Here is a 179712-nt window from a genome sequence, read left to right on the forward strand (position 1 = left end):
TTGCCAGAAGATAAATTAGAATTAGCAGCATTTGAATTGAAAAGTAAAAAACAACAAGATGTACTCTATTATTTTGTGGAAAATTATAAAAGTGTGCCGTTGAAAGTGATAACAGAAGAGTTGCAAATAACAGATGCTCCAATTAAAGCACTTGTTAAAAAAGGGCTCATCTCAGAAAAGTATGTGGAAGTATATCGGAATCCGTATGACGATGATGATTTTGAACAAACGAAACCATTCCCGCTTACGGAGGAACAAAAGCAAGTTATTACACCGATTTTATCATCAATTACAAATGAAACTTACAATCCATTTTTACTATATGGTGTTACGGGAAGCGGAAAAACAGAAGTATATTTACAATCTATAGCAGCGGTGCTCGCGAAAGGGAAAGAAGCTATTGTGCTTGTTCCTGAAATTGCACTAACGCCTCAAATGGTAGATCGTTTTAAAGGTAGATTTGGCTCGCAAGTTGCGGTTCTTCATAGTGCGCTGTCTGTTGGAGAAAAATATGATGAATGGCGTAAGATTTTAAGAAAAGAAGTGAAAGTTGTAGTTGGTGCGCGTTCAGCTATTTTTGCTCCATTTGAAAATTTAGGAATCATTATTATTGATGAAGAGCATGAATCGAGCTATAAGCAAGAAGATAATCCGAGGTATCATGCAAGGGATGTAGCTGTGTGGAGGGGACAATATCATAAATGTCCTATCGTTCTTGGTAGTGCAACACCGACACTTGAATCGTTTGCGAGAGCGAAAAAAGGTGTGTATGAATTACTAACGATGGAAAAACGTATGAACGAACAAGCTTTACCAACAGTAGAGATTGTTGATATGCGTGAGGAACTTCGTGACGGGAATCGTTCCATGTTTTCGAAGGCATTGCATGAAAAAATAGCAAATCGATTAGAAAAGAAAGAACAGATGGTGCTCTTTTTAAATAGAAGAGGTCATTCTACATTTGTTATGTGTCGTGATTGCGGGTATGTTGTACAATGTCCGCATTGTGATATCTCGCTGACATATCATAAAATGAACCATCGTTTAAAATGTCATTATTGCAGTCACGAAGAGAATATGCCGACTGAGTGCCCTGCTTGTCAAAGTACATATATTCGTTTCTTTGGTACAGGTACACAAAAGGTAGAAGAAGAAATTACAAAACTATTTCCAGAGGCACGAGTCATTCGAATGGATGTAGATACGACAAGTCGCAAAGGAATGCATGAAAAATTATTAAAGGCGTTCGGGGAAGAAAAAGCAGATATACTACTTGGAACACAAATGATTGCGAAAGGATTAGATTTTCCTAAAGTAACGCTTGTTGGGGTTTTAACTGCAGATACGATGCTTCACTTACCTGATTTTCGAGCGAGTGAAAAGACGTATCAGTTATTGACGCAAGTAAGTGGGCGAGCAGGCAGACATGAATTGCCAGGGGAAGTTATAATTCAAACGTATACGCCAGAACATTACAGTATAGAGTTAGCAAAGAACCAACATTATGATGTGTTTTTTGATCAAGAAATGCAAATGAGACGAACAAGACAATATCCACCTTATTACTATGTTGTACTTGTAACAGTATCTCATCCAGAATTATTAAAGGCAGTGCAAGTGACGGAAAAAATTGTCGGTCATTTACGGGCGCACTGCACGCAGCAAACGATGGTGTTAGGACCGGTTGCCTCAGCAATTCCAAGGATAAAAGATAGATATCGTTATCAATGCATGATAAAATACAAACGGGAACCAAACTTAAAGAACGTGCTCAAAATGGTAAATGAACATTATCAAGCAGAAATGCAAAAAGAGCTACAAATCTCAATTGATTTTAATCCAACAATGTTAATGTAGCGGAGGGAAATATGGCAGTTTTAGAAATAGTAAAGCATCCAAATGAAGTGTTAGAAACACCATGTGAAAGAGTAATTAACTTTGATAAAAAGTTAGTGAAATTGTTGAAAGATATGCATGAAACAATGTTAATTGCGGACGGAGTCGGTTTAGCTGCGCCTCAAGTAGGTGTAAGCTTGCAAGTAGCGGTAGTTGATATCGATGATGATACGGGGAAAATCGAGTTAATCAATCCATCGATACTAGAAAAACGTGGTGAACAAGTAGGACCCGAAGGCTGCCTAAGCTTCCCGGGACTTTATGGTGAAGTAGAACGTGCGGAGTATATTAAAGTACGTGCGCAAAATCGCCGAGGTAAAGTATTTTTACTAGAAGCAGAAGGATTTTTAGCACGTGCCATTCAACATGAAATCGATCATTTACACGGTGTGTTATTTACATCGAAAGTGACAAGATATTATGAGGAAAACGAATTAGAATAGGTATTAAAAGGAGCGGTTTTTTAATGATAAAAGTAGTATTTATGGGAACACCGGACTTTTCAGTGCCGGTGCTTCGTCGTCTTATCGAAGATGGCTATGATGTAATAGGTGTGGTGACGCAGCCCGATCGTCCGGTAGGTAGAAAAAAAGTATTAACACCTACACCTGTTAAAGTTGAAGCAGAAAAACATGGTATTCCGGTGTTACAACCGTTAAGAATTCGTGAAAAAGACGAATATGAACAAGTCTTGGCATTAGAGCCAGATTTAATTGTAACAGCTGCTTTCGGTCAGATTGTACCAAATGAAATTTTAGAAGCACCGAAGTATGGATGTATTAACGTCCACGCTTCTTTACTACCTGAACTTCGTGGTGGTGCACCAATCCATTATGCAATTATGGAAGGTAAAGAAAAAACAGGTATTACAATTATGTATATGGTAGAGAAATTGGATGCTGGTGATATCTTAACGCAAGTAGAAGTGGAGATTGAAGAGCGTGAAACGACAGGCTCTTTATTCGATAAGTTAAGTGAAGCAGGGGCACACCTTCTATCTAAAACAGTACCTTTATTAATCCAAGGTAAGTTAGAGCCAATTAAACAAAACGAAGAAGAAGTAACGTTTGCATATAATATAAAACGTGAGCAAGAGAAAATTGATTGGACAAAAACAGGTGAAGAAGTATACAATCACATTCGCGGATTGAATCCATGGCCAGTTGCTTATACGACTTTGGCAGGACAAGTTATTAAAGTATGGTGGGGAGAGAAGGTCTCTATTACAGAGAAAGCTGAACCAGGTACAATAGTAGCTCTTGAAGAAGATGGATTTGTTGTTGCAACAAGTAATGAGACAGGTGTTAAAATCACTGAATTGCAACCTTCTGGTAAAAAACGTATGAGTTGTTCGCAATTTTTACGCGGCACAAAACCTGAAATTGGAACGAAGTTAGGAGAAAATGCATGAGACAAAATGTTCGTGAGTTAGCTCTTGATGGCTTAATTCAAGTAGAAAAAAGTGGTGCATACAGTAACTTACTTTTAAATAATCTAATTGAAAAAAATGCAATTGATAGAAAAGATATTGGTTTGTTAACTGAAATTGTATATGGAACGATTCAACGTCGTGACACATTAGATTATTATTTACAGCCTTTTTTAAAAAAGAAGGTTGAGGCGTGGGTAAGAGTATTACTTCGCTTATCTTTATATCAAATGATTTATTTAGACCGAGTGCCCGAAAGAGCGGCTATTCATGAAGCAGTTGAGATTGCAAAGCGTCGCGGGCATAAAGGGATTGCTGGTATGGTAAACGGGGTATTACGTTCGATTCAGAGAGAAGGGGTACCTTCTTTAGATGAAATCAAGGATCCAGTAGAACGTTTGGCAATTGCAACAAGTCATCCAATGTGGCTTGTTCAAGACTGGGCTTCTGAATATGGTTTAGAGACAGCTGAGAAAATGTGTGAAGTGAATATGTTACCCCCAGTACCAACAGCGCGTGTAAATGTTGATAAAATAACAGTAGAAGAAGCAATTGAGTTGTTGGCTAGTGAAGGTATTGAAGCGAAGCGCGGCGATTTATCAGAGGATGCAATTCAAATTGAAAGAGGGAATGTAGCGCATACAGATGCGTTCAAAAAAGGTTTTCTTTCTATTCAAGATGAAAGTTCTATGCTTGTAGCGCGCGCTTTAGAACCGAATGAGGGAGATGTAGTTCTTGATAGTTGTGCTGCTCCAGGCGGAAAAACAACGCACATTGCAGAGCGATTAAAAGGAACAGGTCAAGTTATGTCTCTTGATTTACATGCACACAAAGTACGTTTAATTAAACAACAAGCAGAGCGACTTGGTCTAGAAAATGTTGAAACAAAAGCACTAGATGCTAGAAAAGTGCAAGAACACTTTGCAAATGAAACATTTGATAAAATATTAGTAGATGCACCATGTTCTGGATTTGGTGTGATTAGACGTAAACCTGATATAAAGTTGGGTAAAGATAAAGGCGATAGTGAAAGATTATCGACGATTCAACTTGCAATACTAGAAAAAATAGCACCATTGTTAAAACAAGGTGGTCGCCTTGTTTATAGTACGTGCACAATAGAAAAAATAGAAAATGAACAAGTAATTAAGCAATTTTTACAAGAGCATCCTGAATTTGAATGGGATACTACGATAAAAGATCGCATGCCAGAAAAGTTAAATCCGTATATTGATGAAGGTCAAGTACGAATTTTACCGCATTATTTTGCAACAGATGGCTTTTATATTGCTTGTTTAAGGAAGAAGGTGTAGCATCATGGAAACGACTGTGAGAAAACAAAAGAAAAATCTAGAAACGAAGAAACCATCAATTTATTCTTTACAACTTCATGAAATGCAAGATTGGTTAAAGGAACAAGGAGAACCAAAGTTCCGTGCAGGACAAATCTTTGATTGGCTATATAAAAAACGTGTAAAAAATTATGACGACATGTCGAATCTTTCTAAAGGATTACGCGATAAATTGTCGAATTCCTTTGATATTACTACTTTAAATACATTGGTAAAACAAACGTCTTCTGATGGAACAATTAAATTCTTATTCCAATTATACGATGGTTATTCTATTGAAACAGTGTTAATGCGCCATGAATATGGAAATTCTATTTGTGTAACAACACAGGTCGGATGCCGTATTGGTTGTACGTTCTGTGCATCTACACTTGGTGGGTTAAAACGAAACTTAGAGGCTGGAGAGATTGTAGCGCAAGTAGTAGAAGTGCAACGTGCACTTGATGAAACAGAAGAACGTGTAAGTTCGCTTGTTGTTATGGGAATTGGAGAGCCATTTGATAATTACGACAACTTAATGTCATTCTTACGCATTATAAACCATGAAAAAGGAATTCATATTGGCGCAAGACATATGACAGTTTCAACAAGTGGAATTGTTCCAAAAATTTATAAGTTCGCTGAAGAAGATATGCAAATTAATTTTGCGATTTCATTGCATTCTGCCAATACAGAGTTACGTTCAAAATTAATGCCGATTAACCGTGCTTATAAGCTACCAGACTTAATGGAAGCTGTTAAATACTATGTAAATAAAACAGGGCGTCGTATTACGTTTGAATATGGCTTATTTGGAGGAGAAAATGACCAAGTTGAGCAAGCTGAAGAACTTGCTGCGCTTTTAAAAGGTGTAAAATGTCATGTAAACTTAATTCCGGTAAACTACGTACCTGAACGTGATTATGTACGTACGCCACGTGAACAAATTTTCTTATTTGAAAAAACGTTAAAAGATCGTGGAGTGAATGTAACAATTCGCCGTGAACAAGGTCATGATATTGATGCAGCCTGCGGTCAGTTACGTGCGAAGGAGCGTAAAGAAGAGACGAGGTGACGAGATGAAAGCCGTGTTTCTATCGGATAAAGGAAAAGTTCGTCAACATAATGAAGATAGTGCAGGAGTTTTTCACAATTTAGATGGAAATATTTTAGCGGTAGTAGCAGATGGAATGGGAGGTCATCGAGCTGGTGATGTAGCTAGCTCGATGGCCATTCAATTATTCCATGATTATTGGAAGCAAACGCATAATATGAATGAACCAAAAAAAGTAGAAGAGTGGTTACATACGAGTGTTGGGATTATTAATGAGCGTATATATGAGTACGCTAAGCAACATGTAGAATGTAATGGTATGGGAACAACACTTATAATAGCGATTTGTACGCCAAACTTTGTGACAATAGGTCATATAGGAGATAGTCGTTGTTATATGGTATCAGAGGGGGAAATCTCGCTTGTAACGGAAGATCACTCCCTTGTAAATGAACTTGTGAGACATGGTGAAATTTCAAAAGAAGACGCAGAATATCACCCGAAAAAGAATGTTTTGTTAAGGGCATTAGGAACAGAAGAAAAAGTCGGATTAGATGTGAAAACATTGGTGCTTGAGGAAGATGATCAGTTACTTCTTTGCTCTGATGGATTATCTAACAAAGTTTCTATTGCTGATATGCAACAAATTTTACAGTTAAATGAACAGCTTGAAACTAAGGGACAACGTCTCATTCAATTGGCGAATGATCGTGGCGGGGAAGATAATATCACCCTTGTTCTTATTGATTATGCGGGTTCGACAAACGAAAGTAGGTGAAGTGCAACGTGCTGATTGGAAAACGCTTAAATGACCGTTATAAGCTACTGAAAATGATTGGTGGCGGTGGAATGGCCAATGTGTATTTAGCTCATGATGATATACTTGGCCGAGATGTAGCGGTAAAAATATTAAGACTCGACTATTCAAATAACGAAGAGTTTATTAAACGTTTCCATCGAGAAGCGCAGTCTGTTACAACGTTGTCGCATCCAAATATTGTGAATATGTATGATGTCGGAGAAGAAGATGGTATATATTATCTTGTAATGGAGTATGTACCAGGACAAACATTGAAGCAATACATAATTGAGCAAGGGATGTTACCTATAGGAGAAGCTCTTGATATTATGGAGCAGTTAACATCCGCCATGGCACACGCCCATCATTTTGAAATTGTGCACCGTGATATTAAACCGCACAATATTTTAATTCGAGCTGATGGAGTAATAAAAGTAACAGATTTTGGAATTGCGACAGCTACAAGTGCAACAACAATTACACATACAAATTCGGTACTCGGTTCAGTGCATTACTTATCACCAGAACAAGCACGCGGCGGGATAGCGAATAAACAATCAGATATTTATTCCCTAGGAATCGTTATGTTTGAGTTGTTAACAGGAAGACAACCGTTTTCTGGCGAATCTGCTGTTGCTATAGCTTTAAAACATTTACAAAGTGAAATTCCGTCTCCTAAAAGATGGAATGAAAATATTCCGCAAAGTGTCGAAAATATTATATTAAAGGCAACTGCGAAAGATCCGTTTCATCGATATCAATCTGCCAATGCGATGAAACGAGATATTGAAACTGCGTTATATCCAGAGAGGATAAATGAGCAGCCATTTTACATACCGGAAGATATGGAAGCGACAAAAGCGATTCCCATTATTCAACAAGAGCAATTATTCGGAAATGTAACTGATGAAACAATTGTTTTAAAAGGAAGTAAAGTGGATGAACAGACAAGAAAAGAAGAAACGGAATTAAATAAGAAGAAAAAACGAAGTAATAAATGGCTTAAAGTTTTAATTACGACATTTTTACTTTTAGCGATTGGAATAACGTTAGCGCTTACTGTTATTCCAGGGTTTTTTATTCCAAAAGATGTAAAAGTCCCTGATGTGGCTGGTATGAAATATACGACAGCAGTAAATACATTAGTTGAAAAGGGTTTTGAGGTTACGGAACCTAATATTGTATATACAGATGATGTTGAAACCGGTGATGTGATAAAAACAGATCCAGTGGCAGGAAGAGTCGTGAAGGAAAACTCTAAAATTACTATCTATCAATCAGGTGGAAAAAAGAAAAGTAAGATGAGTGATCTTACAGGAAAAGATTTTGAGAGTATAAGGGCTGAATTAGAAGAAAAATATAAACAAGTTACAATAAATTATATTGAAAATGATAGGCCAAAAGGTGAAATCGTAGAGCAAATTCCTACGCCGGATCAAATGGTAGTAGAGGCGGAACAAGAACTGAAAGTTTGGGTAAGTAAAGGTCCGTATCAAATTAGACCAGGTGATTTTTCAGGATGGACTGAAAATAGCGTAAATGGTTATTTGAATGAGAGAAAACTAACTCCAGATATAAAACGAGAGTATTCCGATACTGTTGATAAAGGACTTGTAATTTCGCAATCTCCAAAACCAGGAACGCCGTTAAAAGAAGGAGATAAAGTGACGATTGTTATCTCAGAGGGTCCTAAGCCGAAAGTAACGAAAACAGTGAAAGTGGATAATATTTCTATTCCGTATGAGCCTTCTATAATAGGTGAGAAAAAACCGCAAACAATTGAAATTTATAAAGAAGACATGCAACAAAAAATGGATAGACCAATTGAAACTAGAACAATTTCAGAGTCGGCAACTATTTCTTTAGAATTTGTAATTCAAGAAGGTACAAAAGGACACTATAAAATTGTACGAGATGGTGTAACCATTATCGACAAAGAAGTACCATACCCAACTCAATAATAATGACTTCTATTTTCTTTCTAGAGGGGATGGAATGTATTACTCTTGCCTGTTATGCTGTCTACATATAGTGGACTGTATAACAGGCAAAAATATATGATTCAAAAAGCTATAAAGTGATACTGTGATAAATAATATATTAAATTTGATGGTAGATTAAATATATTAACTTGTATATATGACGGGTTTTGAAATAAGTATGTAAAGAATTTTAAATCATTCAATATTAATTACAGTTTCACTTTATACAAAATAAAGGAGAATTATATGCCAGAAGGTAAAATTGTAAAAGCTCTAAGTGGGTTTTATTATGTGCAGCATGAAGAAGGGATTACACAATGCCGCGGGCGTGGTGTGTTCAGAAAAAATAAAATTACACCACTAGTAGGAGACCAAGTTGTTTTTCAAGCAGATAATCCAAGTGAAGGATACGTGCTTGAAATATTTGATCGGAAAAATGAACTTGTTAGGCCTCCTATTGCTAATGTGGATCAAGCAATTCTCGTTTTCTCTGCAGTAGAACCAGATTTTAATCCGGGACTGTTAGATCGATTTTTAGTGCTGATTGAATATCATAACATTAAGCCGATTATTTGCATTAGTAAGATGGATTTAGTGGATGAAAAAATGAGAGAGACTGTTGAATCTTATGCGAATGACTATCGTGAGATGGGATATGATGTATTATTTACTTCTATAAACACATCGGAAAGTATTGATATTTTAAAACCATTCTTAGAAGGTTGTGTTTCTGTTGTTGCAGGGCAATCTGGTGTTGGGAAATCTTCTATGCTTAACGTTTTACGCCCGGATTTAGAACTGAAAACGAATGATATTTCCTCGCATTTAGGACGCGGGAAACATACGACAAGACACGTGGAATTAATTGCGGTTGGAAGCGGACTAGTTGCAGATACACCTGGTTTTAGTTCACTTGATTTCATAGATATAGAGGTAGAAGATCTTACATATTGTTTTCCAGAGTTGAAAGAAGCGAGCCAATACTGTAAATTTAGAGGGTGTACACATCTTTCTGAACCGAAATGTGCCGTGAAGACTGCGGTTGAAGAAGGAAAAATTACAGAATATCGTTATAAGAATTACAAACAATTCGTAGAAGAAATTAGAGAGAGAAAGCCGAGGTATTAGTTATGATTAAAATTGCACCATCGATCTTATCAGCAGATTTTTCAAAATTAGGGGAAGAGATTAAAGATGTAGAAAAAGGCGGAGCGGATTACATTCACGTCGATGTAATGGATGGACATTTCGTACCAAATATTACGATTGGACCATTAATTGTAGAAGCTATCCGTCCGATCACATCGTTACCATTAGATGTACATTTAATGATTGAAAATCCTGATAACTATATCCCGACTTTCGCAAAAGCGGGAGCGGATATCATTACTGTTCATGTAGAGACGTGCCCTCATCTGCATCGTACAATTCAGTTAATTAAATCTCATGGCATTAAAGCGGGAGTTGTATTAAATCCGCATACGCCCGTTTCAACGATTGAGCATGTATTAGAAGATATAGATATGGTATTACTTATGACAGTAAACCCAGGATTTGGTGGGCAGAAATTTATCCATTCTGTATTACCGAAAATTAAACAAGTTGCAGAGATGGTTAAAGAGCGTAATCTAGAAGTAGAAATTGAAGTTGATGGTGGTGTGAACGCTGAAACAGCAAGGCTTTGTGTTGAAGCAGGAGCAAATGTACTTGTAGCTGGATCAGCAGTATACAATCAAAAAGACCGCGGTGAAGCAATTCGTGTCATTCGTGGATAATGAATGAACGAGTCTTTATCCTAGTGAAACTTCTAGTGTGGTAAGTTTTCACTAGGATAAAGGGTAGAGAAAAAATATGTAAAAAGGCAATCTACCGAATGGCAGATTGCCTTTTTACAATAGAAGGGGAAGGAAACATGATTATTCATATTTTAGCGGGCGGACCTGCGGAATATTGTGCAGATTTTTCTCGATATGAAAATGAGAAAGTAGTGTGGGCGGCAGTTGATAGAGGTGTATATCGTTTATTAAAAGGAGGAATTACTCCAGCTGTTGCGTTTGGAGATTACGATTCAGTTACTGAAGAGGAATTAGTATGGATGGGTCAGCAAACAAATGACTTACATATTGTGCCTCGTGAAAAAGACCAAACAGATTTAGAAATTGCGATTAACTGGGCGTTAGAACAAAATCCGACATTGATTCGTATTTTTGGTGCTACTGGTGGAAGGCTGGATCACGGTTTAGCAAATATACAGATGCTTTTAAGAGGGCTAGAAGTAGGGATAGAAATGTGTATTGTAGACAATAAAAATGAAATAAGCGTGAAAAAAGTGGGTACACATATAATTGAAGACAATAAAAATTTCCCTTATGTATCTTTTGTGCCAGTTACTGAAATAGTGGAAGGGATTACATTACTTGGTTTTAAGTATCCTCTAACTAATAAAACAATAGAGTGGGGATCAACACTTTGTATTAGTAATGAACTCGTTGAGGAAAAAGGTACTTTTTCATTTACTTCTGGCATATTAATGGTGATAAGAAGCACTGATTAAAGAAACAATTTTGCTCCTTACATCATATAGTGAACAAGTGGAGTAATGGGGATTAGGAGGGAAACCATGAGATTTTATACAATTAAGTTACCTAAATTTCTTGGTGGAATTGTTCGTGCCATGTTAAATACCTTCAAAAAAGATTAAAAAAAGCACCTATTACCGGTGCTTTTTCTATTGTCATAGTAAAAAAAGAGCCTAGCGGCTCTTTTTTTTATTATTAAACACGTTCGATTTTGCCAGATTTTAATGCTCTAGCAGAAACGTAAACACGTTGAACTTTTCCGTCGATGCGTACGCGAACTTTTTGAAGGTTAGCGCCCCATTTACGTTTTGTAGCGTTCATTGCGTGAGAACGAGAGTTACCAGAACGAGCTTTTCTTCCAGTGATAGCACAAACACGAGCCATTTATATTTCCCTCCCTTGATACCTTACCATACGTAATTTTTCAATGTTAGTCTTTTTTGCGATGCTAAAAACACTACTATAATTTAACACAACTAAAAAGAGAATGCAACACCGTAGAAAAAAGAAATCAAGAAAAATTACTTGACACCATATGTCGATGATGAAAAGTTGAAATCAAGAAAAATTACTTGACATATTATAGTGGTACATGTTGTATAATAACAATGGACTATTTTGCTCATCATAAAAAATGTGATTTGAAACATAAAATATGAGAGTGAAAAGAAAGAACGATGGAATTTTCTTTAAAAAGATTATATGATAGTAACTAAAGTAGTCTAGCTCACTTTCACCATTTATGAAGGGGGAAAACGAGATGTCAATTGAAATTAAAACGAAGTATGGTCAAATTGATATTAGTACAGATGTAATTGCAACAATTGCTGGAGGTGCCGCAGTAGATTGCTACGGTATCGTAGGTATGGCATCAAAAAATCAGTTAAAAGATGGTTTAACAGATATTTTACGAAAAGAAAACTTCACTAGAGGTGTTATTGTTCGTAAAGATGAAGATGAAGTACATATTGATATGTATATTATTGTGAGCTATGGTACGAAAATTTCAGAAGTAGCACATAACGTGCAGACGAAAGTGAAATATACATTAGATCAAACTGTAGGACTAGCAGTAGATTCTGTAAACATCTACGTACAAGGAGTTAAAGTAATAAACTTGTAATGTGCATTAAGGAGGAAAATCTGTGTCAATTCAAAAAATTGATGGGAAACGTTTATCACAAATGATCATGCAAGGAGCGAATAATTTAACAAATAATGTTCAGCTTGTTGATGCATTAAACGTATTTCCGGTTCCAGATGGCGATACCGGTACAAACATGAACTTATCAATGACTTCAGGCGCACGTGAAGTGAAAGCAAATCCTTCACAGCACGCTGGTAAAGTCGGTGTAAGTTTAGCCAAAGGATTATTAATGGGAGCTCGTGGTAACTCTGGTGTTATTTTATCTCAGTTGTTCCGTGGTTTCTCTAAATCCATTGAACAAAAAGAAGAATTAACAACAGTTGATTTTGCTGCAGCTTTAGATGCTGGGGTAGAAGCGGCTTACAAAGCGGTTATGAAACCGATTGAAGGAACGATTTTAACGGTTGCAAGAGAAACGGGTAAATATGCAGTGACAGTTGCGAAAAAACAGCGCGACTTTGTTTTGTTTATGGAAGACGTTGTGAAAGAAGCGAATGCATCGTTAAATCGTACGCCAGATTTATTGCCTGTATTAAAACAAGTTGGCGTTGTAGATAGCGGTGGTAAAGGTCTTGTTGTTGTATATGAAGGATTTTTAGCTGACTTAAAAGGAGAAACGATTTCTTCTAATGTGCCTGCCCAACCATCTATGAATGACATGGTACGCGCAGAACATCACCGTAGTGTACAAAGCCAATTGAGTACAGAAGATATAAAGTATGGATATTGTACGGAATTCATGGTGAAATTAGAGCCTGAAAAAATGAAAGAACATAATTTCTCTGAACAAAAATTCCGTGAAGATATTAGTGTATACGGAGATTCACTACTTGTTGTATCAGACGATGAGGTTGTTAAGGTTCATATTCATGCGGAACACCCTGGAGATCCTATGAATTATGGACAACGCTATGGTAGTTTAATTAAGATTAAAGTAGAAAATATGCGTGAACAGCATACTGCTTTATTAGATGAGCCTACTATGATGCCTGAGCCGGCTACCCAGTCTAAAGAGAAACAACCGTACGGTATCGTAACTGTAGCTATGGGATCTGGTATCAAAACTTTATTTGAGAGCATTGGCGCGACGAAAGTGATCGAAGGTGGCCAAACGATGAATCCAAGTACGGAGGATATTGTGAAGGCGATTGAAGAAGCGAACGCTGAAAAAATCATTATTTTACCGAACAACGGAAATATCGTGATGGCAGCAGAACAAGCAGCGTCAGTTGTTGATCAAGAAGTGATTGTAGTTCGTTCAAAAACAGTTCCTCAAGGTATGGCTGCAATGTTAGCATTTAATCCAGTTGGAACGTTAGAAGAGAATGAAGAAAACATGAAAGAAGCTTTATCTCATGTGAAAACCGGTCAAATTACGTATGCTGTACGTGATACGGAAATTGATGGTGTAGCAATTCAAAAAGATGATTTCATGTGTATTGCAGATGGAAAAATCGTATCAACAAATGCTGCAAAAGTAGGAGCTGCGAAGCAATTACTAGAAGCACTTATTGATGAAGATTCTGAAATTGTAACGATTCTACAAGGTGAAGATGCAACAGACGAAGAAGTAGCTGAGTTAGTTGAATTTGTAGAAGAGAATTTTGAAGATGCAGAAGTAGAAGTACATGCTGGAAACCAACCGGTGTATTCGTTCATCTTCTCTGTAGAATAAGAAAAAATTCGTTTTGAAAATAAATGGATTACTTACTTGCTAATGGATAAGAAGTAGTAATATGAAGTTCATTACTAGTTTTTATTCAAAAGGCTAGCATATTGAAGATAAAAAAGAGCCTTGCTGCTAATAGTGAGGCTCTTTTCTTTCGTGTTGCTTACGAGGGATTTGAGTAGTTTCTCTTAGAATGCCTATGATAGAATATATAGGGTGAAAGAGAGCGATTACAGATGTCAATAGTATGAATGAATCAAAGAAAATAATGTGACGGAGCGTGAGAATCTTGAATGAAGTTGTACAAGTTCCTGTTACGGATGTAAAGGGAATCGGAGGAGAAACATCTGAATTACTACACGAGATGGGAATTTATACAGTTTCTCATCTATTAGAACATTTTCCGTACCGTTATGAAGATTATGCGATGAAAGATCTTGCTGAAGTAAAGCATGATGAACGGGTAACAGTTGAGGGGAAAGTTCATAGTGCTCCTTTACTGCAATATTATGGGAAAAAGAAGTCGCGTCTTACGGTTCGTGTCCTCGTCGGTCGTTATTTAATTACAGCTGTATGTTTTAATAGGCCGTACTATAAGCAAAAGTTAAATTTAGATGAAACGGTAACGATTACTGGTAAATGGGATCAGCATCGTCAAACGATTGCGGTATCAGAGCTTCATTTTGGACCGGTTGTACGTCAACAAGAAGTAGAGCCTGTATACTCAGTGAAAGGGAAACTTACAGTAAAACAGATGCGTCGTTTTATTGCCCAAGCGTTAAAGGAGTATGGAGACTCTATAGTTGAAGTGTTGCCTGATGGATTGCTAAGTCGATATAAATTATTGCCGCGTTATGAAGCGCTTCGGGCGTTGCATTTTCCAGTAGGGCAGGAAGATTTAAAACAAGCACGTCGCCGTTTTGTATATGAGGAGTTTTTCTTATTTCAGCTGAAAATGCAAACATTACGGAAAATGGAGAGGGAAAATTCGAAAGGGACAAAAAAAGAAATTCCTTCAGCAGAATTGCAAGAGTTTATCGATGCGCTTCCGTTTCCCTTAACTGGTGCACAGCGCCGGGTTGTAGATGAAATTATGAAAGATATGACATCTCCTTATCGGATGAATCGTCTGTTGCAAGGTGATGTAGGTTCTGGGAAAACAGTTGTTGCAGCAATTGGCCTTTATGCAGCGAAATTAGCACATTATCAAGGTGCTTTAATGGTTCCTACAGAAATTTTAGCAGAGCAACATTATCAATCGCTCGCAGAGACATTCTCGCACTTTGGTATGAAGGTTGAATTGTTAACAAGTTCTGTTAAAGGTGTAAGGCGTCGAGAGATTTTGGCGAAATTAGAACAAGGAGAAATAGATATCCTTGTTGGAACACATGCTTTAATTCAAGATGAAGTTATTTTTCATAGGTTAGGTCTCGTTATTACTGATGAACAACATCGATTTGGTGTAGCGCAGCGACGAGTTTTAAGGGAGAAAGGTGAAAGTCCAGATGTTTTATTTATGACGGCGACACCAATACCGCGTACGTTAGCAATTACTGCATTTGGAGAGATGGATGTTTCTATAATCGATGAGATGCCAGCTGGTAGAAAGGTAATTGAAACATACTGGGCAAAACATGATATGTTAGATCGAGTTCTCGGTTTTGTGGAGAAGGAGATAAAAAAAGGAAGACAAGCATATGTTATTTGTCCCCTTATTGAAGAATCTGAGAAACTTGATGTACAAAATGCGATCGACTTACATAGTATGCTGACTCATCATTATCAAGGGAAATGCCAAGTCGGATTAATGCATGGAAGACTATCATCTCAAGAAAAAGAAGAGATAATGGGGCAATTTAGTGAAAATAAAGTACAAATTCTCGTGTCAACAACAGTTGTTGAAGTAGGTGTAAACGTACCGAATGCGACTGTAATGGTTATTTATGATGCAGAGCGTTTCGGTTTATCGCAGCTCCATCAGCTCAGGGGGCGTGTTGGGCGTGGTAGTGAACAATCATATTGTTTATTAATCGCGGATCCAAAATCGGAAACGGGAAAAGAGCGTATGCGTATTATGACCGAAACGAATGATGGATTTGTATTGTCAGAAAAAGATTTAGAGTTAAGAGGTCCTGGAGATTTCTTTGGAAGTAAGCAAAGTGGTTTGCCAGAATTCAAGGTTGCTGATATGGTACATGATTATCGAGCGTTAGAAACAGCTAGACAAGATGCGGCGTTACTAGTAGATTCAGAAGCGTTTTGGCATAATGATCAGTATGCTTCGCTGCGTACTTATCTTGACGGGACAGGTGTGTTCCAAGGAGAGAAGCTCGATTAAAGGGAGGCAACGAAAGTTTTTGTTGCATTCTACTTTTAATGATTATATACTACTGTTAGTACCTAGTCATAAAAATGGATGGTGCGGTATGAAAAAAAGAAGAAGTAAAAAAGAAAGACAAGAATTATTACAACAAACAATAGAAACGAATCCTTTTATTACGGATGAAGATTTAGCAGAAAAATTTCAAGTGAGTATACAAACTGTACGTCTTGATCGTATGGAATTATCTATTCCTGAATTAAGAGAAAGAATTAAACATGTAGCTACAAAGCAACATGAAGAAGATGTGAAATCTTTACCGTTAGAAGAGGTTGTCGGAGAAATTATCGATATAGAATTAGATAGACATGCGATTTCTATCTTTGAAGTGAAGGTAGAACACGTATTTAAAAGAAATCAGATTGCCCGTGGGCATCATTTGTTTGCACAAGCAAACTCACTAGCTGTTGCGGTTATTGATGAAGAATTAGCTTTAACTGCAAAGTCTACCATTCGATACATTCGTCCTGTAAAATTAGGAGAGCGTGTTGTTGCAAAAGCGCGCGTTGAAGATGTAGAGAATGATAAAGGACGGACCGTTGTCAAAGTGCGTAGCTTTGTTGGAGAAGAACTTGTTTTTACAGGCACTTTTGAAATGTATCGATCTAGTAATTATAGTGAGGAAGGTAACAACTTATGAAAATCGCAATAGATGCAATGGGCGGCGATCATGCCCCAAAGTCTGTCGTATTAGGAGCAATGAAAGCTATTAAGGAATATTCTGATTTACATATTACGTTAGTAGGTAAAGAAGAGGAAATTCGTCAATACTTAACGAGTGAAGAACGAATTACTATACTTCATACAGATGAAAAAATCGAATCGACAGATGAACCAGTAAGAGCGGTTCGTCGAAAAAAACAAGCTTCAATGGTACTAGCAGCGCAGCAAGTGAAAGACGGCGTAGCCGATGCTTGTATATCAGCTGGTAGTACAGGAGCTTTAATGGCGGCTGGATTGTTTGTTGTAGGTCGTATGGAAGGGATTGAACGACCAGCATTATCCCCTACAATGCCAACTGTTGATGGAGAAGGTTTTGTTATGTTAGATGTTGGAGCGAACGTTGATGCAAAACCAATTCATTTATATCAATATGCAGTAATGGGATCTGTATACGCTGAGAAAGTAAGAGGAATTAAAAATCCTCGCGTTGGCCTTTTAAACGTTGGAACAGAGGATGGCAAAGGGAACGAGCTTTCAAAACAAGTCTTTGCAATGCTTAAGGATGCCCCAATTAATTTCGTTGGGAATGTTGAATCAAGAGATTTATTGCAAGGTGTAGCAGATGTTGTTGTATGTGATGGTTTTACAGGGAATGTAGCACTGAAATCATTAGAAGGAACAGCACTTGCATTATTCTCTATGTTAAAAGAGCAATTGATGAGTTCGTTTACGAGCAAATTAGCAGCAGCGGTATTAAAGCCAAAACTTATGGTATTAAAAGATAAAATGGATTATTCGGAGTATGGAGGAGCGGCATTATTTGGATTGAAAGCTCCTGTCATTAAGGCTCACGGTTCTTCCAATGACCAATCAATATTTAGTGCGATTCGTCAAACGAGAGAAATGGTAGCGAAAGAAGTTATTCCTACTATTTCAAGCGTAATGGAGAAAGAGCCACTCCAATAAGAGGAGGATTTGAAATGGGAAAACTAGCATTTCTTTTTCCGGGCCAAGGTTCACAGGCAGTTGGAATGGGTAAACAGTTAGCGGAGAATAATAAAGAGGTTGCAAATGTGTTTGCAAAAGCAGATGAGGTGTTGCAAGATTCACTTTCAGAAGTGATTTTTGAAGGGCCGCAGGAAAAGCTGACGTTAACGACAAATGCGCAGCCTGCCTTATTAACAACGAGTTTTGCTATTTTGACAGCTTTGAAAGAGTATGATGTTACACCAGACTTTGTTGCAGGACATAGTTTAGGTGAATATAGTGCTCTTGTAGCAGCGGGTGCAATAACTTTTGAAGACGCTGTATATGCTGTAAGGAAACGTGGGGAATACATGGAAGAAGCTGTTCCTGGCGGAGAAGGTGCAATGGCGGCTATTTTAGGTGCTGATCCACATATGCTGAAACAAGTTACAGAAGAAGTAACAAGTGAAGGATATGCAGTACAAATCGCTAATATGAATAGTACGAAGCAAATTGTGATTTCTGGAACAAAGCAAGGAGTCGAGATTGCTTCTCAAAGAGCGAAAGAAAATGGTGCAAAGAGAGCAATTCCGCTTAAGGTAAGTGGACCGTTCCACTCTTCGCTTATGAAGCCAGCAGCGGAGAAGTTCCAAAGTGTCTTAAATGAAATTATAATTCAAGATACAAATATTCCTGTAATCGCGAATGTAACAGCAGACGTTATTACAAGTGGTGCACATATTCAAGAAAAGCTAATTGAACAGCTCTATTCGCCTGTCTTATGGTACCCATCCATTGAAAACATGGTGAATCAAGGGGTAGATACATTTATTGAGATTGGACCTGGGAAAGTACTTGCTGGACTTATGAAGTCAATTGATTCATCAGTAAAAGCATATGCGATATACGATGAAGAGACATTAAAAGATACCATTTCGAATTTGAGAGGAGAAAACTGATGTTAAAAGGGAAAGTAGCATTAGTAACTGGCGCTTCGCGTGGAATTGGTCGTGCGATTGCGATTGATTTAGCGAAACAAGGGGCAAATGTTGTAGTAAATTATGCTGGTAATGAGCAAAAGGCAAATGAAGTAGTTGATGAAATAAAGAAATTAGGTTCGGATGCAATTGCAGTAAGAGCAGATGTTGCAAATGCTGAAGATGTGACAAATATGGTGAAACAAACTGTAGATACATTTGGACAAGTTGATATTCTTGTAAATAATGCGGGTGTAACAAAAGATAATTTATTAATGCGTATGAAAGAAGAAGAATGGGATACAGTTATTAATACAAACCTAAAAGGTGTATTTTTATGTACGAAGGCAGTATCTCGATATATGATGCGTCAACGTCATGGACGTATTATTAATATCGCTTCTGTTGTTGGAGTAACAGGTAATCCAGGACAAGCAAACTATGTAGCTGCTAAAGCGGGTGTAATTGGATTAACAAAAACATCAGCAAAAGAGTTAGCGAGCCGTAATATTACTGTAAATGCAATTGCTCCTGGGTTTATTGCGACAGATATGACAGATGTATTAGATGAAAATATAAAAGCTGAAATGTTAAAATTAATTCCTGTAGCTCAGTTTGGTGAAGCGGAGGATATCGCAAATGCTGTAACGTTTTTTGCTTCTGATCAAAGCAAATATGTTACAGGTCAAACGTTAAATGTTGATGGCGGTATGGTAATGTAATAAAAGAATTGATTTCGGCTAGTTTTTTTGGTCAATATTTAATATAATATTTGAGGGGAGGTGAATGGAATGGCAGATGTTTTAGAGCGTGTAACAAAAATCATCGTTGATCGTTTAGGTGTAGAAGAAACTGAAGTAGTACCAGCTGCGAGCTTTAAAGAAGATTTAGGCGCAGACTCCCTAGATGTAGTAGAACTTGTAATGCAATTGGAAGATGAATTCGAAATGGAAATTTCTGATGAAGATGCTGAAAAGATTGCTACTGTTGGCGATGCTGTGACTTACATAGAGAGTCATCTATAATGCTTAAGTGAAGTCCCGTTTTTTAGCGGGGCTTCTCGGCTTATATCTGGAGGGACTTATGCCGTACCGAAAACATAGAGAAAAAAAATACGAAACAAAATATCGTGAAGCGTTTAAAGTATTTCAAGAAGAGATAGGTATTACGTTTTCAGATGAAAAATTATTGATTCAAGCATTTACGCATTCATCGTATGTGAATGAGCATCGAAAAAAACCGCATGAGGACAATGAGCGTCTTGAATTTCTTGGTGATGCTGTATTGGAACTCACTGTATCACAGTATCTGTTTCAAAAATATCCGACAATGAGCGAAGGAGAGTTAACAAAACTACGTGCAGCTATTGTATGTGAACCATCTCTTGTTCGTTTTGCAAACGAATTGTCATTTGGTAGCCTTGTTTTATTAGGGAAAGGTGAGGAAATGACGGGTGGACGTGAACGACCAGCTTTATTAGCGGATGTCTTTGAAGCGTTTATTGGTGCCCTTTATCTTGATCAAGGGCTTGAAACAGTTTGGGGATTCTTAAAAGAAGTTGTATATCCGAAAATTAATGAAGGTGCTTTTTCTCATGTGATGGATTATAAGAGTCAATTACAAGAGTTGATTCAGCGTGATGGTAGTGGCAATATTGAGTATCAAATTTTGCAAGAAAAAGGACCGGCTCATAACCGAGAATTTGTGTCACGTGTAACTTTAAATAATGAGGCATTAGGTCTTGGAAGTGGCAAGTCGAAAAAAGAAGCAGAGCAACAAGCTGCTGCAGAAGCATTGAAAAAATTAAAAGAACAACTATAAGGAATCCCCCTTTGAATGAGGGGGATTCCTTATGCATAGAATGAAACTTTCTTTTTATTTGTGAATAAAAGGAAGGGAAATCCGTATAATAGCTTGTTTTTGTATAGACAACAGTTATAACAACGGAGAATAGGAGGAAGGCCTTTCGTGTTTTTAAAAAGATTAGAAATAGCAGGGTTTAAGTCTTTTGCTGAGCGTGTATCTGTTGATTTTGTCCCAGGTGTAACTTCTGTAGTAGGACCTAACGGAAGTGGGAAAAGTAATATTACTGATGCGATTCGCTGGGTACTTGGTGAACAATCTGCAAAATCATTACGTGGTGCAAAGATGGAGGATATTATTTTTGCAGGCAGTGATACGAGAAGAGCAGTTAATGTTGCTGAAGTAACATTAACTTTAAATAATGAAGATCAACGTTTACCGATTGAATATAATGAGGTGTGTGTAACGCGTCGTGTATCTCGTTCTGGTGATAGTGATTTTTATATTAATAAACAATCATGTAGATTGAAAGATATTATCGATTTATTTATGGACTCTGGTATGGGAAGAGAAGCTTTTTCGATTATTAGCCAGGGGAAAGTCGAAGAGATTTTAAGTAGTAAATCAGAAGAACGTCGTGGTGTATTTGAAGAAGCGGCGGGAGTGCTGAAATACAAACTTCGTAAAAAGAAAGCTGAAGTGAAATTAGCAGAAACACAAGAAAACTTAAATCGTGTACAAGATATCATTCACGAATTAAGTAGTCAAGTAGAACCTTTAGAAAGACAAGCTTCTATTGCGAAAGATTATCTCGAGAAAAAAGAAGAATTAGAGAAAGTAGAAGCGGCGCTTATTGTACATGAAATTGAAGAATTACATGAGAAATGGGAAGCGCTTCGAAATCAGTTTGGGCATAATAAAAACGAAGAAGCTAAAATGTCAACGCATTTACAAAAAGGTGAAGAAGAGCTTGAGGAATTACGAGGGCAATTACAAGCAGTAGATGAGTCTGTAGATTCCTTACAAGAAGTACTTCTTCTTTCTAGTAAAGAGCTAGAAAAGTTAGAAGGACAGCGTGAGTTATTAAAAGAGAGAAAACAAAATGCAACGACGCATTGTGCACAACTCGAACAGTTAATTGTTGAATTAACAGAGAAAGCTACAAGTTATGATGAGGAAATTGAATCCAGTACAGAAGTGTTGATGCAATTTGTAAATCAAGTAAAAGAGTTGGAGACGAAATTGCATGATAATGAGCTACTGTTTGCAAATTTTGCTGACAATTTAGAAGAACAAATTGAGAATTTAAAAGGTGACTATATTGAACTTTTAAATCAACAAGCTAGTCATCGTAATGAGTTATCTATGATTGAAGAACAATCTAAACAACAAAACTCAAAAAATGAACGCCTCGATGAAGAAAATGCGAAATATGTAGAAATACGTATGGAAATTACAGCGAAAAAGACGAAACTTGTGGAAAGTTATGAGCAAGTGAAAGAAAAAGTAGTTGGAATCCTTTCTAATATACAAAAAACAGAAACGGCACTTGGGAAATGCAAGACCCAGTATAGTGAAAACGAAACAAAACTGTATCAAGCGTATCAATTTGTACAACAGGCACGTTCTCGAAAAGAAATGCTAGAAGAGATGCAAGAAGATTACTCTGGTTTCTATCAAGGGGTACGTGAAGTATTAAAAGCTAGAGAAGATAGGTTGCAAGGTATCGAGGGTGCTGTTGCAGAACTGTTAACGGTACCGAAAGAATATGAAATTGCAATGGAGATTGCTCTAGGTGCAGCAATGCAGCATATTGTCGTACAAAAAGAAGAACATGCTCGTAATGCAATTACGTTTTTAAAACAAAATAAACATGGACGAGCAACGTTTTTACCGCAAGCTGTTATTAAAAGTAGATCGTTATCATTTGAACAATTACGTATTGTAAACCAACACCCATCGTTTGTAGGTGTGGCGGCAGAGCTTGTGCAATATAACAATAAATATGAAAATGTAGTTTCAAATTTATTAGGTACTGTTATTGTTGCGAAAGATTTACGTGGGGCGAATGAGTTGGCGAAACAACTGCAATACCGATATCGCATTGTAACAATCGAAGGTGATGTAGTGAACCCTGGCGGTTCTATGACTGGTGGAGCGGTAAAGCAGGCGAAATCTTCTTTATTAGGACGTCAACGTGAACTAGAAGAGTGGACGAGCAAGTTAACTGATATGGAAGAAAAAACAACGAAGTTAGAAAACTTTGTTAAAGCAGTAAAGCAAGAGATTCAAGAAAAAGAAGTGCAAATACGCGAACTAAGGCAAAGTGTAGAAGCAGAGCGTGTAGATGAACAGAAATTAAGAGAAGAAATTAGTCGCTTAGAATTAGAAGAACATCGTATTAATGATCGTTTATCTATTTACGATTTAGAGATTGAAGGATTTTTACAAGATCAAGTGAAAATACAAGGGCGCAAAGAAGAGCTAGAAAAGATTTTAGCAACGCTTCAAGCGGAGATTACGGAATTAGATAGCAAAATTGTCGCTTTAACAAAACAAAAAAGTGAGCAGCATTCTTCGAAAGAAAAAGTACAAAAAGAAATGACTGAGTTAAAAGTGTTAGCGGCTGAAAAGCAACAACGCCTATCTAATCAAAAAGAAAAAGTTGAACGATTGACGAAGGAAAAAGAAGAAACGGATGCAACTCTTGTCAAAACAAAAGAGGATTTAGCATTCTTAAAACAAGAAATGACATCTAATTCAAGTGGTGAAGAACAGATTACGAATATGATTGAGAAGAAAGCGTATGATCGTAATCAAACGTCAGAGTTAATTCGCTCTCGTCGTGAACAACGCGTATCGTTACAAGAGAGAGTAGAACATTTAGAGCGTAATCTGAAAGAAACAACAGGTAAACATAAATACATTCTTGAGATGCTGAAAGATCAAGAAGTAAAAATAAACCGACTTGATGTAGAGTTAGAAAATAGATTACAACATTTACGTGAAACATATACGATTTCATTTGAAGCAGCAAAACTGAAGTATACAATGATGATGCCTGCCGAAGATGCACGTAAAAAGGTGAAACTAATTAAACTGTCCATCGAAGAGCTAGGCGCAGTAAACTTAGGGGCAATTGAAGAGTATGAGCGTGTAGCGGAGCGTCATACATTCTTATTAGAGCAAAAAGATGACCTAGAAGAAGCGAAAACGACATTGCACCAACTTATTACTGAAATGGATGAAGAAATGAAAAAACGCTTCTCTACTACGTTTGAAGGAATTCGAATGGAGTTTCAATCGGTATTCTCTGAATTATTTGGAGGCGGTAGAGCGGATTTAGTCATGACGAATCCAGAGGACTTATTAAATACGGGTATTGATATTGTAGCGCAGCCGCCAGGGAAGAAACTGCAAAACTTAGGCTTACTTTCTGGTGGAGAGCGTGCTTTAACAGCAATTGCGCTTTTATTTGGTATTTTAAAAGTGCGCCCAGTCCCATTCTGCGTACTAGATGAGGTAGAGGCGGCTCTTGATGAGGCGAATGTTGCCCGTTTTGCGCAGTATTTAAAGAGATTTAGTGATGAGACACAGTTTATTGTCATTACACATAGAAAAGGTACAATGGAAGAGTCTGACGTATTGTACGGTGTAACAATGCAAGAGTCAGGGGTATCTAAACTTGTTTCGGTTCGTTTAGATGATGGAGAAGAACTAGTTGCAAGTAATTAGGAAGGATGAGACAGTATGAGCTTCTTTAAAAAATTAAAAGAAAAAATTTCAAAACAAACAGATACAGTAACAGAGAAATTTAAAAATGGATTAGAAAAAACGAGAAATTCGTTTGCAGATAAAGTAAATGATTTAGTTTATCGTTATCGTAAAGTAGATGAAGATTTCTTTGAGGAATTAGAAGAAATTTTAATTGGTGCAGATGTCGGAGTTTCGACGGTAATGGAATTAATTGATCAATTGAAAGAAGAAGTGCAACGTCGTAACATCCAAGACCCAAAAGAAGTACAAGCTGTTATTTCAGAAAAGTTAGTAGGGATTTACAAAGGCGATAGTGAGTTTAGTAACGAAATTAATGTGCAAGAGGATCAATTGACAGTTGTTTTATTTGTCGGTGTTAACGGCGTAGGGAAAACGACGACGATTGGTAAACTAGCACATAAATTCAAATCAGAAGGTAAGTCTGTCCTATTGGCGGCAGGAGATACATTCCGTGCGGGAGCGATTGAACAATTAGAAGTATGGGGCGATCGCGTTGGTGTAGAAGTGATTAAACAAGGATCAGGATCTGATCCAGCGGCGGTTATGTATGACGCTGTACAAGCCGCGAAAGCACGTAAAGTAGACGTATTACTATGTGACACAGCAGGACGCTTACAAAACAAAGTAAACTTAATGAAAGAGTTAGAGAAAGTGAAGCGTGTAATCGAGCGTGAAGTACCAGGGGCTCCTCACGAAGTGTTACTTGTTATTGATGCAACAACAGGACAAAACGGTTTAAGTCAAGCGAAAACATTCCGTGAAGCAACGAATGTTACTGGTATTGTTTTAACGAAGTTAGATGGAACTGCTAAAGGTGGTATTGTATTAGCAATTCGTAACGAAATGGATGTACCGGTGAAATTCGTTGGATTAGGAGAGCAAATGGATGACTTACAGCAGTTTGATCCAGAACAATATGTGTATGGTTTATTTGCGAACTTAGTAGAAACAGAAGAAGTATAAGTGAAAGAAGCGGTATTTTCCGCTTCTTTTTCTATAAAAATATGTGATGTTAAGAAAAAAACTTGACACTCTTTTGTACTCCATGTAAACTAATTCATGTAAAGGGAAATCACTTAACAAAGGATGATCCAACATGCTCGAGAAAACAACGAGAATGAACTATTTATTTGATTTTTATCAATCGTTGTTAACGCAAAAACAAAGAAGTTATATGTCGCTTTATTATCTAGATGATTTATCTCTTGGTGAAATTGCGGAAGAATTTGATGTAAGTCGCCAAGCCGTGTATGATAACATTAAACGGACTGAAGCGATGCTTGAAGAATATGAAGATAAATTAGTATTACTTCAAAAGTTTCAAGAGCGACAGCGACTTGTTGCAAAGCTAAAACAGCTAATCAGCGAAGAAGAGCATGTGAATGAAGAAATGAAACAAGTTGTTGAAGCTATCGAAAAATTAGATTAGGAGGGCGGCAATATGGCATTTGAAGGATTAGCCGACCGACTTCAACAGACAATGCAAAAAATCCGCGGCAAAGGAAAAGTTTCTGAAGCCGATGTGAAAGAAATGATGAGAGAAGTTCGTCTAGCTCTTTTAGAAGCGGACGTTAACTTTAAAGTAGTAAAAGATTTTGTAAAGCGTGTGTCTGAACGTGCTGTCGGACAAGATGTAATGACAAGTTTGACACCTGGACAACAAGTAATTAAAGTCGTACAGGAAGAACTTACAGAACTTATGGGCGGAGAGCAAAGCAAAATTGCTGTTGCTAATAGGCCACCGACTGTTATAATGATGGTTGGTCTGCAAGGTGCGGGTAAAACAACGACGACAGGTAAGCTTGCGAATTTGCTTCGTAAAAAGCATAATCGTAAACCGATGCTTGTTGCAGCGGATATTTACCGTCCAGCAGCGATTAAACAGCTTGAAACATTAGGGAAGCAATTGGACATGCCTGTATTCTCTTTAGGAGATCAAGTAAGTCCTGTTGAAATTGCGAAACAAGCGATTGCAAAAGCAAAAGAAGATCATCACGATTATGTTTTAATCGATACAGCAGGTCGCCTGCATATTGATGAAGAACTAATGGATGAATTAGCGAAAGTGAAAGAAGTTGCGAAACCGGATGAAATTTTCCTTGTTGTCGATGCGATGACGGGTCAAGACGCGGTAAATGTTGCACAAAGTTTCCATGAACAGTTAGGTTTAACAGGTGTTGTATTAACGAAATTAGATGGTGATACGCGCGGTGGTGCGGCATTATCTATTAAAGCTGTAACAAATACACCGATTAAATTTGCTGGTATGGGTGAAAAACTAGATGCGATTGAAGCGTTCCATCCAGAGCGTATGGCATCCCGTATTTTAGGGATGGGAGACGTCTTAACATTAATTGAAAAAGCGCAAGCTACAGTTGATGAAGAGAAAGCAAAAGAACTTGAGCAAAAAATGCGTACGCTTTCGTTTACGCTTGACGATTTCCTAGAACAACTTGGACAAGTGCGTCAACTTGGACCGCTTGATGAATTGTTAGGAATGCTTCCTGGTGCAAATAAAATTAAAGGGCTGAAAAATGCGCAAGTTGATGAAAAACAAATTGGGCATATTGAGGCAATTATTCGTTCTATGACTAAATTAGAGCGAGAACAACCGGAAATAATCAATGCTAGTCGCAAAAAGCGCATTGCCAAAGGTAGCGGTACAACGGTACAAGAGATCAATCGTTTAATCAAGCAATTTGATGATATGAAAAAGATGATGAAAACGATGACTGGAATGCAAAAAGGTAAGAAAAAAGGACTAGGTGGATTGAAGTTTCCATTCATGTAAGGAAAAAAGATGGCTCTGTTAAGAAAAAATACTTTACAAAGCAATAGTCTTTTTGCTAATATAATTATCTGTGTGAAATAAATTCGGAGGTGCTTTATAAATGGCAGTTAAAATTCGTTTAAAACGTATGGGAGCTAAAAAAACTCCTTTCTATCGTGTAGTTGTTGCAGATTCTCGTTCTCCTCGTGACGGACGTTTCATTGAGGAAATCGGTACTTACAATCCGGTTGCTCAACCAGCTGAAGTTAAGATCAACGAAGAAGCAGCATTAAAATGGTTAGGAAATGGTGCTAAACCATCTGATACAGTTCGTAACTTATTCTCTAACCAAGGTATCATGGAGAAATTCCACTTATCTAAACAAGGTAAGTAATTGAGGCAATGACTATGAAGAAGTTAGTCGAGACGATTGTCAAGCCTCTTGTCGATCATCCTGAAGATGTAAAAGTTACACAGGAACTTTACAACGGAGAGATAAAGTATCGATTAACTGTACATCCTGAGGATGTTGGAAAAGTCATTGGAAAGCAAGGGAGAGTTGCGAAAGCAATTCGAATGCTCTTGTATTCAGTGGGACATCATAATGATGAAAAAGTAACACTGGAAATTCAATAAACGTAAAAAGGGCGAGGAGTTATTTCCTCTCCCTTTTTTAACATTTAAAGAGAAGTTGCATGTTCCATATATGAAATGGAAATGCTTAATTTATATAGAAACCAGGGGTGACATACTATTTATGACAAAGTGGTTTAACGTAGGGAAAATTGTAAATACTCATGGCGTAAGAGGAGAAATTCGTGTTATTTCTCGTACTGATTTTCCAGAAGAGCGATATAAAGTAGGAAACACATTATACATAAGTAACGAGAAAAGTACAGACTACCTTCCGGTGAAAGTAACTTCTCATCGTCAACATAAGACATTTGATCTATTAACATTTGAAGGATACAACAATGTAGATGAAGCAGAGAAGTTTAAAGGTTCTTTAATAAAAGTACCAGAAGAGCAGCTAGGTGAACTAGCTGAAGGCGAATACTACTACCATGAAATTATTGGTTGCAGTGTTGTAACGGAAGAAGGAGAAGCGTTAGGAACAATAAAAGAAATTTTATCTCCTGGTGCAAATGATGTTTGGGTAATTAAACGTCCAAAAGGTCAAGATCTATTAATTCCTTATATTGATGATGTTGTACTTCAAGTTAACATTGAGAATAAATTAGTAACCATTCATGTAATGGAAGGATTGCTATAATGAAAATTGACATCTTAACATTGTTTCCAGATATGTTTACGGGTGTGTTTGGATCTTCAATTTTAAAGAAAGCACAAGAAAAAGAAGCGGTAGAGCTTCGTGTTGTCAATTTCCGCGATTATACAACGAGTAAGCATAATAGCGTAGATGATTATCCGTATGGTGGTGGAGCTGGGATGGTATTAACCCCTCAGCCTATCTTTGATGCAGTGGAAGAGTTAACGAAGGAAACAGACCGTAAACCGAGAGTTGTTTTAATGTGTCCACAAGGAGAGCGTTTTACGCAGAAGAAGGCAGAAGAGCTTGCTGAAGAAGAGCATGTTATTTTTGTGTGTGGTCATTATGAAGGGTACGATGAACGAATTCGTGAGCATCTCGTAACAGATGAGATTTCTATCGGAGACTACGTATTAACCGGTGGAGAGTTAGCCTCTATGGTTATTACTGATAGTGTCGTGCGTCTCCTGCCGGGAGTGCTAGGAAATCATGCTTCGCAAGTCGAGGATTCGTTTAGTACAGGTTTATTAGAGCATCCTCATTATACACGTCCAGCTGATTTTCGTGGTATGAAGGTACCGGATGTATTAATGTCAGGAAATCATAAAAATATTGATGAATGGCGACACAAAGAATCACTACGTCGTACGTACACGCGTAGACCGGATTTACTGGAAGAACGAGAATTATCTAAGCAAGAAGCGAAATGGCTAGAACAGATTAAAGAAGACAAGTAAGGGCTTGATATATTTCCTATTGCAACAGTCCTAGCAATATGCTATTATAACACTTGTGCTACTGAAATCAGTGGCCGTATTAACGATGTTCCGCTGTAATTTATTAAGACTTTATAAGAGCATCTGTTTAAAGGAGAGAATTTAATATGCAACAATTAATCGCAGAAATTACTCAAGGCCAATTAAAAACTGACCTTCCTTCATTCCGTCCTGGAGACACTTTACGTGTACACGTAAAAGTAGTTGAGGGAACTCGTGAAAGAATTCAGCTTTTTGAAGGTGTTGTAATTAAACGTCGTGGTGGCGGAATCAGTGAAACATTCACAGTTCGTAAGATTTCTTACGGTGTAGGTGTTGAGCGTACATTCCCAGTGCACACGCCAAGAATCGCGAAACTTGAAGTACTTCGCCGTGGTAAAGTACGTCGTGCTAAGTTATACTACTTACGTAACCTTCGCGGTAAAAAAGCACGTATTAAAGAAATTCGATAAGACATGTATGGGAGCTTGTAAATACACAAGCTCCCTTTTTCCAATCTATATAAAATTTTGATATAATACGAGCAGCTTACATAATCGTGGAGGGGAAATGCATGAAGAAAGAAAAGAGTTCACTTTGGGAATGGATCAAGGCAATTTTGATTGCTGTTGTATTAGCGGGTGTTATTAGACAGTTTTTCTTTGCACCAATTCTCGTAGATGGAGTGTCGATGGCGTCTACTTTACATGATCGCGATCGAATGATTGTCAATAAAATTGGTTATCACATAGGAGATCCGAAACGATTTGATATTATCGTATTCCGAGCAACGGAAGATAAGGATTATATTAAGCGCATTATCGGCCTACCAGGCGATGAAATAGAGTATCGTAATGATAAACTATATGTTAACGGAAAGGCTTATGAGGAGCCGTATTTAGACAAGCAGAAAAAACAAATTGCTGACGGACCGCTTACATATGATTTTACTCTTGAAGAAATGACAGGGAAGAAAACTGTTCCAGAAGGTCAATTATTTGTTTTAGGCGATAATCGTCGTTTTAGTAAAGATAGTCGCTCAATTGGTACAATTTCAATGGACCAAGTGATTGGAAAAGCAAATATACTATATTGGCCGTTAAAAGATGCTCGTATTGTGAAATAAAAGAAAAAGAAGGTGGCAACATGGTAATTCAATGGTTCCCGGGACATATGGCAAAGGCTAGACGCCAAGTAACAGAAAAATTAAAGTTAATTGATGTTGTAATTGAGCTTGTAGATGCTCGATTACCTTTATCTTCTCGAAATCCAATGATCGATGAGATCATTACACATAAACCGAGGCTTGTTGTTTTAAATAAAGCGGATATGGCAGATGATCGTTTAACAAAGCAATGGATCGCATATTTTAAAGAAAAAGACCAAATGGCAATTTCAATTAACGCACAAGCTGGACAAGGTATGAAGGAAATTGCAGCAGCTTGTAAAGTGTTGGTGAAAGAAAAATTTGATAAAATGGCTGCAAAAGGTATTAGACCGAGAGCGATTCGTGCATTAATTGTAGGTATACCGAATGTTGGTAAATCTACGTTAATTAATAAGTTAGCGAAGAAAAATATTGCTAAAACAGGAGATCGCCCTGGTGTGACAACAGCTCAACAATGGATTAAAGTTGGGAAGGAAATGGAACTGTTAGATACACCTGGTATTTTATGGCCTAAATTTGAAGATCAACTAGTGGGTCTTCGTTTAGCGACAACAGGCGCAATTAAAGATTCAATTTTAAATTTACAAGATGTTGCTGTTTATGCACTACGTTTTATGGAGAAACATTATCCAGAACGTCTGAAAGAACGATATAATTTAAATGAAATTCCAGAAGATATTGTAGAGTTATTCGATGCAATTGGAAAAAATAGAGGCTGTTTAATGGGCGGCGGAATGATTGATTATGATAAAACATCTGAGCTTGTACTTCGTGAGCTTCGCGGTGGAAAACTTGGAAAAATGACGTTTGAAACACCGGAAGAGTTTGCAGAGCAGACAGAAGATGTAGAAAAAATAGAAGAAGTATAAGACGTGCGTTAGTGCGTCTTTTCTTTTTTGTATATAAAGGGAGTGGCATGAATGCAAAAAGTGACTATTCAAGAAGCGGAACGTTTACTGCATGAAATAATGAGTGAAGAAGATGATCGCTTTCAACTATTAATGAAAGACGAGCGGAAAGGGATACAAAAGCTCATTTTGAAGTGGCATAAACAAAAAGAGCTAGCGCAGAAAGAAAAAGAAAAGTTTTTCGAAATGTCTAGGTACGAGATTGCATTACGTGAAAAAGGGCTCACACTTATCGCGGGTATAGATGAAGTAGGGCGTGGGCCACTAGCTGGGCCTGTCGTGACGGCAGCTGTTGTCCTTCCGGAAGATTTTTATATTCCAGGGTTAAATGACTCGAAAAAGCTGAGTGAGGCGAAGCGAGAGCGTTTTTATGATGAAATCAAAGCACAAGCAATTGCAATTGGAGTTGGAATTGTATCACCACAAATTATTGATGAGATAAATATTTATCAAGCGACGAAACAAGCGATGTTAGATGCTGTTGCGAATTTATCTTGTGCACCAGAATATTTATTAATTGATGCGATGAAACTTCCTACACCAATTCCGCAAACATCCATTATTAAAGGTGATGCGAAAAGTATTTCTATTTCAGCTGCATCCATTATTGCGAAGGTAACGAGAGATCGTATGATGAAAGAACTTGGAGAAAAGTATCCTGCATATGGATTTGAACAACATATGGGATATGGTACAAAACAACATTTAGAAGCGATTGAAGCGCATGGAGTATTAGAAGAACATCGGAAATCGTTTGCGCCAATTAAAGATATGATTCAAAAATAAGCTGCGAATATGCAGCTTATTTTTTTATTTTGGTATATGAACATTACTATTTTCAAAAAAGAATAAAGCGATTTCAGTTTTCTGACACTTTATTGTAGACAGCGTGCCAATCATCTTATACAATGGCAATGTAATGTTTTTTAAACATTAAAAAACTTTTCGAGTAAAACAGGAAAACAGGGGAGGATGGGACCATGAATATCCATGAGTACCAAGGTAAGGCAGTCCTTAGAAGCTATGGGGTTAGCGTTCCGAACGGGAAGGTTGCATTTACAGTAGAAGAAGCTGTAGAAGCAGCGAAAGAATTAGGAACGGATGTATGTGTAGTAAAAGCACAAATTCACGCTGGTGGACGCGGCAAAGCTGGCGGAGTAAAAGTTGCAAAAAATTTAGATGAAGTTCGTACATATGCAGAGAGCATTTTAGGAACTACACTTGTGACACATCAAACAGGTCCTGAAGGTAAGGAAGTGAAGCGCTTACTTATCGAAGAAGGTTGCGATATTAAAAAAGAATATTATGTTGGTCTAGTTTTAGATCGTGCAACTTCTCAGGTTGTTTTAATGGCATCTGAAGAAGGTGGAACAGAAATTGAAGAAGTAGCAGAACAAACACCTGAAAAAATCTTTAAAGAATATATTGATCCAGCAGTAGGCTTACAAGGCTTCCAAGCGCGCCGAATCGCATTTAACATCAATATTCCAAAAGAGCTTGTAGGACAAGCTGTGAAGTTTATGATGGGCTTATACCGTGCGTTTATCGAAAAAGATTGCTCTATCGCGGAGATTAATCCACTTGTTACAACAGGTGACGGTAAAGTTATGGCATTAGATGCGAAATTAAACTTTGATTCTAATGCTTTATATCGCAATAAAGACATTTTAGAACTTCGTGATCTTGATGAAGAAGATTCAAAAGAAATTGAAGCTTCTAAATATGACTTAAACTACATTCCTTTAGATGGAAATATCGGTTGCATGGTTAATGGTGCAGGTTTAGCGATGGCTACAATGGATATCATTAAACATTACCATGGCGATCCAGCTAACTTCTTAGATGTTGGTGGCGGTGCAACAGCTGAAAAAGTTACAGAAGCATTCAAAATTATCCTTTCTGACAAAAATGTAAAAGGTATCTTCGTTAACATTTTTGGTGGCATTATGAAGTGTGATGTTATCGCAGAAGGTGTTATTGAAGCGACGAAACAAGTAGGTCTTGAATTGCCTTTAGTTGTACGTCTTGAAGGTACAAACGTAGAGTTAGGTAAGAAGATTTTAAATGAGTCTGGCTTAAATATTGTTGCAGCAGAATCTATGGCAGACGGTGCACAAAAAATTGTTTCACTAGTGGGCTAATAGAAAGCGGGGGAGAAAAATGAGCGTATTAGTTAATAAAGATACAAAAGTTATTGTTCAAGGTATTACAGGTTCTCAAGGATTATTCCACACAAAACAAATGATTGAATACGGTACGAAAATTGTCGGTGGTGTAACGCCAGGTAAAGGTGGCACTGATATTGAAGGTGTACCAGTATTTGATACTGTAGAAGATGCAGTGAAAGCAACAGGCGCAAATGCTTCAGTTGTATACGTTCCACCCGCTTTTGCGGCTGATGCAATTATGGAAGCAGTTGATGCAGAAATCGATTTAGTAGTATGTATTACTGAAGGAATTCCTGTATTAGATATGGTAAACGTAAAGAGATATATGGCAGGTAAACATACACGTTTACTTGGACCAAACTGTCCTGGTGTTATTACGCCTGATGAATGCAAAATTGGTATTATGCCAGGTTACATTCATAAAAAAGGCCATGTAGGTATCGTATCTCGCTCTGGTACATTAACGTATGAGGCTGTACATCAGTTAACACAAGAAGGTATTGGCCAATCTACTGCTGTAGGTATCGGTGGGGACCCAGTTAACGGTACGGACTTTATTGATGCGTTAAAAGCATTTAATGAAGATGAAGAAACGCATGCTGTAATTATGATTGGTGAAATCGGTGGTACAGCGGAAGAAGAGGCAGCTGAATGGGTGAAAGCTAATATGACAAAACCTGTTGTAGGCTTCATTGGTGGCCAAACAGCGCCTGCAGGCAAACGTATGGGCCATGCTGGTGCAATCATTTCTGGTGGTAAAGGAACTGCTGCTGAAAAGATTAAAACGATGGAAGCTTGTGGTATTAAAGTAGCGGAAACTCCAGCGGTTATGGGCGAAACGCTAATCTCTGTCTTAAAAGAAAAAGGTCTATTTGAGACTTGTAAAAACTACTAATCTGTTGAAAGACACCTTCTTGCTTGAAGGTGTCTTTTTACGTAATTCTTGTTTACATAATAAAAATTATGGGTAAGGAGAATTAAGATGAAAAGAGAACGATTATTACATCTTCATTATTTTTTAGCAGATCATTGGAAGGCGATGGAAAGACTACTATATGTCGATCCTGAATTGAAGGGAATATACACTTTTAATGCAATACAAGTGGAATACTACACTGGAATATCCTCGAAAAAATCTTCAGAATTAGTACGTTTTCTTCAAAGTTCAAATCTCTCGCAATATATATCTTATTTAGAGAAAAATCGAATCTTTTATATGACTATCTGTGATGAAGATTATCCACAATTATTACGTGAAATACAAGATCCGCCCTTTGTGTTATATGGAAAAGGTGAGAAGGATTTTCTCAATAAGGCGAATAAATTAGCGGTTATTGGAACGAGAGAACCGACTTTATATGGGCATGAGAGTTTACAATTTATTTTACACCCATTATTAGAAAGAGAATGGCTTATTGTCAGTGGGTTTGCAAGAGGGATAGATACAATGGCTCATGAAATTACAGTAAGACGGCATTGTCCGACTATTGCAATACTAGGACATGGATTATCGTATATGTATCCAAAAGAGAATAGACATTTATATGAAACATGGAATGAATATATATTGTTATTAACAGAGTATCCGCCGCACTATGCACCGAAAAAATGGTATTTTCCAAAAAGGAACCGAATCATTAGCGGTATAAGTAAGGGTGTTTTAGTTGTAGAAGCGAAATCAAGAAGTGGAACACTTATTACTGCGGACCTTGCTTTAGAGCAAAATAGAGAGGTATTTGCACTTCCTGGACCTATATTTATAGATAGTGCATCAGGAACGAATCATCTAATTCAACAAGGAGCAAAACTAGTAAGAAATGCAGAAGATATCTTGGAAGAGATTTTAAATTAACCTTATATTTTCATGTTTTTATTAAACAATTATTGACAAATGGTAGAAAGGCACTGTATGGTATATTCATTCTTGATTGACAAAAACAAGAGAAATCAATAAGATTGATGAAGACTTGAATCCACCTCTTAAGGAGGCACTAGCATGTCAGATTACCTCGTAATCGTGGAGTCGCCTTCTAAGGCGAAGACCATTGAGAAATATTTAGGGAAAAAATACAAAGTTGTCGCGTCTATGGGACACGTTCGCGATTTACCTAAAAGCCAAATGGGGATAGAAGTAAAGAACAACTTCACCCCGAAGTATATTACCATTCGTGGTAAAGGTCCCGTCTTAAAAGATTTAAAATCAGCGGCAAAAAAAGCAAAGAAAGTCTATCTCGCGGCCGATCCAGACCGCGAAGGGGAAGCAATTGCTTGGCATTTAGCCAATACGTTAAATGTGGACGTTGAATCAGATTGCCGAGTTGTGTTTAATGAGATTACAAAAGATGCAATAAAAGAATCATTTAAACATCCTCGTGCGATTAATATGGATTTAGTAGATGCACAACAAGCAAGACGTATACTAGATCGTCTTGTGGGTTACAATATTAGTCCTTTATTATGGAAGAAAGTAAAAAAAGGATTAAGTGCAGGACGCGTACAATCTGTAGCAGTTCGTTTAATTATCGAACGTGAAAAAGAAATTCAAATCTTTGAGCCTGAAGAATTCTGGACAATCAAGACAGAATTTGTGAAGGGGAAAGACACATTTGAAGCAAGTTTTTACGGTGTAGATGGTGAAAAAGTTCAATTAACGAATGAAACGCAAGTGAATGAAATAATTGAACAAATGAAAGATAATGCGTTTTCAGTTGAAAATGTAACGCGAAAAGAGCGAAAACGTAATCCTGCATTACCGTTTACAACATCTTCCTTGCAACAAGAGGCAGCTCGTAAGTTAAACATGCGAGCAAAGAAAACAATGATGCTCGCGCAGCAATTGTATGAAGGGATAGATCTTGGCAAGCAAGGAACTGTAGGTCTTATTACGTATATGAGAACTGACTCAACACGTATCTCAGAAACAGCTCAAACAGAGGCGCGTACTTACATTACTGAGGCGTTTGGTGCGGAATACATAGGAACAGAAAAGAAGAAAGAAACGAAAAAGTCGAACGCACAAGATGCGCATGAGGCAATTCGTCCTACTTCGGTAATGAGAAGGCCAGAGGAACTAAAGAGTTTCTTAAGTCGTGATCAACTTCGGTTGTATAAACTGATTTGGGAGCGATTTGTTGCAAGTCAAATGGCGTCTGCTATAATGGATACTGTGACAGCTAGACTCATTAATAACAATGTTCAGTTCCGTGCAAGTGGATCGGTTGTAAAGTTTCCAGGATTTATGAAAGTGTATGTAGAGTCGAAAGATGACGGGGCTGAAGAAAAGGATAAAATGTTGCCACCTTTAGAAGTAGGGGAAACGGTATTTTCGAAGGATTTAGAACCGAAGCAACACTTTACACAACCTCCGCCGCGCTATACAGAGGCTCGTCTAGTAAGAACACTTGAAGAGCTTGGAATTGGAAGACCGTCGACTTACGTACCGACACTTGAAACGATTCAAAAACGTGGATACGTAGGTTTGGATAATAAACGCTTTGTTCCAACTGAACTTGGTGAAATAGTAATTGAACTTATTTTAGAGTTTTTCCCAGAAATTATTAACATTGAATTTACTGCTAACATGGAGCAAAGTCTTGATGAAGTAGAAGAAGGAAATGCGAATTGGGTAAAAATTGTTGATGATTTCTACGTAGGCTTTGAACCGCGTTTAGAAAAAGCGGAAAAAGAAATGCGTGAAGTGGAAATTAAAGATGAACCAGCTGGGGAAGACTGTGAATTGTGTAATCACCCAATGGTCTTTAAAATGGGTAAATACGGGAAATTTATGGCTTGTTCGAATTTCCCAGATTGTCGTAATACAAAACCGATTGTGAAAGAAATCGGTGTTACTTGTCCGAAGTGTGATAAAGGTCAAATTATTGAACGCCGTAGTAATAAAAAGAAACGTCTTTTCTATGGATGTGGTACGTATCCAGAGTGTGACTTTGTATCTTGGGATAAACCAATTGGTCGTAAATGTCCGAAGTGCGAAGGTATGCTTGTAGAGAAGAAGTTGAAAAAAGGCGTGCAAGTACAATGTATTTCGTGTGATTATGAAGAAGAACAACAAATGTGAGCGTAACTGCTCACATTTTTTTCGGGAAGAAAAGGAAAGGTGATAAATATGACAACACAAGTAGTAAACGTCATTGGCGCAGGTCTTGCAGGAAGTGAAGCAGCTTACCAAATTGCAAAACGTGGTGTCCAAGTAAAATTATATGAAATGAGACCAGTAAGGCAAACGCCAGCTCATCATACAGATAAATTTGCAGAGTTAGTATGTAGTAATTCGCTTCGTGCAAACACATTAACAAACGCTGTTGGTGTTATTAAAGAAGAAATGCGTCTAATGGACTCTGTTATTATTCGTGCAGCTGATGAGTGCTCTGTACCAGCAGGAGGGGCTTTAGCTGTAGATCGTCATGAATTTGCAGCAAAGGTAACGGAGTATGTGAAAAACCATCCGAACGTAACTGTGATGAATGAAGAAATTACTGAAATTCCAGAAGGGCCTACTGTTATCGCGACAGGTCCACTTACGTCTCCTGATCTTGCAGCACAATTAAAAGAATTAACAGGTGAAGATTATTTTTATTTCTATGATGCTGCAGCACCAATTGTTGAGAAAGACAGCATTGATATGAATAAAGTATATTTAAAGTCTCGTTACGATAAAGGTGAAGCTGCATATTTAAACTGCCCAATGACGGAAGAGGAATTTGACCGTTTTTACGAGGCTTTAATTGCTGCTGAAACAGTACCTTTAAAAGAATTTGAAAAAGAAATTTTCTTTGAAGGTTGTATGCCAGTAGAAGTTATGGCAAGTAGAGGAAGACAGACGCTAGTATTTGGACCGATGAAACCTGTTGGATTAGAAGATCCGAAAACAGGGAAAACGCCATATGCTGTTGTTCAGTTACGTCAAGATGATGCAGCGGGAACGTTATACAATATCGTAGGTTTCCAAACGCATTTAAAGTGGGGGCCACAAAAAGAAGTGTTACAGTTGATTCCGGGACTGGAAAACGCAGAGATTGTACGTTATGGTGTAATGCATCGTAATACGTTTATTAATTCGCCTAACTTGCTTCGTCCAACATATCAATATAAACAACGTGATGATTTATTCTTCGCTGGCCAAATGACTGGAGTAGAGGGATATGTTGAATCGGCGGCATCAGGATTACTGGCGGGTATTAACGCTGCTCGACTTGTGAAAGGTGAAGAGCCGGTTGTATTACCGCCTGTAACTGCAATGGGAAGTATGGCGAATTATATTACTGCGACAAACGCGAAAAACTTCCAGCCAATGAATGCAAACTTCGGTTTGTTTGCACCGTTAGAGAAGAAAATTAAGAGAAAAGCAGAACGAAATGAAGCATATGCAACACGCGCTTTAGAGACAATTCAAAATTTTGTAAATATTTAGTTAAATTTCTTGCAAAGGCTACTAAGTTGTGATACGATTTAGTAGCCTTTATTGAGGTGAATTGTGTGAATGTGAAGAAATTGTTACAATTATTCGTTGGATATTTACAAATTGAAAGAAATTATTCAAAATATACAATTGCAAGTTATCAAAATGATTTAGAACATTTTGTGCAATTTATGGAGCGAGAAGGCATATCCTCTTTTTTAGATGTTACATACGCGGATGTTCGTTTGTACTTAACGACGTTGCACGATGAAAAGTTAGCCCGTAAATCTGTCGCAAGAAAAGTATCAAGCTTACGAAGTTTATATCGTTTTTTGATGCGTGAAGGTTATCGGAAAGATAATCCGTTTGCACTTGCGTCACTCCCCAAAAAAGAATTGTCAATCCCAAAGTTTTTATATGCTGAAGAATTAGAGGAATTGTTTGAAGTTGCTGATACGGAAACGCCGCTAGGTCAAAGGAATCAAGCTTTATTAGAGTTGATGTATGCGACTGGAATCCGTGTGAGTGAATGTGTCAATTTACAACTTACCGATATTGACTTCGCGGTGGGAACAATTTTAGTAATGGGAAAAGGAAAAAAACAAAGGTATATTCCGTTCGGAAGCTATGCGCAAGATGCTTTAATTACTTATATAGAGAACGGGAGAAAACAGTTAGCTCACAAAACTGAAGAACACTCTCATATGGTATTTTTAAATGCGAAAGGCACGCCGCTAACAAGTCGAGGGGTACGCTATGTATTAAACGAACTCATTAAGAAAGCTTCACTGACAATGCGGATCAGTCCCCATATGTTAAGGCATACATTTGCTACACATATGTTAGATGAAGGGGCAGATTTACGTACTGTACAGGAGCTACTCGGTCATGAGAATTTGTCGACGACACAAATTTATACGCATGTCTCTAAAGAAAGATTGCGTTCGGTCTACATGAAGCATCACCCACGGGCATAAATTGCTTTTAAAGCTATAAAAACATATAAAGGAGTTTTTTCTATGGGAAATTTCCACGCTACAACGATATTTGCAGTTCATCATAATGGAGAATGTGCAATGGCTGGAGATGGCCAGGTGACGATGGGAAATGCAGTTGTAATGAAACATACAGCTCGTAAAGTCCGTAAACTTTTCCAAGGGAAAGTTTTAGCTGGCTTTGCAGGTTCCGTTGCTGACGCATTTACTCTTTTTGAAATGTTTGAAGGGAAATTAGAAGAGTACAATGGGAACTTGCAGCGTGCTGCAGTTGAGATGGCAAAACAATGGCGTGGCGACAAAATGTTACGTCAACTAGAAGCGATGCTCATTGTCATGGATAAAACAACTATGCTTCTTGTTTCAGGTACAGGAGAAGTAATTGAACCGGATGATGGTATTTTAGCGATTGGATCTGGTGGGAATTATGCGCTTTCTGCAGGTCGTGCTTTAAAACAATATGCAAGTGAACATTTAACAGCGAAGCAAATTGCGAAAGCGAGTTTAGACATTGCTGGCGATATTTGTGTTTATACAAACCACAATATAATTGTGGAAGAATTGTAGAATCGTAAGGGAGGCATTTTATATGCATTTACATTTTACTCCGCGTCAAATTGTGGAAAAATTAGATCAATACATTATCGGTCAAAAAGATGCGAAGAAAGCGGTTGCTGTAGCTTTAAGAAATCGATATCGTCGAAGTAAATTAGCTGAAAATCTACGTGATGAAATTGCGCCTAAAAATATTTTAATGATTGGACCAACAGGTGTTGGTAAAACAGAGGTAGCACGACGAATGGCGAAACTCGTTGGAGCACCTTTTATTAAGGTTGAAGCTACGAAATTTACAGAAGTTGGATATGTAGGTAGAGATGTAGAATCGATGGTACGTGACCTTGTGGAAACATCAGTTCGTATCGTAAAAGAAGAAATGGTAGTTAAAGTACAAGATAAAGCAGAAGAACAAGCGAACCAACGTCTTGTAGAAATCTTAGTGCCGAGTCCAGAGAAACAATCTGGATTTAAAAACCCATTAGAAATGCTATTTGGTGGTGCTCAAAATTCGAATCAAACATCTGATGCACAGGAAGATGTTGAAATCGAAAAGAAACGTCAAGATGTGGAAAGAAAGCTTGCTGCAGGACTTCTTGAAGATGAAATTGTATCGATTGAAGTGACTGAACAACAGTCTTCCATGTTCGATATGTTACAAGGAACTGGCATGGAACAAATGGGAATGAATTTCCAAGATGCATTAGGAAGTTTTATGCCGAAAAAAACAAAAAAACGTAAACTTTCTGTAAAAGAAGCAAGAAAACTCTTGACAAATGAGGAAGCACAGCGCTTAATTGATATGGATGAAGTTACACAAGAGGCTGTTTATCGTGCTGAACAGCTCGGGATTATTTTTATCGATGAAATTGACAAAATTGCTGGTAAGCAGTCGAATAGCGTAGATGTATCACGTGAAGGTGTGCAACGTGACATTCTGCCGATTGTAGAAGGATCGAATGTTGCGACAAAATACGGATCAGTAAAAACGGATTATATTTTATTCGTTGCAGCTGGAGCGTTTCATATGTCTAAACCGTCGGATTTAATTCCGGAACTGCAAGGGAGATTTCCGATTCGAGTAGAATTAACAAAATTATCGACAGATGATTTTGTTAAAATATTAATCGAGCCTGACAATGCGTTAATTAAACAATATATGGCTTTATTAGCGACTGAAGGTATAGAAATTGAATTTTCAGACGAAGCTATTCGTAAGATTGCTGAGATTGCTTATCAAGTTAATCAGGATACAGATAATATTGGAGCAAGAAGACTTCATACGATTATGGAGAAGCTCCTTGAAGATTTATCGTTTGAAGCATCTGAAATTACGTTAGAGAAAATAACGATAACGCCTCAGTACGTTGAGGAGAAATTAGCAACGATTGCTAAAAATAAAGATGTGAGCCAGTTTATTTTGTAATTGTGTCATCAGGTGACTCGCCCTAGTTTCCAAGTGATGAAAAAATATGTGAGTAACATGTAGGAGGAACTTTTGAAATGGAATTATTAGCAAAAACAAGAAAATTAAATGCGTTATTACAGAGCGCAGCAGGAAAGCCTGTAAACTTTAGAGAAATGTCTGACACAATGTGTGAAGTAATCGAAGCGAACGTATTCGTAGTAAGTCGTCGTGGTAAATTACTAGGTTATGCAATTCACCAACAAATTGAGAATGAGCGTATGAAACAAATGCTTGCAGAGCGTCAATTCCCGGAAGAATACACACAAAGCTTATTCAACATTACAGAAACATCTTCTAACTTAGATGTAAACAGTGCTTACACAGCATTCCCAGTAGAAAATAGAGAATTATTCGGTCAAGGTTTAACTACAATCGTACCAATCGTTGGTGGCGGTGAGCGTCTAGGTACATTAGTATTAGCTCGTCTTGGCCAAGAGTTCTTAGACGATGATTTAATCCTTGCTGAATACAGTTCAACTGTAGTAGGTATGGAAATCTTACGTGAAAAAGCGGAAGAAATCGAAGAGGAAGCACGTAGTAAAGCTGTTGTTCAAATGGCGATTAGCTCATTATCTTACAGTGAGTTAGAAGCAATTGAGCATATCTTCGAAGAGTTAAATGGAACAGAAGGTTTACTAGTTGCAAGTAAAATTGCTGATCGCGTAGGAATTACTCGTTCTGTAATCGTAAATGCACTTCGTAAATTAGAGAGTGCTGGTGTTATTGAGTCTCGCTCTTTAGGTATGAAAGGAACATACATTAAAGTGCTAAACGACAAGTTTCTACAGGAACTTGCTAAATTAAAAACAAACTAATTTATAAAACTCTCCTCATTTTTTGAGGAGAGTTTTTTGTGTATAAAAGATTGCTGTTGTTTGTAAATAGCGTCATAATCGCGTTTTTAGGAAAAGCTATGAATTGAATTTTATTTTTTTGCTTAAAAGAAATACAGGTTGGTAATACTAGAATTCGAGTGTGAACAAAGAAAGTTTTACATTGTTCGCATTTTCGACTTGATTGTAATATTTCAGTATGATATAGTAAGCAGTGGTGTCAGTACAAAGTACACACGTTTACTGATTTAAGTGTTGGTGCTACGTTTGTAGTTTCGCTTAGAGATGAAGTAAACGGAGGATATCAAAAACCATTTAGGAGGAACTATATTATGTCAGTAATTTCTATGAAGCAATTGCTTGAAGCTGGTGTTCATTTCGGACATCAAACTCGTCGTTGGAACCCAAAAATGAAGCGTTACATTTTCACAGAGCGTAACGGTATCTACATCATCGACTTACAAAAAACTGTGAAAAAAGTTGAGGAAGCTTACAGAACGATGCGTGACATCGCTGCTGAAGGCGGAGACATCTTATTCGTAGGTACTAAAAAACAAGCACAAGAAGCTATTAAAGAAGAAGCAACTCGTGCTGGTATGTACTTCGTTAACCAACGTTGGTTAGGTGGAACTTTAACAAACTTCCAAACAATCCAAAAGCGTATCAAGCGTCTTAAAGACATCGAAAAAATGCAAGAAGATGGTACTTTCGAAGTACTTCCTAAGAAAGAAGTTGTTCAACTTAAAAAAGAGTTAGAGCGTCTTGAGAAATTCTTAGGCGGTATTAAAGATATGAAAGGTCTTCCAAGTGCATTATTCGTAGTAGACCCTCGTAAAGAGCGTATTGCAGTTGCTGAAGCACGCAAATTACACATTCCAATCATCGGTATCGTTGATACAAACTGTGATCCAGACGAAATCGATCACGTTATCCCAGCAAACGATGATGCAATTCGTGCTGTAAAACTTCTTACATCTAAAATGGCAGACGCGATCCTTGAAGCAAAACAAGGTGAAGAAACTGTTACTGCGTAACAAAGTTGGAAAGGTGATAAGGGGTTCGGCCTTTTATCACCTTTTTTAAGGTATAAACACCTTTATAAAAAGTATAAATACATATTTTAGGAGGATGAAAAGTATGGCAATCACTGCACAAATGGTAAAAGAATTACGTGAAAAAACTGGCGCAGGTATGATGGACTGCAAAAAAGCTTTAACAGAAACTAATGGCGACATGGAGAAGGCAATTGACTTCTTACGTGAAAAAGGTATTGCGAAAGCTGCTAAAAAAGCAGACCGCATCGCTGCTGAAGGTTTAACTTTCATCGAAACAAACGGTAACGAAGGTTTAATCTTAGAATTAAACTCTGAAACTGATTTCGTTGCGAAAAACGAAGGTTTCCAAGCATTAATTAAAGAATTAGCTGCACACTTATTAGCTAACAAACCAGCTAACATTGAAGAAGCTATGGCTCAAACAATCGAAGGCGGCAAAACAGTAGAAGAGCACATCAACGAAGCAATCGCTAAAATTGGTGAAAAACTTACACTTCGTCGTTTCGAAATCGTATCAAAAACTGATGCTGATGCATTCGGCGCTTACCTACACATGGGTGGACGTATTGGTGTACTAACAGTTCTTGAAGGTTCTACTGACGAAGCTGCTGCTAAAGATGTAGCAATGCACATCGCAGCAGTTAACCCTAAATACATCGACCGCGATGCTGTAACAGCTGAAGAAGTTGAGCATGAGCGTCAAGTATTAACACAACAAGCTTTAAACGAAGGCAAGCCTGAAAAAATCGTTGCAAAAATGGTTGAAGGCCGTCTAGGCAAATTCTTCGAAGATATTTGCTTACTTGACCAAGCATTCGTTAAAAACCCTGATATGAAAGTTCGTCAGTTCGTTGAGTCTAAAGGCGGAACATTAAAAGGATTCGTTCGCTACGCTGTTGGTGAAGGTATCGAAAAACGCGAAGACAACTTTGCTGAAGAAGTAATGAACCAAGTAAAAGGTAGCAACTAATAAAGATTAGGGAACACATTGTGTTCCCTTTTTTAAAATAAAGATGTAAGCAATTGGAGGTTCATTATGAGTAAACCGAAATATAATCGTGTCGTATTAAAGCTAAGCGGAGAAGCATTAGCTGGCGAACAAGGATTTGGAATTAACCCATCTGTTATTAAATCAGTTGCGGAACAAGTGAAAGAAATTGCAGAACTTGATGTAGAAGTTGCTGTTGTTGTTGGTGGCGGAAACATTTGGCGTGGCAAAATCGGAAGTGAAATGGGAATGGATCGTGCTGGAGCAGATTACATGGGTATGTTAGCAACAGTTATGAACTCATTAGCTCTTCAAGATAGCCTAGAGAACATTGGAATTCAAACTCGTGTTCAAACTTCAATCGAAATGCGTCAAGTAGCAGAGCCTTACATTCGTCGTAAAGCAGTTCGTCATCTAGAGAAAAAACGTGTTGTAATCTTTGCAGCAGGTACAGGTAACCCATATTTCTCTACAGATACAACAGCAGCACTACGTGCAGCGGAAATCGAAGCAGACGTTATCTTAATGGCGAAAAACAATGTAGATGGCGTATATAATGCAGATCCATCTCTTGACCCAACAGCTACGAAATACGAAACACTTACTTACTTAGATGTATTAAAAGAAGGTTTAGGTGTAATGGATTCAACAGCTTCTTCTTTATGTATGGACAATGATATTCCATTAATTGTATTCTCGGTTATGGAAAAAGGTAACATTAAACGTGCCGTTTTAGGCGAAAATATCGGAACAGTTGTAAGGGGGAAATAAATATGGGACAACAAGTATTGAAGTCTTCAAATGAAAAAATGGAAAAAGCAGTTGCTGCTTACTCTCGTGAACTGGCAACAGTTCGCGCAGGTCGTGCAAGCTCGTCTGTATTAGATAAGGTACAAGTTGATTACTATGGTGCACCAACACCTGTTGTGCAATTAGCGAACATTACAGTTCCAGAAGCACGTTTACTTGTAATTCAACCTTATGATAAAACTTCTATCGGTGATATTGAAAAAGCAATCTTAAAAGCAGATTTAGGCTTAAACCCTTCTAATGATGGAACTGTAATTCGTATTGCATTCCCTGCATTAACAGAAGAGCGTCGTCGTGATCTTGTAAAAGTTGTGAAAAAATATGCTGAAGAAGCAAAAGTTGCTGTTCGTAACGTACGTCGTGACAGTAACGATGATCTTAAGAAGCTTGAAAAAGCTGGCGATATTACAGAAGATGATTTAAGAGGATATACTGAAGATATCCAAAAAGAAACAGATAAATATATTGCAAAAGTTGACGAAATCGCAAAAAACAAAGAAAAAGAAATCATGGAAGTGTAATAGCGATACCTTCGCAAATATGACCCTCTTCTTAAGGGGGTCTTTTTACACTTTTAGGCATACGTCTGCTTGCTGGAGGGTATGAATGATGTTTAAAAACTTTCCTTTTTTTAAAAGTAAAAAGGTCGCATCGTTTGATCATCTCGTTGAAAAAGTGAAAAAAGGATACATCCCAGAACATATTGCCATCATTATGGATGGTAATGGAAGATGGGCAAAGAGGAGAGCGATGCCTCGTATTGCGGGACATCATGAAGGCATGCAAGTTGTAAAGAAGATCACAAAATTTGCAAGCAAACTTAATGTAAAAGTATTAACTCTTTATGCTTTTTCAACTGAGAACTGGAAAAGACCGAAAAAGGAAGTTGACTATTTAATGAGGCTTCCAGAAGAATTTCTAGGTACATTTTTACCAGAATTGATTGAAGAGAACGTACAAGTCCGAGTAATAGGACAACAAGATCGTCTTCCTACGCATACACGCAGAGCGATGGAAAAGGCCATGGAAGATACGAAAGAGAATACGGGATTAATTCTTAATTTCGCGTTAAACTATGGAAGTCGAGATGAAATCGTTTCTGCTGTGCAACATATGGTGAAAGATAGTGAGGAAGGAAAAATTCGTGTTGAAGATGTAAGTGAAGAAATGCTTTCTTCCTATTTAATGACGAGTTCTTTACCTGACCCAGAGTTGTTAATCCGTACGAGCGGAGAGCTACGTATTAGTAATTTCATGTTATGGCAAATTGCATATTCGGAATTTTGGTTTACAGATGTGTATTGGCCAGATTTTACCGAGGAACATTTGCTAAATGCGATTACAGACTTTCAGCATAGAGGGCGCAGATTCGGAGGCGTGTAGAAAGAGAGGGTTTGGTAGTGAAACAGAGAATTATTACTGGAGTGGTTGCTGCCGCGCTATTCATTCCCATCGTAATTTACGGTGGCGTGCCTTTTACGGTTTTAGTGTATGCACTTGCTTCTATAGGTTTATATGAATTAATTCGTATGAATAAGCTTACGCTTATTTCAGTACCAACAGTTTTAGCTGCAGTATTATTATGGATTATTTTAATTCCAAGTAGTGCATCAGAACTGTTTACGCAGATTGGATTAGGTAAATTAGAAATCACATTTGTGATTGTTTTATTACTTTTATCATATACAGTCCTTTCTAAGAATACATTTACTTTTGACAATGCTTCATTTTTACTAATGGCAACAACATATGTTGGAATGGGGTTCCTATATTTAAATGAAACGAGAATATTAGGAATTAAATATGTGTTTTGTGCATTATTTGTTATATGGGCTACTGATTCAGGCGCATATTTCGTAGGAAAGGCATTAGGAAAGAGGAAATTGTGGCCAGAAATTAGTCCAAATAAAACGATTGAAGGTTCATTAGGCGGCATCGTTTGTGGAGTTGTTGTGGCACTTGTTTACAATATGTTCTTCCCAGTTGAGGCTAATGTAGGGATTTTAATTGTGTTGACAATTATCATTTCTATTTTTGGACAAATTGGTGATTTAGTACAATCTGCATTTAAACGTCATTATGGCGTAAAGGATTCAGGTACAATTTTACCTGGACATGGTGGTATATTAGATCGAACAGATAGTTGGTTATTTGTTTTACCAATTCTCTACTTCTTATTACAATATAATTAATAAATGAACGAGGGGTTGGAGTCATGAAAAACATTAGTTTATTAGGTGCAAGCGGATCAATTGGTACACAAACTTTAGATGTATTACGCTCGCACCCAGACCAATTCCGTCTCGTTGCTTTTTCTGTAGGGAAAAATATTGACTACGCAGTAAAGGTAATTCAAGAATTTTCTCCGCAAATCGTCTCTGTGCAAAGAGAGGAAGATGTTTTAAAATTACAAGCTGTCTCTGGTAATACAAAAGTTGTATATGGTAGTGAAGGGCTTTTAGAAGTAGCATTACATCCAGATGCGGAGATTGTAGTAAATGCTGTTGTAGGTAGCGTAGGGTTGTTACCAACACTTCGTGCAATTGAGGCGAAAAAAACAATTGGAATTGCAAATAAAGAAACGTTAGTAACTGCAGGGCATCTTGTAATGGAAGCGGCACGAAAACATAATGTTTCGTTACTTCCAGTAGATAGTGAACATTCAGCTATTTTTCAATGTTTGAATGGTGAAAATGAAAAAAGAATTTCTCGACTCATTATAACGGCTTCCGGTGGAAGTTTTCGTGATAAAACGAGAGATGAATTGCATCATGTGACCGTAGAAGATGCGCTTCGACATCCAAACTGGTCAATGGGTTCGAAAATTACAATTGATTCTGCTACAATGATGAATAAGGGGCTAGAAGTAATTGAAGCACATTGGCTTTTTGGTATTCCTTATGAGCAAATCGATGTTGTTTTACATAAAGAAAGTATTATCCACTCTATGGTTGAATTTGAAGATCGTAGTGTAATGGCACAGCTTGGCTCGCCTGATATGCGAGTACCAATTCAATACGCACTTACATATCCTGATCGATTGCCTCTTTCAGACACAAAACAGTTAAATTTATGGGAAATAGGGACGTTGCATTTTGAGAAAATGAACCAAGAACGATTCCGTTGCCTACGTTTTGCGTATGAAGCTGGAAAAGCAGGTGGAAGTATGCCAGCTGTAATGAATGCAGCGAATGAAGTAGCTGTTGAAGCTTTTTTACAAAAGAGAATTGGTTTCTTAACAGTGGAAGACCTCATTGAAAAAGCAATGAACCATCACAATGTCATTGCACGTCCGAGCTTAGAGGAAATTTTGGAAATTGATGCAACCACAAGACGGTTTGTGATGGAACAAATTTAGCAAAGGTGGTTATGGAATTGAATACAGCGATTGCCTTTATACTAATTTTCGGTGCACTCGTATTTTTCCATGAGCTAGGGCATCTATATTTCGCAAAAAGAGCAGGTATTTTATGCCGTGAGTTTGCGATTGGTTTTGGTCCGAAAATATTCTCATTTGAAAAGAATGAAACGGTGTATACGATTCGATTACTGCCCCTTGGTGGCTATGTAAGAATGGCTGGCGAGGATGCAGACACAGTTGAGTTAAAGCCTGGGAAAAAGGTTGGCCTTGTATTAAATGAAAAAGACGAAGTTGCGAAATTAGTTTTTGATGGATATGAAAAGTATCCAAATGTTCGTGTCATTGAAGTCGAACAAGCTGATTTAGAGCATAATTTAACAATTTCGGGCTATGAAGAGTACGAGGAAGAGCTTCAAACATTCCGAGTGAATGAAAAGGCTCGTATCATTACTGCTGGTGAAGAAATTCAAATTGCTCCGTATAATAGGCAGTTTGGCTCCAAGAAATTGGGTCAACGTGCTTTAACAATCTTTGCGGGTCCTGCGATGAACTTCATTTTAGCATTTGTTATTTTTGTGATTCTAGGATTTGTACAAGGTGTTCCTGTTGACAAGCCAATGGTCGGAAAAGTGATGGATAATAGTGCAGCACAGCAAGCTGGATTAAAAGAAAATGATACAATTCAAGCAATCGATGGGAAAAACACAAGTACATGGAAAGATGTTGTTTCTATTGTACGTGAAAACCCAAATAAAGAAATTACGTTACAAGTAAAGCGTGATAGTGAACAGTTTAATGTGAAAGTAACGCCAACGCTCGATAAAGAAGGTAAAGAAGAAGTTGGTAGAATTGGTGTTTACTCTCCAGTAGAGAAAACAGTAATGGGTTCTATTAAATCAGGTTTTGAACAAACATACCAATGGACGAAACTAATTTTTGAGTCTCTTGTGAAATTAGTAACTGGTCAATTCTCTATTAATGAGTTGTCAGGTCCAGTGGGAATTTATAATCTAACAGATCAAGTTGTAGATTATGGATTTACACGTGTATTAAGTTTAGCAGCAGTTTTAAGCATTAACCTTGGTTTATTTAATTTACTACCAGTCCCTGCTTTAGATGGTGGACGTTTGTTCTTCTTCTTAATTGAGGCGTTACGAGGGAAACCAATTGACCGCCAAAAAGAAGGAATGGTTCACTTTATTGGTTTTGCATTACTAATGTTACTAATGTTAGTTGTAACTTGGAATGACATTCGTAAGTTTTTCTTGTAAAATAAAGTGAAACTTATAATGAAATAGAGATCGTAGAATAAAATCCCTCACCTAACTCGAGGTGAGGGGTTTTACTGCGTAAAAGAGTAAAATGAAGAGGTGCGAATAAATGAAACAAAGTATGGTATTCAGTCCTACATTACGTGAAGTTCCAGCTGATGCGGAGATTAAGAGTCATCAGTTATTACTTCGTGCAGGTTTTATGCGTCAAAATGCTTCAGGTATTTATAGTTTTCTACCATTTGGTTTAAAAGTACTACACAAAGTAGAACGAATCGTTCGAGAAGAAATGGAGCGCGCAGGTGCTGTAGAATTATTAATGCCAGCGATGCAAGCTGCAGAATTATGGCAAGAGTCAGGCCGTTGGTATTCTTACGGATCTGAATTAATGCGTATGAAAGATCGTAACGCTCGTGAATTCGCATTAGGAGCGACACATGAAGAAGTAATTACGGATCTTGTACGTGATGAAGTGAAGTCATATAAAAAATTACCGTTAACATTATACCAAATTCAAACAAAATTCCGTGATGAACAAAGACCTCGTTTCGGTTTATTACGTGGAAGAGAGTTTCTAATGAAAGATGCATACTCTTTCCATGCTACACAAGAGAGCTTAGATGAAGTGTATGATCGTTTATACAAAGCATACTCTAACATTTTTGCTCGTTGTGGCTTGAATTTCCGTGCGGTTATTGCTGACTCTGGAGCAATGGGCGGAAAAGATACACATGAATTTATGGTATTATCTGATGTTGGTGAAGATACAATTGCATACTCTGATACATCTAATTATGCAGCGAACATCGAAATGGCTCCTGTGGTAGCTACGTATACGAAGAGTGATGAAGCAGAAAAGTCACTTGAAAAAGTAGCAACACCAGATCAAAAAGCAATTGAAGAAGTATCTGCATTCTTAAACATTGAAGCTGACAAGTGCATTAAGTCTATGGTATTTAAAGTAGATGAGAAATTAGTAGTTGTACTTGTTCGTGGTGATCATGAAGTAAACGATGTAAAAGTGAAAAATGTATACGGCGCTTCAGTTGTTGAGCTTGCTTCTCATGAAGAAGTGAGAGAATTATTAAACTGTGAAGTTGGTTCTTTAGGACCGATTGGTGTAACAGGTGATATCGAAATTATCGCTGACCATGCTGTAGCATCAATTGTTAATGGATGTTCAGGAGCGAACGAAGAAGGATTCCATTATGTAAATGTAAATCCAGAACGCGACTTTAAAGTAAGTCAATATATAGATTTACGCTTCATTCAAGAAGGAGACCAATCTCCAGACGGAAACGGAACAATTCTTTTCGCACGCGGAATTGAAGTTGGTCATGTATTCAAATTAGGAACACGTTATAGTGAAGCGATGAACGCAACATTCCTAGATGAAAACGGAAAAACACAACCACTTATTATGGGTTGTTACGGTATCGGTGTATCTCGTACAGTGGCAGCAATCGCAGAGCAGTTTAATGATGAGAACGGTTTAGTTTGGCCAAAAGCTGTAGCACCATTCCATGTGCATGTAATTCCAGTAAATATGAAATCTGATGCGCAACGTGAAATGGGTGAAAACATCTACAACTCATTACAAGAACAAGGGTACGAAGTATTACTAGATGATCGTGCAGAACGTGCAGGTGTTAAATTTGCAGATGCAGATTTATTCGGCCTTCCAGTTCGTGTGACAGTTGGTAAAAAAGCAGACGAAGGTATTGTAGAAGTGAAAGTACGTGCTACAGGCGAGTCTGAAGAAGTGAAAGTAGAAGAACTTCAAACATATATTGCAAATATTTTAAAATAAGAAGAGGTACCTCGTAATGAGGTACCTTCTCTTTCTTTGTAAACGTATTTTGTAAAAGAAGAAGGGAGAAATCTTTCTTTGTAGTACGTTTCAATTTATAATAGCAAATGGAAGGAGAGTGCTTATGTCTTTAACAAACGAACAACAAGAGCGATTTCAAATTTTGCTCCAGCAGTTGCAAATACCAGACGACCTTATAAATCAATATTTACAAGGTGGTGGTATTGAAAGGCTCGTTATTGATAAAGTGAATAAAAGTTGGCATTTTGATTTACAAGTGCCACGTATTTTGCCTACAGAATTATATGAATTGCTAGAAACAAAGCTTAAGCAATCATTTTCTCATATTGCAAGAACAACATTTGCATTAGAAACAGAGAATAAACAATTTACAGAAGAAGAAGTGAGGGCGTATTGGCCACTTTGTACGGAACGAATTACATTTTCACCTATGTTTGCTTACTTAAAGAAGCAGCTTCCGCAGGTGAATGGAGTGAAGTTGCTAATAAATGTGAATAATGAGCTGGAATCTACCGCTTTAAAGAAAAACGTAGCGAAACCAGTAGGGGATCAATACGAAACTTTTGGATTCCCGCGTTTTCAGTTAGACACACATATACAGCAAAATACAGAAGAAATGCAAAAGTTTCGTGAGCAAACGCAGCAAGAAGATCGTGAACGTGTTATACAAGCTATGGAAGAAATGGCGAAGAAGCAAGCTGAAGAAAGTAGCGTTGTGCATGAAGGACCGGTCACACTCGGGTATCTTATTAAGCCAGACGAAGAGATTACACCGATGCGAGAAATTCAAGATGAAGAAAGAAGAAAAACAGTTCAAGGGTATGTCTTCCATGTAGAAACGAAAGAACTTCGTAGTGGTCGTACGTTATTAACTTTAAAAATAACAGATTATACGGATTCTATTATGATCAAAATGTTCTCACGTGACAAAGAAGATATTCCAATGTTGCAGTCCTTGAAAAAAGGAATGTGGGTGAAAGCGCGTGGTTCTGTTCAAAATGATACATTCGTTCGAGATTTAGTAATGATTGCAAATGATATAAATGAAATAACAGGACCGTCTCGTAAAGATAAAGCGCCAGAAGGTGAAAAACGTGTAGAGCTGCATCTTCACACACCGATGAGCCAAATGGACGCTGTTACTCCTGTTTCTAGACTTGTTGCCCAAGCAGGGAAATGGGGACATGAGGCAATCGCTGTTACAGACCATGCTGTTGCGCAGTCTTTCCCAGAGGCATATTCTGCGGGTAAAAAGGCTGGGGTTAAAGTTATATATGGTGTAGAAGCGAATTTAGTTAATGATGGTGTACCGATTGCATATAACGAAGCGCATCGTTTACTTGCAGAGGAAACGTATGTTGTTTTCGACGTTGAGACGACAGGTTTATCAGCTGTATATGATACTGTTATCGAGTTAGCGGCTGTAAAAGTAAAAGGCGGCGAAATTATTGACCGCTTTGAATCTTTCGCAAATCCACATCAACCATTATCTGCGACGATTATTGAATTAACAGGTATTACAGATGATATGTTAACGGATGCACCAGAAGTGGACGAAGTGTTTAAAAAGTTTGAAAAATGGATGGGCGACCATACACTTGTTGCTCATAACGCAAGTTTTGATATGGGTTTTATTAACGTAGGTTTTAAAAAGGCTGGATTAGAAAAAACAAATAATCCTGTTATTGATACGTTAGAACTTGCAAGATTCTTATTCCCGGAAATGAAAAACCATCGATTAAACACAATGTGTAAAAAGCTTGATATTGAATTAACGCAACATCACCGTGCGATTTATGATACAGAAGCAACGGGATACTTACTTGTGAAAATGTTAAAAGATGTGATTGAAAAGGGATTTGAATATCACGATCAATTAAATGATAGCATGGGGCAAGGGGATGCGTATAAGCGTGGACGTCCAAGTCATATGACATTACTTGCCACATCGGATGTAGGATTGAAAAATTTATATAAACTTGTTTCCTATTCTCACCTAAATTACTTTTACCGTGTACCACGAGTACCAAGGTCACTATTAAAAAAATATCGTGAAGGAATTTTAGTAGGAACAGCTTGTGATAAAGGTGAAGTGTTTGAGGCAATGATGCAAAAAGCTCCTGAAGAGGTAGAAGAAATTGCACAGTTCTATGATTACATTGAAGTAATGCCTCCAGAGGTGTTACGTCATTTAGTAGAGCGTGAACTTGTTCGAGATGAGGGGCAATTAAAAACAATTATTTCTAACTTAGTAAAACTAGGTGAGACGTTAGATAAACTAGTTGTTGCTACAGGAAACGTGCATTATATAGATCCAGAGGATGCAATGTATCGCAAAATTTTAGTCAGTTCGCAGGGCGGAGCTAATCCGTTAAACCGACATTCATTACCACCTGTACATTTCCGTACAACGGATGAAATGTTAGAGTGTTTTTCATTCTTAGGTGAAGACGTAGCGAAAGAAATTGTTGTAACGAATACACAAAAGGTTGCATCATTAATTGGTGATGTTCATCCAGTGAAAGATGATCTATATACACCGAAAATTGAAGGTGCAGATGATGAGACGCGTGACATGAGTTATAAAATGGCGCGTAGCATTTATGGTGAAGAGTTACCTGAAATTGTAGAAGCGCGTTTAGAAAAAGAATTAAAAAGTATTATTGGACATGGATTCGCCGTAATATATTTAATTTCACATAAGCTCGTAAAAAAATCATTAGTAGACGGATATCTAGTAGGTTCGCGTGGATCGGTAGGTTCATCATTTGTTGCAACGATGATGGAAATTACAGAAGTAAACCCATTACCACCACACTATGTATGTCCGAAGTGTAAGCAATCAGAATTCTTTAATGATGGCTCTGTAGGTTCTGGTTTTGACTTGCCTGATAAAGAATGTCCTGCATGTAATGTTCCATACGTGAAAGATGGACATGATATTCCGTTCGAAACGTTCCTTGGATTTAAAGGAGATAAGGTACCCGATATCGATCTGAACTTCTCCGGGGAATACCAACCACGTGCCCATAACTATACGAAAGTATTGTTCGGTGAAGATTATGTATACCGTGCGGGTACAATAGGTACAGTTGCGGAAAAAACGGCTTATGGATATGTAAAAGGTTATGCAAATGATCATAATTTAACGATTCGAAATGCAGAGATTGACCGCTTAGTAGCAGGATGTACGGGCGTAAAACGTACAACCGGACAGCATCCAGGTGGTATTATCGTTGTGCCAGATTACATGGATATTTTTGATTTTTCACCAATTCAGTTCCCGGCAGATTCAATAGGTGCTGAGTGGAGAACGACACACTTTGATTTCCACTCGATTCATGATAACTTATTGAAACTTGATATACTAGGACACGATGATCCAACTGTTATTCGTATGTTACAAGATTTAAGTGGTATTGATCCGAAAACAATCCCAACAGACGATCCGGAAGTAATGAAAATTTTCTCAGGACCTGAATCATTAGGTGTAACGGAAGAACAAATTAACTGTAAAACAGGTACACTTGGTATACCAGAGTTTGGTACGAAATTCGTAAGGCAGATGTTAGAAGAGACGAAGCCTACGACATTCTCTGAGTTAGTCCAAATTTCAGGACTATCGCATGGTACGGATGTATGGCTTGGTAATGCAAACGAGTTAATTTATAACGGTACATGTACGCTGAGTGAAGTTATTGGGTGTCGTGATGACATCATGGTATATTTAATCTATCAAGGTCTAGACCCATCATTAGCCTTCAAAATCATGGAGTCGGTTCGTAAAGGTAAAGGTGTACCGGAAGAATGGGAAGAGGACATGAAAAGTAATAATGTACCGGGTTGGTATATTGATTCATGTAAAAAGATTAAGTATATGTTCCCTAAAGCCCATGCGGCTGCTTACGTACTTATGGCTGTACGTATTGCATATTTTAAAGTGCATTTCGCGCTTTTATTCTATGCGGCATACTTTACAGTTCGTGCAGATGACTTTGACGTAGAAGCGATGGCGAAAGGCTCAGCATCTATACGTGTAAAAATTGATGAAATTGCACAAAAAGGTTTGGATGCAGCGCCGAAAGAGAAAAGCTTATTAACAGTACTAGAAATGACACTTGAAATGTGTGAGCGTGGATACTCATTCCAAAAGGTTGATTTATACCGTTCGCATGCAACAGAATTTATTATTGATGGGGATACTTTAATTCCTCCATTTAATGCAGTGCCTGGACTTGGTACAAACGCAGCTTTAAGTATTGTAGAAGCACGCAAAAATGGAGATTTCTTATCAAAAGAAGATTTACAGCAGCGCAGTAAGGTTTCGAAAACAATTATTGAGTATTTAGATAGTCAAGGTTGCTTAGGCGATCTACCTGATCAAAACCAGTTATCACTGTTCTAATAGGTAGGAAAAGTCTTTGCAAATCAACATTTGCTATGGTATACTATTAACCGAGATAACCATGTCATGTATATTGTGTAAAAAAAAGAGTGGGGAAACCCACTCTTTCGTGTTACTATCTACGTTTTATTGATGTGGAGAGGTAAGAAATTTCTGTCGTATATACATATTTTGTTACAAGTTTTACTTCTTAAATTTGGTAATACTAAGACAGATATTCCCTGCTAAATGGCAGGGGCTTTTGTTAGCTAACGAGAAAGAATAAGATGGACCGTTTTTATGAACGGAGGTCTTTTCTTGTAAATGGTACATGGCGGCAGGAAGGAGGCTGTTTATGGATAAGAAAGTCACAGAAGTTGTAGAAGCATTTGCGCAGCCAATTGTTGAAGAGTTAAATCTTGAACTTGTAGATGTAGAGTATGTGCAAGAAGGACAAGACTGGTTCTTACGCGTATTCATCGATTCTGAAAAGGGAGTCGACATTGAAGAATGCGGTGCGGTAAGTGAACGTTTAAGCGAAGCTTTAGATAAAGAGGATCCAATTCCTCATCTTTACTTTTTGGATGTATCATCTCCTGGAGCGGAACGCCCATTAAAGAAAGAGAAAGACTTCCAGCAAGCGGTAGGAAAACAAGTGGCAATTAAAACATATGAGCCGATTGATGGTGAAAAAATGTTTGAAGGAAAGCTACTTTCCTACGATGGTACTACAATTACACTATTATTAACAATTAAAACACGTAAAAAAGAAATCCAAATTCCAATGGATAAAGTTGCAAATGCGCGACTTGCTGTTACGTTTTAGTTAGAAGGGGGATCTTCATGAGCACTGAGTTGTTAGATGCCTTGCTCGTATTAGAGTCAGAAAAAGGAATTAGCAAAGATATTATTATTGATGCGATTGAAGCAGCGTTAATCTCTGCTTATAAACGCAATTTTAACCAAGCACAAAACGTTCGTGTGAGCTTTAACCCAGAAGTGGGAACAATTCAAGTTTTAGCACGTAAAGACGTTGTTGATAATGTGTTTGATCCACGTCTTGAAATTTCTGTTGAAGAAGCAAGACAAATTAATCCAAACTATCAAGATGGTGACGTACTAGAAATTGAAGTAACACCAAAAGATTTCGGTCGTATTGCAGCACAAACTGCAAAACAGGTTGTAACACAACGAGTGCGCGAAGCAGAGCGTGGTGTTATTTACTCTGAGTTTAGTGACCGTGAAGAAGATATTATGGTGGGTATCGTACAACGTCAAGATGCTCGTTTCATCTATGTAAGCTTAGGGAAAGTAGAAGCTTTATTACCTGTAAGTGAGCAAATGCCAAACGAACAGTACAAACCACATGATCGTATTCGCGTATTCATTACGAAAGTAGAAAAAACAACGAAAGGACCACAAATTTACGTATCACGTACACATCCTGGTCTTTTAAAACGTTTATTCGAAATGGAAGTTCCTGAAATTTATGATGGAACTGTTGAAATTCGTTCTGTAGCACGTGAAGCAGGCGATCGCTCTAAAATTTCTGTACATGCAGAGAACATTGATGTTGATCCAGTAGGTTCTTGTGTAGGACCAAAAGGACAACGTGTACAACGCATTGTAGACGAACTAAAAGGTGAAAAGATTGACATCGTTCGCTGGTCAAATGATCCAGTAGAATATGTTGCAAATGCTTTAAGCCCATCACAAGTTGTTAAAGTGCTTGTAGATGAAGAAGAAAAAGCAACAACTGTTGTTGTTCCAGACCACCAACTGTCATTAGCTATTGGTAAACGTGGACAAAATGCACGTCTTGCAGCTAAATTAACAGGTTGGAAAATTGATATTAAGAGTGAGTCTGATGCGAAACAACTTGGTATTGTAACAGAAGAAGATAGCGTAATCGCATTCGGATTCGATTCAGTTGAAGACGAAATCGAATAGAGGTGATGAGTATGAGCAATCGAAAAGTTCCGTTACGAAAATGTGTTGCAACGCAAGAAATGAAATCAAAACGAGAGCTCGTTCGCATTGTTCGTTCCAAAGAGGGAGAAGTGTCCATTGATTTAACTGGAAAGAAATCAGGACGAGGTGCTTATTTATCAAAAGATAAAGAAAGTATTCTTCAAGCCCAAAAGAAAAATGTTTTGGAACATCATCTAAAAGCGAAAATCGACGGTTCTCTATACGAAGAGCTTCTTGAGCTTGTTGAGAAGGAGTCGAAATAAGTGTCCGATTGGAAATCGTTTTTAGGACTAGCAAATCGCGCTCGAAAACTCATTTCGGGTGAAGAACTCGTTTTAAAAGAAGTACGAAGTGGTAAAGCGAAGCTCGTATTGCTTTCTGAAGATGCGTCAGCGAACACTACAAAACGTATCACTGATAAAACGACGTACTACAACGTACCAATGAAAAAAGTCGAAAATCGACAACAATTAGGGCATGCGATTGGGAGAGACGAGCGAGTCGTTGTAGCTGTGTTAGATGAAGGCTTTGCGAAAAAGCTACGTAGCATGCTCGATACAAATTACCGGGGGTGAAGGTATGAGTAAAATTCGAGTACATGAATATGCAAAAAAAAATAATATCTCAAGTAAAGATCTTATGACAAAACTAAAAGAGATGAATATCGAGGTTTCGAATCATATGACAATGTTAGAAGATGAAGTAGTAAACAAATTAGATAATGCGTATCAAACTGAAAAACCTTCTGTTGCAGATGAGTTTGAAGTAGAAGAAAAAGTTGTTCGTAGTAAAAAGAACAGCAATAAGAAAAAGAAAAAAGGCAAAGGGAATGAAGACAAACGTCAAGATAACTTTGCTGGAAGACAACAAACACAAACTGTAGAAACACCAGATAAAGTTACTTTCTCTGGAAGTCTTACAGTAGGTGAGCTTGCTAAAAAATTAAGCAAAGAGCCGTCTGAAATTATTAAGAAACTCTTTATGCTTGGAATTATGGCAACAATTAATCAAGACTTAGATAAAGATACAATTGAGTTAATTGCTACTGATTATGGTATTGAAGTAGAAGAAGAAGTAGTTGTAAGTGAAACTGAATTTGAAACATTCATCGATGAGCAAGATGATGAAGAGAACTTAAAAGAGCGTCCAGCTGTAGTTACAATTATGGGGCACGTTGACCATGGTAAAACAACTTTACTTGACTCTATCCGTAATTCAAAAGTAACTGCAGGCGAAGCTGGTGGAATTACTCAGCATATCGGTGCATACCAAGTTGATGTAAATGATAAGAAAATTACGTTCTTAGATACACCAGGTCACGCGGCATTTACAACAATGCGTGCTCGTGGTGCGCAAGTAACGGATATTACAATCCTTGTTGTTGCAGCTGATGACGGTGTTATGCCACAAACAGTTGAAGCAATTAGCCATGCGAAAGCAGCTGGAGTACCAATTATTGTAGCTGTGAATAAAATGGATAAACCAGCGGCAAATCCTGATCGTGTAATGCAAGAATTAACAGAATATGAATTAGTTCCAGAAGCTTGGGGCGGAGATACAATTTTCGTACCAATTTCTGCAATTCAAGGTGAAGGAATTGACAACTTACTAGAAATGATTCTTCTTGTAAGTGAAGTGGAAGAATATAAAGCAAATCCAAACCGCTATGCAGCTGGTACTGTAATTGAAGCACAGCTTGATAAAGGTAAAGGAACTATCGCGACATTACTTGTTCAAAACGGTACACTTCGAGTTGGAGATCCAATCGTTGTTGGTACTTCATTCGGACGTGTTCGTGCAATGGTAAGTGATATTGGTCGTCGTGTAAAAGTTGCTGGTCCATCGACTCCTGTTGAAATTACAGGCTTAAACGAAGTACCACAAGCGGGAGATCGTTTCATGGCATTCGCTGATGAGAAGAAAGCTCGTCAAATCGGTGAATCACGTGCACAAGAAGCGTTACTTGCTCAACGTGGTGAAAAATCTAAATTAAGCCTTGAAGATTTATTCCAACAAATCCAAGAAGGCGATGTAAAAGAAATTAACTTAATTGTGAAAGCAGACGTACAAGGTTCTGTAGAAGCAATGGCAGCGTCACTTCGTAAAATTGATGTTGAAGGTGTTAAAGTTAAAATTATCCATACAGGCGTAGGTGCGATTACAGAATCTGATGTTATTTTAGCTTCTGCATCTAATGCAATTGTAATTGGATTTAACGTACGCCCTGATGTGAATGCGAAGCGTACAGCTGAATTAGAGAATGTTGATGTTCGTTTACACCGTATTATCTATAAAGTAATCGAAGAAATCGAATCAGCAATGCAAGGTATGCTGGATCCAGAATTCGAAGAAAAAGTAATCGGTCAAGCGGAAGTACGCCAAACATTCAAAGTAACAAAAGTTGGAACAATCGCAGGTTGTTACGTAATTGACGGTAAAATTACACGTGATAGTGGCGTGCGTATTATCCGTGATGGCGTAGTAATTTTCGAAGGACAACTTGATACGTTAAAACGTTTCAAAGACGACGTAAAAGAAGTTGCACAAAACTATGAGTGTGGTATTACAATTGAAAGATATAATGATCTTAAAGAAGGGGACATCATTGAAGCGTACATTATGGAAGAAGTGAAGCGATGATTATCGCTTCACTCTCATTCGAGTGTATGATTTACGATGTGCATTCTTTAAAAGAGAAACGAGCAATTTTGCAACGGGTGCTAACTCGTGTGAAGCAGCGTTATAATGTAGCTGTTTCAGAAGTAGGGCATCAAGATGTATGGCAACGTACAGAAATTGCAATTGTTTCTGTATCCTCTAATCGTGTTATTTGTGAAAAAGAAATGAATCGTGTACTCGAGTACATCGATTCATTTCCTGAAATTGAACGTACAATAACACAATTGGAATGGTATTGAATGAGGTGAAGAGTTATGAAATTACGTGCAAACCGTGTAGGCGAGCAAATGAAAAAAGAATTAGGCGACATCATCAGTCGTAAAATTAAAGATCCACGTGTTGGATTTGTTACAGTAACAGATGTACAAGTGAGTGGAGATTTACAAATTGCTACAGTATATATTTCTGTTTTAGGTGATGAAGAGCAGAAAGAAAGTACATTAAAAGGTTTAGCGAAGGCAAAAGGCTTCATTCGTTCAGAAATTGGCCAACGTATTCGTCTTCGTAAAACACCGGAAATTTCCTTTGAGTTTGATGAGTCTATCGGATATGGTCATCGAATTGATACACTTTTACATCAAATTAATAAAGACGGTAAACGTGAAGAATAATGGATAGACATTTGTCTATCCATTTTTTCAATGCAAAATAAATTTTGGATAATTACTATGAAAGAATTATGATGAGGTGAACATATATGGAAGGTGTAGTATTATTACATAAGCCAAAAGGCATGACATCACATGATTGTGTATTTAAATTAAGAAAGATATTGCGTGAGAAACGAATTGGTCATACTGGAACATTAGATCCAGATGTAACAGGAGTATTACCTATTTGTGTAGGACGAGCAACGAAGATTGCACAATTTTTAACAAGTGAGACGAAAACATATGAAGGTGAAGTAACACTTGGGTTTTCAACAACAACTGAAGATGCTTCTGGTGAAGTTGTTGAAACGAAAAATGTAGATCGTGTTATTACTCGTAAGGAAGTAGAAGGAGCTCTTGCTGCATTAACAGGTACGATTGAACAAATGCCTCCGATGTTTTCAGCTGTAAAAGTTAACGGAAAAAAATTATATGAATATGCAAGAGCAGGACAAGAAGTTGAACGTCCAGTTCGTACAATTACAATTCATGAATTTGTATTACTAGATGACCGTGAAGTATTTGAGGGGAAAAATATTTCATTCCGTTTCCGTGTAACGTGTAGTAAAGGGACATATGTAAGAACGTTAGCAGTAATGATTGGTGAAAAACTTGGTTTTCCATCACATATGTCTCACCTTGTAAGAACAGCTTCTGGTGAATTTTTATTAGAAGATTGCATATCATTTGAAGAAATTGAAGAAAACGTGCAAAATGGAACAGTAGAGTCTATCTTCATTTCAATTGATGAAGCGTTAAGTAAGTTCCCGAAAATGGTTGTAGATGAAAAGCAAGCAGAGAAAATAAAGAATGGTATGTTCTTAAAAAATGAATTGCAAATAACAGCGCCATTTATAACAGTGTTTGATAAAAATAATCGCTGCCTTGCAATTTTTGAGCACCATCCAAAACACCCTGGTATGCTAAAGCCGATGAAAGTACTTGTGAATAATCAAGAACTAAAGCTATAATGAATTATTGGAAGGATTATTACAGAAAAAGGTGAATTCAAGCGTGAAACTTATTCATTTAACTCATCCACATGAACAAAAAAAATTAGAATTACCACCTACTGTAATGGCATTAGGATTTTTTGATGGCATTCATTTAGGACATCAATGTGTGATTCGAACTGCGAAACAAATAGCGGATGAACGAGGATATAAAAGTGCAGTTATGACATTTTATCCGCACCCATCTGTTGTTTTAGGAAAAAAGGAAGCGCATGCGGAGTATATTACACCAATGTGTGATAAAGAAAAAATAGTCGAAAACTTAGGGATCGATATATTATATGTTATTAAATTTGATGAATCGTTTGCAGGCTTATTGCCACAACAATTTGTAGATGATTATATTATTGGTTTAAATGTAAAGCATGTAGTAGCAGGGTTTGATTATTCATATGGACGTTTAGGAAAAGGAAAGATGGAGACTTTACCATTTCATGCAAGAGGGGAGTTTACACAGACTGTGATTGAAAAAGTTGAATTTCAAGAAGAGAAAGTAAGTTCTACAGCATTACGAAAGTTAATTCGAAATGGTGAAATGGAACAAATTCCATCTATTTTAGGTAGAGCATATACAGTAGGGGGAACGGTTGTACACGGTGATAAGCGTGGACGTCAAATTGGTTTTCCCACAGCTAATGTAGGTTTAAGTGATGAGTATCTATTACCACCTGTAGGTGTTTATGCAGTGAGATTAAAAGTTCACGATGAATGGTACGATGGTGTATGTAATATTGGGTATAAACCAACTTTTAAAGAAGATGAGCGTCAATTATCTATTGAAGTGCACTTATTTGAATTTAACAAAGACATATATGATCAAAATGTTACAGTAGAGTGGCATATGCGTATAAGAGAAGAAAAGAAATTCAATGGCATCGATGAGTTAGTTGAACAAATTGCAAAAGATAAGAAAACAGCACAAGAATATTTTGCGAACGAAAAGAATATACTTGCTTTTTCAAATGAAAAGTAGTATTCTATGTTATGTACTTTATGACAACCATTGCTTGGCATTGCGACTCACCGACGCTTGCTAGGTAATTGGGGGTTTAATTAATAGGAGGTGAAATAGGATGGCTTTAACACAAGAGCGTAAAAATGAAATCATTGCACAATTTAGAACTCATGAGACTGATACTGGTTCTCCAGAGGTTCAAATTGCTGTCCTAACGGAGCAAATTAACACTCTAAACGAGCACTTACGTACTCACAAGAAAGATCATCATTCACGTCGTGGTCTATTAAAGATGGTTGGTAAACGTCGTAACTTACTAACTTACCTTCGTAATAGCGATATCACACGTTACCGTGAATTAATCACAAAGCTTGGCTTACGTCGATAGTCAAAGAAGCGGGAATATTCCCGCTTTTTTGTTAGGTAAAAATATATCTTCTACCCTTTATAGCTTACTTCATTTTCGGTAATACTAGAGGTAGAATATTGTGATATACTATCCATTTACATAGAAGAATTGAATACTTTAAATTGAGAGGGGTACTTAAATGAGTCAAGAAAAGCAAGTCTTCTCGATAGATTTAGCTGGTCGTCAGCTAACAGTTGAAACAAGTCAGCTTGCGAAGCAAGCGAACGGAGCAGTATTAGTAAGATATGGCGATACAGCGGTTCTATCTACAGCAACTGCATCAAAAGAACCAAAAAATGTAGATTTCTTCCCACTTACAGTAAACTATGAAGAGCGTTTATATGCAGTCGGAAAAATTCCTGGCGGTTTCATTAAACGTGAAGGTCGTCCGAGTGAAAAAGCAATTTTGGCAAGTCGCTTAATCGACCGCCCAATTCGTCCACTTTTCGCAGATGGTTTCCGTAACGAAGTACAAGTTGTCAGCATTGTAATGAGTGTTGATCAAGATTGTTCTTCTGAAATGGCAGCTATGCTTGGTTCTTCATTAGCGTTATCGATTTCAGATATTCCATTTGAAGGCCCAATCGCGGGTGCAACAGTTGGTCGTATTAACGGCGAATTCGTTATTAATCCAACAGTAGAACAGCAAGAACAAAGTGATATTCACCTTGTTGTGGCTGGTACGAAAGATGCAATTAACATGGTTGAAGCAGGAGCAGATCAAGTGCCTGAAGAAACAATGTTAGAAGCAATTATGTTTGGACATGACGAAATTAAACGTCTAATTGCATTCCAAGAAGAGATTGTACAAGCTGTAGGTAAAGAGAAATCAGAAGTGAAACTTTATGAAGTTGACGCTGATCTTAATCAAGCTGTACGTGAAATGTCTGAGAAGGATATGCATTCTGCAATTCAAGTACATGAGAAACATGCACGTGAAGATGCAATTAACGAAGTGAAAAAGCGTGTAATTGAGCATTACGAAGCGCAGGAAGCTGACGCTGATACATTAGGACAAGTAAGTGAGATTTTATATAAAATTGTAAAAGAAGAAGTACGTCGTCTTATTACAGTTGAAAAAATCCGCCCAGATGGCCGTAAAGGTGACGAAATCCGTCCATTAGCATCAGAGGTTGGTATTTTATCTCGTACACACGGTTCTGGTTTATTCACACGTGGACAAACTCAAGCATTAAGTATTTGTACATTAGGTGCATTAGGCGATGTGCAAATTTTAGATGGTCTTGGTGTAGAAGAATCAAAACGCTTTATGCACCATTACAATTTCCCATCATTTAGTGTTGGTGAAACAAGACCGATGCGTGGACCAGGTCGTCGTGAAATTGGTCACGGTGCACTAGGAGAACGTGCTCTTGAGCCTGTAATTCCATCTGAAAAAGATTTCCCATATACAGTACGTCTTGTATCTGAAGTTTTAGAATCAAATGGTTCTACTTCACAAGCAAGTATTTGTGGTAGTACTTTAGCAATGATGGATGCTGGTGTTCCACTTAAAGCTCCAGTTGCAGGTATTGCAATGGGTCTAGTTAAAACTGGTGAGCATTACACAATTTTATCTGATATTCAAGGTATGGAAGATCATTTAGGTGATATGGACTTTAAAGTAGCAGGTACAGCAAAAGGTGTAACTGCACTGCAAATGGACATTAAAATCGATGGTCTATCTCGTGAAATTTTAGAAGAGGCATTACAACAAGCGAAAGTTGGTCGTGTGCACATTCTAAATCATATGTTATCTGTTATTGCAGAGCCACGTACTGAATTATCAGCTTACGCTCCAAAGATTATTACAATGACAATTAACCCAGATAAAATCCGTGACGTTATTGGGCCGAGCGGTAAACAAATCAATAAAATTATTGAAGAAACTGGCGTTAAAATTGACATCGAGCAAGATGGTACAGTATTCATTTCTTCAATAAATCAAGAAATGAATGACAAAGCTAAGAAAATTATCGAAGATATCGTTCGCGAAGTACAAGTAGGTGAAATCTACGAAGGAAAAGTGAAACGTGTTGAGAAATTCGGTGCTTTCGTTGAATTATTCAGCGGTAAAGATGGATTAGTTCACATTTCAGAACTTGCACTTGAGCGTGTAGGTAAAGTAGAAGACGTTGTGAAGATCGGTGATGTAATTACAGTTAAAGTTATCGAGATTGACAAGCAAGGTCGTGTGAATCTATCTAGAAAAGTATTGCTAAAAGAAGAGCAAGAAAAAGAAGCTGCTAAAGAAGAAAACAAACAAGAGCAGCAATAAGTAAAAGCCAGTTAAACTGGCTTTTTTTGTTATGTAAAAAATATGATTTATATATATTTTTATGTCAGTATAGGTATAGTTTTCATTATAACGCTCAAATTAACAAAGATAAGAAGAAAAAAGGTTTTTATATAGTTAATGGGAGGGTTTATATGAAAGCTCGTATATTGGCATACATATGTATATTCTTTTTATATGTCAGTGTAGGCTCTTATTCCGTTTTTGCACAGGATGACTTGTATGAAGAAATTCAAAAACATGCAAAACAATATGAGATTGCACCTCAAAATGCGATGATTGATAAAATATGGAAGTCGACACCGGGATATAATGGAAGACAAGTTGATATCGAAGCATCCTATAATAATATGAAGAAGCTAAAGAAATTTGATCAAACAAATCTTGAATTCAAGGAAGTATCACCGAGTGTCCACTTAAAAGATTTATCACCAGCTCCAATTTATAGGGGACATCCAAATAAAAAGATGGTGGGATTAACAATAAATGTGGCATGGGGAAACGAGTATTTGCCGCGTATATTAGAGATATTGAAAAAACATGATGTGAAGGCGACTTTCTTTTTAGAAGGACGCTGGGTGAAAGAAAATTTGCGATTTGCAAAAATGATTGTTGATGCAAATCAAGAAGTTGGAAATCATTCTTACACACACCCTAATATGAAAACGCTATCGTCTGATGAAATACGAGATCAGTTACAAAAAACAAATCGAATGATTGAAGCTGCTACGAATCAAAAGGTGAGATGGTTTGCTCCGCCGAGTGGAAGTTTTCGGGATGAAGTCGTTAAAATTGCAGATGATTTTCAAATGGGAACCATCATGTGGACTGTCGATACAATTGATTGGAAGCGACCGGATCCAGATGTACTATTGCAGAGAGTAATGAGAAAAATACATCCAGGTGCTATCGTATTAATGCATCCAACTTCATCTACAGCAGAAGCATTAGATACAATGATTACAAAATTGAAGGAACAAGGATATAAAGTAGGGAATATAACAGAATTACTGGATGAAAAACGTGTGGATTAAATACATTTGCATGACATTCATCCTTAAACTTGTTATCATTAAATAATAGCACTTATTTAGAGAAACTGGCAGTAGGAGGAAAGTTTTTGATTAAAAAATATACTTGTAAAAATGGTGTAAGAATCGTTATGGAGAATATACCAACCGTAAGATCGGTTGCGATTGGTATTTGGATCCATGCGGGATCAAGAAATGAAAATGAAAAAAATAACGGGGTTTCCCACTTTTTAGAGCATATGTTCTTTAAAGGAACGGAAACACGTAGTGCACGCGAAATTGCAGAATCATTTGATAGCATTGGTGGGCAAGTGAATGCTTTTACTTCAAAAGAATACACTTGTTACTATGCAAAAGTGCTAGATGAGCATGCTAAATATGCTTTAGATGTATTGGCAGATATGTTCTTTAATTCAACATTTGATGAGGAAGAACTGAAAAAAGAGAAGAATGTCGTATGTGAAGAAATTAAAATGTACGAAGATGCTCCAGATGATATTGTGCATGATATGTTAACAAAAGCGACATATGAAACGCATCCGCTTGGATATCCTATTTTAGGAACAGAAGAAACGCTTGATACGTTTACAGGTGATACGCTACGCCAATATATCAAGGATCATTACACACCTGAAAATGTCGTTGTTTCAGTTGCAGGAAATATTGATGAAGCCTTTTTACAAACGGTAGAGCAATATTTCGGTAGCTATGAAGGAACAACAAACCGTGAACAAGTACATAGCCCAATTTTCCATTTTAATAAGGTAGCACGTAAAAAGGAAACAGAACAAGCTCATTTATGTTTAGGATATAAAGGCTTACAAATGGGACACGAAGATATTTATAACTTAATCGTATTAAATAACGTTTTAGGTGGTAGCATGAGTAGCCGTTTATTCCAAGAAGTACGTGAGCAACGCGGGTTAGCCTACTCAGTATTTTCTTACCATTCTTCTTATGAAGATACAGGTATGTTAACGCTGTATGGTGGAACAGGTAGCCAACAATTAGATACACTGTATGACACAATGCAGGAAACATTAGAAACATTGAAAAATACAGGTATTACAGAAAAAGAGCTTATTAATAGTAAAGAGCAATTAAAAGGAAACTTAATGTTAAGTTTAGAAAGTACGAATAGCCGTATGAGCCGCAATGGTAAAAATGAATTGCTACTTCGTAAGCATCGTTCACTTGATGAGATTATTGAAAGTGTAAACACTGTAACAAAAGAAAATGTTGATGAGTTAATTCGTAACATGTTTACAGATGAGTTCTCTGCAGCATTAATTAGTCCAGATGGAAAACTTCCAAAAGGAATAAAACTATAATTGCTTTATATGAAGTATGTAAAAATAACCGTATCTCTTTTAAATGAGATACGGTTATTTTTTTTGGATATATAGAATAGGTACTAATTATGGATAACTTAAATTCATAATTCGGTAGGGGGAGAGTGTATGCGTTTAAGCGAATTAAGTGGTAAAGAGATCGTAAATTTAGAAAGAGCAGAAAAAATGGGAGTTTTAGGCCATGTGGATTTAGAAATCGATGAGAAGAATGGGAAAATACAGGCTCTTATCATACCTGCTGGTAAATGGGGAGGTTTTAAAAAGGAACCACAAGAAGCGAGAGTAGCATGGAGTCAAATTAAAAAAGTAGGGCATGATATGATCCTTTGTGATATGAAAGATCGTTCAAATTCGAAGTGAAAGATGGCCATTTTGGTCATCTTTTTTTGTTCATTCGCCGCTGAGTAAAAGCTCACATGAATCGAGCTTATATCGGAAATCAATTTCCCGTATAATGTCCTCTCATATGCCGAATTTTGAGGTGGGGTCTAACTGCGTACAAATAGCGGGATAAATCATACGTGCTTTTTGTTTTTCAATCACCTAAAACTCGTACATTACATATGATGTGGAGGAAAAAGAAAAAGTAGGCACTTTTCTTATAAATGACAGAAAAAGAAGGTGAATTAGGGAATGTTGACTGAGATGCATATTGCTGTCATAGGAGGAGATGCAAGACAGCTAGAAGTAATTCGCAAGCTAGTTGAATTGGATGCGAAACTTTCATTGATAGGGTTTGATCAGTTAGATCATGGCTTCACAGGGGCAGCAAAAGAAAGTATACAAAATTTAGATTTCACTTCTGTAGATGCAATTATTTTGCCAGTTGCAGGTACAAATGCCAAGGGAGAAGTAGATACTATTTTTTCAAACGAAAAAGTTTCTATAACGAAAGAACAAATTGAAAATACACCAGAACACTTTACTATATATTCAGGAATTGGTACGCCTTACTTGGAAAATCTCGTATCTACTACAAACCGCAAACTTGTTAAATTATTTGATCGTGATGATGTGGCAATCTACAATTCTATTCCAACTGTAGAAGGTACATTAATGATGGTAATTCAACATACCGACTATACAATTCATGGTTCCAATGTAATGGTTTTAGGATTTGGTAGAACAGGGATGAGTGTTGCCAGAGCATTTCAATCATTAGGAGCCCATGTCAAAGTTGGAGCAAGACGATCGGAACATATTGCACGTATTACAGAAATGATGTTTTCTCCTTTTCATATGCAAAACATTGAGAAAGAAGTAGGAAATATCGATATTGTTATTAATACAATTCCGCATCTTGTTGTGACAGCGAATGTCATTTCAAAAATGCCAGCTCATACGTTAGTAATTGATTTAGCTTCTAAACCAGGCGGTACCGACTTTAGATATGCGGAAAAAAGAGGGGTCAAAGCGCTGTTAGCACCTGGATTACCAGGTATTGTTGCTCCAAAAACAGCAGGACAAATTTTAGCGAACGTTCTTTCTCAGTTACTAGCAGAAGACGTAATAACAAGAAAGGAGAATGGGGAATGAATTTAAAAGGGAAAAGAATAGGATTTGGTTTTACTGGTTCACATTGTACGTACGAAGAAGTAATGCCTCATTTAGAAAAATTAATTGCTGAGGGAGCAGAAGTACGTCCCGTTGTTTCTTACACTGTTCAATCAACAAATACGAGATTTGGAGAAGGAGCAGAGTGGATTAAAAAGATTGAAGAAGTAACAGGCTTTAAAGCGATTAATTCAATCGTTGGCGCAGAACCACTAGGACCTAAAATTCCACTAGATTGTATGGTAATTGCACCACTAACAGGAAATTCTATGAGTAAATTTGCAAATGCAATGACAGACTCTCCAGTATTAATGGCAGCGAAAGCGACGCTAAGAAATGGCAAGCCTGTCGTATTAGCTGTTTCGACAAATGATGCTTTAGGGCTTAATGGCGTCAATCTCATGCGCCTAATGGCAACGAAAAACATCTACTTCGTCCCGTTTGGCCAAGATGCACCAGAGAAAAAACCGAACTCAATGGTGGCTCGTATGGAGTTACTGGAAGATACAGTATTAGAAGCGCTGCAAGGGAAGCAATTGCAACCGGTTGTCGTAGAAAAATTCAGATATATGAATTAAAAAACGAAAAAAAACGGACAATTTTTGATGAAACCATCATTCTTACTGTAGAATATGATAAAATTAACGTTATTAAGATTAGAAGGGGTATTGTATACTCCTTCTAATTCTAAGTTATAGAAGGATTGGTATCTAGAAAGGGGCATAGTGATGGAAAAGCAAAAAACTTTTCATGTCGCTGTAGTTGGAGCAACCGGCGCAGTTGGTGAACAAATGTTAAATACTTTAGAGAAACGAGAATTTCCAATCGGGAAGTTAACGTTACTTTCATCTAAACGATCTGCAGGTAAGAAACTTGTATTTAAAGGCGAAGAATTTACAGTTCAAGAGGCAACTCCTGAAAGTTTTGAAGGAGTAGATATCGCACTATTTAGTGCTGGTGGATCTGTATCAAAACAATTAGCGCCAGAAGCAGCAAAGCGCGGTGCGATTGTTGTTGATAATACAAGTGCATTCCGTATGACAGAAAACGTGCCACTTGTTGTACCTGAAGTAAATGAAAACGACTTAAAAGAACATAATGGTATTATTGCAAATCCAAACTGTTCTACAATTCAAATGGTAGTAGCTCTTGAGCCAGTTCGTCAGCAATATGGTTTAAAACGAGTAATCGTTTCCACATATCAAGCTGTATCAGGTGCTGGTGCGGCAGCGATTGAAGAACTTCATGAACAATCACAAGCAATCTTAAATGGTGAAGAAGTGAAGGCAAATGTTTTACCTGTATCAGGTGATAAAAAGCATTTCCAAATTGCTTTCAACGCGATTCCACAGATTGATAAATTCCAAGATAATGGATTTACGTTTGAAGAAATGAAAATGATTAATGAAACGAAAAAAATTATGCATATGCCTGAATTAGAAGTAGCGGCAACATGTGTACGTTTACCAGTTGTATCAGGTCACTCTGAGTCTGTTTACATCGAAGTAGAAAAAGAAGGTGTAACAGTAGAAGAATTCAAGAGCTTACTTGCAAATGCGGAAGGTATTGTTCTGCAAGATAATCCAGAAGAGCAGTTATATCCAATGCCAGCTACTGCAGTAGGTAAAAACGAAGTATTCGTTGGAAGAATTCGTAAAGATTTAAATAATGATAAAGGATTCCATCTTTGGGTCGTATCTGATAACTTATTAAAAGGCGCTGCATGGAATTCTGTTCAAATTGCAGAGCGCTTAGTAAAATTACAATTAGTGTAAACGGCTAAGAGAAGGTGCAAAATATGAAAATTATTGTTCAAAAATTTGGTGGCACATCCGTACGTGATGAAAATGGACGTAAGCATGCGCTTCATCATATAAAAAAATCGCTAGATGCGGGTTATAAAGTAGTTACTGTCGTATCTGCTATGGGCCGTAAAGGTGAACCATATGCAACTGATACTTTGTTAAGTCTTGTAAATCAAGAGGAATCTCGCATTTCTAATCGTGAGCAAGATTTATTATTATCATGCGGAGAATTAATCTCAGCAATCGTCTTCTCTAATATGTTAAATGAGAATGGTATAAAAGCAGCAGCGTTAAATGGTGCACAAGCTGGTTTTGTAACAAATGATGATTTTACGAATGCTAAGATTATTGAAATGAATTGCGATCGTATACATGAAGAGCTAGAAAATCTAGATGTAATCGTCGTTACAGGATTCCAAGGACAAACGAAAAAAGGTGATACGACAACACTTGGACGCGGAGGGAGCGATACTTCAGCTTCAGCGTTAGGTGTTGCGCTTCATGCTGAATATATCGATATCTTCACAGATGTAGAAGGTGTTATGACTGCGGATCCTCGCATTGTAAAAGATGCACGTCATCTTCAAACGGTAACGTACAATGAAATTTGTAACATGGCATATCAAGGTGCAAAAGTCGTTCATCCACGTGCAGTTGAAATTGCGATGCATGCCAAAGTACCACTTCGTGTACGTTCTACGTATTCTGATAGTGAAGGTACGCTTATTTCAGCATCGGACGGTGCGACAAAAGGTCGTGATGTAGAAGAACGTCCTGTTACAGGTATTGCTCATGTGTCAAATGTGACGCAAATTAAAGTGCTGGCAAAAGAAACAGCATATGATTTACAACAGCATGTGTTTAAAGAAATGGCGAATGAAGGAATCAGTGTCGATTTAATTAACATTTCACCTACTGGGGTAGCTTATACGGTGAGTGATAGTGTATCAAGTCGTGCAGTTGAATTATTAAAAAAACTTGGATATGAGCCAATTGTGACAGAGCATTGTGCAAAAGTCTCAATTGTAGGAGCTGGAATGGCAGGATACCCAGGGGTTACTGCGAAAATCGTTACAGCTTTAGCGGAAAAAGGTATTCAAATTCTGCAATCGGCAGATAGCCATACGACAATTTGGGTTCTTGTAAAAGAAACTGATTTAGTGGAGGCTGTAAATGCATTACATAGTGCGTTTGAGCTTTCAAAAGAAAAGCAACTGGAACAATAAGGAGTGAGACCATGATAGATTTTGGGACAATTGCAACCGCGATGGTAACTCCGTTTGATAAAAACGGAAATATCGATTTTGCAAAGACAACGAAATTGGTAAATTATTTAATAGATAACGGTACAACAGCAATCGTGGTAGGAGGAACGACAGGCGAATCTCCTACATTAACTTCAGAAGAAAAAGTAGCGTTATATCGCCATGTCGTATCTGTTGTCGATAAAAGGGTGCCCGTAATCGCTGGAACAGGTAGCAATAATACGCATGCTTCTATTGACTTAACTAAAAAGGCAACAGAAGTTGGTGTTGATGCAGTAATGCTAGTAGCACCGTATTATAACAAACCGAGTCAAGAAGGAATGTATCAGCACTTTAAAGTAATTGCTGAAAGCACGCCGCTTCCGGTTATGCTATATAACGTTCCAGGACGATCTATTGTACAAATCTCCGTTGATACAGTTGTTCGTTTATCAGAAATAGAAAACATTGTTGCGATTAAAGATGCAGGCGGCGATGTGTTAACAATGACAGAAATCATTGAAAAAACAGCGGACGACTTTGCAGTATACAGCGGTGATGACGGTTTAACGTTACCAGCTATGGCAGTTGGAGCGAAAGGTATCGTTTCTGTAGCATCTCATGTTATCGGAAATGAAATGCAAGAAATGATTGTAGCATTTCAAGCAGGAGAATTTAAGAAGGCGCAAAAATTACATCAATTACTTGTAAGAGTGACGGATTCATTATTTATGGCGCCAAGCCCAACGCCAGTAAAAACAGCGTTACAAATGGTTGGATTAGATGTAGGTTCTGTACGTTTACCACTTCTTCCATTAACAGAAGAAGAAAGAGTAACGTTACAATCTGTTATGCAATCTATCCCTCGTTAATAAAAAATGACCTAGTATAGTACTAGGTCATTTTTTTATGGTATGAAAATCTTTGCCACTCTTTTCTCATCTACATGAATACTTATAAGATCATTAACCGCTTTTTCATTATGTATTGCAACATGTATAAGAAAATAATCGTACCCTTTTAAAAGGATCAAAAAATCATAGTTATTATAGAATAAACATTTGTATAAACGTAATAAACTATCGATTCTGTTTTTCAGAGGAATTGTCTCAAATATGACGTAATTCATAAAAAAACTTCATTATATAATTATTTTTGTTCGAATTTAGAAAAATAAGTCTTGAAAATCTATAGTATGAAATTAATTTAGCGTATGTATGGCTATTTCTTCAAAATAATATGGAATACAAAATCGGAGTAAATATAAAGGAAATACGTTCGATATTTTTGTTGTAATTCCGTTCTTTTACTTTTTCTTTCGCACGATTTAACTTGTGTTCTATTTCTTGTATCAGGTATAATATGGCTAAGTAGCTTAGTACGGGTATGCTTAGCAAAATTGGTAAAAATTATAATTTGATTACATTTTCATATCATATCGAATAAGATATTTGATTTATATAATGAAAGAGAGGTGAAACCTGGTTTAAAAAATAAACAAGGACATGATATCGCATAACGGTAAGGACATTCGTCTTGGACGGTGAATATATGGTGGTTGTAGAGTTTCCCCTGGTGTCTCTGCAATTTTAGTGAAATCAGTGTTTGAAAGATTTTTAAACCAGGCAACAACATGAAGAGAAAAGAGAATGAGTCTGTTAAAGTATTTGCTCTTGGTGGAGTAGGTGAAATCGGGAAAAACATGTACTGTGTTGAAATTGATTCTGAAATCTTTATTGTAGATGCAGGGTTAATGTTCCCGGGAGATGAAATGTTTGGAATTGATATCGTTATTCCTGATATTACATATTTAGTGGAAAACCAAGAGCGAGTAAAAGGTTTATTTATTACTCATGGTCATGAAGATCATATTGGTGGAATTGTTTACGTACTTCGTAAATTATCAATTCCAGTGTATGCAACGAAATTAACAGTAGGACTTATACAAGAAAAACTTGGCGAAGCGGGTATGTTAGGCCGTGTAGACTTAAAAACAATCGATTCAAATTCAACAGTAGAGTTTAATACTACAACGGTGTCATTCTTTGGAACGACACATAGTATTCCAGATTCTGTGGGTGTTTGTTTCCATACATCAAAAGGTGCTATCGTATATACAGGAGACTTTAAATTCGATCAAACTCCAATTGGAAATAGTGGAGCAGACCTTGGAAAAATGGCACAAATCGGAAATGAAGGCGTACTGTGCTTATTATCTGATAGTACAAATGCTGAGCGTCCAGGCTATACAGGTTCTGAAAAAGAAGTTGGTGTAGAAATTTCTAAAGTGTTCTACGGTGCAGAAGGACGTATTATCGTTGCTTCATTTGCATCGAATGTACATCGTATTCAACAAGTATTTGATGCAGCTGCTGAAACAGGACGAAAAGTAGCGGTTGTAGGACGTAGTATGGTGAAAGTGGTAGATATCGCAAGACGTCTTGGTTATTTAGATGTTCCAGAAGGTATGGTTATTTCACTACAAGAAGTAGACAATTTCCCGGAGAAAAAGGTAGCTATTTTAACGACAGGTAGCCAAGGTGAACCGATGGCAGCTCTTTCTAGAATGGCGAAGCAAGCTCATAAACAAATTTCAATTCGTAAAGGTGATACGGTTATTATTGCGGCTTCTCCAATTCCGGGTAATGAAATATCTGTATCGAAAATTATTGACTTGTTATTTAGAGCTGGAGCTGATGTTATTTATTACGGTGAAAGAAAAGTTCACGTTTCAGGTCACGGTAGCCAAGAAGAATTAAAATTAATGTTAAATTTAATGAAACCGAAATACTTTGTACCCGTACATGGTGAGTTCCGTATGCAAAAAGCACATGCATATTTAGCTGAAGATGTAGGTATTACAAGAGAGAATATCTTTATCGTAGAAAAAGGCGATGTGATTGCTTTTGGTGACGATGAAGCAAACTTAGTTGGCAAAGTACAAGCTGGTAATGTGTTAATTGATGGCTTAGGTGTAGGTGACGTTGGTAATATCGTTCTTCGAGATAGAAAAATGTTATCTCAAGATGGAATATTAGTAGTTGTTGTAACACTTGGTAAAGATGAAAAGAAAATTATCTCTGGTCCAGAAATCATTTCACGTGGCTTTGTGTATGTTCGTGAATCAGAAGCGTTAATTGACCGCTCTACAGAGATTGTACGTATGATTGTTGAGCAATCGATTAAAGAGTATTCAATTGAATGGTCTATGTTAAAACAAAATATTCGTGAATTATTAGGACAGTTCTTGTACGAAGAGACAAAGAGAAAACCTATGATTTTACCGATTATTATGGAAGTATAAAAAAGATCACCTTTACGGGTGATCTTTTTTTTCTTTTTTAACTCTATCGAATGAAATTTATAACTTAAGAAATAATAGTTATATACGAGTGAAAGGGGATGCGATATGACAGAACGTGATCGTTATACAAATGAAGGGAAAGAGGCTGAGCCGAAAGAAACTGGGAAAGAAGCTTCAATAGTGGAAAAAATTCAACAGCTAGGGCAAACGAATGTACCACAAATGAATGAATCGAGTATTCATTGTTTAACAATCATTGGGCAGGTGGAAGGTCATGTTCAATTACCGCCGCAAAATAAAACAACAAAATATGAGCATATTATTCCGCAAATTGTTGCGATTGAACAAAATCCGAAAATTGAAGGTTTACTTTTAATATTAAACACAGTTGGTGGTGACGTTGAAGCAGGGCTAGCGATTTCTGAGATGGTAGCTTCGCTTTCGAAACCGACAGTATCTCTTGTTCTGGGCGGGGGACATTCTATCGGTGTACCGATTGCTGTCTCTACGGATTATTCATTTATTGCAGAAACTGCAACGATGACAATTCATCCCATTCGTCTAACAGGTCTTGTTATAGGTGTGCCGCAAACATTTGAGTATTTAGATAAAATGCAAGAAAGAGTCATACGATTTGTGACGAAGCATTCGAAAGTAACAGAAGATCGTTTTAAAGAGCTTATGTTTGCAAAAGGGAATTTGACGCGAGATATTGGGACGAATGTAATTGGTGGAGATGCAGTGAAATATGGTCTTATAGATGATGTCGGTGGTATTGGGAATGCAATTCGAAAACTGAATGAATTAATAGATGCCCGCATGGATGATAGTGCAGAAGGGACAATGTTACAATGATTTTATACACAATTATGCCAGAGCAACTTGTATATCCAGCCGATTATTCACAATGTGAAAGTCAAAAAGTTGTAAATATAAACGGTGTTGAATTAATGGTTTCTGAAGAAGAACATGGCTTTTATTCTATTGTACGTGTGTTAAGTACGGATCCGCTACACTACTTAGAGTTTGAGCCCGGTCAGAAAATAACCTTTTAGCAAAAAGAAGGATTTTGTTTAGAAGCTATGGTATAATATAAAAAACAAGACGGTTGAGCAGCCATGAGAGGGCTGCTTTCTTCTGTTTATTTAACAATTTACAAGAAGTGTAAAAATAGAAGATATAAGACCTGAAAAATAGAGAAAACAGACATATAAGTAAAGCTTTTTTAAGGAAGCCCTACTTACATGTAGAACACGAGGTGAAGAAATGGCAAAACAAAAGCAAAGAGGGACGAAGGCAAAAGCAAGACGCACGATAAAGCCAACTTTGTATTATGAAATCGTCGGTTTAACTCTTTTTGCACTTTCAATCATTACGATTTTACAGCTAGGTGTTGTAGGGAAATCGTTTGTGTTATTTTTTCGCTTCTTCTTTGGTGAGTGGTACATAATTGGTGTGTTAGGTGTAATAGCTTTATCGGTTTCGTTTGTTATCAAACGTGGATGGCCGAACCTTTTAAATAAACGGTTAATTGGTTTTTATTTAATAGTATTGGCGATATTAATGTTTAGTCATATTACATTATTTAACCTTCTTACGAAAGATGGAGCAGTGCAAAATACTTCTGTTATTGTGAGTACGAAAGATAACTTCTTCCTTGAAATGAAAAAGGGGCCGGATAGTGTTCATTTAGGCGGTGGTATGTTTGGTGCGCTTATGTTCGCGACGTGTTACTTCTTATTTGACGAAGTAGGAGCTTATATCATTGGTATTATTTTAGTGATTCTCGGCATACTTTGTATAACAAATAAGCATATTGGAGAAGTACTTGCCCCTGTAGGAAGAATCCTTAGAAGTCAATTTGAAGTAATGCAAGGGGATTATAAAGATTGGAAATCCAAAAGGACGGCTGAACAAACAGAAAAGAAAAAAACAACGAGAAGCACAAGGAGTAAACGTGCTGCAGAACAAGAAGAGATTATTGAGCCGATGGAAGAAATCTCAATTGATCCTCCAATTATTTCGAATTTCACTGAGAATTATCCTGTAAATGAAGAAGAGAATAAACGCATTAGCGAAGAACAGGAAGTAGAGTTGATCACTTCACCATCTATTGAAGAGGCTCCGCCTGTTGAAGAATCTAAGAAAAAGCGTGGAGAAAAGATTGTAGAATCTTTAGAGGCGGAAACAAGTGCCCCGCCAATGCAATTTTCAAATGTAGAGAATAAAGATTACAAGCTTCCTGCAATTGATATATTGAAATTTCCTAAGAATAAGCAAGTTACAAATGAAAATGCAGAAATTTATGAGAATGCTCGTAAATTAGAACGTACATTCCAAAGTTTTGGAGTGAAAGCGAAAGTAACAAAAGTACATAGAGGTCCTGCAGTTACAAAATATGAAGTGTATCCTGATATGGGAGTAAAGGTAAGCAAAATCGTTAGTTTAAGTGATGATTTAGCACTTGCTTTAGCTGCGAAAGACATTCGTATTGAAGCACCTATTCCCGGGAAATCAGCTGTAGGGATTGAAGTTCCGAACTCAGAAGTATCTATGGTAACGCTTAGAGAAGTTCTTGATTCTAAGGCTAATAATCATCCGGAAGAGAAGTTGTTAATTGGTCTTGGACGAGATATTACAGGTGAAGCTGTATTAGCACGTTTAAATAAAATGCCCCATTTACTAGTAGCTGGTGCGACAGGTAGCGGGAAAAGTGTATGTATTAATGGTATTATTGTTAGTATTTTAATGCGCGCAAAACCACATGAAGTAAAATTAATGATGATTGATCCGAAAATGGTAGAGTTAAATGTATATAACGGTGTTCCGCATTTATTAACACCAGTTGTAACTGATCCGAAAAAAGCATCACAAGCTTTGAAAAAAGTCGTGAGTGAAATGGAACGACGTTATGAGTTATTTGCTCATAGTGGCACGCGTAACATTGAAGGATATAATGATCATATTAAAGAACATAATAGTCAATCAGAAGCGAAACAACCGGAATTACCTTATATTGTAGTAATAGTGGACGAGTTAGCCGATTTAATGATGGTTGCTTCATCAGATGTAGAGGATGCGATTATGCGTTTAGCACAAATGGCTCGTGCAGCGGGTATTCATTTAATTATTGCGACGCAGCGTCCATCAGTTGATGTTATTACGGGAGTTATTAAAGCGAATATTCCATCACGTATTGCATTCGCGGTATCTTCTCAAACGGACTCTCGTACAATTCTTGACGGTGGTGGTGCAGAGAAACTGCTAGGTCGTGGAGATATGCTGTTTATACCAATTGGTGCATCGAAGCCTGTACGTGTACAAGGTGCATTTTTATCCGATGATGAAGTTGAGAGAGTTGTAGAATATGTTATTGGTCAGCAAAAAGCGCAATATCAAGAAGATATGATTCCACAAGATGTTCCTGATACGAAGCAGGAAGTAGAAGATGAATTATATGATGAAGCAGTTCAGCTTGTAGTGGAAATGCAAACAGCATCTGTTTCTATGTTGCAACGTAGGTTTAGAGTAGGTTATACGCGAGCTGCCCGTTTAATTGATGCAATGGAAATGAATGGTGTAGTAGGTCCGTATGAAGGTAGTAAACCACGAGAAGTGCTCATTAATGATGTACAAGAAAAAAGTTCATAAAAAAAGCCTAATTGTTTTTACAATTAGGCTTTTTTATATGCTAGTTTTGTTATATACTATATTCAGCAATAAAGAAAGGGCTTACATATAAAGCGATTCTTTAGAATACGAATACTTTGATTGTGTTTTTAATGAATGTTCGATATTTAATGTAGAAAAATGTTAAATTTTGTTGACACGTATGGGAGCAAGTGGTAAGATTACTTCGAAAAGAATCACTGCCTCATATAATCTTGGAGATAAGGTCCATAAGTTTCTACCCGGCAACCATGAATTGCTGGACTATGAGGGGAAAAGTGTGTAACAAAGGATGTAAGAGATCTTTGTACCGAACTTTTTCTCGAAATGAGGAATGTTTATGGTGCAAAGTTTTTTTTATGCCATAAAGAGTGAAAATTTCATCTTAAAAAATTATTAATATTTATTCGACAATTAAGCTTATTTTTAGTATGTAGCAATTTTTATTATGTTGTAAGTTGAAAAAAGAGAAAAGAAGTCTTACATCAGAGGTCGAATAATTGAAATGCGGGGGAGTCTTATGTCAGTAAAATCCGATAGTCGTCACCTATATTTACGGGTGATTGATCACATCAAAGAAAAAATTAAAGATGGAGCTTACAAAGAAAGGCAGAAGTTACCATCAGAGTTTGATTTAGCAAAAGAACTTGGTGTAAGTAGGGCGACTTTAAGGGAAGCGCTGCGTATTTTAGAAGAAGAAAATGTTGTCATTCGTAGACATGGTGTAGGAACATTTGTAAATGCAAAGCCATTATTTTCTTCTGGGATTGAACAACTTTCTAGTATTACAGATATGATTTCTAGTGTGGGGAAAACACCAGGAACTATCTTTTTATCATCATCTACAACAAGTTTAACAGAAGAAGAAAAAGAGAAGTTTAATAGTGAAGATGGTTTTAATGCAGTAATGATTGAGCGTGTGCGTACAGCAGATGGGGAACCTGTTGTATATTGTATCGATAAACTTGCAAAAGAAATCTTGCCAGATTTATCGGGATACAACGAAGAATCATTGCTTACAGTGATACATAACAATACGCACAAACGTATCACATATGCAGTTGCTCACATTGAGCCAATTGGCTATCATTCTAAAATCTCACCGATTTTAGAATGTGAACCTGAAACGGCACTGCTAGTTTTAAAACAAATGCACTATGATCAAAATGATGAGCCAATCTTATATTCTATCAATTACTTTAGAGCTGACAAGTTTAGCTTCCACGTATTAAGAAAACGTATGTAGGTAAGTTCCATTTTAGGGAGGTGACAGCAAGAAGTTAGGGACAGCAGCGTAAGAATAAAGATATATATATAATTTCAGGAGGGGTTTCTAGTATGAAGAAAAAAACAGGTCTTTTATTATCATTAACATTAGCAGCAAGTGCGGTTTTAGGTGCATGTGGTAACTCGGATAAGGCGAGCAGTGACAAGAAAGAAAATAAAGAATTTAAAGTTGGTATGGTAACAGATGTTGGGGGCGTGGATGATAAATCATTCAACCAATCTTCTTGGGAAGGTTTGAAAAAGTTTGGTAAAGATAATGAATTAAAGGAAAAGACAAATTATCGTTACCTACAGTCTGAAAAAGAAGCAGATTATATTCCAAACTTAAAGAAATTTTCAAAAGATAAGTATGATTTATCTTTCGGAATCGGTTATAAATTAGAAGGTGCAATTAAAGAAGTAGCAAAAGAAGCTCCAAAACAACAATTCGCAATTGTGGATACTGTTGTAGATGCACCGAACGTAACAAGCATTACATTTAAAGATCATGAAGGTTCATTCCTTGTAGGTGCGGTAGCAGCTATGTCAACAAAATCGAATAAAGTAGGATTTGTTGGTGGAATGAAGAGTGATTTAATTAGTAAATTCGAAAATGGATTTAAAGCTGGTGCAAAGGCAGTAAATCCAAATATTGAAATCGTATCTGAATATGCAGAAGCATTTGATAAACCGGAAAAAGGTACAGTTCTTGCTTCAGCAATGTATGGTCAAGGTGTAGATGTAATTTATCATGCTGCTGGTGGTACAGGTAACGGCGTGTTCACTGAAGCGAAAAACCGTAAGAAAAAAGGTGAAAATGTTTGGGTAATTGGTGTTGACCGTGACCAAAACCAAGAAGGTATGCCTGAAAACGTAACATTAACTTCAATGGTAAAACGTGTAGATATCGCTGTTGAAAAAGTAGCACAAGAAGCGAAAGATGGTAAATTAAAAGGCGGTAAAGTAGAAGCGTTTGGCTTAAAAGATGACGGTGTTGGTATCGCAAAAACAACTGACAACGTGAAAAAAGTTAACCCTGAAATTTTAACAAAAGTAGAAGAGTTTGAAAAGAAAATTACAGATGGTGAAATTAAAGTACCAGCTACAGATAAAGAGTATAAAGAATATGAAGCTTCTCTAAAAAAATAAATAGAGAAATAGCAAAGGTTAGTTCATAGAACTAACCTTTGTATGTATAAAACTTCCAAATTGCTTAATAAGTTAATAGTGTAATAGGGGAATGTTCCCTGTTAAAAGGAGGAACACAATGGAATACGTAATTGAGATGAATAACATTACGAAAGTATTCCCAGGCATTGTAGCGAATGATGATATTACGCTGCAAGTAAAGCAGGGAGAAATACATGCTTTACTTGGAGAAAATGGTGCAGGGAAATCCACATTGATGAATGTACTATTTGGTTTGTACCAACCAGAACAAGGTGAAATTAAAATTAAAGGAAAGCCTGTAAACATTACCAATCCGAATGTGGCAAATGACCTTGGTATTGGAATGGTTCATCAGCACTTTATGCTTGTTCATAATTTTACAGTTACAGAGAATATTATTCTTGGAAATGAACCGAAGAAAAAAGGGAAAATTGCTGTTGAGGAAGCTGCAAAAGAAATTCAAAAACTGTCCGAACAATACGGTTTAGCTGTAGATCCATATGCGAAAATACAGGATATTTCAGTTGGTATGCAGCAGCGTGTTGAGATTTTAAAAACACTTTACCGTGGGGCAGAAATTCTAATATTTGATGAACCGACAGCTGTGTTAACACCGCAAGAAATTCATGAGCTAATTCAAATTATGAAAAAGCTTGTACAAGAAGGAAAATCTATTATTCTTATTACACATAAGTTGAAAGAAATTATGGAAGTTTGCGATCGTTGTACGATTATTCGTAAAGGAAAAGGGATTGGAACGGTTGACGTTGCAAATACGGATGAAAATAAACTTGCAGAATTAATGGTCGGACGTCAAGTGAATTTTAAAACAGAAAAAATAGACGCGAAGCCAAAAGAAGAGGTACTTTCAATTGCAAATCTTGTCGTTCACGATGCACGTCAACTACCTGCTGTAAAAGGCCTTGACTTAACTGTTCGTGCGGGGGAAATTGTTGGAATTGCAGGGATTGATGGAAACGGACAAAGTGAATTAATAGAAGCAATTACTGGTTTACGAAAAGTTGAGTCAGGTTCTATTGCAATTAAAGGAAAAGAAATAACAAATTGGCCTGTTAGAAGGATAACAGAAGAAGGAATTGGTCATATTCCAGAAGATCGTCATAAACACGGCCTTGTTCTTGATTTTTCAGTTAGAGATAATATAGTTCTGCAAACGTACTATAAAAATCCTTTCTCAAAGAAAGGGATTTTAAATTTTAGTAAAATTACAGAAAAAGCAAAGGCACTTATTGAGCAGTTTGATGTACGTACACCTAGTGAGCAAACGTTAGCGCGCGCTTTATCTGGGGGGAATCAACAAAAAGCAATTATTGCACGTGAAGTAGACCGTGATCCAGATTTATTAATCGCGGCACAACCAACACGTGGTTTAGATGTAGGAGCAATTGAATTTATTCATAAGAGATTAATAGAGCAAAGGGATAAAGGAAAAGGTGTATTACTTTTATCTCTAGAGTTAGATGAAATCTTAAATGTTAGTGACCGAATTGCTGTTATTTATGAAGGGAAAATCGTAGCAATTGTTGATGCGAAAGAAACGAATGAACAACAGCTTGGATTGTTAATGGCTGGAGGAACAAAGAAGGAGCAGGTGGGTACAAATGGCTAAAAAACTTTTAACAGAACGAACGATAAATATTTTAGTCCCAGTACTATCCGTTATTTTTGGCTTACTTGTCGGAGCGATTGTAATGCTAGTTAGTGGCTATGATCCGATTGTTGGTTATAGTGCACTTTGGACAGGAATGTTCGGTAGCCCAAGTGCAATAGGTGAAACGCTTCGTACAATGATACCACTTATTCTTGCCGGCTTATCAGTGGCGTTTGCATTTCGTACAGGTTTATTTAATATCGGGGTAGAGGGTCAATTACTAGTTGGTTGGCTTGCAGCAGTTTGGTTCGGTTATGCAGTGTCGCTACCAGCTGTTCTGCACATTCCGTTATCTATTTTATTTGCAGCATTGGTAGGTGGAATTTGGGGTTTCATCCCTGGATATTTAAAGGGGAAATTTCAAGTTAATGAAGTTATTGTAACAATTATGATGAACTATATTGCGTTATACGTAACATATGACATTATTAAGCGTTTCTTGCACGAGGGTAATGATAAAACGTATGACATCAAAGGGAGTGCGTCATTATCTTCAGACTGGCTTGCTGCCATCACTGATGGTTCGCGCCTTCACTGGGGAATTGTTGTAGCAATTTTAATTGCTATTTTAATGTGGTTCTTATTAGATCGAACAACTTTAGGGTATGAATTAAAGTCGGTAGGATTTAATCAACATGCTTCCCAATATGCTGGTATGAAAGTTTCTCGTAATGTAGTATTCTCTATGACAATTGCGGGTGCATTTGCGGGGATTGGTGGAGCGATGGAAGGGTTAGGAACATTCCAAAGTATGACAGCAATGTCTTCGTTTACAGGAGTAGGATTTGACGGGATTGCCGTAGCCTTACTTGGAGGGAATAATCCGTTTGGTATTATCCTTTCAGCTTTATTATTTGGTGGTTTGAAAAGTGCTTCCCCTCAAATGAACTTTGAGGCAGATGTACCATCAGAGCTTATTAATGTGATTATTGCATGTATCATCTTCTTTGTTGCATGTAGTTATGTGTTAAGATGGGCGCTTACACGCATGAGCAAGGAGGGGAAATAAATGAGCTTTTTAGATATATTAGCCATTCTTGTGACGGGTACGTTATATACATCAGCACCTATAATTTTCACAGCACTAGGTGGTGTATTTAGTGAACGATCGGGTGTTGTAAATATCGGATTAGAAGGACTAATGCTATTTGGTGCATTTATTGGAGTTGTTACAAACTTATTAATGGGTGATACTTGGGGAACGATGACTCCGTGGATTGCATTATTATTTGCGGCAATTGGTAGTGGGTTATTTGCATTACTTCATGCGGTAGCATCTATTACATTCCGAGCGGATCAAGTTGTAAGTGGTGTAGCGATTAACTTCTTATCTCTTGGATTAACTGTATTTGCAATTAAGAAGATTTTTGATAAAGGACAGACTGATTTTATTCAGTACCGTATTGAAAAGATTGATATTCCAGGCCTTTCGGATATTCCGGTTTTAGGGAAAATATTCTTCTCTAACGTACCGATAACGTCGTATATTGCTATTATTTTAGCATTCGTTGTTTGGTATGTCATTTATAAAACGCCGTTCGGTCTTCGTCTTCGTGCGGTTGGTGAGCATCCAATGGCAGCTGATACGATGGGGATTAACGTATATAAAATGCGCTATATTGGTGTTTGTATATCAGGTGTGTTTGCTGGAATTGGTGGAGCAATTTTTGCAATGTCAATTTCTAATAACTTCTCAGGGGCAACTATTACTGGACAAGGTTTCTTAGCATTAGCTGCTATGATCTTTGGGAAGTGGAATCCACTAGGTGCATTAGGTGCAGCGTTATTCTTTGGTTTTGCACAATCGTTAAGTGTAACAGGTGGAACAATTCCTGTGTTAGATCAAATTCCGAGTGTTTTATTAACGATATTACCATATGTATTCACAATATTAGCACTTGTTGGTTTTGTAGGTCGTTCTGAAGCTCCGAAAGCATTAGGAACCCCTTATGAAAAAGGAAAACGATAAGTATTTTGTAAGCATAAAAAAGCTCGCACATTAGTGCGGGCTTTTTTACATAGAATATATGTAATACGGAATTTTACTATGTTCCTTACATATAAAAGTTTTTAGAAAGAGCCTGATGTAAGTATAGTGAGGAAGAAAAGTTGATTTTTCATTTCTAAAAACTGTATATTGAAGAGGAATATTCCTACATAGGTAAAGGAGGGCTATAAATGAAACTGATGGAACAACAGTTACACGAGTTAGGTGGTTTGCGAGTACATATTATTCCAACTGATAAATATAAAACAAATACTTTTGTATTTCGTTTTAAAGCACCTTTAAATGAGGAGACGGTGACAGAGCGTGCACTATTGCCATACGTATTGCAAAGTGCGACAGAAAAGCTTCCTTCTGTAATTCGTCTTCGTCAATATTTAGAAGAATTATACGGATCTTCTTTGGCAGTCGATGTAAGTAAAAAAGGAGAAGACCATATCATCTCTATTTATGTAGACATTGCAAATGAAGTATATTTGCATGATGCACCACCGTTATTTGAAAAAGCGCTTTCTATGTTATCGGATATAGTTTTACATCCAGCGACAGAGGGGAACGGTTTTCTACCTTCTATCGTAGAAAGTGAAAAAAGAGCGCTCTTGCAACGAATTGAAGCTACGTATGATGATAAAATGCGCTATGCAAACGAGCGTTTAATTGAAGAAATGTGCAAAGTAGAACCGTATCGTTTAAGTGCAAATGGGAAAAAAGAGAGTGTTTCTTCTATTACAAATGACAGTTTGTATCAATATTATCAAAAGGTGTTAGCGGAAGATGAAATGGATCTATATATTATTGGTGATATTTCAGAAAACGCAGTTGGTCTTGTAAGTAAGTATTTTTCTATTTCAGCGCGTCCTGTGAGAGAAAGAAATGTACTTCTTCATAAGAGAAATAATGAAGAAAAAGAAGTTGTGGAAAAACAAGAATTAAAACAAAGTAAATTACACATCGGTTATCGTACGTTTATTACGTATAAAGACGAAGATTATTTTGCACTGCAATTGTTCAATGGACTGTTTGGAGGATTTTCTCATTCGAAGTTATTCGTTAACGTTCGTGAAAAAAATAGTTTAGCGTACTATGCGGCATCCCGCTTTGAAAGTCATAAAGGCTTATTGTTTGTCATGTCAGGAATCGAAGCGAAAAATTATGAAAAAGCTGTTGAGATTATTAAAGAACAAATGTTAGCGATGCAAAATGGTGATTTTTCTGAAGAAGAGATGCATCAAACGAAAAGTGTTATTCAAAATCAAATATTAGAGGCAATTGATACACCGCGCGGATTTGTGGAAATGCTGTATCATGGTATTATTTCAGACCGCACGCGTCCGGTTGAAGAATGGCTTTCAGGTATTGAGAGTGTGACGAAAGAAGAGATTGTGAAAGTTGCTAAAAATATTGAACTAGATACAATTTACTTTTTACATGGAACGGAGGGAGAATAAATGGAGAAAATTGTTTATGAGCAATTAAAAGAGACACTCTATTATGAAAAACTTCCTAATGGATTAGATGTATATATTTTACCGAAGCAAGGATTTAATAAAACATTTGCAACGTTTACGACGAAATATGGTTCTATGGATAATACATTCGTACCACTAGGTAAAGAAGAAATGATTCGTGTGCCTGATGGGATTGCTCATTTTCTTGAGCATAAATTATTTGAAAAAGAAGATCACGATGCTTTCCAATTGTTTAGTAAACAAGGGGCATCGGCAAATGCTTTCACATCTTTCACAAGAACAGCTTATCTTTTTTCATGTACATCAAATGTAGAACAAAATTTAAATACATTGCTAAACTTCGTACAAGAGCCTTACTTCTCTGAAAAAACAGTCGAAAAAGAGAAGGGGATTATTGGGCAAGAAATTCAAATGTATCAAGATAATCCAGATTGGCGCTTATACTTTGGATTAATTGATAGCTTGTTTGTAAAGCACCCAATTAAAATTGATATTGCAGGGACAATCGAGTCTATTAGTAAAATTACAAAAGACCTATTATATGAATGTTATGAAACATTTTATCATCCGAGCAATATGTTACTATTTGTTGTGGGCGCAATTGATCCAGAGAAAACAATGGATTTAGTACGTGAAAATCAAGCGAAAAAAGATTATAAAAACCAGCCAGAAATTGTACGTTCATTTGAAGAAGAACCAGATGAGGTAAATGAAAAAAAGAAAATTATTTCAATGCCTGTACAAACTCCAAAATGTTTAGTAGGTATTAAAGCGACAAATTTAAAAGAAAAAGGGAAAGCCCTTTTAAAACAAGAAATTGCGCTTACGTTACTTTTAGATTATTTATTTGGGAAGAGCTCCGTTCATTACGAATCTTTATATAATGAGGGACTTATTGATGATTCGTTCTCGTATGATTATACAGAAGAGAATAACTTCGGTTTTGCAATGGTTGGCGGTGATACGAAGAAACCTGATGAGCTGGAAGAGCGTTTGAAAGGTATTTTATTAAACACAAATTATGATCAATTAGACGAGGCAGCATTAGAACGAGTAAAGAAAAAGAAAATAGGTGGCTTTTTACGCTCCTTAAATTCACCGGAATATATTGCAAATCAATTTACACGATATGCGTTTAATGAATCTAGTCTGTTTGAGGCATTGACTGTATTAGAAAGTCTAACTGTTCAAGATTTACAAGAAGTAGCCAAATTATTACTATCAGAAGAAAGAATGAGTGTTTGTCAAGTTTTACCGAAAAAATAAAAGGTGTCATAATAATACCCTCATCTTATCATTGATAAATTGTAAGATGAGGGTATTATTTATTTGTAGGAAAAACATTTTGTTGAGATAAGAGAGGAATTATATGAAAAAGTATGCATTAGTAACTGGAGGAAGCGGAGGGATTGGCTCTGCTATTTCAAAACAATTAATTCAAGATGGATATACAGTATATGTTCATTATAATAACGGTGAAGAGAAAGTGAATGAGTTGCAGAAAGAGTGGGGGGAAGTGATTCCTGTTCAAGCGGATTTGGCTTCTAGTTATGGGGCGGAGCAATTGTGGAGACAAATTGAACATCCTCTTGATGTTATCGTATATGCAGCTGGGAAGAGTATCTTTGGATTAGTAACAGATGTAACGAACGATGAATTGAATTATATGGTAGAACTTCAAGTGAAGAGCATCTATAAATTATTATCAATGGCGCTGCCATCTATGATTCAGCAGAGAAGCGGTAATATTGTACTTATTTCGTCTATATGGGGCCAAATTGGCGCATCATGTGAAGTCCTTTACTCGATGGTAAAAGGTGCACAAAATTCATATGTGAAAGCTTTAGCAAAAGAAGTTTCATTAAGTGGATTAAGGGTTAACGCGGTGGCACCAGGTGCGATTGAAACGGAAATGTTACATGTATTTTCAGAAGAGGATAAGAATGAAATTGCTGAAGAGATTCCGTTAGGTAGGTTGGGATTACCAGAAGAAGTAGCGAAAACAGTGTCGTTCCTCGTATCACCAGGTGCATCTTACATAACTGGACAAATTATCGGAGTGAATGGCGGTTGGCATTGCTAAAAAATTGTTACATAAAAAATAAAAAACTGTACAAATTAAGCATGATTCTATTACTAAGTAGTGAGGTGCTTAAACATGTCAGTTTTAGATAATTTTGATCAATGGAAGAGCTTTTTAGGAGAACGATTAGAACAGGCATCAGGAAAAGGTCTTGATGGCGGTGCTGTATCAGATATGGCATTTCGTGTTGGAGATTATTTAGCAAATGAAGTAGAAGCGCGCAACGATCAAGAGAAATTACTGTCTGAGCTTTGGAAAGTTGCTGATGAACAAGAGCAACATACAATCGCAAACTTAATGGTGAAGTTTGTACAACATAAGTAAAAATAGAGAGGAGATTCTCCTCTCTATTTTTTTTGTATAATAATAACGCGGGTTAGATTATACATTTAGCTTCCCTATTAAGGTGAAATCATATAATATAGTACGTAGGTGTAAAGTAAGCAAGGGGAGTGATTTTGGATGATTGAATGGTATTTTGAATATGAAATACATAAAAACCGACCTGGCTTGCTTGGTGACGTTTCTTCGTTAATCGGTATGCTCGGCATTAATATTGTCACAATTAATGGTGTAGATAATGCACGACGTGGATTACTCCTTATGTGTGATAATCAAGAGCAAATCTCTAGACTTGAATCAATTTTAAATACGATGGATAACATAACGGTAACGAAATATCGTCCGCCAAAGCTAAGAGATAAGTTAGCGGTTAGACATGGTAGGTACATACAACGAGATGCAGACGATAAGAAGACATTTCGATTTGTACGTGATGAATTAGGGTTACTTGTAGACTTTATGGCTGAAATAATGAAAAAAGAAGGTCATAAACTAATCGGGATACGAGGAATGCCTCGTGTCGGAAAAACAGAATCCATTGTTGCCGCAAGTGTTTGTGCAAATAAAAGATGGTTATTTGTATCATCTACTCTTATTAAGCAAACAGTTCGTAGTCAATTGATTGAAGATGAGTATAGCGACGACAATATTTTCATCCTAGATGGAATCGTGTCAACAAAGCGTGCTAACGAAAGGCATTGGCAGCTTGTTCGTGAAATTATGAGATTGCCTGCAACGAAAGTTGTGGAACATCCTGATGTATTTGTGAGTCAGTCAGAATACACATTGGATGATTTTGATTATATTATCGAGTTGCGTAACGATTATGATGAAGAAATTCAATATAATTTAGTAGATGAAATTGAGCAAGGTACGCAAAATAATTTCTCTATGTTTGACTTTTAAAGAAATATTGAGGTGTTAGTAGTGACAGAATTAGGACAAAAGCTGAAAGAAGCCAGAGGAACGAAAGGCTTGTCTATGGATCAGCTGCATGAGATGACAAAAATTCAAAAACGCCATTTAGTAGCGATTGAGGAAGGCAATTATGATGTGTTGCCAGGAGCTTTTTATGCGCGTGCATTCATTAAACAATACGCAGATGCGGTTGGATTAAATGGAGAGGAACTGCTTGTAGAATATCAGAGTACGATACCACAATCTGAAAAACGCGACGTTCCACAAGTATCAACTGGACAAAAAACACAAGAAACAATGCAAAAATCTTCATCATGGCCAATTGCAGATCATATGCCGAAAATCTTAGTTGCGCTGTTAGTAATTGCATTTGGAGTGGTAATTTGGTTTGTTTTTCAAGCGTTAATTGGAAAAGGTGATGAGAAAGTTCCGAATGCTCAAAGTGAGAAAATTGAAGTTAAAAAAGCGGAAAACTCTCCGTTAGATACGAAGAAAGATGAAGTGAAAGCGGAAGAGCCGAAAAAAGAAGAATCAAAGAAAGAAGAGCCAAAGAAAGAGGAACAACCAGCACAACCAACTGGAAAAGAAGAAGTGAAAGTAGTTGGAACAGCTGGTAAAGTATCTACTTTGGAAATTCATAATAATAAAACATTAGAACTGGAAATATCGGGTAAAGGTGCGAGTTATGTAGATGTTAAAGATGATACTGGTAAAGTAATTCTAAACACTACAGTACAAGAGGGTCAAATAGAAAAACATGATGTATCAACAGTAAAAGAAGTGCGACTTAATATTGGAAATGCAACGAATGTTGAAGTTAAACTGAATGGCCAAGTGGTCGCTTTCCCATTGGATCCAGAAAAAGAACTTCACCAAAGATTGGTGATAAAAAACCAAGGGATAGAGCAACCTGCACAATAACAGTCATCGCTTCGATGACTTTTTTCAATGAACAAATGTTTTTGATATGATGGAGGAATAGCTGTGAATTTACCAAATAAAATTACAATATCTAGAATCTTCTTAATTCCAATTTTTATGGTAATTATGTTAGCGCCCTTTGATTGGGGTTCATACACAATTGGTGATGTTGATTTACCAATTCAACATTTAGTAGGGGCACTTATCTTTATTATTGCTTCGGCTACAGATTGGATTGATGGATATTACGCAAGAAAATATAATCTTGTAACGAATTTAGGGAAGTTCCTTGATCCGTTAGCTGATAAATTACTTGTTTCAGCAGCACTTATCACGTTAGTTGAGATGCAATACGTACCTGCTTGGATCGTTATTGTAATTATAAGCCGTGAGTTTGCAGTAACAGGTTTACGCCTTGTACTTGCTGGGACAGGAGAAGTAGTGGCAGCAAATCAGTTAGGAAAAATTAAGACGTGGACACAAATTATTGCGATTGCAGCGTATTTATTACACGATGTACCTTTAAATTTAATCCATATTCCAGTTGCTGATATCTTTATATGGATTGCATTATTCTTTACTGTTATTTCAGGGTGGGATTATTTCTGGAAAAATAGAGCTGCTTTTGTAAACTCAAAATAGAAGTTTATGGGGGAATTGGGATGAATGCTGAAATTATTGCGGTTGGAACTGAATTATTACTTGGACAAATTGCAAATACAAATGCCCAGTTTTTATCTGAAAAGTTAGCTTCAATTGGAATTAATGTGTACTACCATACTGTAGTTGGAGATAATAACAAGCGATTACAGCAGGCGATTGAAGTTGCGGAAGAACGTGCTGACATACTTATTTTCACAGGTGGATTAGGCCCGACAAAAGATGATTTGACGAAGGAAACGATATCTTCTAGTTTGGGTGGAGAGCTAGTGTATGATGAACAGGCATTAGCATCGATAAGTGAGTACTTTAAGCGTACAGGTCGCGAGTTCACAGAGAATAACAAAAAGCAGGCGCTCGTTTTGGATGGAGCAACTGTATTTGCGAATGATCACGGCATGGCACCTGGTATGGGGTTAAATAAGAACGGAAAAGTTTATATTTTATTACCAGGACCACCGAAAGAGATGAAGCCGATGTATGTAAGTTATGTAGAGCCTTTTTTACGTAACTTTACAACAGGAGAAAACATTTATTCTCGTGTGCTTCGCTTCTTCGGGATTGGGGAATCTCAATTAGAGGTGAAAGTTCAAGATTTAATTGATGGACAAACGAACCCGACAATCGCCCCCCTTGCGAATGATGGAGAAGTGACACTACGTTTAACTGCCAAACATCAAAATGCTGATGAAGCGGCGAAACTCATTCAGCATATGGAAGATTTGATTTTAGAAAGAGTAGGAGAATTTTTCTACGGGTATGATCAAGAGTTTCTGCATGATAAGGCGATAGCGTTATTGAAGAAAAAAGGATTAACTTTAGCGTGTGCAGAAAGTTTAACCGGTGGTCTCTTTGGCAATCAAGTAACAGAAAGTGCTGGTGTGTCTTCCGTATTTAAAGGCGGTGTCATTTGTTATCATAATGATGTGAAGCAACATGTATTACATGTACCTGAGGGAGTGTTATCTACTGATGGTGCAGTTAGTAAAGAATGTGCTCGTTATCTTGCTGAACATGTTAAGGGTTTATTAAAAGCGGATATCGGAATTAGTTTCACTGGGGTAGCAGGACCGGATGCTTCAGAACATAAAGAGCCGGGAACGGTGTTCGTTGGATTGGCGATGAAGGATGAACCAACTGTAGTCTTTTCTCTTAATTTAAGTGGAAGTCGTCAACAAATTAGGGAACGTTCAGCGAAATATGGATTTTATCATTTATATAAAAAGCTAGAAGAGATATAAGTCTCTTCTAGCTTTTTTTAATGCTTAAATGCAGTTTTATTTAATGGAAAATAAAAAAATCGAATAAATGTTCGATTTTTGTTGGCAAATTGAATTGAAAATAGGTATAATAAGATTAGCAATTCAGTTAAGGAGGAATTTTGAATGAGTGATCGTCAAGCGGCATTAGATATGGCGTTAAAACAAATAGAGAAGCAATTTGGTAAAGGTTCAATTATGAAATTAGGAGAACAAGCGGAGCGTAGAATTTCTACAATTTCAAGTGGTTCTTTAGCACTTGATGTGGCACTAGGGGTAGGCGGATACCCACGTGGCCGTATTATTGAAATTTACGGACCTGAAAGTTCAGGTAAAACAACAGTTTCATTACACGCAATCGCTGAAGTACAGCGTCAAGGTGGACAAGCGGCGTTCATTGATGCGGAGCATGCGATGGATCCTGTATATGCACAAAAATTAGGCGTTAACATAGATGAATTACTATTATCACAACCTGATACAGGGGAGCAAGGTTTAGAAATCGCAGAAGCACTTGTACGAAGTGGTGCGGTTGATATTATCGTAATTGACTCTGTAGCAGCTCTTGTGCCGAAAGCTGAGATTGAAGGAGACATGGGTGACTCACACGTAGGTTTACAAGCGCGTTTAATGTCTCAAGCACTTCGTAAGCTATCAGGTGCAATCAATAAATCAAAAACAATCGCAATCTTTATCAACCAAATTCGTGAAAAAGTTGGGGTTATGTTCGGGAACCCAGAAACAACTCCAGGTGGTCGTGCGTTGAAATTCTATTCAACAGTTCGTCTTGAAGTACGTCGTGCGGAGCAATTAAAGCAAGGTAACGACATCGTTGGTAATAAAACAAAAGTAAAAGTAGTTAAAAATAAAGTGGCACCACCATTCCGTGTTGCTGAAGTTGATATTATGTACGGAGAAGGTATTTCAAGAGAAGGTGAAATCTTAGATATGGCTTCTGAACTTGATATCGTTCAAAAGAGTGGTGCTTGGTACTCTTATAATGAAGAGCGTTTAGGGCAAGGTCGTGAAAATTCGAAGCAATTCTTAAAAGAGAATACGGATTTAAGAGAGGAAATTGCCTTCTTTGTTCGTGACCATCACGGAATTGGTGAAGACTCTGGTGCGGAAGACACGGAAGATTCAACTCTTCAAGATTAAAAATAAAAGACACGATTCCGTGTCTTTTATTTTTAATCATTATGAAAGCGTTGTATATCGTTGGAGATAAAATATTTAATTTGCCTAAAAGATTATGTATAAAGAGGGATATATGCATGTTTTGTATGAATAAACTGGAATTTACTAAGGTTTTCCAGGATAATATGCTGTCTTCTTTTTAAATTCATATATGAATTAGAGCTGAAGGTAAAGAAAGTAAAAGTAGACAACGCTTGACAATGAAAATTGCGATAGATACAATGAGAATGTATATTTTTTCTTATATACGAAATACTCTTCTCAAGAAGAGAAGTAATATTCGGAGTAAGACTTAAATCTTGCCGAAATAATAATATGACATTTTAATTGTGAAATGAAGAAAGTCCCTTAAAAAAGCGGGACGACGGTCTTTGCTGTATGTTGGTATTCAATGTACATGCCGACAGTCTTTTTTCATTCATAGCAAGGGGAGGTGAAATCATGAGTAGTACTACAGTTTGGATACTCATCTCCATTTTGCTTGCAACAGTCGGTGCAGTTGTTGGCTTTTTTGTTCGAAAGTCTATTGCTGAAGCGAAGATTAATGGTGCAGCTAATGAAGCGAAACGTATTATAGACGAAGCGAATCGTGAGGCTGAAGCACTTAAGAAAGAAGCGCTTTTAGAAGCAAAGGATGAAATTCATACACTTCGTACAGAAGCTGAATTAGAAATTCGTGACCGTAGAAGCGAATTACAAAAACAAGAAAATCGTTTAATGCAAAAAGAAGAGAACCTTGATCGTAAAGACGAAACGCTCGATAAACGCGAGCTACAGTTAGAAAAGAAAGAGGATTCTCTTGTAGCGAGACAACAACAGATTGAAGAGTTGGAAAGCAAAGTGGGAGAGTTAGTTCAAAAGCAACAAACAGAATTAGAGCGCATTTCCAATCTGACACGCGAACAAGCGAAAGCAATTATTCTTGGTAAAGTAGAAAGTGAAGTTTCTCATGAAATTGCCGTAATGGTAAAAGAAAGTGAAGTTCGTGCGAAAGAAGAAGCGGATAAGAAAGCAAAAGAAATCTTATCTCTTGCAATGCAAAGATGTGCAGCTGATCATGTTGCTGAAACAACCGTTTCGGTTGTAAATCTTCCAAATGACGAAATGAAGGGACGTATTATCGGACGTGAAGGTCGAAATATTCGTACGTTAGAAACGTTAACAGGTATTGACCTAATTATCGATGATACACCAGAAGCGGTTATCCTTTCCGGATTTGACCCAATTCGTCGTGAAACAGCTCGTATCGCTCTTGATAAACTAGTACAGGACGGACGTATTCACCCAGCGCGTATTGAAGAGATGGTCGAAAAATCAAGACGTGAAGTGGACGAGTATATCCGCGAAGTCGGAGAGCAAACAACGTTTGAAGTGGGTGTTCACGGATTACATCCAGATTTAATTAAGATTTTAGGCCGTCTGAAATACCGTACAAGTTACGGACAAAACGTCTTAAAACACTCTATGGAAGTTGCATATTTAACTGGACTTATGGCAGCGGAGCTTGGTGAGGATGAAAAACTAGCAAGACGTGCTGGTCTATTACATGATATCGGTAAAGCGATTGATCATGAAGTAGAAGGTAGCCACGTTGAAATTGGTGTCGAACTCGCAACGAAGTATAAAGAGCATCCTGTAGTTATAAACAGTATTGCATCTCACCATGGGGACACAGAACCAACTTCTATCATTGCAGTTTTAGTTGCAGCAGCAGATGCATTATCAGCTGCAAGACCTGGAGCTCGTAGTGAAACACTTGAGAACTATATTCGTCGTCTTGAAAAGTTAGAAGAGATTTCAGAGTCTTATGAAGGCGTAGAAAAATCTTTCGCAATTCAAGCAGGACGAGAAGTTCGTATTCTGGTAAAACCAGATACAATTGATGATTTAGAAGCTCATCGTTTAGCTCGTGATATTCGAAAACGTATTGAAAATGAACTGGATTACCCAGGACATATTAAAGTAACTGTTATTCGTGAAACACGTGCAGTGGAATACGCAAAATAAAGTGGTGAAACACCACTTTATTTTTTTGTGTTGGAATTGGTTAAAATAAAGGAAATTAGCATACAAGTGAAACAAACTTATAATACATATATTGTAAGGGAATCACTTGAAGCTATAGTAATAAAAAATGTAGTACATAGGAAGGGTAAGACATATGAGAATATTATTTGTTGGGGATGTAGTAGGATCTCCTGGTAGAGGTATGATTCAACAATACGTACCGGCATTAAAGAAAAAATATACACCTACAGTAACCATTATTAATGGAGAAAATGCAGCAGGTGGACGTGGAATTACGGAAAAAATATATCGAAACTTTTTAGAATGCGGGGCACAAGCGGTTACACTTGGAAACCACGCTTGGGATAACCGTGAAGTATTTGAATTTATTGATGATGCAAAATATCTTGCAAGACCAGCTAACTTCCCAGAAGGAACTCCAGGAAAAGGGCTCATCTTTGTGAACTGTAATGGAACAGAAGTTGCAGTTATTAACTTACAAGGACGTACATTCCTTCCTCCAATTGATTGCCCATTCCGTAAAGTGGATGAATTAATTAACATTGCAAAAAAACGTACGAATATTATCTTTATTGATTTTCATGCGGAAACTACAAGTGAAAAACAAGCGTTAGGTTGGTATGTAGATGGTCGTGCTACAGCTGTAGTAGGTACACATACACATGTTCCTACAGCAGATAATCGTATTTTACCAAGCGGAACCGCATATATCACAGATGTTGGTATGACAGGGCCTTACGATGGGATTTTAGGTATGGATCGAGAAGCGGTATTGAAGAAGTTTTTAACAAACTTACCAGTACGATTTGAAGTGACAAGTGGTAGAACACAATTAAGTGCAGTGCTAGTTGATGTGGATCCTAATACAGGAAAAGCTAAGAAAATTCAGCGTATCTTAATTAATGATGATCAGCCATTTTTTGAGTAATTCCTGGATAAAATTTAGAAAAGTTATTATTTTTTAATTTTTTAGAAAAATTACAGAAATTTAGCAGGAATACGCGTCATTCCTCGTGAATATAAGTTAAAGTGAAATAATTGCTAATACTTTTTATAGAAACGAGGAGGAAACGCGGAATGGAAATATTAAAAGTTAAAGCAACGTCGGTCCCTAATTCTGTAGCTGGTGCACTTGCAGGTGTTATTCGCGAACGCGGAACAGCAGAAATTCAAGCCATTGGTGCAGGTGCATTGAACCAAGCGGTAAAGGCAGTAGCAATTGCAAGAGGATTTGTAGCGCCTAGTGGTTTGGACCTGATTTGTATCCCAGCGTTCACGGATATTATGATTGATGGGGAAGAGCGTACAGCAATAAAATTAATTGTAGAACCTCGTTAAGTTTAAACAACCTGTTTGCAGTATGCAAACAGGTTGTTTTTATAATGGAGGAATGGAAATGAAAATTTTTGATGCTCATTGTGATGTACTCTTTCAGTTATGGAGTGCACAGGGGAAAAAGGATTTTAAAAACGATCCGCAATTACATATTACATTTGAACAATTAAAGACAAGAAAAGGGAGTATACAATGTTTTGCTATATATGTGCCAGAAACGGTGCTATATGAAAAACGCTTTGAAGCGGCATTACAAATGGTAGATATTTTTTATAATGAAATTTTATCATTACCGGGTGTGAAGTTTATTCGGACAAAAGATGATATTAACATGTTAAAACAGGACGAGATTGGAGCGATATTAACACTAGAAGGATGCGAAGCAATTGGAAAAGATGCAATGAAATTACGGTTGCTTTATCGTCTAGGAGTACGTTCTTTTGGACTAACATGGAATTATGCCAATTTATTAGCTGATGGTGCGCTAGAGACACGTGGGGCGGGTTTAACGACCTTTGGTGAACATGTTGTACAAGAACTTAATACGTTACATGTATGGACTGATATGTCTCATCTGAATGAAAGAAGCTTTTGGGATGTGATAGAAATTGCAAAAAATCCTATTGCCTCCCATTCAAATTGTATGAAACTTTGTCAGCACCCACGTAATTTAAAAGATGAACAACTTAGAGCTCTTATAAAGCGAAATAGCATGATCGGTGTTACTTTTGTACCACAGTTTCTAACAAGTGAAAAACAAGCGAATATAGCGGATATAGTAAACCATGTCGAATATATTTGTTCATTAGGTGGAGAGAACAATATAGGATTTGGTTCGGATTTTGATGGAATTTTAGAAACAGTTGTAAATGTATCAGCGTATAGAGAATACGAAAATGTAACGAATGAGCTTTGTAAACACTATGCAGCATCTACTGTAGAGCGATTTTTATATGATAATTTTGTGGAACATATAAGCTTTTAAGATTTTTGGTTTAAAAATCCAGAAAAATTAGAATTAATTCATTTGATAGTATTGCTTTTTTTAAGACCTAATACTAGAATGAAAAACAAAATAGCTTTATACTAAAGATTCAGGGAAATCAGAAGAGGCATAATTTGCGTCCGTTGTAGTTTATTTGTATAAAAAATGCTAAACTATTACTGTAAAAAAATACACTACAATGAATGCAGCCAAAAGGGGTGTAGGAGATGATTAGTCAACTTTCATGGAAAGTTGGAGGCCAACAAGGTGAAGGAATTGAAAGTACAGGAGAAATCTTCTGTATTGCATTAAACCGATTAGGATATTACCTATACGGTTACCGCCACTTCTCATCACGTATTAAAGGCGGCCATACAAATAATAAAATTCGTGTAAGTACAACAGAAGTACGCGCGATCTCAGATGATTTAGATATTTTAATTGCTTTTGATCAAGAAACTATTGATTTTAACTTCCACGAACTACGTCCAGGTGGAATTGTAGTTGCGGATGCGAAATTTAATCCGACAATACCTGATAATACAGATGTAAATCTATATGTGATACCGTTTACAGATATTGCTTCAGAATTAGGCACATCATTAATGAAAAACATGGTTGCTGTTGGGGCATCAAGTGCGGTATTAGGATTAGATGAAACAGCTTATTTAGATGTTGTTGAAGAAATATTTGGTCGTAAAGGAGAGCAAGTTGTTCAAAAGAATATGGACGCTATTAAGCGCGGCTCTCAATATATGAAAGAATTACTAGGTGAGAAAGTAAACATGATGCAGCTTGAAAAAGCTGACGGTAAGAAACGCATGTTTATGATTGGAAACGATGCAATCGCATTTGGTGCGGTAGCTGGTGGTGCTCGCTTTATGTCAGCATATCCAATTACACCTGCATCTGAAATTATGGAATACTTAATTAAAAAATTGCCGAAAGTTGGCGGAACAGTAATCCAAACTGAGGATGAAATCGCAGCTTGTACAATGGCAATCGGTGCAAACTATGCTGGTGTTCGTACATTAACTGCATCTGCTGGTCCGGGTCTATCTTTAATGATGGAAGCGATTGGTTTAGCAGGTATTACAGAAACACCATTAGTAATTGTTGATACACAACGTGGTGGTCCAAGTACAGGATTACCAACGAAACAAGAGCAGTCTGATTTAATGGCGATGATTTACGGTACGCACGGTGAGATTCCAAAAATCGTAATGGCGCCAAGTACAGTTGAAGAAGCTTTCTATGATATTGTAGAAGCATTTAACCTAGCTGAAGAATATCAAGTTCCTGTTATTTTCTTAACAGATTTACAGCTTTCTTTAGGAAAACAAACGGTAGAACCGCTTACGTTAGATAAAGTGGAAATTCGTCGCGGTAAGCTTGATTTAGAAGCGGAATTACCAGAACGTGAAAATAAAGCATACTTCAAGCGTTATGAAGTAACAGAAGATGGCGTTTCACCACGTGTTTTACCTGGTATGAAAAATGGTGTTCACCATGTTACAGGTGTAGAACATGATGAAACTGGTAAACCATCTGAATCAGCAATAAACCGTAAAGATCAAATGGACAAACGTTTCCGTAAAATGGAGAACTTGAAGTTTAATACCCCTGTTTATAAAAATGTTAAGCATGAAGAAGCAGACGTATTGCTTGTTGGATTTAACTCAACTCGTGGTGCGATCGAAGAAGCAATGGAGCGCTTAGAACAAGAGGGTATGAAAGTAAACCATGCTCATGTGCGTTTAATTCACCCATTCCCAACAGCTGAAATCGATCCACTTGTGAAAAATGCGAAGCGTGTTGTAGTGGTAGAAAACAACGCAACAGGTCAGCTTGCTAACATTATGAAAATGAATCTTGGTAGCGGTGAGAAAATTTCTAGTCTTTTAAAATATGATGGGAACCCATTCTTGCCGAAAGAGATTTACAACGAATGCAAAAAAGGGGTTGTATTAAATGGCAACATTTAAGGACTTTCGTAACAGTGTAAAACCAAACTGGTGCCCAGGTTGCGGAGACTTCTCGGTGCAAGCTGCAATTCAACGTGCGGCAGCTAACGTTGGCTTAAATCCAGATGAACTTGCTGTTATTTCTGGTATCGGCTGTTCAGGTCGTATTTCAGGTTATATTAATTCATATGGTGTGCATAGTATTCATGGTCGTGCCCTTCCAATTGCACAAGGTGTAAAAATGGCAAATCGTGATTTAACAGTTATCGCATCAGGTGGCGATGGTGATGGATTTGCGATTGGTATGGGACATACAATCCATTCTATTCGTCGTAACATCGACATTACGTACATCGTAATGGATAACCAAATTTACGGATTAACAAAAGGGCAAACTTCACCACGTAGTGAAGCTGGATTTAAAACGAAGAGCACACCACAAGGTTCAATTGAGCCATCACTAAATGTTATGGAAATGGCTTTAACAGCTGGTGCGACATTTGTGGCGCAAAGCTTTTCAAGTGATTTAAAAGAATTAACACAAATTATTGAAGCTGGTATTAACCATAAAGGATTTTCATTAATTAACGTATACAGCCCATGTGTTACTTACAATAAAGTAAATACTTACGATTGGTTTAAAGAGAATTTAACAAAACTAAGTACAGTAGAGGGATATGATCCGTCTAATCGCATGATGGCTATGCAAACGTTAATGGAAAATAACGGATTAGTAACAGGTTTAATTTATCAAAATACAGCGCAACCTTCATACCAAGAACTTGTAAAAGGCTATAGCGAGAAGCCTTTAGTGCAAGCTGATTTAAATATGGATCAGAAAATGTTTGATGAACTTGTTGCTGAATTTATGTAATATAAGAAGAGGAGGTTGCCATGTGGCAACCTTTTTTTATGAGAAAAATATAAGGTAGTCTTATTTACTTAGAAAATTCAGAATGGTAAAATAATATATAAATCGTTGTATGAAAATGGTGAGTTCATTGTATATGAAATGTAAGATCCAAACAGAGCCTCTTTCTTGTTAAAATTGGCGAAACGCTTCATACTATGGTAATGTTTATAAGGATAAAGCAATATGCTTTTGGGTAGGACAAAAAGAAATGTTAAAAGGGAATGTCTATTTGTGTGTGGGGAAGACTTCATTCTTATGAATGATTAGATTGATTACTCAAGTTTCAAAGGACAAGTTATCTCTCAAGCTATCTAACCATTTTTGAGGTGAGTCAAAGCGCATTAAAATGGACTATAGAATGTGTATAGTTAAGGGTGAAAGGAGATTACCGATGAACGAGCAACAACGATTAGCAAGTCAACAAGCAAATTCCTCTACGAAAAAAGAAGAGAAAGATTATAGTAAATACTTTGAAAGTGTATACCAACCACCTTCCTTAAAAGACGCGAAAAAACGAGGGAAAGAAGAAGTTAAAATTGAACGGGATTTTGGCTTACCTGAAGAATTTCGCAATTTTGGTACAGGAAGAAAGTTCTATATTCGTACATATGGTTGTCAAATGAATGAACATGATACGGAAGTAATGGCGGGGATTTTTACCGCACTTGGATATGAGCCAACCTTTTCAACTGAAGATGCAGATGTAGTGTTATTAAATACTTGTGCCATTCGTGAAAATGCTGAAAATAAAGTGTTCGGTGAACTAGGTCATTTAAAGTCATTAAAACGAAGAAATCCGGACCTTTTAATTGGTGTATGTGGTTGTATGTCGCAAGAAGAATCTGTTGTAAATAAAATTATGCAAAAAAATCAGCATGTAGATATGGTGTTTGGAACGCATAATATTCATAGATTACCGTACATTCTAAAGGATGCAATGTTTTCGAAGGAGACGGTAGTTGAAGTTTGGTCAAAAGAAGGGGATGTAATTGAAAACCTTCCGAAAGTACGCCGTGGCGATATTAAAGCTTGGGTAAATATTATGTATGGCTGTGATAAGTTCTGTACATATTGTATTGTGCCGTATACACGTGGAAAAGAGCGAAGCAGACGTCCAGAAGACATTATCCAAGAAATCCGCCATTTAGCTGCGAATGGTTATAAAGAAATTACGTTACTTGGACAGAACGTAAATGCATATGGTAAAGACTTTGAAGATTTTGAATACGGACTTGGCGATTTAATGGACGAACTCCGTAAAGTTGATATTGCCCGTATTCGTTTTACAACGAGCCATCCACGCGATTTCGATGATCACTTAATTGAAGTGCTTGGAAAAGGTGGAAACTTAGTAGAACATATTCACTTACCAGTTCAATCTGGAAGCACAGAGATGTTGAAAATTATGGCGCGTAAATATTCACGTGAGCATTATTTAGAGCTTGTAAGAAAAATTAAAGAAGCAATTCCAAACGCGGTATTAACGACTGATATTATCGTCGGTTTCCCAAATGAAACTGATGAGCAATTTGAAGAAACGATGTCGTTATATCGTGAAGTAGGATTTGATACTGCCTTTACCTTTATTTATTCTCCGCGCGAAGGTACACCAGCTGCGAAGATGAAAGATAATGTACCGATGGAAGTGAAGAAAGAACGTCTTCAACGCTTAAATACATTAGTAAATAAATTGGCAGTTGAAAAGAATGATCGTTATAAAGGTCAAATTGTAGAAGTGTTAGTTGATGGGGAAAGTAAAAATAACACGGAAGTACTTGCAGGTTATACTCGTACGAATAAACTTGTAAACTTCGTTGCGCCAAAATCTTTAATTGGTCAGCTAGTGAAAGTAAAAGTAACGGATGCGAAAACTTGGTCTCTTAACGGAGAATTAGTTGAAGAGCCGATTGAGGTGGAATAATAGATGAAAGTATATACGAAAGATGACATTGTTGAGCAAGCGAAAGAATTAGCAAAAATGATTTCTGAAACAGAAGAAGTTGATTTCTTTAAGAAAGCAGAGGCGCAAATTCATAAAAATGAAAATGTAAAGCGCGCAATTGATGAAATTAAAGCACTGCAAAAGCAAGCGGTAAACTTGCAGCATTACGGGAAATGGGAAGCTTTGAAAAAAGTAGAAGCTGAAATTGATGCATTGCAAGATAAGTTGGATAGTATCCCAGTTGTACAAGAATTTAAATCTTCACAAACATATGTAAATGACTTACTACAGCTAGTTGCCAGTACGATTTCTAACAACGTAACAGATGAAATATTAATTTCAACTAATGGTGATGTATTGAAGGGTGAAACGGGCGCAGAGGTAGAAAGTAAAAAAGGAAATTGTGGTTGTTAAAGAGATGTCGAATTGACATCTCTTTTTTTAGTAGGTTAAACGTAAGTTCTTCTCGAAAAAAGAATGACACATTCCGCTATTGTCACGCATATGATTAAGTGAATAGTGATTGAGGAGGGTTACGAATGTCCGAATTTAGAGAGATTATTACAAAAGCAGTGGTTGGAAAAGGACGTAAGTATACAAAGTCAACGCATACATGTGAATCGAATAATGAGCCAACAAGTATTTTAGGGTGCTGGGTAATTAACCACTCGTACGAAGCAAGAAAGAATGGAAAGCATGTGGAAATTGAAGGTTTCTATGATGTGAACACTTGGTATTCGTTTGATGGTAATACAAAGACAGAAGTTGTAACAGAACGTGTGAACTACACTGATGAAGTGAGTATTGGGTATCGTGATAAAAACTTTTCTGGTGATGATTTAGAAATTATTGCTCGTGTCATTCAGCCACCAAATTGTTTAGAAGCTCTTGTATCACCAAATGGTAATAAAATCGTTGTGACTGTAGAACGTGAATTTGTAACAGAAGTAGTTGGCGAAACGAAAATTTGTGTAAGTGTAAATCCTGAAGGGTGTGTAGAATCAGACGAAGATTTCCAAATCGATGATGATGAGTTTGAAGAATTAGATCCGAACTTTATCGTTGATGCAGAAGAAGAGTAATAGAAAGCTAGGGAGAAGTTCTTCCTAGCTTTTTACTTTACATAAGTAGTGCTTGAATGACCATGATTCCTTATGAAATGTGCTATAATGAAGAAAGACTCCTGAAATAGGAGATATGGATGTCCGTGAAGTGTGACATATATGAATATAGATTATTATGTAAGAATTATGGAGGATAAGTATGACGCAATATACGCCTATGATACAGCAATATTTAAAGGTTAAGGCAGACTATCAAGATGCCTTTTTATTTTTCCGATTAGGTGATTTTTATGAAATGTTCTTTGAAGATGCGGTTAAAGCAGCTCATGAACTTGAAATTACATTAACGAGCCGAGATGGTGGTAGTAGTGATCGTATACCGATGTGCGGTGTACCACATCATGCAGCTAAAAATTATATTGAGCAACTTGTTGAAAAAGGATATAAAGTAGCTGTTTGTGAGCAAGTGGAAGATCCAAAAACAGCTAAAGGTGTAGTGCGCCGTGAAGTCGTACAACTCATTACGCCAGGAACGATGATGGAAGGGCGTACGATTGATGAGAAAGAAAATAACTTCTTAGCAGCATTAACACATTTTGAAGATGGATCGTATGCTTTAGCTTGTAATGATTTAACGACTGGACAAAATACAGTAACGTTGTTAACAGGTTCAGTAGAAGATATTTTATTAGAAGTGTATGCAACTGGTTCAAAAGAAATTGTTGTAGATTCTACATTTTCGAAAGATGAATTAAATAAATTAACTGCAACATTAAAAATGACGATTTCGTATGAAGATGCAACAACGATTCCAGAGGGATTAGAACATCTTGTGAAAAACGTTTCACAAGCAAAGTTAATTAAAGCAGTTGGACGCTTATTTAACTATGTGATAAGAACGCAAAAACGTTCGTTAGACCATTTGCAACCAGTGGAAATTTATTATACAAACCAGTTTATGAAAATTGATGTGCATTCAAAGCGAAATCTAGAGCTGACAGAAACACTTCGAACGAAAGAAAAAACAGGATCATTACTATGGCTATTAGATAAAACGAAAACAGCTATGGGCGGTCGCATGTTAAAACAGTGGATGGAACGTCCACTGATCCAAAAAGAAAAAGTAGAAGAGCGTTTAGAAATGGTTGAAACATTTGTAAATGATTACTTCTTACGTGAAGATTTAAAAGAAAAATTAAAAGAAGTATATGATTTAGAACGTTTAGCAGGGAAAGTTGCATTTGGTAATGTGAATGCACGGGACTTATTACAGTTAAGACGATCTTTACTTCAAGTACCAGCTATTTTAGAAGCGATTAGTTTGTTAGATAATGCTTATGCAGCAAGGTTAATTCAAGGTGCGGATCCATGTGAGAGCTTAACTGAATTACTAGGAAGAAGTATTCAAGAAAACCCACCGCTTTCTATTAAAGATGGAGATATTATTAAAGACGGTTATAATGACAAGCTTGATCAATATCGTTACGTTAGTAAAAATGGAAAAACGTGGATCGCTGAGCTTGAAAAACGAGAGCGTGATATTACAGGAGTTAAATCATTAAAAATCGGGTACAACCGTATTTTCGGTTATTACATTGAAGTAACGAAAGCGAACCTTGCAGCATTACCAGAAGGCCGCTATGAGCGTAAACAAACACTTGCTAATGCTGAACGTTTCATAACAGATGAGCTGAAAGAAAAAGAAACGTTAATCTTAGAAGCAGAAGAAAAAATTGTACAACTAGAATACGATTTATTTACAGCGCTTCGTGAAGAAGTAAAAGTATTTATTCCGAAATTACAGCATTTAGCGAAAGTAATTAGTGAATTAGACGTACTGCAAAGTTTCGCGACAGTTAGTGAAGAAGAACAGTTTGTAAAACCTGTTTTAACAACTAAGCGCGAAATCTTTATTAAAGATGGTCGTCATCCTGTCGTTGAAAAAGTATTGAACGGGAAATTGTATGTACCGAATGATTGTATTATGCCGGAGAAGATGGATGTCTTTTTAATTACAGGACCGAATATGTCTGGTAAAAGTACGTATATGAGACAATTAGCACTTGTAACTGTTATGTCGCAAATAGGCTGTTTCGTACCAGCAACAGAAGCGGTATTACCTGTATTTGATCAAATCTTTACGAGAATTGGTGCAGCGGATGATTTAATTTCGGGTCAAAGTACATTTATGGTCGAAATGTTAGAAGCGAAAAATGCAATTGCAAATGCATCAGAAAGAAGTTTAATTTTATTCGATGAAATTGGACGCGGTACATCTACGTATGATGGTATGGCACTTGCACAAGCAATCATTGAACATATTCATGACCAAATTGGGGCGAAAACGTTATTCTCTACGCATTATCATGAATTGACGGTGCTAGAAGAAAGTTTAGGTCAATTGAAGAATGTACACGTTTCAGCTATTGAAGAGAACGGAAAAGTAGTATTCCTTCATAAAATTCAAGATGGAGCAGCTGATAAAAGTTACGGAATTCACGTTGCGCAACTTGCGGAGCTTCCAGATAGCTTAATCGCTCGTGCGAAAGAAGTGTTAGCGCAACTAGAAGGACAAGAAGAAATTATTATTCCAAAGCGTACAGAAGTGACAGTACAAGAAGTTGCTCCAGAACCTGTAGTTGTAAAAGAAGAACCAGCAGAAATACAAGAGACGAAAGTAGAGACTGAGGAAGAATCGCAATTATCATTCTTTGGTGGAGAACAGTCTTCAAAAAAACAAGACAAGTCAGTTCTAGATGCAAAAGAAACGGCAGTACTTGCGCAAATTAAAAAAATTGATTTACTTGATATGACACCTTTAGAGGCGATGAACGAACTGTATCGCTTGCAGAAAAAGTTAAAGAAAGGATGAGTAAGTAGATGGGGAAAATTCGCAAACTCGATGACCAACTCTCTAACTTAATTGCGGCAGGGGAAGTAGTAGAGCGCCCTGCCTCAGTCGTAAAAGAACTTGTGGAAAATTCTATCGATGCGAATAGTACATCTATTGAAATCCACTTAGAAGAAGCTGGTTTATCGAAAATTCGCATCATTGATAATGGAGATGGCATTGCAGAAGAAGATTGTATCGTCGCTTTTGAACGACATGCGACGAGCAAAATTAAAGATGAAAACGATCTGTTTCGCATCAGAACACTCGGTTTCCGTGGTGAGGCATTGCCGAGTATTGCCTCAGTTAGTGAATTAGAATTAATCACTAGCACAGGTGATGCGCCTGGTACACACCTTATGATTAAAGGTGGAGACATTATAAAGCAGGAGAAAACAGCGAGCAGAAAAGGAACAGATATTACAGTACAAAACTTATTCTTTAATACACCAGCGCGTCTTAAATATATGAAAACCATTCATACAGAGCTTGGGAATATTACAGATATCGTGTATCGTATCGCAATGTCACATCCAGAAGTATCGTTAAAGCTGTTTCATAATGAAAAGAAATTGCTTCACACATCAGGAAATGGTGATGTAAGACAAGTACTTGCGTCGATTTACAGTATTCAAGTTGCGAAGAAGCTTATTCCAATTGAAGCTGAATCTTTAGATTTCACAATTAAAGGTTATGTAACATTACCAGAAGTAACGAGAGCATCTCGAAATTATATGTCAACGATCGTGAATGGCCGTTACGTTCGAAATTTCGTATTAATGAAAGCCATTCAGCAAGGATACCATACATTATTGCCAATCGGACGATATCCAATCGGCTTCCTATCGATTGAAATGGATCCAATGCTTGTTGACGTTAACGTACATCCAGCGAAATTAGAAGTTCGTTTTAGTAAAGAACAAGAATTGCTAAAGCTTATCGAAGAAACATTGCAAGCGGCATTCAAAAAAATACAGCTCATTCCAGATGCAGGTGTAACAACGAAGAAAAAAGAAAAAGATGAAAGTGTGCAAGAACAATTCCAGTTTGAGCATGCAAAACCGAAAGAGCCATCTATGCCAGACATTATTTTACCGACGGGCATGGATGAAAAACGAGAAGAACCACTGGCAGTGAAACAGCCAGCACAACTGTGGCAACCGCCGAAACAAGAATGGCAGCCACCACAGTCGCTCGTAAGAGAAGAACAAAGTTGGCAGCCATCTACTAAACCGATAATGGAAGAACGGGTTCGAGAAGAGCAATCGTGGAACAGTAACGATGAAGACTTTGAATTAGAGGAATTGGAAGCAGAAGTTCAGGAAATAGAAGAGATTGAAATGAACGGTAATGATTTACCACCGCTTTATCCAATTGGACAAATGCATGGAACATATATTTTCGCTCAAAATGATAAAGGCTTATATATGATTGACCAACATGCCGCGCAGGAACGTATCAATTATGAATACTTCCGTGATAAAGTAGGAAGAGTAGCGCAAGAAGTACAAGAACTACTTGTACCGTACCGTATTGACCTATCTCTTACTGAATTTTTACGTGTCGAAGAGCAACTAGAAGAACTGAAAAAAGTTGGACTGTTCTTGGAGCAATTCGGTCATCAATCCTTTATCGTCCGCTCACATCCAACATGGTTCCCGAAAGGGCAAGAAACAGAAATTATCGACGAAATGATGGAACAAGTCGTCAAACTAAAAAAAGTTGATATTAAAAAATTACGTGAAGAAGCAGCCATCATGATGAGCTGTAAAGCGTCCATTAAAGCAAATCAATATTTAACGAACGATCAAATATTTGCTTTACTGGAAGAACTACGTACAACAACAAACCCATACACATGCCCGCACGGAAGACCAATTCTTGTACATCATTCTACTTATGAGTTGGAGAAGATGTTTAAGAGGGTTATGTAGGGATACTGTTCACAGAGAAAAAAGGGTTTCTTGTTATTTTAATAAAATATAGAGAGAAATAAAAAGGAGCGATAGTAACAAGTCGCTCCTTTTTAATATAATTCTTTTGTAACTATATATATAATTATTTATAAACTAGAAATAACCTATTTGTAATTTATATGTGCTTTCTCATTTTCTTTGTAAGGAAAGAGGTTTTTAATTTACAGATTTATCAGAATTATGTAAAGTGTAGATAAAACTATAAAATGGGGTGTTCTTTATGTGTACTAGTTTGACATTACAGACAAAAAATGGTCAGCATCTTTTTGCAAGAACGATGGACTTCACATTAGATATGAATCAAGAAGTAATAATCATTCCTCGACATTACCAGTGGAATAATATAACTGGTGAAACCATTAATACGAAACATGCTACGGTCGGAATGGGGATTAATCATCAAGGACGGATCATTATGGCGGACGGAGTAAATGAAGCAGGTATGACATGTGCAACACTCTATTTTCCAGGATTCGCTACTTATAGTCAAAGCATAGATGACAACAAAACGAATTTGGCCCCATTTGATTTTGTGACGTGGAGTCTGACACAATTCAATTCTGTCAAAGAGTTAAAGAAATCTGTAGATAGCCTTACCTTTTTGGATATACCATTACCGGATTTAGGACTTACGCCACCACTCCATTGGATTTTAGCGGATAAATGGGGAGATTGCATTGTACTGGAGCCGACAAATGAAGGATTAAAAATGTATGACAACCCACTAGGAGTGATGACGAATAGTCCGGAGTTTAATTGGCATTTGCAAAATTTAAGACAATATATTGGCCTTAAATCGCAGCCATTCGCGCCAACTGAGTGGAATAACTTACCATTAAGTGCTTTTGGTCAAGGTTCAGGCTCAATGGGACTTCCAGGGGATTTCACCCCGCCATCAAGGTTTGTGCGGGCAGCATATGGCAAACAAAACATTCAAGGTATAGATAGTGAAGAAGAGGGAGTATCGGCCCTATTTCATATCTTATCAAATTGCGAGGTTCCTAAAGGTGGAGTAATAACAGAAGAAGGTGCATTAGATAATACCATTTATACAAGCGTCATGTGTATGGAGTCTGGAACATATTATTATCATACCTACGATTGTAGACAAATTATAGCCATTCATTTATTCCATGAAAATTTAGATACAGATGAGATTAAAGTCTATCCATTCCAACGGAAACAAAAAATATTTTATGAAAACTAAGTAGCTTTGAAACAATGTTTAGTAAATTTTTAAATATATATAATAGAGCCATAATGCCTATATCATTCTTGGGTGCTTCTTTAACTGTGTGATTCATCAATCTACTCCTTTCTTCAATGACTCCAACGAGTAAAACATTGCTGATAGAAGTATTGGCTAAGGCGCAGTGATGGTAGACTTTATTGCCTAATGTATTCGAATAGTATTATCATGAATATCTCTGAAAACGCTAAGAAACTTATTGTTCCATTAAACTAGCTTTTATTGCTTCTAGAAGGCCCGTTAAAGTGATATTAGGTAAAATAAACATGGAAGTACTCCATTTATAAATAGTAAAGAACAAAAAAGGTATGGAAAATATCCATACCTTTTTTGTTCTTCCATTATCTATGTATAAAAAAGCGCTGTATATCAGCACTTTTTAAAAGTACATGAGTTATATAAGAAAGATTTATATAGTACCTATAACTATGCAAGGTCTAATATAGATTCTTATTTGTTCAATTGTTATAAAAGTCTATAAGGTTATTTGTTTTTATTATTATTAATTTTTTCCGTATATAACACCTGTTCTTTATAGTGTTTTTTAATTGGGAAAGTATGTGTACCTGAGCCGTTTTTGTATGTTTTATTGATGGGGTTTTTTAGAGGGATTGTTGTAGTTTCAGTAAATTCATATGGGTAGTTTATTTTAGATTTATCTTCAAACATGAAAATGCCTCCTTTTAGGATTTCCTGAATTCTTTACTATAACATGATATGCATATAGATTTTTTTTGGACTAGTTATTTATAGAGGTTAATGGAATTAAATTCCGTAACTACTGAAATATTTTAAAGGAAAATCATTTGAGAAATATATGATAATGATTTCTTTTACTTATTAGTGAAGGTAAGTTTGCATATATATTCGTTATAGATTGTTTTTATAATGTGGTTTATATAGTTTTTTCCTGATAATATAATGCGGGAGATTATAGTGTTATTAGGTTATTAGGAACATTTAATGCTGTTTCAAAACTGAAAGGGAATTGAAAAAAAACTGAAACTTTTCTCATAAAAATTCAATCTTACTTGAAAAATGAAAGGAAAATGAAATTTTCCAAAAGGTATTCTTTGTTAAGATAAAAAGCATACATACAAAAAGTATTGACATATCTTAAAAATGTATTTTCAAGATATAGTGGGGGAAAAGATGAGAATAGAAAAACAATTAATAAAAAAGATGTATTATGAAACATTCCTAATGGAGAATGAAACAAAACCAGCTCTTGACGTACTTGGAGAAGTTTATGTAAACGAAGAAAGAAATGAGATTTCTGATGGATCTTATATTCGTTTTGCACAAGGGGAATTTTATTATCGCCATCAAGATTTTGAAGCAGCTATTTTTAAATGGGAGAAGGTTAGCAACGAATTAGCACCATGGGCACAAAAAAATATTGCGGATGCTTATTTTGAACTTAATCAATTATCAGTTGCTGAAAATGTTTATACTTCTATTACTACTGATAATATAATATTGATGACTGAAATTGGATTACAATTACTTTCTCTTTATATAGAGCAAAATAATTTTGACTCCGCTTTCGCTGTTATTAAAGAAGCGGTTTCTTTAAATCCCGATTACCCGAATGTCACAAAAATTGCCCGTTCCTTTTATGAGGAGCAGCAAGATTTTGATAGTGCAGTAGATCTTGCGGTGAATGAGTTAATTCGAACAGAATCTTATCCGTGGTTTGAGGTTTTAAAAGGATATATTGATAAAGGATTTACTAAACATATTTCACCAGATTATTTTTACGAAATATTAGTTACGTTAAATAATATAGATCAAGTACAATTTACACAAATGGTTTCATCACTTTGGAACAGTTATAAAAATGAACAAAATTACTTATTATGGCTGAACACAATAAATGAATTTTTCTTACATATTGAAATACATTCGTCCGATATATGGGACAAAATTTCTTCTCTTTATGAAGAAACGTACTTTGCATTAATTCAAGGGCAATATATGCTTAGACAATTACACGATATCATTCCAAACCTTTTAACAAATTGGTTAAAAGTAGTCAATCCATCTTATGCTGTATTTCCAGCAGCAGCTGTATTGGCATGGGATGAGATTTTCCCTTCCAAAATAGATTCAGCAAATATAAAACATGCGGAAAACCTACTGTCATATTCTATTAATCATGTGAATGGTTTAGAGTACAGTTTACATCTTTTTGAATCTATTACACAGTGGGCACAAAAGCACAATATAGAAATAGGTCACCGATTTAGATGGTTAGTTGACGAACTCGCAGATTTAAGAACAACTCGTATTTTAGTAACGGGAACTTCAGGGAACGGAAAAACTACATTTATTAACTCTATATTAGGAGAAAGTATATTAGAAAAATCAATTTCAAATGTAGTAGTTTTAAAAAATGATGCTCATACAGAAATTAACGCCATAACAGACGCTACAATTACAACAACGGAAGATGTCTCTGATTACCATAATATGATGTCTCAGCACCATCAAACATATAGAGATAGAGCATGTGTTGAATTTAAATTACCATGCAGATTTTTAAGTGAAAATAAACTTACATTTGTAGTTACACCTGGCTTTAATAGGAATAACGATACTAGAGATGAGGTATTCGAATATTTAAATTCTGTAGACGAATTACTATTCGTATTGAATGCGGATTCACCTTTTACTGACAAAGAACGTGACATTCTATTAAGCATTCAAGAACATACACCAAATTTACAAATTCATTTCTTATTAAATAAAATCGATAACATATACAGTGAAGCAGAAGTGAAAAGAGTATTACATGATACGCAAGCTAGAATAAACACATATTTCCCGCGTGCGAGAATTTTCCCCTACTCTTCGCTATATACAAGTAGTCAACAATTAAATGAGTTAACGGAGTTTATTCATTTTAACTGTAATCATAAAGATATCGATGTAGAACGTACTGAAAAGCTATTGTTCTTCATTCGAAAAACAATTACATATCTTTTGGATAAACGTGTTGAAAAAGAAAATAATCTAGTGGATGCTATTAATTGGAATGAAGATATGCTAGTCAAACTAAATGGTAGTATTAATAATCTTACTGCTTTTGAGAAGGAAAAAATTTATTTCATTACAAAATCATATCGTTCAATGAAGACTGAAATTACGAATGATCTTACTGAAGGTATTCCGAAGATATTAAAGAGTTGTTCTGATTTAATGAGTGAAGAAAGTGATTTCAGTCACATGGATATGGAACTAAATAAAGCGATGAATGAAAGAGTACATAAGTACTTAGAACAAACTGTATTACCTAATCTTGCTCTTTCTATGCAAAATTGGATTGCAACTTCTAATAATGAGCTCCTTCAAAGTCAATCGTACCTAGAAGAACTTAGTGAAGGACTTAATTCTTTATTTGGAGAAAATCGAATACAGTTAGCATGTGATTTTAAAGTGCTTGATGATTGGCGCAGAGATACGGACAGAATGACGACTAGAATACAAATGGATGAAGTAAATATTTTACGTCGATTTACGCCAGCACAATTTTTACTGAAAAGTGCCGGTAAATTATTTGGAGTTCTTCCTAAAAACAAAGCTATGCTATATAACAAATACAAACAGTATGTAGAAAATGAAGATTATACCGAGGTAACGGCTTCTATTATGAAGAAGTTTTTCTTGCAATTTGAGCTATTTGAAAACACGCAAGAGCGGGATATTCATATATTCTTTAGGAATCCATTTAACTCCTTGAAACAAGCTGTAGAAAACACGCATCTAGAAACACAAGAAAAACAAGAGATGTTACATAAGATGAAATCAAATCCTGAAGTCTATCATGATTCTATCATGCTCTTTGAATTGAGATTACGTCAATGTGAAGTAATTTTAAATATGGGGGATGATCATACCTATACAGATGTAACTTTAGAAACAAGCGTAGAATAAAAGTAAAATATACGAGGTTTTTATATGACATTGCATCATATGTTATAAGAGAGTAAAAGGGAGCAACTGTAATGAGTTGCTCCCTTTTCATATTTAAATTATTTTTCAGTCTCTTTAATTTTAGTTTGTACTTCGCCAGTTTTCATTTTATTACTTTCTGAGAAACGTAATAAATCACCTTCAATAATTTTGTCAGACATTCGTAATTCATTTTGTGCACGGTTAATGAGTGCTTGTGCTTCTTTTTTTGGTAAATCTACAATTTCACCTGTTATACGGTCATAGAAAGTGTTGTTTGTGTATGCATACTTGTCTGTAATAAAGCTCCCATCACGTAAAACAACAAATCCGGTATATTCATCTGAAAACATATCATGACCAAAACGAATATCGTTCGTAGTATCAATCCCGAGTAAATTTAGAATAGTAGGTTTCATATCGATTTGTCCCGTAGGCTTTGAAATCGTTTGACCTTCTGTTTGGCCAGGCATATGAATATATAAAGGTGTGCGTTGTAAATTTAAAGTATCAAATTCTGTTATTTGATCTTTTTCTAAAAACTGTGCCATTGCGCGATTATGTTTTTCAGAAATGCCATAATGATCACCATACAACACAATAATAGAATCATCATACATTCCTTCGGCTTTTAAACGCTCAATAAATCTTTTAATTGATTCGTCTAAGTAACGTGCTGTTACGATATAACGATCAAATACGCCATTACCAGAGTTATATGGTTCAATGAATTTTGTATCTTCATCATACGTAAATGGATAATGGTTCGTTAAAGTGAGGAAACGAGCGTAAAATGGTTGATCAACAGTTTTTAATATATCTACAGATTGATCAAAGTATTCGATATCTTTTAATCCCCAATTTAAATTTGTTTCGGGCGTAATTTTGTAATCAAGTTCGTTATAGTAACGATCATAACCAAGAGCAGAGTACATAATGTTACGATTCCAAAATGTTGCGTTATTTGCATGGAATACAGAAGTGAAATAACCTTGCTGACGTAAAATTTCTGGAGTCGCAGTATAATCATTGTTACCGTGTGTGAAAAATACAGCTCCTCGATTTAATGGATATAACGACGTATCAATTAGAAATTCAGAATCGGATGTTTTTCCTTGCCCAGTTTGGTGGAAAAAGTTATCGAAGTAATAGCTTTCATTTATGAATTGATTCAAGAATGGTGTAACTTCTTGCCCGTTAACTGATGCTCCTATTAAGAAGGTTTGCAGGGATTCAAGAGTAACGACAATTACATTTTTTCCTTTCGCTGCACCAAACATGCTAGGGTTCGGTTCACTTTGGTTTGCCTTTACGTAGTTTTCTGTTTCTTGTAATTTACTGCTATCAGCAAGTGCTTTTTGTGAACCTGCTTTTACTTGTAGTGTTAAATCATATATTTGATGCGTGTATAGTCCTAAATTTTTAACAAGCATAACTCGGTCGAAGGATCTCGTTAATAGTTCAGGTCGCTCTTTTTCTGCAAGATGTAGATTCGCAAAAAATACACCAATCGTTAAAAGAAAATATACGAAGCGTGCCGGATGAGTTACACGTCCTGTTTTGAAGACTATTGATTTCTTCTTCAATAAAATAAAGAAGAAAATAATGTCTACGAATGCGAGTATAATTTTGTAGTTCAATATTTCTATAATACTGCCGCCTAATTGGCCAAAGTTTGATGTTTGCCCAAGTACTGGTAACGTAACGAAATCACTATAAAAATCATAGAACATTACATTCCCAACAAGTACGATTGTTAATAAGAAATTAATACATAGCGCGATATAATTTCTCTTTTCACCAGTTGCAAATAATGCTAATCCGACAAATGCTAATGATGCAGCAAGAGGGCTAATAAACAAAATAAGCTCTTGTGTTGAAGACTCGATTTTTAAATCAAAACTGAATCTTGTAATAAGATATGTTTTTAACCATACTGCTAAAGCAATTATTAAAACAAAGCTTATATTCTTCATTTGTAAATTGATTTTATTTTTCATTTTTACACCTTCTTTATACAATTTATTTAACTTGTGTTATATATTATATTTTCATAACTATTAGAGTGTAATGAACCATTTAGCTTATGTTTTTTAAAGGTAATAATATGAAGTACTCATATACGTACAATGAGGAATTTTAAAGCATAAATCTATTTTTTGGAAACAGAGCAGAAAAAGTCATAGTTGTAGTAAAAAATACTTATAGACATCCTAACATATTAAACACTATGATGATGTTACAAAATATCGAACAAATGAAAGGGGAAATGAATAGAGGTTTTAAAAACTATTGACATTCAATTAGTTAGAATTAAATGTCAATAGTTTTGAATACACGGCTATATTAAATATTTATCTCGTAAAATCCCTATTTTTACGGGAGAATCGGTAGTAAGCTATTACTATGGAAGTTAAAATATTTGATTGCAATCTTAATGAAAGTAATTAAATATGAGATAAATATTTTCCAACATACAACCCACTTGCAGCAGCTTGAGATAAGGAATGCGTGACGCCGGAACAATCTCCAACTAAAAATAGCCCTTGCACACTTGTTTCAAAATGGTTATTGATTTTTATCGTAGGAGCATAGAACTTTCCATCAATTCCATATAATAAAGTATCTTTATCGATCGGTTCTTGGATGAATTGCTCTAAGCGTAATAAAAATTCTTTAAGTCCTTCAATATATAATGGTGGAATTTCTGTATGCAAATCTCCATAATCTCCTTGTAGTGTAGGACGTATACGGTTATGTTTCATGTTGTTCTCTGTTGTAGCTTGCTTATTTAGTAAGTCCTCTAAGCGCTGTATAACAATTCGATCTCGTCCTTGGTTAATGCTTTTAATAATTGAACTTGCGTATACATTTGCTTCTTTGAGAGTTGAAAAATAGCGCGGGATAAATAAAGTGAAATTTAAGTTAGGTGTGCCAGTTCCTTTCTCTCGAAAATTTTGACCGTCAGGCATAACTAAACCTTCTTCGTACTTTCTAATAATGCGCCCTTTCGGATTCATACAGTACGTAGTTGCTGTGAAGTGTTCATGCTCATAAGAAAGCTTTGTTTCAAATGTATCTTTTAATATAGAACGTAATTGGTGTTCGTTCATCTCTACTCTAATACCTAAATCTACACGAGTTTGTTTCTGAGAGATATTGAGAGAAGTGCACATTTCTTTTAACCAATCCGCTCCGGACCGTCCAGTTGCAAATACTAGTTGTTTAGATTGAACTGTTCCTTCATTTGTCTCTATTGTAAAATGATCTTTCTGTTTCATAATATGTTGCACATCTATATGAAATTGAATATTTATTTTCGTAAGTAAAAATTCATAGAGTTGCTGAAAAATCTCACTTGAAAGGGTAGTACCAAGATGCCTTACTTCTGTTGTTAGCATTTGTAAACCACACGCTTTAGCTCTCTGATTGAGAGTTGGATTTTCTGTAGAATATTTTGAAACAGAATTTCCTCCGAACTGACATAGAATTTCATCTACTTCAGCCATGAGTTGTATAAAGCCTTCTTTACCGACTTTTTGCTCAAGTTCGCCACCAAATCCGTTTGTATAATTAAATTTCCCTTCAGATTTTCCTAAACCACCAAACCCGAAATATTTAGCACATATAGTACAAGTACACGCTTTTCCTTCGTCTAAAGGACAATGACGATCTTCTAGGGCTTTACCTTTATCCAGAATTAAAACCTTTTTGTTACTTTTAGCTAGTGAATAAGCCATAAAAATGCTACTTACTCCAGCGCCGATAATTGTAACATCATACATATTCTTTCACCTGCTAACGAATAGTTTGTTTTCTATTTTTCTAGTGTATAACAATTTTATGAAGTTAAGAAATAGCTTTTATGAATAAAGAAGGGGTTTTTGAACTTGATGCTTTTTAATTTCGCCGGCTGGTGGAGTAAATATAAATGTTTTTATTTGAAAGAAGAGCTAGTTTTAAAAGATCACTATGTCATATGATTAATAAAATTTTACATATAAAAAAACAGACCTTTAAGTGAAGAGGTCTGTTAATGAATTTAGATCTTATTTAGCGAAGACATGGTTACCGATTACTGCTACTGTTTGACGTGTCGTAATCCATTTGTCTGTTGATGTTTTTGGATTATAGAAATAAAGCCAATCAGAATGTATGCCATTTGTGGAGATAGCCTCTTCTACTGCCATTTTTGCTTCTGCACTTGCAGGTTGATTAATTCTTCCATCTGTAACAGGAGTAAATGCATATCCATATTTAATAGGTTCATAAATAACGCCTGTTATTGTATTTGGAAAACCTTTTGCGTTTACGCGATTTAGGATAACTTTTGCTACGGCCACTTTTCCTTTATACGATTCGCCACCTGCTTCAGCGGTAACTAAGCGTGCCATTAAGTCTTTTTCTTTTTGTGAAATGCTTGAGTTGATTTTTAAATGTTGTCCTGTATAAAGCTTGTTTCCGACTGTATTGTTAATTTGTTTTATAGATTGAACGGTAACATTGTAACGCTTTGCAATCGTTTCTAATGAATCTCCCTGTTGTACTTGATAAATAATTTGTCCAGAAATGTTTGCAGGTTTGACGTTTTGACGAACGGTAATTTCATTTGAGTTCGTGGCCCCTGGAATATGTAATTGTTCGCCAATGAAAGTTTGATCGTTTCCTTTATGATTAGCTTGTTTAATAGATTGTATTGAAACGTCGTATTGTTTACTAATGCTCCAAAGTGTATCATTCTTTTTTACTGTGTGAATGGTAGAAGCTTCAGCTGTACTTTGATTACATACGAATGTAATTGCAGCTGCAGATAAAGGGATTATATGTTTTATTTTTAATAATTTCATTGTAAATCCTCCTAGGAAAAATAAGGTGAAACAGTTAAGTAATGTAGTTCAAAATGTCTATATGTAATATTTTAATGTAAATATATTAGCACATATAAAATAAATAATCATTATAAGTTTCTTATTTATTTAGTGTAGAGTCCGAATATGAAATATTGCATATGAAAATACGTTGAAGTTCATATTTCTGATTACTATAATCTATTTAGTAGAAAGGGAATACGTTATAGAAATAAAATTATTATAGATTAATATGATGATTAATAATTATTAATAGGAGGATTGATGTAATGAAAATATTTCAAAAAATGTGTGCGTCAACTGTAATCATTACAACACTTTTAGGAACAGGAGGCACTATCAATAGTGTATATGCTGATTCTATAGAACAGCAGAGTAAATTAGGGGTAGAACAAGAAACAGATAAGCAAATCATTGTAAAATTTAAAGCGGATTTGGATCTGCCATATGAAGATGGTATTGAAAAACAAATACAATCTCAAACGAATGATAAAGTAATAAAAGATCTTTTGACAGAATATCCAGATGTAACATTTACTCGTTTATTCACATCTGTAAGCCCGGAACAAATACAAAACCTTGAAGTGAAAGCACCTAATCATGTATCTACAAGTTTATTAAACTACTATATTCTTCAAAATCAAAATAGTGGGTATGAAGAAGAAATAGTAGATAAGTTAAAGGCATCTTCTTTAATAGAAGATGTGTATATGAAGAAACAAGAGAAAATAATGCCACCTGAAGTGCAATCATCAAGTGTAGCTCTTAATCCTAATAACAATCCTAGATTTAAAAAACAAGGTTATCTTGAAGCAGCCCCATACGGTATTAATGCGCCTTTCGCCTGGGGAATTCAAGGCGGTAATGGAAATGGTATCACTTTTGTTGATATGGAATACGGATGGCTATTAAATCATGAGGATTTATTACATCAAAATATTGAATTAATGTCTGGAAGAAATATAGATCAGCATGTCGGTCATGGGACGTCTGTACTAGGAATTGTATCCTCTGAGGACAATGGAGTTGGGAATATTGGGATTGCGCCAAAAGCGAAAGCAAAGGTTATCTCTCAAATAAGAGATAACGGACAGTATAATACGGCTGATGCAATATTAAGCGCTGTAAATCAGTTAGAAGCTGGGGATGTTTTATTGTTAGAGGCGCAAGCATCCTTTGATGGATATGGTGATAAATATTTACCTGTCGAAGTACAACCAGATATTTTTGATGCAATTCGTGCTGGTACAGATAAGGGAATTGTAATTATAGAGGCTGGAGCAAATGGGTGGAATGATTTAGATCAGTTCAAAGATAGAAAAGGTAAGCAAGTCTTAAATCGTAATAGTAAAGATTTTAAAGATTCGGGTGCAATTATGGTAGGAGCTGGCTCTTCATCTTTCCCTCATGAACGTATGTGGTTTTCGAATTATGGAAGCCGTATTGATGTGTACGGATGGGGAGAAAATGTAGATACAACTACAGCCGAGCAAAGTAGAAGTGCTGTAAATCTTTATACTTCAAGCTTTAGCGGAACATCTAGTGCTTCGCCAATTATTGCTGGGGCAGCGACTTTAGTACAAAGCATTGCTAAAGAAAATTTAGGACAACCATATAGACCAAGTGAACTAAGAGCAATATTAAGCAACCAGAGCACAGGAACAAAATCTAAAGATCCATATGCAGATAAAATTGGTGTTTTACCAGATTTGAAGTCTATACTAGTAAACTTAGGTTATGAACAAAGAAAACCAAACGGTGGGAATGAGTTACAAGTAACAGAAAATGAACCAAACAATGAGCCTAGACAGGCAAATAAAGTTAACTTTCATACACCGGTGAAAGGAACGCTACATAATAGTGATAGAGTAGATGTATTTACTTTCCAAATTGACTCACCGGAAAATATTAATATTTCTCTACTAAATGAACAAAATATCGGAATGACATGGGTACTTCATCATGAATCAGATTTAAATAACTATGTAGCATATGGTGAAAATGAAGGAAAGGTAGTTAAAGGAACTTATAATGCAAAGCCAGGAAAATATTATTTATACGTCTATAAATATGAGAATAAAGATGGTTCATATGTATTGAACATAAAATAAGCAAAAGGAACTTCAGATGAAGTTCCTTTAAATTTTTCTAATTTAGTATATGTGAATGACTTTTTAACTTTACTTCTATGCAATATTTCATACTTATAAGATGTTATTTATTTTTTACTCACCAGATTATATTATATTCAATGAGCTTAATATAAAACAGAAAAAGGAGAAATAATAATGAGCAGTAAGAAATTTATTTTGAAATTATTAATATGTAGCACGATACTTAGTACCTGTGTATTTGCTTTACATGATAAGCAAGTAGTTGCAGCTAGCTCTGTTAATGAGCTTGAAAACTGGTCAAAGTGGATGCAACCTATACCTGATAATATCCCGTTAGCACGAATTTCAATTCCAGGAACACATGATAGTGGGACATTCAAGTTGCAAAATCCGATTAAGCAAGTATGGGGAATGACGCAAGAATATGATTTTCGTTATCAAATGGATCATGGAGCTAGAATTTTCGATATAAGAGGACGTTTAACAGATGATAATACGATAGTTCTTCATCATGGACCATTATATCTTTATGTAACACTGCATGAATTCGTAAACGAAGCGAAACAATTTTTAAAAGATAACCCAAGTGAAACGATTATTATGTCCTTAAAAAAAGAGTATGAGGATATGAAAGGGGCAGAAGGTTCATTTAGTAGTACGTTTGAAAAAAATTATTATGTTGATCCTATCTTTTTAAAAACAGAAGGAAATATAAAATTAGGAGATGCTCGTGGGAAAATTGTACTACTAAAAAGATATGGTGATAGTAATGAATCTGGAGGATATAATAATTTTTATTGGCCAGATAATGAGACGTTTACCACAACTGTAAACCAAAATGTAAATGTAACAGTACAAGATAAATATAAAGTGAGTTATGATGAGAAAGTAAAATCTATTAAAGATACGATGGATGAAACGATGAACAATAGCGAGGATTTAAATCATCTATATATTAATTTTACAAGTTTGTCTTCTGGTGGTACAGCATGGAATAGTCCATATTACTACGCTTCTTATATAAATCCTGAAATTGCAAACCATATAAAACAAAAGAATTCTTCGAGAGTGGGCTGGGTAATTCAAGACTACATAAATGAAAAGTGGTCACCATTATTGTATCAAGAAGTTATAAGAGCGAATAAGTCATTAATAAAAGAATAAAGATGATGAGAGTAAGAAGCGATAAAATATATCGCTTCTTTTTCTTTTCCAATAACCAACAATAGAAATTGTACTTTTATAATAGAAAAAAATAAAAACATAAGATATAATCATACATATAAAATTTGTACCTATAAATTTTATATGTATGAATGAATTTGATTTGTTTTAATGAAATGGGGGTATATACTATGAAGTTTCCACATGATTTTTTATTCGGAGCTGCTTCAGCTTCTTATCAAGTAGAAGGTGCATGGAATGAAGATGGAAAAGGTGTTACGAATTGGGACGAGTTTTCAAAAATTCCTGGCAAAACATACAATGGAACAAATGGTGATGTAGCTGTTGATCATTATCATCGATATAAGGAAGATGTTCGCTTAATGGCTGAGATGGGATTAGAATCGTATCGTTTTTCTATTTCGTGGGCGAGAATATTGCCGACTGGAGATGGAAAGGTAAATGAAAAAGGGATTGAATTTTATAACAACTTAATTGATGAATGTTTAAAATACGGGATTGTGCCGTTTGTCACTTTATATCATTGGGATTTACCATTACCGTTAGAAAAAGATGGTGGATGGACGAATAAAAGAACAGCAGAGGCTTTCGTAAAATATGCAGAAACTTGTTTTAAGGCATTTGGTGACAGAGTTAAGCATTGGATTACTTTTAATGAGACAGTAATGTTTTGTGGATTAGGTTATTTAAAAGGTGCACATCCACCAGGAATCCAAAATGATGTTCCAAAGTATTTTCAAGCGACTCATTATGTATTTTATGCACATGCGAAAACAGTTGCGGTGTACAAGCAGCTGAAGCAATATGGTGAGATTGGGATTACACATGTTTTCTTACCTGCTTATAGTGTGGATGATCAAAAAGAAAATATACGAGCAGCAAATCATGCGAATGAATATGAAACGTATTGGTATTATGATCCAATTTTAAAAGGCGAGTATCCGTCTTATGTTGTACAACAATTAAAGGAAAAAGGATGGACTCCTAATTGGACGGTTGAAGAATTAGAAATCATTAAACAAAATGCAGAAGAAAATGATTTTATTGGCTTGAATTATTATCAACCAATACGAGTAGAAAGATACGATATGGATATAAAGAGTGAGGAACATTCTCGAGAAAACTCAACGCTTGCTCCAGGTAACCCTTCTTTTGATGGTTTTTATCGAACAGTTAAAATGGATGATAAAACATATACAAAATGGGGATGGGAAATATCTCCCGAAGGTTTCTTAGATGGATTGCATATGTTGAAAGCGCGTTACGGTGACATAAAGATGTATGTAACGGAAAATGGACTTGGTGATGAAGATCCAATCATTGACGGAGAAATTGTAGATGTTCCGAGAATTAAATTTATTGAAGCGCATTTAAAAGTAATGAAGCGTGCAATTGAAGAGGGAATTAACTTAAAAGGTTATTATGCATGGTCAGTGATTGATCTTTTAAGTTGGTTAAATGGATATAAAAAGCAATATGGCTTTATTTTTGTCGATCATAATGATAACTTAAAACGTAAGAAGAAACTTTCGTTTCATTGGTATAAACGTGTGATCGAAACGAGAGGGGAAGAGTTATAACAGATAAAAGAGTATTTTAGGAGAAAGTGTATGAGTGCAAAGTATAAACAAATTGCAGATGTGTTAGAGCAAAACATTCGAGATGGGCTTTTTAATGAAACGAAAAAACTACCTACAGAAGAAGCGTTGATGAATCGATTTGAAGTAAGCCGTAATACGATACGTAAAGTAATTAGTCAGCTTGTGAATAGAGGTTATATTTTTCAAGTGCAAGGTAGTGGTATGTTTTTACGCGAAACTTCTGTAACAGATTACATTAATTTAGGAAGTTTACGTGGATTAACGAAAAATCTTGTTTCACAAAATATTGAAACGAAAGTGTTAGAGCTTGAAGTAATAGATGCGGACGAAGAGATAGCAAAGCGGATGCAATGCGAAGCTGGAACTAGGTTGTATTTTTTGAAGCGCTTAAGAATTGTAGATGCTAAACCATTCTCTATTGAAGTAAGTTATTTCAAAAAGGATATTATTCCATATTTGAACGAAGAAATAGCATTAAGCTCTGTATACAGTTATTTCATTGAAGATTTACGATTAAATATTGGTTTTGCTGATAAAGTTATTAGTTGTGAAAAAGTAAATAAAGAAAATGCACAGCTTTTAGAATTAAATGAAGGTGATCCGGCGCTTCTTATTGAAAATACAGTTTGTCTTGTAAACGGGACAATTTTCGAGTTATCTCAGTCGATGTTTCATTATGAAAAGACTAAACTTTTAAATCGGATCAATTTTAAGTGAAAAATGAATATAATTAACTTTACGAAAAAGCAACTGATCATAAGTGATCAGTTGCTTTTATTTTTTAAGTGGATGAGCAAAAAAACATAAAAGTGGTTGGTCCGCTTTTTGCAAACATCTATTATGATAAGAGAAGAAAGGTAGTATGTTATCAACGTTTTAAAGAGGAAGGTTTTTATGTAAGTTCTTTAATTAAAATAGATGGGTCTTAGAGAGGTGAAAAGACAATGAGTTTTGCAATTTCACTAGTCATTATTATTGTAATTGTATCGCTGTTTGGGACTGTACTAGTTGCAAGAAACGTGGAGGAGAATTACGGTAAGTCTACAAAAAGAAATGTGAAAAACTTATCTGCAATCTATATTTTTCTTCTTTTTGTTCTACTGGTCGGGGTAACATGGTATGCGGTAATGATTTGATAGTTTGTAAAAGAACTGAAATGAGAGTATGAAGTTGGAATTTCAGAAGCTATTGAGTAATCAGAAAGAGAGTCATTTTGGATATATCGATTTACGGATAAGAAAATGTGACTAATTAATACTATTTTTACGGTGAATACTGTTAGTAAAAAATGAGGATAGTTCGTTTTAAAAGGAGGGAACTAGATGGAATGGAAACCAAATCGTGCAGATAAGACACCTGTATATAAACAAATTGCTGATTATATTGAAAGAGGCATTTCTTCAGGTGAATTTCCTTCTGATAGTAAGTTACCTTCTGAGCGTATATTGGCAAAGGAATTACAGGTGAACCGGAGTACAATAGTAGCTGCGTATGAAGAATTAAAATCACTTGGAGTAGTAGAACGGCAAAAAGGAAGCGGAACATGGGTGAATACAGACATATGGGGTGTCTCACATAAACGAATACCGAACTGGGGTAGGTATGTGGAGGATGGATCGTTCTTACCTAACGTACCACTCGTTCAACAAATTCGAACGGAAACACAAAAAGATGATTTAATTAATCTAGCAAGTGGTGAACTGTCACCAGAATTAATTCCGAGTGATAGATTTCGAACAATTTTGTCGGAGAAAACATTTATGGAAAATCTCGGCTATGACCATCCACTTGGAAATGAGATGTTGAGAAAAACAATTGCAGCACATGTTCAGCAATATAAACAAATTGAAGCAGATTCAAGCTCTATTCTTATTACATCTGGAGCACAACAGGCGCTTAATCTTATCGTTCAATGTTTATTAAAACCTGGCGATGCGATTGCGATTGAAGATCCTTCGTATTGTTTTTCACTTCCAATGTTTAAATCGGCCGGTTTAAACATATTTCATTTACCTGTTGATGAGCATGGAATGAATCCAGATGACTTAATCGATTTGAACAAAAAGCATCGCATTCGTATGGTATTTTTGAATCCAGATTATCAGAATCCAACGGGTACTGTGCTTTCATTAGCGAGACGTAAAAAGATTTTAGAACTGTCTTCTGAGTTCGGTATACCAATTGTAGAAGATGATCCGTATAGTTTAATTTCTTTTAATGGAGAAGTGAACCCAACATTAAAATCAATGGACCAAAATGGAAATGTTCTTTATATAAGTTCATTATCAAAAATTGTTGCATCAGGATTACGTATTGGATGGATAATTGGTCCTACACGCGTAATTGAGCGTTTAGCAGATGCAAAGCAACAAGTTGATTTTGGCCATAGTGTATTTACGCAGTGGGTAGCAAATCAATTTTTAGAATCAAAGGATTTTCATACACATATTACGATACTTCGTGGACAATTGAAGCAAAGAAGAGATGAATTAATTGCAGAGCTTGAAGGAACATTGGGAGACCGAGTTGAATGTTTCGTGCCAGAGGGTGGAATACATGTATGGTGTAAAGTGAAAGGAAAGTTTGATGAATATCACTTATTAGGTGAATCTATACGGAATGGTGTCGCATTTGTTCCGGGCAGTGTTTTAGGTTCGAAAAATGAATATATACGATTTACGTTTGGTAGAGCGAATATAGAACAAATTCAACTTGGAATTAAACGGTTTGCCGACACGCTAAATGAAATTTCATAATATGGATGTGTGATAGTGAAATGAGGGAAAGAAATGAAGTACGTGACGCTTTTACTTCAAGTAGGCGTGCTATATATATTTAACTTAGTTGGTACGTGGATTCAGGAAATATTCCATCTATCAATACCGGGAAGTTTAATAGGGATGTTAATACTGTTCCTGCTCCTTTCCACTCGCGTTTTACCGTTAAAATGGTTTGAGTTAGGTGCGGAAAAGTTAATCGTATTTTTACCGTTATTTTTAATCCCTTCGACAACAGGGCTGATGGAATACGGGTCTTTTCTTTTAAGTAAGGGGAGTAGTATATTCCTTTTAGTAGTTGCAAGTACTGTAGTAACTTTGATTGTTTCAGGGTATATAAGTCAATTATTAATAACAACAAAAAAATAAAATCGACAAGGTGCACGATTCAAATGGTCTTAATTATTATTACTGTAGCAATTTATTTCTTGGCGACAAAGCTATATAAAAAATTTACGTTTGCATTTACGTTACCGGTGTTAACAGTTACAGCAAGTATGATTTGTTTATTTTTGATTTTTGGTATTTCTCATCATGAGTATAGGGAAAATGGGGGAGACGTTCTTTCAAGCTTATTGAGCCCTGCAATTGTAGCATTAGCCATACCTCTATTTAAAGAGCGAAAGATACTTATGAAAAATTTTTTATCGATACTTATCGGAGTAGTGATAGGTATAGTGGCTGTAACGAGTATGAATGTAGTGATTGGCGGAATTTTAAATATAGATAAGGAACTTATATTAACTACTTTACCACAGTTAGCAACGATGCCTATTGCCCTATCATTAGCGGATCAAATTGGTGGTATTCCATCTATGACTTCTAGTTTTGTAGTTGTTGCAGGAATAACAGGTGCGATTATCGGACCAACAGTACTTAAGCTTTTCCGTATAACAAGTACGATTGGAAAAGGAGTTGGGATGGGCTGTGCATCACATATTATCGGTGTGAGTCGTTTAGTGAAAGAAGGCGAGAAAGAAGCGACTATCGGTTCGGTAACGATGATTGTAACTGGAATACTCATTAGTATACTAATACCGTATGGAACGAAATTTATTTTTTAAATGTAATGGAGATGATAACAATGACAACATGGTTTATAGTTACATTATTTATTTTTGGCGCTCTTAAAGTACTAGTTTCTAGTATGCCAACTTCTGTTGTAGAATCAATTATTAGTAGATTTGAATTACATCAAAAACTTGAGGAAGAGAATACCTCTATATCGATAGATGGAAAAAATATAGAGGGGGAAATGAAACTACAAGTTATTCATGAATTTAATGAAGCTTTATTTTTAGATAAACATTATTTTCCGCCGCAAGGAGAAGGAACACCAATCGTTATTGATACAAAGAAAGGGAATAAAGAGATTAGATTTTCTCTATATAGCTATGAGGAACATGTTGATGTAATAAAGCAATATAAGAAGAAAATCGTTGCCTATCGTTTACGTTCAAAAAGTCTTCAAACTCTTGCACCATTAGTAATAACCGAAGAGTATGCTTAAGAAGAGATCTATAAGGATCTCTTTATTTTTGTATGAAATCATATACTTTCCAAATAAAAGAAAAGAAAATCATATAGCCAAATAAAGAATATGTATGATTCCAATCCAAGCTATGAATAAAGAAACCAAATCTTTCAGCAATCTGTTCAAAAATGCTAGCACAAATACCGATTGAAATAATAAAAAGAATTCTAGAAACTGCAGATAATGTTTTTGAAATTTGTATGAAAATCGTTGTTAAAATCGGTAGTACAAACAAAGTAAAGCCGATGTTAACTGAAAATATGGAGGGAAAGGGTCTAACCGGAAAGGAATATATTTGTTTCGCAACAAAAAAAGCATCTAAGTAAGTTCCGATAATAGAAGAGAGTAAGATTGTAATGACTAATGCGAAAAGGTTATTCGTCTTCTCGAAGGAGAACATTTTTCTTTGCAAGAATGGCGAGTTCAATTTTTTCGAGTGTTTTACAGTAGTCTTCTGTAATTTGTCCATTTATATTTTCCTCCTTATCCACTAAGTAATTTACGACTTGCCAGTCCGTAAACCAATCTTCACTGTCAACTTCTTCATGCTCTATATCTCGCCATGCATAAATGAGTGCAGGGCTGTATATACGATAAGCGCCATTACGCAACTGGCATTTCTTTATTCGGCGTTTATAAAACTCACGGGAGAAAGATTCATTCACACTTGAAAATAAATGAGGCCAGTAATCTTTCCTTGATCCTGTATGAGGATGGTGTTGGGCCCAGCTTATTACTTGAGATAAAACATGTGTATCCCGAAATAATAATGAATACAACCTTTTTCCAATTAATATTCGTTCATGTAAGGAAGTGAAATGTTTCATTGTATCACCAAATAGTAATACTTTTTCTTTCTTATCATTTTCGTAGAGTGGGAAAAGGATATGATTAAACTGAAAGAAATCAAAGAGTTTAAATCCAATACTATTTAGTACAGTCTTTTTAAAGTGTACATTTTGAATCACTCTTTTTTCTAAGTAGTTTTGTTCATTAATAATAGTTGCAATCGCTAATGTTTTTTTGTTGCCTGTTTTCCAAAAATCGTTCCACATCGTTTCCATAAATGTAGACACATTTAGGTGAGGAAGAAGGTGAAATAACTTTTGTGATTTCTTTACACTTTGTTCGTAAAGTAAAAATTGAGGGTATACATCTTGGAAAATAAGCCAATTTCCTCTTTCTAAAAAAGAAAAAAATATGAATTGATCTTTCTCTGATAAAATTCTCGTATATAAATCGCCCTTTAAATCAGTCATATTCCAACCGCCGTTACGTGATACCATATGCCCAAGTAGTGCCCAATGTATTTCTGGATATTGAACATAAAATTGGTAGTATGCACGTGTTCTTGTGACATTATTTTTATTTAGCTGTCCTGTTTGTATTTTTATGTTGTTGATAATGAGTTGCTCTTCTTTCGTTAATTTATACATCGTGCCAGAAGGAATGAGTTTGCTTTTTTGTTTCAATTCATTTTTTACATCAAATAGGGAGAGAGGCAGTGCTTTGGAAGGTCCGTTATATGTATGATTTGAATTGCTTCGGTACATTCCGTTACCTCCCTTTTTTCATAAATTTAAACATGACTATTGGCTATGAATCATTCTATTTATTTTATTACGAGTATAAGAAATAAATGAGCGGTGTTTTTTACAGGAAATTTAGTTGTCATGCAAACAGTATAAAAAATCTTACTGTTGTAAGGTGAAATGAAAAACCGAAACTATATTTAATAGTTTTGGTTTTTTTATTTTGTCAATTAAATGTAACAAACGACGATTATGATTTGAATCAATTGAAAATAATTCAATAAATATTATTTAAATTGAGATGTTTCGTAGGAGGAAAAGGAATGTTAAATAAAATAATTTTAATTACTGGTGGCACAGGCTCGTGGGGACATGAACTTATAAAACAACTATTAGAAAAATCACCGAAAGAAATTAGAGTTTTTTCAAGAAATGAAACGGTTCAGTTTGAAATGCAGCAACAGTTTATAAATGATGATAGATTAAAATTTATTATTGGAGATATTCGTGACAAGGATCAATTAGTCTATGCTTGCCAAGGTGTACATTATGTATTCCATCTTGCAGCTTTAAAACACGTTCCAGTATGTGAGTATTATCCTTATGAAGCTATAAAAACCAACATACATGGTACGCAAAATGTAATTGAAGCATCTATACAGATGCAAGTTGAAAAAGTTATATATGTTTCAACGGATAAAGCAGCAGATCCATCAAATACGTATGGGATGACAAAAGCAATTGGTGAAAAGTTAATGGTTCATGCGAATATACAAACGAAGAAAACAAAATTCATTTGTGTTCGTGGTGGAAATGTTTTAGGGACGAGTGGAAGTGTAGTACCGCTTTTTAAACAACAAATTAAAAGATCTTCACAAGTAGGGATTACCGATGCAAATATGACTAGATTTTTCTTAACAATTGAAGATGCTGTTGGATTGTTATTTAAAGCCGTATATCAAGGTAGAGGCGGGGAAATCTTTGTTATGAAAATGCCGGCATGTAAAATAACAGATTTAGCAGAAGTGTTAATTGAAGATTCAAAAAAAGAAAATGTGAAGTTAAAAGAGGTAGGGATAAGACCGGGTGAAAAATTAAGTGAAATGCTTCTATCTGAGGTAGAGAGTAAAACGAGTATAAGTTTTGATCAAAATTATTTTGTGGTACTACCGACGATTCCTATAGAAGGACTTCAAGAATATTATTCTAGCTATCCGCTAGTGGATGTGAAGAGTTTTAGTTCTCAACAAGACTTAATTGCAAAACATGAGGTGAAACAAATGCTATTAAAAGGAGGGTTTTTGCAATGAAAAAAAATGCGAGCCTTTTAATAACTGGTGCAAATGGTTTCACAGGACGCCATGCTTGCCAATATTTTTTAGAGCAGGGCTTTCATGTAATTCCTATGTTTCAAAATCGTGCACATAGAGAAAAAATTAGAAATGGTATTACTTGTAATTTAACTAATAAGAGCGAAGTAATGAAGGTAATGAAACAAATAAAGCCAGACTACGTATTACATTTAGCAGGAAGGAATTCAGTTATAGAATCTTGGACAGCTGCTCTTGAGTATATAGAGATTAATGTAATAGGAACGTTATATTTATTAGAAGCAATTAAGCAAGAAGCCTCGCATTGTAGAACATTAGTTATAGGATCGGCTTTGCAAGCAGATAGTATGAACGAAATAAAAATTTCAAATCCATATAGTTTAAGTAAAACGATGCAAGTCATTATTGCAGAGGCTTGGGGAGGATTAATGGATTCAAATATTATCATTGCAAAGCCCTCAAATTTAATTGGTCCTGGGGAATCGAATGGCATTTGTTCGATTCTCGCAAAGAAAATGATAGATATAGAATCAGGTAGAAGTAAAGCCATTATTGAAGTAAACAGTTTGAAAGATAGTAGAGATTTTCTAGATGTACGTGATGCGATTAAAGCGTATCATGTGTTATTACGAGATGGAATAAATGGAAAACAATATAATATTGGATCAGGAGTAAAACGGTCTTTATTAGATGTACTAGAACAATATAAAGAATTAACACAGCTAAATTTTTTTATAGGGGAAACAGAGAAAAGAGGGAGCGACTCAAATGAGAGTTTAGCAATAGAGGAAATAAAAAAGTTAGGTTGGATTCCAGAAATTGAATTTCATCAATCATTAAAAGATGTACTTGAGTATGCGAAGTGTAGTGACATCTGCATTCAATGAAAAACAAAAAAGGGTGTAAGAAATATATGAATGGTTATGAAGTAATAGATAATCAAAATACGCTATTTCTTTCAATTGTTGATACGTTGGATTGGAGAGATGAAGAAGCGCATGTATTGCGTCTTTATGAGGCAATACATAAATATCAAGCGTATGTAGAAGAAAAAAGGGTTAATCAAATAAAGTCAGCATTAGAGACGGAAACTAGATATGTGATTCAAATCTTTGCTCAATACGAGTGTAGTGAGTATGGAAATGATTTTTATGAACTCATTAAAGATCTTTTACAAGATATAGAGGTGGAGTTAAAGATTTATATAAAAAATAATAAGTTTATTTACAGTTAAAAGGTAAATATAAAGCTAGATTTTTAATAATAAAGGTGGGTATAAGTTATGAGAAAAACGATTCTTTTTACTGGGGGCGGTACAGCCGGACACGTTATGATTAATATTGTATTAATTCCTAAATTTATAGAGCAAGGATGGAGAGTCGAGTATATTGGATCCAAAAATGGAATTGAAAAATCATTAGTGCAAAATGTTAAATACAATAGTGTTTCAACGGGCAAGCTTAGGAGATATTGGGATTGGGAAAATTTCAAAGATCCTTTTAAAATTATACGAGGTTGTTTACAAAGTTATAAATTAATTAAGAAAACAAAGCCTGACGTTATCTTTTCAGCAGGAGGGTTTGTTTCAGTTCCTGTAGCTATAGGAGCATGGTTAAATCGTGTGCCTATCATTATACGTGAACCAGATAGCACATTAGGACTTGCCAATAAAATAGCATTACCTTTTGCTACAAAGCTATGCACAACATTTCCTCAGACAGGAGAAAATGTAAGTAATGAGAAGAAGGTTTATGTAGGACCAATTGTAAGGGAAGAAATTGAGAAGGGTAACGTATTACGAGGAAGAAGATATTGTGAATTTCAGCAAGATAAACCAGTATTATTAATTATGGGTGGGAGTCAAGGTGCTAAGTGGATAAATGACATGGTAAGGGCATGTTTAGATACAATAATATTAAACTTTAATATTATTCATATATGTGGTAAAGGGAAGGTAGACCCATCTATTGGCATGGAGGGGTATATGCAATTTGAATATATAGGCGATGAGTTGCCGCATATACTAAATATGGCAAGTGTTGTAGTTTCAAGAGCGGGTTCTACTGCTATTTCTGAATTGTTATTTTTGAAGAAACCGATGTTGCTTATCCCGTTAACTAACAGTTCCAGTAGGGGAGATCAAGTCTTAAATGCTGAATATTTTTCACGGCAAGGATATGCGGAAGTTATACTCCAAGACAGAGTAAGTACGAATACATTTATACATGCAGTAAATAAGTTGTATACAAATAAGGAGAAATATATTCAAAACATGAATGGATATAAGAAAACAAATGATGAGGGGATTCATCATTTAATAGATATAATAAATGAAGTGGTGAAGTAATAGAAATGTAAATAGAAAAACAAAAGGAAAGAAGGTATCTTCTTTCCTTTTTACTAGAGTTGTTCAAACTCATTATTATTTATTCCAATTAGCTATGTACTATGGGCGAATACCGTTTTCTAATAGCTCAGTAAATGCATTAATATGAATAGGCTTGCTGTAATAGTAACCTTGAATAAACTGACATTTATTTTTTTGAAGGAAACTCACGTGCTCTTTCGTTTCTACACCTTCAGCAATGACAGACATTCCTAATGTATTTGCTAATGTGATGATTGTTTTAATAATTTCCATTCCATCGTCACATGTTTCAGACATTGTAATAAATTCTCTTGGGATTTTTAACGTATCGATTGGATATAAAGGTAAGTAAGCTAGCGAAGAATAGCCTGTACCAAAGTCGTCGATTGAAATGTGAATCCCTAAACTTTTTAGTGTACGCAATTTTATCAATGTTTCTCGCTCATCCATCATTGCAATTCGCTCTGTTAACTCAAGATCGAGAGAACTTGCGGGTAAGCCTGTATGTGCTAATGTAGCAAAAATAGACTTTACAAAATCCTCTTGTTCAAATTCTTTAGCAGATAAGTTTACACCAATTTTTAAATGTGAATATCCGAGTGCGTGCCAACGTTTCATTTGCTCACAGGCTTGCTGCAATGTCCATTTTCCTATTGGAATAATTTGTAGTGTTTCTTCTGCAATCGGAATAAACTCGTATGGAGAAATAACACCTAATTCAGGATGATTCCACCTAATTAAAGCTTCTGCACCGATAATGTTATTAGACTTACTATCAACTTGAGGTTGATACAAAAGGAACAATTCTTCATTTTGTATTGCGTTTGGTAAATCTTTTTCTAATCGTAATCGTCTTTCGATCTTTCTAGCGATTACATCGTCATAAATAGAGACAGAGTTAAGCTCTTTTGCCTTTGCATCATACATTGCAACATTAGCGTTTTTTAATAGAGTAGTGATATCGATTCCGGAATGTGGATAAATAGCGATACCGATACTAAGTGATAAAGTTAATGTATGTTCATGTAGGACAAACGGCTTTTCCATGCTTTCAAATAATTGGTTACATAAATGGAATAAGCAATCTTCGTCAGTATAGTCTTCAATTAAGATTGTAAACTCATCACCACCGATTCTTGACAGATGGGTATGTGCTGGAAGGCATGATTGGAATCGCTTTGCTACTTCTTCTAATATGTAATCCCCTGACGAATGCCCAAGTGTGTCGTTAATTACTTTAAAGCGATCTAAATCTAAATATAATAACGCAAACTCGCTTTCTGTTGTTTTAGCTTTTCTTATAACTTTTTTTAATATCTTTTGAAAAAAGGCACGGTTCCCTATGTTTGTTACAGTATCATGGAATGCTAAGTATTTTATTTCTTCTTGCTGTTTTTTTAGTGCAGTAATATCTTTCACCATAATATAGCTTCCTGCAATTTGTCCGTCTATCATAATAGGGACGATGGTAACGTATAAAAAATAAGTAAAGCCATCTTTATATTGAGAACTTAGTTGTAAGGATGCCGATTTTTGTTGTTTCACTTTTTCTAACGCAGATGCTAGTTTATATTTGTCTTCATCTAAAATAATTGAAAAACATGTTTCGCCGAGTAACTCGTTCGTTGGTGCTCCAAGTAGTGTACTCCCAGCTTTATTTACATTTAAGAATACTCCATTTAAATCAATTGTAAAAATAGGATCAGGGTGATATTCATATAACGATTTGAATTTTTGTTGTTTTTGAGATAGAGCCTCTGATTTATGAACTAAATCTGAAGTTCGTAAAGTAACTTTTCCTTCTAGTTGAGCATTAAATGCTTGTAGACGTTTTGTAAGAGTAGAGTTTTGCATACCTACAATAAAATGTCGAATAAGTACAAAAACAAAAACGATACAATTTCCTGTAATGAGAGTGGAAGATGATGTTTGTTCTTTTAGTGTAAACCCGATTAGTATTGCAACGGCAAGATAGGGGAATACAACTAAAACTTTTTTTCCTAGTTTAGGGTGTACAATAAAATAATTTTTAGTGCTATTAGAATTATCTGAAATAGAACCAGCTATTGCAATAAATAATATAGGGATTCTATATAAAAGGCGTAATAATGTTATAGTATCAGTTGTTAAATGGCTACATAAGTAGAAATAAATATAATTAAAAGTTGCAGAACTTATTAAAACAAAAATAAAAATATAAATTTTTCGTTTAGAATTAAAAACAGTTGGACGGAAAAAGAGACTAACACCAAGTAGAATAAATAAAAGGTCTGCAATTGGATATAGAAAAGAAAGAAAAATATCTCCCAGTGAAAGGGAAAATATATTTAAATCTGGCTGATTAAATAAATACCATTCTAATGTGAATATGGAAATGAGCACGATACATAGGTCACAAATAAAGAAAGCTTTTTCCCATTTATCGCATTCTTTTAAGATTTTATAGCAGAAAGCGATAAGACAGAAGAGTAGAAAAAACATGTAAAATACATCAGAAATAGTAAAACGATGTATTGGAATTTCGAAGAAGCTATCTTGATATGTATATACTATTTTTCCTAATAAAAAACTACCAATCGCTATTGTGATACATATCCAAAACGGATTTGAACTGACTTTTTTAGAATATATAGAGTAAATCAATGAGACAAATGTAATGGTTTCAACAATAAGTGAAGCGAAGCGTACATCTGAATTTGAAAAATGAGTGGGGAACAGATAGAAAAACATAAAATAGATTGAATAACATAGTAATGTTCCAATTAATATACATAGTTGTAAATTTTTATTTAATTTCAATAAAATCACCTTCTTTAATTATGCACTATATTCGTAATATCTATACATAATAATATTACTTAAGAATTGTATCAGATTTCCTTATAAAAATCTTGTTTATAAGGAAAGTATTGAAGAGTTTAATACTTCTTAAAATTTAAAAAACATTGCGTTTGATAATATGTATTGCATCAAGATTTTAAATAGAAATTGTATATTTAGTCATCCTTTGAATTTTAAAGATTTTTTAGTGATTTGCAAGTAGAGATGCAAAATTGCATATAAAATGGTAAGGGCTTTCTTTGAAGGTGAGTTTTTGGTCGTAATAGGTTATTTTGAGTAAGACCTTTGTATGTATCTATTCTCATACTAACGAGTGATTTCAAAAACGTGTTACGTATGTACAATAATACGTAATCAAGTATGAAATTTTTAGTATGGGAGGAAAAGCATGAAGAATTGGGTGAAGTTTCGAATCGCACGTCCAACTGATCAGTTTGAAGAGGTTACAACATTTTATGAAAAAGGATTAGGTTTAAAACGTATAGGTGAATTCAACGATCATGAAGGTTATGATGGGGTCATGTTTGGACTCCCAGATGAAGAGTACCATTTAGAATTTACAAGACATATAGATGGAAGTCCTTGTCCAGCTCCGACAAAAGATAATTTACTTGTATTTTATATGAGTGAAGATAGTGAAATGAAAAAGGTGAGTAAAAGGCTGCATGCATTGGGATATGATGAGGCCGAACCTGAAAACCCATACTGGAAAGACAAGGGGATAACGATAGAGGATCCAGATGGTTGGAGAATTGTGTTAATGAAAATCGAAGAATAAAGAATAACGAAATTAATAAGAACAAGGTTTCAAATTAGGATAGGGTAAAAATAAATCCGCTTTCTTCTATGTAATATAGGGGAAAGCTTTTTCGTCTTTATAATCTGAAAATTTTCATTTGACAACTAATTATAAAAGAATGTAAATTGAGAACGTGTATTCTTATAAGTTTGCTACTGTTTCTATTCAAAAGGAATGTATAAATAGGGAGGACTTTTTATGTTATGGCGAATTAAAGATACACAAATATATTATGAAATTGTTGGAGAGGGTAAACCGGTCCTTATTATACATGGATGTGCTCCTGACCATAGGTTAATGATGAAATGTATGGAATCGGTATTTCAGAAATATGAAGGTTATCAACGAATATATATTGATTTACCTGGTATGGGAAAGTCGAACGCTCCAGATTGGCTAAATAGTTCAAATCATATATTAGAAGTGTTAAATACATTTATTGAAGAAATCATTCCAAGGAAAGATTTTTTACTAGTAGGAGAGTCTTTCGGCGGATATTTAGCTAGAGGGGTACTTTCAAAGATGTTTGAGAGAGTGAATGGATTATTATTAGTATGTCCTGTTGTTGTAGCCCAGCAAAAAGAAAGACGTTTACCAGATAAACAGGTAATTGTACAAGATAGGGAGTTTTTAAATACACTAACTTCTACTGATAGAGAAGAGTTTTGCGAGTTAGCAGTGGTCGCGAATGAATATACATATAGGAGATTTAAAGAGGAAATTAAGCCAGGACTAGCTATTGCTAATTATGAATTTATTGAAAGGTTGCAAAAGAATTACTCTCTTACTATGGATTTTCATCATAAGAAATACGAGAAACCCGTTCTTCTATTAGCCGGAAGACAAGATATATCGGTAGGTTATCAAGATATTATAGGAATTATTGATGATTATCCAAGAGCGACATTAGCGGTGTTAGATATGGCAGGGCATAATTTGCAAATTGAACAGCCTGAATTATTCGAGAGTTTAGTAGGAGAATGGATTAGACGAACAAATCATCAAAGTTTATAAAAGACGAATGAATATTTACAAGGAGGAATTATGAGCACATATATTTATATGGTTAGGCATGGTGAATCACCAAAATTAGAAGGAAATGAAAGAATGCGCGGGTTAACTGAGAAAGGACATATGGATGCCCGTAGGGTAAATGATATATTAAAAGCGGAGAGGATTGATACTTTTATTTCCAGTCCCTATAATCGGGCTATGTTAACGATAGAGGAGTCAGCGAATTTCTATGAAAAAGAAATAGTAGTATATGAAAATCTCAAAGAGTGTATGTTTTCAAGTGAGGGTCAGATTATATCAGATAAAGAGGTGTACCCACTTGTAAAGAAGATGTTCGCAAATCCGGATTTTGCACGAACAGAAGGGGAGTCATATAAGGATTGTCAGAGACGGGTAGTGAAAGTGTTAAAAGAAATATTAATGGATTTTCAAGGACAAAAAATTGTAATTGGTACACATGGGCTTGTCATGACATTAATGATGAACTATTTCGATAAACAATATGGTTTTGAATTTTTAATGAATACGTCAAAACCAGATATATATAAGATGGAGTTTAAAGAAGAACAATTCATGAATGTAGAGAGATTATGGAAAGCGGAATAAAATTGGTTGCATGGATTTCATAGTAAAATCTTCTTATTTGAATAGAAAGCATTTTTATCAACTATTTTTAGAATGTTAAATCAATAAGTAATTATTCAGTATTTGAATAAATTATGTGGAAATTGGTTTAGGGAAACAATTTTAAATGTGTCAAAATTCCAAACGATGGATTTATATTCAATTGGAGAAAAAGATGTAGTATTTTGTCGTACTGTCCTCGTTTACATTTCATTACATTACATATAGGCTTTGTGGTGTAAAGGGGGAAATCGCCTTTACACAAAATCTATAAGGAGGACATTGTGATGAAAAAGATTAAAAAGTTTGCGGGAGTAGCTTTAGCGGGAACGATTGGATTAAGTGGGCTACTGTTTTTAGAACCAAGTGTAAGCGCTGCGGAATCAAAGCAAGTGGAAGGTGAAAATTTCAATGCAATTGATGTAACCATGAATCTAAATGAGTTTTATTTATTAAGTGGTAGAAGCATAGATGTTCTTTTGGGAGATAAAGAAGCAATTCAGCTAAACAAATATACAATTAGTTTTAATAACCCTGGGAAGTATGTGATTAGAGTAAATGGTTGTGTTTATGATGATGTATATACTTTTATTGTGAATGAGTAGTATATATTCTTAAATTGTGAGATGAAAAAAGAAACACCCTATTTGCGGTGAGAATCGTAAATAGGGTGAATTTATTTGTATTAAGTTGTACTTTAAATATGCTCACTAATTTTCTTTTTGTTATGTAAAGTATGTAAAAGTGTTTGAAACATCTTAAATGATTGCTGAAAGATTGGACTTTGAATAAAAGTGTATAGAAAAGTTACGATAAAAACAGGACCACCGAGCATAAATCCAATAACTAGTACAATGCATTCTACAATGATTCGCGCACGGCTAATAGATAGTCCTGTTTTGTCGGAAATAGTAAGCATGAATCCATCACGAGGTCCAGCACCAATCCCAGCCGCAACATACATACCTCCCCCGATACCTGTAATGGTAATACCAGCAAATAAAATGAGTAAGTTAATCCATAAATAATGAGAAGCGTTTGGAAGAATATTTGATTGTAAGAAAAAATCCATAATAGGACCGATAAGTAGTGCATTTAAAAATGTACCTACATTTATATATTTTCGATCTACTAGTAAAGAAATGAGAACAAGACATAATCCGCATATGACACTCCATGTACCAATGGTCCATCCAAATTTCTGGTAGAGGGCCATATTTAAAACTTCCCAAGGGTGCAAGCCGAGAAATTTAACTTTGACTGCAAGAGCATTTCCAAGGCCAAAGAAAATTAATCCTAAGAAAAAAAGAAAATAGCGAAAGAGGGTTAGCCTCATCTTTCATACCTCCTATATTATATAATTATGTATGTTACATGTTAGGGTTTTAATGTACAAATATTATGTCTTTTAGGTTTTGTTTGAAATTATTAAAATGAAATATACGTATCCACAGTCAAAAAAGTTAAAATATTTTGTTTTAAGGATTATAATAGAGAAAGAAGAAAAAAAGGGAGTGAACGAGTTTGAAACAAGAACTTATTGAAAGATTTACGAGATATGTAAAAATTGATACACAATCAAATGAAGAAAGTCATACAGTACCAACAACACCTGGGCAAATTGAGTTTGGAAAGTTATTAGTGGAAGAGCTAAAAGAAATTGGGTTAACAGAAGTAACGATGGACGATAACGGTTATGTAATGGCAACCCTTCCTGCTAACACGGATAAGGATGTTCCTGTAATCGGCTTTTTAGCACATTTAGATACGGCAACAGATTTTACAGGGAAAAACGTAAAACCACAAATTCATGAAAACTTTGATGGGAATGCAATCACATTAAATGAAGAGCTAAATGTTGTGTTAACACCAGAACAGTTCCCAGAGTTACCATCTTATAAAGGGCATACAATTATTACAACGGATGGTACGACACTTCTTGGAGCAGATGATAAAGCTGGTCTTACAGAAATTATGGTTGCAATGAATTATTTAATACATAATCCGCAAATTAAGCATGGGCAAATTAGAGTGGCATTTACGCCGGATGAAGAAATTGGCCGTGGACCAGCGCATTTTGATGTAGAAGCGTTTGGTGCATCATTTGCTTATACGATGGATGGAGGTCCGTTAGGTGGTTTAGAGTACGAAAGCTTTAATGCTGCAGGTGCTAAGTTAACGTTTAACGGAACGAATACACATCCTGGAACAGCGAAAAATAAAATGCGTAACGCAACTAAACTTGCTATGGAATTTAATGGACATTTACCAGTAGAAGATGCACCGGAATATACAGAGGGTTATGAAGGATTTTACCATTTACTTTCTTTAAATGGTGATGTAGAGCAAAGTAAAGCGTATTATATTATTCGAGATTTTGATCGTGAAAATTTTGAATCGCGTAAACATAACGTTGAAAATATTGTGAAGCAAATGCAAGAGAAGTATGGACAAGATGCAGTCGTTTTAGAAATGAATGATCAATACTATAACATGCTTGAAAAAATTGAACCAGTGAGAGAAATTGTTGATATTGCATATGAAGCGATGAAAAGTTTAAATATCGAGCCAAACATTCATCCGATTCGCGGTGGAACAGACGGATCACAATTATCGTATATGGGATTACCAACTCCGAATATTTTCACTGGTGGTGAAAACTATCACGGTAAATTTGAGTATGTTTCGGTAGATACGATGGAAAAAGCTGTTCAAGTTATTGTAGAAATCGCAAGACGATTCGAAGAACAAGCTTAAAAAAGAACCAAGTAGTGCAGATGTGCTACTTGGTTTTTTAGTATAATACTCGCCACAAATAAAAAGTTGCGTAAGACTCCCAGTTGATCCAATTTGCCGCAAAATCTTTTATTTCATGTTTAGTCGGTTTACTTTCGGAACCGGTTATACATTTAATTGCATTATGCAAGCCAACATCGTCAATTGGGAAAGCTGAAGGGAATCGTAAACAGCGCATTAAAACATAGTTCGCAGTCCAAGGTCCTATACCATGTATAGCAGTTAATTGTTTTTCAGCAATCTTTACATCTTGTGTTTGTAGTAAAGATTCTTTTGATAGTTTTCCTTCTGTAATAAGCTTTGCAATACCGATTAAATATTCACACTTTCTAGTCGTCATTTTTAAGTTTTTGAGATCCTCTACATGTAAATTGGCAATCGTTTCAGGAGAAGGAAATATCCAATGTTTTCTATCGTTCCATTCTACATAATTTCCAAATGTCTCGACTAATCTTCTTTTTAGCGTATAAGCGTATGTGAGATTAATTTGCTGACCGATAATTCCCCAGGAAAGTGCTTCAAATAAGTCTGGAATACCTAAAGTACGAAGACCATAATATTGTTCAATTGGTCCTTGAAGGAGTACATCATGTTTAGCTAATGTATAAAAAGGAGCTAAATCAGTAGTTAAATCAAACCACTCTTTCACATAGTTAGCTACAGCTTCGCATATCGATTTTTCAGATGTATAGAATTCTTCTAAAAAATGTATTTGAATATTACCATCCGTATTCATACTAATTTCAACTAAAGGATTCACACCCTGAACAGGGATAACTTTATAAATTTTGTTATCTTCAATGTGGAACATACATTCATTGTTAGAACGTGATAGATAGCGTGAATTTTCTTGGAAACTAAATTCTGTTGGAACTTCTAAAGTTAATGCGCTAGTATATTCTGCTGTCATATGCATTCTACCTGCGATTTTTCTAATGTAAGCAATTCTTTCTTCATTTCTAATCCACCTCTAAAGCCGGTTAGTTTACCATTCTTTCCAATAACACGATGGCAAGGAATTGTAATGAGAAGAGGATTGGCAGCAATAGCAGTAGCAACAGCACGTACAGCTGTAGGTTTTTGAATTTTTTCGGCAATTTTTGAATAAGAATATGTTTCACCATAAGGAATTTCACGTACCGTATTCCAAACAGATAATTGAAAGTCAGTTCCGTAAGCATCGATAGGGAATGTAAAAGTTTCTCGTTTACTTTCTAAATACTCGATAACTTCTTTCGTATATGATTGTAGATAATTTGGATTACATGTCAATATATGTTGTGGCAATTTCTTTCTAGCCCATATATTTAGTTCTTCAAATTCTTCATCTTGTGATCCAATGAAGCATAGTCCATTTTCAGTTGCAGCAATATGAAAATGCCAATTCTTATGTGTAAGTAGCGTCCAATATATAAATTTATTTTTGTAGGAATTCATTATTTTATCCTTCTTTCATTTCGTTCTTTTTTCGATATTCAGTAGGAGTAAATCCGGTTTTCTTTTTAAATAAAGTTGCGAAATACTCTGGGTTTTCTATCCCGACAGCAGTACTAATTTCTTTAATGGATTGATTTGTGTGTAAAAGGTGTTCTGCCGCTTTAACAATCCTGAACTGTAGTATATATTCCATTGGACTTATTCCTGTCATTTTTTTAAAAGTGCGTTGTAAATGAAATGGGCTACCATGGCACATTTCTGCAAGTATGTCGAGAGTCAATAATTCGTCAAAGTGTTTTTCGATATAATCTTTAATTTGTTCTATCCACTCTTCATTAGGTAAAGTTATCCCATTGGGCTTACAACGTTTGCAAGGGCGAAAGTTTTCACTTAGTGCTTGCTCTGCATGATGAAAAATTTGTACATTGTTTCTATTTGGTATTCTTGATTTGCATGATGGTCGGCAAAAGATTCTGGTTGATTTCACAGCATAAAAGAATTTGCTATCATAGGAAGAATCATTATGAATAATTGCTTGCCAATGCTCATTTGTTAACGTTATCCCTTCATTGTGCAAAGAACATCACCTCTGAAATTAGTATAACCTGAATAAAGTGCGTATGTATGTATTCACAAATGTAAGAGCAAGATTACAAAGGTGAAAATATGATTGTTTTTCTATTTTGTGATAGCATGAAATTTGGAAATAAACATCAAGAGGAGGGCTATAAATGAGGTTAATTTCGTGGAATGTAAATGGTTTACGTGCAGTTATCGCAAAAGGTGGATTTTTAGAATATCTCGAGGAATCCAATGCAGATATATTTTGTTTACAAGAGATTAAATTACAAGATGGACAAATCGATTTAAATCTAGAGGGATATTATACATATTGGAATTATGCTGTGAAAAAAGGTTATTCAGGAACGGCGATATTTACGAAAAAAGAACCAATTGCTGTTACATACGGTTTAGAAATTGAAGAGCATGATCAAGAAGGCCGAATGATTACTTTAGAGTTCGAAGATTATTACATGATAACGTTATATACACCAAACTCAAAACGAGGATTAGAACGATTAGATTACAGAATGAAATGGGAAGATGATTTCCGGGCTTATATTAAGCAGTTAGATGAGAAAAAAACAGTTATTTTTTGCGGAGATTTAAACGTTGCTCATAAAGAAATCGATTTGAAAAATCCAAAAAGTAATCGTAAAAACCCTGGTTTCTCTGATGAGGAACGAGAGAAATTTACATGTATTTTAGAAGAAGGATTTATCGATACGTATCGTTATCTGTATCCTGATCAGGAAGGTGCATATTCGTGGTGGTCGTATCGTATGGGAGCGAGAGCCAAAAATATTGGATGGCGTTTAGATTATTTTGTTGTTTCCGAAAGAATGAAAGACCAAATAATAGAGGCGAAAATTAATAGTGAAATAATGGGATCAGACCATTGCCCAGTTGAATTGCATATAAATTTCTAAAAAGAGAAGTATCTCCCTGATAGTAGGCGGATACTTCTTTTTTTATTCAGTTTGTTAAAATTTTTCAAATCTTTCTTGAAATAATTGCATATTAAATATATACTTAGTAACGATAATCATTATCAATGAAAAGAGTTATCAATGGATGAGGTGTAAAAGAATTATAGTTTAGGGGAAGTGAACGAGAATGAGTTCTGGATAGGATTATTAATCTAATGAAATATATATGTAAGATAAGTTTCATATAGTTAAATTTTATTGAGAATGTAATTTGAAAATTCGAGAGGAGATATATAAAGATGAACAAGAAGTTATTTACATTAGGGATGGTTACAGTTTTAAGTGTAGGACTAGCAGCATGTAATAGTGCAGATAAGACTTCAGGTGAGCAGAAGCAGCAGACAAAAGCTACGGAAACGAAAAAAGACGAAAAACGAAAAATTACATATTTAGGTAAAGAATATACAGTACCAGCAAAAGTAGATAAAATTGCGACAGCTAGTTTAGAGTCAATGGAAGATGCAGCGGTACTTGGTATTAAGCCAGTAGGTGCCATTACTGTTGGTGGTAAATTACCGAAGTATCTAGAGAAAGATTTAGAAGGTGCGAAATCTGTTGGTGAGAAAATGGAACCAAATTTCGAAACATTACTTCAATTAAAACCAGACGTTATTACATCAAGTACGAAATTCCCAGCAGAAACAGCTGAAAAGTTTACGAAAGTAGCTCCTACATTCCCAGTATCACATGTTTCAACAAATTGGGAAGATAACTTAAAGTTAATGGGAGAATTAACTGGTAAAAAAGATAAAGCAGAAAAGATTATTAAAGATTACAATACGGACGCTGAAAAGGCAAAAGCAAAACTAGGAGATAAGTTAAAAGACAAAAAAGTTCTTGTCATTAGACTAAGAGCAAATGACTTATTCCTATACCCAGAAGGAGTATACTTCAACCCTGTAATTTATAAAGATCTTGGACTAACTGCTCCAGAACAACTTAAAACGGTAAAAGCACAAGAAAAGATTTCTTTAGAAAAATTAGCTGAAGTTAATCCTGATTATATCTTCTTACAATATGAGGCAAGTGAAAATAATAAACCGAAAGTGTTAGAAGACATTGAAAAGAATCCAATTTGGCAAAGTATGAATGCTGCGAAAGAAAAGAAAGTATTTGTAAACGTTGTAGATCCAATGGCGCAAGGTGGTACAGCTTGGAGTAAAACAGCATTCTTAAAAGAAGCAGTGAAAAATTTATCTAAATAATACAATAAGTAAGGTGCGTTGAATGATATGCAGAAAACAAATGCAGTACCAGTAACTATATTATGTATAGCACCCATACTCATTTTATTTACAGTTATACTTTCTATTTTGTATGGGGCAAAAAGTATTGATGCTGAAACAGTGTGGAACGCATTATTTCATTTTGATTCAAGCAATGTAAATCATAATATTATTATTACTTCACGTTTACCAAGGGTAGTTGCAGCTCTTTTAGTCGGAGCATTTCTAGCCATATCAGGAGCACTTATGCAGGGGATGACAAGAAACTATCTTGCATCCCCTTCTATTATGGGTGTGACGGATGGGGCAGCTTTTGTTATTACACTTTGTATGATTTTTCTTCCGGGGATGTCATCAATCGGTATGGTTTTATGTTCAATGATTGGTTCTGCATTAGGAGCAGGTATCGTGTTTGGTTTTGGTTCGCTCCTTCAAAATGGTTTATCCCCTGTTAGGTTAGCAATTATCGGAACAGTTATTGGAACATTTTTAAGTAGTCTATCTGCTGCGATGGCTTCGTATTTCCAAATTTCTCAAAACGTTAGTTTTTGGTTTAATGCAAAGTTAGATCAAGTGGACCCTACTGTAATTAAAATTACGATACCTTTTGGGATAATTGGGATAGCTTTAGCATTATTAATATCGAAGTCTATTACAATTCTTTCTTTAGGAGAAGAGGTTTCTATTAATCTAGGGCAACGTACAAAACTAGTTAAAGCGATGGCAATTTTATCTGTTATTTTTTTAACAGGAACAGCAGTTGCTTTAGTCGGGAAAGTAGGTTTTGTAGGTTTAATTATTCCGCACATTACTCGCTTTATAATTGGGGTAGATTATAAGTGGATTTTGCCATGTGCAGGTGTTATTGGCGGAGTGTTCTTAGCGTTATGTGATGTTTTAAGTAGATTTGTAAACTATCCATTTGAAACACCAATTGGCGTCGTTACCTCCTTAATTGGAATTCCTTTCTTCCTTTATTTAATCCGTACAAGAGGAGGAGAGAGACATGCCTAAAAGTTCAAGTCAACGTTTCGGAATGACAATGGGGATTATTATATTTTTAATTTTTGGTGCTATTTATATTAGTTTAACGAACGGTACGTTTGATATTACGATTACGGATGTATTTAAAACACTTTTTAGAATTGATCCAGTACCAGAACATGATCTAGTTATCTTTGATTTTCGTCTTCCACGCATCGTAATTGCTGGGTTAGTAGGATTAGGCCTCGGCGTTGCAGGTGCTGTTATTCAAGGGATTACGAGAAATGGATTGGCGGACCCAGGTATTTTAGGAGTGAATGCTGGGGCCGGAACAGCGATCGTCATTTTTATGTTTTTCTTTCAAGGGCAATTAAAGAGCACAGATTGGATGTCTATTATGATGATGCCAATGTTTGGTTTAGTCGGCGGATTAGGTGCAGCTATCATCATTTATCTGTTTTCTTGGAAAAACGGTAAGCTAGACTCGCAACGTCTTTTATTAACAGGGATTGCAATTGGATCAGGATTTGGAGCATTTTCTATGTACTTATCACTCAAAATGAAGTCAACTGATTTCGAAATGGCTGCAGTTTGGGTGTCTGGAAGCATATATAGCGCAAACTGGAAGTATATTGTCGCTATGTTGCCGTGGCTCATCATATTAATTCCACTTATACAAAAGAAAGCTTATTTATTAGATTTATTTCAACTGGAAGAAACGAGTATTACAAGTTTAGGTGTTTCAGTAGAAAGAGAGAAATCTATTTTACTACTAAGTAGTATCGGACTTGTGAGCGCATGTGTCGCAGTTTCAGGAAGTATTGGTTTCATTGGATTAATGGCACCGCACATAGCGAAAAGGCTTGTTGGTATTCAGCATAAATATATCATTCCTACGTGCGGAGTAATCGGAATGTTTCTTGTAATTGCTTCAGACTTTATTGCAAAAACAGTTTTCACACCTGTAGAGTTACCAGTTGGAATCGTTATTTCTATTGTCGGTGTACCGTATTTCTTATATTTACTTTATAAGGCGAAAGCGTAAGAGGAGGAATAAAAGTGAGTATTTTAAGTGCAAAAAATTTAGAAACGAGTTATGAAAAGCTTACAGTGTTTCGCAATTTAAATGTGGAAATACAAGAAGGAAAAGTAACGACAATTATAGGGCCAAACGGGTGCGGTAAATCGACATTGTTAAAAACAATGGGAAGAATCTTAAAGCAAAAGAGCGGTAAAGTATATTTACAAGGACAGGATTTAAATACAATTCCAACGAAAGAAATTGCGAAGCAGTTAGCTTTACTTCCGCAAACTCCAATTGCGCCAGGAGAGCTTAAAGTAGAAGAGTTAATTTCTTATGGACGCTATCCACATCGAAATAACGTAAATAAGTTAACTTCAAAAGATAAAGAGATGATTGATTGGGCACTAGATATAACGAAAACTTCTGAATTTCGAACGAGACAAATTGCAAATCTATCAGGTGGTCAACGACAAAAGGTATGGCTAGCGATGGCTTTAGCACAAGAGACAGAAGTGTTACTACTAGATGAACCAACGACATATCTTGATATGTCTCATCAATTAGATGTATTACAAATTGTGGAGAAGTTAAATAAAGAACATAATTGTACGGTCGTAATGGTACTACATGATATTAACCATGCAGCAAGGTTTTCAGATGAGATTATTGCAATGAAGGAAGGGGAAATCGTTACAACTGGTAGCCCAGAAGAAATCATTACAAATGAAGTGTTAAAAGAAGTATTTCATATTGATGCGCGTGTCATGATTGATCCATATAACGGATCTCCTGTTTGCTTTGGATACGATAGCGTTGTATCTCAAGAAGAGAAAGTTGAAATATATGTAACGAGTTAAGAGGGGGGATATAGGATGAATACTACTATTGAAAAACAGCAGATTATAACATTTAATACAGAGCAGTGGAAAATGTATTCAAAACTAGAAGATAAGGAATATCAAATTCACATTTCAAAGCCGAGGCAGCCAGCACCAGAGTCAGGCTATCCTGTTATATACGTATTAGATGGCAATGCTTTTTTTCAAACATTCCATGAAGCGGTTAAAATACAATCAGTTAGAGCAGAAAAAACAGGTGTTTCACCAGCAATTATAGTAGGTATTGGTTATCGTATTGAAGGGGCATTTTCAGGTGAAGAAAGATGTTATGATTTTACACCTAGCGTAATTTCAAAAGATGCGCCTTTAAAACCAGACGGTAAACCGTGGCCTAAAACAGGAGGAGCACATAACTTCTTTACTTTTATAGAAGAAGAACTGAAGCCTCAAATCGAAAATGATTTTGAGATTGATAAAGGAAAGCAAACGTTATTTGGGCATTCGTTAGGTGGTTTATTTGCTTTACATATACTATTTACAAACGTAAATGCCTTTCAAAATTATTTTATTAGTAGTCCATCTATTTGGTGGAATAACCAATCTGTGCTTGCAAAAGAAGAGAATCTTATAAGTGAATTAAATAGTGCCAAGTTTGAAACGGGAGTGTTCCTTACAGTTGGGTCACTAGAACGAGAGCATATGGTTGTAGGGGCAAACGAATTGTCAGAGCGGCTTCTCCAAGTAAAACACGACCAGTTTAAATTTACGTTTTATGAGGCTGAAGGGGAGAATCATGCATCTGTTGTGCCGACTTCTTTAAGTAAAGGGTTAAGGTTTATTAGTCACGTATAGAAGAGGGAAAAGGTAAGCAATTGCTTACCTTTTTTCATTATCGCTTACACGCAACGTATCCATCAATTAAAAAGCTAGTGAAAAAGCGAGTGATTTGAGTAAAGCCACATTCCTCCATAATAGTTAGTAGATTATTTTCGGAAATAGGAAATATTTCTGTTTCAAAAGAATTTTCAAATCGGTCCCAATCTTTTAATGGAATTTGATTTTGTATCATATGATTGCGCCAAGCATGTAATTGTGCAGAAAACATACTTGTATGGGGTATACCATTTATTGAAGAGAGAAAGAATGGAGCACCAGGCTTTAGATAACTACTAATTTCATTAATAAGTTCTTTTTTCTCCTTAATAGTTGGGACGAAGTGCAGGACAAGCATACAGGTGGCAGCGTCAAATAATTGATTTGGTAATAATGTATGGATAGTTCCATGTACAAGGTGAACATGATTTTGTATGCCTTCGTTTTTAATTCTTTTTTTAGCTAACTGTAGCATGCTTTCAGATGGATCGACACCTGTAAAAGATAAGTTGCTATTTTGTTTACTGATTGAGAGAATCTCTTGTCCACCACCAGCACCTATAACTAGTAAATTTGGATTCATATTTTCTTTAGGGAATGTAGTAAGTAGAAAATGATTCATCATGTCATAAAGGGTAAAATATCCAGGGATTTTCAACGGAATTGTTCGTTCATACGTATGTACAGTACAATCATTCCAGCTCATTTTTTAGCCTCCTCTTTTATAATAAAGTTTCACTTTATTATGAAATGAAATGGTTAGAGGAAACAATCCCATAAATCTGGGGGGAATCAAGATGATTTATGAACAAGCAACGAAAGAAATAACAGTGTTAATGAAAAGCGAGAGTTCAACTAGACAATTTCAAAAAGAGTTTTTAAATATATTAAAAAAAGTAATTCCTTTTGATGCTTCCTGTTTCACCGCGATAGACCCGCGTACATTTTTATCAACCGGAGCATGTACAGATCAAAGAATTGAACAACTGCATCCGCAGTTATTTATGAATGAATTTTTAGAGGATGATTACAACAAATTTAAAGATTTAGCACGAAAGGCCCCTCATGTTGGCGCGATACGTATTGTCACAAATGATAATCCGATAAAAAGCGCTAGGTATCGAAATGTTTTAAAGCCAGCCGGTTTTATAGATGAAGTAAGAGTGGTTTGTATGAGTAAAAGAAAATGTTTTGGACACTTAAGTTTGTTTCGAGATAATACAAAAATACCCTTTCAGCATGATGAATGTAAGTATTTATCGAAGGTGGGTTTATTGGCAGGAGATACTTTAAGAACATCCTTTATAATCCGTTCAGAAGAACAAATAGAACTAGTAGGAATGGGTATGATTATATTAAATGAAAATCTTAAACTAAATTATTGGGATGAAACAGGATACATATGGTTATCAAATTTTAGAAAGTATGAACAATTAAATGAAGATGACATACCGAGGCCGATACGTGCAGTTTGTTCGCAAGTAAAAGCAAATGAAACTAATAAAGAAGCAACAGTTTGTATAAGTTTAACGTGTGGACAATTTTGGGTTATTCGTGCAAGTAGGTTAGAAAGTTACAGTAGTTGTCATACAGGATATAGGGTTTTGTTCGAAAGAGCACGGCCAGAAAAAGCTTTTCCTCTTCTTGCAGATTTTTATAATTTGTCTCAAAGAGAGAAAGAAGTGATAGTAGGAATTGTTAGAGGGATGTCAACGAAAGAAGTGGCAAAAGAATTGTGCATTTCTACATATACAGTTCAGGATCATTTTAAGTCAATTTTTGAAAAGGTTGGAGTATGCACTAGAAACGAACTTATATGGGAGCTTTTTTATAAGGTTTGTTTTTCAAAGGGGGAATATTAAAAGGAAAATAGTTTAATTTATCCGGTATTAACAGTCGGGAAGCTCATAAGATCAGTAGCTGTGGGCTAATAATCAGTGGAATTTTAATATAAACGAGAAACATTCAAATAAACATTTGAATGTTTCTCGTTTATACGGTATACTACATACATAATCAAATATATATTTGAATAAGAGGTGTTACATATGAAGGAAGAACATTGTGAACTTTGTTATCATGATGAGCAAAAAGTAAAACATGCAAGTGATATGCTAGAGAAAGAAAATATAAGTAGTGTAGCAAAAATGTTTAAGGCACTTGCAGATGAAACACGTTTGAAAATTGCTTATGCGTTGTATACGGAAAAAGAGCTTTGCGTACGTGATGTCGCAAGTATTATTCATAGTAGTATTGCAACAGCATCACATCACTTAAGACTATTACAAACGATAGGATTAGCGAAAAAGCGTAAAGAGGGGAAACTTGTTTTTTATTCATTAGATGACTCTCACGTAAATGGATTAATTGAATTAGCGTTTAGTCATAGTAGTGAAATGAAGAATAAAGAAGTTGATATGTAATTACGCATTTTCATAAAGATACTTCTTTATGAAAATGCAACTTTAAAAGGAGAGGAGATAATAAGTATGGTAAAGCTAGTTTTAATACGACACGGACAAAGTGAATGGAATGTTGAAAATAGGTTTACAGGTTGGACGGATGTCGATTTATCTAGTAAAGGTTTGGAAGAAGCAAGAGAAGCTGGAGTAATGCTGAAAGCAAATGGTTTCTCATTTGATGTAGCATATACATCTGTTTTGAGAAGAGCGATGCGTACTTTATGGATTACTCTCGAAGAAATGGATTTAATGTGGATACCTGTTCATAAAACATGGAAATTAAATGAGCGTCATTACGGTGCACTTCAAGGATTAAATAAGGAAGAAACAGCGAGAAAATACGGTGATGAACAAGTAACTTTATGGAGACGTTCAACAAATGCACGCCCACCAGCACTTACAAAAGATGACGAAAGATATGAAGCAGCACATCCGAAATATAGAGATGTAAAAGAGTATGAGTTTCCTCTTACAGAAGATCTAGAAGATACAGAGAAACGAGTTGTTTCATATTGGAATGAAGAGATAGCTCCTAATATAAAAACTGGTAAACAAGTAATTATTGCAGCCCATGGAAATACAATACGTGCTTTAGTAAAACATTTAGATAAAATTTCAGATGAAGATATAGAAAATGTAAACATTCCAACAGGAACACCATTGGTTTATGAATTGGATAACAATTTAAAACCGATAGGCCATTATTATTTAAATAGGGAAATTTGTATGAAATAAACACTTGTAAATACCCTACCGTAGTATTGTATTTGTGTGACGGAGGTGAGTTGAATTGCTACATTATACGGTTGTAAATAAAAAGAATTGTGAGTCATGTGGATTATGTACTTCTATAGCACCTGATATATATCAATTAGATGGAAGAGGAAAATCATTTGGTGTATTAGATAATAATCAAGGAATAATGGGAATCCCAAAAACTTTCTTGAAAGCCATGTTGGCGGCAAGTGACAGTTGTCCAACAAGTGCAATTCAAGTAAGAAAAGAACCATTTATAAAGAAAGTAAAAATTCAATAGAGGAATTATGAAAGACAAAACAAAATTAAAAGGAGGCATTTATATGGGACATCATCACGGTCACCAACATCATGGACATGCTCACGGGCATTCTCATGGACATCATCATTTTGAGGAAAGTAGGAAAGGAAATAGAAAAGGATTAATTACAGCATTAGTAATTACAGCAACTATTATGTTCCTTGAATTTTTCGGGGGACTAGTTACAAATAGTTTAGCCTTATTATCCGATTCAGGACATATGTTAAGTGATACAAGTTCATTATTATTAAGTTTAATTGCAATCGGACTTGCAGCTAGAACGGTTACTTCTACAAAAACGTATGGATATTATCGTTTTGAGATTTTAGCGGCATCAATTAATGGTATTACGTTATTTGTTGTAGCAGGGCTTATCGTATGGGAAGCAATTGGTCGTTTTTTTGAACCACCAACTGTAGCAAGTGGTCCAATGATGTTAATCGCATCAATTGGTTTACTAGCAAATTTAATTAGTGCATGGGCACTCATGAGACAAGGTGACGTGAAAAATAATGTGAATTTACGTAGCGCGTATTTACATGTTCTTGGGGATGCTTTAGGATCAGTGGGGGCATTAGTAGCTGGTGCACTTATGTCATTATTTTCATGGTATATTGCAGATCCAATTATCTCAGTAGTTGTAGCTTTATTAATTTTAAAGAGCGCGTGGGGAGTAACAAAACACTCCATTCATATACTTATGGAGGGTACACCAGTTGCAATTGAACTAGAGAAAGTGAAGCAAGCGATTAAAGGAGTAGAAGGTGTAGGTGATTTACATGACCTTCATATTTGGACAATTACGTCTGGATTAGATGCATTAAGTGTCCATGTAATGATCGATAAAAAACAGGATGATCAAGAAGTACTGCAAAATATTATTGATATGCTAAAAAAAGAGTTCCATATTGAACATGCTACAATTCAAATTGAAACACTTAACGTTAAACATAATGAAATGATTGTCTAATAAAATGCAAACAAAAGGCTATGGGGAAATTCTCCATAGCCTTTTGTTTGTGCAAGTAGAATTGTCCTTTTTGAAAGTTTTGTTTCAACTTTTCGTCTAAAGAGACAAAAAGTTGTCACAAATCGGTCACAATTAGCATAAACATAAAATAGACGAAATGAACTTATTTCCAAAAAGGCTTGTTTCATTCCAATCATGATTTGTAGAGCTGAAAAAGCATGGATGAAAAGTTCACTATATTCTCAAGGAGGTAGATCGTATGAAAACTATTCTTGCTATCGCTGGGCTTATTTGGGTTTTATCACATGGCATTCCAATTTATGAAGGAGAACAAATTCGCAGTGCTCTAAATAAAAATTTTAATGAATATCACATTATTGATCGGCAAGATAATGTTGTGACAGTTCGTGTAAATGACTGTTTTCATACGGTAACCGTTGAAGGAACTTCAGTAGTGAATGACACAAAAGTATGTGATCAGCAATAATTATATATAGGAAGAAAAAAGTCTCAATTTACACGTGTGTAAATTGAGACTTTTATTATTGTTTTTTGAAAAAAGGCAAGGGTATTATAATAATTGAGTCTGAGAAGCTAATAAGTTGTTAAGAATAAGCATAGAGTGGAAATATACTCATATGGGGTATCATACATAGATAATTAATGCTATAATTGGTATACTCGTAAAAGCAATTGTTTTATTGGATGAAGAGAAACTTTAAGAAGGTGATAATATGGATCATAAAGAGCATGAAGCAGTAACACATAGATCAGAAAAAGAAAAAGAACAGATTATAAATAGATTAAAGAGAATTGAAGGACAAGTCCGCGGTATTCAAAATATGATTGAAAATGATCGTTATTGTGTGGATATTTTAGTACAAATTTCAGCGATTAATGCAGCGATGAAAAAAGTTGGAATGGGTGTATTAAAAAACCATACAAGTCATTGTGTTTCAGGAGCTATTAAAAATGGTAATGGTGACGAAGCAATTGAAGAATTGATGACAGTATTTGAACGTTTTTCAAAAGCGTAAAAACAAGCTAGTATATAACTGGCTTGTTTTTTTGTTTACCTTTATATCGGGTTTTGGTGTGCAAAAGTGTGTGTAAAATAAACTTTTAGAAAATAATTGAAAAATCATGATATAAAACCATTGATTACCTTAGGGGGGTATGGTAAGATGTAGTTGTGATTAACAAACAATGAAGAAACAAGAGGAGGATTTTAAATGGAACAGTTAACATTACAAGTTGAAGGTATGTCTTGTGGACATTGTGTAAATTCTATTGAAAGCAGTGTGAAAGAACTAAACGGTGTTGAGCAAGTGAAAGTTCAATTAGCAGAAGGTACTGTTGAAGTTACGATTGATTCATCAGTTGTAACGTTAAAAGATATCGTTGCTGTAATTGAAGATCAAGGGTACGATGTTCAATAATTATTTTTAGATATGGAAATAAATCGTACTTTATAGGAAGTACGATTTATTTTGTTAATAATTATACCTTATGAGGGTATATAGAGGTGAGAGACATGAATGAACAGAAAGAGGCCAATCTTCAAATATCAGGAATGACATGTGCGGCATGTGCAAATAGAATTGAAAAAGGCTTGAAAAAAGTAGAAGGTGTTCATGATGCAAATGTAAATTTTGCACTTGAAAAAACAAAAATAATGTATGATCCCCAAAAAACAAACCCGCAACAGTTTAAGGAAAAAGTTGAATCGTTAGGATATGGAATTGTAAGTGATAAAGCTGAGTTTACTGTTTCTGGGATGACATGCGCAGCATGTGCCAATAGAGTAGAAAAGCGTTTAAATAAGTTAGAAGGTGTGAACGGGGCGACAGTAAATTTCGCTTTGGAATCGGCTACAGTAGATTTTAATCCTGATGAAATTCATGTAAATGAAATGAAGAGTGCAATTACAAAATTAGGATATAAATTGGAAGTGAAATCAGATGAGCAAGACGGATCAACTGATCATCGCTTACAAGAAATTGAGCGACAAAAGAAGAAATTTATCATTTCATTTATTTTATCATTCCCGTTATTGTGGGCAATGGTAAGTCATTTCTCATTTACATCGTTTATTTATTTACCTGATATGCTTATGAATCCTTGGGTACAGCTAGCTCTTGCAACTCCAGTTCAGTTTATCATTGGTGGGCAGTTTTATGTTGGAGCTTATAAAGCGTTACGAAATAAAAGTGCCAATATGGATGTTCTCGTGGCACTTGGAACATCGGCTGCTTATTTCTATAGTGTATATTTAAGTATTCAATCTATCGGTTCTTCGGAACATATGACAGATTTATATTTTGAAACGAGCGCGGTACTTATTACACTAATTATTTTAGGTAAATTATTTGAAGCAAAAGCAAAGGGACGTTCATCAGAAGCAATTAAAAAGTTGATGGGTTTACAAGCAAAGACAGCTACAGTTGTGCGAGATGGAACAGAAATAAAAATTTTAATCGAAGAAGTAGTAGCTGGTGATATCGTTTATGTAAAGCCTGGTGAAAAAATCCCGGTAGATGGGGAAATTGTAGAAGGAAAGTCAGCGATAGATGAATCGATGTTGACAGGCGAGAGTATTCCAGTTGATAAAACAATTGGGGATGTAGTAATCGGCTCTACAATGAATAAAAATGGATTTTTAAAAGTGAAAGCAACTAAAGTAGGCAGAGATACTGCATTAGCTCAAATCATTAAAGTAGTAGAAGAGGCTCAAGGTTCAAAAGCGCCTATTCAAAGGGTAGCGGATCAAATTTCAGGTATTTTCGTACCGGTTGTAGTTGTGATTGCTATTATCACATTTGCAGTGTGGATGCTATTTGTTACACCTGGTGATTTTGGTGGAGCACTTGAAAAAATGATAGCCGTACTTGTTATCGCATGTCCGTGTGCATTAGGTCTTGCGACACCTACATCTATTATGGCGGGATCAGGAAGATCGGCTGAGTATGGCATTTTATTTAAAGGCGGGGAGCATTTAGAAGCAACGCATCGATTAGATACAGTTATTCTAGATAAAACAGGTACTGTGACAAATGGGAAGCCGGTGTTAACAGATGTAATTGTAGCAGATGAATTCCACGAAGAAGAAATGCTACGTCTAGTAGGTGCGGCAGAAAAAAATTCTGAACATCCACTTGCAGAAGCGATTGTAGAGGGAATTAAAGAAAAGAAAATTGATATCCCAAGTTCAGAAACATTTGAAGCAATTCCGGGATTCGGCATCGAATCAGTTGTAGAAGGGAAACAATTATTAATTGGTACACGTCGATTAATGAAGAAATTCGATATTGATATTGAAGAAGTTTCTAAATCGATGGAAGCGCTAGAACGAGAAGGAAAAACAGCAATGTTAATAGCAATAGATAAGGAGTATGCTGGAATAGTTGCCGTTGCGGATACTGTAAAAGATACTTCAAAAGCAGCTATAGCAAGACTTAAGAAAATGGGTCTAGACGTTGTTATGATTACAGGAGATAATACACAAACTGCTCAGGCAATTGCTAAGCAAGTTGGTATTGATCACGTAATTGCAGAAGTATTACCAGAAGGAAAAGCAGAAGAAGTGAAAAAACTCCAAGCGCAAGGTAAGAAAGTAGCAATGGTTGGTGATGGAATAAATGATGCTCCTGCACTTGCTACGGCGGATATCGGTATGGCAATTGGAACGGGAACGGATGTAGCGATGGAAGCGGCGGACATTACGTTAATCCGTGGTGATTTAAATAGTATTGCTGATGCAATCTTTATGAGCAAGATGACGATAAGAAATATTAAGCAAAATTTATTCTGGGCACTAGCTTATAACGGCTTAGGCATCCCGATTGCAGCGTTCGGTTTCTTAGCACCTTGGGTTGCTGGAGCCGCGATGGCATTTAGTTCTGTATCCGTTGTATTAAATGCATTACGACTGCAAAGAGTGAAATTAAAAAAATAAAAATCTATAGAGTAATTGCATAGGCTTTTAAACAAAAACAATACTTTGAAATAAGTATTGTTTTTTGTTTATATAGAAAGAAAAAAGATATAATAAAGCAGAAATATTGAATACTAGATGGTAGAAAAGTTAAATGATAGTTTCGTAAGGAGGTAATAACAGTAAATGAGAATCTATAAAAAACTATAAAAATTTACAATTACAGGTTTTATATTTTACAGAATTCAACCTATAATATTTTCAGGTGATGAAAAGGGGGGAAGGATGAAAACAACACGTACTTGTAAAATCAATTCTATTACAAAAGAACAAACGGAAGATTTAATTACTTTGATCCGTACGTTCGAAAGTGCAAAACGATATAGTTTTAATCGTTTGATTGAGGGCGAAAACGAGAAAGAATTGATAAAAAAACTACAACCTAAATATTTGTTAAATAAACGTTTTTGTGAAGATGCGATTTTACAAGCGCAAACGATCCTTTTCTCTCAAAAAGAACTTCTTCCTGTTTACCTAGAAAACAATCAAAAAAAGTTAGAAAAGACGTTACAAAAAATAGATGATTATGAACGCGGCAAAAAAAGACCTAAACAAGTTGCATTAGAAACTTGTTTAATTGGCTTAAGAAAACGAAAACAAAAATTAGAACAAAAAATTGAAATGTATGCAAAACATATTAAAAATAAAACATTACCTCCTATTATTTTTGGTGGGCGGAAAAATTTCTATGAAAGAATGAAAAACAAGATATCCAATCAAGAATGGAAAGATTTGCGGACACGACAATTATATTCTCGTGGAGATAAAAGCAAAAAAGGGAATTTGAACATGCGCATTACAGTTGATGACTGTGGGCAAGGATGGTTAGAAATTGCAAATCCATTAGGACGAACAAATGGAAAAACAAAAAGCCCACGAATCAAAGTTCCGATTATCATTCCATATCATTTTTATCATCAAATCACAAATGTCGTTATGGGAAAGCAAATCGGTGTAAATCCAAAAGGAAAACCGATTATAGAGCATCAAAAATATAGTGTAGAAATCATTCGTAAACAAAATGAATTTTATGTAAATATTACGTTTGATGAAACAGAAATAGGTCGTGTACTAGATTTCAAGGAAATATCACAATCAGATGTAATTGCAGGAATTGATGTAAATCCGGACCGCATTGCAGTTAGTTTATGTACAAAACAAGGTAATTTTAAAGGGTCAAAAATTTTTTATCTACACAATCTGAATACGTTTTCAACAAACAAACGCACAACGATAATTGGACAAATTGTACAACAAATTAAAACATGGTTATTGGCAAACAATGTAGGGGGAATTGTTTTAGAAGATTTAAAGTTTCAACAATCTCATGATACTGATACATACAGTAATCGTAATTTCCATCAATTTACGTATAAAAAGATGTTGAACAATTTAATTCGTATGTCTCTTCGTAACGGATTTTCTGTTAAAACAGTAAACTCCGCTTATACAAGTGTGATTGGAAAATTAAAATACAGTAAAAATTTCGGTATTAGCGTTCATGAAGCAGCCGCATTCACGATCGCAAGACGTGGATTAGAATTGCAAGAACAATTACCAAAAGAGATTATATTATTATTAAAAAACCAAATTACAACAAAACTGCGTATTCTTGTTGCTTCCATGGAAGAAAGTAAAAAGAATACGAAAAAAGTATATAAAAAATGGTTACAAACAATTCAAACGTGGAAAGAATATCACAATTGGAAATTGTGGAGCATTCTTCATAAAACTGTTTATATGAGCAATCAACAATTCGTATTTAAAATTTAAATGAGAAGGGGGGTACTGGTTTATTTCTTATAACCTCTTGCATACTACTGACTTGGATGAATGGTAGTATGCAAGGACAGATCGTTCCTAACAGGAACCTGCCGTCATTCTTTCACAATAGGTGGATGAAAAGGTCACAACCCTTACGGACAGGAAAAAGGTGAGATTCCTTTTCGGTAGTTGGCATTTGACTTGGTTCGCCAACAATTTATAGATTTTTATAAGAATTTTAAACCAGGTTCATATATGTTAAAAGACACGATCATTAGAACATTCCATAAAGAGGATTTAGAACAAGTATTACAATTGTTCTATGAAACAGTTCATACAATTAATGCAAAAGATTATAACGTGTTACAGCTACAGGCATGGGCACCAGATCAACTAGATAAAGAAAGTTGGTTAAGGTCTTTAGAAAAGAATATTAGTTATGTAGCGGATCATAACGGTGTGATAGTGGGATTTGGGGATTATAATGATGAGCATTACATAGATCGTTTATTTACGCATAAAGATTATCAAGGAAAAAGAATAGCTTCATACATACTACAGAAGTTAGAAAAAGAAGCAGTGAACTTGGGGTGTAGGGAAATATATACAGAAGCGAGTATTACAGCAAAACCTTTTTTTGAGAGTAAAGGTTTTATTTGCATAAAGGAACAAAAGAAACAGCATAATGGTCAGATTTTTATTAATTATGTAATGAAAAAATAGCCCTCTCGTAAACGAGAAGGCTATTTTTTTCATTATTTTACAGCTTCTTTAAGTTCTTTACCAGCTTTGAAAGCAGGTACTTTAGAAGCTGCGATTTGCATTTCTTCACCAGTTTGTGGGTTACGGCCTGTACGAGCAGCTCTTTCGCGTACTTCGAATGTACCGAATCCGATAAGTTGTACTTTTTCACCAGCAGCTAAAGTGTTAGTGATTGATTCTACTACAGTTTGTAAAACTACAGTAGCTTCTTTTTGAGAAATCTCAGCATTTTGTGCTACGTTTTTGATTAATTCTGTTTTGTTCATGTTTTTCACCTCATATGTAAATAATGCTATTTAAGTTGTTATTATAACGTATAAAACATTCGAGAACAAGTGTACGCACATATATTCGTAAAAAAAATGAAATTTGTAATATTTTTTAGAGCCACTGTATAGACAGTTCATTTAAGCGGATACAGATTGTTTCTTTAATTCAGTTTGCTCTTTATTGGAAGGGAGCTTCTTATTATATGATATGAAATAAGGTAATGCTACAAATAACATACCTCCTACTAAGTTTCCAAAGAAAACAAAAATGAAGTTTGGAAAATATTCAAACCAAGTTAAATGACCGGCAAAAATTGCAGCTGGGATGACAAACATATTGGCCACAACGTGTTGAAATCCAATCGCAACAAAAGTCATAACTGGGAACCAAATACCGATAATCTTTCCGATAAATTCTTTACTTCCCATACTGAGCCAAACAGCTAAACAAACGAGCCAATTACATCCGATTGCAGAAATGAAGGCTTGCAGCGGTGTATCTTGTAGTTTAGCTTGCGCAATAGAAACTGTTTTCGCTAAAAAAGCGCCCTCTGTTAATCCGACGATATGACCGAAAAAATAGGCAACGAATACAGCACCTATGAAGTTGCTAAACGTAACAATAACTAAATTTCGTATGAAATGAAATAAAGTAATTTTCTTTTGAAGCCAAGCCATAGAAACTGTCATCATGTTACCAGTTACTAGTTCACCGCCTGCAAGAATAACGAGTATAAGACCGATAGGGAATACAGCAGCGCCTAGAAAACTAGTAAATGATCCCCAAGATTTTGGCATTGTTCCGATAACATGGATATCGAGTAAATACCCTAATGCTATGAAAGCACCACCAAAAAAACCGAGAATTAGCATAGGGAGTAATGATAAATGAGCTTTTTTTCTTCCGGAATTCGCTGCAAGTTCCGTAATTTCTTCTGGTGTAAATACAGACATGAATAATCTCTCCTCAATAAAATGATAGAATGAATAGAAGGAACATTTTTAAGAATCTATGTATTATAAAAATATGTTATGACTTCTGTATAAGTTTGTCAAAGTGAATGGGTATAATTGGATATAACTAACATTGTTCATGTTGTCACATGAATGTAACAATAAGGCTGTAAAGTGCTTTTAGAGGTGAGAACATGAATACGCATCATGAAAAAAAAGAACAAAAAAAATCAATCATAAAAATATTCATACTCAGTTTTATAAGTATAGTAATGATTTCAGTAAGTTTGTATTTCTATGCGACAGAAATAGAACGAAAACTAGTAACAGTTACGTGGAATGAAATAGAAGCATCTACAATTCCTAAAGAGTTTAATAATAAAAAAATATTACAATTCTCAGATGTACATTTAGGGCCAGAATTTACACTGAAACAACTAGAAAATTTGGTGGAGAAGATGAATGCGTTACATCCAGATGTAGTAGTTTTTACAGGGGATTTAATAGATAAGTTTGGATCGTATAAGGCGGAAAGAGAAGAAGCGAAAGGTATTTTACAGAAAATACATGCACCCTTAGGGAAATATGCAGTGTTTGGGAATCATGATAGGGGCGGGGGAGGTAGTTTATTTTATAAAAAATATATGGAGGAAGCTGGTTTCTCTGTGTTAGTAAATGAAATGCAAAAAATTAAAGCGGAAAACGGAAAATATATTACAATATCAGGTTTGGATGATTTCTTATTAGGAAAGCCGCAAATAGACTCGACTTTAAAACATGTGAGGCAACAAGATTTCAATATGCTTTTAGTACATGAGCCGGATGTTATAGACAAAGTAGCTCGTTACCCAGTTGATTTTCAAATGTCAGGCCATAGTCACGGAGGACAAGTTCAAATTCCTTTTATAGGTCCATTAATTACTACAAAATTAGCTGAGAGCTATGTGGAAGGTATGTATGAATTAGAAGGAAAGAATAAGCCGTTACATTTATACGTAAATCGTGGTATTGGGACAACCCGAATGCCTGTTAGATTTTTGAGTGTACCTGAACTTTCGGTATTTGTATTGAAGCAAAATAGTAACTAGACCATTCAGTAGTAGGAGGGTTTTCAAAGAAAGTGCTCTTTTTTATTGATTAAAAACAGAATATTGTGTAACTTTTATTTAAAGTGTTAAAAAAGAAAGGGGCATTTCTATGATAGAAACATGGCATAAAGAATTGGAAAATTTATATAAGCAAATGGTTTTGTGGCGAAGAGATTTTCATCAATACCCAGAGCTATCGTTTCAAGAAATAGAAACACCGAAAAAAATAGCCGAAATCTTAAAAAGTTTTCATATTGATGTGACAACAAATGTTGGAGGAAGAGGGGTAATTGGCGTAATTGAAGGTGGAAAACCTGGGAAGACGATAGCGCTACGTGCTGATTTTGATGCACTACCTATTCAAGATGAAAAGCAAGTTTCATATAAATCAAAGGTTCCTGGCGTAATGCACGCTTGCGGCCATGATGGACATACAGCAATACTTTTAGGTGTTGCAAAAATATTAAGTGACCATAGAGGTCAGCTTTCTGGAAAAATAGTTCTTATACATCAACATGCAGAAGAGAAAGAGCCTGGCGGAGCCATTGCTATGATTGAGGATGGTTGTTTAGAAGGGGTAGATGTTGTTTTTGGGACACATTTATCTTCTCAAATGCCTTTAGGAGTGGTTGGGGCGAAAGCTGGAGCAATGATGGCGGCGGCTGATACTTTTGAAGTAAAGATTCAAGGGCGAGGCGGTCACGGCGGTATGCCGCATCATACTGTTGATGCTATTATCGTTGCAACACAAGTAATTAATCAGTTACAACTTTTAGTGAGTCGAAAAATAGATCCGCTACAATCGGCGGTATTAACAGTTGGTACGTTCCATGCTGGTCAAGCGGATAATATTATTGCGGATACGGCTACGTTTACAGGAACCATTCGAACGTTAGATCCTGAAGTAAGAGCATATATGGAGAAGGAATTTAGACGAGTTGTTGAGGGGATTTGTCAGTCTCTTCATGCTGAAGTTACTATTCAATATAAACGAGGCTATCCAATATTAATAAATCATGTAGATGAAACGAGTCATTTTATGGAAATCGCGAAACGTGACATTGGAAGAGAAAGAGTCATTGAAGTGCCACCTATTATGGGGGGAGAAGATTTTGCATACTACTTAGAACATGTTCCAGGAGCATTTTTCTTCACTGGTGCGGGTAATGAAGAAATAGGGACAACATACCCACATCATCATCCTCAATTTGATTTTGATGAACGAGCGATGTTAATTGGTGGTAAATTACTTTTAAGTCTTGTAAATAGTTATGTTAGAGATGGAAAAAAATCTCTTCATCATGTAGAAGTGAAAAAGTGATTTATAAAAAAACAACAATAGGTTATATAACCTATTGTTGTTTTTTTTATTTTTGCAAGGGGATAGCATCAAAATATGTTCTATAGTTATTAGAGAATTCAAAGTTGTTTTTTGCATCCCAGTTAATAGACCAAGACATTAGGCCGCGGAATGCGGGATAGCCACTCTGATTTGAAAGTTTATACTTTCCTCCGAAAGGAATTCCTTTAATGATATAATCTAAAGCTTTTTTCATTTCAGTTGGAGAAATATATCCGCCACTTGGAGCGGCCGCTGGTGCTGCAGGAAGTCCAATCATGACTTGATCCGAACGAAGAGCTGGGAAAATGTTATTTGCATTACCACCTACAGGAAAACCATGTAAGAGCATGTCTGCCATAGCGACTTCGTAGTCTGCAGTACCTTGATTGTAGTTATTACCGTCCATTCCAATCCCGCTACCAGCGTTGTAGTGTTGAACGTGAATGTATGTTAGTTTGTCTTTCACTCCATAAATAATCGGTAAATATGCACCCCAGATGCTTCCATATGCGCTATAACCACCTTGAACATAAGCTGTTTCAGGAGCCATGCTTAATAGAAAATTCGGACCATAATGATCTGAGATTGTCCGAATAGCTGAAATAAGATTTACGATTTGAGGAGTCGTTGGGTTTTTGAAATTAGTGTCATTTCCGTTTAAGTAAATTCCTGATTCAAGGTCAATATCTATTCCATCAAAACCGTATTTATCAATTAGAGATTGTATGGAATTAATAAAACGTTGCTTAGCGGCATTATCAGGAAGTAAAACGACCCCATTTTGTCCACCTATTGAAAGAACCACTTTCTTTCCTTTACTTTTTAAATAAGTAATATCTGATTTGAATTCTGCATCCGTACCATATACAGGAGAAAATTCAACAGTGGAACGATCACCACCAGTTTCACCGAAAGATACATTGATTACATCCCATTTTGGTGAAACGTCTTTTAATTTAATAATGCCAGTACCGTTATCAAAGTTATGCCAGTATCCAACGAGTAATTTTGATCCTAAATTGTTTGCTGCTTGTGCTTGAAAGGGAGCTAGCGGTAGCAGTAAGAAAATTACTAAAGTATAACAAATGAATTTGAACTTGTTTAACATATCAACACTCCTATACAAAAAGTTGTCTAGATGTATAATCTTGTTTATTTAATAATATCTGAAAATTCATTCTTTTGTAAGGTGACTATAATTTTCTCAACAATTGTATATGGAAAAATATTAAACCTAATGTAATAATTTTTGAAGGAGGTCGAATTACGATTGTTAAATTCAGAATATTTTGATATATTTTAAAGTATAGGACAAGATTTTTCGCATAATACTCTTACATAAATTTCAAAATTAAGTTTGGAAGGGGATGTACAAGAGTTGGATAAAAATCTTAAGAAAGACCTCAAAATACGCCATATAACAATGATCTCAATTGGTGGCGTAATAGGAGCTGGTTTGTTTGTTGGAAGTGGTGCGGTTGTGCATTCAGCAGGTCCAGGCTCTATCGTTTCATATGCATTAGCAGGACTGCTAGTTATTTTCGTTATGAGAATGCTAGGAGAAATGGCAGCTATTAATCCGACAAGTGGTTCATTTGCAACATATGCAAGAGAGGCAATTGGTCCATGGGCAGGTTATACAATTGGGTGGCTATATTGGTTTTTCTGGGTAATTGTTATTGCAATAGAAGCTACAGCAGGTGCTGGTATTATTCAATACTGGATTCCAGAAATCCCACTCTGGTTATTAAGCTTAATATTAACGATTTTATTAACGTTGACGAATGTTTTCTCGGTGAAATCATTTGGAGAATTTGAATATTGGTTTTCATTTATTAAAGTAATAAGTATTGTTTTATTCCTTTGTCTTGGACTAGCTGTTATTTTAGGATTTGTACCAGGAACGGAAGCACCTGGCACTTCGAATTTAGTAGGGCAAGGAGGATTTATGCCAAATGGTATAAGTTCGGTGCTACTTGGAATCACCGTCGTTATATTTTCATTTATGGGATCTGAGATTGTTGCAGTGGCCGCTGGAGAGTCTGCCGAACCTGTAAAGGCAGTAAAAACAGCAACAAATAGTGTAATTTGGCGTATTCTCGTATTTTTCATTGGATCAATCGCTGTAGTTGTTACACTTCTTCCGTGGAATTCGGCGAACGTACTAAAAAGCCCGTTTGTAGCGGTGCTTGAACATATAGGAATACCAGCGGCAGCACAAATTATGAATTTTATCGTTTTAACAGCTGTACTTTCTTGTTTGAATTCGGGTTTATATACGAACTCAAGAATGCTTTTTTCAATGGCAGAAAGAGGAGATGCGCCAAAGGCATTTTTGAAATTGAATAATAGTGGTGTTCCAGTTCGGGCAGTTTTATTTGGAACTTTCTTTGCTTACATCGGAGTTGTTTTTAGTTACATATCTCCAGATAAAGTATTTTTATTTTTAGTGAATGCATCTGGCGGGATTGCATTACTCGTTTATCTCGTTATAGCAATTTCTCATTTCAAGATACGTAAAAAAATGGGGAAAGCGGAACAACAAAATTTGAAAGTGAAAATGTGGTTTTTTCCGTACGTAACATACGTTACAATTGCTGCGATTATAGCAGTTTTAGTTGCAATGCTCGCAATTGAATCTTTACGTTCACAGGCACTATTAACGATGCTAGTTACTGTTCTTATAATAATTTCTTATTTTATATTCAATAGAAACAAAAATAGTACAGTGTTGAATCCTAAAAGTAAAAATGAAGAATCTGTTCGATTCTAATTTCTTGTTTTAGAAGAGAGTTACACCCAATCATTGCTATAAAAGAATCATATATAATCATAGAAACAAGTAATTACTATTGTCATAGTGAATATAAACTTTTTTCTTGACTTTTTTTATAAAGGCGAGCAAAATGGTAAAAAAGGAAAGGGGGATGACGATGGAAGAGTACGTATTAGAGCTATATAACTTGTTATATACGACAGAATGGCAAGATATTGTTTCGTTTCTAGGAATAATGTTTTGTATGAAAATTGTAATTGTATATATGGAAGAGCAAGGTATGTTCTATTCCTTCTCATCTCCGTTCGATGTGCAGCGCGAGCCGTTGCCAAACTATGCCAAGGTAAATTACGAACAATTTCCTTTTGTAATTTTCTTTATGATTCGATTTATAACAGCAATTGTAAAGAAAAAGGAAAGTGACGATGAAGAGTACCACTCAACTTGTAATATAGCGTCTGCTTTATAGGCTAAATACAAGGAGGAGATTTATATGTGGTTTCGATTTCTTATGATTGGTTTCTTTTCATTAACAGCAATTTCTTTAATGGGATATCAAGTATCTGAAATTTATCAAGCATATAGCAATACGTTTTTTAACAAAAACTAATTACATTGCTATTTAAATAATAAAGCGATAAAATCCTTCTTAAGAAGTTTTATTAAGAAGGATTTTTTTCTTTGCTCTGTCTTACTGTGTCAAACTATTGTCACATTTACACTGTGAATAATATGTTAAAATAGTGAGGTTACGTATACATATTTGAAGGAAGAGGAGTGACCATTTTGGTGGATCAATCAACTAATCAGAAAAGCTATGCTCCTATTGTGATAACGCTTTCTGTAATTGTAAATGCGATTATTTTATTTTTGTTCTTTGGACCTGTGGGCTATGAAGGAGAAGTACATTTTGATGTAACAATTTTACCAATGTTAAATGCAATTTTTAATAGCTTTACGTTCGTATTCTTATTAGCAGCTTTATACTCTATTATTAAGAAGAATGTGAAAATGCACCGTGGTTTCATCCTGGCAGCATTTACAACGACGTTGCTATTTTGTGTTTCTTATTTATCGTATCATTACTTGGCGCCGGCAACACATTTTGGTGGGGAAGGATTCATTAAATATGTGTACTTCATTATTTTAATTACACATATTATCCTGGCGGCTATTATTGTACCACTTGCATTGTTTGCACTTGTATTTGGTTTTACAAATCAATTAACACGTCATCGTAAAATTGTACGTTGGACGATGCCGATTTGGTTATATGTAAGTTTATCTGGTGTTATTGTTTACTTAATGATCTCACCTTATTACCAATAAAAAGATCTCAGCCTGTAGGCTGGGATTTTTTTATTAGGCAAATATTTTTGTGAAATGAAAAAAATATGGTATACAAAAGTATAGTTGCTTTTCATATAGAAGGGATGGTAAAGAAATATGCAAAATTTTGTATTTCATAATCCAACGAAACTTATTTTCGGTAAAGGTCAATTAGAACAGTTAAAAACTGAAATTCCACAGTTCGGTAAAAAAGTTCTTCTCGTATATGGGGGAGGCAGCATTAAAAGAAATGGTATTTATGATAATGTACTATCTATTTTAAAAGATATAAATGCAGAAGTATTTGAATTGACAGGCGTTGAACCGAATCCTCGTGTATCAACTGTAAAGAAAGGGATTCAAATTTGTAAAGATAATGGAGTCGACTTTATTTTAGCAGTTGGAGGAGGAAGTGTAATCGACTGTACAAAAGCAATTGCCGCAGGTAGTAAGTACGATGGAGATGTATGGGACATTGTAACGAAAAAAGCATTTGCTAGCGAGGCGTTACCATTTGGTACTGTTCTTACTCTTGCAGCAACAGGGTCTGAAATGAATGCAGGATCGGTAATTACAAACTGGGAAACGAATGAAAAGTATGGATGGGGAAGCCCAGTTACATTCCCGCAGTTTTCAATTTTAGATCCAGTTCATACTGCATCTGTGCCGAGAGATCAAACGATTTATGGTATGGTAGATATTATGTCACATGTATTAGAACAATATTTCCATCATGGAACAAATACAGAATTACAAGATCGTTATTGTGAATCTGTTTTAAGAACAGTAATTGAAACAGCTCCTAAGCTGTTAAATGATCTAGAAAATTATGAGCATAGGGAAACAATTTTATATTGCGGAACGATGGCGTTAAATGGAATTTTAGCGATGGGAGTAAAAGGAGACTGGGCAACTCACAATATTGAGCATGCAGTTTCTGCGGTTCATGATATACCACATGGAGGCGGCCTTGCAATTTTATTCCCGAACTGGATGAAGCATGTTGTAAATGAAAATGTAAGTCGTTTTAAACAGTTCGCTATTCGTGTATTCGATGTAGAAACAGATGGAAAGACTGATCAAGAAATTGCGTTAGAAGGAATTGAGGCGTTACGTCAATTTTGGACTTCAATTGAGGCGCCGCTAACATTAGCTGATTATGCTATTGGAGAAAATGAAATTGATTTAATGGCTGATAAAGCGATGGCTTATGGTGAATTTGGTAACTTTAAAAAATTAAATAAAGAAGATGTTTTAAGCATATATAAAGCTTCTTTATAAGTGAAGTAAGAAAGAAACCTATTTGATTGTTATATCAAATAGGTTTTTTTGTTGTTTATAATCGTTCGTGATTGTTTTTGGTTATTTATGAATGTTTGTGGTTGATTTTTGTGATCGTTTTCATTATACTGTAATCAAAGAAGAGGTGAATAAAATGTTAACTCCTGAACGTCATCAAATGATATTGCAACTTGTAAAAGAGCAGAAGGTTGTTAAATTACAGCAATTAGTGGAAAGAACAGAAAGCTCTGAATCAACAATTCGTCGTGATTTAGCACAATTGGAAAAGCAAAGGTTATTAAAAAGGGTTCACGGTGGTGCGGCTGTTTTAACAGGAAAAGGACAAGAGCCGACGATGGTTGAAAAATCATCCAAAAACATTCAAATAAAACAACAAATTGCGAAGCATGCGGCTAGCATTGTTGAACAAGGTGATTGCATTTATTTAGATGCAGGAAGTACAACATTTGAAATGATTCCATTTTTAATAAATAAAGATGTTACTGTCGTTACGAATGGACTTATGCATATTGAAGCTTTAGTTGAAAATAATATTCGTGCATATTTACTAGGCGGGATGATGAAAAGTAGGACGAAAGCTTTAATTGGTGCTATGGCACAGGAAAGTATGCAGAAGTACCGTTTTGATAAATGTTTTTTAGGAGCGAATGGTGTACATGAACAGCTTGGTTTTACAACTCCAGATCCAGAAGAGGCACTTTTAAAACAAATGGCATTAACATTAGCGAACGAAGGATATTTCTTAATTGATGAAAGTAAGTTTTCAGAAGTTGCGTTTGCGAAAATTGCAAATGTTGAAGAGGCAAATATTATTACAAACTATTTAGAAATTGATTTAGAAAAATATAAAAGACAAACCAATGTAATTGAGGCTGATAAACAATGATCTATACAGTTACTTTAAACCCATCTATTGATTATGTAGTACAAGTTAATTCCTTCGATCTAGGCGCAGTAAATCGAACAGAGAAAGATATGAAGTTTCCTGGAGGGAAAGGGATTAATGTTTCTCGCGTTCTTCATCGTTTAGGTGTTGAAAATGTAGCGCTTGGATTTACTGGTGGATTTACCGGTCAATTTATTAAAGATGTATTACAGGCGGAAGGTGTAACAACAAACTTCGTCCGAGTAGACGGAGATTCCCGAATTAATGTGAAAATAAAAGGGCAAGAAGAAACAGAATTAAATGGGCAAGGTCCTAATGTGACAAATGAGCAATTTGAACAATTAATGAAACAAATTGAAAGTATGAAGCAGGGAGATTGCGTTGTACTAGCTGGAAGTATACCTGCGTCTATCTCAAGTGCCTTTTATGAATCAATCGCAGCGTTCGGAGTAGAAAAAGGCATTCGCGTAGTAGTAGATGCGAGTGGAAGTGCCTTGCAACATGTAATTAAAAATAAGCCATTTTTAATAAAGCCTAATCATCATGAACTTGGTGAGTTATTCGGGGTAGAGATTTCAACAGTAGAAGATATTTTACCGTATGGAAGAAAATTAATCGAACAAGGTGTAGAGCACGTTATCGTATCAATGGCCGGAGATGGAGCTTTATTATTTACGGCAGAAGGTATATATGAAGCAACTGTTCCAAAAGGTGTTGTAATGAATTCGGTTGGGGCCGGGGATTCTCTCGTTGCAGGATTTGTAGGTAAATATGAACAGACAAAAGATATTGAAAAGGCATTTCAATATGGCGTTGCAACAGGGAGTGCAACAGCATTTTCAGCTGATTTATGTGAAAAAGAAAAAGTAGAAGAATTATTGTCGCAAGTAATTGTAACTAAGCGATAGGGGGAAGCAACATATGAAAATTACAGAACTATTAAAAAGGGATACAGTTATTATGAATTTGACAGCTTCAAATAAAGAAGCTGTCATAGATGAATTAGTTGAGAAATTAGACGGCGCAAATCGTTTAAATAGTAAAGCGGAATTTAAAGAAGCTATTTTAAAGAGGGAGTCACAAAGTACGACTGGAATAGGGGAAGGGATTGCAATCCCTCATGCGAAAACAAAAGCTGTTAAGCAACCAGCGATTTGTTTTGGGAGAAGTGTAAGCGGTATCAACTATGAATCACTTGACGGACAGCCAGCGCATTTATTCTTTATGATTGCTGCGAGCGAAGGGGCGAATAATACTCATTTAGAAACGTTATCGCGCCTATCTACAGTATTAATGGATGAAGGATTTCGTAAGCGATTATTAGAAGCAAAGGATGAAGAGGAACTTCTTCGTTTATTTGATGAAAAAGAGAATGAAAAAGAAGAAGAGGTTGAAGTTGCAAAACCAGAAGGAAACGAACCGTACGTGTTAGCGGTTACGGCTTGCCCGACTGGAATCGCTCACACGTATATGGCAGCGGATAGCTTAAAAGCAAAAGCGGCAGAGTTAGGAATAGCGATTAAAGTTGAAACGAACGGATCAACAGGTATTAAAAACGGTTTAACGAAAGAGGATATTGAACGTGCAACTGCTATTATTGTTGCGGCAGATAAACAAGTAGAAATGAACCGTTTTGCTGGAAAGCATGTCATTCAAGTACCAGTCGCTGATGGGATTAGAAAAACGGAAGTGCTTCTTAATCGAGCTGTAAAACAAGATGCGCCAATCTTTAAAGGAATAAAGGAAGATGGGAAGACAGAAAGTACAGAGAAAGAAAAAGGATTAGGAATTTATAAGCACTTAATGAGCGGTGTAAGTAATATGCTTCCATTCGTTGTTGGTGGCGGAATTTTAATCGCATTAGCATTTATGTTCGGTGGAATTAAGGCGGAAGGTCCTATTGCTGAAATATTAATGACTATTGGCGGTGGAGAAAAAGGAGCCTTTTTATTCCTTGTACCAATTTTAGCTGGATTTATTGCAAGTTCTATTGCTGATCGACCTGGTTTTATGCCTGGTGTTGTAGGTGGATTTTTAGCAGCACAAGCAAATGCGGGCTTTTTAGGTGGATTAATTGCTGGTTTCTTAGCTGGATATGTTGTTGTTGGTTTGAAAAAGTTATTTTCTAGTTTACCAGCGCAGTTAGAAGGTATTAAACCAGTCTTGATTTATCCGGTATTAGGGTTATTAATTACAGGTGTTATCATGTTAAAAGTGGTTAATCCGCCTGTAGTTGCGTTAAATGAAATGTTAACGAGTTGGTTAAATAGTTTAGGTGGTACAAATGCTATACTATTAGGTTTAATTTTAGGTGGTATGATGGCAATTGATATGGGGGGACCAATTAATAAAGCGGCATTTACATTTGGTATCGCTGCAATCTCAGCAGGGAACTTTGGTGTTCACTCAGCGGTTATGGCTGGTGGTATGGTACCGCCGTTAGCGATTGCATTCGCAACTACCATCTTTAAATCAAAGTTCACTGAAGCAGAACGTAAATCTGGTTTAACAAATTATATTATGGGGGCGTCGTTTATTACGGAAGGTGCGATTCCATTTGCAGCTGCAGATCCGGTTCGAGTAATAGTAAGTTGTGTTGTTGGCTCAAGTATTGCGGGTGCATTATCTATGTTATTCCAAATTACATTACCAGCACCACATGGTGGATTATTTGTTATCGCATTAGTAAATAAACCGGTGTTATATATTTTATCGATATTGATAGGGACAGTTGTTTCAGCTCTTATGATGGGGATTTGGAAAAAGAAAGTGAAATAACATATGAAAAGGAGGAGCTTTTATTAGCTGCTCCTTTTTATTACAAAAAAGCAAGTTAATAATTGGAGAATGATGGATTTTGGTAAAAGATGTAATGAAATATGAATTTTTTGTAACAAAAAAGTAATACTGTAATTTTTTTTGGAAAAAAATCTGGTGCTTGTATGTGGAAAATATATGAAAACTATTGGGAATTCTATTGGAAATAGAATTCATTAATATGGAAATTTATGTTACAACTCATTAATCGCATATTACGAATGGTTTGTAATTGTGTGATTTCTAAAAATCTCAAAAATCCGTTGCTATAATGAAAATACGAAAACAAAGCAAATGGAGGCTATTCATGAAAAAATTATTAGGTATAGCAACGGCAGCAGTTTTTGGTCTTGGGATTTTTGCGGGTTCTGCGAAAGCAGAAACGATTGTAACAACAGACGTATTAAATGTTAGAGAAAACCCAACTGTAGAATCAAAGCTTGTAGGTAAAATGTTGAGTGGAAATACATTAGATGTTGTAAATACAGAAAATGGATGGACAAAAATTAAATTAAATGGTCAAGAAGCGTTTGTGAGTGCTGAGTTTACAAAAAGTACATATTATGTAACAGCGGGTGTGCTAAATGTTCGTGCTGGAGCGAATACGGATTCTGAAATTCTTGGTAAACTTAATAAAAATGATGTAATTGAAACGACAAATCAAGTTCAAAATGAATGGTTACAATTTGACTATAATGGAAAAACAGGATATGTTCACGTGCCATTTTTAACAGGGACGGCACCTGTGATTGAAAAGAAAGAAGTTGTAACGCAAGAAGAAGCGCCGGAAAAAGTAAATACGCCGGTTAAAAATAATAAAGCGGTTAAGAGTAAAGAGTCTGTTAAGAATGTAGAAGCAAGTAAACCTGTGGCAAAAGAGAAGCCAACTGCGAAACCAGTTGCGAAATCTACTGCAACAAGTGCGCCTGCTGGTGGACGTGAAATAACAGTAGAAGCGACAGCGTATACAGCGCACCCAAGTGAGAATGGTACGTATGGTGGTCGTGTATTAACTGCGATGGGGCATGATTTAACAGCAAATCCAAATATGAAAGTCATTGCTGTTGATCCTAAAGTAATTCCACTTGGATCAAAAGTATGGGTAGAAGGATATGGAGAAGCGATTGCTGGAGATACTGGTGGTGCGATTAAAGGAAATCGTATTGATGTTTTAGTTGGTTCAGATGGTAGTGCTGATAACTGGGGGCGCAAATCTGTAAAAGTGAAAGTGATAGAGTAGTAGATATGTATTAATATGAAAGGCGGTTGCTTGAAAGTATGTAAGCAACCGCCTTTTTGGATTATTGAAAAGGATAAATAGTTTTACCTGTAATAATTTTATAGGCACTGCAAAATTGATTTTGAATATATTCTGTATTTTTATTTTCTGGATGTAATGTTGTTTCTTGGAGAGTAGAATGAAAAGAACGTAGCAAACAATTTAAGGCGAAGTATAATTCTTCTTGTGAGCAATTTTGTTCTTTTGTAGCAGTGGCTAAAATGAGGTCTTTTGTTAAAGATGAAAAATTAATGGTGGATTGTTTCATAGTCAACTCATCCTCTCGAAGGTATTTTTAATCATGTATATGCGGAATTGGACAAACTATGTTCTTTTTTAATTTATAATTTCATGTACCGGAATGAAAGAACTTGCAATCATGCCGTTAAAATTGGTAAGATTGGATATAATCAATAGATGGAGTACATCACATAAAGAGAGTTGAATGATATGGGAGAAGTGCAACGTGAAAAAGTTGCTGTCATCATTGGACCAACTGCTGTTGGGAAGACGAAGTTAAGTATTGATCTTGCTAAAGCGTTGAATGGTGAAATTATAAGTGGAGATTCTATGCAGATTTATCGTACGATGGATATTGGAACTGCAAAGGTGACGAAAGAAGAGATGGACGGAATTCCACATTATATGGTGGATATAAAAAATCCGGAAGAATCATTTTCTGTTGCCGAATTTCAAGAACGTGTTCGTAAGCATATTCGAGAGATTACAGAGCGTGGTAAATTGCCAATTATCGTTGGTGGAACTGGCCTGTATATACAATCTGTTTTATTCGATTATCAGTTTACGGATGATGCTGGTGATACTATATACCGAGAACAAATGGAACAGTTAGCATTAGAACGTGGTGTGGAATATGTACATAAAAAGTTACAAGAAGTAGACCCAGAAAGCGCTGAGCGTATTCATGCAAATAATGTACGCCGTGTCATTAGAGCGTTAGAAATTTTCCACACGACGGGTGAAAAAATGAGTGCTCAACTTGAAAAACAAGAAAATGAGTTATTATACGATGTTTCCTTGATTGGCTTGACAATGGATCGAGAAATGCTATACGATCGCATTAACTTGCGAGTTGATATAATGATGGACCAAGGTTTATTAAAAGAAGTAGAAGGATTGTATAATAGCGGGATACGAGATTGTCAATCTATTCAAGCGATTGGGTATAAAGAGATATATGATTATTTTGAGGATCGTGTCTCTTTAGAAGAAGCGGTATCGCAATTAAAGACGAATTCACGTCGTTATGCAAAGCGTCAATTAACATGGTTCCGTAATAAGATGGATGTCACATGGTTTGATGTTACAGACGGTGAAAAAACGTCAGAAATTTTACGATACATAGAAGGAAAGTTACAACTAAAGTCGAATAATAGTAAGTAGAGAAAAAGAGGAGGATTCGACATGAAGCAATCAATCAATATTCAAGATCAGTTTTTAAATCAACTCCGTAAAGAGAATACGTTTGTTACGCTGTACTTATTAAATGGTTTCCAGCTTCGTGGATTAATTAAAGGATTTGATAATTTTACAGTCCTACTGGAAACAGAAGGTAAGCAACAGCTTATTTATAAACATGCAATTTCTACATTTGTACCACAAAAAAATGTTTCAATTGAATTAGAGTAGTAATGAATTATTGTACATAACAAAAAAAGAGCGAGTTTCTCGCTCTTTTTTTATTTGCTATAAACAATACATAGTGAAATTTAAGCGATTCTAAATACAGTAAGGCGGATGTTAGTATTTCCTGTCGCAGGGATCGTAATCTCATTAAGAGTAGATTGGACAGAAATTCTTGCACCAGCTGCTAATGTTTCGATTGTAGTAAATGAAAGTGAGTCGCCTATTAAATTTGAAGAGAAGTTATCAGTTGCGACTGCTCCATTAATTGAAATGCCTACTCCAAGAGGAGCGCATCCTGGCGCAGTTGTAGAAATAGATACGCTAATTACATAAATACCACCGTTGATAACTGTAACTGTATCTGTGCCATTAAAGATAATATTGTTTACGTTAATTGCAGTACTGAAAATAAAGTTATTAAATTGTAGTACTGTTTGTTGAATGTTGTTTGTTACAACAATTGTTGCTACAGGGAAGCTAGGTCCAGTAGGCCCGGTAGGTCCAGTAGGTCCACCAGAAGGTCCAGTAGGTCCAGTAGCTCCTATACCAGTGGCGCCGGTAGCACCAGTTGGTCCTTGGATGCCCTGAGGTCCAGTGGCACCAGTAGCACCCGTCGCGCCAGTGTTGCCTTGAACGCCTTGAGGCCCAGTAGCACCAGTGTTACCTTGAGCACCCTGAGGTCCAGTAGCGCCGGTAGCACCCGTGTTACCTTGAGCACCTTGAGGTCCAGTGGCACCGGTAGCGCCAGTGTTACCTTGAATGCCTTGAGGTCCAGTAGCACCAGTGTTACCTTGAACACCTTGAGGCCCAGTGGCACCGGTAGCGCCAGTGTTACCTTGGATGCCTTGAGGTCCAGTAGCCCCCGTGTTACCTTGAGCACCTTGAGGCCCAGTAGCGCCAGTAGCCCCCGTGTTACCTTGAGCACCTTGAGGTCCAGTGGCACCGGTAGCGCCAGTGTTACCTTGGATGCCTTGAGGTCCAGTAGCCCCCGTGTTACCTTGAGCACCTTGAGGCCCAGTAGCGCCAGTGGCACCAGTAGCCCCCGTGTTACCTCGAACGCCTTGAGGTCCAGTGGCACCAGTAGCCCCCGTGTTACCTTGAGGCCCAGTAGCGCCAGTAGCCCCCGTGTTACCTTGAGCACCTTGAGGTCCAGTGGCACCGGTAGCGCCAGTGTTACCTTGAATGCCTTGAGGTCCAGTAGCCCCCGTGTTACCTTGAACACCTTGAGGCCCAGTGGCACCGGTAGCGCCAGTGGCACCAGTAGCCCCCGTGTTACCTCGAACGCCTTGAGGTCCAGTGGCACCAGTAGCCCCCGTGTTACCTCGAACGCCTTGAGGTCCAGTAGCGCCGGTAGCCCCCGTGTTACCTTGAACACCTTGAGGTCCAGTGGCACCAGTAGCCCCCGTGTTACCTTGAGGCCCAGTAGCGCCAGTAGCCCCCGTGTTACCTTGAGCACCTTGAGGTCCAGTAGCCCCAGTGTTACCTTGAACGCCTTGAGGTCCAGTAGCGCCGGTAGCACCAGTGTTACCTTGAACACCTTGAGGTCCAGTGGCACCAGTAGCCCCCGTGTTACCTCGAACGCCTTGAGGTCCAGTAGCACCAGTGTTACCTTGAGCACCTTGAGGTCCAGTAGCACCAGTGTTACCTTGAACGCCTTGAGGCCCAGTAGCACCAGTGTTACCTTGAGCACCCTGAGGTCCAGTAGCCCCCGTGTTACCCTGAGCACCTTGAGGACCGGTAGCACCCGTCGCGCCAGTGTTACCTTGAACACCCTGAGGTCCAGTAGCACCAGTGTTACCTTGAACACCCTGAGGTCCAGTGGCACCAGTAGCCCCCGTGTTACCTTGAGGCCCAGTAGCCCCCGTGTTACCTTGAACGCCTTGAGGCCCAGTAGCACCAGTGTTACCTTGAGGTCCTTGAGGTCCAGTAGCCCCCGTGTTACCCTGAGCACCTTGAGGACCGGTAGCACCCGTCGCGCCAGTGTTACCTTGAACACCCTGAGGTCCAGTAGCACCAGTGTTACCTTGAACACCCTGAGGTCCAGT

Annotated in this window: 166 protein-coding genes and 1 riboswitch (1 of these 167 cut by a window edge); of the genes, 148 read left to right on the forward strand and 18 right to left on the reverse strand. The window is 36.0% G+C overall.

Annotated features, from left to right (window positions below; genetic code table 11):
* The 11 genes from priA to spoVM all read left to right on the forward strand — a co-directional run.
* Positions 1–1857, forward strand: the 3' portion of a protein-coding gene (gene priA / locus KVT31_RS04155) for a primosomal protein N' (RefSeq protein WP_088097508.1). The gene continues 549 nt to the left of window position 1, outside the view; 1857 of the gene's 2406 nt are visible here — the last part of the coding sequence; its start codon lies off the left edge, out of view; its stop codon occupies positions 1855–1857.
* Positions 1858–1868: 11 nt separating this feature from the next.
* Complete coding sequence (gene def, locus KVT31_RS04160) at positions 1869–2339, forward strand: peptide deformylase (protein ID WP_076539735.1); 471 nt, start codon at positions 1869–1871, stop codon at positions 2337–2339.
* Positions 2340–2362: 23 nt separating this feature from the next.
* Positions 2363–3307: a methionyl-tRNA formyltransferase gene (gene fmt, locus KVT31_RS04165; RefSeq protein WP_088097507.1), complete on the forward strand. Its 945-nt coding sequence runs from the start codon at positions 2363–2365 to the stop codon at positions 3305–3307.
* Positions 3304–4638: a 16S rRNA (cytosine(967)-C(5))-methyltransferase RsmB gene (gene rsmB / locus KVT31_RS04170; protein ID WP_088097506.1), complete on the forward strand. Its 1335-nt coding sequence runs from the start codon at positions 3304–3306 to the stop codon at positions 4636–4638. Before fmt ends, rsmB begins: the two co-directional genes overlap by 4 nt.
* 4 nt (positions 4639–4642) lie before the next feature.
* The gene (rlmN, locus tag KVT31_RS04175) at positions 4643–5731 is read left to right on the forward strand and encodes a dual-specificity RNA methyltransferase RlmN (RefSeq protein ID WP_000450538.1); all 1089 of its coding nucleotides are present in this window, start codon (positions 4643–4645) and stop codon (positions 5729–5731) included.
* Positions 5732–5735: 4 nt separating this feature from the next.
* Positions 5736–6488, forward strand: a complete 753-nt coding sequence (locus KVT31_RS04180) for a Stp1/IreP family PP2C-type Ser/Thr phosphatase (protein ID WP_088097505.1) — start codon at positions 5736–5738, stop codon at positions 6486–6488.
* Between the two features lie 8 nt (positions 6489–6496).
* The gene (prkC, locus tag KVT31_RS04185; RefSeq protein WP_088097504.1) at positions 6497–8470 is read left to right on the forward strand and encodes a serine/threonine protein kinase PrkC; all 1974 of its coding nucleotides are present in this window, start codon (positions 6497–6499) and stop codon (positions 8468–8470) included.
* A 267-nt stretch (positions 8471–8737) separates the two neighbouring features.
* Positions 8738–9619, forward strand: a complete 882-nt coding sequence (rsgA, locus tag KVT31_RS04190) for a ribosome small subunit-dependent GTPase A (protein WP_088097503.1) — start codon at positions 8738–8740, stop codon at positions 9617–9619.
* Positions 9620–9621: 2 nt separating this feature from the next.
* Positions 9622–10266 carry a ribulose-phosphate 3-epimerase gene (gene rpe, locus KVT31_RS04195; RefSeq protein ID WP_076539726.1) on the forward strand — a complete coding sequence of 215 codons (645 nt, stop codon included), beginning with the start codon at positions 9622–9624 and terminating at the stop codon, positions 10264–10266.
* 98 nt (positions 10267–10364) lie between these two features.
* On the forward strand, positions 10365–11045 hold the full coding sequence (locus KVT31_RS04200) for a thiamine diphosphokinase (protein ID WP_140392533.1): 681 nt from the start codon (positions 10365–10367) through the stop codon (positions 11043–11045).
* Positions 11046–11111: 66 nt separating this feature from the next.
* The gene (gene spoVM / locus KVT31_RS04205) at positions 11112–11192 is read left to right on the forward strand and encodes a stage V sporulation protein SpoVM (protein ID WP_001213599.1); all 81 of its coding nucleotides are present in this window, start codon (positions 11112–11114) and stop codon (positions 11190–11192) included.
* A 73-nt stretch (positions 11193–11265) separates the two neighbouring features.
* Here the strand turns inward: spoVM and rpmB are convergent, their stop codons facing one another.
* The gene (gene rpmB / locus KVT31_RS04210; RefSeq protein ID WP_000124776.1) at positions 11266–11454 is read right to left on the reverse strand and encodes a 50S ribosomal protein L28; all 189 of its coding nucleotides are present in this window, start codon (positions 11452–11454) and stop codon (positions 11266–11268) included.
* 376 nt (positions 11455–11830) lie between these two features.
* On the opposite strand from rpmB, the gene KVT31_RS04215 reads away from it, so the two are divergent.
* The 89 genes from KVT31_RS04215 (at position 11831) to KVT31_RS04655 (ending at position 111656) form a co-directional block, all read left to right on the forward strand.
* A complete protein-coding gene (locus tag KVT31_RS04215) occupies positions 11831–12193 on the forward strand; it encodes an Asp23/Gls24 family envelope stress response protein (protein WP_000021109.1) in 363 nt (120 codons plus the stop codon).
* Positions 12194–12215: 22 nt separating this feature from the next.
* The gene (locus KVT31_RS04220; protein WP_088097501.1) at positions 12216–13892 is read left to right on the forward strand and encodes a DAK2 domain-containing protein; all 1677 of its coding nucleotides are present in this window, start codon (positions 12216–12218) and stop codon (positions 13890–13892) included.
* Between the two features lie 283 nt (positions 13893–14175).
* The gene (gene recG, locus KVT31_RS04225) at positions 14176–16224 is read left to right on the forward strand and encodes an ATP-dependent DNA helicase RecG (RefSeq protein ID WP_088097500.1); all 2049 of its coding nucleotides are present in this window, start codon (positions 14176–14178) and stop codon (positions 16222–16224) included.
* Positions 16225–16312: 88 nt separating this feature from the next.
* Positions 16313–16906: a transcription factor FapR gene (gene fapR, locus KVT31_RS04230; protein ID WP_000747352.1), complete on the forward strand. Its 594-nt coding sequence runs from the start codon at positions 16313–16315 to the stop codon at positions 16904–16906.
* On the forward strand, positions 16903–17895 hold the full coding sequence (gene plsX, locus KVT31_RS04235; protein WP_088097499.1) for a phosphate acyltransferase PlsX: 993 nt from the start codon (positions 16903–16905) through the stop codon (positions 17893–17895). Before fapR ends, plsX begins: the two co-directional genes overlap by 4 nt.
* Positions 17896–17909: 14 nt before the next feature.
* Positions 17910–18854: an ACP S-malonyltransferase gene (fabD, locus tag KVT31_RS04240; protein ID WP_088097498.1), complete on the forward strand. Its 945-nt coding sequence runs from the start codon at positions 17910–17912 to the stop codon at positions 18852–18854.
* A complete protein-coding gene (gene fabG / locus KVT31_RS04245) occupies positions 18854–19594 on the forward strand; it encodes a 3-oxoacyl-[acyl-carrier-protein] reductase (RefSeq protein ID WP_061678211.1) in 741 nt (246 codons plus the stop codon). The genes fabD and fabG overlap by 1 nt, the downstream gene beginning before the upstream one ends.
* Before the next feature lie 69 nt (positions 19595–19663).
* Positions 19664–19897 (forward strand): acyl carrier protein, encoded by a 234-nt coding sequence (acpP, locus tag KVT31_RS04250; protein WP_000786062.1) that lies wholly within the window; start codon positions 19664–19666, stop codon positions 19895–19897.
* Positions 19898–19955: 58 nt separating this feature from the next.
* Positions 19956–20693 (forward strand): ribonuclease III, encoded by a 738-nt coding sequence (gene rncS, locus KVT31_RS04255; protein ID WP_098341877.1) that lies wholly within the window; start codon positions 19956–19958, stop codon positions 20691–20693.
* A 147-nt stretch (positions 20694–20840) separates the two neighbouring features.
* On the forward strand, positions 20841–24410 hold the full coding sequence (gene smc / locus KVT31_RS04260; RefSeq protein ID WP_088097496.1) for a chromosome segregation protein SMC: 3570 nt from the start codon (positions 20841–20843) through the stop codon (positions 24408–24410).
* 15 nt (positions 24411–24425) lie between these two features.
* Positions 24426–25415, forward strand: a complete 990-nt coding sequence (ftsY, locus tag KVT31_RS04265) for a signal recognition particle-docking protein FtsY (RefSeq protein WP_088097495.1) — start codon at positions 24426–24428, stop codon at positions 25413–25415.
* Between the two features lie 133 nt (positions 25416–25548).
* Positions 25549–25881 (forward strand): putative DNA-binding protein, encoded by a 333-nt coding sequence (locus tag KVT31_RS04270; RefSeq protein WP_000891061.1) that lies wholly within the window; start codon positions 25549–25551, stop codon positions 25879–25881.
* A gap of 12 nt (positions 25882–25893) precedes the next feature.
* A complete protein-coding gene (gene ffh, locus KVT31_RS04275; RefSeq protein ID WP_000863466.1) occupies positions 25894–27243 on the forward strand; it encodes a signal recognition particle protein in 1350 nt (449 codons plus the stop codon).
* A gap of 100 nt (positions 27244–27343) precedes the next feature.
* Positions 27344–27616, forward strand: coding sequence for a 30S ribosomal protein S16 (gene rpsP, locus KVT31_RS04280; protein WP_000268750.1), 273 nt, complete (start codon positions 27344–27346; stop codon positions 27614–27616).
* Between the two features lie 14 nt (positions 27617–27630).
* On the forward strand, positions 27631–27858 hold the full coding sequence (locus KVT31_RS04285) for a KH domain-containing protein (RefSeq protein ID WP_000737399.1): 228 nt from the start codon (positions 27631–27633) through the stop codon (positions 27856–27858).
* A 121-nt stretch (positions 27859–27979) separates the two neighbouring features.
* Positions 27980–28495 (forward strand): ribosome maturation factor RimM, encoded by a 516-nt coding sequence (rimM, locus tag KVT31_RS04290; RefSeq protein WP_000170282.1) that lies wholly within the window; start codon positions 27980–27982, stop codon positions 28493–28495.
* A complete protein-coding gene (trmD, locus tag KVT31_RS04295; RefSeq protein WP_000686894.1) occupies positions 28495–29229 on the forward strand; it encodes a tRNA (guanosine(37)-N1)-methyltransferase TrmD in 735 nt (244 codons plus the stop codon). Before rimM ends, trmD begins: the two co-directional genes overlap by 1 nt.
* A gap of 146 nt (positions 29230–29375) precedes the next feature.
* Positions 29376–29720, forward strand: a complete 345-nt coding sequence (rplS, locus tag KVT31_RS04300) for a 50S ribosomal protein L19 (RefSeq protein ID WP_001186518.1) — start codon at positions 29376–29378, stop codon at positions 29718–29720.
* Between the two features lie 101 nt (positions 29721–29821).
* Entirely contained in the window at positions 29822–30373 is a 552-nt protein-coding gene (gene lepB, locus KVT31_RS04305) for a signal peptidase I (protein ID WP_000711857.1), read from the forward strand.
* Positions 30374–30393: 20 nt separating this feature from the next.
* Complete coding sequence (ylqF, locus tag KVT31_RS04310; RefSeq protein WP_000236692.1) at positions 30394–31284, forward strand: ribosome biogenesis GTPase YlqF; 891 nt, start codon at positions 30394–30396, stop codon at positions 31282–31284.
* Between the two features lie 51 nt (positions 31285–31335).
* The gene (locus KVT31_RS04315; protein ID WP_088097494.1) at positions 31336–32109 is read left to right on the forward strand and encodes a ribonuclease HII; all 774 of its coding nucleotides are present in this window, start codon (positions 31336–31338) and stop codon (positions 32107–32109) included.
* A 194-nt stretch (positions 32110–32303) separates the two neighbouring features.
* Positions 32304–33464 (forward strand): ADP-forming succinate--CoA ligase subunit beta, encoded by a 1161-nt coding sequence (gene sucC, locus KVT31_RS04320; protein WP_001020792.1) that lies wholly within the window; start codon positions 32304–32306, stop codon positions 33462–33464.
* A 19-nt stretch (positions 33465–33483) separates the two neighbouring features.
* Complete coding sequence (gene sucD, locus KVT31_RS04325; RefSeq protein ID WP_000115178.1) at positions 33484–34386, forward strand: succinate--CoA ligase subunit alpha; 903 nt, start codon at positions 33484–33486, stop codon at positions 34384–34386.
* Between the two features lie 87 nt (positions 34387–34473).
* The gene (gene dprA / locus KVT31_RS04330; protein WP_088097493.1) at positions 34474–35343 is read left to right on the forward strand and encodes a DNA-processing protein DprA; all 870 of its coding nucleotides are present in this window, start codon (positions 34474–34476) and stop codon (positions 35341–35343) included.
* A 144-nt stretch (positions 35344–35487) separates the two neighbouring features.
* Positions 35488–37566 (forward strand): type I DNA topoisomerase, encoded by a 2079-nt coding sequence (gene topA, locus KVT31_RS04335; RefSeq protein WP_088097492.1) that lies wholly within the window; start codon positions 35488–35490, stop codon positions 37564–37566.
* A gap of 48 nt (positions 37567–37614) precedes the next feature.
* Positions 37615–38919 carry an FADH(2)-oxidizing methylenetetrahydrofolate--tRNA-(uracil(54)-C(5))-methyltransferase TrmFO gene (gene trmFO / locus KVT31_RS04340; protein ID WP_000211996.1) on the forward strand — a complete coding sequence of 435 codons (1305 nt, stop codon included), beginning with the start codon at positions 37615–37617 and terminating at the stop codon, positions 38917–38919.
* A 65-nt stretch (positions 38920–38984) separates the two neighbouring features.
* A complete protein-coding gene (xerC, locus tag KVT31_RS04345) occupies positions 38985–39884 on the forward strand; it encodes a tyrosine recombinase XerC (protein ID WP_001101235.1) in 900 nt (299 codons plus the stop codon).
* A gap of 42 nt (positions 39885–39926) precedes the next feature.
* Complete coding sequence (gene hslV, locus KVT31_RS04350) at positions 39927–40469, forward strand: ATP-dependent protease proteolytic subunit HslV (RefSeq protein ID WP_000526271.1); 543 nt, start codon at positions 39927–39929, stop codon at positions 40467–40469.
* Between the two features lie 22 nt (positions 40470–40491).
* Positions 40492–41883, forward strand: coding sequence for an ATP-dependent protease ATPase subunit HslU (hslU, locus tag KVT31_RS04355; protein WP_061678204.1), 1392 nt, complete (start codon positions 40492–40494; stop codon positions 41881–41883).
* A gap of 77 nt (positions 41884–41960) precedes the next feature.
* Entirely contained in the window at positions 41961–42740 is a 780-nt protein-coding gene (gene codY, locus KVT31_RS04360; protein WP_000421290.1) for a GTP-sensing pleiotropic transcriptional regulator CodY, read from the forward strand.
* Between the two features lie 350 nt (positions 42741–43090).
* Complete coding sequence (gene rpsB, locus KVT31_RS04365) at positions 43091–43792, forward strand: 30S ribosomal protein S2 (protein WP_000111484.1); 702 nt, start codon at positions 43091–43093, stop codon at positions 43790–43792.
* Between the two features lie 103 nt (positions 43793–43895).
* Positions 43896–44783, forward strand: a complete 888-nt coding sequence (gene tsf / locus KVT31_RS04370) for a translation elongation factor Ts (RefSeq protein WP_088097491.1) — start codon at positions 43896–43898, stop codon at positions 44781–44783.
* Between the two features lie 66 nt (positions 44784–44849).
* On the forward strand, positions 44850–45572 hold the full coding sequence (gene pyrH / locus KVT31_RS04375; RefSeq protein ID WP_000042667.1) for a UMP kinase: 723 nt from the start codon (positions 44850–44852) through the stop codon (positions 45570–45572).
* Between the two features lie 2 nt (positions 45573–45574).
* Complete coding sequence (gene frr, locus KVT31_RS04380) at positions 45575–46132, forward strand: ribosome recycling factor (protein WP_000531506.1); 558 nt, start codon at positions 45575–45577, stop codon at positions 46130–46132.
* An 85-nt stretch (positions 46133–46217) separates the two neighbouring features.
* A complete protein-coding gene (uppS, locus tag KVT31_RS04385; RefSeq protein WP_000971311.1) occupies positions 46218–46994 on the forward strand; it encodes an undecaprenyl pyrophosphate synthase in 777 nt (258 codons plus the stop codon).
* A gap of 17 nt (positions 46995–47011) precedes the next feature.
* Positions 47012–47803, forward strand: coding sequence for a phosphatidate cytidylyltransferase (gene cdsA / locus KVT31_RS04390; RefSeq protein WP_088097490.1), 792 nt, complete (start codon positions 47012–47014; stop codon positions 47801–47803).
* A gap of 23 nt (positions 47804–47826) precedes the next feature.
* Positions 47827–48969: a 1-deoxy-D-xylulose-5-phosphate reductoisomerase gene (gene dxr / locus KVT31_RS04395; RefSeq protein ID WP_088097489.1), complete on the forward strand. Its 1143-nt coding sequence runs from the start codon at positions 47827–47829 to the stop codon at positions 48967–48969.
* Positions 48970–48986: 17 nt separating this feature from the next.
* Entirely contained in the window at positions 48987–50243 is a 1257-nt protein-coding gene (rseP, locus tag KVT31_RS04400) for an RIP metalloprotease RseP (RefSeq protein ID WP_140392532.1), read from the forward strand.
* Positions 50244–50352: 109 nt separating this feature from the next.
* Positions 50353–52053, forward strand: a complete 1701-nt coding sequence (locus KVT31_RS04405; protein ID WP_088097487.1) for a proline--tRNA ligase — start codon at positions 50353–50355, stop codon at positions 52051–52053.
* Between the two features lie 124 nt (positions 52054–52177).
* A complete protein-coding gene (locus KVT31_RS04410) occupies positions 52178–56479 on the forward strand; it encodes a PolC-type DNA polymerase III (RefSeq protein WP_088097486.1) in 4302 nt (1433 codons plus the stop codon).
* A 334-nt stretch (positions 56480–56813) separates the two neighbouring features.
* A complete protein-coding gene (gene rimP / locus KVT31_RS04415; RefSeq protein ID WP_000359098.1) occupies positions 56814–57284 on the forward strand; it encodes a ribosome maturation factor RimP in 471 nt (156 codons plus the stop codon).
* 17 nt (positions 57285–57301) lie between these two features.
* A complete protein-coding gene (gene nusA / locus KVT31_RS04420; RefSeq protein ID WP_000102596.1) occupies positions 57302–58408 on the forward strand; it encodes a transcription termination factor NusA in 1107 nt (368 codons plus the stop codon).
* Between the two features lie 11 nt (positions 58409–58419).
* Complete coding sequence (gene rnpM / locus KVT31_RS04425) at positions 58420–58692, forward strand: RNase P modulator RnpM (RefSeq protein WP_000071127.1); 273 nt, start codon at positions 58420–58422, stop codon at positions 58690–58692.
* Entirely contained in the window at positions 58693–59004 is a 312-nt protein-coding gene (locus tag KVT31_RS04430) for a YlxQ family RNA-binding protein (protein WP_001286527.1), read from the forward strand.
* 4 nt (positions 59005–59008) lie between these two features.
* The gene (gene infB / locus KVT31_RS04435) at positions 59009–61069 is read left to right on the forward strand and encodes a translation initiation factor IF-2 (RefSeq protein WP_088097485.1); all 2061 of its coding nucleotides are present in this window, start codon (positions 59009–59011) and stop codon (positions 61067–61069) included.
* A complete protein-coding gene (locus KVT31_RS04440) occupies positions 61066–61347 on the forward strand; it encodes a DUF503 domain-containing protein (RefSeq protein WP_000582364.1) in 282 nt (93 codons plus the stop codon). The genes infB and KVT31_RS04440 overlap by 4 nt, the downstream gene beginning before the upstream one ends.
* A gap of 15 nt (positions 61348–61362) precedes the next feature.
* Positions 61363–61719: a 30S ribosome-binding factor RbfA gene (gene rbfA, locus KVT31_RS04445; protein ID WP_000776445.1), complete on the forward strand. Its 357-nt coding sequence runs from the start codon at positions 61363–61365 to the stop codon at positions 61717–61719.
* A gap of 86 nt (positions 61720–61805) precedes the next feature.
* Positions 61806–62729, forward strand: coding sequence for a tRNA pseudouridine(55) synthase TruB (gene truB / locus KVT31_RS04450; protein ID WP_088097484.1), 924 nt, complete (start codon positions 61806–61808; stop codon positions 62727–62729).
* Positions 62730–62772: 43 nt separating this feature from the next.
* Positions 62773–63744 (forward strand): bifunctional riboflavin kinase/FAD synthetase, encoded by a 972-nt coding sequence (ribF, locus tag KVT31_RS04455; protein ID WP_088097483.1) that lies wholly within the window; start codon positions 62773–62775, stop codon positions 63742–63744.
* 100 nt (positions 63745–63844) lie between these two features.
* Positions 63845–64114 carry a 30S ribosomal protein S15 gene (gene rpsO, locus KVT31_RS04460; protein ID WP_001229392.1) on the forward strand — a complete coding sequence of 90 codons (270 nt, stop codon included), beginning with the start codon at positions 63845–63847 and terminating at the stop codon, positions 64112–64114.
* Positions 64115–64274: 160 nt separating this feature from the next.
* Positions 64275–66413, forward strand: coding sequence for a polyribonucleotide nucleotidyltransferase (gene pnp / locus KVT31_RS04465; RefSeq protein WP_046957398.1), 2139 nt, complete (start codon positions 64275–64277; stop codon positions 66411–66413).
* Positions 66414–66565: 152 nt separating this feature from the next.
* Positions 66566–67465, forward strand: a complete 900-nt coding sequence (locus KVT31_RS04470; RefSeq protein ID WP_088097482.1) for a polysaccharide deacetylase family protein — start codon at positions 66566–66568, stop codon at positions 67463–67465.
* Between the two features lie 86 nt (positions 67466–67551).
* Positions 67552–68793: a M16 family metallopeptidase gene (locus tag KVT31_RS04475; protein ID WP_088097481.1), complete on the forward strand. Its 1242-nt coding sequence runs from the start codon at positions 67552–67554 to the stop codon at positions 68791–68793.
* 129 nt (positions 68794–68922) lie between these two features.
* On the forward strand, positions 68923–69174 hold the full coding sequence (locus KVT31_RS04480) for a YlmC/YmxH family sporulation protein (RefSeq protein WP_088097480.1): 252 nt from the start codon (positions 68923–68925) through the stop codon (positions 69172–69174).
* A 273-nt stretch (positions 69175–69447) separates the two neighbouring features.
* Entirely contained in the window at positions 69448–70350 is a 903-nt protein-coding gene (gene dpaA / locus KVT31_RS04485; protein WP_088097479.1) for a dipicolinic acid synthetase subunit A, read from the forward strand.
* Complete coding sequence (gene dpaB / locus KVT31_RS04490) at positions 70347–70946, forward strand: dipicolinate synthase subunit B (RefSeq protein ID WP_001049480.1); 600 nt, start codon at positions 70347–70349, stop codon at positions 70944–70946. The genes dpaA and dpaB overlap by 4 nt, the downstream gene beginning before the upstream one ends.
* Positions 70947–71096: 150 nt before the next feature.
* Positions 71097–72143, forward strand: coding sequence for an aspartate-semialdehyde dehydrogenase (asd, locus tag KVT31_RS04495; protein WP_000414854.1), 1047 nt, complete (start codon positions 71097–71099; stop codon positions 72141–72143).
* 23 nt (positions 72144–72166) lie between these two features.
* Complete coding sequence (gene dapG, locus KVT31_RS04500; protein ID WP_088097478.1) at positions 72167–73399, forward strand: aspartate kinase; 1233 nt, start codon at positions 72167–72169, stop codon at positions 73397–73399.
* Between the two features lie 11 nt (positions 73400–73410).
* Entirely contained in the window at positions 73411–74289 is an 879-nt protein-coding gene (gene dapA, locus KVT31_RS04505; protein WP_088097477.1) for a 4-hydroxy-tetrahydrodipicolinate synthase, read from the forward strand.
* 761 nt (positions 74290–75050) lie between these two features.
* On the forward strand, positions 75051–76721 hold the full coding sequence (locus KVT31_RS04510; protein WP_088097475.1) for a ribonuclease J: 1671 nt from the start codon (positions 75051–75053) through the stop codon (positions 76719–76721).
* A gap of 105 nt (positions 76722–76826) precedes the next feature.
* Positions 76827–77576: a translocation-enhancing protein TepA gene (gene tepA, locus KVT31_RS04515; protein WP_000139828.1), complete on the forward strand. Its 750-nt coding sequence runs from the start codon at positions 76827–76829 to the stop codon at positions 77574–77576.
* On the forward strand, positions 77573–77776 hold the full coding sequence (locus KVT31_RS04520) for a YlzJ-like family protein (protein ID WP_000605023.1): 204 nt from the start codon (positions 77573–77575) through the stop codon (positions 77774–77776). The genes tepA and KVT31_RS04520 overlap by 4 nt, the downstream gene beginning before the upstream one ends.
* A 211-nt stretch (positions 77777–77987) precedes the next feature.
* The gene (locus KVT31_RS04525) at positions 77988–80372 is read left to right on the forward strand and encodes a DNA translocase FtsK (RefSeq protein ID WP_088097474.1); all 2385 of its coding nucleotides are present in this window, start codon (positions 77988–77990) and stop codon (positions 80370–80372) included.
* 203 nt (positions 80373–80575) lie between these two features.
* A riboswitch (purine riboswitch) is annotated at positions 80576–80677 on the forward strand.
* 233 nt (positions 80678–80910) lie between these two features.
* On the forward strand, positions 80911–81636 hold the full coding sequence (locus KVT31_RS04530; RefSeq protein ID WP_000114178.1) for a GntR family transcriptional regulator: 726 nt from the start codon (positions 80911–80913) through the stop codon (positions 81634–81636).
* A 92-nt stretch (positions 81637–81728) separates the two neighbouring features.
* Positions 81729–82805: a BMP family lipoprotein gene (locus tag KVT31_RS04535; protein ID WP_088097473.1), complete on the forward strand. Its 1077-nt coding sequence runs from the start codon at positions 81729–81731 to the stop codon at positions 82803–82805.
* Positions 82806–82923: 118 nt separating this feature from the next.
* A complete protein-coding gene (locus tag KVT31_RS04540) occupies positions 82924–84456 on the forward strand; it encodes an ABC transporter ATP-binding protein (protein WP_088097472.1) in 1533 nt (510 codons plus the stop codon).
* Entirely contained in the window at positions 84449–85507 is a 1059-nt protein-coding gene (locus KVT31_RS04545) for an ABC transporter permease (protein WP_088097471.1), read from the forward strand. The genes KVT31_RS04540 and KVT31_RS04545 overlap by 8 nt, the downstream gene beginning before the upstream one ends.
* Positions 85508–86467: an ABC transporter permease gene (locus tag KVT31_RS04550; protein WP_000008857.1), complete on the forward strand. Its 960-nt coding sequence runs from the start codon at positions 85508–85510 to the stop codon at positions 86465–86467.
* A gap of 209 nt (positions 86468–86676) precedes the next feature.
* The gene (gene yfmF / locus KVT31_RS04555; RefSeq protein ID WP_088097470.1) at positions 86677–87951 is read left to right on the forward strand and encodes an EF-P 5-aminopentanol modification-associated protein YfmF; all 1275 of its coding nucleotides are present in this window, start codon (positions 86677–86679) and stop codon (positions 87949–87951) included.
* Complete coding sequence (gene yfmH, locus KVT31_RS04560; RefSeq protein ID WP_088097469.1) at positions 87952–89238, forward strand: EF-P 5-aminopentanol modification-associated protein YfmH; 1287 nt, start codon at positions 87952–87954, stop codon at positions 89236–89238.
* Between the two features lie 103 nt (positions 89239–89341).
* Entirely contained in the window at positions 89342–90055 is a 714-nt protein-coding gene (gene ymfI, locus KVT31_RS04565; RefSeq protein ID WP_088097468.1) for an elongation factor P 5-aminopentanone reductase, read from the forward strand.
* 75 nt (positions 90056–90130) lie between these two features.
* A complete protein-coding gene (locus KVT31_RS04570) occupies positions 90131–90379 on the forward strand; it encodes a DUF3243 domain-containing protein (protein ID WP_000114455.1) in 249 nt (82 codons plus the stop codon).
* Positions 90380–90517: 138 nt separating this feature from the next.
* Positions 90518–91303, forward strand: coding sequence for a DUF3388 domain-containing protein (locus KVT31_RS04575; RefSeq protein ID WP_000574107.1), 786 nt, complete (start codon positions 90518–90520; stop codon positions 91301–91303).
* A gap of 21 nt (positions 91304–91324) precedes the next feature.
* Positions 91325–92236: a helix-turn-helix domain-containing protein gene (locus KVT31_RS04580; RefSeq protein ID WP_088097467.1), complete on the forward strand. Its 912-nt coding sequence runs from the start codon at positions 91325–91327 to the stop codon at positions 92234–92236.
* A 63-nt stretch (positions 92237–92299) separates the two neighbouring features.
* On the forward strand, positions 92300–92878 hold the full coding sequence (pgsA, locus tag KVT31_RS04585; RefSeq protein WP_001052972.1) for a CDP-diacylglycerol--glycerol-3-phosphate 3-phosphatidyltransferase: 579 nt from the start codon (positions 92300–92302) through the stop codon (positions 92876–92878).
* A 20-nt stretch (positions 92879–92898) separates the two neighbouring features.
* Positions 92899–94137, forward strand: coding sequence for a competence/damage-inducible protein CinA (gene cinA, locus KVT31_RS04590; protein WP_088097466.1), 1239 nt, complete (start codon positions 92899–92901; stop codon positions 94135–94137).
* 144 nt (positions 94138–94281) lie between these two features.
* Complete coding sequence (recA, locus tag KVT31_RS04595; RefSeq protein ID WP_088097465.1) at positions 94282–95313, forward strand: recombinase RecA; 1032 nt, start codon at positions 94282–94284, stop codon at positions 95311–95313.
* A gap of 480 nt (positions 95314–95793) precedes the next feature.
* On the forward strand, positions 95794–97359 hold the full coding sequence (rny, locus tag KVT31_RS04600) for a ribonuclease Y (RefSeq protein ID WP_016086643.1): 1566 nt from the start codon (positions 95794–95796) through the stop codon (positions 97357–97359).
* A 154-nt stretch (positions 97360–97513) separates the two neighbouring features.
* Complete coding sequence (locus KVT31_RS04605) at positions 97514–98308, forward strand: TIGR00282 family metallophosphoesterase (RefSeq protein ID WP_001221093.1); 795 nt, start codon at positions 97514–97516, stop codon at positions 98306–98308.
* A 149-nt stretch (positions 98309–98457) separates the two neighbouring features.
* A complete protein-coding gene (gene spoVS, locus KVT31_RS04610) occupies positions 98458–98718 on the forward strand; it encodes a stage V sporulation protein SpoVS (protein WP_000404341.1) in 261 nt (86 codons plus the stop codon).
* A 58-nt stretch (positions 98719–98776) separates the two neighbouring features.
* Positions 98777–99700 (forward strand): dipeptidase, encoded by a 924-nt coding sequence (locus KVT31_RS04615; RefSeq protein WP_088097464.1) that lies wholly within the window; start codon positions 98777–98779, stop codon positions 99698–99700.
* Between the two features lie 227 nt (positions 99701–99927).
* On the forward strand, positions 99928–101685 hold the full coding sequence (locus tag KVT31_RS04620; RefSeq protein ID WP_088097463.1) for a 2-oxoacid:acceptor oxidoreductase subunit alpha: 1758 nt from the start codon (positions 99928–99930) through the stop codon (positions 101683–101685).
* Positions 101672–102538, forward strand: a complete 867-nt coding sequence (locus KVT31_RS04625) for a 2-oxoacid:ferredoxin oxidoreductase subunit beta (protein WP_000190158.1) — start codon at positions 101672–101674, stop codon at positions 102536–102538. The genes KVT31_RS04620 and KVT31_RS04625 overlap by 14 nt, the downstream gene beginning before the upstream one ends.
* Before the next feature lie 430 nt (positions 102539–102968).
* A complete protein-coding gene (gene miaB, locus KVT31_RS04630; protein WP_088097462.1) occupies positions 102969–104498 on the forward strand; it encodes a tRNA (N6-isopentenyl adenosine(37)-C2)-methylthiotransferase MiaB in 1530 nt (509 codons plus the stop codon).
* Between the two features lie 3 nt (positions 104499–104501).
* Complete coding sequence (locus KVT31_RS04635) at positions 104502–104933, forward strand: YlbF/YmcA family competence regulator (protein WP_000870464.1); 432 nt, start codon at positions 104502–104504, stop codon at positions 104931–104933.
* Positions 104934–105058: 125 nt separating this feature from the next.
* Positions 105059–105601, forward strand: coding sequence for an outer spore coat protein CotE (gene cotE, locus KVT31_RS04640; protein WP_001288800.1), 543 nt, complete (start codon positions 105059–105061; stop codon positions 105599–105601).
* A gap of 181 nt (positions 105602–105782) precedes the next feature.
* Positions 105783–108455, forward strand: coding sequence for a DNA mismatch repair protein MutS (gene mutS, locus KVT31_RS04645; RefSeq protein ID WP_088097461.1), 2673 nt, complete (start codon positions 105783–105785; stop codon positions 108453–108455).
* Positions 108456–108463: 8 nt separating this feature from the next.
* Complete coding sequence (gene mutL, locus KVT31_RS04650; protein ID WP_088097460.1) at positions 108464–110407, forward strand: DNA mismatch repair endonuclease MutL; 1944 nt, start codon at positions 108464–108466, stop codon at positions 110405–110407.
* Positions 110408–110669: 262 nt separating this feature from the next.
* A complete protein-coding gene (locus KVT31_RS04655) occupies positions 110670–111656 on the forward strand; it encodes a choloylglycine hydrolase family protein (protein ID WP_088097459.1) in 987 nt (328 codons plus the stop codon).
* Positions 111657–112181: 525 nt separating this feature from the next.
* Here the strand turns inward: KVT31_RS04655 and KVT31_RS04660 are convergent.
* Entirely contained in the window at positions 112182–112367 is a 186-nt protein-coding gene (locus tag KVT31_RS04660; RefSeq protein WP_000461131.1) for a hypothetical protein, read from the reverse strand.
* 483 nt (positions 112368–112850) lie between these two features.
* Between KVT31_RS04660 and KVT31_RS04665 the strand changes: the two genes are divergently transcribed.
* Entirely contained in the window at positions 112851–115634 is a 2784-nt protein-coding gene (locus KVT31_RS04665; RefSeq protein WP_088097458.1) for a dynamin family protein, read from the forward strand.
* A gap of 98 nt (positions 115635–115732) precedes the next feature.
* Here KVT31_RS04665 and KVT31_RS04670 read toward each other — a convergent pair whose 3' ends face one another.
* The 3 genes from KVT31_RS04670 to KVT31_RS04680 all read right to left on the reverse strand — a co-directional run bounded on the left by KVT31_RS04670 (position 115733) and on the right by KVT31_RS04680 (position 120499).
* On the reverse strand, positions 115733–117652 hold the full coding sequence (locus KVT31_RS04670) for an LTA synthase family protein (protein ID WP_088097457.1): 1920 nt from the start codon (positions 117650–117652) through the stop codon (positions 115733–115735).
* Between the two features lie 447 nt (positions 117653–118099).
* Complete coding sequence (locus KVT31_RS04675; RefSeq protein WP_088097456.1) at positions 118100–119437, reverse strand: NAD(P)/FAD-dependent oxidoreductase; 1338 nt, start codon at positions 119435–119437, stop codon at positions 118100–118102.
* 264 nt (positions 119438–119701) lie between these two features.
* A complete protein-coding gene (locus KVT31_RS04680) occupies positions 119702–120499 on the reverse strand; it encodes a cell wall hydrolase (RefSeq protein WP_088097455.1) in 798 nt (265 codons plus the stop codon).
* A 290-nt stretch (positions 120500–120789) separates the two neighbouring features.
* Here KVT31_RS04680 and KVT31_RS04685 point away from each other — a divergent pair, with 290 nt between their 5' ends.
* The 9 genes from KVT31_RS04685 to KVT31_RS04725 all read left to right on the forward strand — a co-directional run bounded on the left by KVT31_RS04685 (position 120790) and on the right by KVT31_RS04725 (position 129707).
* Positions 120790–122631, forward strand: coding sequence for a S8 family peptidase (locus tag KVT31_RS04685; protein WP_088097454.1), 1842 nt, complete (start codon positions 120790–120792; stop codon positions 122629–122631).
* 177 nt (positions 122632–122808) lie between these two features.
* On the forward strand, positions 122809–123798 hold the full coding sequence (gene plcA, locus KVT31_RS04690) for a phosphatidylinositol diacylglycerol-lyase (RefSeq protein WP_088097453.1): 990 nt from the start codon (positions 122809–122811) through the stop codon (positions 123796–123798).
* 191 nt (positions 123799–123989) lie between these two features.
* The gene (locus KVT31_RS04695; protein WP_088097452.1) at positions 123990–125399 is read left to right on the forward strand and encodes a GH1 family beta-glucosidase; all 1410 of its coding nucleotides are present in this window, start codon (positions 123990–123992) and stop codon (positions 125397–125399) included.
* 30 nt (positions 125400–125429) lie between these two features.
* A complete protein-coding gene (locus KVT31_RS04700; RefSeq protein WP_088097451.1) occupies positions 125430–126137 on the forward strand; it encodes a GntR family transcriptional regulator in 708 nt (235 codons plus the stop codon).
* 227 nt (positions 126138–126364) lie between these two features.
* On the forward strand, positions 126365–126556 hold the full coding sequence (locus KVT31_RS04705; protein ID WP_088097450.1) for a hypothetical protein: 192 nt from the start codon (positions 126365–126367) through the stop codon (positions 126554–126556).
* A gap of 186 nt (positions 126557–126742) precedes the next feature.
* Positions 126743–128176 (forward strand): MocR-like pyridoxine biosynthesis transcription factor PdxR, encoded by a 1434-nt coding sequence (pdxR, locus tag KVT31_RS04710; protein ID WP_088097449.1) that lies wholly within the window; start codon positions 126743–126745, stop codon positions 128174–128176.
* A gap of 33 nt (positions 128177–128209) precedes the next feature.
* Positions 128210–128566 (forward strand): CidA/LrgA family holin-like protein, encoded by a 357-nt coding sequence (locus KVT31_RS04715; RefSeq protein WP_088097448.1) that lies wholly within the window; start codon positions 128210–128212, stop codon positions 128564–128566.
* Positions 128567–128589: 23 nt separating this feature from the next.
* Positions 128590–129261: an LrgB family protein gene (locus KVT31_RS04720; protein WP_088097447.1), complete on the forward strand. Its 672-nt coding sequence runs from the start codon at positions 128590–128592 to the stop codon at positions 129259–129261.
* Positions 129262–129281: 20 nt separating this feature from the next.
* The gene (locus KVT31_RS04725; RefSeq protein ID WP_088097446.1) at positions 129282–129707 is read left to right on the forward strand and encodes a YfmQ family protein; all 426 of its coding nucleotides are present in this window, start codon (positions 129282–129284) and stop codon (positions 129705–129707) included.
* Between the two features lie 22 nt (positions 129708–129729).
* Here the strand turns inward: KVT31_RS04725 and KVT31_RS04730 are convergent, their stop codons facing one another.
* Together KVT31_RS04730 and KVT31_RS04735 are read right to left on the reverse strand one after the other, a co-directional pair.
* The gene (locus KVT31_RS04730) at positions 129730–130200 is read right to left on the reverse strand and encodes a CBO0543 family protein (RefSeq protein WP_098341901.1); all 471 of its coding nucleotides are present in this window, start codon (positions 130198–130200) and stop codon (positions 129730–129732) included.
* Positions 130106–131284 (reverse strand): DUF2515 domain-containing protein, encoded by a 1179-nt coding sequence (locus KVT31_RS04735; protein ID WP_088097445.1) that lies wholly within the window; start codon positions 131282–131284, stop codon positions 130106–130108. The genes KVT31_RS04730 and KVT31_RS04735 overlap by 95 nt, the downstream gene beginning before the upstream one ends.
* A 302-nt stretch (positions 131285–131586) precedes the next feature.
* On the opposite strand from KVT31_RS04735, the gene KVT31_RS04740 reads away from it, so the two are divergent.
* From KVT31_RS04740 to KVT31_RS04755, 4 genes are read left to right on the forward strand one after another with little or no spacing between them, the layout of a single operon-like run.
* Positions 131587–132573 (forward strand): UDP-N-acetylglucosamine 4,6-dehydratase family protein, encoded by a 987-nt coding sequence (locus KVT31_RS04740; protein ID WP_088097444.1) that lies wholly within the window; start codon positions 131587–131589, stop codon positions 132571–132573.
* Entirely contained in the window at positions 132570–133481 is a 912-nt protein-coding gene (locus KVT31_RS04745; protein ID WP_088097443.1) for an SDR family oxidoreductase, read from the forward strand. Before KVT31_RS04740 ends, KVT31_RS04745 begins: the two co-directional genes overlap by 4 nt.
* On the forward strand, positions 133478–133828 hold the full coding sequence (locus KVT31_RS04750; protein ID WP_088097442.1) for a DUF6572 domain-containing protein: 351 nt from the start codon (positions 133478–133480) through the stop codon (positions 133826–133828). The genes KVT31_RS04745 and KVT31_RS04750 overlap by 4 nt, the downstream gene beginning before the upstream one ends.
* 48 nt (positions 133829–133876) lie before the next feature.
* Positions 133877–134941 (forward strand): undecaprenyldiphospho-muramoylpentapeptide beta-N-acetylglucosaminyltransferase, encoded by a 1065-nt coding sequence (locus tag KVT31_RS04755; protein WP_088097441.1) that lies wholly within the window; start codon positions 133877–133879, stop codon positions 134939–134941.
* A 99-nt stretch (positions 134942–135040) separates the two neighbouring features.
* On the opposite strand, the gene KVT31_RS04760 is transcribed toward KVT31_RS04755, so the two are convergent.
* On the reverse strand, positions 135041–137761 hold the full coding sequence (locus KVT31_RS04760) for an EAL domain-containing protein (RefSeq protein WP_140392531.1): 2721 nt from the start codon (positions 137759–137761) through the stop codon (positions 135041–135043).
* Between the two features lie 430 nt (positions 137762–138191).
* Here KVT31_RS04760 and KVT31_RS04765 point away from each other — a divergent pair, with 430 nt between their 5' ends.
* The 4 genes from KVT31_RS04765 to KVT31_RS04780 all read left to right on the forward strand — a co-directional run bounded on the left by KVT31_RS04765 (position 138192) and on the right by KVT31_RS04780 (position 140845).
* Positions 138192–138581 (forward strand): VOC family protein, encoded by a 390-nt coding sequence (locus tag KVT31_RS04765; protein WP_088097439.1) that lies wholly within the window; start codon positions 138192–138194, stop codon positions 138579–138581.
* Positions 138582–138800: 219 nt separating this feature from the next.
* A complete protein-coding gene (locus KVT31_RS04770; protein WP_088097438.1) occupies positions 138801–139616 on the forward strand; it encodes an alpha/beta fold hydrolase in 816 nt (271 codons plus the stop codon).
* Between the two features lie 30 nt (positions 139617–139646).
* Complete coding sequence (locus KVT31_RS04775; protein ID WP_088097437.1) at positions 139647–140222, forward strand: histidine phosphatase family protein; 576 nt, start codon at positions 139647–139649, stop codon at positions 140220–140222.
* Positions 140223–140527: 305 nt separating this feature from the next.
* On the forward strand, positions 140528–140845 hold the full coding sequence (locus KVT31_RS04780; protein ID WP_088097436.1) for a hypothetical protein: 318 nt from the start codon (positions 140528–140530) through the stop codon (positions 140843–140845).
* A gap of 92 nt (positions 140846–140937) precedes the next feature.
* On the opposite strand, the gene KVT31_RS04785 is transcribed toward KVT31_RS04780, so the two are convergent.
* Positions 140938–141576, reverse strand: coding sequence for a YczE/YyaS/YitT family protein (locus tag KVT31_RS04785; RefSeq protein WP_088097435.1), 639 nt, complete (start codon positions 141574–141576; stop codon positions 140938–140940).
* Positions 141577–141764: 188 nt separating this feature from the next.
* Between KVT31_RS04785 and pepT the strand changes: the two genes are divergently transcribed.
* Positions 141765–142997 carry a peptidase T gene (pepT, locus tag KVT31_RS04790; RefSeq protein ID WP_088097434.1) on the forward strand — a complete coding sequence of 411 codons (1233 nt, stop codon included), beginning with the start codon at positions 141765–141767 and terminating at the stop codon, positions 142995–142997.
* 37 nt (positions 142998–143034) lie between these two features.
* On the opposite strand, the gene KVT31_RS04795 is transcribed toward pepT, so the two are convergent.
* Genes KVT31_RS04795 through KVT31_RS04805 form a run of 3 tightly spaced genes read right to left on the reverse strand, consistent with a single transcriptional unit; the run spans position 143035 to position 145050 of the window.
* Positions 143035–143946, reverse strand: coding sequence for a DNA-3-methyladenine glycosylase family protein (locus tag KVT31_RS04795; RefSeq protein ID WP_088097433.1), 912 nt, complete (start codon positions 143944–143946; stop codon positions 143035–143037).
* Entirely contained in the window at positions 143943–144473 is a 531-nt protein-coding gene (locus KVT31_RS04800) for a methylated-DNA--[protein]-cysteine S-methyltransferase (protein WP_088097432.1), read from the reverse strand. The genes KVT31_RS04795 and KVT31_RS04800 overlap by 4 nt, the downstream gene beginning before the upstream one ends.
* Positions 144474–144477: 4 nt before the next feature.
* Entirely contained in the window at positions 144478–145050 is a 573-nt protein-coding gene (locus KVT31_RS04805; RefSeq protein WP_088097431.1) for a bifunctional transcriptional activator/DNA repair enzyme AdaA, read from the reverse strand.
* Positions 145051–145204: 154 nt separating this feature from the next.
* Between KVT31_RS04805 and KVT31_RS04810 the strand changes: the two genes are divergently transcribed.
* The 6 genes from KVT31_RS04810 to KVT31_RS04835 all read left to right on the forward strand — a co-directional run bounded on the left by KVT31_RS04810 (position 145205) and on the right by KVT31_RS04835 (position 150948).
* Positions 145205–145963: an exodeoxyribonuclease III gene (locus KVT31_RS04810; RefSeq protein ID WP_088097430.1), complete on the forward strand. Its 759-nt coding sequence runs from the start codon at positions 145205–145207 to the stop codon at positions 145961–145963.
* A gap of 299 nt (positions 145964–146262) precedes the next feature.
* Entirely contained in the window at positions 146263–147228 is a 966-nt protein-coding gene (locus tag KVT31_RS04815; RefSeq protein WP_061678142.1) for an iron-hydroxamate ABC transporter substrate-binding protein, read from the forward strand.
* Between the two features lie 27 nt (positions 147229–147255).
* Positions 147256–148263: a FecCD family ABC transporter permease gene (locus KVT31_RS04820; protein WP_088097429.1), complete on the forward strand. Its 1008-nt coding sequence runs from the start codon at positions 147256–147258 to the stop codon at positions 148261–148263.
* Entirely contained in the window at positions 148256–149278 is a 1023-nt protein-coding gene (locus KVT31_RS04825; RefSeq protein WP_061678140.1) for a FecCD family ABC transporter permease, read from the forward strand. Before KVT31_RS04820 ends, KVT31_RS04825 begins: the two co-directional genes overlap by 8 nt.
* 14 nt (positions 149279–149292) lie before the next feature.
* Entirely contained in the window at positions 149293–150114 is an 822-nt protein-coding gene (locus KVT31_RS04830; RefSeq protein ID WP_088097428.1) for an ABC transporter ATP-binding protein, read from the forward strand.
* A 15-nt stretch (positions 150115–150129) separates the two neighbouring features.
* Positions 150130–150948, forward strand: a complete 819-nt coding sequence (locus KVT31_RS04835; RefSeq protein WP_088097427.1) for an alpha/beta hydrolase — start codon at positions 150130–150132, stop codon at positions 150946–150948.
* A gap of 37 nt (positions 150949–150985) precedes the next feature.
* Here KVT31_RS04835 and KVT31_RS04840 read toward each other — a convergent pair whose 3' ends face one another.
* A complete protein-coding gene (locus KVT31_RS04840) occupies positions 150986–151675 on the reverse strand; it encodes a class I SAM-dependent methyltransferase (RefSeq protein ID WP_088097426.1) in 690 nt (229 codons plus the stop codon).
* 91 nt (positions 151676–151766) lie between these two features.
* Between KVT31_RS04840 and KVT31_RS04845 the strand changes: the two genes are divergently transcribed.
* The 11 genes from KVT31_RS04845 to KVT31_RS04895 all read left to right on the forward strand — a co-directional run bounded on the left by KVT31_RS04845 (position 151767) and on the right by KVT31_RS04895 (position 161939).
* Positions 151767–152831, forward strand: a complete 1065-nt coding sequence (locus tag KVT31_RS04845; RefSeq protein ID WP_088097425.1) for a helix-turn-helix transcriptional regulator — start codon at positions 151767–151769, stop codon at positions 152829–152831.
* A 186-nt stretch (positions 152832–153017) separates the two neighbouring features.
* Complete coding sequence (locus tag KVT31_RS04850) at positions 153018–153392, forward strand: ArsR/SmtB family transcription factor (RefSeq protein WP_088097424.1); 375 nt, start codon at positions 153018–153020, stop codon at positions 153390–153392.
* Between the two features lie 66 nt (positions 153393–153458).
* Complete coding sequence (gene gpmA, locus KVT31_RS04855; protein ID WP_088097423.1) at positions 153459–154166, forward strand: 2,3-diphosphoglycerate-dependent phosphoglycerate mutase; 708 nt, start codon at positions 153459–153461, stop codon at positions 154164–154166.
* A 55-nt stretch (positions 154167–154221) separates the two neighbouring features.
* On the forward strand, positions 154222–154467 hold the full coding sequence (locus KVT31_RS04860) for a ferredoxin (RefSeq protein WP_088097422.1): 246 nt from the start codon (positions 154222–154224) through the stop codon (positions 154465–154467).
* Positions 154468–154510: 43 nt separating this feature from the next.
* Positions 154511–155458, forward strand: a complete 948-nt coding sequence (locus tag KVT31_RS04865) for a cation diffusion facilitator family transporter (protein WP_088097421.1) — start codon at positions 154511–154513, stop codon at positions 155456–155458.
* A gap of 259 nt (positions 155459–155717) precedes the next feature.
* Entirely contained in the window at positions 155718–155945 is a 228-nt protein-coding gene (locus KVT31_RS04870; RefSeq protein ID WP_000849103.1) for a hypothetical protein, read from the forward strand.
* Between the two features lie 247 nt (positions 155946–156192).
* Positions 156193–156495 (forward strand): metal-sensing transcriptional repressor, encoded by a 303-nt coding sequence (locus KVT31_RS04875; RefSeq protein WP_000349637.1) that lies wholly within the window; start codon positions 156193–156195, stop codon positions 156493–156495.
* Between the two features lie 195 nt (positions 156496–156690).
* A complete protein-coding gene (gene copZ, locus KVT31_RS04880; protein WP_000436980.1) occupies positions 156691–156897 on the forward strand; it encodes a copper chaperone CopZ in 207 nt (68 codons plus the stop codon).
* A gap of 95 nt (positions 156898–156992) precedes the next feature.
* Positions 156993–159413: a heavy metal translocating P-type ATPase gene (locus tag KVT31_RS04885; RefSeq protein ID WP_088097420.1), complete on the forward strand. Its 2421-nt coding sequence runs from the start codon at positions 156993–156995 to the stop codon at positions 159411–159413.
* A 264-nt stretch (positions 159414–159677) separates the two neighbouring features.
* On the forward strand, positions 159678–161225 hold the full coding sequence (locus KVT31_RS04890; protein ID WP_088097419.1) for an IS200/IS605 family accessory protein TnpB-related protein: 1548 nt from the start codon (positions 159678–159680) through the stop codon (positions 161223–161225).
* A 246-nt stretch (positions 161226–161471) separates the two neighbouring features.
* The gene (locus tag KVT31_RS04895; RefSeq protein ID WP_088098181.1) at positions 161472–161939 is read left to right on the forward strand and encodes a GNAT family N-acetyltransferase; all 468 of its coding nucleotides are present in this window, start codon (positions 161472–161474) and stop codon (positions 161937–161939) included.
* Positions 161940–161971: 32 nt separating this feature from the next.
* Here the strand turns inward: KVT31_RS04895 and KVT31_RS04900 are convergent, their stop codons facing one another.
* Positions 161972–162244: an HU family DNA-binding protein gene (locus KVT31_RS04900; RefSeq protein ID WP_001043902.1), complete on the reverse strand. Its 273-nt coding sequence runs from the start codon at positions 162242–162244 to the stop codon at positions 161972–161974.
* 141 nt (positions 162245–162385) lie between these two features.
* Entirely contained in the window at positions 162386–163201 is an 816-nt protein-coding gene (locus tag KVT31_RS04905; protein WP_088097418.1) for a formate/nitrite transporter family protein, read from the reverse strand.
* 194 nt (positions 163202–163395) lie between these two features.
* On the opposite strand from KVT31_RS04905, the gene KVT31_RS04910 reads away from it, so the two are divergent.
* On the forward strand, positions 163396–164289 hold the full coding sequence (locus tag KVT31_RS04910; protein ID WP_088097417.1) for a metallophosphoesterase: 894 nt from the start codon (positions 163396–163398) through the stop codon (positions 164287–164289).
* Positions 164290–164398: 109 nt separating this feature from the next.
* Entirely contained in the window at positions 164399–165610 is a 1212-nt protein-coding gene (locus tag KVT31_RS04915; protein ID WP_088097416.1) for an amidohydrolase, read from the forward strand.
* 46 nt (positions 165611–165656) lie between these two features.
* Here the strand turns inward: KVT31_RS04915 and KVT31_RS04920 are convergent, their stop codons facing one another.
* Entirely contained in the window at positions 165657–166739 is a 1083-nt protein-coding gene (locus KVT31_RS04920) for a chitinase (RefSeq protein WP_088097415.1), read from the reverse strand.
* 270 nt (positions 166740–167009) lie between these two features.
* Between KVT31_RS04920 and gabP the strand changes: the two genes are divergently transcribed.
* From gabP to entD, 8 genes are all read left to right on the forward strand, one after another.
* Positions 167010–168404: a GABA permease gene (gene gabP / locus KVT31_RS04925; RefSeq protein ID WP_088097414.1), complete on the forward strand. Its 1395-nt coding sequence runs from the start codon at positions 167010–167012 to the stop codon at positions 168402–168404.
* 133 nt (positions 168405–168537) lie between these two features.
* Positions 168538–168876: a hypothetical protein gene (locus tag KVT31_RS04930; protein WP_140392530.1), complete on the forward strand. Its 339-nt coding sequence runs from the start codon at positions 168538–168540 to the stop codon at positions 168874–168876.
* A 317-nt stretch (positions 168877–169193) separates the two neighbouring features.
* Positions 169194–169736, forward strand: a complete 543-nt coding sequence (locus KVT31_RS04935; protein WP_000228316.1) for a DUF420 domain-containing protein — start codon at positions 169194–169196, stop codon at positions 169734–169736.
* Between the two features lie 117 nt (positions 169737–169853).
* A complete protein-coding gene (locus KVT31_RS04940; RefSeq protein ID WP_088097412.1) occupies positions 169854–171017 on the forward strand; it encodes an iron-containing alcohol dehydrogenase in 1164 nt (387 codons plus the stop codon).
* Positions 171018–171171: 154 nt separating this feature from the next.
* Positions 171172–171924 carry a DeoR/GlpR family DNA-binding transcription regulator gene (locus KVT31_RS04945; RefSeq protein ID WP_088097411.1) on the forward strand — a complete coding sequence of 251 codons (753 nt, stop codon included), beginning with the start codon at positions 171172–171174 and terminating at the stop codon, positions 171922–171924.
* Entirely contained in the window at positions 171921–172832 is a 912-nt protein-coding gene (gene pfkB / locus KVT31_RS04950) for a 1-phosphofructokinase (RefSeq protein WP_088097410.1), read from the forward strand. The genes KVT31_RS04945 and pfkB overlap by 4 nt, the downstream gene beginning before the upstream one ends.
* A gap of 13 nt (positions 172833–172845) precedes the next feature.
* Entirely contained in the window at positions 172846–174702 is a 1857-nt protein-coding gene (locus tag KVT31_RS04955) for a PTS fructose transporter subunit IIABC (protein WP_088097409.1), read from the forward strand.
* A 346-nt stretch (positions 174703–175048) separates the two neighbouring features.
* Positions 175049–175981, forward strand: coding sequence for a cell wall-binding protein EntD (gene entD / locus KVT31_RS04960; protein WP_088097408.1), 933 nt, complete (start codon positions 175049–175051; stop codon positions 175979–175981).
* 61 nt (positions 175982–176042) lie between these two features.
* Here entD and KVT31_RS04965 read toward each other — a convergent pair whose 3' ends face one another.
* Complete coding sequence (locus KVT31_RS04965; RefSeq protein WP_000814419.1) at positions 176043–176288, reverse strand: hypothetical protein; 246 nt, start codon at positions 176286–176288, stop codon at positions 176043–176045.
* Between the two features lie 182 nt (positions 176289–176470).
* Between KVT31_RS04965 and miaA the strand changes: the two genes are divergently transcribed.
* Together miaA and hfq are read left to right on the forward strand one after the other, a co-directional pair.
* Complete coding sequence (gene miaA / locus KVT31_RS04970) at positions 176471–177424, forward strand: tRNA (adenosine(37)-N6)-dimethylallyltransferase MiaA (protein WP_088097407.1); 954 nt, start codon at positions 176471–176473, stop codon at positions 177422–177424.
* Between the two features lie 21 nt (positions 177425–177445).
* Positions 177446–177670: an RNA chaperone Hfq gene (gene hfq, locus KVT31_RS04975; protein WP_000813896.1), complete on the forward strand. Its 225-nt coding sequence runs from the start codon at positions 177446–177448 to the stop codon at positions 177668–177670.
* 80 nt (positions 177671–177750) lie between these two features.
* On the opposite strand, the gene KVT31_RS04980 is transcribed toward hfq, so the two are convergent.
* The coding region (locus tag KVT31_RS04980; protein ID WP_217613514.1) for a Gly-Xaa-Xaa repeat protein at positions 177751–179712 on the reverse strand (1962 nt) is incomplete at its 5' end.

The sequence above is a fragment of the Bacillus sp. GbtcB14 genome, assembly GCF_019091205.1.
Classification (GTDB): domain Bacteria; phylum Bacillota; class Bacilli; order Bacillales; family Bacillaceae_G; genus Bacillus_A; species Bacillus_A cereus_AG.

Bases quoted from the DNA above. Each gene is read 5' to 3' on its own strand.
- KVT31_RS04835 (WP_088097427.1), top strand. From the start codon at position 150,130: ATGAATACTACTATTGAAAAACAGCAGATTATAACATTTAATACAGAG.
- topA (WP_088097492.1), top strand. From the start codon at position 35,488: ATGTCAGATTACCTCGTAATCGTGGAGTCGCCTTCTAAGGCGAAGACC.
- KVT31_RS04780 (WP_088097436.1), top strand. From the start codon at position 140,528: ATGAAAAAGATTAAAAAGTTTGCGGGAGTAGCTTTAGCGGGAACGATT.
- KVT31_RS04775 (WP_088097437.1), top strand. From the start codon at position 139,647: ATGAGCACATATATTTATATGGTTAGGCATGGTGAATCACCAAAATTA.
- fmt (WP_088097507.1), top strand. From the start codon at position 2,363: ATGATAAAAGTAGTATTTATGGGAACACCGGACTTTTCAGTGCCGGTG.
- hslV (WP_000526271.1), top strand. From the start codon at position 39,927: ATGGGAAATTTCCACGCTACAACGATATTTGCAGTTCATCATAATGGA.
- infB (WP_088097485.1), top strand. From the start codon at position 59,009: ATGAGTAAAATTCGAGTACATGAATATGCAAAAAAAAATAATATCTCA.
- spoVS (WP_000404341.1), top strand. From the start codon at position 98,458: ATGGAAATATTAAAAGTTAAAGCAACGTCGGTCCCTAATTCTGTAGCT.
- KVT31_RS04440 (WP_000582364.1), top strand. From the start codon at position 61,066: ATGATTATCGCTTCACTCTCATTCGAGTGTATGATTTACGATGTGCAT.
- KVT31_RS04905 (WP_088097418.1), bottom strand. From the start codon at position 163,201: ATGTCTGTATTTACACCAGAAGAAATTACGGAACTTGCAGCGAATTCC.
- ylqF (WP_000236692.1), top strand. From the start codon at position 30,394: ATGGTAATTCAATGGTTCCCGGGACATATGGCAAAGGCTAGACGCCAA.
- KVT31_RS04535 (WP_088097473.1), top strand. From the start codon at position 81,729: ATGAAGAAAAAAACAGGTCTTTTATTATCATTAACATTAGCAGCAAGT.
- ffh (WP_000863466.1), top strand. From the start codon at position 25,894: ATGGCATTTGAAGGATTAGCCGACCGACTTCAACAGACAATGCAAAAA.
- KVT31_RS04910 (WP_088097417.1), top strand. From the start codon at position 163,396: ATGAATACGCATCATGAAAAAAAAGAACAAAAAAAATCAATCATAAAA.
- KVT31_RS04705 (WP_088097450.1), top strand. From the start codon at position 126,365: ATGAGTTTTGCAATTTCACTAGTCATTATTATTGTAATTGTATCGCTG.
- KVT31_RS04270 (WP_000891061.1), top strand. From the start codon at position 25,549: ATGCTCGAGAAAACAACGAGAATGAACTATTTATTTGATTTTTATCAA.
- dpaB (WP_001049480.1), top strand. From the start codon at position 70,347: ATGAATTTAAAAGGGAAAAGAATAGGATTTGGTTTTACTGGTTCACAT.
- tepA (WP_000139828.1), top strand. From the start codon at position 76,827: ATGACAGAACGTGATCGTTATACAAATGAAGGGAAAGAGGCTGAGCCG.
- KVT31_RS04945 (WP_088097411.1), top strand. From the start codon at position 171,172: ATGTTAACTCCTGAACGTCATCAAATGATATTGCAACTTGTAAAAGAG.
- hfq (WP_000813896.1), top strand. From the start codon at position 177,446: ATGAAGCAATCAATCAATATTCAAGATCAGTTTTTAAATCAACTCCGT.
- fabD (WP_088097498.1), top strand. From the start codon at position 17,910: ATGGGAAAACTAGCATTTCTTTTTCCGGGCCAAGGTTCACAGGCAGTT.
- KVT31_RS04700 (WP_088097451.1), top strand. From the start codon at position 125,430: ATGAGTGCAAAGTATAAACAAATTGCAGATGTGTTAGAGCAAAACATT.
- KVT31_RS04840 (WP_088097426.1), bottom strand. From the start codon at position 151,675: ATGAGCTGGAATGATTGTACTGTACATACGTATGAACGAACAATTCCG.
- KVT31_RS04965 (WP_000814419.1), bottom strand. From the start codon at position 176,288: ATGAAACAATCCACCATTAATTTTTCATCTTTAACAAAAGACCTCATT.
- rimM (WP_000170282.1), top strand. From the start codon at position 27,980: ATGACAAAGTGGTTTAACGTAGGGAAAATTGTAAATACTCATGGCGTA.
- KVT31_RS04615 (WP_088097464.1), top strand. From the start codon at position 98,777: ATGAAAATTTTTGATGCTCATTGTGATGTACTCTTTCAGTTATGGAGT.
- rsgA (WP_088097503.1), top strand. From the start codon at position 8,738: ATGCCAGAAGGTAAAATTGTAAAAGCTCTAAGTGGGTTTTATTATGTG.
- KVT31_RS04315 (WP_088097494.1), top strand. From the start codon at position 31,336: ATGCAAAAAGTGACTATTCAAGAAGCGGAACGTTTACTGCATGAAATA.
- KVT31_RS04550 (WP_000008857.1), top strand. From the start codon at position 85,508: ATGAGCTTTTTAGATATATTAGCCATTCTTGTGACGGGTACGTTATAT.
- rsmB (WP_088097506.1), top strand. From the start codon at position 3,304: ATGAGACAAAATGTTCGTGAGTTAGCTCTTGATGGCTTAATTCAAGTA.
- KVT31_RS04850 (WP_088097424.1), top strand. From the start codon at position 153,018: ATGAAGGAAGAACATTGTGAACTTTGTTATCATGATGAGCAAAAAGTA.
- KVT31_RS04865 (WP_088097421.1), top strand. From the start codon at position 154,511: ATGGGACATCATCACGGTCACCAACATCATGGACATGCTCACGGGCAT.
- KVT31_RS04625 (WP_000190158.1), top strand. From the start codon at position 101,672: ATGGCAACATTTAAGGACTTTCGTAACAGTGTAAAACCAAACTGGTGC.
- KVT31_RS04810 (WP_088097430.1), top strand. From the start codon at position 145,205: ATGAGGTTAATTTCGTGGAATGTAAATGGTTTACGTGCAGTTATCGCA.
- KVT31_RS04845 (WP_088097425.1), top strand. From the start codon at position 151,767: ATGATTTATGAACAAGCAACGAAAGAAATAACAGTGTTAATGAAAAGC.
- KVT31_RS04540 (WP_088097472.1), top strand. From the start codon at position 82,924: ATGGAATACGTAATTGAGATGAATAACATTACGAAAGTATTCCCAGGC.
- KVT31_RS04180 (WP_088097505.1), top strand. From the start codon at position 5,736: ATGAAAGCCGTGTTTCTATCGGATAAAGGAAAAGTTCGTCAACATAAT.
- rpmB (WP_000124776.1), bottom strand. From the start codon at position 11,454: ATGGCTCGTGTTTGTGCTATCACTGGAAGAAAAGCTCGTTCTGGTAAC.
- KVT31_RS04530 (WP_000114178.1), top strand. From the start codon at position 80,911: ATGTCAGTAAAATCCGATAGTCGTCACCTATATTTACGGGTGATTGAT.
- KVT31_RS04215 (WP_000021109.1), top strand. From the start codon at position 11,831: ATGTCAATTGAAATTAAAACGAAGTATGGTCAAATTGATATTAGTACA.
- KVT31_RS04770 (WP_088097438.1), top strand. From the start codon at position 138,801: ATGTTATGGCGAATTAAAGATACACAAATATATTATGAAATTGTTGGA.
- entD (WP_088097408.1), top strand. From the start codon at position 175,049: ATGAAAAAATTATTAGGTATAGCAACGGCAGCAGTTTTTGGTCTTGGG.
- tsf (WP_088097491.1), top strand. From the start codon at position 43,896: ATGGCAATCACTGCACAAATGGTAAAAGAATTACGTGAAAAAACTGGC.
- KVT31_RS04815 (WP_061678142.1), top strand. From the start codon at position 146,263: ATGAACAAGAAGTTATTTACATTAGGGATGGTTACAGTTTTAAGTGTA.
- sucC (WP_001020792.1), top strand. From the start codon at position 32,304: ATGAATATCCATGAGTACCAAGGTAAGGCAGTCCTTAGAAGCTATGGG.
- dxr (WP_088097489.1), top strand. From the start codon at position 47,827: ATGAAAAACATTAGTTTATTAGGTGCAAGCGGATCAATTGGTACACAA.
- rnpM (WP_000071127.1), top strand. From the start codon at position 58,420: ATGAGCAATCGAAAAGTTCCGTTACGAAAATGTGTTGCAACGCAAGAA.
- pdxR (WP_088097449.1), top strand. From the start codon at position 126,743: ATGGAATGGAAACCAAATCGTGCAGATAAGACACCTGTATATAAACAA.
- cotE (WP_001288800.1), top strand. From the start codon at position 105,059: ATGTCCGAATTTAGAGAGATTATTACAAAAGCAGTGGTTGGAAAAGGA.
- lepB (WP_000711857.1), top strand. From the start codon at position 29,822: ATGAAGAAAGAAAAGAGTTCACTTTGGGAATGGATCAAGGCAATTTTG.
- KVT31_RS04510 (WP_088097475.1), top strand. From the start codon at position 75,051: ATGAAGAGAAAAGAGAATGAGTCTGTTAAAGTATTTGCTCTTGGTGGA.
- KVT31_RS04895 (WP_088098181.1), top strand. From the start codon at position 161,472: ATGTTAAAAGACACGATCATTAGAACATTCCATAAAGAGGATTTAGAA.
- def (WP_076539735.1), top strand. From the start codon at position 1,869: ATGGCAGTTTTAGAAATAGTAAAGCATCCAAATGAAGTGTTAGAAACA.
- KVT31_RS04635 (WP_000870464.1), top strand. From the start codon at position 104,502: ATGAAAGTATATACGAAAGATGACATTGTTGAGCAAGCGAAAGAATTA.
- dpaA (WP_088097479.1), top strand. From the start codon at position 69,448: ATGTTGACTGAGATGCATATTGCTGTCATAGGAGGAGATGCAAGACAG.
- KVT31_RS04740 (WP_088097444.1), top strand. From the start codon at position 131,587: ATGTTAAATAAAATAATTTTAATTACTGGTGGCACAGGCTCGTGGGGA.
- fapR (WP_000747352.1), top strand. From the start codon at position 16,313: ATGAAAAAAAGAAGAAGTAAAAAAGAAAGACAAGAATTATTACAACAA.
- KVT31_RS04575 (WP_000574107.1), top strand. From the start codon at position 90,518: ATGATTGAATGGTATTTTGAATATGAAATACATAAAAACCGACCTGGC.
- rpsP (WP_000268750.1), top strand. From the start codon at position 27,344: ATGGCAGTTAAAATTCGTTTAAAACGTATGGGAGCTAAAAAAACTCCT.
- KVT31_RS04725 (WP_088097446.1), top strand. From the start codon at position 129,282: ATGACAACATGGTTTATAGTTACATTATTTATTTTTGGCGCTCTTAAA.
- KVT31_RS04410 (WP_088097486.1), top strand. From the start codon at position 52,178: ATGTCTTTAACAAACGAACAACAAGAGCGATTTCAAATTTTGCTCCAG.
- KVT31_RS04605 (WP_001221093.1), top strand. From the start codon at position 97,514: ATGAGAATATTATTTGTTGGGGATGTAGTAGGATCTCCTGGTAGAGGT.
- KVT31_RS04675 (WP_088097456.1), bottom strand. From the start codon at position 119,437: ATGTATGATGTTACAATTATCGGCGCTGGAGTAAGTAGCATTTTTATG.
- trmD (WP_000686894.1), top strand. From the start codon at position 28,495: ATGAAAATTGACATCTTAACATTGTTTCCAGATATGTTTACGGGTGTG.
- recA (WP_088097465.1), top strand. From the start codon at position 94,282: ATGAGTGATCGTCAAGCGGCATTAGATATGGCGTTAAAACAAATAGAG.
- KVT31_RS04285 (WP_000737399.1), top strand. From the start codon at position 27,631: ATGAAGAAGTTAGTCGAGACGATTGTCAAGCCTCTTGTCGATCATCCT.
- frr (WP_000531506.1), top strand. From the start codon at position 45,575: ATGGGACAACAAGTATTGAAGTCTTCAAATGAAAAAATGGAAAAAGCA.
- truB (WP_088097484.1), top strand. From the start codon at position 61,806: ATGGAAGGTGTAGTATTATTACATAAGCCAAAAGGCATGACATCACAT.
- rpsB (WP_000111484.1), top strand. From the start codon at position 43,091: ATGTCAGTAATTTCTATGAAGCAATTGCTTGAAGCTGGTGTTCATTTC.
- rpsO (WP_001229392.1), top strand. From the start codon at position 63,845: ATGGCTTTAACACAAGAGCGTAAAAATGAAATCATTGCACAATTTAGA.
- rny (WP_016086643.1), top strand. From the start codon at position 95,794: ATGAGTAGTACTACAGTTTGGATACTCATCTCCATTTTGCTTGCAACA.
- KVT31_RS04765 (WP_088097439.1), top strand. From the start codon at position 138,192: ATGAAGAATTGGGTGAAGTTTCGAATCGCACGTCCAACTGATCAGTTT.
- KVT31_RS04825 (WP_061678140.1), top strand. From the start codon at position 148,256: ATGCCTAAAAGTTCAAGTCAACGTTTCGGAATGACAATGGGGATTATT.
- KVT31_RS04745 (WP_088097443.1), top strand. From the start codon at position 132,570: ATGAAAAAAAATGCGAGCCTTTTAATAACTGGTGCAAATGGTTTCACA.
- KVT31_RS04665 (WP_088097458.1), top strand. From the start codon at position 112,851: ATGAGAATAGAAAAACAATTAATAAAAAAGATGTATTATGAAACATTC.
- KVT31_RS04920 (WP_088097415.1), bottom strand. From the start codon at position 166,739: ATGTTAAACAAGTTCAAATTCATTTGTTATACTTTAGTAATTTTCTTA.
- KVT31_RS04200 (WP_140392533.1), top strand. From the start codon at position 10,365: ATGGCAGATTGCCTTTTTACAATAGAAGGGGAAGGAAACATGATTATT.
- rplS (WP_001186518.1), top strand. From the start codon at position 29,376: ATGCAACAATTAATCGCAGAAATTACTCAAGGCCAATTAAAAACTGAC.
- KVT31_RS04545 (WP_088097471.1), top strand. From the start codon at position 84,449: ATGGCTAAAAAACTTTTAACAGAACGAACGATAAATATTTTAGTCCCA.
- KVT31_RS04820 (WP_088097429.1), top strand. From the start codon at position 147,256: ATGCAGAAAACAAATGCAGTACCAGTAACTATATTATGTATAGCACCC.
- KVT31_RS04730 (WP_098341901.1), bottom strand. From the start codon at position 130,200: ATGGACAAATTACAGAAGACTACTGTAAAACACTCGAAAAAATTGAAC.
- KVT31_RS04405 (WP_088097487.1), top strand. From the start codon at position 50,353: ATGAAACAAAGTATGGTATTCAGTCCTACATTACGTGAAGTTCCAGCT.
- KVT31_RS04750 (WP_088097442.1), top strand. From the start codon at position 133,478: ATGAAAAACAAAAAAGGGTGTAAGAAATATATGAATGGTTATGAAGTA.
- rncS (WP_098341877.1), top strand. From the start codon at position 19,956: ATGCCGTACCGAAAACATAGAGAAAAAAAATACGAAACAAAATATCGT.
- trmFO (WP_000211996.1), top strand. From the start codon at position 37,615: ATGACAACACAAGTAGTAAACGTCATTGGCGCAGGTCTTGCAGGAAGT.
- KVT31_RS04655 (WP_088097459.1), top strand. From the start codon at position 110,670: ATGTGTACTAGTTTGACATTACAGACAAAAAATGGTCAGCATCTTTTT.
- ftsY (WP_088097495.1), top strand. From the start codon at position 24,426: ATGAGCTTCTTTAAAAAATTAAAAGAAAAAATTTCAAAACAAACAGAT.
- plsX (WP_088097499.1), top strand. From the start codon at position 16,903: ATGAAAATCGCAATAGATGCAATGGGCGGCGATCATGCCCCAAAGTCT.
- KVT31_RS04620 (WP_088097463.1), top strand. From the start codon at position 99,928: ATGATTAGTCAACTTTCATGGAAAGTTGGAGGCCAACAAGGTGAAGGA.
- rlmN (WP_000450538.1), top strand. From the start codon at position 4,643: ATGGAAACGACTGTGAGAAAACAAAAGAAAAATCTAGAAACGAAGAAA.
- KVT31_RS04930 (WP_140392530.1), top strand. From the start codon at position 168,538: ATGGTAAAAAAGGAAAGGGGGATGACGATGGAAGAGTACGTATTAGAG.
- dapG (WP_088097478.1), top strand. From the start codon at position 72,167: ATGAAAATTATTGTTCAAAAATTTGGTGGCACATCCGTACGTGATGAA.
- cinA (WP_088097466.1), top strand. From the start codon at position 92,899: ATGAATGCTGAAATTATTGCGGTTGGAACTGAATTATTACTTGGACAA.
- KVT31_RS04715 (WP_088097448.1), top strand. From the start codon at position 128,210: ATGAAGTACGTGACGCTTTTACTTCAAGTAGGCGTGCTATATATATTT.
- KVT31_RS04660 (WP_000461131.1), bottom strand. From the start codon at position 112,367: ATGTTTGAAGATAAATCTAAAATAAACTACCCATATGAATTTACTGAA.
- rpe (WP_076539726.1), top strand. From the start codon at position 9,622: ATGATTAAAATTGCACCATCGATCTTATCAGCAGATTTTTCAAAATTA.
- KVT31_RS04940 (WP_088097412.1), top strand. From the start codon at position 169,854: ATGCAAAATTTTGTATTTCATAATCCAACGAAACTTATTTTCGGTAAA.
- yfmH (WP_088097469.1), top strand. From the start codon at position 87,952: ATGGAGAAAATTGTTTATGAGCAATTAAAAGAGACACTCTATTATGAA.
- KVT31_RS04755 (WP_088097441.1), top strand. From the start codon at position 133,877: ATGAGAAAAACGATTCTTTTTACTGGGGGCGGTACAGCCGGACACGTT.
- miaB (WP_088097462.1), top strand. From the start codon at position 102,969: ATGAACGAGCAACAACGATTAGCAAGTCAACAAGCAAATTCCTCTACG.
- yfmF (WP_088097470.1), top strand. From the start codon at position 86,677: ATGAAACTGATGGAACAACAGTTACACGAGTTAGGTGGTTTGCGAGTA.
- nusA (WP_000102596.1), top strand. From the start codon at position 57,302: ATGAGCACTGAGTTGTTAGATGCCTTGCTCGTATTAGAGTCAGAAAAA.
- KVT31_RS04885 (WP_088097420.1), top strand. From the start codon at position 156,993: ATGAATGAACAGAAAGAGGCCAATCTTCAAATATCAGGAATGACATGT.
- dprA (WP_088097493.1), top strand. From the start codon at position 34,474: ATGAAAAGAGAACGATTATTACATCTTCATTATTTTTTAGCAGATCAT.
- rbfA (WP_000776445.1), top strand. From the start codon at position 61,363: ATGAAATTACGTGCAAACCGTGTAGGCGAGCAAATGAAAAAAGAATTA.
- acpP (WP_000786062.1), top strand. From the start codon at position 19,664: ATGGCAGATGTTTTAGAGCGTGTAACAAAAATCATCGTTGATCGTTTA.
- KVT31_RS04915 (WP_088097416.1), top strand. From the start codon at position 164,399: ATGATAGAAACATGGCATAAAGAATTGGAAAATTTATATAAGCAAATG.
- plcA (WP_088097453.1), top strand. From the start codon at position 122,809: ATGAGCAGTAAGAAATTTATTTTGAAATTATTAATATGTAGCACGATA.
- codY (WP_000421290.1), top strand. From the start codon at position 41,961: ATGGAATTATTAGCAAAAACAAGAAAATTAAATGCGTTATTACAGAGC.
- asd (WP_000414854.1), top strand. From the start codon at position 71,097: ATGGAAAAGCAAAAAACTTTTCATGTCGCTGTAGTTGGAGCAACCGGC.
- spoVM (WP_001213599.1), top strand. From the start codon at position 11,112: ATGAGATTTTATACAATTAAGTTACCTAAATTTCTTGGTGGAATTGTT.
- KVT31_RS04890 (WP_088097419.1), top strand. From the start codon at position 159,678: ATGAAAACAACACGTACTTGTAAAATCAATTCTATTACAAAAGAACAA.
- pfkB (WP_088097410.1), top strand. From the start codon at position 171,921: ATGATCTATACAGTTACTTTAAACCCATCTATTGATTATGTAGTACAA.
- ymfI (WP_088097468.1), top strand. From the start codon at position 89,342: ATGAAAAAGTATGCATTAGTAACTGGAGGAAGCGGAGGGATTGGCTCT.
- KVT31_RS04800 (WP_088097432.1), bottom strand. From the start codon at position 144,473: ATGAATTCCTACAAAAATAAATTTATATATTGGACGCTACTTACACAT.
- pyrH (WP_000042667.1), top strand. From the start codon at position 44,850: ATGAGTAAACCGAAATATAATCGTGTCGTATTAAAGCTAAGCGGAGAA.
- KVT31_RS04470 (WP_088097482.1), top strand. From the start codon at position 66,566: ATGAAAGCTCGTATATTGGCATACATATGTATATTCTTTTTATATGTC.
- KVT31_RS04695 (WP_088097452.1), top strand. From the start codon at position 123,990: ATGAAGTTTCCACATGATTTTTTATTCGGAGCTGCTTCAGCTTCTTAT.
- KVT31_RS04955 (WP_088097409.1), top strand. From the start codon at position 172,846: ATGAAAATTACAGAACTATTAAAAAGGGATACAGTTATTATGAATTTG.
- rimP (WP_000359098.1), top strand. From the start codon at position 56,814: ATGGATAAGAAAGTCACAGAAGTTGTAGAAGCATTTGCGCAGCCAATT.
- KVT31_RS04900 (WP_001043902.1), bottom strand. From the start codon at position 162,244: ATGAACAAAACAGAATTAATCAAAAACGTAGCACAAAATGCTGAGATT.
- pnp (WP_046957398.1), top strand. From the start codon at position 64,275: ATGAGTCAAGAAAAGCAAGTCTTCTCGATAGATTTAGCTGGTCGTCAG.
- KVT31_RS04875 (WP_000349637.1), top strand. From the start codon at position 156,193: ATGGATCATAAAGAGCATGAAGCAGTAACACATAGATCAGAAAAAGAA.
- KVT31_RS04735 (WP_088097445.1), bottom strand. From the start codon at position 131,284: ATGTACCGAAGCAATTCAAATCATACATATAACGGACCTTCCAAAGCA.
- KVT31_RS04670 (WP_088097457.1), bottom strand. From the start codon at position 117,652: ATGAAAAATAAAATCAATTTACAAATGAAGAATATAAGCTTTGTTTTA.
- KVT31_RS04720 (WP_088097447.1), top strand. From the start codon at position 128,590: ATGGTCTTAATTATTATTACTGTAGCAATTTATTTCTTGGCGACAAAG.
- gpmA (WP_088097423.1), top strand. From the start codon at position 153,459: ATGGTAAAGCTAGTTTTAATACGACACGGACAAAGTGAATGGAATGTT.
- sucD (WP_000115178.1), top strand. From the start codon at position 33,484: ATGAGCGTATTAGTTAATAAAGATACAAAAGTTATTGTTCAAGGTATT.
- miaA (WP_088097407.1), top strand. From the start codon at position 176,471: ATGGGAGAAGTGCAACGTGAAAAAGTTGCTGTCATCATTGGACCAACT.
- hslU (WP_061678204.1), top strand. From the start codon at position 40,492: ATGCATTTACATTTTACTCCGCGTCAAATTGTGGAAAAATTAGATCAA.
- KVT31_RS04795 (WP_088097433.1), bottom strand. From the start codon at position 143,946: ATGACAGCAGAATATACTAGCGCATTAACTTTAGAAGTTCCAACAGAA.
- KVT31_RS04870 (WP_000849103.1), top strand. From the start codon at position 155,718: ATGAAAACTATTCTTGCTATCGCTGGGCTTATTTGGGTTTTATCACAT.
- KVT31_RS04785 (WP_088097435.1), bottom strand. From the start codon at position 141,576: ATGAGGCTAACCCTCTTTCGCTATTTTCTTTTTTTCTTAGGATTAATT.
- dapA (WP_088097477.1), top strand. From the start codon at position 73,411: ATGATAGATTTTGGGACAATTGCAACCGCGATGGTAACTCCGTTTGAT.
- KVT31_RS04520 (WP_000605023.1), top strand. From the start codon at position 77,573: ATGATTTTATACACAATTATGCCAGAGCAACTTGTATATCCAGCCGAT.
- copZ (WP_000436980.1), top strand. From the start codon at position 156,691: ATGGAACAGTTAACATTACAAGTTGAAGGTATGTCTTGTGGACATTGT.
- KVT31_RS04570 (WP_000114455.1), top strand. From the start codon at position 90,131: ATGTCAGTTTTAGATAATTTTGATCAATGGAAGAGCTTTTTAGGAGAA.
- KVT31_RS04525 (WP_088097474.1), top strand. From the start codon at position 77,988: ATGGCAAAACAAAAGCAAAGAGGGACGAAGGCAAAAGCAAGACGCACG.
- KVT31_RS04680 (WP_088097455.1), bottom strand. From the start codon at position 120,499: ATGAAATTATTAAAAATAAAACATATAATCCCTTTATCTGCAGCTGCA.
- uppS (WP_000971311.1), top strand. From the start codon at position 46,218: ATGATGTTTAAAAACTTTCCTTTTTTTAAAAGTAAAAAGGTCGCATCG.
- mutS (WP_088097461.1), top strand. From the start codon at position 105,783: ATGACGCAATATACGCCTATGATACAGCAATATTTAAAGGTTAAGGCA.
- KVT31_RS04480 (WP_088097480.1), top strand. From the start codon at position 68,923: ATGCGTTTAAGCGAATTAAGTGGTAAAGAGATCGTAAATTTAGAAAGA.
- fabG (WP_061678211.1), top strand. From the start codon at position 18,854: ATGTTAAAAGGGAAAGTAGCATTAGTAACTGGCGCTTCGCGTGGAATT.
- KVT31_RS04685 (WP_088097454.1), top strand. From the start codon at position 120,790: ATGAAAATATTTCAAAAAATGTGTGCGTCAACTGTAATCATTACAACA.
- mutL (WP_088097460.1), top strand. From the start codon at position 108,464: ATGGGGAAAATTCGCAAACTCGATGACCAACTCTCTAACTTAATTGCG.